At 37.5% G+C, this 230,686-nt stretch carries 189 protein-coding genes and 3 tRNA genes (2 of these 192 cut by a window edge); 88 read left to right on the top strand and 104 right to left on the bottom strand.

What is annotated here, in order from left to right:
- A protein-coding gene (locus tag ORI89_RS02330) for a DUF6797 domain-containing protein (RefSeq protein WP_268228812.1) crosses the window boundary here: on the top strand, positions 1 to 497 show its end. The gene continues 2,275 nt to the left of window position 1, outside the view; only the last 497 of its 2,772 coding nucleotides appear in the window; its start codon lies beyond the left edge, outside the window; the stop codon is at positions 495 to 497.
- A gap of 26 nt (positions 498 to 523) precedes the next feature.
- Positions 524 to 1,363 carry a ThuA domain-containing protein gene (locus tag ORI89_RS02325; protein ID WP_268228811.1) on the top strand — a complete coding sequence of 280 codons (840 nt, stop codon included), beginning with the start codon at positions 524 to 526 and terminating at the stop codon, positions 1,361 to 1,363.
- 43 nt (positions 1,364 to 1,406) lie between these two features.
- Here ORI89_RS02325 and ORI89_RS02320 read toward each other — a convergent pair whose 3' ends face one another.
- Together ORI89_RS02320 and ORI89_RS02315 are read right to left on the bottom strand one after the other, a co-directional pair.
- A complete protein-coding gene (locus ORI89_RS02320; RefSeq protein WP_268228810.1) occupies positions 1,407 to 2,093 on the bottom strand; it encodes a response regulator transcription factor in 687 nt (228 codons plus the stop codon).
- A 32-nt stretch (positions 2,094 to 2,125) separates the two neighbouring features.
- Positions 2,126 to 3,964 (bottom strand): sensor histidine kinase, encoded by a 1,839-nt coding sequence (locus ORI89_RS02315; protein WP_268228809.1) that lies wholly within the window; start codon positions 3,962 to 3,964, stop codon positions 2,126 to 2,128.
- 131 nt (positions 3,965 to 4,095) lie between these two features.
- Between ORI89_RS02315 and ORI89_RS02310 the strand changes: the two genes are divergently transcribed.
- Complete coding sequence (locus tag ORI89_RS02310) at positions 4,096 to 4,503, top strand: hypothetical protein (RefSeq protein ID WP_268228808.1); 408 nt, start codon at positions 4,096 to 4,098, stop codon at positions 4,501 to 4,503.
- 2 nt (positions 4,504 to 4,505) lie between these two features.
- Here ORI89_RS02310 and ORI89_RS02305 read toward each other — a convergent pair whose 3' ends face one another.
- Positions 4,506 to 5,471 (bottom strand): isopenicillin N synthase family dioxygenase, encoded by a 966-nt coding sequence (locus ORI89_RS02305; RefSeq protein ID WP_268228807.1) that lies wholly within the window; start codon positions 5,469 to 5,471, stop codon positions 4,506 to 4,508.
- Between the two features lie 291 nt (positions 5,472 to 5,762).
- On the opposite strand from ORI89_RS02305, the gene ORI89_RS02300 reads away from it, so the two are divergent.
- The 7 genes from ORI89_RS02300 (at position 5,763) to ORI89_RS02270 (ending at position 14,195) form a co-directional block, all read left to right on the top strand.
- The gene (locus ORI89_RS02300; protein ID WP_268228806.1) at positions 5,763 to 6,221 is read left to right on the top strand and encodes a MarR family winged helix-turn-helix transcriptional regulator; all 459 of its coding nucleotides are present in this window, start codon (positions 5,763 to 5,765) and stop codon (positions 6,219 to 6,221) included.
- A gap of 163 nt (positions 6,222 to 6,384) precedes the next feature.
- Positions 6,385 to 8,811, top strand: coding sequence for a 3-hydroxyacyl-CoA dehydrogenase/enoyl-CoA hydratase family protein (locus ORI89_RS02295; RefSeq protein WP_268228805.1), 2,427 nt, complete (start codon positions 6,385 to 6,387; stop codon positions 8,809 to 8,811).
- A 73-nt stretch (positions 8,812 to 8,884) separates the two neighbouring features.
- Positions 8,885 to 10,057 carry an acetyl-CoA C-acyltransferase gene (locus tag ORI89_RS02290; RefSeq protein ID WP_268228804.1) on the top strand — a complete coding sequence of 391 codons (1,173 nt, stop codon included), beginning with the start codon at positions 8,885 to 8,887 and terminating at the stop codon, positions 10,055 to 10,057.
- Positions 10,058 to 10,132: 75 nt separating this feature from the next.
- Positions 10,133 to 11,911, top strand: a complete 1,779-nt coding sequence (locus ORI89_RS02285; RefSeq protein ID WP_268228803.1) for an acyl-CoA dehydrogenase family protein — start codon at positions 10,133 to 10,135, stop codon at positions 11,909 to 11,911.
- Between the two features lie 114 nt (positions 11,912 to 12,025).
- Positions 12,026 to 12,952: a TIGR01777 family oxidoreductase gene (locus ORI89_RS02280; RefSeq protein WP_268228802.1), complete on the top strand. Its 927-nt coding sequence runs from the start codon at positions 12,026 to 12,028 to the stop codon at positions 12,950 to 12,952.
- A gap of 63 nt (positions 12,953 to 13,015) precedes the next feature.
- Positions 13,016 to 13,561, top strand: a complete 546-nt coding sequence (locus tag ORI89_RS02275) for an RNA polymerase sigma factor (protein WP_268228801.1) — start codon at positions 13,016 to 13,018, stop codon at positions 13,559 to 13,561.
- Positions 13,554 to 14,195 (top strand): hypothetical protein, encoded by a 642-nt coding sequence (locus ORI89_RS02270; protein ID WP_268228800.1) that lies wholly within the window; start codon positions 13,554 to 13,556, stop codon positions 14,193 to 14,195. The genes ORI89_RS02275 and ORI89_RS02270 overlap by 8 nt, the downstream gene beginning before the upstream one ends.
- Before the next feature lie 61 nt (positions 14,196 to 14,256).
- Here the strand turns inward: ORI89_RS02270 and ORI89_RS02265 are convergent, their stop codons facing one another.
- The 5 genes from ORI89_RS02265 to ORI89_RS02245 form a co-directional block, all read right to left on the bottom strand.
- The gene (locus tag ORI89_RS02265; protein WP_268228799.1) at positions 14,257 to 14,820 is read right to left on the bottom strand and encodes a nitroreductase family protein; all 564 of its coding nucleotides are present in this window, start codon (positions 14,818 to 14,820) and stop codon (positions 14,257 to 14,259) included.
- A 121-nt stretch (positions 14,821 to 14,941) separates the two neighbouring features.
- Positions 14,942 to 16,198 carry a peptidase T gene (gene pepT, locus ORI89_RS02260; protein ID WP_268228798.1) on the bottom strand — a complete coding sequence of 419 codons (1,257 nt, stop codon included), beginning with the start codon at positions 16,196 to 16,198 and terminating at the stop codon, positions 14,942 to 14,944.
- A 370-nt stretch (positions 16,199 to 16,568) separates the two neighbouring features.
- Positions 16,569 to 17,327 carry a glycerophosphodiester phosphodiesterase family protein gene (locus ORI89_RS02255; RefSeq protein WP_268228797.1) on the bottom strand — a complete coding sequence of 253 codons (759 nt, stop codon included), beginning with the start codon at positions 17,325 to 17,327 and terminating at the stop codon, positions 16,569 to 16,571.
- 160 nt (positions 17,328 to 17,487) lie between these two features.
- Positions 17,488 to 18,129 carry an HD domain-containing protein gene (locus ORI89_RS02250; protein ID WP_268228796.1) on the bottom strand — a complete coding sequence of 214 codons (642 nt, stop codon included), beginning with the start codon at positions 18,127 to 18,129 and terminating at the stop codon, positions 17,488 to 17,490.
- Positions 18,130 to 18,134: 5 nt separating this feature from the next.
- A complete protein-coding gene (locus ORI89_RS02245) occupies positions 18,135 to 19,298 on the bottom strand; it encodes a THUMP domain-containing class I SAM-dependent RNA methyltransferase (RefSeq protein ID WP_268229123.1) in 1,164 nt (387 codons plus the stop codon).
- A gap of 69 nt (positions 19,299 to 19,367) precedes the next feature.
- Between ORI89_RS02245 and ORI89_RS02240 the strand changes: the two genes are divergently transcribed.
- Positions 19,368 to 19,742, top strand: a complete 375-nt coding sequence (locus tag ORI89_RS02240) for a DUF3127 domain-containing protein (protein WP_268228795.1) — start codon at positions 19,368 to 19,370, stop codon at positions 19,740 to 19,742.
- A 66-nt stretch (positions 19,743 to 19,808) separates the two neighbouring features.
- On the opposite strand, the gene ORI89_RS02235 is transcribed toward ORI89_RS02240, so the two are convergent.
- The 3 genes from ORI89_RS02235 to ORI89_RS02225 form a co-directional block, all read right to left on the bottom strand.
- Entirely contained in the window at positions 19,809 to 20,240 is a 432-nt protein-coding gene (locus ORI89_RS02235; protein WP_268228794.1) for a fumarate hydratase, read from the bottom strand.
- Between the two features lie 103 nt (positions 20,241 to 20,343).
- Complete coding sequence (gene fumC, locus ORI89_RS02230; RefSeq protein ID WP_268228793.1) at positions 20,344 to 21,741, bottom strand: class II fumarate hydratase; 1,398 nt, start codon at positions 21,739 to 21,741, stop codon at positions 20,344 to 20,346.
- A gap of 112 nt (positions 21,742 to 21,853) precedes the next feature.
- On the bottom strand, positions 21,854 to 22,423 hold the full coding sequence (locus tag ORI89_RS02225; RefSeq protein WP_268228792.1) for a hypothetical protein: 570 nt from the start codon (positions 22,421 to 22,423) through the stop codon (positions 21,854 to 21,856).
- Between the two features lie 142 nt (positions 22,424 to 22,565).
- Here ORI89_RS02225 and ORI89_RS02220 point away from each other — a divergent pair, with 142 nt between their 5' ends.
- On the top strand, positions 22,566 to 24,173 hold the full coding sequence (locus ORI89_RS02220; protein ID WP_268228791.1) for a S41 family peptidase: 1,608 nt from the start codon (positions 22,566 to 22,568) through the stop codon (positions 24,171 to 24,173).
- Between the two features lie 25 nt (positions 24,174 to 24,198).
- Here ORI89_RS02220 and ORI89_RS02215 read toward each other — a convergent pair whose 3' ends face one another.
- The 4 genes from ORI89_RS02215 to mutL are packed head-to-tail and all read right to left on the bottom strand — an operon-like array spanning position 24,199 to position 28,790.
- A complete protein-coding gene (locus ORI89_RS02215; protein WP_268228790.1) occupies positions 24,199 to 25,311 on the bottom strand; it encodes an endonuclease/exonuclease/phosphatase family protein in 1,113 nt (370 codons plus the stop codon).
- 3 nt (positions 25,312 to 25,314) lie between these two features.
- Positions 25,315 to 26,178: a rhomboid family intramembrane serine protease gene (locus tag ORI89_RS02210; protein ID WP_268229122.1), complete on the bottom strand. Its 864-nt coding sequence runs from the start codon at positions 26,176 to 26,178 to the stop codon at positions 25,315 to 25,317.
- 15 nt (positions 26,179 to 26,193) lie between these two features.
- The gene (locus ORI89_RS02205; protein WP_442800866.1) at positions 26,194 to 26,895 is read right to left on the bottom strand and encodes a rhomboid family intramembrane serine protease; all 702 of its coding nucleotides are present in this window, start codon (positions 26,893 to 26,895) and stop codon (positions 26,194 to 26,196) included.
- 32 nt (positions 26,896 to 26,927) lie between these two features.
- The gene (gene mutL / locus ORI89_RS02200; protein WP_268228788.1) at positions 26,928 to 28,790 is read right to left on the bottom strand and encodes a DNA mismatch repair endonuclease MutL; all 1,863 of its coding nucleotides are present in this window, start codon (positions 28,788 to 28,790) and stop codon (positions 26,928 to 26,930) included.
- 241 nt (positions 28,791 to 29,031) lie between these two features.
- Between mutL and ORI89_RS02195 the strand changes: the two genes are divergently transcribed.
- On the top strand, positions 29,032 to 30,456 hold the full coding sequence (locus ORI89_RS02195) for a TPM domain-containing protein (protein ID WP_268228787.1): 1,425 nt from the start codon (positions 29,032 to 29,034) through the stop codon (positions 30,454 to 30,456).
- Positions 30,457 to 30,478: 22 nt separating this feature from the next.
- Here ORI89_RS02195 and uvrA read toward each other — a convergent pair whose 3' ends face one another.
- Positions 30,479 to 33,325 carry an excinuclease ABC subunit UvrA gene (gene uvrA / locus ORI89_RS02190; RefSeq protein ID WP_268228786.1) on the bottom strand — a complete coding sequence of 949 codons (2,847 nt, stop codon included), beginning with the start codon at positions 33,323 to 33,325 and terminating at the stop codon, positions 30,479 to 30,481.
- A 199-nt stretch (positions 33,326 to 33,524) separates the two neighbouring features.
- Here uvrA and ORI89_RS02185 point away from each other — a divergent pair, with 199 nt between their 5' ends.
- Positions 33,525 to 34,571: a DUF2157 domain-containing protein gene (locus ORI89_RS02185; protein ID WP_268228785.1), complete on the top strand. Its 1,047-nt coding sequence runs from the start codon at positions 33,525 to 33,527 to the stop codon at positions 34,569 to 34,571.
- On the opposite strand, the gene ORI89_RS02180 is transcribed toward ORI89_RS02185, so the two are convergent.
- From ORI89_RS02180 to ORI89_RS02170, 3 genes are all read right to left on the bottom strand, one after another.
- Positions 34,564 to 34,980, bottom strand: a complete 417-nt coding sequence (locus ORI89_RS02180; protein ID WP_268228784.1) for an OsmC family protein — start codon at positions 34,978 to 34,980, stop codon at positions 34,564 to 34,566. The genes ORI89_RS02185 and ORI89_RS02180 overlap by 8 nt on opposite strands.
- 304 nt (positions 34,981 to 35,284) lie before the next feature.
- Positions 35,285 to 36,601, bottom strand: coding sequence for an SGNH/GDSL hydrolase family protein (locus ORI89_RS02175; RefSeq protein ID WP_268228783.1), 1,317 nt, complete (start codon positions 36,599 to 36,601; stop codon positions 35,285 to 35,287).
- A 5-nt stretch (positions 36,602 to 36,606) separates the two neighbouring features.
- Positions 36,607 to 37,827, bottom strand: a complete 1,221-nt coding sequence (locus ORI89_RS02170) for an OmpP1/FadL family transporter (RefSeq protein WP_268228782.1) — start codon at positions 37,825 to 37,827, stop codon at positions 36,607 to 36,609.
- Positions 37,828 to 38,096: 269 nt separating this feature from the next.
- On the opposite strand from ORI89_RS02170, the gene tpx reads away from it, so the two are divergent.
- Positions 38,097 to 38,594 carry a thiol peroxidase gene (gene tpx / locus ORI89_RS02165; RefSeq protein WP_268228781.1) on the top strand — a complete coding sequence of 166 codons (498 nt, stop codon included), beginning with the start codon at positions 38,097 to 38,099 and terminating at the stop codon, positions 38,592 to 38,594.
- A 106-nt stretch (positions 38,595 to 38,700) separates the two neighbouring features.
- On the opposite strand, the gene ORI89_RS02160 is transcribed toward tpx, so the two are convergent.
- The 3 genes from ORI89_RS02160 to ORI89_RS02150 form a co-directional block, all read right to left on the bottom strand.
- Complete coding sequence (locus ORI89_RS02160) at positions 38,701 to 39,990, bottom strand: S28 family serine protease (protein ID WP_268228780.1); 1,290 nt, start codon at positions 39,988 to 39,990, stop codon at positions 38,701 to 38,703.
- 190 nt (positions 39,991 to 40,180) lie between these two features.
- A complete protein-coding gene (locus ORI89_RS02155) occupies positions 40,181 to 41,353 on the bottom strand; it encodes a trans-sulfuration enzyme family protein (RefSeq protein ID WP_268228779.1) in 1,173 nt (390 codons plus the stop codon).
- 178 nt (positions 41,354 to 41,531) lie between these two features.
- Entirely contained in the window at positions 41,532 to 43,025 is a 1,494-nt protein-coding gene (locus ORI89_RS02150) for a catalase (protein WP_268228778.1), read from the bottom strand.
- A gap of 292 nt (positions 43,026 to 43,317) precedes the next feature.
- Between ORI89_RS02150 and ORI89_RS02145 the strand changes: the two genes are divergently transcribed.
- Together ORI89_RS02145 and ORI89_RS02140 are read left to right on the top strand one after the other, a co-directional pair.
- Positions 43,318 to 45,579, top strand: a complete 2,262-nt coding sequence (locus ORI89_RS02145) for a glycoside hydrolase family 95 protein (protein WP_268228777.1) — start codon at positions 43,318 to 43,320, stop codon at positions 45,577 to 45,579.
- 132 nt (positions 45,580 to 45,711) lie between these two features.
- Entirely contained in the window at positions 45,712 to 47,208 is a 1,497-nt protein-coding gene (locus tag ORI89_RS02140; protein WP_268228776.1) for a hypothetical protein, read from the top strand.
- 174 nt (positions 47,209 to 47,382) lie between these two features.
- On the opposite strand, the gene ORI89_RS02135 is transcribed toward ORI89_RS02140, so the two are convergent.
- From ORI89_RS02135 to ORI89_RS02120, 4 genes are all read right to left on the bottom strand, one after another.
- On the bottom strand, positions 47,383 to 48,852 hold the full coding sequence (locus ORI89_RS02135; protein WP_268228775.1) for a glycine--tRNA ligase: 1,470 nt from the start codon (positions 48,850 to 48,852) through the stop codon (positions 47,383 to 47,385).
- Between the two features lie 29 nt (positions 48,853 to 48,881).
- On the bottom strand, positions 48,882 to 49,346 hold the full coding sequence (gene bcp / locus ORI89_RS02130) for a thioredoxin-dependent thiol peroxidase (protein ID WP_268228774.1): 465 nt from the start codon (positions 49,344 to 49,346) through the stop codon (positions 48,882 to 48,884).
- A gap of 62 nt (positions 49,347 to 49,408) precedes the next feature.
- Positions 49,409 to 51,133 (bottom strand): M23 family metallopeptidase, encoded by a 1,725-nt coding sequence (locus tag ORI89_RS02125; protein WP_268228773.1) that lies wholly within the window; start codon positions 51,131 to 51,133, stop codon positions 49,409 to 49,411.
- Positions 51,134 to 51,173: 40 nt separating this feature from the next.
- Complete coding sequence (locus tag ORI89_RS02120) at positions 51,174 to 51,785, bottom strand: fumarylacetoacetate hydrolase family protein (protein ID WP_268228772.1); 612 nt, start codon at positions 51,783 to 51,785, stop codon at positions 51,174 to 51,176.
- A gap of 312 nt (positions 51,786 to 52,097) precedes the next feature.
- On the opposite strand from ORI89_RS02120, the gene ORI89_RS02115 reads away from it, so the two are divergent.
- From ORI89_RS02115 to ORI89_RS01920, 40 genes are all read left to right on the top strand, one after another.
- A complete protein-coding gene (locus tag ORI89_RS02115; RefSeq protein WP_268228771.1) occupies positions 52,098 to 52,736 on the top strand; it encodes a DUF6266 family protein in 639 nt (212 codons plus the stop codon).
- Between the two features lie 476 nt (positions 52,737 to 53,212).
- Complete coding sequence (locus ORI89_RS02110; RefSeq protein ID WP_268228770.1) at positions 53,213 to 54,091, top strand: AraC family transcriptional regulator; 879 nt, start codon at positions 53,213 to 53,215, stop codon at positions 54,089 to 54,091.
- 208 nt (positions 54,092 to 54,299) lie between these two features.
- The gene (locus ORI89_RS02105) at positions 54,300 to 57,323 is read left to right on the top strand and encodes a SusC/RagA family TonB-linked outer membrane protein (protein ID WP_268228769.1); all 3,024 of its coding nucleotides are present in this window, start codon (positions 54,300 to 54,302) and stop codon (positions 57,321 to 57,323) included.
- 50 nt (positions 57,324 to 57,373) lie between these two features.
- Positions 57,374 to 59,017, top strand: coding sequence for a RagB/SusD family nutrient uptake outer membrane protein (locus ORI89_RS02100; RefSeq protein WP_268228768.1), 1,644 nt, complete (start codon positions 57,374 to 57,376; stop codon positions 59,015 to 59,017).
- Between the two features lie 92 nt (positions 59,018 to 59,109).
- Positions 59,110 to 60,942, top strand: coding sequence for an aryl-sulfate sulfotransferase (locus tag ORI89_RS02095; RefSeq protein WP_268228767.1), 1,833 nt, complete (start codon positions 59,110 to 59,112; stop codon positions 60,940 to 60,942).
- Positions 60,943 to 60,983: 41 nt separating this feature from the next.
- Positions 60,984 to 62,168, top strand: a complete 1,185-nt coding sequence (locus ORI89_RS02090; protein ID WP_268228766.1) for a glycoside hydrolase family 130 protein — start codon at positions 60,984 to 60,986, stop codon at positions 62,166 to 62,168.
- A gap of 87 nt (positions 62,169 to 62,255) precedes the next feature.
- The gene (locus tag ORI89_RS02085) at positions 62,256 to 64,130 is read left to right on the top strand and encodes a sodium:solute symporter family protein (protein ID WP_268228765.1); all 1,875 of its coding nucleotides are present in this window, start codon (positions 62,256 to 62,258) and stop codon (positions 64,128 to 64,130) included.
- A gap of 354 nt (positions 64,131 to 64,484) precedes the next feature.
- Positions 64,485 to 65,159, top strand: coding sequence for an HAD family hydrolase (locus tag ORI89_RS02080; protein WP_268228764.1), 675 nt, complete (start codon positions 64,485 to 64,487; stop codon positions 65,157 to 65,159).
- Between the two features lie 203 nt (positions 65,160 to 65,362).
- Entirely contained in the window at positions 65,363 to 65,836 is a 474-nt protein-coding gene (locus tag ORI89_RS02075; RefSeq protein WP_268228763.1) for a gluconate 2-dehydrogenase subunit 3 family protein, read from the top strand.
- A gap of 3 nt (positions 65,837 to 65,839) precedes the next feature.
- Complete coding sequence (locus tag ORI89_RS02070; RefSeq protein ID WP_268228762.1) at positions 65,840 to 67,555, top strand: GMC oxidoreductase; 1,716 nt, start codon at positions 65,840 to 65,842, stop codon at positions 67,553 to 67,555.
- 107 nt (positions 67,556 to 67,662) lie between these two features.
- Entirely contained in the window at positions 67,663 to 68,547 is an 885-nt protein-coding gene (locus tag ORI89_RS02065) for a glycerophosphodiester phosphodiesterase family protein (RefSeq protein ID WP_268228761.1), read from the top strand.
- A gap of 390 nt (positions 68,548 to 68,937) precedes the next feature.
- Positions 68,938 to 69,513, top strand: coding sequence for an RNA polymerase sigma factor (locus ORI89_RS02060; protein WP_268228760.1), 576 nt, complete (start codon positions 68,938 to 68,940; stop codon positions 69,511 to 69,513).
- Positions 69,514 to 69,639: 126 nt separating this feature from the next.
- On the top strand, positions 69,640 to 70,815 hold the full coding sequence (locus tag ORI89_RS02055) for a FecR family protein (protein WP_268228759.1): 1,176 nt from the start codon (positions 69,640 to 69,642) through the stop codon (positions 70,813 to 70,815).
- A 183-nt stretch (positions 70,816 to 70,998) separates the two neighbouring features.
- The gene (locus tag ORI89_RS02050) at positions 70,999 to 74,259 is read left to right on the top strand and encodes a TonB-dependent receptor (protein WP_268228758.1); all 3,261 of its coding nucleotides are present in this window, start codon (positions 70,999 to 71,001) and stop codon (positions 74,257 to 74,259) included.
- A 10-nt stretch (positions 74,260 to 74,269) separates the two neighbouring features.
- The gene (locus ORI89_RS02045) at positions 74,270 to 75,949 is read left to right on the top strand and encodes a RagB/SusD family nutrient uptake outer membrane protein (protein WP_268228757.1); all 1,680 of its coding nucleotides are present in this window, start codon (positions 74,270 to 74,272) and stop codon (positions 75,947 to 75,949) included.
- 10 nt (positions 75,950 to 75,959) lie between these two features.
- Positions 75,960 to 78,002 carry an FAD-dependent oxidoreductase gene (locus tag ORI89_RS02040; RefSeq protein WP_268228756.1) on the top strand — a complete coding sequence of 681 codons (2,043 nt, stop codon included), beginning with the start codon at positions 75,960 to 75,962 and terminating at the stop codon, positions 78,000 to 78,002.
- 139 nt (positions 78,003 to 78,141) lie between these two features.
- Positions 78,142 to 79,746, top strand: coding sequence for a DUF4886 domain-containing protein (locus ORI89_RS02035; protein ID WP_268228755.1), 1,605 nt, complete (start codon positions 78,142 to 78,144; stop codon positions 79,744 to 79,746).
- A complete protein-coding gene (locus tag ORI89_RS02030) occupies positions 79,746 to 81,725 on the top strand; it encodes a hypothetical protein (protein WP_268228754.1) in 1,980 nt (659 codons plus the stop codon). The genes ORI89_RS02035 and ORI89_RS02030 overlap by 1 nt, the downstream gene beginning before the upstream one ends.
- Positions 81,726 to 82,080: 355 nt before the next feature.
- Positions 82,081 to 82,170, top strand: a complete 90-nt coding sequence (locus ORI89_RS02025; protein ID WP_268228753.1) for a twin-arginine translocation signal domain-containing protein — start codon at positions 82,081 to 82,083, stop codon at positions 82,168 to 82,170.
- A gap of 95 nt (positions 82,171 to 82,265) precedes the next feature.
- Positions 82,266 to 82,391 carry a hypothetical protein gene (locus ORI89_RS02020; RefSeq protein WP_268228752.1) on the top strand — a complete coding sequence of 42 codons (126 nt, stop codon included), beginning with the start codon at positions 82,266 to 82,268 and terminating at the stop codon, positions 82,389 to 82,391.
- Positions 82,392 to 82,427: 36 nt separating this feature from the next.
- A complete protein-coding gene (locus tag ORI89_RS02015) occupies positions 82,428 to 84,113 on the top strand; it encodes a GMC oxidoreductase (protein ID WP_268228751.1) in 1,686 nt (561 codons plus the stop codon).
- Between the two features lie 2 nt (positions 84,114 to 84,115).
- Positions 84,116 to 84,637: a gluconate 2-dehydrogenase subunit 3 family protein gene (locus ORI89_RS02010; protein WP_268228750.1), complete on the top strand. Its 522-nt coding sequence runs from the start codon at positions 84,116 to 84,118 to the stop codon at positions 84,635 to 84,637.
- A gap of 26 nt (positions 84,638 to 84,663) precedes the next feature.
- On the top strand, positions 84,664 to 85,923 hold the full coding sequence (locus ORI89_RS02005; protein WP_268228749.1) for a polysaccharide deacetylase family protein: 1,260 nt from the start codon (positions 84,664 to 84,666) through the stop codon (positions 85,921 to 85,923).
- Positions 85,924 to 85,927: 4 nt separating this feature from the next.
- Positions 85,928 to 86,764 (top strand): sugar phosphate isomerase/epimerase family protein, encoded by an 837-nt coding sequence (locus ORI89_RS02000; RefSeq protein ID WP_268228748.1) that lies wholly within the window; start codon positions 85,928 to 85,930, stop codon positions 86,762 to 86,764.
- 82 nt (positions 86,765 to 86,846) lie between these two features.
- Positions 86,847 to 88,553 carry an IlvD/Edd family dehydratase gene (locus ORI89_RS01995; RefSeq protein ID WP_268228747.1) on the top strand — a complete coding sequence of 569 codons (1,707 nt, stop codon included), beginning with the start codon at positions 86,847 to 86,849 and terminating at the stop codon, positions 88,551 to 88,553.
- A gap of 140 nt (positions 88,554 to 88,693) precedes the next feature.
- Complete coding sequence (locus ORI89_RS01990) at positions 88,694 to 89,452, top strand: SDR family NAD(P)-dependent oxidoreductase (RefSeq protein ID WP_268228746.1); 759 nt, start codon at positions 88,694 to 88,696, stop codon at positions 89,450 to 89,452.
- Positions 89,453 to 89,475: 23 nt separating this feature from the next.
- Entirely contained in the window at positions 89,476 to 90,243 is a 768-nt protein-coding gene (locus ORI89_RS01985) for an SDR family NAD(P)-dependent oxidoreductase (protein WP_268229121.1), read from the top strand.
- 378 nt (positions 90,244 to 90,621) lie between these two features.
- Positions 90,622 to 92,070 carry a Gfo/Idh/MocA family protein gene (locus ORI89_RS01980; RefSeq protein ID WP_268228745.1) on the top strand — a complete coding sequence of 483 codons (1,449 nt, stop codon included), beginning with the start codon at positions 90,622 to 90,624 and terminating at the stop codon, positions 92,068 to 92,070.
- 10 nt (positions 92,071 to 92,080) lie between these two features.
- Positions 92,081 to 92,728: a 3-keto-disaccharide hydrolase gene (locus tag ORI89_RS01975; RefSeq protein ID WP_268228744.1), complete on the top strand. Its 648-nt coding sequence runs from the start codon at positions 92,081 to 92,083 to the stop codon at positions 92,726 to 92,728.
- Positions 92,729 to 92,746: 18 nt separating this feature from the next.
- Positions 92,747 to 93,478 carry an orotidine 5'-phosphate decarboxylase / HUMPS family protein gene (locus ORI89_RS01970; protein ID WP_268228743.1) on the top strand — a complete coding sequence of 244 codons (732 nt, stop codon included), beginning with the start codon at positions 92,747 to 92,749 and terminating at the stop codon, positions 93,476 to 93,478.
- Positions 93,457 to 94,485 carry a zinc-binding dehydrogenase gene (locus ORI89_RS01965; RefSeq protein ID WP_268228742.1) on the top strand — a complete coding sequence of 343 codons (1,029 nt, stop codon included), beginning with the start codon at positions 93,457 to 93,459 and terminating at the stop codon, positions 94,483 to 94,485. Before ORI89_RS01970 ends, ORI89_RS01965 begins: the two co-directional genes overlap by 22 nt.
- Before the next feature lie 20 nt (positions 94,486 to 94,505).
- Positions 94,506 to 95,315, top strand: a complete 810-nt coding sequence (locus ORI89_RS01960) for an SDR family NAD(P)-dependent oxidoreductase (protein ID WP_268228741.1) — start codon at positions 94,506 to 94,508, stop codon at positions 95,313 to 95,315.
- Positions 95,316 to 95,317: 2 nt separating this feature from the next.
- On the top strand, positions 95,318 to 96,202 hold the full coding sequence (locus ORI89_RS01955) for a sugar phosphate isomerase/epimerase family protein (RefSeq protein ID WP_268228740.1): 885 nt from the start codon (positions 95,318 to 95,320) through the stop codon (positions 96,200 to 96,202).
- Positions 96,203 to 96,212: 10 nt separating this feature from the next.
- A complete protein-coding gene (locus ORI89_RS01950; RefSeq protein ID WP_268228739.1) occupies positions 96,213 to 97,124 on the top strand; it encodes a PfkB family carbohydrate kinase in 912 nt (303 codons plus the stop codon).
- A 1-nt stretch (position 97,125) separates the two neighbouring features.
- Positions 97,126 to 97,842, top strand: coding sequence for an MBL fold metallo-hydrolase (locus tag ORI89_RS01945; RefSeq protein ID WP_268228738.1), 717 nt, complete (start codon positions 97,126 to 97,128; stop codon positions 97,840 to 97,842).
- 32 nt (positions 97,843 to 97,874) lie between these two features.
- Positions 97,875 to 98,927: a sugar phosphate isomerase/epimerase family protein gene (locus ORI89_RS01940; RefSeq protein ID WP_268228737.1), complete on the top strand. Its 1,053-nt coding sequence runs from the start codon at positions 97,875 to 97,877 to the stop codon at positions 98,925 to 98,927.
- A gap of 1 nt (position 98,928) precedes the next feature.
- The gene (locus ORI89_RS01935) at positions 98,929 to 100,212 is read left to right on the top strand and encodes an MFS transporter (RefSeq protein WP_268228736.1); all 1,284 of its coding nucleotides are present in this window, start codon (positions 98,929 to 98,931) and stop codon (positions 100,210 to 100,212) included.
- A 4-nt stretch (positions 100,213 to 100,216) separates the two neighbouring features.
- Positions 100,217 to 101,092, top strand: a complete 876-nt coding sequence (locus ORI89_RS01930; protein WP_268228735.1) for an SMP-30/gluconolactonase/LRE family protein — start codon at positions 100,217 to 100,219, stop codon at positions 101,090 to 101,092.
- Positions 101,093 to 101,166: 74 nt separating this feature from the next.
- Positions 101,167 to 102,576 (top strand): alkaline phosphatase, encoded by a 1,410-nt coding sequence (locus ORI89_RS01925; protein WP_268228734.1) that lies wholly within the window; start codon positions 101,167 to 101,169, stop codon positions 102,574 to 102,576.
- A gap of 45 nt (positions 102,577 to 102,621) precedes the next feature.
- Positions 102,622 to 103,542: a hypothetical protein gene (locus tag ORI89_RS01920; RefSeq protein WP_268228733.1), complete on the top strand. Its 921-nt coding sequence runs from the start codon at positions 102,622 to 102,624 to the stop codon at positions 103,540 to 103,542.
- A 70-nt stretch (positions 103,543 to 103,612) separates the two neighbouring features.
- Here the strand turns inward: ORI89_RS01920 and ORI89_RS01915 are convergent, their stop codons facing one another.
- From ORI89_RS01915 to ORI89_RS01895, 5 genes are all read right to left on the bottom strand, one after another.
- Positions 103,613 to 105,430, bottom strand: coding sequence for a M60 family metallopeptidase (locus ORI89_RS01915; RefSeq protein WP_268228732.1), 1,818 nt, complete (start codon positions 105,428 to 105,430; stop codon positions 103,613 to 103,615).
- Between the two features lie 199 nt (positions 105,431 to 105,629).
- Complete coding sequence (gene nrdF / locus ORI89_RS01910; protein ID WP_268228731.1) at positions 105,630 to 106,616, bottom strand: class 1b ribonucleoside-diphosphate reductase subunit beta; 987 nt, start codon at positions 106,614 to 106,616, stop codon at positions 105,630 to 105,632.
- A 93-nt stretch (positions 106,617 to 106,709) separates the two neighbouring features.
- Complete coding sequence (gene nrdE / locus ORI89_RS01905) at positions 106,710 to 108,815, bottom strand: class 1b ribonucleoside-diphosphate reductase subunit alpha (RefSeq protein ID WP_268228730.1); 2,106 nt, start codon at positions 108,813 to 108,815, stop codon at positions 106,710 to 106,712.
- On the bottom strand, positions 108,775 to 109,182 hold the full coding sequence (gene nrdI, locus ORI89_RS01900) for a class Ib ribonucleoside-diphosphate reductase assembly flavoprotein NrdI (RefSeq protein ID WP_268228729.1): 408 nt from the start codon (positions 109,180 to 109,182) through the stop codon (positions 108,775 to 108,777). Before nrdI ends, nrdE begins: the two co-directional genes overlap by 41 nt.
- A gap of 21 nt (positions 109,183 to 109,203) precedes the next feature.
- The gene (locus ORI89_RS01895; protein ID WP_268228728.1) at positions 109,204 to 109,440 is read right to left on the bottom strand and encodes a thioredoxin family protein; all 237 of its coding nucleotides are present in this window, start codon (positions 109,438 to 109,440) and stop codon (positions 109,204 to 109,206) included.
- 739 nt (positions 109,441 to 110,179) lie between these two features.
- On the opposite strand from ORI89_RS01895, the gene ORI89_RS01890 reads away from it, so the two are divergent.
- Complete coding sequence (locus ORI89_RS01890; protein WP_268228727.1) at positions 110,180 to 110,386, top strand: hypothetical protein; 207 nt, start codon at positions 110,180 to 110,182, stop codon at positions 110,384 to 110,386.
- Positions 110,387 to 110,429: 43 nt separating this feature from the next.
- On the opposite strand, the gene ilvA is transcribed toward ORI89_RS01890, so the two are convergent.
- The 14 genes from ilvA to atpD form a co-directional block, all read right to left on the bottom strand.
- Positions 110,430 to 111,677: a threonine ammonia-lyase IlvA gene (gene ilvA, locus ORI89_RS01885; RefSeq protein ID WP_268228726.1), complete on the bottom strand. Its 1,248-nt coding sequence runs from the start codon at positions 111,675 to 111,677 to the stop codon at positions 110,430 to 110,432.
- 69 nt (positions 111,678 to 111,746) lie between these two features.
- Complete coding sequence (locus tag ORI89_RS01880) at positions 111,747 to 112,904, bottom strand: 2-isopropylmalate synthase (RefSeq protein ID WP_268228725.1); 1,158 nt, start codon at positions 112,902 to 112,904, stop codon at positions 111,747 to 111,749.
- Between the two features lie 34 nt (positions 112,905 to 112,938).
- The gene (leuB, locus tag ORI89_RS01875; RefSeq protein WP_268228724.1) at positions 112,939 to 114,012 is read right to left on the bottom strand and encodes a 3-isopropylmalate dehydrogenase; all 1,074 of its coding nucleotides are present in this window, start codon (positions 114,010 to 114,012) and stop codon (positions 112,939 to 112,941) included.
- Positions 114,013 to 114,082: 70 nt separating this feature from the next.
- Positions 114,083 to 115,552, bottom strand: coding sequence for an ATP-binding cassette domain-containing protein (locus ORI89_RS01870; RefSeq protein ID WP_268228723.1), 1,470 nt, complete (start codon positions 115,550 to 115,552; stop codon positions 114,083 to 114,085).
- Positions 115,552 to 116,136 carry a 3-isopropylmalate dehydratase small subunit gene (gene leuD / locus ORI89_RS01865; RefSeq protein WP_268228722.1) on the bottom strand — a complete coding sequence of 195 codons (585 nt, stop codon included), beginning with the start codon at positions 116,134 to 116,136 and terminating at the stop codon, positions 115,552 to 115,554. The genes ORI89_RS01870 and leuD overlap by 1 nt, the downstream gene beginning before the upstream one ends.
- Before the next feature lie 7 nt (positions 116,137 to 116,143).
- A complete protein-coding gene (gene leuC, locus ORI89_RS01860; protein ID WP_268228721.1) occupies positions 116,144 to 117,541 on the bottom strand; it encodes a 3-isopropylmalate dehydratase large subunit in 1,398 nt (465 codons plus the stop codon).
- An 86-nt stretch (positions 117,542 to 117,627) separates the two neighbouring features.
- A complete protein-coding gene (ilvC, locus tag ORI89_RS01855; protein WP_268228720.1) occupies positions 117,628 to 119,109 on the bottom strand; it encodes a ketol-acid reductoisomerase in 1,482 nt (493 codons plus the stop codon).
- Between the two features lie 34 nt (positions 119,110 to 119,143).
- Entirely contained in the window at positions 119,144 to 119,611 is a 468-nt protein-coding gene (locus tag ORI89_RS01850) for a DinB family protein (RefSeq protein ID WP_268228719.1), read from the bottom strand.
- 5 nt (positions 119,612 to 119,616) lie between these two features.
- Positions 119,617 to 120,207 (bottom strand): acetolactate synthase small subunit, encoded by a 591-nt coding sequence (gene ilvN, locus ORI89_RS01845; RefSeq protein ID WP_268228718.1) that lies wholly within the window; start codon positions 120,205 to 120,207, stop codon positions 119,617 to 119,619.
- A gap of 1 nt (position 120,208) precedes the next feature.
- Positions 120,209 to 121,951, bottom strand: coding sequence for a biosynthetic-type acetolactate synthase large subunit (ilvB, locus tag ORI89_RS01840; RefSeq protein ID WP_268228717.1), 1,743 nt, complete (start codon positions 121,949 to 121,951; stop codon positions 120,209 to 120,211).
- 58 nt (positions 121,952 to 122,009) lie between these two features.
- Positions 122,010 to 123,710 carry a dihydroxy-acid dehydratase gene (gene ilvD, locus ORI89_RS01835; protein ID WP_268228716.1) on the bottom strand — a complete coding sequence of 567 codons (1,701 nt, stop codon included), beginning with the start codon at positions 123,708 to 123,710 and terminating at the stop codon, positions 122,010 to 122,012.
- Entirely contained in the window at positions 123,694 to 124,584 is an 891-nt protein-coding gene (locus tag ORI89_RS01830) for a branched-chain amino acid transaminase (RefSeq protein WP_268228715.1), read from the bottom strand. Before ORI89_RS01830 ends, ilvD begins: the two co-directional genes overlap by 17 nt.
- 373 nt (positions 124,585 to 124,957) lie before the next feature.
- The gene (gene atpC / locus ORI89_RS01825; RefSeq protein WP_268228714.1) at positions 124,958 to 125,209 is read right to left on the bottom strand and encodes an ATP synthase F1 subunit epsilon; all 252 of its coding nucleotides are present in this window, start codon (positions 125,207 to 125,209) and stop codon (positions 124,958 to 124,960) included.
- Between the two features lie 71 nt (positions 125,210 to 125,280).
- A complete protein-coding gene (gene atpD, locus ORI89_RS01820) occupies positions 125,281 to 126,783 on the bottom strand; it encodes a F0F1 ATP synthase subunit beta (RefSeq protein ID WP_268228713.1) in 1,503 nt (500 codons plus the stop codon).
- A 290-nt stretch (positions 126,784 to 127,073) separates the two neighbouring features.
- Here atpD and ORI89_RS01815 point away from each other — a divergent pair, with 290 nt between their 5' ends.
- Complete coding sequence (locus tag ORI89_RS01815; RefSeq protein WP_268228712.1) at positions 127,074 to 128,663, top strand: M14 family zinc carboxypeptidase; 1,590 nt, start codon at positions 127,074 to 127,076, stop codon at positions 128,661 to 128,663.
- Between the two features lie 152 nt (positions 128,664 to 128,815).
- On the top strand, positions 128,816 to 130,582 hold the full coding sequence (locus tag ORI89_RS01810) for a M14 family metallopeptidase (RefSeq protein WP_268228711.1): 1,767 nt from the start codon (positions 128,816 to 128,818) through the stop codon (positions 130,580 to 130,582).
- A gap of 62 nt (positions 130,583 to 130,644) precedes the next feature.
- On the opposite strand, the gene ORI89_RS01805 is transcribed toward ORI89_RS01810, so the two are convergent.
- Positions 130,645 to 131,250 carry a hypothetical protein gene (locus ORI89_RS01805; RefSeq protein ID WP_268228710.1) on the bottom strand — a complete coding sequence of 202 codons (606 nt, stop codon included), beginning with the start codon at positions 131,248 to 131,250 and terminating at the stop codon, positions 130,645 to 130,647.
- Positions 131,251 to 131,434: 184 nt separating this feature from the next.
- The gene (locus ORI89_RS01800) at positions 131,435 to 134,092 is read right to left on the bottom strand and encodes a DUF7133 domain-containing protein (protein WP_268228709.1); all 2,658 of its coding nucleotides are present in this window, start codon (positions 134,090 to 134,092) and stop codon (positions 131,435 to 131,437) included.
- 349 nt (positions 134,093 to 134,441) lie between these two features.
- Here ORI89_RS01800 and ORI89_RS01795 point away from each other — a divergent pair, with 349 nt between their 5' ends.
- The 18 genes from ORI89_RS01795 to ORI89_RS01710 all read left to right on the top strand — a co-directional run bounded on the left by ORI89_RS01795 (position 134,442) and on the right by ORI89_RS01710 (position 160,261).
- Positions 134,442 to 136,550 carry a bifunctional aldolase/short-chain dehydrogenase gene (locus ORI89_RS01795; protein WP_268228708.1) on the top strand — a complete coding sequence of 703 codons (2,109 nt, stop codon included), beginning with the start codon at positions 134,442 to 134,444 and terminating at the stop codon, positions 136,548 to 136,550.
- 187 nt (positions 136,551 to 136,737) lie between these two features.
- Positions 136,738 to 138,114 carry an FGGY-family carbohydrate kinase gene (locus ORI89_RS01790; RefSeq protein ID WP_268228707.1) on the top strand — a complete coding sequence of 459 codons (1,377 nt, stop codon included), beginning with the start codon at positions 136,738 to 136,740 and terminating at the stop codon, positions 138,112 to 138,114.
- A 66-nt stretch (positions 138,115 to 138,180) separates the two neighbouring features.
- Entirely contained in the window at positions 138,181 to 139,353 is a 1,173-nt protein-coding gene (locus tag ORI89_RS01785; RefSeq protein ID WP_268228706.1) for an FG-GAP repeat domain-containing protein, read from the top strand.
- A 517-nt stretch (positions 139,354 to 139,870) separates the two neighbouring features.
- On the top strand, positions 139,871 to 143,107 hold the full coding sequence (locus tag ORI89_RS01780) for a SusC/RagA family TonB-linked outer membrane protein (protein ID WP_268228705.1): 3,237 nt from the start codon (positions 139,871 to 139,873) through the stop codon (positions 143,105 to 143,107).
- An 11-nt stretch (positions 143,108 to 143,118) separates the two neighbouring features.
- Positions 143,119 to 144,606, top strand: coding sequence for a RagB/SusD family nutrient uptake outer membrane protein (locus ORI89_RS01775; RefSeq protein ID WP_268228704.1), 1,488 nt, complete (start codon positions 143,119 to 143,121; stop codon positions 144,604 to 144,606).
- 51 nt (positions 144,607 to 144,657) lie between these two features.
- Positions 144,658 to 147,327: a c-type cytochrome gene (locus ORI89_RS01770; RefSeq protein WP_268228703.1), complete on the top strand. Its 2,670-nt coding sequence runs from the start codon at positions 144,658 to 144,660 to the stop codon at positions 147,325 to 147,327.
- Positions 147,328 to 147,338: 11 nt separating this feature from the next.
- A complete protein-coding gene (locus ORI89_RS01765) occupies positions 147,339 to 148,409 on the top strand; it encodes an aldose 1-epimerase family protein (RefSeq protein ID WP_268228702.1) in 1,071 nt (356 codons plus the stop codon).
- Positions 148,410 to 148,427: 18 nt separating this feature from the next.
- Positions 148,428 to 149,654 carry a hypothetical protein gene (locus tag ORI89_RS01760; protein WP_268228701.1) on the top strand — a complete coding sequence of 409 codons (1,227 nt, stop codon included), beginning with the start codon at positions 148,428 to 148,430 and terminating at the stop codon, positions 149,652 to 149,654.
- Between the two features lie 11 nt (positions 149,655 to 149,665).
- A complete protein-coding gene (locus tag ORI89_RS01755) occupies positions 149,666 to 150,700 on the top strand; it encodes a sugar phosphate isomerase/epimerase family protein (protein ID WP_268228700.1) in 1,035 nt (344 codons plus the stop codon).
- A 25-nt stretch (positions 150,701 to 150,725) separates the two neighbouring features.
- Complete coding sequence (locus ORI89_RS01750) at positions 150,726 to 151,883, top strand: Gfo/Idh/MocA family protein (RefSeq protein ID WP_268228699.1); 1,158 nt, start codon at positions 150,726 to 150,728, stop codon at positions 151,881 to 151,883.
- Between the two features lie 19 nt (positions 151,884 to 151,902).
- Positions 151,903 to 152,679: a 3-keto-disaccharide hydrolase gene (locus tag ORI89_RS01745; protein ID WP_268228698.1), complete on the top strand. Its 777-nt coding sequence runs from the start codon at positions 151,903 to 151,905 to the stop codon at positions 152,677 to 152,679.
- A 47-nt stretch (positions 152,680 to 152,726) separates the two neighbouring features.
- Entirely contained in the window at positions 152,727 to 153,566 is an 840-nt protein-coding gene (locus tag ORI89_RS01740; protein ID WP_268228697.1) for an EboA domain-containing protein, read from the top strand.
- 3 nt (positions 153,567 to 153,569) lie between these two features.
- Entirely contained in the window at positions 153,570 to 154,550 is a 981-nt protein-coding gene (locus ORI89_RS01735) for a TatD family hydrolase (protein ID WP_268228696.1), read from the top strand.
- 30 nt (positions 154,551 to 154,580) lie between these two features.
- Complete coding sequence (eboC, locus tag ORI89_RS01730; RefSeq protein WP_268228695.1) at positions 154,581 to 155,438, top strand: UbiA-like protein EboC; 858 nt, start codon at positions 154,581 to 154,583, stop codon at positions 155,436 to 155,438.
- Positions 155,439 to 155,453: 15 nt separating this feature from the next.
- Positions 155,454 to 156,632: a 3-dehydroquinate synthase gene (locus ORI89_RS01725; RefSeq protein ID WP_268228694.1), complete on the top strand. Its 1,179-nt coding sequence runs from the start codon at positions 155,454 to 155,456 to the stop codon at positions 156,630 to 156,632.
- Positions 156,622 to 157,836: a metabolite traffic protein EboE gene (eboE, locus tag ORI89_RS01720; RefSeq protein WP_268228693.1), complete on the top strand. Its 1,215-nt coding sequence runs from the start codon at positions 156,622 to 156,624 to the stop codon at positions 157,834 to 157,836. The genes ORI89_RS01725 and eboE overlap by 11 nt, the downstream gene beginning before the upstream one ends.
- 2 nt (positions 157,837 to 157,838) lie before the next feature.
- Entirely contained in the window at positions 157,839 to 159,188 is a 1,350-nt protein-coding gene (locus ORI89_RS01715) for an alkaline phosphatase family protein (RefSeq protein WP_268228692.1), read from the top strand.
- Positions 159,189 to 159,226: 38 nt separating this feature from the next.
- Complete coding sequence (locus ORI89_RS01710) at positions 159,227 to 160,261, top strand: GntR family transcriptional regulator (RefSeq protein ID WP_268228691.1); 1,035 nt, start codon at positions 159,227 to 159,229, stop codon at positions 160,259 to 160,261.
- A gap of 20 nt (positions 160,262 to 160,281) precedes the next feature.
- Here the strand turns inward: ORI89_RS01710 and ORI89_RS01705 are convergent, their stop codons facing one another.
- From ORI89_RS01705 to ORI89_RS01695, 3 genes are read right to left on the bottom strand one after another with little or no spacing between them, the layout of a single operon-like run.
- A complete protein-coding gene (locus ORI89_RS01705; protein ID WP_268228690.1) occupies positions 160,282 to 160,857 on the bottom strand; it encodes a DUF4136 domain-containing protein in 576 nt (191 codons plus the stop codon).
- 57 nt (positions 160,858 to 160,914) lie between these two features.
- Positions 160,915 to 162,546 (bottom strand): NAD+ synthase, encoded by a 1,632-nt coding sequence (locus tag ORI89_RS01700; RefSeq protein ID WP_268228689.1) that lies wholly within the window; start codon positions 162,544 to 162,546, stop codon positions 160,915 to 160,917.
- Positions 162,547 to 162,564: 18 nt separating this feature from the next.
- The gene (locus ORI89_RS01695; protein ID WP_268228688.1) at positions 162,565 to 163,224 is read right to left on the bottom strand and encodes a porin family protein; all 660 of its coding nucleotides are present in this window, start codon (positions 163,222 to 163,224) and stop codon (positions 162,565 to 162,567) included.
- A 60-nt stretch (positions 163,225 to 163,284) separates the two neighbouring features.
- Here ORI89_RS01695 and gldB point away from each other — a divergent pair, with 60 nt between their 5' ends.
- The gene (gldB, locus tag ORI89_RS01690; protein WP_268228687.1) at positions 163,285 to 164,313 is read left to right on the top strand and encodes a gliding motility lipoprotein GldB; all 1,029 of its coding nucleotides are present in this window, start codon (positions 163,285 to 163,287) and stop codon (positions 164,311 to 164,313) included.
- A 71-nt stretch (positions 164,314 to 164,384) separates the two neighbouring features.
- Here the strand turns inward: gldB and ORI89_RS19225 are convergent, their stop codons facing one another.
- The 8 genes from ORI89_RS19225 to panC form a co-directional block, all read right to left on the bottom strand.
- Positions 164,385 to 164,552 (bottom strand): FKBP-type peptidyl-prolyl cis-trans isomerase, encoded by a 168-nt coding sequence (locus ORI89_RS19225; RefSeq protein WP_442800865.1) that lies wholly within the window; start codon positions 164,550 to 164,552, stop codon positions 164,385 to 164,387.
- 266 nt (positions 164,553 to 164,818) lie between these two features.
- Complete coding sequence (locus ORI89_RS01685; protein ID WP_268228686.1) at positions 164,819 to 165,013, bottom strand: hypothetical protein; 195 nt, start codon at positions 165,011 to 165,013, stop codon at positions 164,819 to 164,821.
- 200 nt (positions 165,014 to 165,213) lie between these two features.
- Complete coding sequence (locus tag ORI89_RS01680; protein WP_268228685.1) at positions 165,214 to 165,891, bottom strand: FKBP-type peptidyl-prolyl cis-trans isomerase; 678 nt, start codon at positions 165,889 to 165,891, stop codon at positions 165,214 to 165,216.
- A gap of 174 nt (positions 165,892 to 166,065) precedes the next feature.
- Complete coding sequence (locus tag ORI89_RS01675; RefSeq protein WP_268228684.1) at positions 166,066 to 166,530, bottom strand: thioredoxin family protein; 465 nt, start codon at positions 166,528 to 166,530, stop codon at positions 166,066 to 166,068.
- A gap of 65 nt (positions 166,531 to 166,595) precedes the next feature.
- A complete protein-coding gene (locus ORI89_RS01670; protein WP_268228683.1) occupies positions 166,596 to 168,938 on the bottom strand; it encodes a TonB-dependent receptor in 2,343 nt (780 codons plus the stop codon).
- A gap of 278 nt (positions 168,939 to 169,216) precedes the next feature.
- The gene (locus ORI89_RS01665) at positions 169,217 to 169,582 is read right to left on the bottom strand and encodes a hypothetical protein (protein ID WP_268228682.1); all 366 of its coding nucleotides are present in this window, start codon (positions 169,580 to 169,582) and stop codon (positions 169,217 to 169,219) included.
- Between the two features lie 57 nt (positions 169,583 to 169,639).
- Positions 169,640 to 169,990, bottom strand: a complete 351-nt coding sequence (gene panD / locus ORI89_RS01660) for an aspartate 1-decarboxylase (protein WP_268228681.1) — start codon at positions 169,988 to 169,990, stop codon at positions 169,640 to 169,642.
- Between the two features lie 59 nt (positions 169,991 to 170,049).
- Complete coding sequence (gene panC, locus ORI89_RS01655) at positions 170,050 to 170,895, bottom strand: pantoate--beta-alanine ligase (RefSeq protein ID WP_268228680.1); 846 nt, start codon at positions 170,893 to 170,895, stop codon at positions 170,050 to 170,052.
- 145 nt (positions 170,896 to 171,040) lie between these two features.
- Here panC and ORI89_RS01650 point away from each other — a divergent pair, with 145 nt between their 5' ends.
- Positions 171,041 to 171,868 (top strand): glycogen/starch synthase, encoded by an 828-nt coding sequence (locus ORI89_RS01650; RefSeq protein WP_268228679.1) that lies wholly within the window; start codon positions 171,041 to 171,043, stop codon positions 171,866 to 171,868.
- A 587-nt stretch (positions 171,869 to 172,455) separates the two neighbouring features.
- Here ORI89_RS01650 and ORI89_RS01645 read toward each other — a convergent pair.
- From ORI89_RS01645 to ORI89_RS01615, 7 genes are all read right to left on the bottom strand, one after another.
- Positions 172,456 to 172,529, bottom strand: a tRNA-Asp gene (locus tag ORI89_RS01645).
- A 46-nt stretch (positions 172,530 to 172,575) separates the two neighbouring features.
- Positions 172,576 to 172,649 (bottom strand) — tRNA-Asp (locus ORI89_RS01640).
- Positions 172,650 to 172,704: 55 nt separating this feature from the next.
- Positions 172,705 to 172,778, bottom strand: a tRNA-Asp gene (locus tag ORI89_RS01635).
- Positions 172,779 to 172,852: 74 nt separating this feature from the next.
- Complete coding sequence (gene prfA, locus ORI89_RS01630; protein ID WP_268228678.1) at positions 172,853 to 173,926, bottom strand: peptide chain release factor 1; 1,074 nt, start codon at positions 173,924 to 173,926, stop codon at positions 172,853 to 172,855.
- Between the two features lie 83 nt (positions 173,927 to 174,009).
- Positions 174,010 to 174,336, bottom strand: coding sequence for a DMT family transporter (locus ORI89_RS01625; protein ID WP_268228677.1), 327 nt, complete (start codon positions 174,334 to 174,336; stop codon positions 174,010 to 174,012).
- A 56-nt stretch (positions 174,337 to 174,392) separates the two neighbouring features.
- Positions 174,393 to 174,953 carry a Crp/Fnr family transcriptional regulator gene (locus tag ORI89_RS01620; protein ID WP_268228676.1) on the bottom strand — a complete coding sequence of 187 codons (561 nt, stop codon included), beginning with the start codon at positions 174,951 to 174,953 and terminating at the stop codon, positions 174,393 to 174,395.
- Positions 174,941 to 175,684: a UDP-2,3-diacylglucosamine diphosphatase gene (locus ORI89_RS01615; RefSeq protein ID WP_268228675.1), complete on the bottom strand. Its 744-nt coding sequence runs from the start codon at positions 175,682 to 175,684 to the stop codon at positions 174,941 to 174,943. The genes ORI89_RS01620 and ORI89_RS01615 overlap by 13 nt, the downstream gene beginning before the upstream one ends.
- Positions 175,685 to 175,782: 98 nt before the next feature.
- On the opposite strand from ORI89_RS01615, the gene ORI89_RS01610 reads away from it, so the two are divergent.
- Entirely contained in the window at positions 175,783 to 177,930 is a 2,148-nt protein-coding gene (locus tag ORI89_RS01610; protein ID WP_268228674.1) for a prolyl oligopeptidase family serine peptidase, read from the top strand.
- Between the two features lie 80 nt (positions 177,931 to 178,010).
- Here ORI89_RS01610 and ORI89_RS01605 read toward each other — a convergent pair whose 3' ends face one another.
- The 39 genes from ORI89_RS01605 to ORI89_RS01415 all read right to left on the bottom strand — a co-directional run bounded on the left by ORI89_RS01605 (position 178,011) and on the right by ORI89_RS01415 (position 224,342).
- Complete coding sequence (locus ORI89_RS01605) at positions 178,011 to 179,195, bottom strand: aminopeptidase C (protein WP_268228673.1); 1,185 nt, start codon at positions 179,193 to 179,195, stop codon at positions 178,011 to 178,013.
- 261 nt (positions 179,196 to 179,456) lie between these two features.
- Positions 179,457 to 180,509 (bottom strand): TerC/Alx family metal homeostasis membrane protein, encoded by a 1,053-nt coding sequence (locus tag ORI89_RS01600; RefSeq protein ID WP_268228672.1) that lies wholly within the window; start codon positions 180,507 to 180,509, stop codon positions 179,457 to 179,459.
- Between the two features lie 15 nt (positions 180,510 to 180,524).
- Positions 180,525 to 181,496: a polyprenyl synthetase family protein gene (locus ORI89_RS01595; protein ID WP_268228671.1), complete on the bottom strand. Its 972-nt coding sequence runs from the start codon at positions 181,494 to 181,496 to the stop codon at positions 180,525 to 180,527.
- Between the two features lie 156 nt (positions 181,497 to 181,652).
- On the bottom strand, positions 181,653 to 182,216 hold the full coding sequence (locus ORI89_RS01590) for a DUF3109 family protein (RefSeq protein ID WP_268228670.1): 564 nt from the start codon (positions 182,214 to 182,216) through the stop codon (positions 181,653 to 181,655).
- 6 nt (positions 182,217 to 182,222) lie between these two features.
- Positions 182,223 to 183,014: a DUF3108 domain-containing protein gene (locus ORI89_RS01585; RefSeq protein WP_268228669.1), complete on the bottom strand. Its 792-nt coding sequence runs from the start codon at positions 183,012 to 183,014 to the stop codon at positions 182,223 to 182,225.
- Positions 183,015 to 183,151: 137 nt separating this feature from the next.
- Positions 183,152 to 183,667 carry a DUF2480 family protein gene (locus ORI89_RS01580; protein ID WP_268228668.1) on the bottom strand — a complete coding sequence of 172 codons (516 nt, stop codon included), beginning with the start codon at positions 183,665 to 183,667 and terminating at the stop codon, positions 183,152 to 183,154.
- A gap of 60 nt (positions 183,668 to 183,727) precedes the next feature.
- A complete protein-coding gene (locus ORI89_RS01575; RefSeq protein ID WP_268228667.1) occupies positions 183,728 to 185,827 on the bottom strand; it encodes a SurA N-terminal domain-containing protein in 2,100 nt (699 codons plus the stop codon).
- A gap of 298 nt (positions 185,828 to 186,125) precedes the next feature.
- Positions 186,126 to 186,728, bottom strand: a complete 603-nt coding sequence (gene lptC, locus ORI89_RS01570) for an LPS export ABC transporter periplasmic protein LptC (RefSeq protein WP_268228666.1) — start codon at positions 186,726 to 186,728, stop codon at positions 186,126 to 186,128.
- A 4-nt stretch (positions 186,729 to 186,732) separates the two neighbouring features.
- Entirely contained in the window at positions 186,733 to 188,061 is a 1,329-nt protein-coding gene (locus tag ORI89_RS01565) for a hypothetical protein (protein ID WP_268228665.1), read from the bottom strand.
- A 189-nt stretch (positions 188,062 to 188,250) separates the two neighbouring features.
- On the bottom strand, positions 188,251 to 189,234 hold the full coding sequence (locus ORI89_RS01560; protein ID WP_268228664.1) for a beta-carotene 15,15'-monooxygenase: 984 nt from the start codon (positions 189,232 to 189,234) through the stop codon (positions 188,251 to 188,253).
- Between the two features lie 47 nt (positions 189,235 to 189,281).
- Complete coding sequence (locus tag ORI89_RS01555) at positions 189,282 to 189,485, bottom strand: CcmD family protein (protein WP_326494298.1); 204 nt, start codon at positions 189,483 to 189,485, stop codon at positions 189,282 to 189,284.
- Between the two features lie 7 nt (positions 189,486 to 189,492).
- Positions 189,493 to 190,158, bottom strand: a complete 666-nt coding sequence (gene ccsA / locus ORI89_RS01550) for a cytochrome c biogenesis protein (RefSeq protein WP_268228663.1) — start codon at positions 190,156 to 190,158, stop codon at positions 189,493 to 189,495.
- An 18-nt stretch (positions 190,159 to 190,176) separates the two neighbouring features.
- Entirely contained in the window at positions 190,177 to 190,836 is a 660-nt protein-coding gene (locus tag ORI89_RS01545) for a heme exporter protein CcmB (protein ID WP_268228662.1), read from the bottom strand.
- A gap of 104 nt (positions 190,837 to 190,940) precedes the next feature.
- Positions 190,941 to 191,276: a hypothetical protein gene (locus tag ORI89_RS01540; protein ID WP_268228661.1), complete on the bottom strand. Its 336-nt coding sequence runs from the start codon at positions 191,274 to 191,276 to the stop codon at positions 190,941 to 190,943.
- Between the two features lie 227 nt (positions 191,277 to 191,503).
- Entirely contained in the window at positions 191,504 to 193,345 is a 1,842-nt protein-coding gene (locus ORI89_RS01535) for an ABC transporter ATP-binding protein (RefSeq protein ID WP_268228660.1), read from the bottom strand.
- A 62-nt stretch (positions 193,346 to 193,407) separates the two neighbouring features.
- Entirely contained in the window at positions 193,408 to 193,959 is a 552-nt protein-coding gene (locus ORI89_RS01530) for a hypothetical protein (protein WP_268228659.1), read from the bottom strand.
- Between the two features lie 37 nt (positions 193,960 to 193,996).
- On the bottom strand, positions 193,997 to 194,782 hold the full coding sequence (locus ORI89_RS01525; protein ID WP_268228658.1) for an SAM hydrolase/SAM-dependent halogenase family protein: 786 nt from the start codon (positions 194,780 to 194,782) through the stop codon (positions 193,997 to 193,999).
- A gap of 281 nt (positions 194,783 to 195,063) precedes the next feature.
- Positions 195,064 to 196,590 (bottom strand): transglutaminase-like domain-containing protein, encoded by a 1,527-nt coding sequence (locus ORI89_RS01520; RefSeq protein ID WP_268228657.1) that lies wholly within the window; start codon positions 196,588 to 196,590, stop codon positions 195,064 to 195,066.
- 1 nt (position 196,591) lies between these two features.
- A complete protein-coding gene (locus ORI89_RS01515) occupies positions 196,592 to 199,750 on the bottom strand; it encodes an efflux RND transporter permease subunit (RefSeq protein ID WP_268228656.1) in 3,159 nt (1,052 codons plus the stop codon).
- Positions 199,751 to 199,752: 2 nt separating this feature from the next.
- Positions 199,753 to 201,231, bottom strand: coding sequence for a TolC family protein (locus tag ORI89_RS01510; RefSeq protein ID WP_268228655.1), 1,479 nt, complete (start codon positions 201,229 to 201,231; stop codon positions 199,753 to 199,755).
- Positions 201,231 to 204,323: an efflux RND transporter permease subunit gene (locus ORI89_RS01505; protein ID WP_268228654.1), complete on the bottom strand. Its 3,093-nt coding sequence runs from the start codon at positions 204,321 to 204,323 to the stop codon at positions 201,231 to 201,233. Before ORI89_RS01505 ends, ORI89_RS01510 begins: the two co-directional genes overlap by 1 nt.
- Before the next feature lie 12 nt (positions 204,324 to 204,335).
- Positions 204,336 to 205,427 (bottom strand): efflux RND transporter periplasmic adaptor subunit, encoded by a 1,092-nt coding sequence (locus tag ORI89_RS01500; RefSeq protein ID WP_268228653.1) that lies wholly within the window; start codon positions 205,425 to 205,427, stop codon positions 204,336 to 204,338.
- Positions 205,424 to 207,301, bottom strand: a complete 1,878-nt coding sequence (locus tag ORI89_RS01495; RefSeq protein WP_268228652.1) for an O-antigen ligase family protein — start codon at positions 207,299 to 207,301, stop codon at positions 205,424 to 205,426. Before ORI89_RS01495 ends, ORI89_RS01500 begins: the two co-directional genes overlap by 4 nt.
- 2 nt (positions 207,302 to 207,303) lie before the next feature.
- Positions 207,304 to 207,996, bottom strand: a complete 693-nt coding sequence (lepB, locus tag ORI89_RS01490) for a signal peptidase I (RefSeq protein ID WP_268228651.1) — start codon at positions 207,994 to 207,996, stop codon at positions 207,304 to 207,306.
- A 1,078-nt stretch (positions 207,997 to 209,074) separates the two neighbouring features.
- Positions 209,075 to 210,145 carry a BF3164 family lipoprotein gene (locus ORI89_RS01485; protein WP_268228650.1) on the bottom strand — a complete coding sequence of 357 codons (1,071 nt, stop codon included), beginning with the start codon at positions 210,143 to 210,145 and terminating at the stop codon, positions 209,075 to 209,077.
- Positions 210,146 to 210,751: 606 nt separating this feature from the next.
- Positions 210,752 to 211,798 carry a BF3164 family lipoprotein gene (locus ORI89_RS01480; protein ID WP_268228649.1) on the bottom strand — a complete coding sequence of 349 codons (1,047 nt, stop codon included), beginning with the start codon at positions 211,796 to 211,798 and terminating at the stop codon, positions 210,752 to 210,754.
- A 384-nt stretch (positions 211,799 to 212,182) separates the two neighbouring features.
- On the bottom strand, positions 212,183 to 213,211 hold the full coding sequence (locus ORI89_RS01475; protein WP_268228648.1) for a BF3164 family lipoprotein: 1,029 nt from the start codon (positions 213,209 to 213,211) through the stop codon (positions 212,183 to 212,185).
- Between the two features lie 58 nt (positions 213,212 to 213,269).
- Positions 213,270 to 213,524: an NVEALA domain-containing protein gene (locus tag ORI89_RS01470; protein WP_268228647.1), complete on the bottom strand. Its 255-nt coding sequence runs from the start codon at positions 213,522 to 213,524 to the stop codon at positions 213,270 to 213,272.
- 500 nt (positions 213,525 to 214,024) lie between these two features.
- Positions 214,025 to 215,062 carry a BF3164 family lipoprotein gene (locus ORI89_RS01465; protein WP_268228646.1) on the bottom strand — a complete coding sequence of 346 codons (1,038 nt, stop codon included), beginning with the start codon at positions 215,060 to 215,062 and terminating at the stop codon, positions 214,025 to 214,027.
- Positions 215,063 to 215,143: 81 nt separating this feature from the next.
- Entirely contained in the window at positions 215,144 to 215,404 is a 261-nt protein-coding gene (locus tag ORI89_RS01460) for an NVEALA domain-containing protein (RefSeq protein ID WP_268228645.1), read from the bottom strand.
- 608 nt (positions 215,405 to 216,012) lie between these two features.
- Positions 216,013 to 217,206 carry a 6-bladed beta-propeller gene (locus ORI89_RS01455; RefSeq protein WP_268228644.1) on the bottom strand — a complete coding sequence of 398 codons (1,194 nt, stop codon included), beginning with the start codon at positions 217,204 to 217,206 and terminating at the stop codon, positions 216,013 to 216,015.
- 260 nt (positions 217,207 to 217,466) lie between these two features.
- Positions 217,467 to 217,730 (bottom strand): NVEALA domain-containing protein, encoded by a 264-nt coding sequence (locus ORI89_RS01450; RefSeq protein WP_268228643.1) that lies wholly within the window; start codon positions 217,728 to 217,730, stop codon positions 217,467 to 217,469.
- A gap of 896 nt (positions 217,731 to 218,626) precedes the next feature.
- The gene (locus ORI89_RS01445) at positions 218,627 to 220,141 is read right to left on the bottom strand and encodes a BF3164 family lipoprotein (RefSeq protein WP_268228642.1); all 1,515 of its coding nucleotides are present in this window, start codon (positions 220,139 to 220,141) and stop codon (positions 218,627 to 218,629) included.
- A 68-nt stretch (positions 220,142 to 220,209) separates the two neighbouring features.
- Positions 220,210 to 220,491 (bottom strand): NVEALA domain-containing protein, encoded by a 282-nt coding sequence (locus tag ORI89_RS01440; protein ID WP_268228641.1) that lies wholly within the window; start codon positions 220,489 to 220,491, stop codon positions 220,210 to 220,212.
- Positions 220,492 to 220,909: 418 nt separating this feature from the next.
- A complete protein-coding gene (locus ORI89_RS01435; protein ID WP_268228640.1) occupies positions 220,910 to 221,929 on the bottom strand; it encodes a BF3164 family lipoprotein in 1,020 nt (339 codons plus the stop codon).
- A gap of 141 nt (positions 221,930 to 222,070) precedes the next feature.
- Complete coding sequence (locus ORI89_RS01430; protein WP_268228639.1) at positions 222,071 to 222,310, bottom strand: NVEALA domain-containing protein; 240 nt, start codon at positions 222,308 to 222,310, stop codon at positions 222,071 to 222,073.
- A 207-nt stretch (positions 222,311 to 222,517) separates the two neighbouring features.
- Entirely contained in the window at positions 222,518 to 223,078 is a 561-nt protein-coding gene (locus ORI89_RS01425; RefSeq protein ID WP_268228638.1) for a hypothetical protein, read from the bottom strand.
- Between the two features lie 7 nt (positions 223,079 to 223,085).
- A complete protein-coding gene (locus ORI89_RS01420; protein ID WP_268228637.1) occupies positions 223,086 to 224,111 on the bottom strand; it encodes a BF3164 family lipoprotein in 1,026 nt (341 codons plus the stop codon).
- A gap of 6 nt (positions 224,112 to 224,117) precedes the next feature.
- Complete coding sequence (locus ORI89_RS01415) at positions 224,118 to 224,342, bottom strand: hypothetical protein (RefSeq protein ID WP_268228636.1); 225 nt, start codon at positions 224,340 to 224,342, stop codon at positions 224,118 to 224,120.
- Between the two features lie 174 nt (positions 224,343 to 224,516).
- On the opposite strand from ORI89_RS01415, the gene ORI89_RS01410 reads away from it, so the two are divergent.
- From ORI89_RS01410 to hisC, 7 genes are all read left to right on the top strand, one after another.
- Entirely contained in the window at positions 224,517 to 225,887 is a 1,371-nt protein-coding gene (locus ORI89_RS01410; protein WP_268228635.1) for a sensor histidine kinase, read from the top strand.
- Positions 225,880 to 226,545: a response regulator transcription factor gene (locus tag ORI89_RS01405; protein WP_268228634.1), complete on the top strand. Its 666-nt coding sequence runs from the start codon at positions 225,880 to 225,882 to the stop codon at positions 226,543 to 226,545. Before ORI89_RS01410 ends, ORI89_RS01405 begins: the two co-directional genes overlap by 8 nt.
- A 154-nt stretch (positions 226,546 to 226,699) precedes the next feature.
- Positions 226,700 to 227,662 carry a PhoH family protein gene (locus ORI89_RS01400; RefSeq protein WP_268228633.1) on the top strand — a complete coding sequence of 321 codons (963 nt, stop codon included), beginning with the start codon at positions 226,700 to 226,702 and terminating at the stop codon, positions 227,660 to 227,662.
- Between the two features lie 113 nt (positions 227,663 to 227,775).
- Positions 227,776 to 228,732 carry a phosphoribosylaminoimidazolesuccinocarboxamide synthase gene (locus tag ORI89_RS01395; RefSeq protein WP_268228632.1) on the top strand — a complete coding sequence of 319 codons (957 nt, stop codon included), beginning with the start codon at positions 227,776 to 227,778 and terminating at the stop codon, positions 228,730 to 228,732.
- A 12-nt stretch (positions 228,733 to 228,744) separates the two neighbouring features.
- Positions 228,745 to 229,122 carry an STAS domain-containing protein gene (locus ORI89_RS01390; protein WP_268228631.1) on the top strand — a complete coding sequence of 126 codons (378 nt, stop codon included), beginning with the start codon at positions 228,745 to 228,747 and terminating at the stop codon, positions 229,120 to 229,122.
- Complete coding sequence (locus ORI89_RS01385) at positions 229,122 to 230,036, top strand: ribonuclease Z (RefSeq protein WP_268228630.1); 915 nt, start codon at positions 229,122 to 229,124, stop codon at positions 230,034 to 230,036. Before ORI89_RS01390 ends, ORI89_RS01385 begins: the two co-directional genes overlap by 1 nt.
- Before the next feature lie 153 nt (positions 230,037 to 230,189).
- A protein-coding gene (gene hisC, locus ORI89_RS01380; RefSeq protein WP_268228629.1) for a histidinol-phosphate transaminase crosses the window boundary here: on the top strand, positions 230,190 to 230,686 show its 5' portion. Its footprint extends 565 nt past the window's final position; the window shows 497 of its 1,062 coding nt (coding positions 1-497); the start codon lies at positions 230,190 to 230,192; the stop codon falls past the right edge of the window.

Genomic DNA, 230,686 nt, shown 5'->3' with positions numbered 1-230,686 from the left:
TGACCGAGGTTATGCAAATGGAATTAGTTTATAATTTTCTTACTGCTTCCGGTCAACCTGTGAAAGGAGAGTTCCATTTCACAGTAAATGATTTGTCTGCGTTATCCTTTGATCAGTTAGGTTTTCAAGATGTGAAAATAGCAAAGAATGACTTGCAGCTTACTTCCGAGGAGCTTCTCTCACTACAAACTAATAAAGATAGTGCTTCGATTGAACTGGGAGCATTGCTCTTTGATAAATTTGCTTGTAAGGGATGCCATTCTATCGGAACATCTACAGAAGGAATGTATGGACCTCCTCTCAAAGGAATCTTTGGTTCTTCTCGTCAATTCATAGGTGGTGCAAAATTGACTGTTGATGATAATTATTTAAAGGAGTCTATCCTTGACCCCAAGGCAAAAATCGTTGAAGGCTACGGTGAAGAAATGCCTTCCTACTCAGGAGTTTTACTCGATAATGAGGTGCAATCACTTGTTTTATATTTAAAGAGTCTTTAATTATGTGTTTTTTTAAAATAAATAGTGTGATCAGAATTGTTTTTTTATTTGTGTTTGTGTGTAGTGCTAAGCTACTTGTTGCAGATAGCCCGCACTCTCCCTTAATGGGAAAAAAAGTTTTAGTATACACAAAAAACGGGGAAGGTTTTGTTCATGATAATTTGAAGGAATCTGCGGATGCTATCGTTAAGATGGGGAAAGAAGTTGGTTTTGAGGTAGATGTCTATATGGAAAACTCGACAGAGTTATTTACAGATGAACACCTGTCTAATTATAATCTTGTAGTTTTTGCAAATACAAATAATGAAGTTTTCAACTCTAACGAGCAGCGGTTGGCATTTCGTAAATTTATTCAGGCCGGAGGAGGTATTGTAGGGATACATTCTATTCTAGGGACAGAAAGAAAATGGCCATGGTTTAATAAACTTATAGGGGGAAGTTTTGTCTGGCATCCTAAAAAGCAAGATCTTTATCTAATTAAAATTAAAGAGCATGAGAGCACCTCTCAAATACCAACAATATGGCAGTGGGAAGATGAATGCTATTTTTCAAGAGAATATTATGCAGGTATTGATGTTGCTATTGTCGCTGATCTTGATAAAATTGATCAAGCAGATCAACAAAGTGTTGAAAAACACAAAACAAGTTATGGTACTTTACACCCTGTAGTGTGGTCACAAAAGTTTGATGGGGGCACTTCATGGGTTACTACTTTAGGGCATAATAAAGAAGCATATTCAGACCCATTATTCTTAAAACATTTATTAGGGGGTATGGAGTTTGTAGCGAAGAACATTACTGATCTTGACTATACAAAAGCATATGTAGAGGAGTTTAATGAAGAAGTCCGTTATGATTTCTTTTAAAAGTAGGAGGGGGTAGAGCTTCTGCCCCTCCTGTTGTCTTTTGTTAACTCACCAGAAGTTTGTAGCCTTTTCCATGAACATTTACTATCTCTACGTTGGGATCTTCTTTTAAGTACTTTCTTAATTTACTTAGGAAGACATCCATGCTACGCCCTGTAAAGTAATTGTCATCATGCCATATTTTTATTAAGGCCTCTTCTCTAGTGAGTACATCATTTTTGTTGAGGCATAACAATCTAAGAAGTTCAGCTTCTTTTGTTGAAAGCTTTTGCTGCTGACCTTTGAATGATATAATTTGACTGGTATAATCGAAAAAATAACCTCCTATCTCAAACTTATCAGCTAACTCTTCCTGCTTGTCGTTAGCAACGCGTTTTAATAGGGCATTGATACGTAACAGAAGTTCTTCTACACGGAAGGGCTTTGTAATATAATCATCGCCGCCCAGTTCAAATGCCTGTGTCTTATCCTCCATCATTCCTTTTGCTGTTGCATATATGATAGGAATGGTTTTGTTCATTTTTCTAATATCTTTTCCTAGCGAAAAGCCATCTTTCTTTGGCATCATGACATCAAAGATGCAAAGGTCATAGCTATCTTTCCGAAATGCACTTAAGGCTTCTTCACCGTCTTGGCATAAGGTTACATCGAATTTCCCTTTAAGTTCCAGGTAATCTTTTAAAAGTTCACCTAAATTGGGATCGTCCTCTGCTAATAATATTTTTTGCATATGAATAATCAGTTTTTTAGTAATAATTAATATTATGAGGTTTTTAGAGGGAAAACTAGTTCAAATATTGTGCCCTTGTCTTTTTCACTCTTAACATATATCTTCCCGTTTAAACGTTTAACAATATCGTTTACATAGCTTAACCCAAGCCCAAATCCTTTTACATTATGTATATTACCTGTTGGTATACGGTAGAATTGGTCGAATATTTTTTCTTTTTGATCTTTTGTCATACCCATGCCCTTATCGGCTATTGTGACCACAACATGACCTTTTGAGTTATATGTTTTTACTGTAATATCTGGAGCACTCGGGCTGTATTTTATTGCATTATCAACGAGATTAAAAAAAACATTTGCTAAATGCAGTTCATCACCAATGACAATATCTCTTTTTGCAGAAATATCAGTTGTCAGTGTACCTTCCGCTTTTTGCAATTGTAACTGCATACTTTCTAGTACACCTGATATTAGCGTGTTAATGTGAACGTTTACCTTTTCAATTTTTAAGTTTTCTCTTTCTAGACGAGCTATGTTAAGTACACGTTCGATGTGATTGCCCAGCCGAACATTTTCATCATAAATGATATTTGCCAATCGATTCACTCGTTTTTCATCTGAGGATATCTCGGGATCACGTAATGATTCACTTGCAATCATGATAGTAGCTACGGGTGTTTTAAACTCATGAGTCATATTATTCATGAAGTCAGTTTTCATTTCTGAAATCTTTTTTTGTCGAAAAATAATAGTCAATGTATAACCAAATGCACTGATCAGTAAAGCTAAAAGCGCTATCATAGGTAGTAGCAAATAGCTCATATTATCACGCATGACTGCTGATTTTGGAAAGTAAACCGACAATTGACCAGGTGTGCGTCCAAGATCGTTTTCAAATAGTTTTGTACTATAACGTGCGAACTTGTTTTTACTGTCCGGCCCTTCGTTTTTTAAAGTTTCATAGATAATATAGCTTTGATCATCACGCACCTCGATATTAAATGCAGTGTTGATCTCTCTCTTTGACAATTCGTTTTGAAGTTCATTTTTTACATACGTGAAATTTACACGTTCCCGGAAAGGACGTTTTACCAACTGCATGCTGAATTCTACGTTTTTTAAAATATCTGCATTTTTACCCCCGATAATAGCCAGTGTATCAAATAAAGTTGAAGCTGAGGCTAGCTTTCTACTGTTTAGGTCTACCAGCTGTTTTTCGAGATTATGTAACTGAAAAGCAATTTCCGCATTGATTTTTGGTGCCAATGTCGCTGTTTGTATTGCGGTAACTTGTCCATGTAAAAAATGAGGTATTATAAATCGTGTACTATCATCCTTACTGGGAACAATAGGTATTTGTCGAGTAGCAGATAACTCGATGTCAGTTTCGAAATATCCTCCCCCAATGTAGTTGTTGATGACGTTGAAATCAATAAGCTCCTGATATCTTTTCCTTCTTACATAGGTTTCGTAGAATGAGTTATTGACCGGAATTGCATTTGGAAAATGTGCCTTTAAATTCTCTTGCTGATCCTTATATTGTTGCTGGTGCTCAAATTGCTTTATTTGAAGCGTTTTTATTTTTTCCTGTATATGCAATTGTTCTGCTAGAAGCTGTTCCTTATGTTTTTGTATCGCTTGGTCAGCTTCATGTTTTTTTTGATTTATTCGATCCTGCTCCCTCGCAAAATCAATAATTTCCCGTTTCTCTATGTTAGAGGCAACACTAGTTAAAGAAGCTTTAACTGCTTCATCGAATAACTGCGACTTTTGTTTATATGATTCTCGTACAAAGTAGTATTGCATCGCCATAACACCAATAAGGGCTATGGACATTAACCAAATAATTAAAGGTATACTACGCTTTTCCATTTATACAAAAATAGTGATGCTAAAGGTTTAAAATGCTCATTTAACACAATTTAACAGGAGTTGTAGTCGTAAATACTAAAAAAACAACTACTTTTATAATAGCAAAAAACGGTTTAAATTATTAATTTGTCATGAAGTCAAGCTTGTTTCTCTTCTTATGTTTGTTTTTGTTTGTAGCTCAAGCGCAAGATAGTAAAAGCTTAGTAAAGAGCAAGGACCTCATACTAACTTACTCTAAACTTTTTGATAAAGCCCAAAGTAAAGGCAGCATTGATACTGTAATTACTGTAAAGCCGCAAGATGGAACTCGCTTGTTAAGGTCTCCCAGTAATCTTTTCGTTTATGGTGGTGCAATAGAGATACCAAATCATAATCCACATTTACCTTATCAACCGCTTCCGGTACTGAAATTAAGTGGGAAAAGAAATGCTCCTATGGCCGGTACGGCTCCTCTCGATTCTCTTGAGAAAAAAAAGACGATAAAAGATGAACAGATAGCGCCTGAGGTTTTACGGATCCAAGTGTTCCCTGCTAAGTAATATTACATTTTTAAGCCGATTTCACGAAGACGTTCGTCTAAATATTGACCTGCGGTATAGTCTGTGTATTTTTTCGGATTTTCGGAAGATATGCAGCAGGCTAGGCTAGCGAGACTCATAGATGCTTTCGGGTGAAGAAAAAAAGGTACAGAATACCGTGATGTGTTCAATAATGTGCTTGGCGGATTCACTACACGATGAGTGGTCGATTTTAATTTGTTGTTGGTAAGCCGCTGTAGCATGTCGCCCACATTTACAACAATATCTTCTCCCTTTGCTTTTATCGCTAACCATTCTCCGTTCTTTGTTAAAACTTCTAAACCATCGGCACTAGCTCCTATAAGTAATGTAATGAGGTTTATATCTTCATGCGCACCCGCTCGGACAGCGTCGGAAGGTAAGGAGTCTGTTTTTTGAATAGGAAAATAGTGTATAGCTCGTAATATCGAGTTGCCGTTGATAACATGTTGCTCAAAAAAATTGCGATCCAATTTTAAATACTCAGCAATTGCCTTTAATAACTCTCTTCCTATATCTTCTAATTTTTTGTAGATATCACCTGTTACACGGTCGAAACCTTCTATTTCTTTTACATTTATATTATCTGGAAACTCTTTTTTTGAATATTCTTCTCCCATAATTGTTTGCCCTCTTTGCCAAAATTCTTTTAAGTCGGGGGCGTGTGCTCCCTTGGCCTTTTCTCTCCCTTTAGATGTATAGCCCCGCTGACCGGAAAGCTCTGGGATTTGATATTTGGTCTTAACTGTGTCTGGTAGATCAAAAAAAGATTTTACAAGTTGATATAAATCTTTAATTAAACCGTTATCCAATCCGTGATTCGTGATTGTAATAAAGCCAATTTCATTAAAAGCTTTGCCTATAGATTCTACAAACTCCTGACGTTCAAGAGGCCCTCCTTTAGTGTACTTTGTGAGGTCTAATCTGGGAATACTTATTTTCTCCTGCATGTGCTATAGCTTTAATCAAGTTGAAATTATGATAGAATTCGTGTTTTAATGTAAAGATATCGAAATCAAGGATATTTTGAAACACCTTTGCTTTAGTAAATGTCTAAATACAGTATATGAAGGAGCTGCTTTTGAAGAGCAAGAAAGTATTAGGTTAAATAGTAGTAATAGCTAATATGTAATTTCTTTTTGGTTTTAACGTTGTATGATAAAAAATACAAAAGAGTTTGTATTGGTGTAAGATAACTACTATATTTGTTATGCTTGCATAGTAAATTGCAGGATATGATTATGAGCCAAGAAAATACTATTGATTACTTTTTAAAGACAAGTTGGCAAGCTGTTGCTAATAAGTATAATGTTATAGCGTCGCAGTTTGGGTTTACACAAGCTGCGGGGTATATTTTAATTAATATACATAAAGAAGGGACATCTGTTTCGCAGATTGCTAATTCAACAGGTGTAAAGGCTACTTCTTTATCGCGTGTGTTGAATAACCTCGAATCTTTAGGGTTTATATATAGAGAGGTTAATACGGCAGATAAAAGATCCGTGAAAGTTTACCTAACAGAGTTAGGTAGGGAAAAACGGAAAGTTGCAAAAGATGTAGTTCGCGAGTTCAATGAGCACTTGGAAGCTCAATTGACAGAAAGGGAAAGAAAGCAATTTATTAAACTCTTACAAAAAGTAAATGAAGTAGCGGCAAACTATGTGCCTACTATAAACGTTGAAGTAGAAGAAAGTTTATAGTTATATAAACTACAGCTCTAGTGGCTATAGACTTGACAGTTTGAGGTAGATGAGCGGATACATTAGGAATTAAATTTTACACATATGAAATGCTCTTGTAGTACAGGTGATACAACCACATATGAGTATTCCATATGACGGATAATAGATAAATTATTTACATATGAATAGAAGTATTAAAAGAGTAGCTGTTTTAGGATCAGGTGTCATGGGATCTAGAATTGCTTGTCACTTTGCTAATATCGGTGTTGAGGTTTTATTATTGGATATTGTGCCGAAAGAACTTCTGCCTGTAGAGAAGGCAAAAGGACTAACTTTAGAAAGCACTGTTGTGCGAAACAGAATTGTAAATGGCTCGTTAGAGACGGCTTTGAAGACTAACCCTTCTCCTATATTTAGCAAATCATATGTTTCTCGCATTAAAACAGGAAACTTTGATGATAATTTGAAGGATATTGGTGGTTGTGATTGGGTAATAGAAGTTGTAGTTGAACGTTTAGACATTAAAAAGGACGTGTTTTCACAAGTAGAAAAATATCGAAAGCCCGGCACATTAATTACTTCTAACACATCGGGTATCCCTATACATTTAATGACCGAAGGACGCTCTGAAGATTTTAAAGCGCATTTTTGCGGTACACATTTTTTTAACCCTCCTCGTTATTTAGAACTCCTTGAAATCATTCCAACAACTGATACAAAGCCTGAGGTTATTGATTTTATAACCGGATTTGGAGATAAGATGTTGGGCAAATCTGTCGTACTTTGTAAAGACACTCCTGCCTTTATTGGGAACAGAATCGGAGTATACTCTATGCTATCTATTACACATCTTGTTGAGCAAATGGGCATGTCAGTCGAAGAAGTCGATAAGTATACAGGGCCAGCCATGGGACACCCTAAATCGGCCACTTTTCGTACAGCTGATGTGGTAGGTCTGGATACTTTGGTCAATGTCGCGAACGGGTTGCTTCAGAATGCACCTAAAGATGAAGCTAGAGAGGTTTTTAAATTGCCAGCATACTTGATGGCTATGGTAAACAATAAATGGCTGGGTGAGAAAAGTAAACAGGGATTTTATAAAAAGACTAAAGATGATCAGGGTAAAACAGCTATCCTATCTTTGGATTTAAAAACTTTAGAATATAAAGAGCAGTCGAGAGTTAAGTCTGCGACTTTAGAAGCAACAAAGCTAGTGGAGGACATTCATAAACGAATGAAAGTTTATGAGGAAGGTAAAGATATGGCGGGACAGTTTTTTAGAGCGATGCACTACCCGCTATTCGAATATGTTTCTCGTCGCGTACCCGAAATAACAGATGATTTTTATCGTATTGATGACGCTATGCGTGCCGGCTTTGGATGGGAACTGGGTCCATTTGAAGTATGGGATGCATTAAATGTTAGAGAAACGCTAGCGAAAATAAAAAAGGAAGAAAAAAGATTGCCAGGGCAGACTGGAGAAGTCGCCCAATGGGTCTTGGATATGCTTGACGCTGGCTGTGAGTCATTTTATAAAATAGAAAATGGTATAAAGCATTTCTATGATATTAAGACTAAAACATATATACCGATACCAGGTGCTGAAGACCTCATTGTATTAGATAACATTAGGAATACTAAAACTATATGGAAAAACTCGGGAGTCACAATCTTAGATTTAGGGGATGGAATCATAAACTGTGAGTTTCATACAAAGATGAATACTATTGGAGGTGATGTTATTCAGGGGATTAATAAAGCCATTGATTTGGCAGAAAAAGAATATCGAGGATTGGTTATAACAAACGATGGTAAAAACTTTTCTGCCGGAGCAAACATAGGAATGATTTTCATGATGGCGGTTGAGCAAGATTATGACGAGCTTAATATGGCTGTTCGTATGTTTCAGAATACTTCAATGCGCATACGCTATTCTTCAATTCCGGTAGTAGTGGCTCCATTTCAGCTCACACTAGGTGGGGGATGTGAATTCTCTATGCATGCTGACTTTGTACAACTCCATGCAGAAACTTATATGGGGCTTGTTGAATTCGGTGTCGGTGTTATTCCGGGTGGAGGGGGCTCAAAAGAATTTGCATTGAGAGCCTCCGATGAATATAAGGACGGACAGATTACACAAAATATACTGCGCGATAAATTCTTGACTATTGGACAGGCGAAAGTGTCCACATCTGCCGTAGAAGCTGCGGAATTGGGATACTTAAAAGAGGGCAAGTATGAGATAACAATGAATCGTAAACGTCTGCTGATGGATGCTAAAGCCAAAGCTTTAGAGTTGGCTAATGCAGGTTATGTACAACCTGTGCCAAGAAATGATATTCAAGTTTTAGGAAATGATGGTTTGGGGATAGTTTACGTAGGAGCTTCGTCCATGCATGCTGGTAATTATATTTCAGCTCACGATAGGAAAATTTCAGAAAAATTAGGATGGGTAATGTGTGGGGGAGATCTATCTGCGCCGACTCTTGTCTCAGAACAATATTTGTTGGATATGGAAAGGAAAGCTTTTCTAGAACTGTGTGCAGAACGAAAAACATTGGAACGTATTCAACATATGTTAACCAAAGGGAAACCTCTTAGAAACTAATCCGCTGAATCAGAATAATTATTCAATTAGCTGGTAAAGAACAGTTGAAAATTCACAATTAATTAGACGTAAAATGGAAGCATATATTATAGCAGGATATAGAACAGCAGTAGGGAAAGCGCCAAGAGGTAGTTTTCGCTTTATGCGTGCTGATGATTTAGCTGCAGATGTTATAAAACAACTTGTGGGCAGTGTGCCAAATTTAGATGTAGAGCAAATAGACGATGTTATCGTCGGTAACGCAATGCCTGAAGCGGAGCAAGGTTTAAATGTTGGTAGACTAATTTCCTTAATGGGGCTCGGAACAGATAAAGTTCCTGGAGTTACAGTAAATAGGTATTGTGCCTCGGGTTTAGAAACAATCGCAACAGCAGTAGCAAAAATCAAATCAGGAATGGCAGACTGTATTATTGCTGGTGGCGTGGAGGTTATGTCCGGAATGCCATTTGGAGGGTGGAAGATCGTTCCAAACCCAGTGGTAGCAAGAGAAAACCCTGATTGGTATTGGGGAATGGGGCTTACAGCAGAAGCTGTAGCAAAAGAATTTAATGTCTCTCGTGAAGATCAAGACGCCTTTGCTTTAAAATCTCATCAAAAAGCAATAGCTGCTCAAGAAAACGGACATTTAAGTGCCGGAGTAGTGCCAATAACAGTGACAGAAAAATACATTAAAGATGATAAAATATCCTCTCGCAATTATGTTGTCGATAAGGATGAAGGACCGCGAGCAGACTCATCTTTAGAGGCATTAGGGCGTTTACGCCCTGTATTTGCTGCTGACGGTTGTGTAACTGCAGGGAACTCATCACAGACTTCAGACGGAGCTGCATTTGTATTAGTTGTCTCAGAGAAAAAAATGAAAGAATTACAGGCCAAACCTATTGCTCGCTTAGTAAGCTATGCTGTAGCAGGGGTGCCGCCCAGAATTATGGGAATAGGACCAGTAGTAGCTATACCTAAGGCGCTTGAAATGGCAGGCTTGAAAAAGGAAGACATTGACCTATTTGAATTAAATGAGGCTTTTGCATCTCAATCCATAGCTGTTATTCGTGAACTCGGGTTGGATGAAACTAAGGTTAATATTAATGGTGGCGCAATTGCCTTGGGGCACCCTTTGGGCTGCACAGGCGCTAAATTGACTGTCCAGGTATTACATGATTTACAGCGACGTAAAGAGAGGTACGGCATGGTAACGATGTGTGTAGGAACTGGTCAGGGAGCTGCAGGAATATTTGAAATATTATAATGTTAAAAAGGTAATTGTAAACTAATTTTTGGACAGTGTTTTAACAAAAAACAGAACACGATAAAACTAAAAGCTATGAGTAATACGATAAAAGGTGGTGAATTTGTAATTCGTGAAACATCCTATAAAGATATTTTTATACCCGAAGAGTTTGATGAAGAGGCAAGAATGATTAAGCAAACTTGTTTAGACTTTTTAGATACAGAAGTATTAAACAAGTTGGATCGTATTGATGGGCAAGAAGAGGGGTTAATGGTAAGCTTGATGGATAAAGCCGGCGAATTAGGAATGTTAGGTGTATCGATACCAGAGCAATATGGAGGTTTTGGTAAGAATTTTAACACGTCTATGCTAGTCGCTGATGCAGTAGGTGGAGGCTTTTCTTTTGCGGTAGCTCTTTCGGCTCATACAGGTATAGGAACGCTTCCTATTTTATATTATGGATCTGATGCCCAAAAAGAAAAGTATATTCCTAAGTTAACCACTGGCGAATGGAAGGCTGCTTATTGTCTAACAGAACCTAATGCTGGGTCGGATGCAAACTCTGGTAGGACAGCTGCTACTTTGAATGCGGATGGAACTCATTATCTAATTAATGGGCAGAAAATGTGGATCACAAATGCTGGCTTCGCAGATATATTTATCGTCTTTGCAAAAGTTGATGACGATGATAAGTTAACTGCATTTATTGTGGAGCGTGAATTCGGTGGTATCACGATGAACCCTGAAGAGGAGAAATTGGGTATTAAGGGATCGTCTACACGTCAGGTATTTTTTAATGACTGCCCTGTGCCAATTGAAAATATGCTTTCGGAACGTCAAAATGGATTTAAAATAGCCGTAAATATTTTGAATATCGGACGGATAAAGTTAGGGGCAGCTACAATTGGTTCTGGACGTTCTGTAATTACACAGGCGGTTAAATACGCAAACGAGCGTGTGCAATTTAATTTGCCTATAGCTAAGTTTGGAGCAATTCGATACAAATTGGCCGAAATGGCAGTACGTCTGTACGCTAACGAATCAGCAACCTACCGTGCCGGGCAGAATATCGATGATACGTACGATGCCTTAGTTGCAGGAGGAATGGGCGAAGCACAAGCCAAGCTTAAATCCGTTGAACAATTTGCGATTGAATGTGCGATTATCAAAGTATGGTGTTCTGAAATGCTGGATTATGTAGTGGATGAGGGAGTGCAAATTTATGGAGGAATGGGGTATTCTGCAGACGCTCCAATGGAAAGAGCTTACCGTGACGCACGAATTAATCGTATTTTTGAAGGTACTAACGAGGTGAACAGGCTCTTGGTTGTTGATATGTTATTGAAGAGAGCTATGAAGGGCGAGCTAGATCTGATGGGACCAGCAACAGCTGTTGCAAATGAATTGATGGCAATACCTGATTTTGGGGAAGAAGATAATAATTTGTTTGCTGCAGAGAAAAAAACTGTTGCTAATCTGAAAAAAGCGGGATTACTGGTAGCAGGGGCAGCTGTGCAGAAATTAATGATGTCTCTTGCGAAGGAAGAAGAAATATTGATGAATATAGCTGATGTAATGGGGTATATATATGTTGCTGAATCTGCCTTATTACGAGCAGAAAAAGTATATCATACAACAGGGGAAGATGCTGCATCATTACCTATCGATATGGCTAGGGTTTATTTGCATACTACGGTAGATAAGGTATATGCTGCCGCTAAAGAAGCTTTATATTCTTTTGGTGAGGGGGACGAACTGAAAATGATGTTAGTAGGTTTGAGACGTTTTACAAAGGTTGAACCTTATAATGTAAAAGAGGCAAGGCAGCGTATTGCTAAAAAAATGATTGATGAAAATAGATACTGTTTCTAAGAGTTGATTTTTGATATCATATAAAAAAGGGCTTGTATTGAAAAACACAGCCCTTTTTTCATCTGTTTAAATTATTAAATTAGAGAAGTAAGCACGCATTTATAGTACAAAAAAATGAAAAAAATTATACTGGCAGGAGGAACTGGTAATTTGGGACGTTTATTAACTGATTCTTTTTTATCTGCAGGCTATCATGTTATCGTGTTAACACGACAACATATTGTTTCTAAAAAAACTCAATTAACCTATGTGCAATGGGATGGAGAAACTTTAGGAGACTGGTGCGATTACTTAGAAGGGGGGGATGTATTAATTAATATGTGTGGCGAAAGTATAAATACCCGCTTTACAGAAAATAATCGGGTAAAATTGAAAAATTCACGTTATTTACCAACCCTAATTTTAGGGGCTGCACTCGAGAAATTAACCATAGCTCCTAGTGCTTGGATAAACTTCTCAGGCATATCTATTTTTGAAGGTGCACAAGAACTTCAAGATGAAGGGAGTCTGTATCAGGGTGAAAGTTTCCTATCACAGCTTGTTGTCGAATGGGAACGACTGTTCTGGGAGCGAAACTTAAAGAATGTTAGGCGTGTTGTTTTAAGGTTGAGTCCTGTTTTAGACGAAACGTCAGGAATGTTTGCAGAGTTGTATTCTTTAGCGAAAAAAGGCTTAGGAGGACAGGTCGGAGATGGAAAACAATACATTAGTTGGATTCATAAACATGACCTGCTTCGCTTGGTTTCTTTTATTATAGATAACCCTACTACTAATTCTGTTTTTCATGCTTGTAGTCCACACCCTGTGAGAAACAAAGAATTTATGAAAGTATTGCGTAAACAGGTAGGTTGTAAATTGGGTTTGCCTCTTCCCTCATTTTTAGCAAAAATAGGGGCATATATAAAAGGGGTAGATGCGAGTTTGCTCCTGGAAACTAATTCAGTTACAACTAAAACAACAGTGGATGCAGGATTTAGTTTTAAATACCCTCATTTGGACTTAGCATTGAAACAATTAATCTTGGCTGTTAATAAAGCTTAGCCTGAATTTTGTGGATTTTCTAAGGGAAAAGCATCATATATTAAAGGGAGATAAAATACATTCATGACAGACCAAGAGCTTTTAGTAAGGTACCGTACAACCGGCGATTTAGAAGTGTTAGGGGAATTATATACTCCTTATATGTCACTATTATATGGAGTCTGCAACAAGTACTTAAAAGATCAACAAGCCAGTGAGGATGCTGTAATGCAGATATTTGAACAGTTAATAGTTAAACTTAGAACGCATGAAGTAGATAATTTTAAGAGTTGGTTATATGTAGTAGGAAGGAACTTTTGCTTGATGGAATTACGGAAACAGAAGGGAAAGCAATTTGTTGAATTCGATACTCATATTTTAGAAAATGAATGGGGCGCTGAAGATGAAAGCTTGAAGAAATGGGATGAGCATGATTTTAAAAATATGGAAAAATGTTTGTCTGAATTGAATGTCAACCAGGCCTCCTGTGTTGAACTCTTTTACTTAAAGGAAATGTGCTATAAAGATATTGCAGATACAATAGGCCTTGATTTAAAACAGGTGAAAAGCTATATACAAAATGGAAAACGGAATTTGAAAAATTGTATGGAAAGGAGGCAAAATGGATAATCATTATCAATTATTAAGAATACATAATTACATTAATGGTTTGATGAGTAGCGAAGATATGCACCTCTTTGAGCGAGAGGCTTTGAACGATCCTTTTTTACAAGATGCTATTGACGGGTATACGTTGCAGCATGGCGTTAATAAAAAACATTTAAGTTTACTACAACAGCGTTTACAAAAACGAGTTGTTGCACATGAAAGCCTTAAAAATAAGCAATACTTCAGTTGGCAAAGATTAACAATAGGAGCTTTGTCCGCAGTTCTCTTTATTAGTGTTTGTATATTGTTTCTTATCCGTTACCTGCCTAAAAATCAGGGAAATCACGTTACACAGGTGGAGTTAATGAAAGGGTTTGATGCTTCTTTTAGAATAAAACCGCTAAAAGGCTCAAATGCAGAACCTATTATTGGTTGGGAAAAATTTGAAGAGTACCTATCGCTACAAATTTTTACTACAGAAGAAGATCGTACTTTTGTTATTTATTTTGATATTGATCAAGCTGGTCAAGTGCAAAATTTAAGGATGGAAGATCCTGTGGTAGATACAATGTTAGAGGAATTAACAGCTATATTTAAAGGTGGAACGAAATGGAAAGGAGAAAAAGGTATTTTACAACTGTCTGTTTTCCCTTAAGAAAATATGGGATAGTATGTTAGCTTTTAACTTTACTATCCCAAAAACTATAGAAGGTATTTTACCCTTCCCAACGAACTTTTTCTTCAATAGGGCTACGTACGGGGTCACGAACTTCACTATTATGGTGGCCCATATAAAAGATACCTATACATTTTTGATTATCTTCCAGTGAAAGAAATGGACCCAAATGGTTTATGAGGCCGGGAGAAGCCCAGTATCCCCCCAAACCGATAGCGTGTGCAGCAAGCCAAATGTTTTGTACAGAACATGCAGTAGCAGCTAATTCTTCCCACTCAGGAACATCACCACTATAATTTACAATAATAGCTATAGCAACTGTAGACATTGTTGCTTTTTTACCCATGTTTTCTTCAGTAATAGCGTTGTACTTTTCAGAAGGGGTAATTGCTTTATAGATTCGGCTTAGCTCATTGCCTAAGCGGTTCAGGCCATCATTTTGGAAAACCACAAATCGCCACGGTTGTGTTCTTTTATGTGTAGGTGCAGCATTTGCAGCTTCTAGAACACTTAATAAGTCTTCTTTTGAAATAGGCTCATTCGTAAACGAATTTTGATTAACCGATCTTCTTGTGCGAATTGTTTTTAATATTTCGTTTGGCATGTTTTTTAATTGTTGTTGTACTAAATTTTTTTTTGCTAGCATTTGTAAAATAAGTAAAAAACAAATGGTTTCTTACCTTTTAATACCATGTGACTAAGTTTTGACAACGTTGGTGCTTATATTATGAACGCTCTTCCCATAGATTGACAATATGTAATATTGTTTTAACAGCGCTTTCCATATCTTGACGGCTTACCCATTCCATTTTGCCATGAAAGGCATGTCCTCCAGCAAATACATTTGGACATGGGAGACCCATGAAAGATAAACGAGAGCCGTCGGTTCCACCACGTATACTACGACGCTCTGGAATTAAACCCACTCTATGTATCGCTTCAAGGCCCACTTCCATAATTTCAGGGTGTTTGTCAAGAACTTCTTTCATATTACGATATTGCTCCGTGACTTGAAAGTCGTATTTCGCACCAGGGTATTTTGCAATAACTGACTCAATAATAGATTTTAAAGTAGCTTGATGCTCAGTAAGTTTAGTAGTGTCATGATCTCTAATGATAAAATTAACTTTAGCTTTTTCTACTTGGCCCTGAATGTCATTAGCATGTATAAACCCTTCTTTTTTTTCCGTAGTTTCCGGCGATAGCTTATCTTTTGGCAGCTTTGTTATAATATCAGAAACTATTTTTAAAGCATTGATCATTTTACCTTTCGCAAATCCTGGATGTACAGAAACTCCATGCACAGTGAGTTGCGCTGCATTAGCAGAAAATGTTTCATCCTCAATTGTTCCCGCTTTTTCTCCATCCATCGTATAGCCAAAATCTGCACCAAGCTTTTTGATGTCAACATAATCAACCCCGCGGCCAATTTCTTCATCAGGAGTGAATAAAATTTTTATATCTCCGTGTTTTATATCAGGAGTCTGCATAAGTATCCGGGCAGCTTCCATTATTTCGGCAACACCTGCTTTATCGTCTGCCCCTAATAGGGTAGTTCCGCTAGCGGTAATGATATCATTACCTATTTGATCTTTTAAATCGAGATGATCGTTAAATCTGATAACTACTGAGGGATCATCTGGAAGCACGATATCTTGACCTTGATAATTTTTATGGACTATGGGTTTAACATTACTACCTGAACAGTCTGGAGAGGTGTCCACATGTGAACAAAAACATACAACAGGTACTTTTTTATCTGTGTTCGAAGGAATAGTTGCATAAACATAGCCATGTTCGTCAAGGTGGGCGTCTTTAATGCCCATTTCCAAAAGTTCAGCAACGAGTATTCGGCTTAAGTCTTTTTGTTTTTCTGTAGATGGGAAAGAGGTAGATTGAGGGTCCGATTCGGTATCTATTTGAACATATCGTAGAAAGCGATCAGCTACTTCAAATTCTGTTATATTGTTTATAATCTGCATACTTTTCTTGTGAAAATATTGTATTGTTAACTTTTCTGATTCAAAAATAGTGATTTATTTTTTTCTTTGTTGAATCTGAAAGATCCATGTTTGAAAAACATAAACATCAACAGTGGAGAAACAGTATGCCCACGGACAAAAATAAAATCACGTATAATAAAAAGAGATTCTATACAATGAATAAAATGTTATAACTGTAAACAAATAAAGCCTGCTAATTAATTTAAAGTTAGCAGGCTTTAAAAGCTCGTTTTACCAATAAATATGTCCTTAGGCGAATGCTGAAACTTACTGTAGTAATATTCTGGATGCTTATGGTATTGATAATCAGAAGTGTGTTAAAATAGTGGTTTTATTGATAGTTGCTTTCCTATTTTAATAGCGAGTTAAGAAGCTCTGGTTCATCTGTAGTGATATAATCTATTTTATGATCTATAAAATAACGCATATCCTCTTCGCTATTTACAGTCCATACATTAGTTTTTAACTTTAAGCTTTTTGCGTCATTAATCCATGTTGGATTTTTTTTGTATACATTATAATGGTAATCTAAACCATTTAAGTTAGCTTGCTTTAAGTCGCTTGGTGATTTATCGCCATTTAGGTAATGTATTTTTGCTTTTTTGTCGAGCTCGCGTATTTTTAGACAAGCGTCATAATGGAAAGCTATATATTCAACTTGTTTTTTTGCTTTTAGTTTATCAACTAATTGTACACTTAACTTCGCAGCTTCTAATGTCCTTTCCGTACTTAATCGATTTGTTTTTAATTCATAAATAAGCTTAGTCTTCTTTTGCTTTAACCCTTCCAAAATATACTCTTCAGCTGTAGGGATAGATTCCCCATTGGGGTGTTTGATCGCTAATAACTCGTTATAAGTTGATGTGGCAATATCTAGTCCGTAAAAGTCATTGTCATGATTTACGACCAAAATATTGTCTTTTGTTAAGTGCACATCAAATTCTGACCCCCATGCTTTTTGCTTGATAGCATGCTGTAGCGAGGCTAATGAGTTTTGCGGCACTTGTGTGTTTTTCCATGAACCTCTATGAGCAATCATTTTTGGTTGTGCAAAAGATGCTATACTTGTAAGGCAAATAATAGCAAGTAAAAAAGCGTTTTTTTTCATAGTTATACTTTTTTAATATTTATTTCTTTCATAAAATGGCAGTCTTACACCTACATGATGTTAGCGAAAAGTAGATAAAAGATAAAATAAGGTTTTTCGTTTGCATCAGTGGTTGATCTGTACAACGAAGGTAGGTATTTAGGATTAAGAGAATGTTAAATTACAGCTTTCCTTCCCATTCATCATGAAATTGTTGCAGAAAGGTAAGCATATGTTGGTGTCGGCCCGATGCTATTTTTTTTCCTGTTTGTGTATTCATTTTATCTTTTAGTAATAAAAGCTTTTCGTAAAAATGATTTATGGTAGGAGCTGTTGTGTTTTTATATTCTTCCTTGGACATATTATAGGCAACTGGAATAGTGGGGTTGTGGATTTCTCGGTTTTTAAAACCTCCGTAATTAAAAGCCCGAGCTATTCCAATAGCTCCAATAGCGTCCAAGCGGTCTGCATCTTGTACAATTTCAAGTTCTTTCGAATGAAAAGTGACGTCCCCCAATGAAGCTTTAAAAGACATGTTAAGAATAATCTGTTGAACATGATTAATGCGCTCTTCATCAAGACCGATAGTTCTCAAAAACTCTCCTGCTATGCGGGGACCTAATGATTCATCTCCATTATTAAATTTACTATCCGCTATGTCATGTAGTAAAGCAGTAAGTTCACAAACTAGGTGATCAGCCTCTTCGCTTTGTAAAATTAATTTGGTGTTGTGCCAAACGCGCTGAATATGCCACCAATCGTGACCAGATTCAGCTCCGTTTAATTTCTCTTGTACAAAAGATACTGTCTTTTCAATGAACATAAGTTTTATTTACTTTCTTTACTTCCTTCATACAATTCATATTGTAAAAGTCTACAGTCTAGTTTGCCATTAAAGAATTCAATTCTCCGGGATGCACGTAAACCTATTTTTTTTGCAAGATCTGGATTCCCTGTAAATATATATCCTCTGTAACCTCTGCATTTCTGTTTCATAAAGTCTCCAATGCGTTTGTAAGTGGCTTCTAAGGTGTTGTGTACACCGAGACGCTCGCCATATTCAGGGTTAAACATGATAACGCCATTCTCTTCAGGCACTGTTGTCTTTTCAAAGTCACAGACTTCAAATTGGATAATATGTTCTACTCCTGCAGTTCTGGCATTTAACCGGGCAATTTCGACAGCTTCAGCCGAAATGTCTGACGCAATAATAACAGGTAGGTTCTTTTTGTCCGTAACTTCTTTCAAAATCCGTCTTTCTTCAAAAAAAACTTCTTCGTTGTAACCTATAAAATGCATAAAAGAATAGTTCATGCGTTGTAGCCCTGGTTTTCTATTTTGTGCAATTAGTGCTGCTTCAATTGCCAGCGTGCCGGAACCACACATCGGGTTTATGAAAGGTGTTTTCTTATCCCAGCCAGTAGCGAAAATTGTCGAGGAAGCTAGTGCCTCCAACATGGGTGCTTTTCCGGGATGTTTCCTATAGCTGTGCTTTGCCAGTGTTTCGCCAGAGGTGTCTAAAAATATTTCAGCACGTTCCTCTATCCAATGTAAGTGTACAACACATTTATGGCTGTCTGGACCGCTGTCCGGACGTAAGCCCTTCTTTGCTTTTATACGGTCAACAATAGCATCCTTTACTTTCACATTTGCAAATAATGGTGTTGTAATTGTTTCATTATGAACATTGGATGTTACAGTGAAGTAGCTGTCAAAAGGAATGATTTCTTCCCATGCAATATCAACTAGGTTATTGTAGAGTTCTTCCGGATCTCTTGCTCTAAACGACTTGAGTTCATACAATACTTGACTGGCTGTTCGTAGATGTAAATTAAGTTTAATACAGTCATTTACTGATGCATGGAGCTCCAGCCCTGTGTTAAACGAACGGACGACATTGAATCCTAAATCAACTACTTCTTGCTCCAAGTATGGCGAAAGACGTCTGTTACAAGTTAGGATCACTTTACTAGCGGTGTTGAAAACTTCTATCATATTTTTGCAAAGTTACTTATTCCTATTAGTAAAAAATGCTTAATTTTACAGTTTAATATTTTTGATATGGAAATAAGAGGAAAAGTTCATGAGATAGGTGCGACTCAACAAGTGACGGAGTCTTTTAAAAAAAGAGATCTTATTGTAGCGTATGCTGAAAATCCACAATTTGTCGAGTATATTCGTTTCGAAGCTACTCAAGATCGGGTAAGCATATTTGACAATTTGGCGGTGGGCGAGGAGGTTGAGGTATCATTCAATCTTCGTGGACGTCCTTGGACCAATAAAGAAGGAATTACAACGTACTTTAATTCGTTAGTCGCTTGGAGAGTTACGAAGTTAGCTTCTACAGCTCAAGGAGCTGCAACACCTGGTTATGCAGATATGCCACCGGTTGACATCTCGTCATCAGGTGCGGATGATGATGACTTGCCGTTCTAGTAATTTAAAAAATAAAGAAGCCTCGTTTTAATATTAAAACGAGGCTTCTTTATTTTTAGTCATAGCTTATTCCCACCGTTTTTTAGGTTCGCAAGCTATATCTTGAGTTTTGCGTAATACAATAGGTCTTTGATCATACCTACTTTCTAATACAAGCGAATCTTTATTATGAAAGGCAATGCGGTATCTTGGCAGGTAAGTGCCTGATCGGTAACAGCCCGATGCTTTGTACTTGCCGTTAGGTTTTGCAAATATTCCCTCTCCAATCATACTATCGCCCCGCACCACGTATACAGCTTGTGCGTATTCTTTCCAATTGCCATTTTGGTAACAGCTATCTGCAATTCGTTTTGTTTTTGAATATACATCCATAGTCGTATACACCGAGTCGCAAACGAATTTAAACTCATGTAACGTATAGTCTATCATAGATCCTTGCTGAGGAATACTATCTTGTTTCCACACTCCCTGCAAATAACTAGCACCTTCTGATTGCATTTCTGAGTGTCTCACACAACTCACTAGTTGGACTAAAAATAGTATACCTAAAGCTAACTTTAGGTATCTATTTAGTGTTATATATCTTTTATTTATCACTTAATTACTTTAAGGATCCAACCATATCTTCTGGCTTAACCCACTCGTCAAATTGCTCTGCCGTTACATAACCTAATGCAATAGCAGTCTCCTTAAGTGTTGAATTGTTTTTATGTGCAGTTTGTGCTATCTCTGCAGCTTTGTAATAGCCTATTTTAGTGTTAAGTGCAGTAACTAACATTAAAGAATTGTCAACAAGTTCTTTGATGCGGCTATAATTAGGTTCAATACCTGAAGCACAATGCTCATCAAATGAGATACAAGCATCGCCAAGGAGTCTTGCTGATTCTAAAAAGTTAGCAGCCATCATCGGTTTGAAAACATTTAACTCATAGTGTCCTTGTGTCCCACCTATAGTGATAGCAACATCATTTCCCATAACCTGTGCAGCAACCATGGTTAGGGCTTCACATTGTGTAGGGTTAACTTTGCCAGGCATAATTGAAGAACCTGGTTCATTTTCTGGGATTATGATCTCCCCAATTCCAGAACGTGGACCAGAAGCGAGCATGCGAATGTCATTTGCAATCTTATTTAAGGATACAGCAAGTTGCTTTAAAGCTCCATGTGTTTCAACTATGGCGTCATGAGCTGCCAATGCTTCAAACTTATTTTCAGCTGTAATAAATGGATGGCCTGTAAACTGAGCGATATATTTTGCGACAGTTATGTCATAACCGTTTGGTGTATTTAACCCTGTCCCAACGGCGGTGCCACCTAGCGCTAATTCGGATAAATGACTCAACGTGTTTTTTACTGCTTTGATACCATGGTTTAGTTGAGCGACATAGCCCGATAGTTCTTGACCTAAAGTTAATGGTGTAGCATCCATTAAATGTGTACGCCCAATCTTAACTACGTTCATGAATTCGTCTGATTTTCTCTTCAACGTATCCCTTAGTTGTTCAACACCAGGTATTGTTACTTCCACAACGGCTTTATAAGCTGCAATATGCATGCCTGTCGGATATGTGTCGTTTGAAGATTGCGATTTGTTCACATCGTCATTTGCCTTTAACACAGGTTCGCCTTCGCCTATTTTGCCGCCATTTAAGACTTGTGCCCGATTAGCAATTACTTCGTTAACATTCATGTTAGACTGAGTACCTGAGCCTGTTTGCCAGATAACTAAAGGAAATTGGTCGTCTAATTTTCCTGATAAAATTTCATCACAAACGCTAGCAATAGCATCACGCTTTTCAATAGGAAGCGCACCTAATTCATGATTGGCATATGCAGCAGCTTTCTTTAAATAAGCAAAACCTTCTATAATTTCTTTTGGCATAGAAGCAGCAGGTCCAATTTTAAAATTATTACGCGAACGTTCAGTTTGTGCGCCCCAGTATTTGTCGGAGGGTACCTGAACTTCACCCATTGTATCTTTTTCTATTCTGAATGACATATGTTTAACGTATTAGTTTTAAATAAACAAAGTTAATGAAAATTCTGTATAAGAGCTGATAAAAACCTGTGCAGAAACAACTTTAGCGATAGTTCAAAGAAATACGAAGTGGTTATATTCCTAATCTATTGTTTATTCTTTTTTCCATATGATGAAAAAGCTGTTGAGGTTTAATCGTTCTCCAAGGGAAGTTATCCAGATCGCCACCAAAATTAATGTAGTAATCTAAACCAAAATCTTTAAATTCCGAAACTACATGATCTCGAAAGTTAAGAGCGATTATCCAACCGTCTCCTATATCATCATACCATTCTTCATAATAAGAGTCATCGGACCCATGATAATTTAAAACATTCTCACCAATTAATAAGAATTTTGATATACCTTCTTGTATAAGCATATCGATTACTTCGCGTTTTAATAGCATAATATCGTTGTAAATGGCATCGTTCCATTCCCCGATAAGCTCTATGATAGTAAACCCCTTATTATAGCATGTATATATTATTTTAAGATAAAGAGTCTGTGAGCCAAATTCATCCCATTGGGGATGTAAAAGGAAGTTATAAACTTTCTTATCATATTCAAATTCACTGTATATTTCTCCATAAAATGGAGAACGTTCATCATCAGCAGCAACATAATAATCCCGCCAATTATAGTAAGGTTCTAATTCGTGCAAAACAAATAAGTATTTAAAAGGAAAAATTACGAAAATATTATGATTTTTAAAGTATTTGGATTATATTTTGATTTAAAACAATCTTAAATTTAGCATCACTTGATTTACGAAACTATTGTAACTTTGCAAGTGATAACTATCCATGCAGAAAGGCACAAAAAAAAATATTTTTATAGCAGCAACGTATGCTGTAGTTCTATTATTAGGTATTCTTCTCGGTCAAAATTATGTTGATGAGCAAGGGGGGAAACCTGGCAATAGTTTGATGCCTATTGGTTTGAGCAATACTAGCTGGAAGTTGCAGCAATTGATAGATTTGATATCAAGTAGTTATGTAGATAGTTTGAATATGGACTCCGTACAGAACGGTGCTATTAATCATATCATTTCTCATCTCGACCCTTATTCAAGTTATTTGGTGCCTAATGAATCGCAAAGACAGACCGAGTTGTTGGAGGGGACTTTTGAAGGGATAGGCATGGAATACTTTAATTTAAATGATACATTAATAATCGTCTCTTTGATTAATGGAGGACCTGCAGATAGGGCTGGGTTTAGAGTGGGGGATAAGTTAATTAAGATTGGTGATAAGCAAGTTGCAGGTGTGCAGATATCTAGAGAAGAAGTTGAAACGCTGATAAGAGGAAGAAGTGGGACAGAGCTCGATGTGCGTATTAAGCGTCATGATGTTAATGATATTATGGCGATAAAAGTAGTACGTGACCAAGTGACCGTTAGTTCCTTAGACGTTGTATATATGATAAAGCCAACGGTAGGTTATGTCAAAGTGAGACGCTTTGGCATGAGTACAGGTGACGATTTTAAGCACGCTATAGTTGAGCTTAAAAAGCAAGGCGCTTCGCGTCTAATCCTAGATTTAAGAGATAATGGCGGTGGTTACTTTCATATGGCAATAAAGTTGGCCAGTGAGTTTTTTAATGATCGCCGTCTTGTTGTCTATACAGAGGGCGCTCACGAACAGCGACAAGATTATTTTTCAGAAGAACAAGGGAGTTTTAGTGATGGAGAGCTTGCTATTTTAATTAATGAAAATACTGCTTCTGCGAGCGAAATATTAGCAGGCGCTATACAGGACTGGGATAGGGGAGTAATTATTGGAAGAAGGTCATATGGAAAAGGTATTGTCCAAGAGCAGTTTGGCTTTTCCGATGGATCGACTGTAAACCTAAGCATAGCAAGATACTTTACACCCTTAGGTAGAAGTATTCAAAAAAAATACTCTCCTAATTGGTCGAACATGGTTGATTATAATACTATGTATAAAGGTTTGTGGATGTTGGATACGCTGTACGCTCATGGTAAAGAATTTAAAACCATGGCTGGACGTCAAGTTTATAGTGGAGGAGGAATTCTTCCCGATATTCATATCCAACAAGATGCAAACTCTCTTAGTCTGTTTTATCAAGATTTAATTCGATATAGTTTTATTGAGCAATTTGTATACTCGCGTTTTACGCAGAAGCTGCCCGCATACTCTATAGAAAACTTTTTGCAAGGTTATCATTTACCTGATAATGAGTATGATGCTTTTATTGAATTTGTACGATCGGAAGACTTTATAATTTCAGAAAGGAATAAAAATGATTTAAAAACATTAATTGAGGCAGATATAGAAGCATTAGTAGGGCGGTACTATTTTGGCCGTGAAGCTTACTTTAAAGTAAAAAATAGAAACGATTCTTTTGTTAATACAGCAATAGAATTTTTGGAAAGAGAGACTAACAGATAACTTATGTTTGATTAAAGAGTATTCGTTACCTTGATAGGATTAAATCTGACCATACAGGGTAATGATCAGATAATTCTACCTTCTCAATTTTGAAATTTTCCACATTAAATCGTGGGCTACAAAAGATATAGTCTATTTGAAATAAGGGAAGCATTTCATAGTGTGTAACACCCCAACCCCAACCTTTTTCGCGGAAGGTATTTTTTAAGCCTTTCCCAATAAGGTTAACACTATATGACATTGGCGTATCGTTGAAATCTCCCATCACTAAAATAGGATATTTTGTTGAATCTATATGTGCTCTTAAGGCTTCTGCCTGGTCGCTACGTGCTGCAAAAGCATGTTTTAATTTTCGGCCAATTTTACGGGTTGCTACTTCATCTGCTTTTGTTGCAGAAGGGCTTTGAATGACGATTTTATCTTCTTTTTGTAACCCGAAAGATCGTAAATGTATATTATAAACACGGATAGTATCAGCTCCTTTTACGACGTCAGCAAATATAGTCCTATTGATACCGTATTCATTTTCTGTGATTGTTCCAGACCTAATGATAGGATACTTAGAGAAAATAACTTGACCATACCCTTCATGTTGACTTTTTACGGCAGCTTCAAAAAAATAATCAGTATAACCAATTTCCCTTTTTATTCTTTCGGTCATTTTTTTAGTGCCTTTAATTTTGGTGAAAAACTCCTGAATACAGAGAATGTCAGGATCTGTATCTTGTAAAAGATCAATTACGTGCTCCTTTACTTGTTCGTCAGATGTCTGGTTGATTTTTTTGAACAAATGTGCATTGAATGTCATTACGCGTATAGTCTCTTTATCTTTTTTGATTAAAGAAGGAGTGGTAAAACCAACGTGTTGGTTTAAAAGACTCCAACCCAGAATTATAGAGAGAAATGACAGTAAGGCATATTTGGGCTTGCGTAAAAGCCAGTAGACAACAAAACCTATATTAAGTATTAATAATGGAAGGAATCCTAATCCTAGAAAGGCGATTGGCCATACTGTTTTAGGGTTAATAAAAGAAGCTGAATAGCTAAGTAAAAGTAAGCTTGCAACTACCGTATTAAACAGAAATATTGTTTTGCTGAATAAGCCTAGTTTTTTTTTGAACAATCTTTTTTTGACCATCTTTTACCCTTTTGTTCTACTAGCTTTGAAAAGAGTTTCTTTTTCCTGTCTAGATAAATTGTCATAACCATTTACTGATATTTTATCTAAAATAGCATCAACCTCTTCTTGATTAGGTAAATCCGCTTTGTGTTTAGCACTATGTGTACTAGTGTTTTTAACGGAAGTATGGATGACTTTTAATTTTTGCTTGTTTTCTTTTGTAAAAATCAGACTCCAATCTTTACCGTTTTTTAAGGAATGAATATAAAGTAAAGTTAATCCAATTATCGTAACTATAGTGAGGGCTGCAGATTTATCTAAAACAGTCACTGTTAAAATTTTTATAGCTAAATAAATAATAGCAATAAATTTTAAAGAAACGTTTCCTAATAAAAATAAACGCACCTGAGAATGAGGGACAACAGCTGAGATGGCAGTGATTATAGCTACTAGAGAGAACGTTGATCCATGAAATATGAAGGCTGGGTTAGTATGTAAGACAGCAATCTGATTAAAAGATAAAAAAAGAATGCCGCCAAGCAAAGACGCTTTTATACAAACGAAAAGAAATTGCCTTCTATTCAGGAAATTAAGAAATATGTTGCCGAACCAATATAAGAAAAGACAATCAAACAGTAATTTGAAAAGATCAGTATAAAGAAATGGAAACGTTATTATACTCCAAGGTTTATAAATAGTTTCAAAAAATGAATTTGATAAACCAATGAATTTTACAGCAAGATCATACAGCGAAATATAAATTATATTCAGTTCCGTTAGCAGATCAAATATATGAATGACTACAAATAGGAATACCTGTATAGATATGATAAAAGGTATTGGTGATCGACTTTGATACGTATCACGCCAAAATGTTTTTATCATATTTTCTCTCATGATTTAATAACCTTTCCTAATTCCCCAAATCTTCATTAAAATATAACCGAATAAAGCACCTCCAACATGCGCTAAATGGGCAATAGACCCCCCTGAGTTTGAAAAACCTAGGTATATTTCGATTAAAATTAAAATAGGAATGAAAACTTTTGCTTTGACCGGTACCGGAATAAACATGAGGTACAGAGACATGTTTGGATATAAATAAGCAAAAGCTAGTAAAAGACCATATATGGCTCCAGACGCTCCAACCAAGGGAGTGGCATAAATGGAAGCTAGGGTTGAGAACTCTTCTTGGCTAACCTGTAGATCGGCTGTAACTCTATTATGTAGCATGTCGAAATTTAGAAAGTTGGAAGCCTTGATTGTTCCGACTATATTATAAATTTCGGCAGCTTGTACACCATATTGTAAGATTAAAGCTCCGATTCCACAAATGAGATAAAAATTTAGGAAGCGTTTCGATCCCAATATTTGCTCAATGATCGGACCAAACATAAGGAGTGAAAACATGTTGAAGAAAATATGGCCAAAGCCTCCGTGCATAAACATATAGGTGATAATTTGCCATATGTGAAAGAAAGGAGAGTCCGGATAATATACACCAAAGAAACGAGGTGCTTGGGTAAAAATGGCAGAACCAATAAAACAGATAATGTTTATTATCAGTAAATTTTTTACTACAGGTGTTAAGTTTGAAAAAATATTATTCATATAGAGTTGAAGATCTGTAATTATTAGTTTTTGTTAAAACGTTCTAGTAGCTCTTGTAATGTTATTGTTATTATACTTGGGCGTCCATGTATGGAAATACTAGGAGACTCTGTTGCAAACAATTTGTCAATGAGTTCAGCCATCTCTTGGTTGTCTAAAGTCGTCCCTGAAGTAATCGCCGCACTTTTTGCTAAACTACGGGCTAAACTTTCTCTTTTGCTTAGCTTTAGCTCATTGTTATTGCTCTTAAAGTCTTCCAAGAGTTGCTCTAAAATTTTAGTTTCGTCAAGGCCATTGCCCAGATCAGCAGGAATTCCGTCTACAATATAGGTAGTTTTACCGAAAGGACGAAGTTGAAAACCAAGAGCGTGTATTTCGGGTAAAAGGTCTTCCATTATTGCGAAATCAGAAACACTTAACTCAACGGTCTGTGGAAATAAACTTTGTTGACTCAGTCCTTGATTTGTTGTTAGCTGATCCATATAGTGCTCAAAAAGGATACGTTCATGTGCCGCCTGTTGATCAATTAACATAAATCCTGAATGTATTTGTGAAACAATAAATCGGTTATGTAATTGAAAAAATTGTTTTGCGGTGCCTGAAGAGACCTGATGTTGACTTGTATTGTTGGACTGTGGTATAAGTTCTAATTGTTCAGCTTCCTGTTGCTCTGTTATCTTGTACAGAGAATCCCAGTTTTTCGGTGTTTCCGTTTTTTTTTCCAATCCAGCTATATAAGCAGATGACCTAGAGATAGATGAATTTGATTTTACATCCTCAAAAGGATTGAAATTGGGATTGAAAGATATAGTAGGGACTTGTATCTCGTCAAGTGGCTTGTCTGAAATTAAATTACTAAAGCTAGTTTCCTGGTTAAAATCTAAAGTGGGTGTTATATTATAACGGCCCAAAGATCTTTTTACTGCAGATCTTATAATGGCATATATTGCTTTATCATCTTCATATTTTATCTCAGTTTTTGTAGGGTGTACATTAATATCAATTTTTGAGGGATCAATATCAATAAATAATACATAAAGAGGGTAGGTCTCAGCCGGTAGAATTTCTTCGTAGGCATTCATAACTGCATGATTCAGATAAGGATCTTTAACAAACCGTTTGTTCACAAAGAAAAATTGCTCGCCTCTCGTTTTTTTTGCATACTCTGGTTTTCCTATAAAACCATCGATATTGATAATTGTCGTATCTTCCTCAACAGGAACTAATCGTTGATTATAATTATTCCCAAACAGGTGTACTATCCGTTGCTTTAAAGTTTCTGCTGGTAAATGAAAAAGTTCATTGCCATCACTATGTAAACTGAAAAATAAATTAGGATTTGCCAGCGCTATACGTTGAAATTCATCGATAATATGACGCATTTCAACAGCATTACTTTTTAAAAAATTACGACGGGCTGGAATATTATAAAATAAATTTTTTATTGCAATACTCGTACCTATTGGCAAAGCATCTGGGGCTTGACTTACGATTTTCGAACCCTCTATATTGATTACTGTACCCAGTTCTTCTTCAGTCTTTCTGGTTTTTAATTCTACTTGTGCGATAGCAGCTATAGAGGCCAAAGCCTCTCCACGAAACCCCATCGATCGGATAGAGAATAAGTCATCAGCTTTACGGATTTTTGATGTTGCATGTCGTTCAAAACAAAGTCGAGCATCCGTGGCACTCATCCCACAACCATTATCGATTACCTGTATGAGTGATTTACCCGCATCTTTAATAATAAGCATGATTTTATCCGCACCTGCGTCAATTGAGTTCTCTATAAGCTCCTTGACAGCAGATGCTGGGCGCTGTACAACTTCACCCGCTGCAATCTGATTAGCTACCGCGTCGGGTAATAACTGAATAATATCTGACATACAAAACAAAGTTACAAAATTGATAGGGAATCTTTACTGCCTTAGAATGAAGATAATTTAATAGAAAAGCTGTTCTTTCTTCAAATACTATGAACATCAATATAAATAATGGATGAAAAAACGGACTGGTTTTCTACGTTTGTTTTAAAATAATTAACCAACTTAGCATTTTAGATTTTAATAGTTGGTCATGTCTATTGTTCGTTGTTTGCTCGTCTTTGTTTGTATTTGTGTCAAGTGTGTGTTTGCCCAGAACGAAAGACAGTTCCCAGAAAATCCAAAAGATCAAGGTCAAGAATTGTTTGTTAGTAACCCTGATGGTATACTTTCATCGGGGGTGGTCGCAGAACTTAATAGTATTTCACAAGAAATTGAACAGGGGATAGAAGCAGAATATGCCATTGTTGTCATTAATAATTTCCCTGGATCAGATCTTTTTGAATATGCTTTTGATTTATTTAATACCTGGGGGATAGGTAAGAAAGACAAAAACAATGGATTACTGCTTGTTGTAGCAAAAGACAGAAGAGAATATCGCTTTGTGTCAGGCTATGGCTTGGAGGCTATATTCCCTGACATCTATTTGAAGCGTATTGGCGAACGCTATCTAGTGCCTGATTTTAAAAATGAAGATTATAGTTCTGGTGTGTTAAATGCTTCTCAAATAATTAAGCAAGTACTTTTGGCACCTGATACTAAGGCTGAGTTAGAGCGGAGTCTTCCTTCTGCACTTCCTTTTTTTCATTGGAAAAACCCGATGTTTTCTACCATTCTTTATATTTTAATTTCTTTTTTTGTGGCCTATTTATGGATAAAAAGAATTGGGAAACGTTACCAAGGACCAATGAAGAAAAAAGTTTCCAAGAGTATACATCCCTTTTGGGGAGGTGTGTTTCTAATGTTTTTACTGATGTTTTTCTCTCTTTTTGTTTTTCTCTTTTTATTTAATAGTCTAGAAAAGGTCTATCAGTTGAAGAATTTGCCATACTTTATAGCAGTGTTTTGTAGTTTGGTTCTTTTTGTTCATTATACGGATCAGTCTAAGGCGCTAATGGCGACTTATAAGGATGAAGCGCTAAGACAACAAGCATTACGTAGTTTTGTCAAAGCTAATTTTTTACCAATGCTTTTAACTCCTTTTTCCTGGTTTATATTTTACAACTACGTGCGCCGGTTTGCTGGTTTAAATATGCGATTAATAGCTCCTGATAATATCGGAGACTGGGTACGTTTAAGTAGAGATGAACCCTCGTTGAAAATTAAAAACTATTTGTCCTCAGGACAAATCAAAGAGGAGAGTATTGGGAGCAAGACATATGAAATTTGGATTGATAAGAAGACAGGAAAACGGAAGCTAGTTTCTTGGGAAGGGATGGTTAAGGGATTTGTAAATTGTGAAAAATGTCATTTTAAAACGAAACAAGTTAACTTGAGCCGCACACATGTTTCGGCAACTTACACAAGAGAAGGAAGGGGCGATTATTACAATAGGTGTCAGAATTGTGGCCTTGAAGAAGTATTAGGCGATTTTATTATACCTAAATTAACAAGAAGCTCATCGAGCAGTTCTGGAGGCGGCTCGTCAAATTCGGGAGGCGGCTCTAGGGGTGGCGGGAGTTTCGGAGGAGGGTCGTCAGGAGGTGGAGGAGCTGGCGGTCGTTGGTAAGTACGCCACCAGCTTCTAAATATTACATTTCAAGTTTTAAAAAGCGAGCAGTTTCATTATTCTTTTCTTTAATAAGGTCTTCTGGAATACCGGAAAACATAAGTTTTCCTCCTTGGTTACCACCCTCCGGACCCATATCAATTATCCAGTCTGCTGTTTTGATAACATCAAGATTATGTTCAATAATAAGCACTGTATTCCCTCTGTCCACAAGCCGGTTGATAACACCTAAAAGAACGTTGACATCTTCAAAGTGTAAGCCCGTTGTAGGTTCATCTAAGATGTAAAAAGTGTTTCCTGTGTCTTTTTTAGAAAGTTCTGTTGCGAGTTTGACGCGCTGAGCTTCTCCTCCTGATAATGTTGTGGAAGATTGGCCTAACGTAATATAACCTAAACCTACATCTTGTAAAGTCTTAATTTTTCGATAGATAGACGGCATGTTTTCAAAAAACTCAACAGCTTCATCAATACTCATATCGAGAACATCGGAGATCGACTTTCCCCGATAACGGACTTCCAATGTCTCCCGATTATATCGCTTGCCTTGACAGGTCTCACAGGGAACCTGCACATCCGGTAGAAAATTCATTTCTATGACCTTCATCCCAGCCCCTTGGCAGGTCTCACAGCGTCCTCCCTTGACGTTGAAAGAGAACCTGCCTGGTTTATAGCCCCTGATTTTGGCTTCAGGCAATTGTACATATAGTGTACGTATATCCGAGAAAACACCTGTATAAGTCGAAGGGTTCGACCGTGGCGTCCTGCCAATAGGACTTTGATCGATCTCAATAACCTTGTCAATGTTCTCTAAACCATCTATGCTCTTATAGGGCATAGGGGTGGCTTTTGCACGAAAGAAATGTTTATTTAATATTGGATATAAGGTTCCTGTAATTAATGATGATTTTCCTGAACCAGAAACACCTGTAACCAGTATTAATTTCCCCAAAGGAAAATCGACACTAACATTTTTAAGATTATTACCTTTCGCCCCTTTTAAGGAAAGGAGTTTTCCATTTCCCTTACGTCTTGTTTCGGGTGTTTTTATCTCTTTTTGTCCATTTAGATAAGCAGCTGTTAAAGTATTACTCTTAATAATTTCTATAGGCGTGCCTTGTGCAACTATTTCTCCTCCATTTATACCTGCATCCGGCCCCATGTCAATAACATAGTCCGCCTCTAATATCATATCTTTATCGTGCTCAACCACGAGAACAGAGTTGCCTATATCTCGGAGATTTTTAAGCGAGTTAATTAAACGTTCATTGTCCCGTTGGTGTAGGCCAATGCTTGGTTCATCCAAAATGTATAAAACGTTGACCAATTGTGAACCTATCTGGGTAGCTAAACGGATGCGTTGGGCTTCTCCTCCTGACAGTGTTTTGGAGGACCGGTCTAAAGTCAAGTAAGTTAAGCCAACGTCGGATAAAAAGCCTAATCGTGCGCGGATCTCTTTTAGTATTTCCGTAGCAATCGTATTTTGTCTATCAGAAAGCCGTTCCTCTATACCTTCCATCCAATTTCTTAACGTTAAGATATCCATGGATGCGAGCTCTGAAATATTCTTATTATCAACTTTAAAATAAAGAGACTCTTTTTTTAATCGAGCGCCTTTACAGCTGGGACAGGTAGTCTGCGTGCGAAAATCATCTAAGGCCGGCGAGTCATCAGAGCCTCGGCCATGCATTTCTTCAAGCATTTTAAATAACCCTGAAAATTTAACACTATATTCACGAGAGCCGTAGCTGCCGTAGGATACGGTTAATGATATAGGTTCTTCACCGCCAAAAAGTAGTATGTCTATTTGTTCATTGGATACTTTAGAAAGTGGACTGCTTGTTGAAAAGTCAAGTTTTTTAGCGACAGCTTTAATAACCTGAAAAGTCCATGACTCACGTGCTGAACCTAAAGGTAAAATCCCCCCCTTATCAATACTTATTTTTTTATCCGGAATAACGATATCTTTATCAATCTCGAAGATATAGCCTAAACCGTCACATCGTTCACAGGCGCCATAGGGAGAGTTGAAAGAAAAGGTGTTCGGCTGCGGTTCATCGTATGAGATCCCAGACTCTGCATCCATAAGATAACGGCTGAAAAATTGTTCTTTATCATCTTTGTTCGCAATCTTTATAATTCCCTTAGCGGTTTTCATCGCTTGCATAACAGAAGTGTAGAGTCGTTTTTTATCTTCCTCTGTTGCATACAAACGGTCAACAACAGTTTCAATATCGTGCGTTTTATAACGATCTACCTGCATTTTCGGAACAACATCCAATATTTCCCCATCGACACGTACTTTGGTATACCCCTGTTTGCGTATTTGTTCAAATAGCTCTCGGTAGTGACCTTTACGGCCTTTCACTACTGGTGCTAATATGTAAATAGGCTCGCCGTTAAAGTCTGCTAAAATTCTATCCACGATTTGTTCTTCTGACATACGCTCCATCGGTTTACCCGAAACATATGAATAGGCTTCACTTGCTCGAGCATATAGTAAACGAAGAAAGTCATAAATCTCTGTAATAGTACCTACGGTTGACCGTGGGTTCTTATTTGTTGTTTTCTGTTCAATAGATATAACGGGGCTAAGACCTGATATTTTATCAACATCAGGTCTTTCCATACCACCTAAGAATTGGCGGCTATAAGCAGAAAAAGTTTCCATATAACGGCGTTGTCCTTCGGCATAGATAGTGTCGAAAGCTAAGGATGATTTTCCACTACCACTAAGGCCTGTAACGACTACAAGCTGGTTACGAGGGAACGCGACATCTATATTCTTTAGATTGTGAACGCGGGCTCCAAAGACTTCGATTTCACGTTGTTCGACCAAATCTATAGGGGTGTGCTGCTGTAAGGAATTCATATCGTTATATTCTGAATTTTGCAAGCCACAAAGGTACAGAAATTTAAATGGAGTGCGAACTCATCGATTAGCAACATGTTTTTAATTTGATCATACAAAATAAGCTTTATATCATTATACTCGATGACATTTGCTATCGATATTAAATATAGAGTTCTCTACTATAATATGTAATTTAGCTTACTTAACATTATATCCTTTGAAAAAGCTAGATTTAAGTAAGAACGACAAAGAAGTTGTTGAAGAGGCTCTGGCTCATTGGCAAAATGAGGGACTATTGACTGATGAAAAGAGGGATCAGTTAAGGGAGAATATTGTAGAGAAAGGTTTCGAATGGAAAGTATTGGCTAAATATGCTTTTTGGATAGCATTAGTTTCTTTAGTCTTTTCTGTGTTTTCGATCTTTTCAGATGATACGTTACTTCGCTTTGTTGAGCAGTTTTATGAAACACCAAATATCGTGTTTTGTCTTGCATTTGCTCTTTTATCATTATTATTTTATGCATTAGGTTTTAGAAATAAAAAAAGATATCCTGAGAAAACTTTCTCCAATGAAACTCTTATGTTGGCAGGAGCATTTGCTACAGCAACATCTATAGGTTTTTTGGGGCAAATATTAGATCGGAATACCGGACAGTATACGGTACTTTTTTTATTATCCATAGGCATATATGCTTTTTTAGCCGTTCGACTCCGATCTGATCTGTTGTGGGTTTTTACGCTAATTGCTTTAGGTATCTGGTTTGCTACCGAAACAGCTTATTATAGCAATTGGGGCTTTAAATTTTGGGGTATGAATTATCCTTTACGGTTTACCATATTTGGTTTTCTATTAACTGGTTTTGCCTTATTGGGGCAGCGTAAAATCAAACCATTGGTGCCTTTTGTATCAATCAGTTATGTTGTCGGTCTCCTGTATCTTATGATTGCTTTATGGTGCCTTTCAATATTTGGAAACTATGGTAGTTTTGAGGCTTGGTCACAGGTTAGGCAATACCATATTTTCTATTGGGGTTTATTGGCAACCCTGGTTTCAGGTGGTTTAGCGATTTATGGAATGCGCATAAAAGATGTGGTGTCACGTGATATCGGTTTTGTTTTTTTTATACTGAATCTCTATACACGTTTTGTTGAATATCTTTGGGATAATATCAATCGGACCATCTTTTTCTTATTGTTAGCCGTTTCCTTTTGGCTAGTAGGAAGATGGGCCGAAAGATTGTGGAAGAAAAACTCCCTTAAATAAATTTTAAACTATATGTTATTTCTACTCCCCCTGCTACAAGCATGTCGTGTACCGAGCAGTATTTTTTAACAGCGAGTTCTGCTGCTTTTTGGGCTTTTTCTTCATCTATATTACCTTTTAAACTAAAGGTAATGTGAATTTTTGTGAAAATATTAGGAACTTCTTCTCGACGATCCCCAGATACTTCGACCTGGATATCTTGTACATCCTGACGTTGTTTTTTTAAGATTGTAGATAAGTCAAAGACACTACACGACCCAAGTGCCATGAGCACTAATTCCATTGGGCGGACTCCTTTATTTTCTCCCCCTATACTTTCTGCTCCATCTATATTTACTTTTATGGGAGATTGTTCACTTGATGCTTCGAAGTGAACAGCGTCGTTCATGCGTTTTAATTGTACTTTCATAAAATAAATGCTTGTTATAATAGCCTTTTGGGCTTCCTCAAATTTACAGATTAAAAGTTAGATCTGGGTAACGGCCGAAAATACCTTTGAGAAAACTTTCTTTTAAGAGTCTTTTATAGAAAGTTTCTATACCTTAAGATACTAGGATATGTGTGTAAAAGTGATTTTGCAGGGGATTGTCACACTAAGGCGGCCTCCTGATAAATGAGTAAAAGTTTTATTCACTATTTAAGAGGTTTGAGAGAAAAGAGAGCCTCGTTAGTTTAACTAGCGAGGCTCTCTTCTCTCTTTATATGAAGTGTCATTATGGGAACTTCACACCTCTATAATTAGAAGCGTTTATTTTTGAAATATTGCTACCATATGTTTTATTGATGGCGTCAATAAATAAATTTGCCATCAGTGCATTTCCCAGAGGAGTTAAATGAATGCCATCCAAAGAGAAAGCATTTCCTGTGATGAATGAGGCATTTATTCCTAGACCATTATACATAATGCCGGGAGATTTTACTTGATTCAAAAAAGTATAAGCATCCGCTACGGCTAAGTCATACTGTTTGGCATTTTCTTTAATGATATTATTAAAGTCTTCCACTCGTTGCTTGATAATTGTAACTTCTGCAGGGTCTAAAACATATTTACTCTCTATTGGGTTTTTAGGGTGTAAACCATAAGGAATAGGCAATTCAGGTGTTACTTGTCCCAATAATCCAGCCGACGAAAAAGGTAATACAAAAAGGTCTTCATCTGTTGCCGGACGCACCGAACCATCACCTGTTTCAATAAATAACTGCTCTACTTCTGGGGCACTTGCTTGTACAGTAGCGAGTAGTGCAGCCCTTGTAACGGTGGTAAAATAGGGTATAGCTGTTACATCTGGAATTGTGGCAAGTATACCCTTTTGTTTGTTAGTAGTTAAATCTTTTAAAAATGAGCTGTATAAATGCTTGAATGTTGCGACATCAGTGAGTTTAGAGGTCGCGTCCTCTTCTACTGCACCATTGGTAGCGTAGCCCAAGACATCGTTGTTCCCTAGCCAAAACGTGAAAAACGTATGATCTTTCGATGTTACATGCTCTTTGTATGTGTACATTGGATCTGTGTTGTCAGGCAATAAACGTTCAAAATAGGGGTTACCCATCGCTGTTCCTATATAGGGGGCAAACGCCATATCCAAACGCATCCCAGGAACACCATAGTTATGTATTTCTTCTGTATATTTTGTATATAGGGGCTTTCCCTCAGTGTTTACGCCACGAACAGCCAATTCAGTAGTCACGCTTTCCATTTGTGGCTGTCCATTAATCAACGCTTTAAGGCGTAAGTATCCTGAACCATTACGTTGGTCTTCTGTAAAAAATGGGCTATTGAAACTTTTATTGCCAACTTGCTGTAATTGTGTAGCGATAAGATTAGGAAATGCTACTTGTTGTCCTTCTAAATATAAGCCTCCGTCTGCAAAACCAGCTGTTAGGGAGTTGCCAATTGCTATATATTTTGAAAAATTAGCTTGTTCGCCCGCTGAAGGCTTGAAGGACTCTATTTCAGGTTTACAAGAAGCTAAAAGAGCTACTGATGCAAAGCCAATATATAGATGGATGTTCTTTAAAATATTTTTCATCGTAATTACCATTTATAAGTTAATGATATGCCCGGAGCGTGAATGTTTGTTTCGTAGATGCCAGAAAGACCTGTTGCTACGCTGGTGACATGACGGCTTTTTAAATGTTGTAGTACATAGGCGCCCGAGAGTTCCCATTTGTCAGAAATGCCGTAAGTGAATCCGATAGAACCCATAATACGATCATTGTCCGGTGTTTCTGGAGATACATATTCTGCTCTTACAGGTGATGCTACGTATCCCATACCTGCTCGTAAAGCTAATTTCGGGGTTGTCTGGTAGTTAACACCTATTTTTCCAGAAAAACCATTTTTATAATTTTTTTCTTGCTCCGTATCGGTTAATACTGGGGTATTGTCTTTGTAGTCAAAAACAAGTTTTTTGTACACCGAATAGTTTAAAAATGTAGCATCTGCCGCAATATCAACCTTCGAACTTACAGGGAAACTTAACCCTATGTTCAAGGATGCTGGTAATGGAAGTTCTGCATTAAAAGTTGTGTTTGGAAAAGAAGAAGCCAATGCATCAGGTACTGTGAATTCAGCGTCGCCATTCTTTAACTTTGTATTTACTTTAGAACGGTAGCTAACAGAAAGAGCAAATACATCCTCTACATGATAATGTGCCCCTACGTTAAAGCCTGTCCCCGTTCCTGTGCCGGATAACTCTGCTCTACCCGATTTACCATCAGGACCGCTTACTGGCAATGATCTTGAAAGATCTACTAAACCAAGGTTGTAAACAAAACCGGCACCTATACCTAAGTTTTCTGTGATTTTGTAACTTATGGTAGGTTGTATGTAGATGGCTCGCATCTGTAAATGATTTAATTCATATTTGCCTGGCCATTCTTCTCCCCAATTTACTGAACCACCAAAAGGAGTATAAATGCCTAGTCCCGCTTTCCAGCGTGCTCCTTCAGGGCTAAATGTTGCAAAGACAGAGAACGGTGGTGTGATTTTGAATTTAGTATCATAGACCTCATTTGCACCAGCCTCTTGAAAAGCTGATCGGTACATAATTGCACTGACATTAGCTGAAACCGCATTTCCATTCATTTTGGCCAAGGCACCAGGGCTATAAAAAATAGAGGATTCATCAACGAATAACGCTGATCCTGCTCCAGCCATACCTACTGCTTTTTGGCTTTGAGTGTTGACCTGTGATCCCTGAGCCCAAAGTAAGGAGGGAGAGGCAAGTAATAAGCCGAGTAATAATTTTCTCATATAACAAAAATTTGGTTAGCACATACTACATTAGTTTATATTATGCTAACATAGCTTTTTTTTGTGTCTAAAGCAAAATGAATCAATTATTTAACATTTTTATTTTTCATTTCGTTAAAATTTAGATGCTTATGTAACTTTAATAACACTCATGCTATTTCGTGTTCATGCGTGTTTGTGCTTATGTTAAAACAGAGTAAGTTTTAATCCTAATTCGCAGATAAGCTATTAATTTTTTGTATCTTAACTGACATAAAATTTTAGAAGATATGGCGAAAATTACATTTAAAGGGGCTGAGATTAATACAGTTGGAAGCTTACCTCAAATAGGTTCTCAGGCTCCAGATTTTAAGTTAACTGCAGGTGACCTTTCGGATAAAAAACTACAAAATTATAAAGGAAAGAGAATAATATTGAGCGTTTTTCCTAGCATTGATACAGGCACATGTGCTGCCTCTGTTAGAGCGTTTAACGAAAAAGCTGCTGCCTTGGAAAATACGGTAGTGTTATGCATTTCAAAAGATTTACCTTTTGCACAAGAACGTTTTTGTGCAGCAGAAGGTATACAGAATGTGGAGACACTTTCTGAATATAAAGACTCTAGTTTCTCAGATGCTTACCAGCTTAAAATTGTTGATGGACCGTTAGCTGGCTTATTAAGTCGTGCTGTTGTAGTCATAGATGAAGGTGGAAAAGTCTTATACACGGAGCAAGTGGCTGAAATTGCAGATGAACCAAACTATGACAAAGCACTTGCCGTCCTTTGATAGTTTAAGATGTTAATAAAATATAAGTAATTGTCTTAAGGATAGTTATGCTTATATATGGAGGGCGATCATCTCAAAATGATCGCCCTCTGTTTATATTATAATATTATTGTTTGATAGGAACTACTCCGCTCATGCTTTGTAGTTTATTAAAAAAATCTTTTTTCATTTCTGAACTCATGTTTTTTATGCGAGCTTCATAGTGTCCTTTTCCAGGGAGTATAAAGCTTTGAGAATTTGTATTGACCGAAGGGGTTACCCTAGTAGCACTCCATGTGTCTGTTTCTCCATATATGTACAGAAGATTGTTGGCATCTGTTTCTAACCAGTTTTTAACCTTCAATATTAATGTGTCTGAAAATTCTTCATTTTTGGCACTGCTAGGCATATGTACAGCGGAAGGATTAGAGCTAAAGCTTACGTATTTTTTAAAAGGTTCTATATTATAGCCATAATATCCCATTTGTGTACCTGCTTGATAGTAATGTGATTCAAACTTCTTCATTGTTTTATCATCCAAGAATGAAATATCACTTACTTTGTTAAAGTGCTCTACAACGGCGTCTAAGTTCTGAAGAGATGGAATATCATCACAAGAAATTTGTGATTGCCAAAAAGAAAAATCATATTCTAAAACAGCGTACTCAAAAGCTTTTTCTAGACCTCCTATATAATCGAATGTTAAGTTTTTACCTTGTGCATACCATTTTAGTTTTTCCAGAATAGGCTTCTTGTTTTTTAAAACATGAAGTTGAAATGTTCTTATTTTGTTTCGGCAAGTGGCCGTACCGACGCTGTCCAGGAAGTCATAAATACGGGTGTCTTCTTTCGCATAATCAAAAGGCGCAACATACGGGATGGCGACATCAACATCTTCGGGATAGAAATATTTGTAAAATAATGTCGTTTGTCCTCCCTTACTAACGCCTGTACTGATCCATTTACCCTGATAAATCTCTTTAAATAACTGATTTATTTTATGCAGATCAGCGGTTACCTGTTCTAATGTTAAGTAGGGCCATGGTTTTCCATCTGGTATAGAATTGCCAAAGAAGCGGTGTTCAATATTTAAATAATTGGCGCCTAGTATATAAGATAACTCGCTAGGGTAGGGATAAAGGTCGTAGCCATTTGTTTCCATAATTACTGGTCTGTCGAATCCTTTATGTGTAAACACAACTCTTTGATAAAAATGTCCTTTTGATTTGTCTTGGTGGTCAAGAGGTTGCTTTACTTTAAGTTCATAAGTCACCTCGTTATCTGATTGACTAGGGATATGTTTAAAAGAAACATCCGGTAGATTAAATAGCGCCTCTTCAAGCTTTTGTCTGTCAACCTGTCCAAAAGCAACAAAGCTTAAAAAGAGAAATAAAAAAGTAATCGTTTGTTTTGTCATAAGATAAATGTTTGTTCACCTTCATTATTAGAAGTGAGTTTATGTATTGAATAGGAAAACTAGTTTGGTTAAATATAGCTTCCTAATAAACACGGAGGCGAACATAGAAAAAGTCAATGTTTTCTACAAGTATTAAGTGTACAAATGCGCTATATTTTTAGTGATATTACAAGAGTATTTACCGAGTAGCTTATTTTGTTTGTTCTAAAGCTTGAAGTATATCATTTATAATGTCCGACTTATCTTCAATGCCTACAGAAAGTCGAACTGTGCCTGGTTTTATGCCCAAATGTACACGTTCTTCTTCTGTCAGTTTAGAATGTGTTGTCGAGCTTGGGTGTGTTGCTATTGATCTGGCATCTCCTAAATTTGAAGTGTATAATATCATTTTTAGTGCATCTAAAAAATTAAAAGCACGTTCTTGTCCTCCTTGCACCTCGAAGGTGACAATTCCTCCCCCTGCTTTCATTTGTTTTTTTGCTAGATCGTATTGTGGGTGTGAAGGTAAAAACGGATAATTTACTTTGATTACTTCCGTGTGGTGCTCTAATATTTCCGCCACCGCTAAGGCATTAGAGCAATGTCTTTCCATACGTAAACTCAATGTGTCTAAACTTTTTGAAAGTACCCAAGCATTAAAGGGGGACATGGCAGGACCAGTATGCCTGATAAAGAACATTAATTTATCAATCAAATCCTGTCTGCCAACAATAACCCCACCTAAAACTCGTCCTTGCCCATCCATATATTTTGTGGCCGAATGCACTGAAAGGTCAAACCCATAGTTGATAGGCTTTTGGAGGTAAGGGGTAGCAAAGCAATTGTCTATAATAAAAATAATATGAGGATGTTGTTTTTTTAATTTACCTAAAAAATCGAGATCAGCCAGTTCTAATCCGGGATTAGAAGGCGACTCTAGGTAAACTATTTTTGTGTTCTCTTGTATTGCACTTGCCCAAGCTGTGTTGTCTATAGCATCAACATACGTTGATGTGATGCCCCATCGAGGGAATAGTTGTGTTAAAAGTTGATGTGTAGAGCCAAAAATAGCCCGAGAGGATACAATATGGTCGCCATTCTGTACAAAGCCAGCTAGGGAGGCGAAAACAGCAGCCATGCCAGATGCGAAAGCCAACCCATTTTCAGCTCCTTCAAGAATACAGACTTTATTTATAAATTCTGTCGTATTTGGATTAGCGTAGCGAGAATAGACCATGCCGGCTTCTTCGTCTGCAAATATTGATCGGCCCTGTTCTGCAGAATCAAATATGAAGCTTGAGGTTAAATATAAAGGAACAGAATGTTCTCTAAGCGCTGATCTTTCAGCCTGTTCCCTGATAACTTTTGATTGATCTTTCTCCATGATGGACAAATTTATAACATAGTCTACTAATTTTATATAGTTTATTTGATTATTTTTTTTAGAAGAATGTTATTTGTCTTTATAATAGCTTGTTAGCAGTTTTTTGATAAAAAGAAGAGATCCTCACACTGCATCATAAATTGAGAGTATGAGGATCTAAGATAGGTATACCGCAATCCTATTTTTTTGGCATATGTTCTGCCAAGCTGTCCATAGAAAAATTTAAACCTTTTGCTACACCCATTCCTAAGTTCATATCTGCTCTAAACCAGTGACATAGTTGACGGTTGATAATTTCTTCACGTTTTGGTCCCTCAATACCCGACATTGCATCCACTATATTATCGATAAGATCTTGTTTTTCTTTTGGCTCTAATAATCTATAAAGATCACCCGGCTGTGTATAATGGTCGTCATCGTTTTCATTACGGTCGTAGAAGTCAGCTTTATCACTGTATAGCTGTAATGCTGGTTCTGCATAAGCAGGATCTTCTATGCTATTATCGAAACTATTTGGAAAATAATTTGGAGAGCTTCCCCCATTTCCATCCACGCGCATTTGTCCATCTCGATGATAATTATTTACCATATAAGGACAACGATTTACTGGGATCTGTTCGAAATTTGAACCTAAACGGTAGCGATGTGCATCAGGGTAAGATAAGATACGACCCTGTAACATTTTATCAGGAGAAAAACCGATACCATCTACAACATGAGCAGGGGCAAAAGCTGCTTGCTCCACGTGCGCATGATAATTATCAGGGTTTTCGTTAAGTTCTAATATACCAACCTCGATAAGAGGATATTCTTTTTGAGACCATACTTTTGTTAAATCAAACGGATTCCAGCGGAATGCTTTTGTTTGTTCTTCGGTCATTACCTGAATAAATAATTTCCATTTGGGAAACTCACCTTTATCTATAGAAGTATATAAATCCCGTTGTGCATAGTCGGGATCTGTTCCTCTCAATTCTGTAGCTTCTTTTGCGCTCAGGTTTTTAATACCCTGCTCGGTACGAAAATGAAACTTTACATATACACGTTCATTTGCCGCATTAATCATGGAGAAGGTATGACTTCCGTAGCCATGCATATGGCGAAAACCAAAGGGTGTACCTCTATTTGACATCAGGGTTGTTACCTGATGTAAAGACTCCGGGTTTAATGACCAGAAATCCCACATCATAGTTGCAGACTTACAGTTGGTATAAGGGTCTCGTTTTTGCGTGTGTATGAAATCTGGAAACTTACGTGGATCCTTGATGAAAAAGACAGGGGTATTATTACCTACCAGATCATAATTACCATCTTCCGTATAAAATTTAATAGCAAACCCACGTGGGTCACGCTCTGAGTCTGCTGAACCTCGTTCTCCTCCTACAGTTGACATACGCATAAACAGACGCGTCTGTTTGCCAATTTGGTTTAAAAATTTGGCACGTGTATATTTTGTTATATCATGCGTTACAGTGAAAGTACCATAAGCTCCTGAACCTTTAGCGTGTACTATACGTTCGGGGATTCTCTCGCGATTAAATTGAGCAAGCTTTTCGTGTAAAAAATAATCTTGCAGTAACAGTGGCCCCCGAGGACCTGCGGACATAGAATCTTGGTAGTAAGCAACTGGAGCCCCAGAAGCTGTTGTGATTTTTTTATTATTGTCTTTCATAATCTCTTTATTTGTGAACTTGTTATTTCAAATATAAGCATTGTAGATCAGTGTTTTATATTGTTATATCTTATGGGATATAGTTAAATTCTATAGTGTGGTTTTGTCGAATCATGTAAAACTATGTATAGACTATTCAAATAATACCTATTTTCACGGTTGTATTTTTTGGGATGGCAATAGTCATGCCTTTAATAAGATTTTTATTTTTTTAATTATATTAATAATGATGCCTAAACTGTATCTCTTTTTATTTTTTTTATTTTTTAGCCTCGGGTCAAATGCTCAAGATTTGAAATTATGGTATGATAAACCAGCTCAACGTTGGGAGGGAACCCTTCCTTTGGGTAATGGATTGATAGGCATGATGCCTGATGGGAAAGTACTTGATGAATCTATTGTTCTCAATGAGATTTCGATGTGGTCAGGGAGCTCGGAAGACCCCAATAATTACGAAGCTTATAAAAGTGTAAAGGACATTCAGCAGCATCTTTTTGCAGGAGAAAATGACTTAGCGGAGGCTTTGGTAAATAAAAACTTTGTAACGAGCGGGCAAGGATCTGCTTTCGGAACAGGAGCTAATGCACCATATGGTAGTTTTCAAAACTTTGCTTTTTTAAACTTTATTCATCAGATCCCAGGTGAGGTGTCTAATTTTCGAAGAGAACTTGATCTTGAAAAAGCGAAAGCATCTACCTCCTTTGTGGTAGATGGCGTGCATTATACAAGAGAGTATTTTACATCATTTGATAAAAATATTGGTGTTATTCGATTAACGGCAAGTAAAAAGGGAGCCATATCTTTTGCTACTCATGTTTATAGAGAAGAAAATATACAAAACATCCAAGTGAGTGATTCGGAGATTACTTGGTCAGGTGCGTTGCCAGATGGTAAAGGTGGTCTGGGGACCCATTTTGCGGGTAAAATTAAAGTGGTAGCAAAAGGTGGGACTACAAAAAATTACGATCATCAGGTTATTGTGAAAAATGCCGATGAAGTTTTGGTTTATTTTTCTGCAGCTACTGATTATTATGGGTATGAACCAAAACAGAAAGTAGCGAAGGAATTGTTCGGGGCAGAAAGCTGGAAATATGGCAAGTTGTTGTCAAAACATCAAAAGAATTATTCATCTACTTTTAGCCGGGTAAGTTTAACCTTGGCAGACGATTTTAAAAGGGATAGTGTGCCAACGGATATACGTATTAAAAACTTTTACGAAAACCCAGAAAAGGACAATAGCATGGCAGCTCTGTATTATCAGTTTGGACGTTACCTGAGTATTGCAAGTACAGCACCTACACATGAGCGAGCTTTGCCGCCTAATTTACAGGGATTGTGGGCGCATCAAATTCAAACTCCCTGGAATGGAGATTATCATTTGAATATTAATGCGCAAATGAATCATTGGGGAGTAGAAGTAAGTAACTTATCAGAGTATCACCGTCCTTTTATAGATTTAATTAAACGTATTGCGAAAGAAGGAGAGAAAACGGCTAAAGCTTATTATAACGCTCCTGGTTGGGTAGTTTATATGATGACAAATGTTTGGGGGTATTCGGCTCCTGGCGAGCAGGCTTCGTGGGGTGCTAGTACTGCGTCGGGTTGGTTGTGTAACCATTTATGGGAGCATTATTTATTCACACAGGACAAACATTATTTAGCTGAAATTTATCCTGTATTGAAAGGAGCAGCAGAGTTTTATAAAGCGACTTTAGTACAAGACCCTAAAACAGGTTGGCTAGTCACGTCGCCGTCAGTTTCGCCCGAAAATGGATTTAAATTGCCAAATGGTAAACGGACGGCAGTTGTAATGGGGCCAACAATCGATAGTCAGATTATTCGAGAGCTCTATCAGGCGATAATTGAATCTAATAACATCTTAGGCCTTAATGATGATTTTGCGGCAGCTTTGACAGATGACCTAAAGAAAATAGCCCCCGCTGTGGTTGTTAGCTCTTCAGGTAGAGTAATGGAGTGGTTAGAAGATTACGAGGAGATTGAACCCAAGCATAGGCACGTGTCTCATTTGTATGGCTTGTATCCAGCGAATTTTGTTTCTCCAATCACTACTCCTGAATGGGCAGATGCTGCAAAAAGAAGCTTAGAAGTGCGTGGCGATGAAGGAACAGGATGGTCTAGAGCGTGGAAAATATTGTTCTGGGCAAGGTTACATGATGGAGATCACGCTTTAGAAATATTAAGGCAGTTGTTAAAACCGGCCATTGCTGATGGCACAACTTATCAAGGAGATGGTGCAGGAACATATCCAAATTTATTTTGTGCTCACCCGCCGTTTCAAATTGATGGTAATTTTGGCGGGTCTGCCGGTATTGCAGAGATGCTAATACAGTCTCATGATGGCTATATACACCTGCTACCTGCTTTGCCAGGAGCTTGGAAAACAGGCGCTGTTAAAGGACTTAAAGCGCGTGGAAATTATACGGTTGATATTACTTGGAAAGATGGCGAAGTTGTGGATTATAAAGTAAGGGGAAAGAAAGGTGAAAGTGTAGATATTATGGTGAACGGCAAAAAGAAAAGTATTAAGATTTAATATTAAACAAGCCGTTTACTGATTTTTGGAAGAGCAAGACTGGAGAGGTCTTGCTCTTTTTTATATTCAAGGTATTTGTTTATTCAAATTTTAATAGTTACTTTGTCTTAACTGATTGTAAATTTGGTAAATATGAAAAAGCTCACCAATTGTTTTTGGAATAAGCTTTCGATTTTAATCATCTTTTTTTGTTCCGTTTCCTGTTCTAAAGATGCCTTTGAAGTAGATGATAAAGAAAGTTACACGATAGGATTTCGTTTCCAACCGTTGTCAAACTCCATTAGACCACTTTCTAAAAGTATGACTGCCGATGCTGCACAAAGGTCTTTAAATAAAATAGCAACTATAGATCAGCAGCCGAATGGATCTGTTCGTATTCAGCAGGGGTATTTATATTATTGGTCTTTTAATGCCGAAAGTTTGAGGGCGGATCAATATAATAGTCCGGATCATAGTATGACTTATAATGGAGGTTCGGTACCTGCATCTTTTGTTGCAGGATGGAAGTATGATACTTATGCCGCAGGCAAAGCTTTGTCTTTGAAGGGGCTTGAGGAGCTAATTATTAAGATGCCCTTACTTAATGTGGTTGAAGTGCAAAGTTTTAGTCTTGATGTGGGATCATCAGATACAGGACCTAAATCTTTTGATATTTTCTACTCACAAGATGGGGAAGAATATCACCTATTAGCAGAAGATAATCAATTTTTCAATACTAAAACCGCTTATTCCAAAAGTTCCTTTGATTTTTATTTTGATGATGTGGAGCTAGATTTGCTAAAAGATCTTTATGTCAAGATAGAGCCCAAAGAAGGTGAAAGGGGAGATGGAGCTGCTTATAATGAAAAAACAGGAACCTTTCGTGTTGATAACATCAGGCTTTTAGGGGTTGGAAATATAGTGAGTGATCGTAGTGTTCAAAAATTTCACTATCATGTTTTTGATGCGGTCACAAGAAGTCTGATTATTGAGGGGGCTGAAGTATATGAAGAAGATAATATGGATGATTTTGTTTTGCAATTACCTGCGGGTAGCTATATGGCTTCTTTTATTGTGAATCAGTCCAATGAAGAATTGCTATCATCTGAACGTGCGGACGCCGATGATTTTTTTGTGAGTAACAAGTTTTCCAACTCGGAAGCTAGTATATTTGGTGTAGTGTATAATTTTGAGGTGCTCGATGAACAACAGTATACTATAACGCTGGATAGGTACTATAGTCAAGTTAAATTTGAATTTACTAATACAGAAGACCTTTCCGATGTTGAAAAAATTGTTATTACTGAAGTACATGAACCAAACTTTTTTGCTGCGTTTAATACAAAAATGAAAAATCCGATTTTGGATCAGTCAGAGATTGTTATTTACCCTGATTTCAGTAAAGAAAGCAAGGAAATAGTCTTTAATCAATTTATAGGTAATGCAATAGGATCTGTTCCTTTAGCTTATAACTTGGTCCTGTATGATAAAGAGGACAAGTTTTTAAATACTTTCAACGTAAGTGCGGCAGTTGGTAATAATATGCAACTTGTTTTTCGTGGAGCTTTACCTTTAGATAAACGAAATAATTCAGGCTTTGCTGTCATGCTTAATAAAAAATGGCATGAAGAGGTTGTGGTTGATTTCTAGAGATAAAAAAAGAGACTGTCTCAAAAAGGCAGTCTCTTGTTCTTTTTCTTCCCAAATGAGCAGTTCTGCGAAATAATCAACAAAAAACTCACAAATTTATCTCATAGTCATATTTAACAAAAAAAGCTGCCTCAATAAATTTGAGACAGCTTCCACTTATAATTATTTGAACTTTTAGACTAATTGTTGTAATAGATTATTCCAACTTGTTAGGTCGCCTATAATACGTCCTAAGTCGTCAGCAGCTATGCGCTCTTGTTTCATGCTGTCGCGGTGGCGTATCGTTACAGTGTTGTCTTCTAAAGTCTGATGGTCTACAGTGATACAGAAAGGTGTACCGATAGCGTCTTGACGGCGGTAGCGTTTACCGATCGAATCTTTTTCATCATACTGTAAGTTATAGTTGAACTTCAATTTATCCATGATTTCACGTGCTTTTTCAGGTAAGCCATCTTTCCTAGTTAACGGCATAATCGCTGCTTTTACTGGAGCGATAGCTGGATGAAATTTCAATACTACACGTGAATCTTTTTTATCTTCAGTGGAAAGGTCTTCATGAACCAATGCATTAGCAAATACGGACAAGAATAAACGATCTACACCTACGGAAGTTTCAACAACATAAGGAATATAGTTCTGATTTAATTCATGGTCAAAATACTGTAGTTTTTTACCCGAATATTCTTGGTGTTGCTTTAAGTCATAATCTGTACGTGAGTGAATACCTTCGATTTCCTTGAATCCAAAAGGGAAATTGTACTCGATATCAACAGCTGCATTTGCGTAATGTGCTAATTTTACGTGGTCGTGAAAACGATAGTTGTCCGCCCCTGCACCTAAAGTTAAGTGCCATTTTAAACGAGCTTCTTTCCATTTCTCATACCATTCTAACTCTGTTCCTGGGCGAACAAAAAATTGCAGTTCCATCTGTTCAAACTCACGCATACGCATGATAAACTGACGGGCAATTACCTCATTACGGAATGCTTTACCAATCTGTGCAATACCAAAAGGAATTTTCATCCTCCCTGATTTTTGGACGTTTAAGAAATTTACAAAGATACCTTGTGCCGATTCAGGGCGTAGGTAAACCTGTTCCGCTCCATCTGCCATGGCACCCATCTGGGTAGAGAACATTAAATTAAATTGACGTACGTCTGTCCAATTTTTTGTTCCGGACATGGGGCATACGATGTTGTGCTCCTCTATGATAGCTTTTAAACGCGCTAAATCGTCATCGTTTAAAGCATCGTCCATATCTTTTTGTAGCTGTGCTGCTTTATCTGTTTTGCCGTCTTTTTCGTAGCGCTCGATCTTGTCTTCGATTAATTGATCCGCACGGTATCTTTTTTTCGAATCCTTGTTGTCAATCATCGGATCGCTAAATCCATCCACGTGCCCAGATGCTTTCCAAGTTGTTGGGTGCATGAAAATAGAGGCGTCAATTCCTACAATGTTTTCATTCAACTGCACCATGGCTTTCCACCAATAAGTCTTTAGGTTGTTTTTTAATTCAGAACCCAACTGACCATAATCATAAACGGCGCTTAAACCGTCGTAAATTTCGCTCGATTGGAATACAAAACCATATTCCTTTGCGTGCGATACTATATTCTTAAAAAGATCGTCTGTTTGCTTGCTCATAAGAGGCAAATATAAGTTATTAGGTTGATTTATTTTGTTAATAAGTCGCGAATTTGTTGCGTTGCATTTTTGTTATCTACTTTTTTGATAATGTGCAGGATAATACCATTTTCGTCAATCACAAAAGTAGTACGCGCTGTGCCCATATACTTTCTTCCGTACATGTTTTTTTCTACCCAAACACCATAATCATTGACTATTTTTTGATCCTCATCTACTAATAAATTAAAAGGTAGTTCATGTTTGGCTATAAATTTTTGGTGGGACTGTTCGCTATCTATACTAACGCCGAGTACCTCAAAACCCTCTTGTAATAAGGATTGATAATTATCTCGAAAATTGCACGCTTCTGTAGTGCAACCTGGTGTGTTATCTTTTGGGTAGAAATATAATATCACCTTTTTCCCTTGGAAGTCTGAAAGCTTTATGTTCTCTCCATTTTGATTTTTGGTGATAATTTCAGGGGCCTTACTGCCAATTTCTAATGCGCTCATATATTCTTAATTATATTTATGTATTGCTGCGTGTTTTTTAAACATCACTTGTCTTTCTTTTATTAACGTATAAACTTTGCTTCGTATACTTTTTCATTGTCTTTCCAGTCTTTGACAATTAGTTTAAATGTATGTGTGCCCTTGGATAAGCTAGGGTCAAAAGAATGCCATAAATGACGATTTTTTGAGTCATATTCCATAAGTACCCAATTGCCGTCAATATAACCATTAAAAGACTGAATTCCAGAAAAGTTATCTGCTATTGTAAAGTCTATTTTATGTTGCCCTGAAACATTCTTGCCATTAGTAAGATTTCTTGCGGTAATAGTAGGTGGAATGGTGTCTACTGTAACGTAAAAACTGCCAAGGTTTCTTGTGTTTACGGTCACCCAGCCATCTTCGAACTGACCTCCCTCTGATCCGTTCTCTATGGAGGCTATTAGAGCTTTTGATTCTAAGTGAGATGGTAAGCTCAAAGGTTTTATGCGCAAGTTATAGCTACTAAATAACGGTGTCAGGTTATTATGTACTTTATGCAATACTGAGTAACCGTTTGTAGGTTTTAGGTCCGTACTATAGGTAAAGTCTAAGTCGTCGTATAGGACATTTTCAGGCATAATAATAAGCAAGTCTTCTTTTTCAAATCTATTTATTTCGTTGTATTTGAATCGTTGCTCTCTATTTGTTTTTTGGGTTGGGGAGCTAGAAGTAATGTTGTTTTGGATTTTGAAATCTATTTCACTGCAGTTGCCTGCTACATCTTTAACAACATATTTTGCATCATATATTTTATCTTCATTTAATTCAACGATACCTCTGTCTTTAAGTGTTTTGAATATATCAATTGGATTGCCGGGATCTTTAAATGACTTTTGAACTTTAACTTTTGTTTTTTTCCAGTGTGGATAATCTATATACGAATGAATTCCTCTTGACGTATTATAGTCAAGTTCTTCAAAAATTGCTGAAGAAATAACTTGCCCATCTATGAATAATTCAATCGAATAAACACCATTTTGAAAGCCTCCGGCCCTATGTCTGTCAATAGCGCTGATTCCTAAGCCAAATTTGCCATTGACAGCTACGGGACTGCTTTGGGATAAGTTGTATGTGCCAGCGCGGGTTTGTTTTACCTGTAAAGTTCGGCGGGGTGTATGCTCATTAAAGATTTCATCGTTCAGGTCATATATCATTAGACTGTTTATTGTCGGATGAAAATTATCGGTAAATTTCAACCCAAAAAGTTGTGGGTTTAGTGGGTGCTCGCTTTTCGTATCTCGGATTTCAAAATGTAAGTGAGGGCCTCCTGAACCACCAGTATTACCTGCATTACCTATATATTGTCCTTTTGTTAGTTGTACTTGGTCTTCTTTTAAGCTTATGTCTACATCAAAACGTTCTAGTTTATATTGTTCTGCACGCACAATATTCTGAAGAGCATCATTAAACTTATCCATATGGAGGTAAGCTGTCGTAAAACCGTTAGGGTGCGTTATATATACAGAGTTTCCGCCGCCGCCTATTTGAACTCGAACTCGGGAAACGTACCCTTCTGCTGCTGCGTGTAAGGGCAGACCGATACGTTGCTGCGTTCTGTAATCATCACCGGCATGAAAGTGAGTAGAACGTAGCTCTCCAAAAGTTCCTGACGCATCCATTGCAATATTCAAGGGATTGCGGAAGTAATTTTGCGGATAATCTCTGGAAGTGATGACACTTGTTTTTTGAGCTTTAAGCAGAGCCGAGGAAAATAGTAAGGTGAAAAGTATAAATGTTAGTCTCTTCATATATAGTATAAGCCTAGTATTATAGCGGATCGTTGTGTATTTATTTGATTTCTGTTTTAAACATCGGGTTATCCTCAATAAAACCTTCTAATAGATCTCCTATTTTTACAGCGCCTACTCCTGCAGGAGTTCCTGTATAAATTAAATCTCCTTTACGTAATGTGATAAATTGTGAAATATATACAATAAGTGCCTCTATATCAAAGATCATGTCTTTTGTGTTGCCCTGTTGAACTGTTTTTCCATTTTTTGTTAAGCTGAAATTGATGTTTTGAGGGTTTTCAAAGTTTTCTTTAGGTACTAAATGGCTGATAACCGCTGAGTGATCAAACGATTTAGCCAATTCCCATGGAAGGTTTTTAGATTTAAGTAAGGTTTGTAAATCGCGGGCAGTAAAATCAATGCCTAAGCCTATAGCGTCGAAATATTTATGAGCAAATTTTTTAGAAACATGCTTTCCTTCGTTACAGATCCGGATTACTAACTCTACTTCATAATGTACATCGCTAGTAAATTCAGGATAATAAAAGTCTTTATTATCTTTAAGTAAGGCTGTATCGGGCTTCATGAAGATCACAGGACTTTCCGGAATAGGGTTGTTTAATTCTTTCGCATGATCGATGTAGTTTCTTCCGACGGCAATAATCTTCATAATCTATTTAATTCTGTTGTAATACCTATGTTCTTATTAATCTAACAAAGCTAGCGATTGTATGTTTTTTATCCAAAGTGAATAAAGATAAGCTATGGCTTGCAGACAGATTGACACTAACTTGGCAACTAATTATTATATAAGAGAGTAATAAATCAGGGATAATAGAGGGTTTGTATAGGGTTCGTATAGGTAAAGCTGTATGAAGCCTAGGAAATGGAGGTATTATTATTGCTTTACTACTTTTTAATGACTAGATTTGTTTTCAACTTGGTCTTAATCAGGTGTTAATCATATTATAAACGCGTTATTATGGCAATCTTAAAAGCAGGGGCCAATGGCCCTTTTTCGGGTAAAGTAGGTAGCATTGTAGGCTATGAGCTGTATGGTCAAGGTATTATCAGGAGTTTACCTCGTAAATCTAATCGACCGCCGACTAAACTCCAAATCATCAATAGGGCACGTATAAAGGTGTGCTCGGCTTTTCTGAGCGAGATGAAAAAGGTAATAGCTTTTGGCTATCAATATGCTGTACCGGAGGGTAGTCGCTTTGGCACGTTTCAACAAGCACAATCTTATATCTTGAAAAACTCGTTGGACTACGATGAAGATGGGATGCCTTATGTCAACCCGGAAAAAGTATTGTTTTTTCGAGGTGATTTGCCTGTCCCTAGTCGCTTAGAGTTTGAAGTGCACGAGAAGGGTTTGTTGTTTCGTTGGGCTCACGACGCTGCTCTGTACGACAGCGATCAGCTAGTCGCTATGTTTTATAATCCAGAGCAAAATCAAGGAGATATTTTAATGAATGGTGCTATTTACAAAAAGGGTGAATACCTCTGGGAAATGGACATAGAGAGACTGATAACGGAAGGAAGCTGCCACGTTTATGCAGGTTTTCATAGTCCTTTACATAAGCAGATGTCTAACTCGGTTTATTGTGGAAGCTTTTAGTTTGCATAGAGCTTTAGAACATTGAGGGCTGTTTTCATCGGAAATTACTTGTTCCTATTGTCTTTACCTTTGATTAGTTTTTAGCTTGTCTTTTGTTACAAACCTTTAGTCTTATTGATATCTATCGTCAAGACTTTTAGCTTGATATCAATTGCTCGACTTTTAAGGAATGGATAATCTAGCATCACTCTGTTTTTTTGTGATGGAGAGTGAAATCTAGCTAAAAGTATTCTGTTTAATCAGTGTTTAAGAAAATCGAAATTCTTTATGTTATAGGCTTGATGTGCGGATATTCTTATCTTTAGACCATGGTAGATTTAAAAGCTGTTCTTTTTTGTGATAGATCCCAAATTGATTAATATGATCCGTTGATCATGTGTTCATATAAGGTTTTAAACTCTTTAGAAACATTTTCAAGAGAGCTTTTATTGAGGATATAGAAGGAACTCTAAATTCCAATTATTATACAAACAAATATGAATTATCAAGCTATAAAAGAAGTAACTCCTTTGCGTGAAGCAGAATGTTTTACTGTTTTTTATCGGGAGAAAGAAAAATTTGATTTTCCTTATCATTATCACGGAGAATATGAACTGAATATGGTGCTCCATGCTAAAGGAGCACAAAGGATAATAGGTGATAATGTAAAAGAAATTGATGATTTGGATCTGGTATTAGTCGGGCCTAATCTTCCTCATGGCTGGTTCAATCATCGTTGTAAGTCTGAAAAGATAGTAGAGGTAACTATTCAATGGAATGAAGACTTATTTAGTGAGCAGTTTCTTAATAAGAATCAGTTGAATTTTATTAAGCAATTATTACAGTCCGCTCAGTTTGGTGTAGAGTTTTCAAAAGAAACAATCAAAAAAATTGTACCTGAAATTCTCAGCTTGCATAAGACTAGTGGTTTCGCTTCCGTTATTAAGCTGATGTTGATTTTGTCTGACCTTTCTGTGAGTCAGAGTATGTCTTTATTAGTTGAAGGGAATAAACTTGTCGGAAAAAGGTTAAATCTCAGGAGTAGGCGTTTGGATGTCGCTTTTGAATTTATGAATAAGAATTTTGAATTTCCAATAACACTTAAGGATGTAGCTAATCGAGTTAATATGTCTGAGGTGTCTTTTTCTCGTTTTATAAAGAAAAGAACAGGGAAGACATTTATTGATAATTTGAATGAAATACGTCTCGGTCATGCCGCACGCATGTTAATTGAAACTAGTGATACAGTTGCGGAAATCTGTTATCATTGTGGTTTTAATAATATTTCTAATTTTAATCGAACCTTTAAACGAAAAAAGACCTGTACTCCCTCTGAGTACCGGCTAAATTTTAGTGGAAGCCGTATTTTTATATAGTGGGTTAAAATAATATAAGCCTGAACGGAGTTAAATAGATATTATGATATTTATTGTATAATATTTGGATAAAATAGTATTGACCTTCTGCCTCGTATTCCTTTAATTTTGTTATTAAAGCTTTAGATTAATTTTGAGGATCATATCCGTTGAGATTAAATCTTAAGTTACCAATATTATTTCATTATAAATCTAAATATTAAATGCAATGAAAAAAAATCTTCTATTTCTGTTTTTTTTTCTTTTCAGCACCCTATCTTGGGCGCAGCAGCGGCAACAAGTGAATGGTACTGTAAAAGATAAAGAAAATAATCCCATTGTTGGGGCAACAGTATCTGTCAAAACTCAAAGGGGTGTGACAAAAACAGACATCACGGGTAATTTCTCTATTGAGGTGGATAAAGGAGCTACTTTACAGTTTTCTTATGTGGGGATGAAAAGTGTTGAGCGAAAGGTTGATGATACAGGTTTTGTCGTTATAACGCTAGAGACCGATAACGAATTGGAAGAGGTGGTCGTGATTGGATACGGTACTGTCCGGAAAAAGGACCTTACCGGAGCTGTAGCATCCGTAACAGGAAAGGATCTACAGTCTAACCTTGCCAAGAGTACAGCAGGAGCGCTACAGGGACGTATAGCTGGGGTTTCGGTTACTAACTCGGGAGGAGCTCCCGGCGCAGGACTGAATGTTACTGTCAGAGGTTTAAGTTCTTTTGGGAGCAATACACCGCTATATGTTGTGGATGGTGTATTTGGCGATATCAATCTCGTGGACCCAAATGATATTGCTTCTTTAGAGGTTTTGAAAGATGCGTCTGCCGCAGCAATCTACGGTTCGCGTGCGGCGAATGGCGTTGTTATCGTGACTACTAAAGGCGGTAAGCAAAATACAGCAGCTACACTGAGTGTCAATGCTTTTACAGGTATACAAAAAGTGCCTAAAATGTTGGATCTTATGGATGCAACGCAGTGGAAAAATTTCCAAAAAGCAAATGGTACATTGCCTCCGGCAGCCGAAGCGATGACAACCAATACGGATTGGCAGAATGAAGTATTCCGCACTGCACCGATGCACAAAGTCAATGTGGATATTGCAGGTGGTGGCGAGCGGTCGACCTATAGTGTATCGGCTGGATATATGAAACAGGAAGGGGTATTGTTGAATACAGATTATGATGCCTTTAATCTACGTACTAAAAATACTTTTAGTCTGTTCAATAACCATTTGAGATTGGGAAATACTTTCTTGATTAAGAATGGAAACCAACAACGTGGTTCGGAATTGGTGATTACCGATATTTTGCGCCAGAATCCTTTAGTACCAGTATATGATCCGGAGATATTGGGTGGTTATGGCTCTTATTCTACTTGGATGAAGAATATCGAAAACCCTGTTGGTGTTCTTAATCTGTACGATAACCAGCGGCATCAGACGGATATCATGCTTAGTGGCTATGCGGAGGTTGACCTTTTTGTTGAGGGGTTGAAGTATAGGCTGAATGTAGGTGCCAATCGTATTACGGGCCGTAATTATAGTAAAAAAGCAGAACCGCATATGTATGGAGATCAATTCTTACAGTCTTATCTGAGAGAAAATGCCTATTTCAATAATCAGTGGTTGATTGAAAATACGTTGCACTATGACCGTATATTTGATAAACATACGTTATCTGTTCTGGCGGGATACTCGGCACAGGAAAACAATAACCGTGGATTTGGTGTTGGTCGCATGGATATACCGTTAGGTACAGATGCTATTGATGCTGCAGCAATGGATCAGCAGTCTACCAATGGCAGTCTTCAGGAGGAAGCTTTGATTTCGCAGTTCGGCCGTTTGATGTATAGTTATGATAGCCGTTATCTTTTGACTGCTACGGTAAGACGTGATGGTTCATCTAAATTTGCGGATGGACGTCGTTACGGGGTATTCCCATCCGTAGCTTTGGGCTGGAATGTCATGAATGAAGGCTTCTTTGCATCCGTTAAAAATACCGTCAATGAGTTCAAAATCCGTGCAAGTTATGGTCGATTGGGCAACCAGAATATTGGAAACTATACTACACAGTTCACTACCCAATATGGTATCAATTATATTCAGGGTGGTAAATTGTGGTTGGGTGCTATTCCTGGTTACAATTGGGTGTCTCCAATTGGTTTAACTTGGGAAGAAACCGAGACCAGCGATATCGGTTTAGATCTGGCTTTTTTGAATAATCGCTTGAGTGTTAGTGCGGACTATTATGTGCGTGAGACCAAGGATATCCTTTTGGGAATTAACCGCGCGCCATCATCGGGGTTGGGAGGTACTCCTGTAATGAATGCCGGAGTGATCAGCAATAAGGGGTTTGAATTTTTGACCAGCTACCAGGATGCTGTAGGTGCAGTTAATTACAATATTGCTGTGAATGCCTCTACGGTTAAAAACACGATGAAAGCCGTAACAGTGGGCTCTGTACAAGAGTTTTCAGGTTTTAACCCACACGGCGAGGGAAATGTTACTTGGGCGAGAGTGGGACATCCTATAGGTGGTTTTTGGTTAATTAAAACCGATGGTCTATTCCAGTCTGATGCAGAAGTACAGGCCTATAAAAGCTCGAATGGTACGGTTATACAGCCAAACGCCAAAGCTGGTGATATCCGTTATGTGGATGTTAATGATGATGGAAAAATTACCGATTATGAGGATGCGCAGTATTTAGGAAGTCCTTTTCCTAAGTTAGCTTATGGTATACGAGGTAATGTGGAGTACAAAGGTGTTGATTTGGGCTTCTTTTTTGATGGGGTGTCGGGCAATAAAATATATAACTATACCCGGGCGCGTATGGAACAGACCAACGAGGTCAATAACCATTCGACAAGCTTGTTAAACTCCTGGACAGCATCTAATACCAATACGGATATTCCGCGTTACACCCGTGATGACCCGAACGACAATAAACGTCGCGCGTCTGACCGTTGGTTAGAGAGTGGATCTTTCTTCCGCTTGAAAACTTTAGAGATCGGTTATACATTGCCACAAAATGTGTTGAACAAAGCCGCTCTGAAAAATACGCGTATTTTCTTTGCAGCTGACAACCTGTTTACTGCAACGAAGTACAAAGGGTATACACCGGATCTTGGTGTCAATTCAGATGACAATGGTGGTGGTTCCAGCATGATGACGGCAGGAACTGACTATGGTCGTTTTCCGTTGGCACGGACTATTATGTTTGGTTTGCAAGCAAGTTTTTAAAAGCCAGGGCAATGTTTAATCATGAATTTTAGCATTTTCAAAATACAACTATGAAATTTTTAATCAATAAATATACGATAGCGGCAGTGTTGGGATTGTCACTAACTGGTTGTTCCAAAGATTTCTTGGACAAAATAAATCCCAATAAACCGGTGGAAGCAGTCTTTTGGGCTAATGAGAACGATGCGGTATCTGCTGTAGCTACGGTATATTCTCCCATTAGAAGCCAAATGTATGGCTATTATGCCGCCTATACCGGATATCAGACCATGAACCGGGCAGATGATACCTTTTTTCTGATTGGCGAAGAAGCTTTTACCTGGGATTATGTCAATTTTCGTAACAGTGCATCTACCGCAGAGAGTGATTTTGGAAGGTTATATCGAGGTATTAACCGAGCGAATGTGTTCTTCAAAAATATAGATAAGGTGCCTATGGACGAAACCAAGAAAAAGCAACTGATCAGTGAGGTTAGTTTCCTAAGGGGGATGTATTACTTCTTATTGGCTGCCAACTATGGTGATGTGCCTTTGCGCTTGACGGTAGCCACCGATGATGCAGAGCCCGGAGAGGCTGTATCTGCACCGGAAGCTGAAATCTGGAAGCAGGTGATTGTTGACTTCAAAGTCGCTAAAGAAAATCTGCCGGTAGATAGACCTGATTCCGAATCGGGACGGGTAACTAAAGGAGCTGCCATTGCATACTTGGGTAAAGCTTTAGTGTATACCAAGCAATATGGTGAGGCTGAAACAGAGTTGAAAGCACTGCTTTCATCTCCGTATAATTATGATTTAGTGGCTGATTATCAAGATAATTTCAAGCATACAACGAAGTTTAACAAGGAATCGGTTTGGGAATTGGCTTACGACGGTACATTGAGTAGCGGTGGGGTATGGGGCGATGATCAATCAAACTCGCATTTGGGAATGGTACTACCTAACTTTATAGGGCCTGATGGTACTGGGGCATGGTTCAAGATTATGCCTTCACCTGCTATTATCCGCGATTTTATCAGTGAGGAAAGACCAGCAGGCTCTGACACTCGCTTTGACAAACGTATGAATGCCAGTTTCCTATGGAAGTATTCAGACTATCAGACTGGAGCGACTGATGGTAAATGGTATGGAAACCAGACTTTTGATGATATTTGGGCTGCTTGTCAGGAAAAACTGAAACGTCATCCGGCAGAAGAGCTAGAATTTGGCTTTCCAACAATCGATGGAAAACAGGGACGTTTCTTGATGAATAAATATACCAACGCTTATATGAATGCTGCTGGTTCTAACTCACATTACGATCCAGCTAAAAATAACAATAACAATCTGCGGGTGTTTCGCTTTTCTGAAGTATTATTATTGCATGCTGAAGCTTGTGCGCAGAACGGAAATACAGCAGATGCTGCATCTAGCTTGAAGCGTATCCGCGATCGTGCAGGATTGGCCAGTAAGACTTGGAGTGGTAAAGACGACTTAATGAAGGAAATCATGAAACAAAATGAATTGGAGTTTTTCTTTGAAGGACATCGTTTCTTTGACTTAAAACGGTGGTATGCACATGCTGAAATGAAGAAGATTTTTGTGGATAACAAAAAGCAAGGCGCCAATAATTTTGAGCCTAAGCATTATTACCTTCCTATACCACAGGATGAAATGAATACGAACACTAAAATAGAGCAGCATCCATTGTGGAGATAGTTGTCATTTTTTTAGAAAGTTCATGATTTTCACAAAATCATGAACTTTCTAAAATTGATTTTAATGCCTGATATGTATGAATAATATATCCTATGTCAGCTATTCATGTTTTTAATTATTTACAGCAAATGAATATTATGCGATCTATGTGGTTGTTAGGTATGGTGGTTATCTTATTCTATGCCTGCAGAAAAGAGAATGATGTTGTCGGAGAGATCGCATCAAAGCAATCTCTGAAAGAATGGGTTGATAAGGGAGAATTGTTACTTGACATTACAAAAGGAAAAGAGAACTATGTGTTCAACTTTGAAAGTGGACCAGTACATGTTTCTTTACAAGATATTGCGAAGATAGATCCTCAATTGGACCATTGGCAAACAAAAGTAACTTTTCGGGATGGTTTGGAGTTGACTGTGCCGACCAAAGGCACGGATCTTGGTTTTATAATCGAACAGGTACAGCTCAATCCATCGGGATACAATCCTTTAGCTGCATTGGTCGATGTAGCATTGCCCACATACGGTCGTATAAAAGTTTCTGTACAGGGAAAAAATGGCGATGCGGGTACGATTACACATTTATGCCAGGACGGTACACCACGGCAAAGGGTGCCTATATTTGGACTGTATCCAAACCATAACAATGAGGTCAAGCTGACCTTTACTGATTTAGAAGGCAATGAGCGTGGTAGTACGACGATTCACATACGTACTGAAGCTATTTCCATCCTAGATTTCCCAAAATGGAAAGTTGTTAAGAATGAGGTGAGTAAGATGGAGTATGGAGTGAATTTAATTAATTATCCTGGGCAGAGCGACGCTGATGTGTCTATGCCTTATATGATTGACAATGAGGGAGAGTTAAGGTGGTTGTTGCTACTCAAAACATCCAACGAGTTACAAAAACTGTCATTTTCTATTGGTCTTAAGCGTATGGAAAATGGAAACTTCCTCGCAGGAGATCAGTCGAAACCAAGAGTAGTTGAAATCGATATGTTTGGCAATCTAAAGCGTCAATGGGACTTGGGGAAATTGGGTTATACCTTCCACCATGAAATAACAGAAGCGGCTAATGGAAATTTCCTGATAACAGTTTCGAAGTCCTCGGCACGCTTGCGCAATGGATCGCCTCGGATGAATGACCATATTATTGAGCTAAACTCCACAACTGGGACAGTAATTAATGAGTGGGATCTAGCCAATCAATTGGATACTAGTCGCTATGTAAAACCGGACGGAATCACTCCTCCAGAATTTGTACAGAATGCCAATAACTGGGCACACAACAATGCCATCGCTGAGATGGGCAACAATTTGTTGGCAACTGTTCGTTATCAAGGAATTTATAACTTTAGTAGATCGGGGCAGGTACAGTGGATTATTTCGCCGCATAAGTTATGGGGTGAGCGTTATCGCTCGCTACTGCTGAAGCCCGTCGCCGAAGATGGCAGTGTGATAACAGATGAAGAGGTAATAAATGGAGATAAACAAATCCCGGGCTTCGACTGGTCTTGGGGTCCACATACCCCGATAGCAATGTCGGAAGACCGTATTCTGGTGTTTGATAACGGATACAATCGGAACTGGATTCCCAATTTCACCCCCGAAGTAACTAACTACAGCCGTGTAGTAGAATATAAAATCGATATGGCCAATAAAACCGTACAACAATTGTGGTCGTATGGTAAGGAGAGAGGGGTGCAGGGATTTTCACAGGCCGTATCCGGTGTGCAGTATCTGCAACACACGGGCAATGTCTTGTTCTGCCCGGGAATGGGCGTGCAGACTTCTATTGGGGGAGGTGGCCGAGTTGTAGAAATCAACCCTAAAAGTGGTGAAGTCGTTTTCGAATTGGAGATAACAATTGGTAGTGGATTCGCATTTCATCGGGTCACACGTATGTCTCTGTATCCTGAACGTATGTAAATGCGTTGATGAATTTTATTTTAAAGAGTTTTAGAAAATCTATGTCTATACAATTTGAACGTACTAAGAATTTTATTTTTGAGCAACAACAGGCTTTGCTGACTCGGGTCAATACTGCTCTACCCTCTTCAAATGGTATTTTGCAACGCTATAGTAATCCTGTAGTAACGAAATATCATATACCTCTAGATTGGCGATTTGATTTTAACCCATCTGATAATCCATTTTTTATGGAGCGCATTTCGTATAATTCGACGATGAATGCGGGTGCACTTTATTGGGAAGATAGGTTTTTACTTTTTGTACGTGTAGAAGGAGTGGATAGGAAATCTTTTTTTGCCGTGGCAGAAAGCCCCAATGGGATAGACAACTTTAAGTTTTGGGATAGACCTCTATTAATTCCTGATATAGATCCTAACGAGACTAATATTTATGATATCCGGCTTACTGCTCATGAAGATGGTTGGGTGTATGGTATTTTTTGCAGTGAACAACTTGCTCCAAGTGCGGCAAGTGGTGACCTGTCGACAGCGATAGCTAATTCGGGTATTGTGAGATCTAAAGACTTGTTGATTTGGGAGCGACTTCCTAATATAAAATCGAGTAGTCAGCAGCGTAATGTAGTGTTGCATCCAGAGTATGTGGATGGAAAATATGCCTTGTATACAAGACCGCAGGATGATTTTATTTATGCTCAAAAAGGTGGAGGTATAGGCTGGACGTTGATAGACGATATCTGTAACCCAGTAGTTTTAGAAGAAGAGATTATCAATCCCAGAAACTATCATACTATTAAAGAAGTAAAGAATGGTGAGGGACCTCCACCTATAAAAACAGAAAAGGGATGGTTGCACCTAGCTCATGGCGTACGAAATACGGCTGCAGGTTTGCGCTATGTGTTATATCTTTATGTTACTAGTATAGATCAGCCGAATGTGGTAATAGCTGAACCTGCTGGTTATTTCATGGCTCCTGAAGGAGATGAGCTAGTAGGGGATGTGTCAAATGTATTGTTTTCCAATGGTTGGATACTGAATGATAATAAGGTGTATATTTATTATGCATCTAGCGATACAAGGATGCATGTGGCATCGAGTACACTAGAGCAACTGTTGGATTATTGTTTTGGAACGGCAACCGACGATTTACGTTCGGTGGAGTCGGTCAGAAAGATAAATACACTAATTGAAAAAAATAGACATTATATTAATGAGGAACATAAATAGACGAGCTGAGAAACATTGAATTGTATTTGTCTTATTATAAATTGAGATTATTGTGTAATTTACAAAACCAAATAATAAACCAAAGATATGCAACTCTCTATTGTTGATATGTTGATTATCGGATTTTATCTGATAAGTATGATTGCCATTGGCTTGATTCTGAAAAAGAAAGCATCGAAGGATTTGGACTCTTATTACTTAGGAGGTAAGACGCTACCTTATTATATGCTTGGGATTTCGGATGCTTCAGGAATGTTCGATATTTCAGGGACGATGTGGATGGTTTACTTGGCATTTGTATATGGTTTTAAAAGCTTATGGATTCCATGGTTATGGCCTGTATTTAATCAAATTTTTTTGATGGTTTATCTCTCGATATGGTTGAGACGTTCAAACGTATTGACCGGGGCTGAGTGGATACGTACGCGATTTGGATATGGTAAAGGAGCTGATTCGGCATACACTATAGTGATATTGTATGCTGTTATAGCTGTGCTGGGCTTTTTATGTTATGGTTTCATTGGTATTGGTAAATTTATGGAGGTGTTCTTCCCATGGGATACAGTCTCAGCTTATATTCCATTTGAAGTGACGGCCGAGTATGTTGCGCCAGTGTATGGAATTTTTTTTACTGCAATCGCAACTTTTTATGTAATGTTAGGAGGCATGCATAGTATTGTTTGGGCTGACGTAGTGCAATTTGCTATTATGACTATATCAGGTGTTGCAATAGCAGCAATAGCCATGTCTCGTGTGTCACCTGAAATGCTGGCTGCTAACACACCTGAAGGATGGCTTTCTCCTTTTTTTGGATGGACTTTGGATTTAGATTGGAACGATATACTGCCAGCTATAATGGATCAGATAGCAGAAGATCAGTATGGTCTTTTTGGGATATTTGTGATGATGATGCTGTTCAAAGGTATATTTATGAGCATGGCTGGCTCTGCTGCAAATTACGATATGCAGAAAATATTAGCCTGTCGTAGTCCCAAAGAGGCTGCCTTAATGAGTGGCTCGGTATCCGTTATTTTACTTATCCCTAGGTATTTGATGATTATGGGGTTTACGGTTCTCGCTTTAGTGTTTTTTAATGAAGATTTTAAGGCGATGGGAGCAAATATCGATTTTGAAATTATTTTACCTAGAGCTATTAGTCAATTTGCACAAGTGGGATTAACAGGGTTATTATTGGCAGGTCTTCTTTCTGCATTCATGTCGACATTTGCATCTACTGTAAATGCAGCACAGGCTTATTTGGTAAATGATGTTTTTCTTAAATATCTATACCCAACTGCTGCTCCTAAAAAACAGATAAGGCTTAGCTATATTGTTTCTGTAACAATCGTTGTGATTAGTACGATAATAGGAATGTATGTACAGAATATTAATTCGGTATTACAGTGGATTGTTTCTGCGCTGTATGGTGGATATATAGCTGCTAACGTTTTAAAGTGGCATTGGTGGAGGTTTAATGGTACTGGCTTTTTCTGGGGAATGTTGGCAGGCATTTTTGGTGCTGTCGTAATACCTTTGATTTGTCCGAATACGCTTCCTCTTTATTATTTCCCTGTCTTATTGGTGATATCTCTTATAGGATGTATGGTAGGTACTTATCTTGCTCCGATGACGGATGAGGATGTGTTAGTTAATTTTTATGTTCGAATCAGACCTTGGGGATACTGGGGGCCAATAGCTGAAAAGGCCATGATGAAATATCCGGATTTGAAAAGAAATGGACATTTTAAACGGGATATGTTTAATGTTGGAGTGGGGATTATCTGGCAATGTGCGTTGACGCTGATCCCCATGTATATTGTGGTGAAAGAAGGCTTCCCTTTAATTACAAGTGTTTTGGTACTCGCGATAACAACACTTATACTGAAGAAAAATTGGTATGATAAGATGTGTATAGAACAGGAAGAATATGATGCTTTTATGAAGCAGAATGGATTATTATAGGAAGGGGATTTCTCTAGTTATGTTAGAGAGAGTCTTATGTTGTATTAGCTTTAAATAAAGCATGAAGAAAATTGTAGATGGCTATTGGGGGGCTAAATTCAATAAGATAGGTGTTAAAATTGATAACCTAGTTAGCTTTTTTTAACCAGAACATCTTGTAGCTTAAAGGATGTAAGAGCCTGTGGTATATTAGAGGTGGGTTTTGGACAGTGAGATCATGTTATATACGTCGGAAAATTACATATGGTATGAGGTTGTTAATTACTGCTTAGTCTGTTTATTGCGGTTGCTTAATAGTTGACAAAAAGCTATTTACTTTGATCTTCGCTGTTGAGATATTCTTATCTTTAGACCATGGTAGATTTAAAAGCTGTTCTTTTTGATTTAGATGGTACGTTAATTGATTCTGAATATTTTTATTTTTCAAATTGGCAACCCATATTAAAACGTGAATTTGATGTTGATTTATCGTTTGAAGGTTGGCTAGATCATTTTGCTGGTCACACTTTAGTGCGGAATGTAGCGTATATGCGAGATTTATGGAATATACAAACTACGGAAGAATATATGTGGAAGGCAACACGTGAAGCATATGCGAATTCCAATATGAAAGATATTAAATTGATGCCTTATGCGACAGAGCTTTTACACTTTTTAAAGGAAAAAGGCGTTGGTATTGGCTTAGTAACTTCAAGTTACCGAACAACTGCTGACACCGTTTTAGGAGCTCATGGTCTCTTGGACCTTTTTGATTTTTTTGTTACCCGTGATAGCGTTACAAACCCTAAGCCTAATCCTGAACCCTATTTATTAGGTGCTAAACTGACGAATGTGCCTTATGAGTCAATAGTTGCTATTGAAGATACCACAACAGGAACCACATCGGCAAAGGATGCAGGGTTATTTTGCATAGCTGCTTCTAAGCATGTTGTGGAAAGAGAAAGATTGAAGCATGCCGATTTGTTAGTTTCTGATATGGGCGAAATTAAGCAGTATTTTCAAAAGTGGCTAGTGTCAAGTAATTCATGAATTAGGGAGTCTAGTAATTAGAGTAGTTAGAAGTGCTCGTTATAAACATCTAGGTTCAGTTTTTTTGTTGACCGCTGCATAGAAGAATTCTAGTTTTAATTTACAGGGATAGGAGGAGTAGTGTGTTGCCCATTTTAAAACAAGGTTGTAAAGATATGTCCATGTTTAGGACGATTGATTAAATATAAACCATTATAAAACAGATGAACAGAAGAACAGCTATTAAGCAGCTTTTTATTGTCGCTGGTGGAATTGTAATTGCAAGCTCATGTTCTACAGATAGTAATTCGGCGTCTATTCAGCTTAATCAAATTAAGTTGAAGGCTTCTGATGAACTATTGTTGTCGAATTTGGTAGAAGCAATAATTCCTGAAACAGATAGTCCTGGGGGAAAAACAATGAATTTACACCTTTTTGTGATGAAGATGTTGGATGACTGTTATAGTGAAGCTGATCAACAAGCTTTTCTACAGGGATTGGAAAAAGCACATAAAAACTTGAAAGTAGGTAATGAGGTTACTTATCTCTCTGCTTTACCAGAGGATGATGTATTCAAAAATATTTTGAAGCGTAGAACAATACAGGGCTATTTAAACTCAGAGTATGTGATGAAAAATAAATTAGTTTACGAATTGGTTCCTGCACGTTATGATGGGGCTGTAAAAATAGAAGCATAAGCTGTGGCAAATTTAAATATCGTTTCAGAGAAAGAAAGAACCTACGATGCGATCGTTGTTGGGTCAGGTATCAGTGGCGGGTGGTCTGCAAAAGAGCTGTGTGAACGCGGCCTTAAAACGCTGGTTTTAGAGCGTGGTCGTGATGTGCAGCATGTCAAAGACTATCCAACTACCAATCTATATCCTTGGGAGTTTGAACATCGAGGCGAAATCCCTCATCAAATGAAGGAGGAAAACCCTGTTGTTAGTCGTTGCTATGCTTTTAGGGAAGATGCGGCTCATTTTTTTGTTAAAGACAAAGAGCATCCCTATATTCAAGCGAAACCTTTTGACTGGATTCGTGGTTATCAGGTAGGTGGAAAATCGCTGCTTTGGGCGCGGCAAACACAGCGTTGGTCGGATTTTGATTTTGAGGGTCCCCTTCGTGATGGCTTTGCGGTGGATTGGCCTATTCGTTATGCTGATTTGAAGCCTTGGTATGATCATGTCGAACGTTTTGCAGGTATCGCTGGCGATAGGGATGGATTGGCTGAGCTACCTGATGGTGAGTTTTTGCCGGGCTATCCGCTTAATGTAGTAGAGAAGTATTTTAAGCAAAAGATGGAGACGCAATATCCAGGGCGCAAAGTTATATCTGCTCGCTGTGCACATATCTCGAAGGTGCAACCTATCCATTTAGAGCAAGGACGTGGGCAATGTCAGAACCGAACTTTATGTCAGCGGGGTTGTCCTTTTGGAGGCTATTTTAGCTCTAATGCTTCGACCTTACCTTGGGCAGCAAAAACAGGAAATATGACGCTGCGCCCCGACTCCGTGGTACACTCTGTTTTGTATGATGAAGATAAAAAGCGCGCCATTGGAGTGAGAGTTATCGACCGAAATACTAAAGAAGAAATCGACTTCTTTGCTAAAGTGATTTTTGTCAATGCAGCAGCGATCAACACAAACTTGCTTTTGTTAAATTCTAAATCGAATAGGTTCCCTAATGGTATCGGTAACGATAGCGAAACGATAGGTAAATATATTGCATTTCATAATTATAGCGCTCGTATTAGTGCAAGCTATGATGGATATTTAGATTTTAAAACTGATGGTCGTAACCCTGCTGGAGGAGGATATATACCTCGTTTCAGGAATTTGTACCGTCAGGAGACAGATTTTCTACGGGGCTATGCAGCAGGTTTTAGTGCTTACCGGTCGTCGGGGTCAGATCAATCGGGGTATGGCGAGAAATTGAAAAATTCGCTTTTAAACCCTCAGCTGGGAAATTGGGGTGTAGGTTCGCATATGATGGGCGAAACTATTCCGAAGGAATCCAATTACGTTGTGCTTGACGACAAGCAGGTAGATGATTGGGGTACTCCTTTGTTAAAAATATCGGTGGATTATGACGAAAATGATAAAAAGATGGTGAAAGACTATCTTGATACCATGGAGGAGATGTTTGATTATGCAGGCTTTACCAATATTAAGCGTAATGATAAATGGCAAGCTCCTGGTTTGGATATTCATGAAATGGGTGGTGTACGGATGGGTAGAGATCCGAAAACTTCGGTTTTGAACGGGTGGAATCAGATGCATGATGTGCCGAATGTGTTTGTTACTGATGGAGCATGTATGACTTCTACATCTACCCAGAATCCTTCTTTAACGTATATGGCCTTGTCGGCACGGTCAGTAGATTATGCGGTAAAGGAGTTGAAGAAGGGGAATATATGACATTATAAGTGTGTTTTAATTAATAATTTCTTCATATTGTGGAATGCAGATAATCAACTATATTAGTTGCTTTTAATTGAATATTTATACTTAGCATTGTTTTAATTATGAGTCATTTAAATAATAGGGTGAAACTTTTTTCTTTTGCAGCTTTGTTGTTAACATCTTCCTGTAGTGGGCTGCATAAAATTGCGCTTAGTCAACCTGAAGAGATGTTTAGCTATTTTAGCTATGGCTCAGACCGTAAGATCATTAGTGGACATCGAGGAGGAATGGAAAATGGAATGCCTGAAAATAGTCTTGAAACTTTTAAGGCTACCTTGAAAGAAACTCCTGCTTTTTTTGAAATAGATCCACGATTAACAAAAGATAGTGTTATTGTTTTGATGCATGATGCAACGCTAGATCGAACAACGACAGGAACAGGTAAGTTAGCGGATTATACTTACGCCGAGCTAAAAGATATACGCCTGAAAGATAAAGACGGTAACGCAACTCCCTATAAGATACCCAGGCTGGAAGAGGTTATTAAGTGGGGTCGGGGGAAAACTGTCTTAAATCTAGACAAGAAGGATGTGCCATTCCAGATGATTGCTGATCTGATCAAGCGTACAAACTCTAATGCTTTTGTTATGTTAACCGTGCATTCGCCTGAGGAGACTCGCTTTTATTTAGAACAAGATCCTAAAGCTATGTTTTCGGCACATATAAAAGATGAGAAAACTTTTAAAGCTTATAAAGATGCAGGCATACCATTTAAGCAGATGATTGCCTATATCGGTCCGAAGGTAGGCGAGCAGAACGAAGTGATGTATAAACTTCTACACGCTGAAGATGTGATGTGTATGATATCGGCAGCGCCGACTTATGATAAACTGTCCACAGTAGAAGAGCGTTTTGAAGGGTATAAAAGTGTGCTACTTGACGGTGCTTCTATTTTAGAGTCAGACAATCCAATTGAAGCTAGTAAAGCTTTTAGATTATTAGATTAGAGTTAATATTTCTTCGTTTGGAAGAGTGTACCTAGACTCGCTGGGAGCGATATACTATCGGCTATAAGATAATGATACTTATGAGCCGATAGTTTCGACTTAGTTATTTTCAGATAGTTCTCCGCTATCTCTGTAAGTTATCTGACTTGTTTTTGTTAAAGTATTCATGCCCACTAAAAACAAAAACATTGACTATATACATTTAAAAAAATATTTTTTAGATTAAGGGTGACGAATTGTACTGAAAAACTTTTAAGTTTACATAAGAAAATAAACCTTACATAAGTGAACAAAATTTACGAGCATGAACAATGAAGCAAGTTTAATTTTTGAACTCTTTTTGTGATCGTTTTAAAATAGATTTTTTTAAAACTTATCTTTTATTTAGCCATGAAAAATCTTTCTCTCATAAAAATGCTTAACGAAGGGAATGAAGAGGCATTGATTACGATTTTTCGTAATTATAATCGCCCATTATTATACTTTGTAATGCAATATGTGAAAAGAGAGGAAGTGGCGGAGGAAATTGTTGCTGATATTTTTATCAAAGTGTGGCAGCTACGGGATAACTTTAATAATACAGATAATTTACGTTCCTTTATATATATATCTGCAAAGAACGCTAGCCTAAATTATTTGCGGAGCTCGTATGTTAAGCAAGAAACTGTACCTGTAGATCTTTGCGAAGAGTTATTGTATGAAGATGAAGACGTGTTAAAGAAAATTGTTCGAACTGAATTGATAGCTCGTATATATGCCGATATAGATAAATTACCCCAAAAGCAAAGGGAAGTGTTTGTCCTGACATATATTGAGGATTTGGATGCAATAGAAATTAGTGAGAGACTAGGTATGACACTTAATGCTGTTTATGCAAATAGATCTCGAGCAATCTCAGAGCTTAAAAATCGTTTTCAGTTAAGTGACTACCTTTATTTTTATTTACTTATGACCATTTGGTTATAAACCATAACTAGACCTAAGCTTTTAAATTTAATAGCCAGTTCGTGCTGTTTATTTATTTTTTTAAATTTTCTGTAAGGTTTTTACTTTATATGTGTTTTTATTGTAGTGCCTAATAAAAATACCAATATGAATGAGATAGATTATATCGTAGACCTATTGACTAAATATCTGGAAGATAAAGATTCAACTGATGAAGATTTTGTAAAGTTGTGTAACAATTATCCTTTTATAAAGGATTTATTAGATGAATTGGAAAGCAAAGAAAATTTAAAGTCAGCAGTTCAAGACTATATGCTGTTTTTTGAAGGAAGAGCTAAGTATAGTGAGGAGAGAATGTTGAATAAAATATTAAAAGAGAGTAATTCTTCAAAAGTTGGACGACGTTATAATGTCCGTACTTTCTGGACCTATGCTGGAGTTGCAAGTGTATTGTTAGTGCTTTTTCTTGGTTTTTGGAAAATAAAACTTACGAATAGTGAGCATACAGAGGATGTTTTTGAGTTGACCGCTGATTTTAGGGCAGGGGACAACCGTGCTATTTTGCAGCTTGCTGATGGAGAAACAATTGAGTTGAGCTCAGGGCATGAAGGGATTGTTGTTGGTGACAACCTATCTTATAGTGATGGGACGTTGCTTGTAGGTAATTTTGAATCTAAGGAGACTGTTTCACAACTAGTACTTACTACACCTAAAGGGGGGCAGTATCAGGTGACACTTTCTGATGGAACAAAAGTATGGTTAAATGCAGAAACTAAATTTATTTATCCTAATAGGTTCACAGATAGAACACGCTTTGTGAAAGTACAGGGAGAAGCTTATTTTGAAGTGGCTAAAAGTGATGGAAAACCATTTATCGTACAAACAGCGAATGAAAAAATTGAAGTTTTAGGAACTCATTTTAATGTGAATAACTATGCTAATGAATCTTATTCGACAGTTTCGCTTACAGAGGGAAGTGTAAAGGTTGGAGTGGTGAATAAAGAGCCTATAATAATTAAGCCAGGGCAACAGTCTGTTGTAGAGGGGGGTGATGTACGAGTACAGCAAATGAATGCAGATGATGTACTCGCATGGAAGGAGGGAGAGTTTATGTTTGATAATGAGAACCTAGAAAGTGTAGCTCGAAAATTAGCAAGGTGGTATGATCTTGAAATAGAAGTTTCTGCAGGTTTGAAAAATATTTCTATTTGGGGATCTATTTCTAGATATGACAACTTTAATAAAGTGCTCGATATTATTAAAATGACAGATAAAGATATTCAATTTAAAGTGGAAGGAAGGAGGGTGAGGTTTATGAAATAAAAACTTTGACCCAATATGATAATACTGAGGAAGCTGGACCCTTCCCCAGTATTTAGTTCTATATGTTAAAACCCATATTGTAAACAAATTATAACAATTTAAAACTAACCAAAGATAATGAAAAAATCTTTTTTATCCTTGGAAGACAGGTGTTTGTTTTCCAAATATAGATACTTGATTATTATGAAATTAATAGTGGCTCTGCTATTTGCTTGTTTTTTGCAATTACACGCTAATACGTTTGCGCAAACAGTAACAATTTCAAATAAAGAAAAACATATTGTTGATGTTTTTCGTGAAATCAAAAAGCAGACCGGTTACAATGTGATATGTAGTTCTGCTATTCTTAAAGAAGCTGCAATTAATCGTGTTAATTTTCAAAATCTAGGCTTAAAAGAAGCCCTGCAAGTAATTCTTGAACCTAAAGGGTTAACTTATGAAATTTCTGATAAAAACATCATAATTAAGAAAAAAGCTGAACGAGTTATAGTACCAAAACTTAGAGAGAGTGAGATACAGCAAAATGGGATTATAGGTCAGATTAAGAGCCGAGATGGAGAAGCACTGCTTGGAGTTAGTGTTGTTGTTAAAGGAAAAGGATCCGCCACAGCTTCCGACCAAAACGGACACTTTAAGATATCGGTTAATGTAGGTGAAACACTTGTTTTTAGTTCTATTGGTTTTATAACTAAAGAAGTGCTTGTCTCTGGTAAACAGGAGATGCGTGTTATTATGGAAACTGAAGAATCGGATTTAGAAGAAGTTGTTGTTGTCGGCTATGGCACACAAAAGAAAGTGAACTTGACCGGAGCGGTAGATGTAATTAATTCGGAGCAGTTAACAAAACAGCCTGTAGGACAGTCTTCAGCAGCATTGCAAGGTGCCAGTCCTGGATTAACTGTAACACAAGCTTCAGGACAGCCTGGGCGAGATGTTGGTGGAATAAAAATACGGGGCATTGGAACGCTGGGTGACTCAAACCCGTTGGTGTTAATTGATGGTGTTGAGGGGAATATGAATCATGTGAATCCCAATGATATTGCTAGTGTTTCAGTATTGAAAGATGCTTCATCTTCTGCTATTTATGGGTCAAGAGCAGCAAATGGAGTAATATTGGTTACTACCAAGAGAGCAAATAATGAGAATGTGTCTGTTGATTATAATAATTATATGGGATGGCAAAAGCCGACAGAAATGACTAAAATGGTTAGTGGACTAGATCACATGAATCTCTTGAATGAAGCTTATACTAACACGGGAAAAAGCCCGATTTTTACGCAACAAATGGTTGATGATTATGCGAAGGGGATGCATCAAGATTCAGATCGTTTCCCTAACACCGACTGGCAGAGGTTAAGCATGAAAAATAATGCCTTTATGCAAAATCATTATTTAAGTGCTCAGGGCGGAACAGATAAAGCAAAAGTATTAGCTTCGTTTGGGTATTTTGATCAGGGAGGAATAATAGCTAATACTAATTTTAAAAGGTATAATTTCAGGCTAAACAGTGATTTGAGAATATCTGAAAAGCTTAGTACGGCCATTGATTTTTCCTTTGTTAAATCTGAATTGAAAGAACCTACAGGAGGTACCGGGAATATTTTTCATTGGATGCGTCGGATCCCCGCAAATCAGGCTGGAATATTATCTACAGGGCAATATGGTGAGGGATGGAATGGAGACAATCCAATTGCAAAAGCAAGAGACGGAGGATTGAATTTGGAAAATCCTATGACTTCTACATTTAATATTGATATCAATTATAAACCAATAGACGATGTCACGATTAGTGTAGTGTACTCGCCTAAGTATGAGATTAGGCATAAAAAGACATTCGCTAATACAATTCAAAGTTATTATCCTGACGGCTCAAAAGCTTATTTAACTCCTCAGAAGAATTCTTTGACAGAAAGCTACAATCAATATTGGTACAATAACGTTAGAGCAATTGTGTCTTACGATAAGACTTTCAGTAATGATCATAACTTGAGTATCATGGGAGGCTTCCAGCAGGAGGATCAGCTGGACAATATGCTTTCGGCATATAGAGAAGTGTTTTTGGTGCCTGAATTGCAGGAAATTAACGCTGGTAATCGTGAAAACGACTTGACAGGAGGGAACGCCTCACATTGGTCATTACGTTCAGTTTTTGGACGTTTGAATTATAATTATAGAGGGAAGTATTTATTGGAAGCAAACGCACGTTATGATGGTTCTTCTCGTTTTGCGCCCGATAATAGGTATTCGTTTTTCCCATCTTTCTCAGCTGGATGGAGGATTAGTGAGGAGAACTTTATGCAAAGCCTTTCTCCAATTGTGAATGAGCTGAAGCTAAGAGCCTCCTGGGGTAAATTAGGAAATCAGAATATTGGCCTTTATCCTTTTGCCGCATTTTTCAACTTAGGGGCTAATAATTACGTTTTTGGAGACAATACATATACCGGGGCCGCATTAAGCAGTTTAGCAAACCCTGAAATAAGATGGGAGAGTACGACGGTTAATAATATAGGACTGGACGTAGTGCTGTTAAAAAAATTTAGTATTACTGCCGATTATTATTACCGAAAAACCTCAGGTATCTTATTGCAGTTGGATATCCCTAAGATTTTAGGTCAGAACCCACCTTATCAAAACGCAGGTGTTGTTGAAAATCGGGGATGGGATTTAACCATGGCGTATAAAAATAATATTAACGACCTACATTATAATATAGCAGTAAACTTATCTGATGTAAAGAATAAAGTTTTAGACATGAGAGGTGTAATGAGGACTGGGTTGACCGTTAATCATGAAGGACATCCCATTGGCTCCCTATATGGCTATGAGGCAATAGGCTACTTTAATTCTGAAGAGGAGGTTGCAAATCATGCCACTCAATTTGGAGCGGTAGCGCCTGGTGATATTATGTATAAAGATCAGAATGGTGATGGTGTCATCAATGCAGATGATGAAATTATAATGGGCAGCCCTATTCCACGTTATTCCTTCAGTACAAATTTAGGACTGTCTTATAAAGGGTTTGATTTTGCTGCTTTTCTTCAAGGAGTTGGCAAGGCTGATGGATATTTATATGGTCAAGGGATTATGCCTTTCTATCAAGGAGGAACAATCCAAGAGCAGCATAAAGACAGGTGGACGCCAGAAAATCAAAACGCAGCTTTCCCTAGATATGCGTTCAATGAAACTAATAATATTCAGAATTCTACTTTTTGGATGAAGAATGCTTCCTATTTAAGACTTAAGAATCTTACTGTCGGTTACACACTCTCCACATCGCAGATACAATCCTTACATATTAATTCGTTACGTCTGTTTTTCTCTGGACAAAACTTATTTACAAAGACCAAGTTCTGGAAAGGCTATGATCCTGAAGGACCAGTTAGTACAGGAGGATGGTATCCGCAAATGAAGGTTTACAGTTTAGGGATAAGTGCAAAGTTTTAATTAAAAAGACATGAAAGAAAAAATAATATTTAACATCACATTATTAATGCTGGTTGTGTTAATTTATTCATGTGATAAAGATTATCTTACTAAATACCCATTGGACAGTCCCTCTAGTGAGACATTCATTTCCAATGAAGAAGAGTTAGACATGGCCGTTACAGGAGCCTACAATGCACTATATGCCGCTCCTCGTGCTACACCAATGCCATTTCCATTAACATTAGATTACGCATCAGATATAGGCTGGGAACGTAATACTAACGCTCTACAAATCTTAGGAATGGGAAATGCAGATGCCGACAACCAATTTACTGGAGACTTCTGGAATCTTTTATATGTTGGAATCGGAAGATGCAATACAATATTGGATAAAGAAGAGAGCCTAAGAAGTGTCGTTAGTAAGCAAGTATTAGAAACGCGAATGGCAGAGGTAAGATTTTTAAGGTCGTATTTTTACTTTTTTTTAAATGAGTTATATGGAGGTGTTCCATTACTTAAGAAAGTTACTACTTTGTCAGAAGCTAATCTACCGAAATCTACTAAAGAAGAGATTAGTAATTTTATAATTTCAGAAATCGATGCGATTGTTGAATTTCTTCCTGAGTCTACTGTAGGAAATAATGTAGGTCGTGTCACTAAAGGTACTGCTTTATCCTTGAAGTCTAGGTCTGCACTTTTTAATAAGAACTATGAACAAGCGGCCGATGCTGCATTGAAGGTAATTGAATTGGGAGAATATACGTTGCACGACAATTTTGAACAGTTATTTAAATATGCTGGAGAAACTTCGAAGGAGATTATTTGGTCTATACAGTATAAAAAGGGACTTGCGACTCATAGTATTTCATCTCAGTTTTATTCGAGACTGATGCAAGGATTCTCTAACAAGATTCCGGTTCAGTCATTAATCGACTCATATGAATGTACTGATGGGTTGTCGATTGATAAGTCACCTTTGTTCGATCCAAACGAACCCTTTAAGAATAGGGATCCACGTTTAACCCAAACTGCTGTGCTTCCTCAAACTTTATCATTAGGTGTGATCTTTGAGACTCATCCAGATAGCCTAATGACTTGGGATTATCGTGAGGCTGTACCAAAAAAGATTGCAAATATAGATGCAACTAACGCTTACGCTACTTTTTCAGGATACTTATGGCGTAAGTATGCCGACGAGAAAGACTTTTCAGATCGATCCAATTCTGAGTTAAATGCAATACTTTTTCGTTATGCCGAAGTCCTCCTGAACTATGCTGAAGCTAAAATCGAAATGAATCAAATTGATAACTCCGTTTACGAATCTATTAATGCTGTTAGGCAAAGAAACTCTGTTAAGATGCCTCCTATCAGCACAGGGAAATCTCAGGCAGAGTTACGGTCTATAATTCGTAAAGAAAGGAAATATGAATTAGCGGGTGAAGGGTTACGATTATTTGATATTCGAAGATGGGGAATTGCTCATGAGGTTATGCCTGGAAATCTATATGGTCGGATTAGAACAGGATGGCTGTCAAATGCACCTGTTATTGATGACAATGGTACCCCTCATTATGACAAAGTTAGCAATCGAGGAGAAATGAGAATTATCGAAAAGAGAAACTTTAATAAAGACAGAGATTACGTCTGGCCAATACCTCGTATTGAAACTGAGGTTATTACTAATTTAGATCAAAATGATCACTACTAGACTATTAGTTATGAAAAAGATACTTTTAATTTATTTGGCAATTTTATTTCTTGTTGGCTGTAAAAGTTCCAAAGATTATCAGGTCATTGAGGTTGATGTCTGTGTTTATGGTGGGAATTCCTCTGGTATTATTTCTGGATATACCGCTGTCAATTTGGGAAAAGAAACCATCGTTATTGAACCAAGAAATTATCTTGGGGGATTAACTACAGGAGGGCTAGGAGCGACAGATATCGGAAACAAGTTCGCTATAACAGGTTTGGCTAGAGATTTTTATAGACGAGTAGGAAGTTATTATGGTCAATTTGAGCAATGGACCTTTGAGCCACATGTTGCGAGTAAAGTATTTAATGATTATATCAATGAATCTAATTTACGAATTGAAAAGAACTATATACTAGATAGTGTAATCAAAGAATCTGGACGTATAAAGGAGATTGTCGTTAAGAGTACTGCTGATAAGTCAAAAGTGATGAAAATCAGGGCTCAGATGTTTATTGACTGTACATACGAAGGCGATTTAATGGCTATGTCTGGTGTCAGCTATGCGGTCGGAAGAGAGCCGAACAGTTTATATGGCGAAACACAAAACGGAGTCCAATTACAGGAGATACATCAGTTTCCCGATGGAATTGACCCTTATAAAATTCCAGGCAAACCCGAGAGTGGTTTGTTGTGGGGAATTTCAGATGAAGAGTTAGCTCCAGAAGGCTCTGGAGACCATAAGATTCAAGCCTATAATTTCAGATTGACATTAACGCAGGACAGGAATAACCAAATTCCATTTGAGAAACCAAATGTTTATAATGCCGAACATTACGAGTTGCTGTTAAGGCAAATAGAAAAAGAAAAATGGACGACAATATTTAGCAATCTTACGATCGATACAGTAGAAGGCGGTAAGCTCGATTATAAGCACTCAGGTGGATTTTTGATCAAATTTATGCCAAATGGGAAAACGGACTTCAATAACTTTGGTGCGTTTTCAACAGATATGATTGGAGAAAACTACGATTATCCGGAAGGTGATTTTGCAACCAGAGAGGTTATTTGGAAGAAACACGAGGATTATACAAAAGGGCTTTTATATTTTTTAAGTCATGATACCCGAGTGCCTTCTCATATACGAGAAGAAATGAAGTCTTGGGGATATTGTAAAGACGAGTTTTTGGAAGCGAATGGATTTTCTAATCAACTGTATGTTAGAGAAGCAAGGCGTATGGTAGGAAGAACCGTAATGACACAACGTCATTGCGAGGGTGTTGAGGTTATTGATGACCCTATTGCGATGGCTGCTTATCAGATGGATTCGCACAATATTCAAAGAATTGTGGTAAATGGAATGGTGAAAAATGAAGGAGATGTTCAGAAACCTGTTCCAGCTCCATATCCTATATCTTATAGAGCGATAACACCTAGTCAGGAAGAGTGTGAAAACCTACTCGTGCCTGTTTGCATGTCTGCCTCTCATATTGCTTTTGGATCTATTAGGATGGAGCCCGTCTTTATGGTTTTAGGCCAATCTGCCGCTACCGCTGCTTGTCAAGCGATCGATGAAGGCCAATCTGTCCAAAACATAGATGTAAATAAGTTGATTCGACAGTTAAAAGAGGATCCACTTGTAAATGGCAAATCGCCAGAAATTTTAGTGGATAATTTAGATAGTGATAATGTGGAGGTGGTTGGCGATTGGAAATCTGTGAGGGGAGGATATGTTCGAGACAAACTTGTTAGGGATACCCACAACAAAGATGCATATGTAAAATTTTTAACCAATGTTCAGGAATCTGGCAAATATGATATTCATTTTTATATAGCTAATGATAATACATTGGCAGAAGATCTTTCATTTGAAATATTTGATGGAATGAATAATCACCATGTTATAGTTAAGAAATCAGAAATTAAATCTCTTGGGCTTTCCTCGGGTGAATGGATAAGCTTAGGAGACTACACTATTCCTGAGCGTTCAACTCCTTATGTTAAAGTTCACGCTGATCAATCTGCAGGCCGAGTAATTGCTGATGCGGTAGTTTGGAGACAAGTGCATTAGTTAGAATTTAGTACTAAATACATATGAAATATCCATGTAGTACTAGCTGAAAAAACACACATGAATATAATTATTACATGAGTTCGTTACAGTTGGTTTGGATATTTCATATGGCAATTGAAAAACAAGTTATACATATATGAAGTATTTAAAAACTATTAGCAGCCTCTATTTTGTTATGGGGCTACTAATAGCAGGTGTAAAAGCGCAGAACTCTGCGAAGTTGATTTTTTTAGGTGATACTGTTCTTCTTGATATTAAAGAAGAAAGTTATGTGAAACGTACTAAGAATGCAGTTTTGGCTCCCATTGAAAATAAGCAAAGTCATTATAAAGCTATTGGAGTCGGTAAAATTGATCTAGAAAACTATACTCTTCAGATTGCCGATCCGTTAGATGATGGTGTGACCAAGGTTTTAGTTATAGGCAATAGTTTTTCAGATGATGGTGTAGAGTACTACCTGCATGATCTTGCCAAAGAGAATGGGAAGCCGATGGTCATCGGCAATTTATTTAGAGGAGGAGCTCCTTTAGATTTTCATTTGAAAAACGCGATAGAGAATAATGCAATCTATGATTATAGAAAGACAATGATAGATGGAGCAAAATCTAATCAACTTAAAACCTCTATCCTAACAGCTTTGAATGATGAAAATTGGGATATCATTTGCTTTCAGCAAAGTAGTATTCTGTCAGGAGATATAGAGTCTGTACAACGAGATCTTCCCAAGCTATTCGAGTATGTAAAAGAAAACTACCCTGTTCCAACAGTTAAATACGCCTTTCATCAAACCTGGGCATATGCGCAAAATGCTACAACAAAAAATTTTGAAAGATACAATAAGGATCAAGAAGTAATGTATACTAAAATAGCAGATGTAAGCAAACAGGTCGCTACTATAATCCCGATCGATTTTATTATTCCAACAGGTACCGCAATACAAAATGGAAGAAGCAGTTCTATAGGCGATAATTTTACTCGTGAAGGTTATCACTTAGATTTACGGATAGGAAGATTTACAGCGGCGAGTACTTGGTATGAGGCTGTTTTTGGAGATTTAAGCCAGAATAAATTTAAACCTTTTAATCTTAGTAATAGTCAGGCTTTATTAGCTAAAGAAGCTGCATTGCAGGCGGTTAAAAAACCCTTTGGGGTGAGTCCAATAGAAGTTACTTGGTCAGAAAATGAAGAGAACAACTTCGATACCATTCGAATAAACTTTGGAGCAGACTTAGTGATGCCAGGCTGGAACTCATTTTTATTTGAAAGAAATAATACCATGTTGTCAGGATTGGTCGATAATAACAACAGCAAAACAAAAGTTTATTTGAAATTAGTAGACGATTTTACCTTGCGATCTGCAAATGGTCCAAAGAGAACTGCTACTCCAGTGAAAATGCCAAGAGAAGTTTCACAATCCTATTTTTTGGTCGAGTTGCAGGGCGAAGAAAAAGGCAGACCGTTTATAGAGATTGGAAATCTAAATGCAGAGAAGAATTATGATCTATCCTTTTTTTCTGCTACTGAAGACGATCAAAGCCCCTTTGAGCTTTATGCTATTAGTGAAGGGAATGTTATAAATAGGCTGGTGTCTCCGGGTATTAATAAGACCCAAATGACAGAACTGACATATTTGAAACCAGATAAATCAGGTAAACTGTATATATACTTTAAAGCCACAGAACCAGAGGAAAAAACCAATGCAATTATTAACGCCGTGTATTTTACAGAATCTAAAAAGTAATGAAAGAGCAGATCAATAGAGTTTTAAAATATTTTACCAAACTATACTTCGCGCTGTTATTACTATTTTCATGTATAGAGCATAGTTACGCACAATTCCAGAATCATGGACCGCAAGTGTTTGCACAAGCTGTTCAAGCGAGTCATTTTGTAAAAGATAAGGCTGGCAAGGAGTTTTTATTCACCGTCGTTCGTGGTATGCCAGCTAGACTCTTAGGCTATGATATACAAAGCGGTGTTAAGGTCTTAGACACAGCTCTTGTGGGCACAGATGGTTCATGGGACATGACATTAACAACAGATAATATCTTGTACATTGCCGGTAACGGGAAAATCTATGCATTTGACGTAGCAGATAATACGTTGAAAGACCTAGGCAAAGTTTTGCCCAATCAGAATGTCGTGTGGGATTTGCATCCGGGAATAGATGGTGAAATATATGGTGGAACTTATCCAGATGCACTTGTGTTTAAGTATGGGCCAAATGATGGGTTTACCGAAGTCTCCAACGGTCCTATTTACACTGGAGAAAAATATACAAGAAGTCTGATTTTTAATAAGAAAGATAAACATATATATGCTGGTACTGGATCTAATGCGAAGTTTATTAAGCTTGACCCTGCTTCACAAGAAAAGGTTAGTCTACTTATAGATGAAGAGGATTTAGAAGAGTTTGTCTATGATTTGGAAATAGTTTATGATGTTAATGGTGATGATTTGATCTTTGGTTTCATAAATAGCAATAAGACGATAAAGTCTTTTGTATATAGTATTCAAAAAGATCAAATAGTTTTAAAGTTGCCAGCTATTGATATAAAGTCAATTGTCAAAGCTCCTCATACCAATAAGGTTTATTATACAGCTAGATCAAGAGTATTCGAACTCGACTTTGAAGATTCTAATCTTGAACCTGTTGAATTAGTAAAGATCAAGGGAGTAGGTAAAGCCGGCGAATGGGTAGGACCAGGGAAATATCGGGTATTTACTAACAGTAAGAATGTATATTTGGTTGATGTAGATCAGAGAACTGCAGCCGTGAAAGAGTTGGATGTTCCAAACTCACCTATTTTAATACAATCTATCTTCTGGGGGCCAGACGATAAAATTTGGAGTGCTGGATATCTTGCTGGTCAACACGGTACTTTTGATCCCTATACCCACGAACATAAAGAATATCCAGGCTTGCATCAAACAGAAGGTATGACCGCTATGGATGGAAAGATGTACTTTGGAATATATACCAAAGCACGGATGTACTCGTATGATGTCAATAAGCCTTGGGAGATCGGGAAGGAGAATCCTAAGTTTATCGGAGAGATTTCTGGTCAAGATAGGCCATTCGCTCTTGCTATTCGTAAAAAAAACAAGGAGGTCCTATTTGGTACGGTGCCTCCATATGGAAAGTTGGGAGGTGCTATTACTCATTTAAATACTATTAATGACTCTGTAGAAATTTTTCAAAATATTATTCATAACCAGTCTATCGTATCACTTCTTAATAATGAGGGGAAAATAATTGGAGGTACGTCTATTTCCGGTGGTCTAGGTATATACCCGACAGAAAAGAAAGGCAAGATTTTTGAATGGGATCCTCATTTGAAAAAAGTATTGTGGACAGATAGTATATCGGATTATTGGTCAATATCGGGGCTTTTTAGAGGACCGAATGGTAATGTTTGGGGATTTGCAGACGGTACATTATTTGAATATGATATTGATAGAAGGGAAGTTCTATATACTTTGAAGGTGTATGAATATGCGAAGTATCCTAGTCATATCTGGAGAAACGGAATGGGAGTTTATCATCCGAATGGTCTGATATATTTTACTTTAGCAGACCGCCTTTATAGTTTTGATGCGGTGGCTAAAAAACTCGAAAAAATTAGGGACAACGCTTCCCTGATTCTATTGGGAAAAGATGAAAAAATATATTTCCGAAATGGGGTAGATTTGTGGAGTTATCAGCCTTTGGATAGGTAAGAAATTAAAGGAGCATCTGAATGAAGTTGCTCCTTTTTCGTTATTATAAATGTGTCTAGTTTCTATTATTAAATAATATTTTAAGAAGCTCTTTTTTATTGTAGGCTATGCTTAGTATTATTTTTCACAATTGTTCAGATGATTTAATATGTCGAATAATGCTAATATCCTATAATAATAAGCTAAGTTGATGTAAAATCTACCCGCGTAAAACATTGAACTTTAAACTTGTAATTAAACCTATTTATTAAATATACATATGTGGTATAGAGGGAAGGCATTTGATATTCAATGATATTAAGTGCCGGACGCTTATATAAACGCGAGTATTCTTTAATATAAACTGTTAAATATTATGAGTAAAAACATCAAAAACCAATCAAGAAGAGACTTTATTGGCAAAGCAGGTATCGCTTTAGTCGGAATCAGTATAGTGCCCCGCTAGAACTTTTTTGTGAGATTTCTAATGAAATCCGCGACCGTTCTCCTTTTCCCTATACTTTTTATTATGGATATACAAACGGCTGGCTAGGTTATCTGATGACAGATGAAGAGATTCCCAAGGGTGGATACGAGACAATAGTGACACCGTTTGAGATGGGGGCAGGTGATACATTAATACAATCAGTTATTGATTATTTTGATGGAAACATGAAGTCTTGGTAGAAAATAAAACATTAACCCACATATAATTATAAACAGATGAAAACATACACATATGATGCTATTGTAATAGGTACAGGTATAAGTGGAGGTTGGGCAGCCAAAGAGCTGTGCGAGAAGGGACTGAAAACACTTGTCTTAGATCGGGGTAGAGACGTGAGACATGTTGCCGACTATGATGATCTTAAATCTCCTTGGGAGTTACCTTATCGGGGTTGGGTAACAAGAGAAGTTCGGGAAAATAATCCTATTCAAAGTAAAGTATACAATTATAATGAACGGTCTCAAAAGTATTTTATCCGAGATACTGATCAGCCTTATGAGCAAGTAAAACCTTTTGAGTGGGTTAGGGGGAATCAAGTTGGTGGAAAAAGTTTGATTTGGGGGAGACAGAGTTACCGGAGAAGTCAATGGGATTTTGAAGCTAATTTGAAGGATGGTTATGGAGTAGACTGGCCTATTCGTTATGAAGATATTGCGCCCTGGTATAGTTATGTGGAGTCTTTTGTGGGAATAACGGGAACAAAAGAAGGGCTTCCCCACTTGCCAGATGGTAATTTTCTTCCACCAATGCCTATGAACTGTGTAGAAGCCGAAGTTGCGAAGCGTATAAAGGGAAAGTTTGCTGACGGAAGAATGATTATTCATGGCCGTTCTGCAAACCTAACGCAAAAGATTGGTAGCCGTGGTCCATGTCAATATAAGGGGAGTTGTGATTCAGGGCATGCTTGTTCATTAGGGGGGTATTTTTCTAGTAATGCAGCAACTTTGCCTGCTGCAGCAGCAACGGGTAACATGACGTTAAGGCCTTACTCTATGGTGCAGGAAATACTATATGATAAAGAGAAAAAAAAGGCTATAGGTGTACGAATTGTGGATACAGAAACGTTGGTTTCGGAAGAGTTTTTTGCAAATATTATTTTCTTGAATTCTTCTGCTATTAATACCGCTGCAATATTATTAAATTCAATTTCAGAGGCTTTCCCCGAAGGACTCGGCAATACTAGTGGACAAATCGGGAGAAATTTGATGGATATGCCCTACGGTGGAGGTGCTTCGGGACATTTTGAGGGCTTTGAGGATAAATTTACTTTCGGCAATCGACCAACAGGGATCTTTGTTCCGCGATTTAGAAACTTAAACGAAGCGACTAAACATAAAGACTTCTTGAGAGGCTATACTTTTCAGGGGGGAGCGGGTAGATGGAGAAAAGGTGCGTCTTCTGGATTTGGAAGAGGTTTTAAAGAAGCGTTGCTAGACCCTTCAGAAAATTGGTCAATGGGCATTACTGGTTTTGGAGAACATTTACCTTATAATGAAAATCATATTTTTCTTGATAGAGACAAGAAAGATCGCTTCGGTATGCCCATTATTAATATTAATTGTGAGTTTAGGGAAAATGAGTATGCAATGTTAGCGGATATGCAGGTCGCAGCAGCTGAAATTTTGGAGGCGGGAGGATTGAAAAATGTAAGTACATATCTGAATGAGAAGCTTCCTGGAGAATGTATCCATGAATCGGGTACAGCAAGGATGGGCCGAGATCCCAAAACATCAGTTCTGAATAAATGGAATCAAATGCATGAGGTGCCTAATGTGTTTATAACAGATGCTGCAGCTATGAGTTCGTCAGGTACTACTCCTGGACCTTCAATAACTTATATGGCATTAACAGCTAGAGCAGTGGACTATGCTGTCAGTGAAATGAAAAAACTAAACTTATAATTATGGAGCGCAGGAAATTTATTGAGTTGAATACGTGGTTTTTAGGACTTGCTACGTTAAATGTTGGAGGGTTGATTTCTACAGTGTCTTGTACGCAAAACAACGATAGCAATGAGGGGTTTTTGCTTACAGCTGAGGATGCATTTTTTTTGAATGAGTTAGCTGAGATCATTATCCCTGCTACAGATACACCTGGAGGGAGGGAGGCTGATGTCGGTTCTTTTATTGTTCTGATTCATAATGATTGTTTAAGTGATGAAGAGCAAAAGGAAAATGTGGGGTATTTAAAGAGTTTGCGTTCTTTTTATTATGAAGAATTGGGTGGGAATTTTGCGAAAAGTTCTGTTGACGAATGGATGTCAGCGACCCAAATACTAGAATCAGAGAAGCATGAATTTTATGTCAGGTATAAAAAGCTGATTGTTTCAGCATTTTCGAGCTCTGAAGTTGGCACATCGGTTTTCATGAAGTTTAATTTAGTGCCAGGAAGATATGATGGATGTGCAACAGAAAGAGCTTGGTAATTTGTGGTATTTTATAAAGATTGATTATGAATTTGTTTTTTCATGTGTTTGATGTTATGATATTACGGATATCAGTTGTATGGTTACTCCTTTTATCTTCTAATTTATTGATAGGTCAGGAAAAGTTTCCTTGGCCTGAAGGTAAAAAATTTGCAATTAGTTTGTCTTTTGATGACTCAAGGTTGTCAAATCTAGAACATGGTATTCCTCTTTTTAATAAGCATGGCATACAGGCAACATTTTATGTGCATCCGTCTATTGTAGAAAAGAATCTTTCTGGGTGGAAAGATGCGGTTGCAAAAGGACATGAAATGGGAAATCACACACTGGTGCATCCGTGTAGTGAGAACTTTATATGGTCGAGAAGTAATTCTTTAGAGTCTTATACATTGACCAGTATGAGGAAAGAGTTAACTGATGCTAATAGACAGATTAAGGACTTATTAGGCGTAACTCCTGTTAGCTTTGCTTATACCTGTGGACAAACTTTTGTGGGGAAGGGAGAGGGTAAAAAAAGTTATGTACCTCTAATAGCAGAGTTGTTTACTGCCGGGCGCGGTTGGTTGAATGAAGCCCCTGTTGATCCTCTTTATGCAGATTTAGCAGAGGTTAATGGAATAAAAATGGATGACATAGCTTTTGAGGATATCATGCCCATGATTAATTATGCGCGTGACAACAATTTATGGCTTGTTTTAGTTGGGCATGATACTGGACCTCAAAAAAATGGTCAAACGACAAGATTAGATTTTTTAGAGAAGTTATGTACTTATATCAATGATAATTCAGACATATGGGCTGCGCCTGTTGGAGAGGTCGCACGCTATGTAGAAACGACACGAACTAATGGCCGTTTAGTAAAGTCCGATCCTTTACCTGTAATAGAGAATGTGGCAGGTACTCTAAACCTGAAGGCTTCATTAGGAAGGGGCTATGGACCAAAAATTGAGTATATGCCCGACTGGAAAGCCTATGGGTGGTGGACAAGTCAGGATTCCGTTGTATGGAATATTAGTGTTCCTGAGTCCGCAAGCTATAAGGTGATGTTAGAGTGGTCTATATCGGATGAAGAGGCTGGTAAAGAGGTGAGTGTTCATATTGGCGGGAATAAAATTGTGCATAAAATTCAGACATCAGGTTCATGGGAGACTTTTCGACGTGAAAAAATAGGGGAGGTGTCTTTGCCTGCAGGAAATCACAAGGTTATCGTTGTGCCAACTAATAGTAATGATAAAGGCCACTTTATGGATGTTCGATCGATACAGTTGTTTAGAATAAATAATTAGTGAGATGAAGTTAAGATATTTTTGGATTGTAGTGTTATCAGTGTGTATAGGATTGTTTTTTGCTTCCTGTGGCTTTCAAAAAGATGATGCGAAGAGCCCTAAAATTGGTGTCGCTTTGTACTCGTTTAATAGGTTTTCCTTAGATGAAGCTGTGGAGAAAGCGAAGCTTACGGGTGTTAATTATATAGAAGGTTTTTTCTTTCATCGTATAGGAGGTGAGTTTGGAGACAGAGCTGTTTCAGAACTTAATGATAGTGAAATTGAAAAGGTACACAGCATGTTGAACAGGAATCAGATGGAGATGGTTTCGATGTATGCAGATGGGAAAACGCTCGCAGATTGGGAAGCTTTGTTTAAGAAGGGGCAACAGCTAGGTATGCAATTTTTAGTTGGGGAGCCTGAGCCAGAACTTTGGGATGAGCTCAACGATTTGGCAGGGAAGTATGCTATGAAATTAGCCATACACGAGCATGCAAAAGGGCATAGTCGTTTTTGGCATCCCGATTCGGTTTTACACGCATTAGATGGTAGGGATAACTTTAAGGTGTGTGCAGACTTAGGTCATTGGGTTAGAAGTGGACTTGATCCTGTCGAATGCTTACAAAAGTTAGAGGGACATATCGTGAGTGTTCATGCAAAAGATTTGGACACATTTGGTAATATTGAAGCCGAAGATGTCAGAATGGGCGATGGTGTAATTGACTATAGCGCAGTAATGGACGAACTCTATAGACAAGAATACGAAGGATTTATTTTTGTCGAATGCGAACACGATTGGGATGATAATTTTAGTGATCTGAAAGACGGGATCTTGTTATTACACCAATTAAAAAACAGATAGTAAGCGATAGCTTTTAGGTTCTTTTAAAGAATAGTTCCTGTAGGTGGCCCAATAAAATATAAACTTATTAAACCTTATTTTTATGAAGCTAAGAAGTAGTGAATGGTTTGAGAGGAAAGGCAAGGATGGTTTTATCTATAGAGCATGGATGAAGAATCAAGGGATACCCGCCGACATGTTTAAGAATAAGCCTGTTATTGGCATCTGTAATACGTGGTCAGAGTTAACTCCTTGTAATGCTCACTTCCGAGACCTTGCCGAGTCCGTTAAGCGTGGCGTTATCGAAGCTGGAGGTTTCCCTTTAGAATTTCCCGTGATGTCCCTTGGCGAAACATTGATGAAGCCAACGACTATGCTGTTTAGAAACTTGGCTAGTATGGATGTTGAGGAGTCTATACGAGCTAATCCGCTTGATGGAGTGATCTTATTATGTGGTTGTGACAAAACAACGCCTTCGTTGGTGATGGGCGCGTGTAGTGTTGATATACCGACGATGGTAGTCTCTGGGGGGCCTATGTTGACAGGTAAATTTAATGGGAAAGATATTGGTACGAGTGATTTATGGCGTTTCTCTGAAGATGCTAGAAAAGGACTGCTCTCCGAAGAAGAAATGAATCTGGCGGAAGCAGGTATGTGCAGAAGTAGCGGGCATTGTGCGGTCATGGGAACGGCATCATCTATGGCTAGTATGGTAGAAGCTCTAGGACTCTCGCTACCTGGTAACGCTGCTATTCCAGCAGTTGATGCGCATCGGAAGGTGCTGGCTCAACTTTCGGGTCGTCGAATCGTTGAGATGGTTCTAGACGATGTTAAACTATCTGATATTTTAAAGCGAGAGGCATTTGAGAATGCCATTCGGGTTAATGCTGCGATTGGGGGTTCGACAAATTTTGCCATTCACCTTATGGCTATTGCTGGTCGTATCGGTGTAGAACTTGACTTGGAGGACTTCGATATCTTATCAAGAGACGTCCCTTTAGTGGCAAACTTACAGCCCTCTGGTCAGTATTTTATGGAGGATCTATATTATGCGGGAGGAATACCTGTAGTGATGGATGCTATTAAGAAATACCTACATCTTGATGTATTGACAGTTAACGGTAAGACCTTAGGTGAGAATATAGAAAACCGTAAAAGCTTAAATAATGCTGTAGTCTCTACGGCTGATGAACCTTTCAATACGCTGTCGGGTATTGTTATCTTAAAGGGAAATCTATGTGAGAAAGGAGCTGTTTTGAAACCATCAGCAGCTTCTATAAAACTAATGCAACATACGGGTAAAGCAGTTGTTTTTGAAGATATTGAAGATTATAGAAAAAGGATCGATGACCCTCATCTCGAGGTTGATGAAAGCTCTGTGCTTGTGCTTAAGAATGTTGGGCCAAAAGGCTATCCTGGAATGCCCGAGGTTGGAAATATGGGGATCCCGAAGAAGTTATTAGATCAAGGTGTGACAGATATGGTTCGTATTTCAGATGGGCGAATGAGTGGTACGGGCTTTGGAACTGTGGTTCTACATGTTTCGCCAGAAGCAGCAGCAGGAGGGACATTGGCGTTGGTCGCTGAAGGCGATTTAATCAGTTTGGATGTGGCAGCACGCCGCCTAGAGCTGTTAGTCGAGGAAGAAGAACTTAGCAAACGCCGTGATAGCATGAAGTTAGCGGTAAATACTTTTGATCGAGGTTATACTAAGTTATATGTTGATCATGTGGAGCAAGCACACTTAGGGGCGGACTTTGACTTTCTAAGAGGTGGATCAGGTAGTAAAGTATCAAGAGATTCTCATTAACTGTTTATAAGGCATAAGATAGTATGAAATATCTATGTAGTACTGACTGCACAAACAGGGATGACAATACTTTGGTGATTCGATATGAGCATTGAAAAACAAACTGAGCCTTCGAGCTCATCGAAGATAATTTTATACATATGAGTAAAAGATTTGTAAATAAAACTGCTATTGTAACAGGTGCTGGTCAAGGTATTGGGTTGGAAATGGCCCGACAATTAGCATTAGAAGGGGCAGTAGTGATATTAAACGATCTTGATGAAGACCTAACGAAAGAGGCCGTGTCAGAAATAAGTAAGATTGGTGCTTGCTTTGGTTGTTCTGGTAATGCATCTGATTCTTTGGTAATTGATCTGATTGTTCAAAGAGCGCTAAACGAAACGGGTTCACTTGATTTGGTTGTTGCCAATGCAGGTATCACACTTTTTCATGATTTTTTAACATATACACGAGAGAGTTTCAATAAGGTGATGGATGTCAATTTAAGTGGGTCTTTCTTTCTTGTTCAAGCAGCAGCAAAAGAAATGATCAAGCAGGGAAAAGGGGGCTCTGTTTTGTTTACCTCCTCCGTAACTGGACATAGAGCTCATAAGGATCTAGCCGCTTATGGTATGTCAAAGGCGGCATTAGAGGTTTTAGCGAAGCATTTAGTTTTAGAACTGTCACCTTACGGAATCAATGTCAATACCGTAGCGCCTGGAGCGACACTGACCGAAAGAACCATAGAGGATCCCAATTATGAAGATATATGGGCGAAAATCACACCCATGGGAAGAGCCGCTTCTCCAAGTGATATAGCAGCAGCAGCTTTATTTTTGCTTAGTGATAGTGGAAGACATATAAACGGGCAGACGCTGGTTGTTGACGGAGGCTGGACAGCTGTAAGCCCAGCACCTTAAGATATTTTAGAACTATGGAACATATTTTTTCTTTGAAAGGGAAAACCGCACTTGTCACCGGAGGGCAAAGTGGTATTGGTAAAGCTATTGTTGATTTATTTGTATCAAGAGGGGCTAGTGTATATGTATTGGATTTAACGACAGGTAAAGACGATAATCGAGCTGAAAAAGGAGGGAAGGGAACAGTTATATCAATTCCTTGTAATGTAGCGATTCAATCTGAAGTGGAAAGTGCGATTAATCAAGTTATGAAAGAGTCTGATCAGTTGGATATCGTTGTTAACAATGCAGGGGTTTCTCATATTGGCACTTTGGAACAAACAACAGAAAATGATTTGGATAAAATTTATGAAATTAATGTGAAAGGTATGTTTCAGGTTGCAAAAGCTGTGATTGTCCATATGAAAAGCAAGGGAGGGGTGATTCTGAATATGGCTTCTGTTGCAGCAAGTGTAGGTCTAGCCGATCGTTTCGCCTATAGCACGGGGAAAGGCGCTGTTGTTGCAATGACCTTATCCATTGCTAAAGATTATATTAATTATGGTATACGCTGTAATTGTATTTCACCAGGGCGAGTGCATACACCTTTTGTAGATGACTATATTAAGCGTAATTATCCAGGTAAGGAAGAGGAAATGTTTTTAAAGCTATCAGCTACGCAACCTATAGGACGTATGGCTAAACCAGAGGAAATCGCCTTTTTAGCATTATATCTTGCTTCTGATGAAGCTTCTTTTTTGACAGGTTGTGACTATGCTATTGATGGAGGTTTTACTCGATTAAATAGTTGATTTAAGAGGCCTTATATGGAGAGAAAGGTGGGGATGAATAAAAAACTCTTGGGTTTGTGATTTTATTTTCTTGTATAACCTTTGAAAGAGCTTCCTAATATTTTAAGAAGCTCTTTTTTTATTGTAGGCTATGCTTAGTATTATTTTTCACAATTGTTCAGATGATTCAATATGTCGAATAATGCTAATATCCTATAATAATAAGCTAAGTTGATGTAAAATCTATCCACCTAAAACATTGAACTTTAGACTTGTAATTAAACCTATTTATTAAATATACATATGTGGCATGGAGGGGAGGCATTTGATATTCAATGATGTTAAGTGCCGGACGCTAATATAAACGCGAGTATTCTTTAATATAAACTGTTAAATATTATGAGTAAAAACATCAAAAACCAATCAAGAAGAGACTTTATTGGCAAAGCAGGTATCGCTTTAGCCGGAATCAGTATAGTGCCTAGACATGTTTTGGGAGGTAAAGGTTTTACAGCACCAAGTGATAAGTTAGTCGTAGCAGGCGTTGGTGTAGGAGGGAAGGGGAAGAGTGATCTGAATAGTTTTCACGATAGTGGAAAGGCGGATATAGCTTATTTATGTGACGTCGATGATCGTATGGCGAAGGATTCTAGAGAAAAATACCCTAAAGCAAAGTATTATCATGATTGGCGTGAAATGTTTGAAAAAGAATCCAAACATTTTGATGCGGTATCCGTATCGACACCAGACCATAGCCATGCTGTTATTGCTATGGCTGCGATGCAGCTAGGGAAGCACGTTTATGTGCAGAAGCCAATGACCCATGATATTTATGAAGCCCGCAAGTTGACAGAAGCGGCAGAAAAGTATAAGGTAGTTACGCAAATGGGAAATCAAGGTGCCTCTGGAGATGGTGTTCGGCAGCTTAGAGAATGGTACGACGCTGGTGTAATCGGAGATGTACATACAGTATACACATGGACGAATCGGCCGGTATGGCCTCAGGGAATTCCTTGGCCAGAAAAAGCGAAAGTGATTCCAACAGGGTTGCATTGGGATCTATGGTTGGGGACGGCACCGTATAAAGATTATGTTGACGGGCTTATTCCGGGTAGTTGGCGAGGTTGGTGGGATTATGGAACGGGTGCACTGGGCGATTTAGGTTGTCACCTGCTAGAAGCTCCATTCTCAGTTTTAGATCTGAAGTATCCCACAGATGTGCAGGCTACCGTAGGGAGTGTGTTTACTGATTTTGGTAAACGGGGGTATTTCAAGGATAGTTGTCCTCCATCGGGTTATGCAACGCTTACTTTTCCAAAAACAAGCCGTACTCAAGGTGATGTTAAATTACATTGGATGGATGGAGGGATTAAACCAGCAAGACCTGATGATTTGGAAATAGAAGAGATTATGGGAGATGGTAATAGTGGAATTCTATTTGTCGGTACTAAAGGCAAGATGATGGCCAGTGAGTATGCTGCGAATCCTCGTCTTATTCCTGTATCACGAACAAATGAGGTTACAGTTCCTCAACGTTATGAGCGGGTTAAAGGAGGAGCAAATGGACATTATGCGCAGTGGGTTGAAGGAGCGATAGCCGGATATGGGAAGGCTAAATTAAGTGCACCTTTTGAGCTTGCCGGACCATTAACAGAAACTATTCTGATGGCAAACTTAGCGATTCGAGTGGCAGACATTCCTAAACCACGGGCTAACGGAAAAGGCTTTGACTATCCAGGTAGTAATAAAGTACTTCGTTGGGACAGTGCAAACATGAAGATTACGAATTATGACGAAGCCAATGAATTTGTAAAGAGAGAGTATAGGGCAGGTTGGGGATCTTTGTAAATATTTAAATATGAGAATTAAAATATTACGGGTTTACATAACCCTTGTTCTTGTGGCTTTATATGTAGGAGTGTCCGCACAGCAGGACGGATGGATATCTTTGTTTGACGGGAAAACGCTCAGCGGCTGGCAAGCAAGTGAGAGTCAGTCGTCATTCAGGGTTGAAAATGGATGTATCATTCATGATGGACCAAGGTCTCATTTGTATTATGTAGGTAATGTGGCGAATCACCAGTTTAAGAATTTTGAGTTTAAGGCACAGGTCAATACATTTGAAAACGCCAACTCTGGGGTTTATTTTCATACACGTTTTCAGGAAAAGGGATATCCAAATTATGGTTATGAGGTGCAGGTGAATAACTCACATAAAGATGCCATTCGTACGGGGAGTCTTTATAATGTGGTAGATATAGCAGATAAATATGCTGTAGATGGAAAATGGTTTGAGCTGTATATAAAAGTAGTTGATAATAATGTCGTTGTTAAAGTAGATGGCAAGACAGTTGTTGTTTATACGCAGCAGGAGGATAGAGCTAAACTGGTTAGAAAAGACGATCATTTCGGAAGGTATATTGATTCAGGGACATTTGCAATACAGGCGCATGACCCCAACTCCAAAGTGATGTATAAAGATATTCAAGTTAAAATTTTAGATTAAGTAAACCAATATAAATTAATGAAGCCAATTGTTCAAATATCTTTAGATCTAACAAATATAGAAGAAGCCTTAGAAACCTCTCATCTAGCACTTAAAGCAGGGGTAGACTGGCTTGAAGTAGGTACGCCTCTTGTGTTGGCAGAGGGCTTACACGGTGTTCGGAGGCTTCGTCAAGAATTTCCGAAGACTCCATTGGTCGTCGATTTAAAGACGATGGATGGTGGCTATTTGGAAGCAGAGATGATGGCTAAGGCGGGGGCGACACATGTGGTTGTTATGGCAAGGGCACATCCTGAAACAATAAAATGTGTCGTGCAAGCAGGACGTGACTTTGGTGTTAAGGTCATGGGAGATAACCTGGGTTGTGATAATATGGTTGATGGGGCCAAGATGCTTGAAGATCTGGGCTGTGATTATATAATTCATCATATAGGCTATGATGAACGTAGAGGTTTAGTCGCTCAAGGACAGCCTTGTCCAAGTCCATTAGATCAGTTAGCCGATATTGTAAATGCAGTCGGTATTCCTGTACAGGCTGTTGGTGGCTTATCCATAGAACAGGCAATATCTTGTCCGCAATTCGGGGCACCTTTAGTGGTGTTGGGCGCACCTTTGACAATTGATGCGGACTCTTTTAAGACATCTGACAGCAGAGATTTAACCAGTGTATTGAAAAGAATATGTGCTAGTATACATGCACAAGAAGTTAATAAGAAATTTAAACAGCCATGGAGTTTTTATCAGTCGTAAATTATGATGCCAAGAAAGGCTCTGTTGAGTTAAGGAAATTGTCTAAACCGTTGCTTACTGATGCTGATGCCGTAATTATGGAGGTTCGTAATGTTGGTGTGTGCGGTAGTGATCTTCATCAGTGGACATCCAGCCATAGCTGGCCAGTTAATTACCCCGTTGTATTGGGACATGAGTTTTCAGGCGTCGTCCATGAGGTCGGTTCTAACGTAAAGAACTGGAAAAAAGGAGATCGTGTAGTAAGTGAGACAGCCGCTATTATCGATATGAATAATCCTTTGTCAAAAGTAGGACTTTATAATTTAGACCCAACAAGAAAGGGGTTTGGTTACGGTGTGAATGGAGCGATGACTAAATATGTGTGTGTGCCTGCCCGTTGTCTGCACAGCATCCCTGATCAACTCAGTTTTGAAATCGCTTGTCTTACTGAGCCTTGTAGTGTGGCGTATAATGCCGTGGTAAACAACGCTGCTATAAAGCCAGGAGATAGGGTAATCGTTATAGGCCCAGGAACAATAGGAATGCTCTGCGGCTTGGTTGCACAACTTTGTGGTGCTGAGGTTGCTATTGTTGGTTTAGATAGTGACGTAGCTCGGCTGCAAACAGCGAGAGAATATGGATTGACAGCTATTGTAGGAGATGCCGGAAATTGGGCGAAAGAACTGGACGGGATGGGGGTAGATTGCGTTATTGATACTGCCGGGATTAGTATAACATTACAGAACGCGATGAATTGGGTCAGGCCAAATGGGCAAATCATCAAAGTAGGTTGGGGGCCGCAACCTATGGGGTTTTCGCTAGATCCAATTGTCCAGAAAAATGTGAGATTACAAGGAAGCTTCAGCCATAATTGGCCGGTGTGGGAGAAAGTAATCCGTTTACTGGCAACGGGCCGGCTAGATGTCAGTAAATTAATAGGTGGGGTATGGCCTTTAGAAGAATGGGAAGAAGCCTTTCTTAAAATGAAAAACGGTGAAGTTATCAAAAGTGTACTGAGGCCAGAATAAATTGTTTTAAATAGCAGATTATGCAGGGAAATATATTAAAGGATAAGGTAATTATCGTAACAGGAGCTTTTGGCGGAATAGGCTTGGCTATAGCTAAAGCATCCTTAAACGCAGGGGCAAAGGTGATGTTACATGGAAGGAGTGAACGGAATTTACAAGAAGCATTAGCTTTTTTAAATGGAGGAAATCGTGTAGAACCCTATGTAGGAGATGTTATACAAGAAAATTTTGCGCAGAAGTTGATAGAAGCTACTATTAAAAGATTTGGAAAAATCAATGGCGTGGTGAATAATGCTGCTTATGTAGTTTCGTCCGATGTAGAGGATACAACATTGGATCTGCTTCGCGAGGTGTTAGAAGTGAATTCATTGGCTCCTTTTGCTATGATACAGTCTGCATTGCCGTATCTGACCAAAACAAAAGGCGCTGTGGTTAATATTGGCTCTGTTAATGCTTATGCTGGAGAGCCAAGCTTATTGGCTTACAGTATCTCTAAGGGAGCATTAATGACGCTGACGAGGAATGTCGGAGATAGTGTGCATAGAGATTTTGGCGTGCGAGTCAATCAGTTAAATGTAGGATGGGTGCTGACGGAAAAAGAACAGGAAAGGAAAGTTGGGCACGGTCTTCCGGAGGATTGGTATAAGTTGATTTCGCCGATGTATGCCCCAGCAAGACGTCTATTAGAACCTGCTGAGGTTGCCAATTCAGTAGTGTTTTGGCTCTCAGACTTATTAGGACCTGTTAGTGGGCAAGCAATCGAATTGGAGCAGCACCCTATCATAGGAAGGAATCCAGAAAAGAATTTAGACGCTTTAAATACAGATTGAATATGCCTCGATTAGCAGTATTCCCGAAAGCTTTTATGAAAGAGCTATGTGTGACTGGGGAAATGACACTTAATGAATGGATTGATAAAGCTTCTAAGCTTGAAGTTGATGGTTTAGAATGGTATGCCGGTTTTTTGGAAATGAAGGACTGGAGGCGATGGTCCGGTTTCCGAAAGAAGGTAAATGACTTAGGGTTGGAAATACCGATGATGTGCTGTTCGCCTGATTTTACGCATCCGGATCGTGCTTTTAGAGCATCACAAGTAGCTAAGCAAAAAGAATGGATTGATATGACCCATGCCTTGGGTGGGAGCTATTGTCGAGTGCTTTCTGGACAAAGAAGACCTGAGCTATCTATTGCTGACGGTGTGAATTTAACAGTAGACTCGATATACGAATGTTTGGATTATGCACGAACTTTGGATGTAACGTTAATCTTAGAAAATCATTATAAAGATGACTTTTGGAAGTTTCCTGAGTTTGCTCAAAAATCAGCTGTTTTCTGTCAGATTGTAGATCAGATTGATGATCCTTATTTCGGTGTAAATTATGATCCCAGTAATACTTTTTTAGCGGGAGAAGATCCCTTGGATTTGTTGGTACGTGTGAAGCATAGGGTGAAAACAATGCATGCGAGTGATAGGTTTTTGGTAAACGGAACTATCGAAGATTTGCGAAGGATGGAAGATAATAGTGAAGGCTATGCTTCGGTGCTGCGGCATGGGGAGATCGGGAAGGGACTGAATGATTATGATCGTATATTTTCAATACTAAAAGCTGTAGGTTTTGATAGTTGGATAAGCATTGAAGATGGGGTCGAAGGAATGGATCAGTTGGAGAGGAGTGTCACGTTTGTGAATAGAAAAATAAAAGAATATTGGTTGTAAACTAGTTTGTATGTGGAATAAAGATTGTCGTGTTTTTTGTTTTGGAGAAGTATTGTGGGATGAAGTGAATCAAGAGGATCTGCCGGGAGGTGCACCACTTAATGTATCTTATCATCTAGCCAAAGATGAGCGTATGGACGTTTATACCATTAGTAGTTTGGGATTGGATGAGGAAGGTGATCGTATGTGGGATCTACTTAGAGGTTGGTCTATAAAGACGAGGTTTGTCCAGCGGAATGAAAACTATTCGACAGGAAGGGTACGCGCTGATACTTCAAATAAAGAGAATGTTGTTTATGATATTTTAGAGCCAGTGGCGTGGGATTACATAGAAAAGGATGATGAGCTGACTGATATTCTTGGTGTAGATGATTGTCTTGTTTTTGGAAGTTTGTCGTGTCGGAATAAAGTAACTCGAAATACCTTATTTGAATTGCTTAAGACAAATTGCTTTAAGGTATTTGATATAAACCTTCGGGGGAATTTTTATAATGAGGAGCATTTAAGAATGCTATTACAATATACTGACTTATTAAAAATAAATGAAGAGGAGCTTATTGAAGTAATCCGGATTTTCCGAACAGAGCTTCTTCATACTAATGAAGAAGAAAAGATGCGGTTTTTGATGTCGCATTTTGAAATACCACAGGTAATTATCACTAGAGGCGCAGAAGGCGCATCATTTTATACAGTAACTGACCGTATTGATATAGTAGGTGTGTCTGTAGATGTAGTTGATACAATTGGCTGCGGAGATGCTTTTTTAGCAGGCTTTTTACGACAGCACCTGAAAAAAGAACCTTTAAAAGTCGCTTTATATAGAGCGTCGATGATGGGAGCATTTATAGCCTGCAAGAAAGGGGGATGTCCACCTTATGAGTTAAAAGAGTATGACCTTTTTTTAGAAACTTATAGAAGGTAGTATGCAATTATTACATCAAATATATCAGGTTAGTGGCGATCTAGTGGGGTTAACTACGGATGTAGAGGGAGCGATATGGAATGACTGTAATGCTTATCTCGTAAAAACCGAGAAAGGTCTTATTCTTTTTGATGCCGGTTGTGGAGATACTATGGAGCAGCTTTATGCTAATATTCGTTATTGGGGTATGTGTCCGGAAGATATAAAGTATTGTTTTCTGACACACGCTCATTTTGATCATGCAGGTGGCGGATATTTGTTAAAAAAGAACGGAGTAGAGTTTATTTCAGGAAAAGAAACTGCTGAAGCGGTACTGGCGGGAGACAACCGTTGCTGTACTTATCTGTATCATAAAAAGTTTACACCATTTAAGGTAGACCGTATTATAGCCGATGGTGAGAAAGTATCTGTTCTTGGCTTGGAGGTTGAAGCGCGCCTTATGCCAGGACACAGTATGGGATGTACCGTTTTTTCTTTTACGTTGGGCGGCAAAAGAATTGTGATTAGCGGCGATGTAATAGGGACAAAGTTAAGTGGCGATTTTGGTTGGTCAGGTTCGATAGATTTTTGTCGGGAGAATTATCTGGGCAGTTTATTGAAAATGGTTGATTTGGAGATGGACTATATGTTGCCAGGGCATGGTATGGTCTATTTATCAGGGGCGAAGAGAAGAGTGGAAGAGGTGCTAAATGTCGCATTGATGGAATGGAGGAAATAGGTAGAGGAGTTAATTGAAAATAAATTTTGATTATGAAAACGATTCAAGGACCAGCTATTTTACTGGGGCAGTTTTTAACGGATGAAGAACCATTCAATAATTTGAAATCTATATGTAAATGGGCAAAAGGTTTAGGCTATAAAGGTGTTCAGATACCTGCATGGGATAAACGATGTATAGATTTAAGGTTAGCAGCAGAGAGTAAAGATTATGCGGATGAAATACGGGGAGTTGTACGTGATCAAGGGTTGGAAATAACGGAGTTGGCGACACACCTGATCGGTCAACTTATTGCGGTGCACCCGGCTTATGACTTTCTGTTTGATGGTTTTGCACCTTCTTCTGTTCAAAAAAACTTTAAGGCAAGACAGGAATGGGCTTATGAACATATGGTTTATGCTGCACAAGCCTCTAAAAATCTTGGATTGAAGGCCTGTGGTTCGTTTAGTGGAGCTTTGTTATGGCACACTGTATATCCTTGGCCACAACGGCCAAAGGGATTGGTAGAAGCCGGCTTTGAGGAATTGGCGAAACGATGGCGACCTATTTTAGATCAGTTTGATGAGTGTGGGGTCGACCTCTGTTATGAACTACATCCAGGAGAGGATCTGCATGATGGGGTGACTTTTGAACGTTTTTTGGATAAGCTAGATCAGCACCCGCGTGTTAATATACTTTATGATCCTTCACATTTTTTTTTGCAATGTATGGATTACTTAAGTTTTATTGATCATTATCATGAACGGATCAAAATGTTTCATGTTAAAGATGCTGAGTTTAACCCTTCAGGAAAGCAAGGGGTTTATGGCGGGTATTCGGAATGGGTGGACCGATCGGGGAGATTTCGTTCATTGGGTGATGGTCAGGTTGACTTTAAAGCGATTTTTAGTAAGCTAACAAGTTATGGTTATGATGGATGGGCCGTTTTAGAGTGGGAATGTGCACTTAAACATCCCGAAGTGGGGGCAGCTGAGGGGGCGCGTTTCATCCAAGAACATATCATCCCTGTAACAGATCGGGTGTTTGATGATTTTGCCCAAGTGGACCGAGCGGGGGATTTATTCAATAAACTATTAGGGATTTAATATGGAAACGTATGTAAACGTTATTCTGCAGCGCAAGAAATTGTTCCAAACAAGTTGTTTGGCGTTGTTGGTAACAGCATTGTCTTTTGGGATAAGAGCAGGTGTACTTAATAAATTGGGCGCTGATTTTCAGTTGAGTAATGCAGAGTTAAGTCAGATAACGGCTACTGCTTTTTGGGGGTTCCCTCTAGCCGTAATTATTGGTGGTTTTGTTGTTGATATGATTGGTATGAAAAGAATGGTTATCCTGGCGTTCTTTTTTCATATTGTTGGTATACTGATGACAATTTTCGCCCTTGGATATTGGTCTTTATTTATTTCTACATTATTGATCGGTATAGCCAATGGTTCGGTTGAGGCAGCCTGTAATCCGCTTGTAACAGCATTATATCCCGAAAAAAGAACAACTATGCTTAACTATTTTCACCTGTGGTTTCCTGGAGGAATTTTTATAGGGACATTGATTGTGGTTCTTTTTAATGCAATAGGCTTGAATTGGCAATGGCAGGTAGGAACGATGGTGTTACCGACCTTACTTTATGGCTATTATTTTATTAAGCTTGATTTTCCTGTTACCGAAAGGGTATCAGCAGGTATTTCTACAAAAGAGATGTATAAATCGATTTTGTCACCTCTTTTTTTGTTTATGATAGTGTGTATGTTCGGAACAGCAATTACCGAACTTTTTACAGGACAGTGGATTGATGTGCTTCTTAAAAACGTAACGGATAATCCGATATTGATATTAACATTAACTACTGGTATTATGGCTTTTGGGAGGGCCGTTGCAGCGCCTGTTATGAAGGTTTTAAAACCTGAAAGAGTCTTGTTAATTTCTACTGTTGTAGCTGCCATAGGTTTATATCTTTTAGCGAATGTAAGTGGTAATATGATTTTTGTCGCTGCCTTTATTTTTGGGCTGGGTGTATGTTATATATGGCCAACGATGTTAGCTTTTTCGGCAGAATATATTCCTAAAACAGGTGCTCTTGGTATGAATCTTATGGCGGGAGCAGGAATGTTCGCTGTTACTGTATATACATTGTTTATGGGTGAATATTATGATTCGATTATTTTAGAAGAACTCCCATCTTTTGCAGATATACATGAATATTTGATTGCGGGGGCTGGAATAGAAAAATACACAGCCTTAGAAGAAGCAAGAACAATAGCAGGACCAAAAGTGTTGATGAAAACTTTACAATTACCCTTAGTGTTGATAGGGGCGTTTATAGGTTTAAATTTTTATATGGCTAGGAGAGAGAAAGAGAAAAATAAAGTTTAAAATAATGAAAAAAATTAATGTTTTATACGAGGGAGAAGATATGTTGGGTGAAGGTCCTTTATGGTTGGCCGATGAAGAGACTGTATGTTGGGTGGATATTTTAAAAAATGAAGTTTATACCTATTGTATAGTTGAGGCTCAAATGCGTTCATATGCATATGCAGAGCCCGTTACTTTATTGGTAGAAAGTACAGCGAAACAGCAGCTGGTTGTGGCTATGAAGGGGGGAATTGGCCGAATAGATTTGGAAACTGGCCAATTAACGAAATTAAAGGATTTGGAAATCGATAAACCAAATAGTAGAACAAATGATGGCGGGGTTGATAGCAAGGGACGGCTGTGGGTTGGAACAATGGATTTACATTTTCAGGAAGGGGCAGGAAGTTTATATCTGTTAACAGAAAAAGGCTTTGTTCCAAAAATTGAGAAGACAACAATTGCAAACGGTTTGGTGTGGTCCAAAGATGGTCGGACCATGTATTTTATTGATTCGCCACTGAAGACAGTAAAAGCTTATCGCTTTGAAGGGGAAAATGCTTCTCTAGAACTAATCGGTGATGTAGTGCGTATACCTGAAGAACTGGGCGCACCTGATGGAATGGCTATTGATGAAGACGGTATGTTATGGATAGCGCATTATGGGGGATATTCTGTTGGTAAATGGAATCCTAATAACGGAGAGTTGTTGGAAAAGATCAGTGTACCGGCACCCAATGTTACAGCCTGTTGTTTTGGAGGTGCTGATATGAGAACTTTGTTTATCACTACTGCAAGGCAGGAAATGTCGAAAAAAGAGTTAGAAGAATATCCTTTGAGTGGGAGCCTTTTTTGTGTGGAGACAGATGTGAGTGGTGTAAGGAAAAATAAACTTATCAATTAAATAAAAGTATTGTAAATTCTGTAAAGAGAAGTTTTTAGAGTTTTTAATCTAATGCTAAATAATAATAAACTGAAATGAAAAAAATATGGAGTAGTATAGTACTATCTGTTTTTGTAGTACTATCATCATTTGCTAAGAGTCCTAAGTATATCATTTATATGATTGGGGATGGTATGGGTTTGAATCAGGTTAATTTAACGGAAATATTTCTCGCCCAGCAAGAGGATAGGAATACTGTATTTCCGTTAGTTTTTTCGACGTTTCCTTTTGCCACTTTTGCCACGTCTTATTCTTCATCTCATAATATTACAGACTCTGCCGCAGGCGGAACGGCATTAGCCGTGGGAGCGAAGACTAAAAATGGTGTTTTGGGAATGGATAGTTCTGCTACTGTCGCACTACCGAGTATTGCGTATGCTGCTAAAAGAGGAGGAATGAAAGTCGGAATTGTTACAAGTGTTAGTATTGACCATGCAACACCAGCAGCTTTTTATGCGCATCGTCCATCAAGAAGTATGTATTATGAAATTGCACAGGATTTAATTGCATCTGATTTTGACTTTTTTGGAGGATCGGGCTTTAAAAGACCAGATGAAGATGTTGACGGCAATAAAATGCCATCTATTTTTCCTCAATTTGAAAAGGCAGGATATAAGCTTTTATATGGGAAAGAAGATTATAATAAGTTAAATACTAAATCTGGAAAGTTAATCTACATGAATGAGCGAGGCACGGATGCGGGCTCTTTAGCGTTTGCTATTGATCAAAAAACGGATGATTTAAAATTAAGAGATATTACGGCCGCCGCAATTGAATCATTAAGTGATAATAATGAGGATGGTTTTTTTCTTATGGTAGAAGGAGGTAAGATTGATTGGGCTTGTCACTCAAATGACGGAGCAACCGTTGTACGCGAAGTGCTGGACTTTAATGCTTCAGTGGAAGTTGCCTATGATTTTTATAAGAAGCACCCCGAGGAGACTTTAATTGTTGTTACTGCAGATCATGAGACCGGTGGAATGAGTTTGGGATATAAAGGGTCAGGGCTATATACGCAGTTTATGGCTGATCAGGCGATATCTAAAGAAAACTTATCTTATAAAATTAGAGAATTAAGAGCATCTAAAGAACAAGCTAGTTGGCAGCAAGTGAAGCTATTCTTAAAGGATTATCTCGGACTTTTTGATAAAATTAAAGTAGACCAAGAAGAAGAGGAAGAATTAGAACAAGCGTATAAGAAAAGTTTTATTGATCATAAAAATGAAACCGAAAAAAGTTTATATGCTAATGATGATAAAATTGCAGCGATAGCGGTTCGCATAGTTAATAAGGTGAGTAATCTAGCATGGGGAACAGGGGGGCATACCGCTTCATATATTCCTATCTATGCTATAGGAAAAGGTGCTCATAATTTCTCCCATAAAATGGAAAATATAGATATTCCAAGAAAAATTGCAAAAGCTTTTGATCTTGAAATGGAGTAAGGAAAGATTATGTTTTTAAGTAATAGATTATTCATTTTGATATAGATGACATATTTTAAACGTACTGTATTTTTGCTGTTAAGCGTCGTTCTTGCCGGTTGTGCTCATATTGACGGAGAAAAGGATATGTTAAAGGGTGAAGTAAATTTAATATCAGTATCTGATAATATTCTATTTTCAGGGACTGATTCGACAACCTGGGATGCTAAAATAAGGGAGAGAGGATTTATAATTTATGATGAAGGACTTTATAAAATGTGGTATACCGGCTATAATCCAGATAGTTCAGAATTGAAGTTTTTAGGATATGCTACATCTGAAGATGGAATTAAATGGGAAAGATATGCTGATAATCCGATTTATAAAGATAAATGGACAGAGGATGTTTTTGTTATGAAGCACAATAATAGATATTATATGTTTGCTGAAGGAGCAGATGATAAAGCGCATCTTTTGATTTCAGAGAATGGATTACAATGGGAATCTAAGGGAGATTTGACAATTCTTACAACAAAAGGAGATACAATAACGCCTCCTTACGGAACGCCAACTGTTTTTGTTGAAGAGGATATATGGTATCTTTTTTATGAAAAAATTGATTCAGCGGTATGGCTAGCGACATCAGAAGATTTACTGGTTTGGAAAAACTTGAAAGATGAACCTGTTTTACAACCTGGACCTGAGGATTATGATAAAGGCGCAATTGCAGCTAATCAAGTCTTTAAGAAAGGAGGGGTATATTATATGCTTTATCATGCGACTTCGAACCCTGACTGGAATAAAGGGGGATCTCCTGTTTTTTGGAATTCAAATATCGCTTTTTCACGTGATTTATTAAATTGGACGAAACACGCTAGTAATCCAATTATAGAGAATAACGAGTCTAGTCCGATTTTGGTTGATGATGGCTTAAATCCTAAAATTTATACAATGCATAAGAAAGTAAAAGGATATTTCGTTGAGTAATAAAAAAGGAGAGTATTTACGACAAATACTCTCCTATATATAGTTTTAGACGTTTATAGAACGCTGTTTTTTATAGATTTATTACATCCAGCCGAGTCCCATCCCATCCTACAGCTTTGACGGACGTTGCCCCCTCAGGAACTCGCACTATTGTCGTTTTTGCATCGTCAGAGCCCAGTCCATTAAAAGCTATTTTAATGAGTTTATTACCTGTGTACGTTTCAAAAGCAACTGCATTTTTCCACCGATCATTATCGATAATTAATTGGTTTGGTTGTTTTTCAAAACCCTGTCCGGTTATACCGGTTACAGGTAGTTGTTTTTCGTAGCTTTTTACACTGTTAGCTGTTAAGTAATGCAGTACAGGAGTGCTCGGTTTTGGATATTTTGAAGCATATCTTTTTATTTGATTTATCTCTTCTTCAGTTATTTTCATTCTACCAACTGTATAATCGTCTACGATTAGATTAATTGGTGTCAATATGCCTGAGTGTTCAAAAAAATCTGTTAAATCAAGTTTTGATACATCACATGCATTTTTCACAAACTCTAGTTGGTAGTAGCTATCTTGTTCGGCATCTATTATAGGATTATCTATTGCTTTGATAAATACATCTGCATAAAAGTCCTTATTCCCCCAGGCATGACCTTTACCTGCTTCTGCGAAATAAAGCTGTAGTTGCCAAAGAGGCACAAGTTTAACAAAGTGATCACCGCCCCAATCGCGAGGGCGCTCTCTGTCCCAACGATCTGGGCCGGCTTGTGTTAACCAAGGTTGTTTATTTATGAAAGCCGACTCCATGTACGCACTAATACGTCCGCCAGCGATAGGGGCATCGTAGTCTTTTAACCTTTCACGTTCTAGTTTTGGGCTTTCGCTATTATATATGTACTGTGTCCAAACAGAATAGATGTTATTAGTTACTTCTGTGGTGCCAACCCATTTCATATTTGGGCGAACCTGGTTAACATGACCAAACTCATGTGCGACGCCCCAAGAGTTTTTTCGAAGGCTACTAGGGTCAACAAGGTCTTTCATGGTGTTATCGTGAAAAGCGGCGCCTATCCCATCTGCATGCATGAAGCCTTTCCAAATTACACGACCAAACATATGATTTTTAGGCTCCCTATGATATTTCACTAAACCCATAAGTTCATGTTGGATATTAATGATGGAGTCATAAAGTTGTATCAGTTCTACGCCATGCTCAGGGTTGAATTTTTTCAGGGAAGCTTTACTATAGGCCAGGTGTACTTTTTTACCTACAATATCTAAAATATTACCTTGATTGTTATCGAGGAGCTTTTTGTATACCGTATTATTATCTTTTGCTAGATTAAATACACCATTTACTTTCCCCGATAGTATATGTATATCGACCTTAGGGGTTGAGCGGCCGTCAGACGTAAAATATTGAATATAACTGTTTCCTTTATTTGTTATGATGAACTTGTTGATTCCTTCTTCAAGGGGGTATTCGCTCTGCTTGAAATGTTCATCATCCCAATTGGTTACTATTAGTTTAATGTCTTTTTGAGCTTTCTTCCCTACCCATATTATTGCTTCATCTCCTTCTGAAAAATATATACCTGTCGGGTTTTCGTAGCGTGAATAAGCGTTCGTTTTTTGTTGATTTGCTAGTATACTAGGATCGAGATAACTATCATAGGATTTAAACCGATCTTGTAATTGATATGATTTGTTTGCTAATTGCTGTGCTACATCTTTTAAAGTCGGTGAGGATATTTGGGCAATATCTTGTTTTTTAGTCTTTTTGTGAAGCTTTGTTAGTTCTTTATTCGCGAATAGCTTTAAATCTGCATCAGATTGAGCCGTGCCATAGCTTAGTGTGCCTGATAAGAACAGTGCAAGTAACATTTTTTTCATTTTTTACTTTTTAGTTGTGTTTGCTAAAGTAAGAGTCTGTTATTGTATTTGGTAAATTTTTAGTGATAGCAAACGATTGTGTAATCTGTTTTTTACTGATGTGATATGTGGGCTGTTAGTTTGTTCGAGAGTGATCGCTAATAAAAAAGTCTCTTTGCCTATAGGCAAAGAGACTTTTTTATTAGGAGTGAATAATCTTCTAAATTTCAACTAATGCATCCATTTTGAAATCTTCGTCTTTCAGGTGAACGATTTCCATGGATTTTTCGTAGTTAGTAGATTTTTTAGAGAAGAAATCATGTTGAGTTGTTTCGGTGTTCAATCCGTTTAATACGATAGGATTCACTTGTTTTACTTCAAAAATTGGTTCGAAGCCTAAATTCATTAATGCTTTGTTCCCATTGTACCTTACATATTCTTTTACTTCCGCTGTTAGGCCTACTACAGTATACAACTCTTCGGTATATTTAACTTCGTTCTCGTACAAATCGTTGAGTATAGCAAGGAATCGAGCTTTAACTTCTTCTTTATTTGGTAATCTTTCAAAAACTTCTTGAGCTATAAGTCCAACAAAAACACCATGTATAGACTCGTCAGCAACGATTTTTTTAATAATGTCTGCAGAAGCTACCATTTGACCTTGACCACATAACCATAATGGTAGGAAAAAGCCAGAGTAGAATAAGAACGATTCTAATAAAACAGACGCTGCTAATGCCATAAATAACTCTTCATCGCTTGGATTTGCTTTATCAATCCCACGATAGTATTTATCTATTACATTGGCTTTGTGTTGTAAAAATTTGTTTTTTTGTACCCAACCAAAAACATCATTAATTTCATTGGTTGAAGAAACTGTTGTAAAAATAGTTGAGTATGATTTTGCATGGATAGCTTCCATCATACACATATAAGATAAAACGGCCTTATTTTGTAAAGAGTCTACATGGTCTATAATTTTAGGCATACCCGTATGGCTCTGCAAGGTGTCTAGTAGGGTTAAGCCGCCTAGTGCTTTTTTATAACACTCTTTCATATCCCAGCTTAGACCTTTCCAGCTATCTATATCTTTTGAAGGGATGTATTCAGTGTCAATCCAAAACTGTTTGATATTTTGCTCCCAGAACATCAATACGTAATCGTTGTCTGGGGTGTTCCAATTGACAGCTTTAAATAGCTTATTCATACTTTATATTTTCTTAAATAGACGCTGTATATAAGTTTTTTAAATCTGCTTAATATACAGCGTCTAGGATGTTAATAAATTTATTGTACTTGTTTATGCAGAACAAGAAATACACTCTTCGATACTTGATTTACGAGTACGTGTATAATAAAGAGATTTTAATCCCAGTTTATGTGCATAAATGTAGTACTTGGCTAAATCTCTTGTTGAATCTTTTGAGTTGGTATGTAAGATCGTCGATACACCTTGGTCGATATGACGTTGTATCACAGAAATTAATTTTAGTACTTTATATTGATCCATGTCATACGCCGACTTGAAATAAAAATAGTTGTCGTTTGTAAGGTATGGCATAGGGTAATACGTTGTACTGTCTCCATATTCACGGACTTCAATAACATCAACAATAGGCATTACAGAAGCCGTTGCATTCATGATATATGAAGTAGATTGATTAGGTGCAATCGCTAAACGGTAAGCATGATAAATGCCGTGTTCTGCTACTTGTTTTTTTAGATTTTCCCAGTCTTGGCGTGTTGGTATGTCTATTCCTTCAAAAAGCTCTTTTACTTTGTCTGTTTGCGGCAGATAGTCTTTGTCAGTATATGTGTCAAAATAGCTTCCGTCTGCATATGCAGATTTTTCAAAGCCAACAAATGTTTTACCACGCTCTTTAGCAATTTCCATAGAAGCTTCTAGTGAATAGTAATTCATCGCCATAAAGAATACATTGGCGAAGTCGAGCGCTTCAGTTGACTCATACATGATAAAACTTTTTGCTAAGTATCCATGTAAATTCATGGCACCCAGCCCGACCGAGTGTAACTCGCGGTTGGCCTTAGCGATGGTTGGAACCATCTCTATATCGGTTACATCTGTCACCACCGTTAATGCACGCATCGCCGTCTTTACAGATTCTTTTATGCGTTTATTATCCATAACGGTTGCAATGTTTAAAGAACCTAAATTACAAGAGATACCGTATCTAATGGTGTCCTCTTTACCATAGATATTGATGTCCGATACTTCGGAAACTTGCATAATCTCTGTACATAGGTTTGAGAACTTTACTTTGCCTATGCCATTTAACGCATGTACCTTATTTGTATTTTCTTTGAAGAAAATATATGGATAGCCTGATTCTTTTTGAGTTTGAGCTATACGTACTAATAGGTGTCGGGCATTAATTTTTTTCTTTTTGACGTTAGGATTAGTGATTAACTCATCATACATGAGGTCCATATCCATTTCATCAAGATATTGACCGTACTCCTGCATAACAGTATGTGGGTAAATCAAGTAACAAGCCTCATCTTTTTCCGCAAGTTCCATAAACTTGTCCGGTATAATGATGCCTATTGATAAGGATTTGATTCGTACTTTTTCATCAACATTGATTTTTTTACAATCTAAGAACTCTTCGATATCCGCATGGAATATGTTAAGGTAAACTGCTCCTGCTCCTGGACGCTGGCCTAGCTGATTAGCATAGGAAAAAGTATCTTCCATTATTTTCATAATTGGTAATACGCCTCCGGCTCTTCCATCCACCCCTTTTATAGCTTCACTACGGGCTCTTATTTTAGATATGTTGAACGAAACACCACCACCAATTGAAGATAGTTTCATAGCAGAATCAACAGCATAACCGATACCATTCAAGTTATCTCCTATTTCATCGAGAAAACAGGAAACCAATTCTCCGGAACGTTTCTTTCCAGCGTTCAAGAATGTCGGGGTAGCAGGTTGATATTCTTGATTGATCATTATTTCAGCATATTCTAGCGCCTTTTTAACACCTTCTTGGCGGGCTAAGAATAATGAGACAGCAACAATACGATCCTCATAGCGTTCTAGAAATTTCTCTCCGGAGTCATCGCGTAAAGCGTAGCTCTGAAAAAATTTAAAGGCTGCCATGAATGATTGGAAACGGAACTTTTTAGCGTGAACATAGTCGTATACTTCTTCTATCTGTTCAAAAGTAAACCACTCGTAGAAATCTATATAGTATTCGTTTTCTATTAAATAGTCTATTTTTTCTTTCAGCGTATAAAAGAAAACTGTGTTTTTATTCACATACTCCAAGAAATAGGCACGTACAGCTTCTTTATCTTTATGCAAGCTGTACTCCTCATCTTGCTTAATCATGATTTCATTATTAAGCAGTATCCAGTTTTTTGCTACCTCGTTTGCTATCATTGTATTGATTTTTAATAATGTCAATAAATTTATTAATATCTTCCATTGTGCCAGATAATTCAAATTTCATAGCTAATGGAATGTCATAACCTTCTGAAACTTTATTGCCTGCTAAGCCGAAGTTTTTACCCCAGTTTGTGTTTCCACTTGATGTTACTGAGAATATTTTTTCGGCATTAACGTCCATGAAATGTTTGGTTTTATCGGGTATACTACCTATTCTGGTAGTGTACGTAATTAAGTGACCAAACTCGTTCGCTTCAGTGTTATCTTCTATTTTGTGTGCTTCCCAACCTGTTATCTGAATAACTTTATTGATAAAACGTTGGACATTTCCAGTTCTCGAATCGTAATATAAATGTACCATATCGTTCTGGTTTTTTGTTTGTTAATTAAGTGCTATAGAAGCTAGTTCTTCTGGTTTAAAACCAACTATGCGTTGTTGTATCTCTTCGTTTTCCAATACAAGTACCGTCGGAACAGATCTAATTTTAAATTTTGCAGCTAAATCAGGCTGATCGAATGGATTTACTGTTTCGTAACGAATTCCTTTGTTATCTAAGTACTCTGATACTTGTGCGCATGGAGCACAGTCATCTTTTTCGAATTTAATGATTCTTGCCATGTGGGTGTAAATTTAAATTTTGAGATATTGCTATCTCGAACCTGAAGTTTTAAAACACTTACTTGATTCGAGGAATCCCGATCAAGTGTAACAAATATCTTATATTTTAATCCGTACAGGTAATGATACTTTTCCACATGCAAGTTCCCATGCTTGTTTAAATAGGCTCTGCCGACGCTTTAATAGTGCAAGTTGTTGATTATCTGTTATGAGCGTCTATGTTGATAACTTTTTATTCGTGTTTGTAGCTTAAAATCTACTAAAAATTAGCGATAAATATTAAGTGATTGTCTTTGTATCAAACTGACTTGTTTTTGACTTTTTTAATGTGAAAAATGGTTTTTTTTTAGTAGATTAAACAGTTTGTTATTCCTGAATTTAAAGCTGTATTATGATAAATTAAATTTTAAGATCGAGCTCAAGTTTCTTATTAATCAATTTATTTTCACGTGTAATTCTCAAAAAGAACATCGTCAAATTATTGAACGACTGTAGTTGGACATGTGTTTTGTATATTTAGATTATGGAACTATTGTATTTAGAATTAAATGAAAGCGCTTGAAGAATTTCTGTTAATGTTTTATCAAGATGTTTGTGCAGATATAACCTTGAGTAGTGAAAAGAAATATTTTTATTTATTCTCGCTTGAGAAGTTGCTGTCGGGGGGGGGGGTAGAAAAGAGTTAGAACTAAGACTTAATTTAATTTTTTTAGATTCTGTGGCTAGGGGAAATATTTGCATGATTACACAAAACAATGATATACGGCCGGACTTTAGGGTTGGTTTTAGTGCAGAAGACTTGCTCTATAGCTTTTTAGATAGTTTTAGTTTGATGCCGATAACGAAACCAAATGGTAAGCTATTTGACCAGTGGCAGAGGGGTATAGGAGAAAAAGGGGCGTTTTTTTGGGCTACCGTTAGTAGGGGAAGAGCTCGTTTTATATAAATTTGTTTGAGTAATAATGAGTATTATTACTCAAACAAATTTATTATACTAAATATTCGAAAAGAGTTTGGTCTTTATTAATTTCTATAAAATCAAATTTATAGGCCTTCATACGTTCAATTAATAATGTGTAGTCTTTTGGATCATTTAGTTCGATACCTATCAAAGCTGGCCCTCTTTCTCTTTCTGTCTTTTTTATATATTCGAAACGTGTAATATCATCTTTTGTCCCCAGTACTTCGGTGACGAGTAGACGAAGCGCTCCGGGTCTTTGCGGAAATCTCACAATAAAATAGTGTTTAAAACCCTCATAAAGTAAAGACATTTCTTTTATCTCACTCATTCGGTCTATATCATTGTTGCCTCCAGATATAATACAAACGATTTTTTTGCCTTTTATTTCCTCTTTATGAAACTCTAAGGCTGCAATAGATAGCGCACCTGCAGGCTCAACAACTATTGCATCTTTATTGTAGAGCTCCAATATAGTTGTACATATTTTACCTTCAGGTATAGCTTTAATACTATCAAGAACCTGATTGCTAATTTCATAAGTTATTTGTCCTACTTTTTTGACAGCTGCACCATCGACAAATTTATTGATCTGTTCTAACTCTATTGGCGCTTTATTTTTAATAGCGGCTAACATAGAGGGAGCCCCTTCTGGCTCGATACCAAATAGTTGGACGTTAGGCGCATGTTTTTTCATGTGCAGACCTAAACCCGATGATAGTCCACCACCTCCAATAGGTATAAATACAGCGTCCACGTTGGGGAGGTCTTCTAGAATTTCAACAGCAACTGTACCTTGACCTTCAATTATTTTTAGGTCGTCAAAGGGTGGAATGAAGGTCATTTGGTGCTCTTCAGTATACTTTAGTGCTGCCTTTTGACAGTCATCAAAGGTGTCTCCAGTTAATATAATTTCTATGTTCCCGTTCCCCCACATTTCTGTTTGTGTTACTTTTTGGCGAGGTGTAGGGCCAGGCATAAATATTACTCCTTTTATGTCTAATTTTTTACATGATAAAGCGACACCCTGAGCATGGTTTCCTGCGCTGGCACAGGTTACACCACGGAGGCGCTCGCTAGAGGATAAGCTCACAATTTTATTGTAAGCCCCCCGAAGTTTATAGGAACGTACAACTTGTAAGTCTTCCCTTTTAAGGTAAATATCAGCACCATACTTTTCTGATAGATGTATATTGTATTGCAATGGTGTTCTACTCACAACATCTTTTATACGTTGTGCGGCCTGATTTGAATCTATGGTTAAGGTTGATAAGTCCATTTTGTAAATTAGGGTTATGGAGAAGACTTAAAAAATAATAACTAGCTTTTAGCTAGTTATTATTTCTACTTATGCTTGCATTAAAGTTTGTAAGTCTTCGTCGTTAAGGTCTTTTTTAGCATCTGCTAACGTTAAAAAGCGACCATATACTTCTGATAGTTGATCTTTGTCTAATTGATAGCCCAATCGTTCAAGATGATGTTTTAGTGCATGACGACCTGAGCGCGCTGTTAATATTATGTCTGCGCTGTCAAGACCTACATCTTCCGGTCTTATTATTTCATAATTTTCACGGTGCTTTAAGAAGCCATCTTGGTGGATTCCCGAGCTATGTGCAAATGCGTTTTTACCTACTATTGCTTTATTTGGTTGCACAGGCATACGCATCATACGGCTCACTTTTTGGGACAAACTCGTAAACATTTTACTGTTAATATTGGAGTGTATGCCCGGGAAATGCTGCTGATGTACCTTTAAAATCATAGCAACTTCTTCAAGCGATGTATTTCCGGCTCGCTCACCTATGCCGTTAATTGTACACTCTACTTGACGGGCTCCGTTTTGAACAGCTGCAATGGAGTTCGCTGTTGCTAAGCCTAGGTCATTATGGCAATGTGCCGAGATGATCGCTTGGTCAATATTGCTAACATGTTCGGTTAAGAATTTTATTTTAGCACCATATTGATCAGGTAAGCAATATCCATTTGTATCAGGAATATTGACAACAGTCGCACCTGCTGCGATTACTGCTTCAATCATTTTCGCTAAAAAAGGAAGATCCGCACGGCCGGCATCTTCTGCATAAAATTCAACGTCTTCTACGTATGATTTGGCGTGCTTTACAGCAGCGACAGCCCGTTCAAGTATTTCTTCTCTTGTCGAGTTAAACTTATATTGAATATGCATGTCTGAAGCTCCTATACCTGTATGAATACGAGGTCTTTTTGCATATTTTAGGGCGTCTGCTGCTACATCAATGTCTGTTTTGTGTGCTCTTGTAAGCGCACAGATAATAACATCATCAACAGCTTTAGAAAGTTCAACAACAGATTGAAAATCACCAGGACTAGATACAGGGAAGCCTGCTTCAATGATATCAACCCCCAAGAGTTCTAGGTCTTTTGCTATTTCAACTTTTTCTGTAGTTGTTAACTGACAGCCTGGCACTTGTTCGCCATCACGTAATGTGGTGTCAAAAATATATAAGTGATTTGGATCGTGTAACATAGTTTTTCTATTTTATGTTCAACCTTGGTTAGTTCTACTTAATAAATTCAAGCACTTTAGCGCCCATTTCATTTGTTCCTAAGATGTTTTCTGCTTTTGTGTCTCCATTCGCAATATCTACTGTGCGCCAGCCTGCTTTTAAGGTATTAGCAACCGCTTGTGTGACCTGCTTAGCTTCATCATGTAAGCCAAAAGCGATGTCTAGCATCAGTGCCGCCGATAAGATAGAAGCCAGAGGATTTGCTTTGTTTTGTCCCGCTATATCATGAGCCGAGCCATGTATAGGCTCAAAGAATCCGGTTCCGTCACCAATTGAAGCCGAAGCAAGCATACCCATTGAACCTGCAATTTGTGAGGCCTCGTCGGTTAATATATCACCAAAAAGGTTAGCCGTAAGTACTACATCAAACTTCTTCGGATTTTTAACCAATTGCATTGCTGCATTATCGATAAACATGTGTTCGGTTTCTACATCCGTGTATTCTAAAGCAAGTTCTTGTACAACCTCTCTCCATAAGCGTGAAGTCTCTAATACGTTTGCTTTATCTACAGAACAAAGCTTCTTACCTCTGCTACGTGCTGCTTCGTATGCTTTTCTAGCAATTCGCTCTACTTCGTAACGGTGATAGTTCATCAAATCTGAAGCAAAGGTGTTGTCCTCATTACGCTTCTTTTCTCCGAAATAAACATCACCTGTTAGTTCGCGGAAGAATAAAATATCTGTTCCACGTAACACTTCAGGTTTTAGACTTGACGCATCTAACAGCTCATCAAATAAAAGAATAGGGCGTAAGTTAGCATATAAGCCTAATTCTTTTCTAATCTTTAATAAACCTTGCTCAGGGCGTACTTTTGCAGAAGGGTCGTTGTCATATTTTGCATGACCTATTGCTCCAAAAAGAATAGCGTCTGCGGTCTTTGCTTTAGCTAGCGTTTCATCAGGTAAAGGTTCGCCTGTGGCCTCAATGGCTACGTGTCCCATGATAGCTTCGTCAAAAGTGAACTCGTGGTTATATTTTTGCGCAATAGCTTCTAAAACCTGTTTTCCCCAGATGGTTACTTCTTGTCCAATACCGTCACCAGGTATAATTAAAATATTTTTCTTCATTTCTAAATTCCGTTTTAAAACTTAATGAGCTTTTCCGAAACGTATAAAACGCCTATAGCTAAATGTTTTTTCATTGTTTTATAGGCTCTCTTACTGTTTCGCAGTCTACAACCTCTCCCTTTTCTAATATTAATCGATGATTTATGCAGTCAGGAAGTTGCGACTCGTAGTGTCCTACATAAATCAGTGTTTTGCCGTAGTTACAGAGTTCATCCACTACCGCGTTAAAATGTACTGTTTGCGCTCTATCTAAACCTTGACACGGCTCATCTAAGATGAGCAGCTGTGGGTTTTTTATAATAGTTCGTGCTAATAATGCTAAACGTTGTTTTCCTAAAGGTAGCGTGTGTAGTATCTTGTTTTTATCTGGTAAAAGATCAAAAAAATCCAAAAGTTGTTCTATTTTTTTTCGTTCTTCATGTTTAACATCTATGAACCAACCTATACTATCGTAAAAGCCGGAGGCTACACTATGCCATACCGTGGCATTTTTATCAAAATACCAATGCAATTCAGGGGAAATAATGCCTATCTTTTCTTTAATGTCCCATATGCTTTCGCCTGTTCCTCTTTTTTGCCCAAACAGCCAGATATTAGCGGTGTACGCTTGTGGGTGATCACCGGTTAATAAACTTAATAAGGTTGATTTCCCTGAGCCGTTCGGGCCTTGCAATAACCATTTTTCACCTGCTTTAACGGTCCAGCTTACATTTTTTAAAACCTCTTTTTCACCATAGCGCACAGAAACATCTTTTAGTTCAACCATGATGTTACTGCTTACTTTGGGCAGTTCTTGTAGGAAGTAAGGGAGTGGCTTTTGTTGACGTTCTGTATCCTTTGAAAAGGAGTCAGCGCTCGCCATTTGCAGCAGTTGACCATTTTGGATCTCTGCGTAGCAATTTATTGCTGTAGGTAGATCCTTATCGTTTGTAATCAATAATAGAGTTGTTCCTTTTTCAGCAATATCATCGAATATCTCCAATAGATTTGCTCTTGAAGCTTTGTCAAGACCTGTAAAAGGTTCGTCTACTATTAATAGTTGCGGGCGTAGCCATAAAGCTTGAATAAGCTGGAGCTTTTTGTGTTCACCACTGGATAACTCAATTAGTTGTGTGTTGCGACAATTGTCAAATCCTAGTTGTAATAAAAGTGGTTCAGCTTGATCAAAAGCTAAATTGTGCTTTTCGCCAAAATGTACTAAGTCTGCGTAGACTGTCAGTGTATCATTTTGTTGATGTTTATTGTATCGCTGTTGATAATAGAAGTTACGTTCTCCTTCTAAATTTGTAAATTGATACCAATTCGATACATAGTAGGCTTGAGCAGGGCTGTTACTGTTCTTATTAAAGTTTATAGAAACATCCCCATTGGCTTTTTCTTGACCGGCAATTATTTTAGCTAGGGTAGTTTTACCTGTACCGCTTTTTCCTCCGATGACCCAATGTTCTCCTTTTACTATTTGCCAATTTAAATCTTGTAATATGGGTATGCCCGCATATTGCAGATTTAAATTGGCGATATGGACGAAAGGTTCCTTCATTATCTGTTCTGCTCGAACTGTTCGATTACTTCTTTATGGCTTAATATATAGTCTATATCATCGTAGCCATTGATTAAGCATGATTTTTTGTAAGGATTTATTTCAAAATCGAAAGATTCTCCTGTTGCGTTCAATGTTAGTTTTTCGGCTTCTAAATCAACCGTTAATTCTGTGTTGGGGTCAGCAAAAACTAATGCAAATATTTTTTCCAGCACTTCGTCTGTAACTTGTATAGGTAATACTCCGTTATTTAGGGCGTTTCCTTTAAAAATGTCGGCGAAGAAAGAACTGATAACAACATCAAAGCCGTAATCTTGTAATGCCCATGCAGCGTGCTCACGTGATGAACCACAACCAAAGTTTTTACCTGCTACCAGTACTTTGCCACTGTAAGTTGGGTTATTCATTACAAAGTCTGCTTTTGGCTGATTTTCAGCATCAAACCGCCAATCACGGAATAAATTATCTCCAAAACCATCACGGGTCGTTGCTTTTAAGAAACGAGCTGGAATGATTTGGTCTGTATCTATATTTTCTATAGGTAGCGGAACTACCTTGGAAACTAATTTTTCAAATTTCTTCATGTCTTTATTATATTAACTCTCTAATATCCATTATTTTGCCTGATACTGCTGCTGCTGCTGCCGTTAGTGGGCTTGCTAGCATAGTACGTGCGTTAGGGCCTTGGCGGCCTTCAAAATTTCGGTTAGAGGTTGAAATACAATATTTTCCTGCTGGTATTTTGTCTTCATTCATCCCTAGACATGCTGAACAACCTGGCTCGCGTAATTGAAAGCCTGCTTCTTCAAATATTTTGTCTATACCTTCTGCTTTCGCTTGAGCTTCTACTTGCTTAGAGCCAGGTACAATCCAAACTTCTACATTTTCAGCTTTCTTTTTACCCTCCACAAATGAAGCTACTTCACGCAGATCTTCAATGCGAGAGTTTGTACATGAACCTATGAATACGTAATCCACAGGGTGGCCTAGCACTGAGCTGTCATGCTCAAAACCCATATATTCCAACGATTTTTTAAAAGAAGGACGTTCTGATTCTGGCTGAGAGGATACGGATGGTATGTTTTCGTTAATGCCTATACCCATTCCTGGGTTTGTGCCGTATGTAATCATAGGTTGAATATCAGCGGCGTCAAACTCTAATACGGCATCAAAAATGGCGTCTTTATCTGAGTATAGGGTTTTCCAATAAGCTAGGGATTTATCCCAATCTTCACCTTTTGGAGCAAATTCCCTTCCTTTTACATAATCAAAGGTGGTGTCGTCAGGAGCGATGAGCCCTCCACGTGCACCCATTTCTATACTCATATTGCAGATGGTCATACGACCTTCCATACTTAATTCACGTATAGCAGATCCTGCGTACTCTACAAAATAGCCTGTTCCACCTGCCGCGGATATCTTAGATATGATATATAGTATAATATCTTTTGCGCCAACGCCTTTAGCAAGTGTACCGTTGACTTCAATTTTCATTGTTTTTGGTTTTTGCAATAATAAACATTGCGTCGCAAAAACTTGCTCTACCTGAGAAGTTCCAATACCAAATGCAATAGCGCCAAAAGCGCCGTGTGTAGAGGTATGGCTGTCGCCACATACCATGGTTTTACCAGGTTGGGTGATGCCTAATTCTGGACCTATCACGTGTACAATACCTTGATAAGGGTGTCCTAATCCGTATAGCTCTACACCAAATTCTTTACAGTTTTTTGTCAACATATCAACTTGATATCTTGACAGTTCTTCCTTAATAGGGAGATGTTGATTTAACGTTGGTACGTTGTGATCTGCAGTAGCCACGGTTTGATCAGGGCGTAAAACAGGGAGGCCTCTTTTACGTAAGCCATCAAAGGCTTGCGGAGAGGTTACTTCATGAATTAAGTGTGTGTCTATATACAAAATGTCAGGGAAACCTTCTTTGCTTTGTACAACGTGGGCATCCCAAATCTTCTCTACTAATGTTTTTGCCATTTTCTCTTCTAAAATTATTTTATAACGGGTGAAATTATTAATATTAAAATTTCACCCGTTATTTCCCTGTCTAAATTACGAAATTATTAAACAGTTTTAATAGCTTTCATCGCTGTCATTGATTTGCGGAGCTTTACACCCACAATTTCAACAGGATGGCTACGTAATATTTCATTGATCTGAACCAAAGTAGCATTGTCTACTGAGCCTGACTTTCCTTCGTTGAAGTTTTTACCAACAACATCGCTGTCGATTTTTTTCATAAAATCAGCAAGTAATGGCTTACAAGCTTGGTCGAATAGATAACAACCATACTCTGCTGTATCTGAAATGACACGGTTCATTTCAAATAATTTTTTACGGGCAATTGTGTTAGCAATAAGTGGTGTTTCGTGTAGAGATTCGTAGTATGCCGACTCAGGTTTGATTCCAGCTTCAACCATTACTTCAAACGCTAATTCAACACCTGCTCTTACAAAAGCAACCATTAGCAGATAATTATCAAAATACTCTTGTTCGTCTATTTTAACATCACCAGCAGCTGTTTTTTCAAATGCTGTTTCTCCTGTTTCAGCTCTCCATTTTAATAGATTCGCATCACCATTAGCCCAGTCTTCCATCATTGTTTTTGAGAAATGACCTGACATAATATCGTCTTGATGTTTCTCAAATAAGGGGCGCATAATGTCTTTTAGTTCCTCTGATATTTGGAATGCCTTAACTTTGGCTACGTTTGATAAACGATCCATCATACCGCTTACTCCGCCATGCTTTAATGCTTCAGTGATTACTTCAACACCATACTGTACTAATTTGGAGGCATAACCTGCATCGATTCCTTTTTCGATCATTTTATCGAAAGATAGAATAGAGCCTGTTTGTAACAAACCACAAAGAATAGTTTGTTCACCCATTAAGTCAGATTTAACTTCTGCAACGAAAGAAGATTTTAAGACACCTGCACGGTGACCACCTGTTCCAACGCAATAAGCTTTAGCATAAGGCCAACCTTTGCCTTCCGGATCGTTTTCTGGGTGTACAGCGATTAGAGTCGGTACTCCAAAGCCTCTTAGGTATTCTGCACGAACCTCTGAACCAGGGCATTTTGGAGCCACCATAATAACGGTGATATCTTTACGGATAACCATGCCTTCCTCAACGATATTGAACCCGTGTGAGTAGGATAGAGCAGCTCCTTGTTTCATCAAAGGCTGTACAGCATTAATTACTGATGTATGTTGTTTATCTGGAGTTAAGTTGATTACTAAATCTGCATTTGGAATTAACTCTTCGTATGTCCCAACAGTGAAGTTGTTGTCTGTTGCATTCTTCCATGAGTCTCTTTTTTGTTCAATAGCTTCTTTACGTAGAGCATAAGCGATATCTAATCCGCTATCTCTAAGGTTAAGCCCTTGGTTTAATCCTTGAGCACCACAGCCTACGATAACAATCTTTTTACCTTTTAATGCGTCGATACCATCCGTAAATTCCGACGGTTCCATTAGTTCAGCTTGACTTAGCTGGTTTAGTTGCTCTCTAAGAGGTAATGTGTTGAAATAATTTACCATTGTTTTTTTATTTATTCTTTTTTGGTTGATTTTTTTAAATACTGATAGTTCTTTTCTGTGCCAATGCGTAGCCGTAGTGTAGGTTGTCATGACCTACGGTGGTGACAAGAACATCTTTAAAGTTGTTCAATTGTTCTCCGAAAGTAGCAGTTGAGTAAGGGGTTATATCTTTGAACACGCCTTTTTCATAGTGCTCTTCCATTTCCTTTATTGTAGAGATTGCTAGAGTTTTTAATTCTTCAATTTCATCTTTAGACACCTTATAAGTCGGCTTGGTGTCTTTTTTGTAAGCATTTATATATTTGATACGACTTGTATCTTCCCATATTCCAGTCCGTATATAACACAGTATCTGGGTACTTACTACAATATGTCCAAAGTTCCAGATAATATTATTATTGAAACCCTCCGGTATTTTATTGAGCTCTTCTTCTGACAATTGATCGATTAGTCTGATGAAAGACTTGCGTGAGTCGATTATGAATTTAAATGTTTCTGTCATTTCGATTACATCGTAAATACTTGTTGATTCTTGTCTAAGAACTGATTGTCGACAAAATCAGGTGCTGGTTCTTCCCTTTCAAATTGTTTTAACTTGGCGTGGAAACCTGCACTATTTTTAATGATTGCAATGCGTGCTCCTCGTACAAATTCAATCAATCCATATTTTGTTAATTCTTTTGTTAGTCGGTCGATTTCTTCGCGTTGACCAGCTGTTTCAAAAACGATGTAATCGTGACGTATAACTACTGCGGATGCTCCATACTGACGTAACAAGCGCTCTACATATGCTTTTTCAGCAATTACATCGGCCGGTACTTTATAAAGAGCTTGTTCCTGCCAGATTAGTTCATCATTCGTATTGTAATATGCTTTTAATACCTCGACTTGTTTTTCGATCTGTCTACATAGTTTACGGGATACTTCTTCGCTCTCATGTATCACAATGGTAAAGCGGTGTATACCTTCCACTTCTGAAGGGGAGGTGTTTAAGCTTTCTATATTTATTTTACGTCTCGAGAATATTCCGGAAATACGCCCTATCATACCGATAGAATTCTCTGTATATAGGGTAATAGTATAATCTTGTTTTTCCATTTTATTTTAATCTTATTTCGGAAACACTTGTTCCTTGTGCTACCATAGGGAAAACATTGTTTTCTTTTCCTACCATTACTTCTAATAGATAAGCGCTATCATGATCTAACATCGTTTTTAGGGCGCTGTAGAGATCTTTTCTTTCCGATATTTTTTGTCCATCTATATAGTATCCCTTAGCTACGGCTACAAAATCCGGACTTGTAATATTTACAAAAGAGTATCGCTTGTCGTGAAACAGTTGTTGCCACTGTCTTACCATCCCTAAGAACTCATTGTTTAATATTAGTATTTTAACTTTTGCACCGAACTGCATAATTGTCCCTAGCTCTTGTATAGTCATTTGTATGCCACCATCCCCAATGATTGCTACTACGTCTCTGGTTGGGTCTCCATACCAAGCGCCTATAGCTGCAGGTAATCCAAAGCCCATTGTGCCTAACCCTCCTGATGTTACATTGGATTTCGATTGATTAAACTTCGCGTAGCGGCAAGTTACCATTTGATGCTGCCCTACATCTGTTACTATAATTGCATCACCACCGGTCAATTCGTTTAATACACGAATTACTTCACCCATGGTCATTACATCTGATGTAGGATTCAGCTCGTCCTGTATTACTTCTTTAATTTCTTCTTTTTCTAGCTCTCTAAATTCTTGTAACCAAGAGCTGTGATCATTGCTATTAATTAAAGCTGTTAATTGTGGTAACGTGTCTTTGCAATCACCCCATACAGGGACTGTAGACTTGATGTTTTTGTCTATCTCCGCAGGGTCAATATCTAAATGTATTACTTTTGCCTGTTTTGCATATTTATCCAAACGTCCAGTTACACGGTCGTCGAATCGCATACCTACAGCAATTAATACATCACATTCGTTCGTCATCACGTTTGGAGCGTAGTTGCCATGCATGCCCAACATGCCCACATGTTGTGGATGATCTGTTTCGAGTGCGCTCAAGCCCATGACTGTAGTGGCTGCTGGGAATCCTCCTTTTTCGATAAACTGACGAAACTCCTCTTCAGCTTTCCCTAGTATAATTCCTTGTCCAAATAGTACAAATGGTTTTTTTGCCTCATTAATAACTTGAGCTGCCTGTTCAATATATTCTTGCCTTATGATAGGCTTAGGTCTGTAACTACGGATATGGTCACATTTCTCGTAGCCTTCATAGTCAAATAGTTGCAGTTGAGCATTTTTTGTAATATCAATCAGTACAGGTCCTGGTCGTCCTGTGCGTGCGATATAAAAAGCTTTAGCTAATACACTAGGTATTTCGGTAGCATCTGTAATTTGATAGTTCCACTTAGTTACTGGAGTCGTAATGTTGATGACATCAGTTTCCTGAAAGGCATCTGTCCCTAAGAGAGAAGCAAAGACCTGTCCGGTGATACATACAATAGGGTTGCTGTCAATCATAGCATCTGCTAAGCCTGTGACTAAGTTGGTTGCACCCGGACCGCTTGTTGCGAAAGCTACTCCGACTTTGCCAGAGGTACGGGCAAAGCCTTGGGCAGCATGTATGCCTCCTTGTTCATGACGCACTAGGATATGCTGAAGTTTTTCATTGTAGTCGTACAATGCGTCATAAATAGGCATGATTGCGCCTCCTGGATACCCAAAAACGGTTTCTACGCCTTCATGAATCAAAGCTTCCAGCACAGCTTGAGAACCGCTCAACTGTGTTTTGGTTTCGCAAGAAGCGATTGGCTTTGTTTCTGTTTTTTCCAGTGTACTCATTTTTTTTTGTTTAAAATATTTAGTGTTGAGCTTCTTCTATTTGTAAATAGATACTTTATTATTGGTCAGTAACACATCCTTCAGAAGCATCAGAGACAGTTTTTGCATACTTATACAAAACTCCTTTTTTTACTTTTAAAGCTGGTTGTTCCCAATTTGCCCTACGTTTTGCGATTTCGTCGTCCGATACTTTTAAATTCAGTGTATTGTTAACGGCATCTATTTCAATAATATCATCATCTTCAACTAGGCCGATTAACCCTCCTTCATAAGCCTCTGGTGTAATGTGGCCTACAACAAAGCCGTGTGTTCCTCCCGAGAAACGTCCGTCTGTTATTAAAGCGACCGAATTTCCAAGACCTGCACCTATGATTAAAGCAGTTGGCTTCAACATTTCAGGCATGCCTGGTGCACCTTTAGGACCTTCGTTTTTAATAACAATCACGTCGCCTGGTTTTATTCTGCCACTTGATACGCCTGTTACTAAATCATGCTCCCCGTCAAATACGCGAGCAGGGCCCGTGAACTTTTCTCCTTCTTTCCCTGATATTTTAGCCACTGAACCTTTCTCTGCAAGGTTGCCATATAATATTTGTAAATGGCCTGTCGCTTTTATGGGTTCGCTTAATTTTTTTATAATCGGCTGATTATAGTCAATTATTGATTTTACGTTAGCCAGGTTCTCTGCCATTGTTTTGCCTGTAACAGTCAAGCAATCGCCATGAAGGAGACCTTCATCTAATAAGTATTTTAATACAGAGGGAATACCACCATACTGGTGTAGGTCTTGCATTAAATACTTGCCCGATGGTTTGAAGTCAGCAAGTACTGGCGTTTCGTCAGACATGCGTTGGAAATCATCTTGTGTCACTTCTACGCCGATAGATTTACCCATAGCGATGAAATGTAACACAGCATTCGTACTACCCCCTAGTATAATAATGGTTCGTAAAGCATTTTCAAAGGCTTTACGGGTCATGATATCGCTGGGTTTAATATCTTGTTCGAGAAGAATCTTGATATATTTTCCTGCCTCTAAACATTCCTTTTGTTTATCTTCTGATATAGCAGGGTTTGACGAAGAGTAAGGTAAGCTCATCCCTAAAGCTTCTATTGCGGAAGCCATAGTGTTGGCTGTGTACATTCCTCCACAAGCGCCTGCTCCTGGGCACGTGTGCTTTATAATTCCTTCATAGTCTTCATCGGAAAGGTTGCCGCATACGCGTTGCCCTAATGCTTCAAAAGCTGAAACAATATTAAGCTCTTGACCATTATAATGTCCGGGAGCAATTGTCCCCCCGTAGACCATAATCGCAGGGCGGTCTAACCGGCCCATTGCCATGATAGCACCGGGCATGTTTTTGTCACAGCCTGGGATTGCAATCAAGCCATCATAATATTGCCCACCACATATTGTTTCAATGCTGTCTGCAATAACATCTCTAGAAACTAAGGAATAGCGCATACCATCTGTTCCATTACTCATACCGTCACTAACACCAATTGTTCCGAATGTTAAACCAACAAGGTCATGTGCCCAGACTCCTTTTTTTACGACCTGTGCCAAATCGTTCAGGTGCATATTACAGGTGTTGCCATCATAGCCCATGCTAGCGATTCCGACTTGGGCTTTATCCATGTCGGCGTCGGTTAGCCCTATACCGTATAACATTGCTTTTGCTGCGGGTTGTGTTTCGTCTTGTGTAAAGATACGGCTGTACTTATTTAGTACAGTCTGCTTCTCAGATGATGACTTCATAATTCTCTTCTTCTAAAACTAGTTTTTTATATGTTCTTTGGATAGAAGCACCTATAGTGTGCTGCCAATCTTCTTTATATACAATATGATCTACTTCTTTAATTCCTATTATACCGGCTGCTGTTCCGCACAAAAAAGCGCTATCTGCTTCGTGGATGTCTGTTACTGTTAAATTTTTTTCAACAACATCAATTTGAAATTTTCGGCATATTCCAATAACGGTTTGTCTAGTTATTCCAGGAAAGATACTTCCTAAAGGTGGAGTATATATTTTGCCATTCTTTTCGATGAAAATATTTTCACTTGATGCCTGTGCTACGTATCCATCATGGTCTATTAGTAAAGCTTCGTCATACCCTTGTTTAATAGCTTCGCTACTTGCTAAAATAGAGTTTACATATTGTCCTGATATTTTCGCTTCAATACGAAAAGATTTAGGGTTGGGGCGTTGAACTTTAGATATGCACACACGTAATAGGTCGTGACCTAAGTATGGTCCCCATTCCCATGCTGCAATCATGATCTTTGCTGATGTAGCTGAGGTCAAATGCATATTCGGCCCCGATAGTACTAAAGGACGTATATATGCACTACGAAGGCTGTTTAATTCAAGTAGTTCATATGTTTTTTGTATCAGTTCATTGTTGTCCCATTTATAAGGTAAACTGATGGATTGACAAGAATTACTTAAACGTTGAAAATGTTGCTCTGCTTTAAAAATTCTTGTGCCATGGAGTGTGTTATGCGCACGCAAACCTTCAAAACATCCGTAACCGTAGTGTAGTGATTGGCCAAAAAGATCAATACCTGCTAGATTCGCTTTTACAAATTCTCCGTCTAGATAAATGTATGTGTCCTGATTATAGTATTGCATATCTTTTTAGTTTGCGTTTCTTACATGATAAAAGCGCCTCTGTTTGTGAAGCCGGTATAAGCTGATTTCACTTTTGTTAAGTTACTGCTATTCGTTTTTTTATACAATAGGTGTGTGCAGTATTTTAAAAAAGTTTTTTATACTAACGAAGGGTGTTATTTATGGCTTTCATGATTGTTTATTGTGTTTTTTACAAAATATAATTTCGTAGCCTGTAGACTAAAATGAAAATTGGTTTTTTGAGTACTAAAATATTTTTTCAAGAAAAGCGTCGAATTCTTCCTGAAAATGAAATTTTGAGCAATGAAGTTAAAAAAAAACGCCTTTAAAGTTTTTAGTTTTAAAGGCGTTTTTTGTTTGAAATAATTTGTAGTTATTCTTCCGTTATTCCTTCCGCCAAGATTGTAATAATATTTTCATTAGCCTCTACAACACCACCTTTTATTGTAATTACTAACTCACTTTGACCATTACTTTGAATAATAACCTTCCCATCATCTAAAGTAGATACAATAGGAGCGTGGTCTTTCAATATTTGAAATGAACCTGAGCTTCCTGGTACTGTTACTGAAGTAACATCACCGTCGTAAGCTAACTTATCGGGAGTAATAATTGTTAATTTCATTTATATACGTATTACTATGATGTATTGCATGTGAATCAGAATAGTTTCACATGCAATACTAGTCAGTTGTATTATACAGCTTCTGCTAATAATTTTTTACCTTTTTCGATAGCTTCTTCAATACCACCTACGAGGTTGAATGCTGCTTCTGGATATTCGTCTACTTCGCCATCTATAATCATATTAAAGCCTTTAATTGTATCTTTAATATCTACTAATACACCTTTTAATCCAGTAAACTGCTCAGCTACATGGAAAGGTTGTGATAGGAAGCGCTGTACTCGGCGTGCGCGGTGTACAGTTAATTTATCTTCTTCTGACAATTCATCCATTCCTAGAATAGCAATGATATCTTGCAGCTCTTTATAGCGTTGTAAAATTTCTTTAACGCGCTGTGCTGTATTGTAGTGTTCATCACCTAGTACCTGTGGAGATAAAATACGTGAAGTAGAGTCAAGCGGATCCACAGCTGGGTAAATTCCTAGCTCTGATATTTTACGAGACAATACTGTTGTTGCATCTAAGTGAGCAAACGTTGTAGCTGGAGCCGGGTCAGTTAAGTCATCCGCTGGTACGTATACAGCTTGTACAGATGTAATAGATCCGTTTTTAGTTGAAGTAATACGTTCCTGCATCAGTCCCATTTCTGTAGCAAGTGTTGGCTGGTATCCTACAGCTGAAGGCATACGGCCTAAAAGTGCAGATACTTCTGAACCAGCTTGTGTGAAACGGAAAATATTGTCAATAAAGAATAAGATATCACGACCTTGTCCTTCGCCATCACCATCACGGAAATATTCAGCTACAGTAAGACCTGATAAAGCTACACGTGCACGTGCACCAGGAGGCTCATTCATCTGACCGAACACAAATGTACATTTCGAATCTTTCATGAGTTCGCTGTCTACCTTGTCTAAAGGCCATTCGCCTTTTTCCATACCAGCCATAAACTCATCACCGTATCTAATAATACCTGATTCTAGCATTTCGCGTAGTAAGTCATTTCCTTCACGCGTACGCTCTCCAACACCAGCAAATACTGATAGACCTCCGTGACCTTTTGCGATATTATTAATAAGTTCCTGAATAAGTACTGTTTTACCTACACCCGCTCCACCGAAGAGACCAATTTTACCACCTTTAGCATAAGGTTCTAATAAATCGATTACTTTAATACCAGTGAATAAGACTTCAGACTCTGTAGATAATTCGTCGAAACGAGGAGGAACGTTATGGATTGGTCTACCGTTTGTTTTATCTAGTTCTTTAATGCCATCAATAGCATCTCCAACTACGTTGAAAACACGACCTTTAATTTCTTCGCCAATAGGCATTTTAATAGGAGCTCCAGTGTCTGTTACTGTCATTCCACGGACTAAACCTTCAGTTGCATCCATGGCGATAGTACGCACGCGATCCTCACCTAAATGTTGTTGAACTTCTAAAACGATACGCTGACCATTTTCTTTTTCAATATACAATGCGTCGAAAATCTTAGGAAGATTGTCATTGTCGGCAAAGTTGACGTCAACTACGGGGCCGATAATTTGCGCTATTTTACCAATATTGGGCATGTTATAAGGACTAAATAATTATTAATCAAAATTAAAATGAGGTATATGCTATATATCTACATTTTGGAACGCAAAAATAAGTTATATATGCTTAAAAGCAAAACGCTTATTGATAATAATTTTATTTTCAGTGTTTATTCGTCATGGGATTGCGTCGAAAGTGAGTAATTAGTTGTTTTTGGAGGAGATATTAAGAAGAATATTTTACCGAGTTCGCTTTATATTTCTATCTTTATTGATATACTAACTATATTCTGAATATGTTAAGACCACTTTTTTTATTGTGTTTCATGTTACCCTTGTTAGGGTACTCGCAGTCTAATTATCCTTCTTATCAAGACTTAAATTCAGCTTTGTCAAAATTAACGACAAATTCGTCGTTTAAGGAGTCAACGATAGGCTTAAGTTATGGAGGCGAAAAAATTCGATTGTTCAAATTGGAAACGTCTAGCCAACCAAAACCAACACTGCTAATAGTTGCAGGTGTTGATGGGAAGCACCCAGCAGGTGTTGTAAGTGCTGTGGAAATGTTAAAGTATTTTCAGGCTTTACCTGGAGACTCTATACAGCGTCTGTTAAAAAATAAGTCTATTTGGGTTATTCCGCTTGCTAACCCCGATGCTTATAAAAGAAATAGTTCTACGGAACATTGGCTTTCAGGCAATGCCCGGCAGATTGATAATGACCGTGATGGGAGAGTAGATGAAGATCCTACAGTTGACCTGAACAAGGACGGTCTTATTTCTCAAATGCGTGTTAGCACAGTTTCAGGCAATATGGTTGCAGATACTTTGTATACCAATATCCTTGTACATGCTGGGCAAGAACAGGCAAAAGGTGGTGCCGTTTATAAGCTTTATAATGAAGGGATAGATTTGGATTTGGACGGCAGGTTTAGTGAAGATGGTGAGGGAGGCGTTAATATAGATCGTAACTTCACATATAATTATAACCCTTTTATTTCTGAAACAGGCGATTATGCTGCATCTGAGCCTGAGACAAGGGCATTGTTGGATGTTTTGTATACTAACCCTCAGATTTCTACTGTTTTACATTTTGGTTTAGGAAATAACTTGAGTAAACCGGAAGCCTTCGATAGTGGGAAAGCAAATGCGCGAATTGTGAGTTCGTGGTTAAAACCAGATGTCAATGTTTCTGAGGTTATAAGTAGGCGTTACAATAAGTTGACAGATGCATTAGGGAAAGGGAAAATTATTCCTGCTGCGGGCGGTAGCTTTTCAAATACGGTGTATTATCATGTTGGTAAATATAGCTTTGTTACACCTGTTTGGTGGATTAATGGCGTAGCAGACGAAGGTAATGCATCACCTGAAAAGCGTATAGATCATGAAAATAAGGTGTTTGCAAAGTGGGTTGCTGATCAACAAATTGAAAAAGCAATATTACCTTGGGTTAAAGTAGAGCATCCAAATTTTCCAGATCAATTGGTAGAAGTCGGTGGGGTGATAGAAAGTGCTAAAAATAATCCACCTGTACCTTTATTAAAGGACGCTGTTGAATTGCACGCAAAGTTTGTAACTGATCTTTTAGATGCCATGCCATCGCTGCAATTTGAGAAATCAGTTGTTACATCGTTAGGAGAAGATATTTATCGGATTGAGGTAAGTGTGGCAAATACGGGGTTAATGTCAACCTATCCTGCCATAGCAGATAAGCTTAAACTCTCTTCCAAGTTTAAGACTGTCTGTAAGCTAAGTAATTCACAGAAATTTGTTAGTGGTAAAAGATTGGAACTGTATCCCACTTTAGAGGCAGGCCAGGCACGAACTTTTACTTGGTTAGTGCGGGGAAAAGGTAAAGTAGAGGTGCAGGTAGGCTGTCCTTCTGCGGGAGAACAAATAATAGAAATTAGTTTATAGGTATATAAATCAGATTAAGTGACCGCTTCTAAAATAAAAAGGCTTCTATTTTAGAAAATAATTAAAAGTACCGAGCATGTGTGCTCTCGAAGTAAATACAGCGTATTCATGAGTTTCATAAAAGGAATACACAAACGAATAATTATACACATATGAAAAATATAAAAAGATTGCTGTCATTATTTTTGATCGCTTGTGGATTATCTGCAATGGGGCAACAAGATAATAGTGAGGCAAAAGATATACCCGGTTTGCGAGCTATAGGTTCACCTGCAAACCCTAAAGTACCTATGAACTGGAGTCGATATCATGATAATAAGCAGATTGAACAATTTTGTAAAGATCTGCAAAAGGCTTATCCCAATTTAGTGAAGTATGAGTCGATTGGTAAATCTTTCGAAGGTCGTGATATTTTAGTGTTGACGATTACTGACTTTAAAGAGGGGGAAACGACAAGAAAGCCTGGAATGTGGATTGACGGTAATATCCATGCGAATGAGTTGCAGGGATCAGAAATATCGATGTACACGGCTTGGTATTTGGTGGAAAATTATCATCAAGTGGATTTTATCCGTGATTTATTAAAGGATAAGGTCTTTTATATCGCTCCGACTATAAATCCTGATTCTCGAGATTATTTTATCTACGAACCGAATACTATGCATTCTTCAAGGACGGGACGTAGACCTTTTGATAATGATGGTGATGGTGAAGTGGCTGAGGATCTGTATGATGATTTAGATGGTGATGGGCAAATTGTTATGATGAGGCGTAAATCCAAAACAGGAAGATGGAAGGTGGACCCAGAGCAGCCTAATAGGATGATTATGGCGAAGCCTGGAGAGGTGGGCGAATATGAGATGTTGGGGTTTGAAGGAATCGATAATGATGGAGATGGGTTAGTTAATGAAGATATCACAGGGACATATGACCCGAATAGAGACTGGGGCTGGAATTGGCAACCTAGTTATGTACAAAATGGGGCTTTATTCTACCCGGGCACATTGCCAGAAACTCAGGCAGTAAAGAATTTCTTTTTTAAACATAAGAATATTGCAGGAGCACAATCGTATCACAATTATGGAGGAATGATTTTGCGAGGGCCGGGAGCGGCAGACGATGATAAATATTATTCTAGAAAAGATGTTCAAGTCTATGACGCTTTAGGAAAAGTCGGAGAGCGCATGTTGCCTGGATACGATTATATCGTTATTCACAAAGATCTGTATACGGTATTTGGTGGAGAAATTGATTTTATCGCTCTAGGGAGAGGGGTCTATACTTTTTCGAATGAATTAATGACCACCTATAAGCTGTTTAATGAGAAAGGTGCAGGAGGTTTGCGTCAGAGTGATGAGTATTTTGAGTTTGATAAGTTATTGCTTTTCGGAGATGCTTACGTTCCTTGGAAAAAATATGATCATCCACAGTTTGGAGAAATAGAAATTGGTGGTGCTAAAAAGAATTATACCCGAAATCATCCTGGCTTTTTATTGTTAGAAGACGGGCACCGTAATGCTGCGTTTACCATATACCATGCTTATCATATGCCGAAAATTGAGATCCTTGATGTAGAGGCAAAGGCAGTAGGAGGAAATGTCTATGAAGTTAATGCCACTGTTTGGAATAGTAGAATTATACCTACACGCTCTGATCATGATGTTAGAAATATGATCAGTAGACCGGATCATATCCGTCTTGAAGGTGTGGACGTACTGGCAGGTATGCGGGTTATTGATAACGATTTTAACGTAACGAAAGAGCAGAAGTTTAAGCCCCACCAGATTGAGGTTGAAACTATCGAAGGAATGGGGGCAGTAAAAGTCCGTTGGTTAGTGAGAGGGAAACCTGCAGGAGCCAAAGTTATTGTTGATAGTGAAAAAGGTGGAGTTGTAGAGCAGAAACTATCTATGAATTAACTGGTCATAGTATGTGTTAAATAACAAAGGGCACTGATGTTTCAATGCCCTTTGTTATTTAGTTATGGATTTCTTTTTAACTGCTCATCGAGTAATTGGCGTTTTAACAACTGTTCTCTTTCGATAGATTTTTTTCTTAATGTTTGTAGCTCGTCTTGTAACTCCTCTGTAGTTTTTTTATGCTCATTTGTATCAATTTTAGCTTTCTTGAAAGAAGCTAATGTGATAATGAATGACAATGCAAAAACAATTATCAAAGACCAGACGATAATGTGATAAGATTTTTTAGAGAAATTTATACCTAAAAATGCGATGCTATCTGTTTTTGACATTTCAGTCGTGAGGTCTGCAGTAAGTGTATTTACCGAATCTCTCAATGACTGAACAGAGTTAACAGCACTTGAAGTATTCTTTTTTAAAGAAGCAATTTCTGTTTGATATTGCGAGATAGAGTCTATAACATTTTTTCTTAATATTTCGAGATTAGTTTTTCGTATTAGTTTAAAGTCCCCATCAAAGGATCTGGACATGTTGGTGATATTAGTAAACTGGGTGTTTAATGTGCCTTGCTGAATAGCATAGGGTAAACCAGCTTTGGTTTGTCCGTATGAACAAAATGTTAATAAAGTGAAAAGGAATACGAAATAATGTTTTATTCTCAAAATCATAGGATCACGGAAAATTTATAATTCTAAATAGACTAAATGTAAAATTATAGTTTTTTTTCCTGATAATGTAAGCTTTTGAAGGAAAACTTTTTTTTAATGTGAAAATATCAATATAAGCTGAAGATGTTCTGTCTGGTAAAAAAAACGGTTCAGAAATTAATCTGAACCGTTTTTCTCATTTTAATTATTTTTGTTTTTCTAGATAAGCGACTAATGAAGCCAATTCTTCAAAACTTAGTGCGTTAGCTAAACCCGTAGGCATCATAGAAAAATCCATTTCCTTACGTTCTGCCAGATCTTTAATATTGACATCCGTTGCTTTACCGGAAATATCACGGATAGTTATTTTTTCAGCAGATTCCGCCGTGACAAAACCAACAAGTGTTTTCCCTTGTTTAGTCTTTAATTGGACTGTTGAGAAACCTTGCGATATAGAGGCGTTGGGCTTAAGAATAGATTCAATTATTTGTTCCCTATTCATTATCGAGCCAATTTGCCCCATATATGGGCCTTTCATTGCTTCGTCTTTGCTTATACTATGACAAACCTGACAGCCTTGTTGTTGAAACAATGCGCCTCCTTTTTCAGGGTCGCCTTTTATTTTTTGTAAAGCCAGCATAATATCTTCAATTGAAGACTCTCCAACTTGCCCTTTTTTGTTTTTTATTTTTTCTAAATCTACATTCGTGTGCTCTTCACTTACGCTTTGAAGGTCAACAGTTCCGAAAGGCGCGATATTCAATCTATATTTGGTGTTTAAAACCTTATAGTATTCTTTCTCTTTTGTATCCGCAGCTTTCCATTCTGTTAAAAGAAAGTCTTTTATAGTGTTCGTACTACTCCAGTCTATAGTTTTATAATATGGACCGTGCGAGTCTGGGCGTGTGCCCCACCACCATGTTGCATCGTAATCAGCTTCTTTATGATAAATGCGACTTAATGTATTTAATACTTTTCGTTTCAGGGCTTCGTCAGCATTTGGATAAATCTGTATCAGCTTTTCTACGATTTTGTCATTGTGTAAGTAGCGTGCAGCCCATAGAGCAATATCCTTGTTGTCTGTGTCCAAAGCTTGTACTAGCTCATCTATAGGGTTCAAGGCAACAATAGCTTTAACGGCCAGATGTGGAAGCACGATTTCTGAATTGGGAGTCGCATGAGGACCTTCTTTGCCCAGTGCAGGAGCTTTAAAAGATGCTGGAACTTTTACATTCAATAATTCTTTTACAGTTTCTTTTTTTCCTAATCTGCCCAGTCCGATTATTGCGGCTGATTGTACTCTTGGATTATTTGACTTTAAACCTGTTATAAAAGGCTCTGCCGGAACTTTATTTACTATGTTTTTGCGATCAGCAAGTGCACGTAGCGCATGTTCCTGAAGGTCCGTATCATTAGTAAGTTCAACTAACTTTTCTATAGCTTTTTCCCCTGTTACCTGTGCGTAGGTATAAAGTGCTGCAACTCTCGTTTCTGTAGGTAAAGATGTGTTATTAGCTAATTTCAAAGATGCCGATTCAACTTTTTTCGTATCCCCTCTACTGATAAGCTCGTATTGTGCAGCTTGTCTTACTTTTGCATGAGGTGATTTTAGTAAGTCGATCAGTTTGCCAGTAGATTTACTTTCTATTTTTCCTAAATATTCGAATTTAAAGTCTTTAGGTACTGCACGAATAACATAGCCTTTGTCTGGGCTTCCCGAATAACCGGCTCCATCCCAAGCTGAAAGATATAAAATACCTGTTCCGTCAATATCTAAATCAGTTATTTGAGGCAGCTGTATAAATTCTTCGTCTTTTTGTGTATAAGTAGGACCGTCAGCTGTTACCGAATGGCGGTACAGATAACTTCTTCCCCAGTCAGCCATAAGTGGAGTGTTATTGTATTCTACAGGCCAACGTTGGTCGTTTAAATACAAAGAACCTGTTCCTGATCCTCCTCCTGCATCTACTAATGCAGGAATAATTTCTTCTGTATAATTCTGAAACAATAATGGGTATCCGTATTCGCCCGATTGAATTTGATGGGAAAAACGAATGTTCCAACCACCTCCATCATTTGTGTTGTCTCGGGTATAAATATTCATAAATGGGTCAATAGCAACATCATAAATGTTTCTAAGTCCAGTTGTGTAGATTTCCATTTCTGTACCGTCAGGACGAACACGTACTATACCGCCTCCTAGCATAGTTAGCTTATTGCCGGCTACATCAGTTGCATCGTGGAAGCCGAAGTCACCCACTGCAATGTAAATCCAACCGTCTATACCTATTTGGATACCGTTGGTCGCATGGTCTGTTCCACGCTCAGCCAGATAGGTAGGATTACTTATGTTTTTAATAAGTGTTTTTGGAGCGCCATCAGCTACACCATCATTATTTTCATCTGTAAACACAACAAGATCCATGTTTTCTGCCTTTTTGGTTTCTGGCGAAAAACGTGTATGAAGTACAAAAACTTGATTCCCCAAAGCTAGTATACCTCTTGGGTTGTCTACTTCTGCAAATAGTGAGTGGCTGTCTAGAATTCCGTCACCGTTACAATCTGTTAATTTTACAATAGCACCTTGCCCTATTTCCTTGCCTAGGGAGCCTATTTTGTCAACTCCAACGAATACGTCGCCAGAGGCCGATGCTGCTAAACAAGAAGGGCTTGGCACTAATTTGTCATCGGTAAAGACCTGAATGTCTAAATTATCAGGCCATTTAAGATTGGCCTTTAGTGAGTCAGTCATTTGACTAAACTCGTAGTTTGTTGCTAAATTACAATGAGGTTTTTCCGAATTACAGGAAGTAAGCGAAAAACCTGCTAGTGCAGCAACTAATAAGTAATTACGTAGGTTCATGTAGATTTACTCTTAAAAACAGTTTAATTAATTTGCAAGTATACTAAAAAGTATGTTGAAGAGTTGACTTTTTGAAGCTTTTAGTTTATAAAAATCTTGTTATAATAAGGCACACGTATGGGCTGTTTTAATTTACTTACATGCATGATGGCGCATGACAGCTGTTTTTAACTTTTATTATAATTTTCCATTCAATTAGCTTTTTAGAAAGAATATAACTGGCAAGTTTACTGTAAAAAGGAAGTTTTATGTTTTTGTAACAGACAAAGGCTTTAAGTTGTGTGTTCTAATATACTAATGTAATGGGGCTGTGAAAGTAGTTATTTGTAAATTTAAATATATATATAAAGTGAGAGAGTATAAACATGTAAAATATTTATGGGACAAGAAAAGGGAAGAAGCATTGGCCGACGATGAGGTCGGATTATTGCTATACCGTTCCAATTTATTAGGATCAGATTTGAGAATCACCAACTATGGCGGAGGGAATACGTCCTGCAAGGTTTGGGATAAAGATCCTTTGACAGGATTAGATGTCGAGGTTATGTGGATCAAAGGTTCCGGAGGAGACTTAGGAACACTGAGTAAGCCAGGGCTAGCAGCCCTATATATGAATAGGTTTAAAGATCTTGAAAAAGTTTATAGAGGAATAGAATATGAGGATGAAATGGTTGCTCTTTTTGATCACTGTATCTTTGATTTAGATTCTAAGGCGCCTTCTATTGACACACCTTTGCATGGCTTTTTACCGTTTAAACATATAGATCATTTACATCCTGATGCAGCTATAGCTATTGCGGCAGCCAAAGATGGAGAGAGAATAACAAAAGAGTTATTTAATAATACTATTGGTTGGGTAGACTGGCAAAGACCGGGATACGACTTGGGGTTGAAGCTGAGAGATTGTTTAGAAAAAAATCCAGGCATAAGAGGTATTATGTTAGGTTCTCATGGGTTGTTTACCTGGGGCGACACAGCTCATGAATGTTATGTCAATTCTTTAGAAGTTATTGATGCATGTGCAGAATATTTAAATCAAAATTATGGTAAAAAACGGCCTGTTTTTGGTGGGCAAAAAATAGAAAGTATTCCTAGCGATCAGCGGAAGCAGCAGGCGGCAAAGTTAGCTCCTCTTCTACGCGGCTTTTGTTCCAGTGAACGACATATGGTTGGGCACTTTACAGACGATGATAAAGTGTTGGAATATATTAACTCTAACGACTTGATGCGCTTAGTGCCGATGGGCACGAGCTGTCCAGACCATTTTTTACGAACTAAGATACAACCATTGGTGTTGAATCTTAGTCCACATGCTGATCTTTCTGATTTAGCGGATTTAAAATCACAGATTCTTCCTTCTTTTGAAGAATATAGAGCAATGTATACTTCTTATTATGAGAGTTGTAAGCATGCTAATAGCCCAGCTATACGTGACCCAAATCCGGTCGTTATCATTTATCCAGGGGTAGGGATGTTTACTTTTGCAAAAGATAAACAAACCGCAAGAGTTGCTTCAGAGTTTTACATTAACGCAATTAATGTAATGAAGGGCGCAGAGGCAGTGAGCGAGTACACTGCTTTGCCGAGGCAAGAGGCTTTTGATATTGAATATTGGTTGTTAGAGGAAGCAAAGCTACAACGTATGCCTAAGCCCAAGCCACTGACAGGAAAAATAGCACTTATCACAGGAAGCGCAGGAGGAATAGGGAAAGCTATAGCTCGAAAATTCATAGAGGAAGGAGCATGTGTAGTACTTAATGATCTTAACCAGGAACGTCTAGAGGAAACTGAAAATAAGTTTGTTGAGCGTTATGGCCGAGATAGTGTTGTGAAAACAATATTAGATGTGACAAACGAAGATAGTATCGAACGTGCGTTTAATGTGGCTTCATTAGGATTTGGAGGAGTAGATATTGTGGTGAATAATGCAGGTTTATCTATTTCAAAACCAATTGAAGAGCATACCGAGAAAGATTGGAGTTTATTGTATGATGTTTTAGTGAAGGGACAATTTTTTGTTACGCAGGTTGCTGTCTCACTAATGAGAAGTCAGCAAATAGGGGGAGATATCGTCAATGTTGTGAGTAAAAATGCTTTAGTCAGCGGGCCAAATAATGCAGGTTATGGTAGTGCCAAAGCTGCTCAATTACATCTTAGCCGCCTAAATGCAGCAGAATTAGGGGCAGATAAAATTCGTGTGAACGTAATTAATCCAGATGCTGTCATTTCCGACAGTAATATCTGGGCAGGAGGATGGGCCGAAGGAAGAGCTAAAGCCTATGGTATAAAAGTAGAAGAGTTGCCAGATTTCTACGCAAAACGAACATTATTGGGAGAAACAATTTTACCAGAAGATATTGCAAATGCCTGTTTTATGTTTGTTAGTGGTCTGTTAGATAAGTCGACAGGAAATGTGCTTAATGTAGATGGGGGTGTTGCTATGGCATTTGTTAGATAACGTAGACCATCATGATGTTTTTAATATATTAGGAGAAGATAAAGAAGACACTTTGCAGTTTTTCTATGATGCGTACTGTTAATTAGCGGTTCATTAAAAATATGTAGCGGGCTTAATTGGCAGTATGTGTCTTTTTATCTAAAACAATGGATCGGTGGTTTTTTCCTACACTAAGTGTGACTTTTTTATGAAGAAAATAAAGGTAATAGCAGTTTTTGATATCGGTAAGACGAATAAAAAAATATTTTTATTTAATGAAGATTATGAAATTGTTTTTGAACGATCGACTAGATTAATAGAGATTAAGGATGAGGATGGCTATCCTTGTGAAAATCTAAATGATCTCCGCTTATTTGTTTATGATGCTTTGCATGAAGTTTTCCGCGATTTACGATTTGAAGTAAAAGCTGTTAATTTTTCGGCATATGGAGCAAGTTTGGTTCTTTTAGACGAAAGAGGAATGCCTTTAAGTCCTCTTTATAATTACCTGAAGCCTTATCCGGAAGAATTAGAGCACTCACTTTATAAAAAATATGGCGGTAAAGAAAATTTTTGTCTACAAACTGCCTCTCCCTCATTAGGGAGTCTAAATTCGGGTTTACAGCTTTATAGGTTATTAAAAGAGTCTCCTGCTAAGTTTAAGCAGATGAGCGTCGCTCTTCATCTTCCGCAATATGTCAGTTATTTAATTACTGGGCAGCTTTATAGTGATATGACAAGTATAGGTTGCCATACAGCATTATGGGACTATACAGCAATGGCGTATCATAAGTGGGTTGTAGAGGAAGGGCTCGCTAATAAGCTCGCTCCGATAGAAAAGGGCAGTATCGCCTTAGATCCAATCTTCTCGCAAAATTCATTTATCGTGGGAATGGGGTTACACGATAGTTCTGCGGCTCTCATTCCCTATTTATTAAGCTTTCGAGAACCTTTTGTCCTGATTTCTACAGGCACTTGGTCCATTTCGATGAATCCATATAACAAAAAGGCATTGACAAAATATGAGTTGGAAAATGATTGTTTGTTTTATTTAAGCTATTTAAATTCACCTGTGAAAGCTGCCCGTATCTTTTTAGGGAATGAGCATGATATTCAGAGTAAAAGAATAGCTGATTTCTTTGGTCAAGATTCTTCATTTTTTAAAGGGTTGAGATTAAATAAAAGTCAAGCTTTTCATATAGAAAGACAATTCTCTATAGATAAGATTCAATTTGGCTTTTTTGCTGAAGTAGATTTGGATATGTTTTCAACTGCAGAAGAAGCATACTATGCTTTAAATGTATATTTAGTCAACGCACAGATCAAATCTTTGAACTTAATTTTAGAGGGTGATCTCCCGATCAATAAGTTGTTTGTCGATGGCGGTTTTAGCAAAAATGATATATTTATGCAGTTGTTAGCAGCCAAGTTAAATGATTTAAATATATCTGTTTTTGCAGCTTCTGTTGCTCAAGCTACAGCATTGGGCGCTGCATTAGCGATGCATGAACATTGGAATGATAACCAAATTCCTAGTAAAATAATAGAAATTAAGAATTACACTAAAGCAATAGCACAGGAATAATTTTAATTTCTAAGGAGTAATTAATTATACAGCGTAAGCTTATACCGTAGTTTTTAATAGATAACTATGTACAGTTTGATTAAAATACTTTTATTATTCTCGGGCTTGTTTGTTCTTCCCTGCGGGCTTACGGCACAAGGTATGTCTGGTAAATCCATTTTATTTGATAAGGTTGTCATCCATGACGCTTTTGTTTCTGAGGGAGTTACTGTTGGAGATATTAATAATGATGGTAGGTTGGATATTATTGCTGGCGCATTTTGGTTTGAAGCACCGACTTGGAAAAAGCATGAGATAACCGCTCCAGTACATTTTGAATACGAGAAGGGGTATAGTGATGCTTTTTTGCATTTTGTTTTAGATGTGGATCAAGATGGCTGGTTGGATATTATCAGGATTGACCAGCCCGGGCAGGAAGTAGTTTGGTATAGAAATCCGCAGGTAGAAGGGGAGCACTGGGAAGAGAATCTAATTTATGAACAGTTTGGGAATGAAACCCCCATGTTTATTGATATTAATGGAGATGGACGGCCTGATTTGGTGGGGAATGATCCATTTTTAGAAGAGGTTATTTGGTTAGAGTCTCCGGCAGTCAAGGGGCAGGTAGAATGGAAGAAGCATGTTATAAGTAGAGAAAAAGGCCGGGCTACTCATATGTACACGCATGGGTTAGGAGTTATGGACTTTAATCAGGATGGATTTCCGGATGTGCTAGTTAGCGAAGGCTGGTGGGAAAATCCAAGACCTTATTATACATCCGACTGGAAGTTTCATGAAGCTCATTTAAGTGATGAGTCTGCGCAAATGTATGTATGGGATGTAAATAATAATGGTCTTCTTGATATACTTAATTCTGCTCCGCACAGCTACGGTGTCTGGTGGAATAAGCAAAGAGTTGATACTGATGGCAATCGTTTATGGGAGCCTCAGTTGATCGATAGCTCTTTTTCCCAATCTCATGCTTTAGCCTTTGCAGATATAAATAATGATGGGTTTCCTGATCTGATTACGGGGAAACGTTATTATGCACATAATGGTGGCGATCCTGGTGCCAATGAGCCAGCTGTCCTGTATTGGTATGAGCACACTCCAATGGTTGAACCTTTTTGGCGCAGGCATTTAATTGATGATGATTCAGGAGCAGGTATGCACATTGTTGTGGAAGATGTTAATAGAGATGGGTTGATGGATATAGTTACTGCAAATAAAAAAGGTGTGTTTTTATTTATACAGAAATAAACGCTTATATAACCGATTCTATAAACACTTAACTTGATTTAGTCATACGAATTATATGCAATCACCTCTATATCAGACTGAATGCAGAGGTGGTGCTAATTCTAACGTGTCTAAGATGTTTTTTTATTAATCTTTCAGAAAATATCCAGAATAGTCTTATTTGTGAGTTCTGTATTTTGTTGTTTACTATTCCCTAATCTTTATACCGTGATGCTTTAGTCTCTTGTAAGTGGTTCAGGATAGCGCAGGATGCATGTTTTATCTTTCCTATATATATTTGGAATAAGAGATCTTGCTAGATTAAAAAACACTAAAAAAAATTATGATACAAAAACAAATTTCTCAAAATCAGGCGTCCCCCTAATAATTAGGGGAGAAGTCTTTATGAACCAGAAAGATTTAGTTTAAAATAAAAAGAGCCGATGAGTTCCTAGATCATCGGATTGTCTATGACAATAGATCCGCTTACAAAGTGAGTCTCTCTTTTACTGTCTAACTTATTAAACAAAACAAAGTTATGAAATATGAACAAATAAATAAAAAGTGTATTAAACTTTCTATTCCATGGAAAATATGCGCTGTGAATGGAAAAAAATATAAGGAAATAAATGGCTGGAGACTTTTGTCTTTTGGTCTTATTGCGCAACTGTCATTAATTACAGGAATGACACATGCAAATAGTACAAATGAGCATAAAATTGATAAGCCTAATCATATAACTTCTTTAAAGCCTCAAGAAGAGTTTGTTATTAAAGGAAAATTAGTCAATGCTGCTAATGAGCCAATGGCAGGCGTTTCTATTTTGGTGAAAGGAACTACTACGGCAACTTCCAGTAATGAGCATGGGCAATATGAGATTAAGGTTAAAAAAGGGCAGGTCTTGGTATTTAGGAATGTCGGTTACCTAGAACAAGAGTATACAGTAAATCAGCAATCGAATGTTGATATTACTATGCAATCTTCTTCGGAGGATTTAGATGAAGTGGTTGTAATTGGTTATGGAAGTCAACAGAAAAAAGATGTAACGGGTGCAATTGCCATGGTTTCGATGAAAAACGTAGCGGGGCAAGCACTTACGAGTCCCGATCAGGCATTGACCGGGCAGATTGCGGGAGTTACTGTAAGTACATCTAATGGAGCGCCAGGAGGTGGGCCGCGTATACAGGTGCGTGGTATAGGTGCTGTGGGGGCGGGTAGTCAGCCTCTCTATGTGATTGACGGTTTTCCTGTACCTGCATCTTCTGATGAGCAGTCTAATCCTCTGAGCTCTATTAATAATAGTGATATTGAATCCATGACCGTATTAAAAGATGCATCTGCTACGGCTATTTATGGTTCAAGAGGTTCTAACGGTGTGATTATCATTACGACAAAAAAGGGAAAACAAGGTAAGCTAGCGATTGATGTGACTGCAAACTCGGGTTTGCAAGCTGTTCCACGCAAAGGCAGACCAAATATGATGAACGGGCAAGAGTTTGCGCAGTTCCGTAAGGAAGCAATTGAGGATAAAATACGTTTAGAAGAAGGAAGAGAACCTACTATAAATGATATTCCATTGGAATATAGAAATCCGGAATTGATAGGGAAAGGGACAGATTGGTATGATGAAGTTATGAGAACAGCCTCTATGTCGGATATAAATGTAGGTATTAGCAGCGGCAATGAACATGTTCGTTCGTATGTTTCTGCAGGTTATCTTAATCAACAGGGGGTAATGTTGAATACTGGTTTCGAACGTTTTTCTGTAAGGGCGAATATAGATGGCAATATAGCGAATAAGTTTAAAATCGGGATGAATATCGCGCCTACCTTAAGCTACCTAACCGGAGGTGTACGTGGGCAGGGACGCGATGAGTATTTTGGGATTACTAGCCCCATTCCTGCTGTTTATAATGCAGATGGTAGCTATAATGCACATATACAATCGCCAGGAACTTTTGGAAACCCAAACCCTGTCATGTTTTTAAAAGAGCGAACCAATCAACATGATAAGATGAAAGTGCTTATGAGCACTTATTTGGAATATAGTTTTTTGCCTAATCTAAAATTTAAAACCACATTCAATGTTGACTATGAGGATGGTAGTACCGAGATTTTTAATCCGTCAATTTTAGGTGGGCAAAACGCTCCACCTCCGTCTATTCCTAGTGGTAGTTATTCACGGGGGCAATACATCAATTGGCTAAATGAGAATACATTAAATTATGATACCAATTTCGGAGATGCGCATAGTCTCAGTGCTTTGGTAGGGTATACAGTTCAGTCACAAAAAAATAAAAGCGCAGGCTTTAATGGATCGCAGTACCCTGATGATGACATAAAGACATTAAATGCAGCGGCCAGAATTACAGGCGGCACAGATATTACAGATTGGTCTTTAATCTCCTATTTAGCGCGGGTTAATTACACCTTCTTAGATCGTTATGTTTTGACAGGAACTGTTCGTTCAGATGGATCTTCACGTTTTGGACCGAATAACCGTTGGGGTACTTTCCCTTCAATTGCAGCATCTTGGCGGATATCAGAAGAGAGTTTTCTAAAAGATGTCAGTTGGATAGACGAGTTGAAATTCAGAGCTTCATATGGTTTAAGTGGTAATTTTAATATTGGTAACTACACATATATGAGCAGTATAGGTACTGGTAATTATATTTTTGGAGGCAGTTTAGCTCCTGGGCGTGTGATGAACTCTATTGGTAACCCTGGTCTTGGATGGGAAAAAATGAAAGAATTTAACATAGGAGTAGATTTTACCACACTAAACAATCGGTTAACCTTTACAGGTAACTACTATCAGCGTAATACACAAGATTTACTTCTGAACGTTGAAGTGCCTCAGTCGTCCGGATTTGGTTCGGTGATCGAAAACCGTGGCGATGTTCGAAATCGTGGTGTCGAGTTAGCGATAAGCTCAGCCAATTTTGCCCGTGAGAATTTTACATGGAATACAGATTTTAATATTTCTTTTAATAGAAATAAGGTGATGGCTTTGGGAAGAAGTTCAGATCCAATTTATTCGGGACAGAGTTCGGAGGGAAACCCTATGAATATTACCCAGATAGGTCAGCCTTTGGGGATGCTGTTTGGCTATCGTGTTGAAGGTATTTATCAGAATGAAGAGGACCTCAAAAAATACCCTGCATTTCCGGGAGCTATCCCCGGCAACCTACGCATGAAAGATGTAAATGGAGACGGAGAGATAACTCCGGTAGAGGATTTTGAGGTGATAGGCAACCCATACCCTAAGTTTACATGGGGAATGACTAATACATTCCGTTATAAACAATTTGATCTTAGGTTTATGGTGGTTGGTTCAATGGGGGCAGAAATGCTGCACGCTACCCGTTTCTATACAGATAATATTGACGGTGTGTTTAATGTCCGTAAGGAGGTTGCAAATCGATGGAGATCAGAAGCTAACCCTGGAGATGGAATGGTGCCAACAACAAATGGTTCAGGTCGGGGCCGTGTTATGTACAGAGATACGCATTCTGGGCATGTGCAAAAAACAGATTATGCTTGGGTGCGTAATATAACTTTTGGATATACTTTACCAAGAGGGATAAAAGGTGTATTGAATGATGTCCGCATTTATGCTAATATCCAAAACCCGTTCTTGTTTACTAACTATGACGGTAATCCTGAAGGAACAAATTACAATAGAGGTGATCGAGGAGCATTGACTCCAGGGATTGATTATTCAAATTATCCTGTCCCAAGAATTTATACGTTGGGCCTGAACTTTAACTTTTAAAAAATAAGACTATGAGACTAATATATATATTGGCTTTAGGAGGGGCATTGGCATTTTCAGCATGTAATCATATGCTCGATGTAAAGCCTCATTCATTCTCGAGTGATAATAATTATTACGAAAATGAAGAGCAGATGTTGCGTGCGGTGAATGGGGTATATGGCCGTTTACAAGGTCTGTATACCAGTGATTTTTGGGCTTTGACAGAGATGAGGGCAGATAATACAACCTATCAGTATGCTGAAGCTGACCGGGGTGCCCAGCAACGTGAAGAGATCGATGAATTTTTGATTACGGCGAGCAACAATTATGTGAATAATGCTTGGAGTAATATGTATAATACTATACAACAAGCAAACGTTGTCTTAACCCGAATAGAAGGAGTACAGTTTGCTGATGAAGCGTTAAAAAATCGTTATATAGCAGAGGTTAAATTTATAAGGGCTACCCAATATTTTCATTTGGTACGGCTTTTTGGTGAAGTGCCTTTTCACGTGACAGAGATTACAGAGCCTACGGCGACCTTTACTTATAAAAAAGCGAGTATTGATGAAGTTTACGATTTAATTATAACAGATGTCACGTTTGCTGCACAAACTTTACCGGGAACAGAAGGCTATGGAAAAAATGATGTGGGGCGCGTAACAAAAGGTGCAGCATATACATTGTTGGGTGAAGTGCATCTTACGCGCAAAGAATATTCTTTGGCCGTTAAAGCATTTCAAGAAGTGACCAAATTAGGCTATACTTTAGTTAATGATTATGCAGATTGTTTTAGCCCCTTAGCAAAAAATAATAAAGAGTCGATATTTGAAGTACAGTATGATCACTCCATTGAAGGAGAGAATAGTAACTTTATTTTTATGTTCGGACCTAGGGACGCAAAGATGGATCTGGTGGGTTTCCCAGGAACGCTAGGAAGTACTAATATACCTACTCTAAGTATTTATAATGCCTATGAGACTGATGATTTGCGTAGAGATAAGTCAATCGCATTGTATGACCATGAGTCCAGCAAAAACTATCAGGAAGCACAGGCATTCGGTTATAAAATGCCTTTTATCAAAAAATTCTATCATGCCCCATACCTAGAAGATGGGCGTTCAAATGAGAATTGGCCGGTATACCGCTATGCCCATGTCCTATTAATGCTAGCGGAATCGTTGCAGGAGTCAGGAGAAGGAGATCCTTACCCACACTTAAATGCTGTTAGACAAAGAGCTGGTTTAAAACCTTTATCTGGTCTGTCTAAAGAAGACTTAACCAAGGCTATTGCACATGAGCAAAGAGTGGAGGTTGCATTTGAAAATCATAGGTGGTATCAGTTGCTACGTACAGGAACTGCAGAAGAGGTAATGAAAAAACATGGTGTAGAAGAGAAAAAAAGATTGTCTAGATTAAGTGAGGCTTCTTATAATATACAGAAACATAAATTGTTGTTCCCAATCCCCGAGAGAGAGGTTAGGCTCAATGGTATAAGTCAAAATCAAGGCTGGTAAATAAATAAAAAAAACAGTAGATTTATATATTATATATCAATATAAACCGTAATGATCAAAACAAACAACACAGTGGGTATGCTATGCTCTTTGTTTCTACTTCTGCTTGTGAGTAGTTGTAATCAGAGTAAAGAAACGGAACCCAAAGATTTAAATCCAAAAACGGCGAAAATAGTATTGCCGGATGGTTTTGTAGCCGAACATCTTTATAGTCCTTCCGATAATGAAGAAGGCTCTTGGGTTGCAATGACCTTTGATGATAAAGGACGTATGATTACTTCTGACCAGTATGGCGGATTGTTTCGTATAGAACTTCCTCCTATTGGCTCTGATACAACAGTTAAACTGAAGGTAGAAAAGCTTGAGCTTCCTAGTAAAGAAGAGGGCGGAGAAAAACCTAAAATAGGTTATGCGCATGGTTTGTTGTGGGCATATAATAGTTTATATATGATGGTAGCGGAAAGCCCCGGTAGCGAACTAGAAGCTGGGCTTTACCGTTTACAGGACCTGGATAATGATGATAAACTAGATAAAATGACTAAAATGCTGCCTTTGAAAGGCGGCGGTGAGCATGGTCCTCATAGTATAGTTTTAGGACCAGACTCTTCAGTTTACATTGTGGCAGGTAACCATACGGATCTGCCAAAAATGGATGCCTATCGTTTGCCTCCTACCTGGAAGCGTGATAATTTGTTCCCGCATATTTTAGATCCGCAAGGACATGCAACTGACCGTCTGGAACCGGGAGGATGGATAGCAAAGACAGATGCAGAAGGTAGCAAATGGGAGCTGGTCAGTGCGGGCTACCGTAACCCCTATGATATAGCATTTAACGATGATGGTGAGCTATTTACTTATGACGCAGATATGGAGTGGGATTTTGGATTGCCTTGGTACCGCCCTACTAGAATATGTCATGTGACCAGTGGAAGTGAGTTTGGCTGGAGAACGGGTAATGCTAAATGGAGCCCAAGTTATTTAGATAATTTACCGGCAACATTAAATATTGGACAAGGCTCTCCAACCAATTTACTTTACGCCGGTAGTGCAAATTTTCCCGATAACTTCCGAAATAGTTTATTAGCATTTGACTGGAGTTTTGGTATTATATACTCTATTAAGCTCACTCCTGAAGGAGCTACTTATTCTGCTAAAGCTGAGGAATTTCTTTCAGGAGCGCCTTTGCCACTGACAGACGGAGAGATTGGACATGACGGAGCTTTATATTTCTTAACTGGTGGACGCCGCTTAGAATCAGATTTGTACAGGGTATATCACAAAGACCATCAGAAGATAGCGAAAAAATCTAAAACCAATAAAAGTAAAGTATCCGATGATATTAAATTGCGAAGAGAGATTGAGCAGTATCATGTGGCATCAGCACCCGGTACAGCCGAGAAGATGTGGGATTATTTAGGTCATAAGGATCGCTTTATTAGATATGCCGCCCGTATTGCTATAGAGCATCAACCTGTGGATTCGTGGAAAGATTTAGTGTTTGCCGAAAAAGATGTTACAAAGTTGACAGGAGCTGCACTTGCTTTGGTAAGAGCAGGAGGAGAAAGCTTTAAAGAGCAGATATTAACTAAACTGACAAAAGATATTGTTGTCAATGATTTATCTAAAGAGGCATTACAAGATCTGTTGAGGGTTTATGAAGTAGCTATTTTTAGAATGGGTAAACCTGATGCGGAAACCAAAAACCTGATAAGTCAGCAATTGAGTGCAAAATATCCTTCAAATGATAATCTATTAGATCGAGAGTTGGTAAAAGTGCTCGTAAGTATTGATGATGATGCTATAGTATCAAAAGTTGTAGCGGCACTTCCTACTTTGAAGGACAATGAAAAAGATGTGGACAACTTTATGAATTCGGCCGATCTTATTTTACGTAACCCGCAGTATGGCTTAGATATAGCAGATATGCTAGCAAATATTCCGCCTGCCCAGCAGATTTATCTTGCCACTATGTTAAGTGCTGCCGAAACAGGTTGGACAAAACAAAATCAAGATGAATATTTTAAATGGTACCATACAGCATTTGGCTATAAAGGCGGAAATAGTTACATCGGTTTTATCGATAAAGCCCGAAAAATGGCTTTACAGCACGTTCCTAAGGATCAGTTTGCCTATTTTAATAAATTGTCAGGAGATTCGCTGATTGGCCAAAGTGGAAACCGATTAGCGGAAAAAGTTGAAGGACCTAAAGGGCCCGGTCAGAAATGGGAAATCGACTCTGCTTTAAAAGTTATTAATGAAAATAGTGGTGAGCGTGATTTTAAAAGAGGCCGGGAGTTGTTTATTGCTGTCAAGTGTGGTTCGTGCCATACGATGAAAGGAGAGGGCGGATCGGTAGGGCCTGATTTAACACAGCTAGGAACACGATTCTCAACAAAAGATATGTTGGAAGCAATAATAGAACCTAATAAAGTGATTTCCGACCAGTATGAATCGAAAGTGTTTCACCTAAAAGATGGTACCTCTGTGTTGGGCCGCTTAATGGGAGAAAATGATAAAAATTATATCATATCACAAAACCCATATGCTCCACAGGTGACGCGGGATGTAAAGAAAAATCAGGTAGTGGATATCAAAGTTTCCGAAGTTTCAATTATGCCTCCAGGTTCTTTGAACATGTTGAATGCGGATGAGCTTAAAAATATTATGGCTTATCTCATGTCGGGAGCAAATGAAAATCACGAATTATATCAAAAGAAATAAAGCTGATCGTTTTGCATATTTTAGATAATAGTTGGGTAAACAAAGTTTCTAATATAGCTCAAGTAGGTGGGATTGAAACCTCCGTTTTAGATAATGGTGCAGGGCGTGGGGTACGTATAGCTTGGATAAATACAGGATGTGGAGTGCGGTTTAAAGTAGTCCTAGATCGAGCTATGGATATTGCAGAAGCGAGTTTCAATCAATACAACTTAAGTTGGATCAGCCATTTGGGGGTTAATAGCCCCCAACCTTTTTCTGATCGGGATGCCGATTGGCTGCGGACTTTTGGAGGCGGCCTCTTAGTTACTTGCGGGCTTACACATGTGGGGGGACCGGAAGAAGATAGCTATGGGAAAAGAGGGTTACATGATCAAATCAGTAATACAGCTGCCGAAATTATTCAAATCAAACAGCCCAATCTGTTAGATGATGATCGAGAAATGTTCATCACGGGGATCATGAAACAGGGACATCCCTTAGGTGTACAGCTGCAGCTTAAACGTACAATTCGCTGTTATTTAGGAGAACCGAAGATACTTATTGAAGATGAGGTCTTGAACATAGGCAATGTGGAAGCCCCTCATATGCTTTTATATCATTTTAATTTGGGCTGGCCTTTGGTTGATGCCGGTGCGCAGTTGCTATGGAAAGGTGATTGGGAGGCTAGGGAAAAAGGAGACGCTAATAAAATATTTAAAACAGATTATCCTTTTAAGTTGTGCCAAGAGCCTATAGATGAGCATCGAGGAAACGGAGAGGAAGCCGCATTTATAAATATAGAAGCAGATACTCATGGAGATTGCGCCTGTGGTATTTATAATGAAAAAATCGGTCTTGCGTTGGCATTAAGCTTCAAAAAAGAACAGTTGCCGTGGTTAACCAATTGGCAGCACTGGGGAAGTGGAGAGTATGTGGTCGGACTTGAACCTGGGACGAACCCTCCGCTAGGACAGAAAGAAACAAGAGCGCAAGGAGAATTGATTTTATTGAAACCGCAGGAACGTAGGACGTACAACTTAACTTTAGATATCCTGAATGATAAGGAATCAATTGAAAAATTTATTGATAGAAGTGATTTGTGAAATAAAATTTAATATAAAATGAAAAATATTGAGAAAGCTTTTGAACAAGGAAAAGGTGTATTAAGACTGGCGCCGAATTGGGTGCCCAGATCATTCTGTGTCCCTGGGAGAAGAATAAAATTACATCCAGACGACTACTACATATTAGGAGGTGAGCGTGGGGGGATTGATGAACGTTGGTTATCATCAACAACACCTGCAGAGAACGGTCCGTTAACAGGAGAATTTGAAGGTTTAAGCTTTGTGGTTTATGAAGAAGGAGGGAAAGAGGAGCGAATTCTTTTTAAAGATTTTGTCAATAATTTAAAAGGCCGCCTGATTGGTGATCGCTTGTGGAACGAGTACAAAAGTTGGCCAATGTATTCGAAGTTTTTTGATAATATGGGGCCGTTGCCACACCATATTCATCATACGGATGATAAAGCAGCGCTTGTGGGGCAGAAAGGTAAACCCGAAGCATATTATTTCCCTCCTCAACTGAATAATCATGGTGGAGATTTCCCTTATACATTTATGGGAATAGCACCAGGGACTACAAAAGAGGAGATAAAAGAATGTTTGAAAAATTTTAGTAAAGGTGATAATAAAATAACTAATTATTCGCAAGCCTATCGATTAGAGCCAGGAACAGGCTGGGATGTTCCTCCAGGGATCTTACATGCCCCAGGAAGTCTATGTACTTATGAGCCACAGAAGGCATCCGATGTTTTTGCCATGTATCAATCTTTGGTAAATGAAGCCGTGATACCCGAAGAGTTGTTGTGGAAAGGGACACCGAAAGAGGATCATGGTAATTATGATGCACTGATGGACGTTATCGAGTGGGAGCTTAATGTTGATCCAGATCAGATGAAAAAAAGATTTATGCAACCAATTCCCGTTAAAGAAGTTGCAGAAATGGAAGCGCAGGGATACAACGAAAAGTGGATATGCTATAAATCGACAGCATTTAGTGCAAAAGAATTAACGGTGCTACCGGGGCAAAAGGTTGTGATAAAAGATGCGGCCAGTTATGGTTTAATCATGATGCAGGGGTATGGTAAATTAAATGATTGGACAATAGAAACGCCCTCATTAATTAGGTATGGACAACTAACACATGATGAATATTTTGTGTCAGAAGAAGCTGCTTTACGAGGCGTAGTAATCGAAAATCATTCTACAACAGATCCTATTGTAATGCTAAAACATTTTGGACCTGAAAATCCTGATTTAGATATTGAAAAACTAGTAGGAAGTAATTAAATAACAAGATTATGAGTAAAGTTAATTATCCAAAATTGCATAATGCAACTTGGCCCGGGATTGTAGGTAAAGGCGGAGAAGAACCCATCATTTCTTTAGATGAACTATTAGAAAAAACGGCAGCAGCAGAAGTGAATGGGGTTAAATTTGACGGTGTTGATCTAGGCTTATTTGAAGCGCATGTTAAGCTCGATGCTTCAGATGATAATGTAAGTGCTATTGTTGATAAAGTAGGAGGTTATGGCCTCGATATTGGTACGCTTGTCGCTCCTATTTGGGCACCGGACGGAGGCTCAGCAATGGGAACTGCCGATGAGCGAAATCGCTTTGTCGATATTGTGAAAAGAGCATGTGAGCTGGGATATAAATTAAGAAAACAAGGTATTCGGACAAGTAATGTGATCCGTATAGACTCTTCTACAGGTGTTGAAGAGTGGGCGAAAGATCCTGTAGCCAATACAAAATTAATTGCCGAAACATTTAGAAGAGCTTGTGATGTGGCGGCAGATTATGGAGAACGCCTAGCTACAGAAGGGGAAATATGTTGGGGAGGTATGCATAGTTGGAAAAATATGTTGGATACCCTAGAGCAGGTCGATCGGGAGAATATAGGTTTTCAGGCAGATATGTCCCATAGCTTTTTATATTTACTTGGTTATAACTGCCCTGAACATCGGATTTTGAAAGAAGACTTTCTGTGGGATGATAGAGAGGAGCTAGAGCGTGGATTACGGTTTCTGACCGAAAAATTGCGTCCATGGACCATAGATTTTCATGTGGCGCAGAATGACGGCACAGTATTCGGATCTGGCTCTCACGATAAAACAGGAAGACATTGCCTTCCTACTGATCCGAATGGTAAGTTAGACATAGTCAGGGATGCTGGCTTTTGGATGCGTAACGAAAAAGGAGAGCTAAATAAAGCTTTTAATCACATATGTTGGGATGGCTGTATGTTCCCTAATGAGGTCATGCACCGTCAGGAAACGTGGAACTCTATCTTAGAAACGATGATAGCGGTTCGGGAAGCACATGGATGGAAATAAGAAGTGTAGATAAAATAAATAATACATGAAAAAGAAAGAATTAAGAATAGGGTTAATAGGGTGTGGCTTTATGGGAAGAACACATTCTAATGGTTATAAAAGAGTAGCTAATTTTTTTCCTGATCTTGCTTATACGCCTGTTTTAAAAGCCGTTTGTTCGCGGAGTGAGGATAAAGTGAAGGCTTTCGCAGAACAGTGGGGGTATGAATCTTATGAAACAGATTGGAAAGCATTAATTAATCGAGAAGATATAGATGCGGTGGATATCTGTACGCCAAATAATATGCACCATGAGATTGCCGTAGCTGCCGCCGCCGCAGGAAAAATGGTGCTTTGTGAAAAACCATTGTCACGGACTTTGGAAGAAGGAAAATCAATGGTCGAAGCGGTGGAAAAGTACAATGTAAAAAACACAGTATGGTATAACTACCGTAGGTTGCCAGCAGTAACGCTAGCTAAAAAAATAGTGGATAGCGGAAAATTAGGCAAAGTGTTTCACTATCGTACAAATTTTTTACAGGATTGGACAATCAACGAAAATTTACCACAAGGAGGAAGGGCATTTTGGCGCATGGATGCAGAGGCGGCAGGCTCTGGTGTTACGGGAGATTTATTGGCGCACTGTATAGACCTAGCCATGTGGTTAAACGGAGGTATTGATGATGTCTCCGCTGTGACCGAAACTTTTGTAAAACAGCGTGTACACGAAGAGTCCGGAAAACTGGAAGATGTAAAGATTGATGATGCCTGTATTTTTCATTGTCATTTTGACAACGGTTCTTTAGGTTTATTTGAATCTACTCGATATGCGCGCGGGCATAAAGCAATGTTTACTTTTGAAATTAATGGCGAGAAAGCATCCTTACGCTGGGACTTACACGACATGAACCGTTTGGAGTACTTTGATAATTCGGATGATTCTCAAGTCAGAGGATGGCGTTCTATACATGTGACCGACGGAGATCAGCCCTATATGGATAAATGGTGGGTGCCGGGACTTTCCTTAGGGTATGAACACTCTTTTGTTCATCAGGTGGCAGATTTCTTAAGCAGTTTAGAAAACAATACAGATTGTTCACCTACCTTTAAAGAAGCTTACGAAACGCAGAAAGTTTGTGAAGCTGTCTTAACTTCTGCCGCAAATAAAAAGTGGGAAGATACAGGTGTAGAGTGGAATAAATAAACAAGGTAAATTCTAAAGCATGAGGTTGAATATAAAATATAGTAGCTTGTGTTTGCTACTTGCAGTTGGTTTTGCTAGTTGCTCTAACTCCAGTGTAAAGTCGGAAACTAACTCTGATAATGGGGATGGGTTTGTGGAAATGTTAGATAAAAATAGTCTACAGGGTTGGAAAGGTGATGAGAAAATATGGGATGTTAAAGACGGTATATTAACAGGGCAGATTAGAGAAGAGGATGAACCTCTAACAAGTAACAGCTTTGTTATATGGGAAGGAGGAGAACCGGCTGACTTTGAATTAAAAGGTTCATTTCGTATATCTGCAAACGGTAATAGCGGTATAAACTACAGAAGCGAGCGTTATGATGCGGTCCCTTTTGCTCTGAAGGGCTATCAAGCGGATATTGACGGACAAAATAATTACACCGGACAAAATTATGAGGAGCGTAAACGAACTACGTTAGCTTACAGAGGGCAGAGTGTAGAAATTCCTGAGTTGGAAGAAGGTGAAAAGGCTGCATCAGAGAATAATGCATGGTCAAATGTAAAGATTGTTGATTCATTGGGTGACCAAGCCGACCTTAAAAATACGATAAAAAGTGAAGATTGGAATACTATACGTATTGTAGCTCAGGGGAATAGGTTGCAGCATTACATTAATGACGTGCTGATGAGTGAAGTGTTGGATAATGATACAGAAAATAGAAAGCTGAGTGGTTTGATCGGGATACAAGTGCACGTAGGGCCTCCGATGAAAGTTGAATATAAAAACCTAATGATCAAAAAATACGATAAATAATTTGAAATAAATCTTAAAAATGGTATAATTGGGTTCAAAAGAATAAGATGCCTAATTGCAAATTACTAGACCCTATTTCTCACTTATTGTCCAATGATGATCAGAACTACTTAAATGATTGTGAGCGGGAAATAAAAAATTCGTATAAAAAAAGTTTTATACGAATTTTTTCAACGTTAAATCGTAAAATGTCTTCTGCTATTCAGACGGCTGTAATTTCCAAACCTCAAACGGAAAGTACAAAAACTGAAAGTTTAATTATTGAAAATTGGAGTGCTGTACAGTTAATTCGTGTATGGTTAATTAGTTTAATTGAAGATGAAGAAAAGGAATATGTCAAATTCATTGATAATCTGTTTTCCTATTCAGATATGCATGAATTGGCTGCGTTATATTCCTCGTTACCTATTTTAAAATACCCTGAAAATTGGATCGGGCGCTGCCAGGAAGGTATACGTAGTAATATCGGCTTGGTACAGGAGGCTGTTATTGAAAATAATAAATATCCTTATTTGTACTTAGATGAAAGTTCTTGGAATCAATTGGTTTTAAAAGCTTTTTTCACAGGTAAAAATATTTTAAATATATATGGCCTTTTCGAGCGTAACAATCAAACGTTGGCAGAGTCGGTTGTAGATTATATTTATGAACGTTATTCAGCAAAAAGAGAAATACATCCCATACTTTGGCTTTTAGCAGCAAAGTTTTTACCTGATCGGGCTGTTGGTATTTTATCTGAATCGTATGAAAAATGTTCAGATGATAGCGAGTCTTTTATCTTAAGACATGTTTTGTCACAATATATAACACTTCCACCTACAGATGCAGGGAGAGATGTGTCGGGAAATAGTATAGAAGAAGTTTTGAAATCATATAAAAAAAGATAAAGTATGTGTACGGGAATAAATAGAGATGTAGCCAGTATGGGCGAACCTTTACCATTAGATTTAAGTATTATTGAGGGGATGAAATTTGTTGATCCTCATATACATATGGTATCTAGGACAACCGATGATTATCAGGCTTTGTATGATGCAGGTGTTACTTTACTGATTGAGCCAGCCTTCTGGTTGGGGCAGCCGCGTACTGGTTTAGACTCCTTCAAAGATTATTACAGTAGCCTGATTGGTTGGGAGAGATTTAGGGCTTCACAGTTCGGTATTCGTCATTTTTGTACTATAGGACTAAATTCTAGAGAAGCAAATAACGAGCCTCTGGCAGAGCAAGTAATGGAGCTTTTACCACACTTCTTGTATAAAGAGGGGGTATTGGGTATAGGTGAAATAGGGTTTGATGATCAAACTCCGGCCGAAGAAAAGTACTACAGAGCACAACTAGAGCTTGCGAAAGAAGCAAACTTACCCGTCCAGGTACATACACCGCATAGAGATAAAACACGTGGAACAACTAGAAGTATGGATATTGCTTTAGAGCATGGTTTAGACCCCCAGATGGTTATCATAGATCATAATTCTGAAGAAACTGTAAAAGAGGTTCTGGATAGAGGCTTTTGGGCTGCGTTTACGATATATCCATTCACTAAGATGGGAAATGAGCGTATGGTTGATATCGTGCAAGCTTATGGCGCAGAAAATATTATGGTGAATTCAGCCGCTGATTGGGGCATCAGTGACCCATTGGCTGTGCCGAAGACAGCGGCCCTAATGCTACAAAAAGGTATTGATCGGAAAAGTGTGGAGATGGTTACTTATACGAATGCTTTAGAGGCTTTTAAAGTTGCCGAACATATAGATCTTGATCTTTTAAACCAAGCATTTACTTCAGATCCGGAAGGTAAGTTTGAAGGGAATACTATACTAAGAGGGGGGCAGCAACCTCGTTTAAATAAAGGGTCGATTATTATTTCTTAAAATCTAGGAGGGGAGTTTATGAGGGCGTGGATGCAATTAATTAGACCTTCTAATGTGCTAACAGCAATTTCGGATGTGTTAGCAGGTGTAGCCTTGAGCTGCATGTTGTTAGGTAGTAAACTGCCTGGCGGAGAACAATTACTTTTGGTTTCCCTATCGAGTATGCTACTCTATATGGGGGGAATTGTTTTTAATGATGTCTTTGATGCAAAGCTCGACCAAGTTGAAAGACCCGAGCGACCTATCCCTTCTGGACGCATAAAGAAGTCTGCAGCAGCCCTTTTAGGGGCTTTTGCATTTGTACTGGGCTGTTATTTAGCAACTCTTCTCAATCAAGAAGCTTTTTATATTTCTATAGCTATTGTTATTATGTGTTTGCTTTATAATGCTTTAGCTAAAAAGCATTTTATTGCGGGGCCTATTGTGATGGGGATGTGCCGAGGGCTGAATCTATTGTTGGGAATGGCCGTCCTATCGGGAGGATTATTGCACTGGGCTTTAGCATTAGTGCCTATAGTTTATATTGCTTCAGTAACAAATATCAGTAGAGGAGAAGTGTATGGAGATAATAAAAAAGCTATGCTTGTATCTGTTTTTTTATATGGTTTGGTAGTCAGTGTACTGATCTATTTCGTCATTAAATCAACTCATGTGGTAGCTTTACCATTTATAGTTTCTTTTATTCTGATGATTGGAATGCCTCTAAAAGCGGCTTTAGCGTCATTAGCTCCGACAGATATTCGTAAAGCTGTTAAATCGGGCGTATTGGCACTTATACTTTTAAATGCTAGTTGGATAGCAATCAGTGGATTTTGGTTACTGGCAATTTTTGTCTGTCTTCTATTGCCATTGTGCATACTTCTCGCCAAAAAATATTCGGTAACATAAATAAGGAATGTGGATATGAATCGTGTTTTGAAACAAGGATTTTCTATTGATTATACGTACAACATAAATTTTACAGAACATCTTTTTACTAAAGAAAATACGCTTTTACTTGATTTTTTAGAAGCGCATAAGAATTCTTTTTTTCAGCAAAAAATACTCTTTGTCGTAGATGATGGTGTGTGGAGAAGTGACCCAAGCTTGGCCGACCGTATAAAAACATACTTTTCGGACGTGAAGTTTTTACATGTTGTTGCGGAGCCTTTGATATTAAAAGGCGGAGAAAGCTGTAAGAACGACCCCGAAGCTTTGTCTGCTATTATTGATGCAATTGACCGATTTGGTGTGGATCGTCACTCCTATTTAATTGGTATCGGGGGAGGAGCTATTTTAGATCTTGTGGGTTACGCAGCAGCCATTTCGCATCGAGGTGTTCGGCATATCCGTATTCCTACAACGGTATTGGCACAAAACGATTCAGGAGTCGGCGTGAAGAATAGCGTTAATTATAAAGGGAAAAAGAATTTCTTAGGAACTTTTACGCCACCCATGGCTGTTTTCAATGATTATCATTTTTTACAGAGTTTAGACCGCCGTTCCTGGCTTTCAGGAATATCAGAAGCTATTAAAGTAGCACTCATTAAAGATATTACCTTTTATGACTGGATTGACGAGCAAGCCGATAAGTTGAGCAACCCTGCAGAGCCGGCGATGAAAGAATTGATATTTCGTTGTGCAGACCTGCATTTAGAGCATATCAGGAATGGTGACCCTTTTGAACTAGGCTCTTCAAGACCCCTTGATTTTGGTCATTGGAGTGCTCATAAACTTGAGCAAATGACTGACTTCGCCTTATTGCATGGTGAAGCCGTTGCGATTGGTATAGCGCTAGATGTGGTGTATTCCTATTTGATCGGTAATATCAGTAAAGAAGAAGCTAATAGAATTGTCGACCTCATACACAGGTTAGGACTTCCTATCTTTCACGAGCTACTGGCAACAGAGCAAGGAAAAGAAAACCTTCGTAAAGGATTGAATGAATTTCAAGAGCATCTAGGCGGTCGATTAACCATTGTCCTTTTAGAAAAAGTAGGTAAGGGCAAAGATTATCATCAAATTGACTTTGACATAGTTCTAAAAGCTATTGATTATTTAGCTGTTTTTCAAACGGATAATAACTTAATACATGAAGATTAATAACAACCATATATCTTATTGCACGAATATACATTCGGGACAATCATGGGAAGACCACTTTGAGCAATTAAAGAAATATGTACCGGCAATTAAAAATAATGTCTCCCCAACCGAGCCTTTCGGGTTAGGTTTAAGACTATCTGCCGATGCATCTAAAAAATTGGCAGATCCCGAAAATTTGCACGTGTTTAAAACATGGCTTAAAGAAAATAATGTATATGTATTTACGATGAACGGTTTCCCGTACGGAGATTTTCATGAAAATACGGTTAAAGATAAAGTGCATTATCCGGATTGGACGACGACTGATCGTAGAGATTACACCAAAAGATTATTTTCCATTTTAACCGAACTTACTCCTGAAAAAGGAGAAGCAGGTATATCAACCGTACCTTTAAGCTACAGATTTTGGCTAGAGGAAGGTACAGAAGAATGGAAAGCCATGCGAAAAAAAGCTACTCAGCATATTCTCGAAATTGCTTACTTTCTACATGTCAAAGAACAGGAAACAGGCAAATTATTGCATTTAGATATAGAGCCTGAACCTGACGGTGTGATAGAAACAGGAGAAGAATTTATAAACTGGTACCAACAGGAATTAATCCCTCAAGCAATACGTTTTCTAACCAAAGAATATGGTTTAAGCGAATCAGTAGCCACTAGTGTTGTACACCGGCATATTCGTATTTGTTATGATGTATGCCATGTTGCTCTAGGCTACGAAAATCATGAACAATTAATAGCAAAATTGGAAGAAGCGGAGATACTTATCGGTAAGTTTCAAATAAGTTCTGCGCTAAAAATAGATCTTACGTCATCTCTGGACGATCGTTTACGTAAGAAAGAAGTGCTGCAAGAGTTTGACGAACCTATTTATCTCCATCAGGTAATCGGCAAGAAAAAGGATGGGCAACTAATCCGCTATAAAGATTTGCCCGAGGCGCTACCTCATATCGTAGATATGGAGCAGGAAGAATGGAGAAGTCATTTTCATGTCCCTATATTTTTATCTTCTTATGGCGACTTATCCTCTACCCAGCAAGATATTTTGGATGTGCTTCGTTTGCATCAAAAAGAAAGTCGGACAAACCATATAGAAGTAGAAACCTATACTTGGGGCGTTCTTCCCAAGTCTCTTCAGATGCCTATTGAGGACTCCTTGTCCAGAGAATTAATTTGGTTATTAAATCAGTTAAAGAATTAAGAATGAAAAGAATTGTAGTTATTGATGTTGTGGGCTTGTCAGCTTCTGTAATTGGTCAGTACACCCCCTTTTTGGAAAAGTTTATTCAAAAAAACAAATTGAATAAAATTAAACCGGTTCTTCCTGCACTTACTACAAGTGCTCAAACGACTTACCTAACAGGTGCTTATCCAGCCAAGCATGGGATAGTGGGTAATGGTTGGTATGACCATACTGACTCGGAAATAAAATTCTGGAAGCAATCCAATAAACTGGTTCAAGCGGAAAATATCTGGACTACAGCAAAAAAAATAAATAATCAATTCACCTGCGCACAGATGTTCTGGTGGTACAATATGTACAACGATGTAGATTTTTCTGCTACACCTAGACCAAACTATTTGGCTGACGGTAGAAAAATACCGGATTTTTACTCTTACCCCAATTCGTTGCGGGATGAACTCATTGAGAAACTCGGCGCATTTCCTTTGTTTAATTTTTGGGGACCTAATGCTGGGATCGTTTCTTCCGAATGGATTGCTAATGCAGCGATGTATGTAGAGGAAAAACATAGCCCGACCTTGAATTTGATTTATCTGCCTCAGCTAGATTATTGCTTACAAAAATTCGGACCTGATCAAGAAAAGATAAAAAAAGAACTTTCTGAAATCGATAATTTATTAGAAAAACTAGTCGGTTATTTTGAAAGTAGGTCGGTAGAAGTAGTTCTTCTATCCGAGTATGGAATAGCTCCTGTTAACAAACCGGTACATCTGAATCGAGTTTTACGTAAAGAAGGACTTTTGGCAATTCGTGTAGAACGTGGATTAGAATTGTTGGATGCAGGTGCATCAGATGCATTCTCTGTTTCTGACCACCAGGTTGCACATATTTACTGCAAAACCGAGGAAATTAAGCAACGTGTCAAAAAGATCATTGAGAAAATACCAGGTGTAAATAAAGTATTGGATAGGGAAGAACAAAAGGCTTATCAGGTGGATCATGAGCGTACGGGGGATTTGTTGGTACTAGCCGATCGTGATGCTTGGTTTACTTATTACTTCTGGTTAGATGACAATAAAGCACCCGATTATGCCCGTATGGTAGACATTCATAAGAAGCCAGGTTATGACCCCGTAGAAATGTTTATGACCTCAAAATCAAGGGCTATTTATAAATTATTACTAAAGAAAATTGGGTTTAGAGCCGTATTAGATATTACTCCATTGGATGCCAATCTGGTAAAAGGATCCCATGGTATAGTGGATGTTGATGAGGCCTATTATCCAATATTGATCGGTAAAGATGACTTTGAAGGTTTTGTAGATCCAACATCCGTTAAGCAATATTTACTGGATAAGATATTTGAATAAACTTGTAAAAAATAGCTAACCATTATAAACTTTAAATCATGAAATCGCCACGTGATATATTAGACCTTATACATATCGATGATTATTCTTCTACGCCTAAATATAAACAATTAGCCAATTCTATAATTTCTGCAATTGAGGAAGGTAAACTTGTCAAAGGCGATCCGCTTCCGTCTATTAATGAAGTGAGCTATGTGTTAGAAGTCTCTAGAGACACTTCTGAAAAAGGCTATCGGTTTTTAAAGGATAAAGGTGTACTGGACTCTGTACCCGGCAAAGGTTACTTTGTATCTAATATAGATTTAAAAGGTAATTTTCATGTAGTCCTCTTTTTCAATAAATTAAGTGCGCATAAAAAGATAATATTTGACTCTTTTATAAAAGAAATTGGCGAGGAGGCTACTGTTGATCTATATGTTTACAATAATGACCTGACTCTTTTTAAGAGAATGTTGGGAAATCTGAAGAAAGAGTATTCTAATTATGTGATTATTCCCCATTTTATTGAAGGTAGGGACGAGGCTTTTGAGGTGATTAATCAGATACCTAAAGAAAAATTACTCTTGATGGATAAATTAGTCGTTGGGGTGGAAGGCGATTATGCCGCCGTTTATGAAAACTTTGAGCGAGATATTTTTAATGCTCTCGATCAGGCAAGGGCACGATTGAGCAAATACCACACTCTTAAATTGATTTTCCCTGATAAGAGTTATTTCCCTAGAGATATTATAAAAGGTTTTTACAAATTCTGTCAGCAATATGCTTTTGACCACCTTTTAGTGAGTGATGTTTTAAGCGAACCTATGAAGAAAGGGGAGGTCTATATTAATTTAATGGAAGATGATTTAGTTAAAATACTGAACCGAGTATTGGAGAGTAAGATGGTGATCGGTAAGGATATCGGTATTATCTCGTATAATGAGACACCTTTGAAAAAGTTTATTCTAAATGGGATTACAACCATTTCTACAGATTTTGCTGCTATGGGAACATCTGCAGCAAGAATGATTATTGACGGCTCTAAGCGTCATGAAGAAGTGCCATTCTATTTAACATTAAGGGACTCTATATAGAGTCCCTTAATGTTAAAAAATTATTTTTTGCGCTTCATTGGATATTGTTTAAATATTCCGCTGACAACTTCTGGTAATTTGTTAATTGCTGCCTCGGGTGTTCTTAGCTCAGATGAGCCTCGTGCCTGCCAGATAACCGAGTTAGATTGTCTGTCTACTGCCTCAATAATAAGGTGTGCATAGCGGTATTTTTCGCTGCCTATTGGGTAGTGATAACCGCCGTAACCATACCAACCATATGGGCTATACCATCCCCAAGGGCCCCAACCTCCCCATCCGTAATAAGAAGAGCCGTATACAGCACGACTTTTATTATTCACGATGCTGATATATCGGAACAAAAGATCGGGGTTTTCTTTACTGTACTGAAGACCCATGGCTTCTAACTCTTGGTTAGCAGCTTCTAAAATGTTAGTGTTGGCAATATCGTTGTTGAAATAGTCTTTCGATAGCGAGTCAACAGGCGGTAACCACCCGTATGTTTTGTAATGACTAAAATCCAGACTTTGTACCCGTGTGGTATTGTACTGTACCGATGAACAAGCTCCTAAGGTGAGAAGCAGGCCTAGTGCAAATATGTTTAATAACTTTTTCATAGAAATTAGATCTTTCGTGCTATAATTTTAGACAAGCCTGAAGAGCAAAGGTTTAAATTAAAAAATATATTTTGCTACTAATGGCATTTGTCGCCCCGGGCCAAAAGCTTTGGTACTAATTCTTAGTGTTGGTGGTGCTTGAAATCGTTTAAACTCAGCATTGTTTAGCAGTCCGGCTATCCTGTTAACAATCGTTGCGTCATATCCAAAATTGATTAATTCAGCATTTGATTTTTCGAGTTCAATTAATTGATATAATATACCATCTAGCAGCTCATAATCAGGTAGTGAGTCTGCATCTTTCTGATCCGGTCTTAGTTCTGCGGAAGGAGCTTTAATAATCGTGTTAATAGGAATAATTTCCTTTTCTTTATTGATAAAACGAGACAGTTCATAAGCTTGCGTTTTATATAGATCCCCGATCACACTAAGCGACCCTGCCATATCACCATACAAAGTACCGTAACCTACAGCAGCCTCACTTTTATTGGAAGTGTTTAAGAGGATATAGCCTAATTTATTAGACAAAGCCATCAGTATAGTTCCGCGGGTTCGCGCTTGTATATTTTCTTCCGTAGTATCTGCTTGATGACCTTCGAAGATAGGAGCCAGACTAGCGTTGAAAGAACTGAATACCGAATTTATAGGAACAATATGATGTGCACATCCCGTGTTTTGCACTAAGTCAAGAGCATCTTTTATAGAATGGTCTGTTGAATACTCGGAAGGCATTAACACCGCAAGTACATTTTCGGCACCTAAAGCTCTGCATGCTAATGCAGCAACTAATGCGGAATCTAACCCTCCCGATAGACCAATAATTGCACGTTTAAAGCCTGATTTTGAAAAGAAGTCCTGAATACCAAAAATTAAAGCATCATGTATACGTTCAATTTCTGCTTTTTCAGTAATGCTGATTACTTCATTATCCTGCTCAAAAACATCTATATACTGTAAGTCTTCTTCAAAAGCTTTAAGTTCTAATAATAGCTCTCCCTCTTTATTAAGAGCGAGAGATCTGCCATCAAAAATTAAATCTGCATGTGCTCCCACCTGATTGACGTATATTAATGGACAGCTAATAGTTGAAGCATTATCTTTAAGTACATTAAGACGCTTCATGTGCTGTATATTAGAGAAAGGCGAAGCAGCTATATTGATAATCAAGTCCGGCTCACTATCTATTAGTTGCGATCGGAATGCTTGATTGTAGGAGTTGTTTTCCTCTTCTCCCCAAAGGTCTTCACATATGGTCAGAGCTACATTTTTGTCTTTAATTTTTACAGTAATAAATTCAGCGCTTGCTTCAAACTGGCGAGCTTCATCAAAAACATCATAATCAGGCAGCAACGTTTTGTGCCTGATTTGTGTGATTTGACCATCTTCAATCAGTAAAGCGCTATTGAAAAGATTTTTACCCTTTCCTGTGTTGTTTTTTACCGGCGCACCGATCACACAAGCTATCTCCGCACATGCTTTTGCAATTTCAGCCAGTGAATTTTGGCACGCTTCTATGAAACTTGTATTCCTCAACAGGTCCTTTGCTGCATAGCCGCCTATGGCCATTTCTGCAAAAACTATCAAGTCGGCTTGAGCTTTCTTCGCATTTTCTATAGCACTGATTATTTTTCGGGTATTCTCTGGGAAATTACCTATATGATAATTAAGCTGTGCTAGGGCAACTTTCATAACGTTCTTGTTTAATTGTTAAAATAAAAGACCAACCTGCAAAGATAGATAAGAAAGTTTGGGGCTCCCTTGCTTCATCGTTCTGGTAAACCCATTGTTATAAGCTATACCTGTAATTGCAGACAAACTGTTGGTCAGTCTCCATTCTCCTCCTGCACCTATTAATAAACCTAATCGGAAAATGTCGTCACCTGACAAACCGCTGTATTTTCCGGATTTGTCAACTTTTTCTTTACCCGACACTTTGATTCCTGTCGTTAAACCAAACTGTCCATAAAACCTGCCTAAATTACCCTCGTTTGTCTTTAATTTAATGCTTAACGGTATTTCGGCATATTGTATACGATACGTTCTGGAAAGAGCTAGAGCAGGATCATTTGATTCTATGGCCGATAGATTGGTGTTTCTTTCAGACATAAGGGTATTGATCGTTAATCCGGTGGAGAAATAATAATTGCGGTCGAAACCGAAATCCGCCACCAAACCATAAGCATAACCAACCTTAGACTTTCCCTCAAAATGCTCTGCGTCTCCGTAGGAGAGAAAACTCATGTTGGGATTAAAAACTAGTCCGAAAGACATATTTTTATCGTAATAGCCGTACTGGGCGTAAGTCGATTTGATAGAAAGAAGAGCTAGGAGTATGATAGATACGATGATGGTTGTCTTTTTTGTCATTATCTGTGTTTTAATTTATGTAAAATTAATAATTACTTTTGTTGGAGCAAAGAAACGGATATGATGCGAAGATATACACTTGTTTTTACTTTTTTTTCCTTATTGTTATCAGCCTGTAATTCTGAACGGAACCTGCCAGATATCTCGACGATAGATGTTGATGTGAAAATTGAACGATTTGATCAGGATATATCTGCTTTAAAGCCTACGGACGTAGTTGACAAAAACAACAAGTGGCAAAAACAATACGCTGATTTTTACGCTGATTATTTATACTATATGTTAGAAATCGGCGATCCTGCTGACAGTGTACGTAGCACTAATTTGTTGGCTGAAGTTATCGGTAATAAAGACTTTAAAGCCCTTTCTGCAGCAGTAGCTCAAAAATACCCTTCTTTAAAAACACAAGAAGAGGAATTAACAACAGCATTTAAATACCTTAAATATTATTTCCCCGCTTATCAATTGCCACGTTTTGTATCATTCTTTTCCGGCTTTGCAGTCCAGGTGCCTATCGGAGAGAATTATATCGGAATCGGTTTGGACATGTTTTTAGGAGCAGATTCTGAATTTTATCCAGCTCTTGTAAAATCTATCCCTATGTATATTTCCAGGAGGTTTACACCCGAGAATATTACACCTAGGGTTGTTGAGACTGTACTGAGACAAGAGCTTATTGATAAGAAAGATACAGATATTAATACCTTACAACATATGGTATATGAAGGGAAGGTGCTGTTAGCGCTTGATTCTATTTTGCCAGCTATAAGTGATAGTCTGAAAATGGGATACACTAGCGAGCAATTGGTCTGGGCAGAAAAATATCAACCCGAGATATGGTCTTGGTTTTTGGAGGAGAACTTGCTTTATAATACTGATCACCAGCGTATACAAAAGTATTTTACAGAAGCGCCCTTTACTGCGGAGTTAGGAGAAAATAACGAATCGGCTCCTAAGCTTGGTGTTTATTTGGGGTGGCAGTTGGTGAAGAAATATATGGAACAGAACCCCCATATTACTTTGAAGCAACTGTTAGAAAATCAGGATGCACAACAGATTTTAAAAGACTCGAAATTTAAGGGGCGGTAGGTATAAGGAGAAATTTTAAAAGAGGCGGTATCATTTGTTTTGTTACCGCCTCTTTTATAATCAATATGTTGTTATTTTGCAGAATTATCTGGTTTATAATTCTCCATTTTTAAAACTTTAATATCAAATTCGAGAGGGGAATTGGCAGGTATTTTTCCATTCGAACTTCTACCATATGCATATATGGACGGAGTTATAATTCTGAAATGTGATCCAACTTGAGCGCCTTGTTCGAAGATAACACCTGGTTTTAACTCCTTGCCTTCAACTGTGGTTTTTGTTGGTAAAAAGGAAATTATCCATGCTGTGATTAACCCGCCAGACTCTCCAGTACTTAAGTTTGAAACAAAACGGAAAGGGGGGGCTTTTTCAGGGTCCTGTGTTTTGTCGAAAACTGTGCCGTCTAATAGTTTTCCTGTGTAGTCTGCAGTGACTTCAAGGTCTAAAATTTGATAGCCATTCGAGTTGGTAGGTTTGTATTCAAAACTACCTTCTTGTCCTTCGTTTAAAACTTCATACCAGATGCCTGAATCTTCAAATTGCTTCGCATTGGGGTAGTTTTTTTTACGTGGGCTTCAATAGCAGTTTTTTCTATTTCTAATTGTTCATAAGGATCAAAATTGTCTTTGTCTGACGAACATGCGCTAAATGCTATTGCAGCAGCGATAATGCCTAGAAGTGGGTTAAATAAATTTTTCATGTTTATAATTTACGATTGCTTTAATCAAATAAATAAGTACGAATATATAACAAAATGAACTGCGATTTGGTTAAAAACTGATTTTCCTTATATATTTTTTCAAATATTGTGCTGTTAGCTGAACTTTCATTAAAAATGAAATGGCGGTACAAAAATAATGCTGTACCGCCATTTATATGTTTTTATTAAATAGGTCTCTGTTACTTAATACTGATTACCTCAAACTCATAAGCTAAAGGTGAGTTAGCAGGGATATCGCCTACTTTTCTACCACCGAAAGCAAAAGGTGAAGGTGCAATAACACGAATTTTACTACCTTCGATTAAGCCTTTTTCAGTTAAACCTTGTGGAAAGTAGTCACGACCGTTCGATTGGATTTTGTAAGGGTAGAATGAATAAAACCAAACATTATTCCATACATCACGGTTAGGGTTGTTGAAGAAGTACTCTGTTCCTTTGTCGTCACTTCCCTGTACTTTTTTCCCGTCTAGTAAGTATGCTGTATATTTAACCTCAACTTTCGGTCTGTGGTAATCGTTACCCATATCATTTAATCTATACTTGTACGAGTCCTCTGTGTGGGTAGGAGCGTTTAACACTTCATAGTATATGCCTCTTTTTGGCGTATTATCTATATAGTTAAAATGAACTTTAACACTGTCTTCTGTAGGGTTTTTGAAGAATTGTTCTCCATCAATTTGAAGGTTAGTAAGAGCAGCTCTTATCTTAGTGTCTTCAGCTCTAAGAGTCGAATCGATTGCTTTTTCGTACTTTATGTTTTCTTCAATGTACTTACCATTGTCGTCTTTATCGTTACATGCAACAACAGTTGTTCCTAATATTAGGCCTGCAAATAATAGTTTAACTAGATTTTTCATAAAATTTTTAAGTCTGTATGAAGAGATATAACGCTGAAAAGTATTGCGGCGCTACAGTTCTAGGTTAAAAAAATAAAATTTCTGAATTGGAAGTTTTTTGTAATAAACAATCGCCACAGCTTTTGTTTGTAAAAAGGGGCTGTGGCGATTCTAAGGGGTATTATTGCCGAAAGACTAAAGAGCTTTAAGTAGCTTTTTTTTATCCATGTACTGGAAAAAACGTTTTTGTACTATGAAATTATCATCTAACAAGAGGGTCGTCGGAAATACAAATTGACCATTTTTATTAGCGAGTAGTTCGGTGATCATGTGGTATTGACCAGTTTTTTTTCGTGAAATTTTATTTGTGAGCATCTGCCCATCAAAGTATACAGTATCTACCGATTCGGCATCAAAGGAAACGGCATAATACTTTTCGTTTATAGTCTTTACAATCTCTGGATCTGTAAAACCTTCGTTCATCATTTTTCGGCAATATCCACACCAGTCTGTATGAAAAAAAAGCAATACATTTTTGGGCTTTACTTTTAAAGAATCTGATAATTGTTCAAAAGTTAGCCAGTTAACACTTTCTGTCTTTTGTGCATTACTATGGATACTTATAAAAAGAGATATGCCTAGGATAATGTATTTATACATCTTACTATGTTTTTTTGAATATAACATTATTCTCCTTTTCATTCGTGAAAAGGAGAATAATGTGTTTAGTGGAAATGACCTATTCTTACGCCGAAAGTAAATGTTCTTGGTTTTGTTGGTCCATAAACATAATCATTATCACGTAAGGCTCCGGAATCAAAATCCTTCTGGAAAGCATTAAACATATTCTGAATCCCACCGAAAAGTTCCATGTTTAAGTCTTTTTTTACAGCAAATGTGTAACCAAGCCTTAGGTTCAACTCCATAAAATCACGGGTATCTTTAATTTTCATTATTCCGCTAGGTTGATAATGCGGAACAAGCATTTTACCCGTGTATACTCCTGTAAGGTCTACTGCAAATTGTTTTGTAGGCTTAGCATTAATATTTAGATATCCGTATACATCGGGTGTTCTAACATACTTTTTCGTCAGCACATTATCTTCAGGATCTTCACCTTCAAAAATCAATTGCTCTTCACTATACTTAGAGCGCTGTATGGTACCTCCAGCTTGAATACTTAGTGCGCTTGAGGGGGCAACGCTTAGCTCAAAGTTACTACCATATACGCTAGAACGACTCCCGTTTCTCATTTCCTCTAATATGATATTCTCCTCTTCACTTGTACGTACCGTTGTAAAAGGGTTCTGCAAATCTGTATAAAAACCTTCTACTAACAAACTCGTCTGCGTTGATCCAAAATTTCTGGTATAGTTAAATGAGCCTGTATAAGCATTCGAATATTCTGTTTTTAGATTTTCGCCCATTAAAACAAACACTTGTTGACCACCCGCTGATGTCACGTGCATATCCTCATTAAATGCTTGCGGCGCACGGAATCCACGTGCATATCCTCCTCTAAACTGGAGCTCTGATGTGATATCATAAAGGATAGTAAAACGGGGGCTAAGTGTACCGAAATTTTGATCGGATACCCGGTGGTTGTCCAGTAAGCTATACTTTCCATCGATAAAACTGTGATCGTACCGAGCGCCAATTAAGGCTTTTAACTGGTCAATTACCTTCCATTCATACTGGGCATAAGCACCGATACTGTGATTTTTCTGATCGATAGAACGGCGATAAGAAGGAATTTGGTCTTTTGTACGGTTTCCACTGTACTCAAGCCCGGCTGTAAAGACATCTTTTTCAAAATTGTAAGTATATTGTCCGCCTGCTACCATCGCAAAATCATCTGTATCACCATATGAATTAGCTGCAATAACACTATCTTGTGGTGTAGTTTGACCAGCTAAACCACCATAGTAACTATCGCGAGTGCTCTTCTGTGCTGAGGCATAAATAGAAAACTTTTGTTTCCAATCTCTAGAGTACTGATCGTAGGTAATACCTCCAATAAATGAGTTTGTCTGTACTTGTTCGGTAATATCTGTAAAGTGAGGAGCAAGGTTTATTCTATCACCCCCTCTTCTAAATTCATTCAGTACACTAAAGTCTACTGTGAGCTTGTTGTATTCAGACGTCTTAAGAAATGCTTTGGCTCCGAATGTTGTGTTTTTTAATTTCGTTATTTCCGAAAAGCCATCATTATTTGCATCCCAAGGTTGGCGCTCCCTATGCATACCGTAAAAGGTAACGCCGTTCATCAGGTCGTTTTCTACAAAAGAGGTGTTGAAATCCACGGTATTGTCCCATGCTTTACCATCGATAAGAGAATTGGTAGATTTTATTTGCCAATCATTTTCTACAGGATCCTTTGTTATGATATTGATAGTACCTGCAATTGCATTTGCTCCAAATAGGGCAGAACCTCCGCTTCTAACAACTTCAATACGATCTATCATGCTAGTAGGGATTTGATCAAGACCGTATACACTGTTAAGTGCGCTGAATACAGAGCGGCTATTAATCAAGATTTGTGAGTATGCTCCTTCAAGTCCATTTAATCTAACCTGAGAGAAGCCACAGTTCTGGCAATTGTTTTCTACCCTTACTCCAGGCTGATAGCTGAGGGTTTCGAACATAGCAACAGATTGTGTGGCATTGAATAGCTTGGGGCTTAGGACGTTTACAACGACTGGTGCTTCACGTCTATCTAGGCCGTAGCGAGTGGCACTCACCACTACTTCATTAAGGTTCAGATTATCTTCATTTAGTTTAATGTGTATGGACTCTTCTTTATTATTGATCTGAAAGGGCTGTTTTTGTGTTTGGTAACCAACAGCACGTACGATTAAATTACCTTTGTTCGGCAACTTAGAGAGTGTGAAAAGACCATCGTTATCCGTAGAGGTGCCAATAGTAGTGCCTTCTAATAAGATGGTTGCGTGTATAATAGGTTGATCTTTTGAGTCTGTAATTTTCCCTTTTAAAGCGGTCTGTGCCTGTAGGGATACAGGAAAGATTATTGACAGTAATAAATATAATATGTATTGGTATTTTACCATGATAAATTAAAAGTCTTAAAATATAATATGTGTGCTCGCCTTTAAAATAGAGCACCTGCTGTGTAGTATTGTGTGTTTTCTTTCTAATAATAGAATATAGATTATAAATGCATATCTATTAATTGTTATTCTTTGATTGCTAGATGTCAATAGTTAGAATTAAAAAACTATTGACCTTTCAAATTAGGCTTCTGTAAAGTAATAGAAGCCAATTAGCCCTGCATATTAGATAGTAAATATGCAGTCAAACTGAATGACCTTAGAAATAAACTTGATTTTTAGCTTATCGATGGTGGTGGACCACGAAGAGGTTTAAATTTAGTCGTTTTAGACTTAAAGCCCTCTGTCAGTCTTGGGTATATACTGCAAAGAAGGGTGGGGCTAAGTTGTAAATCGTATACGAATAAGTCGGGGCCGGTGTAGCTGCCTACAAATATTACACTTAGAAACTCAATCTCAGCATCTGACTCGTGATGCGGCTTTCCTTTTTTAGTAAAGTCATAAGGGTGGATGTGTGTGACAACCTCACCTGTTGATGTTACTTCTTTATGAATAAACACCACTCCGCTGGCGATAATAAAAATCATCAGCATGCTTAATAAATAAGCAACAGTGGAACGATATGTGGTGGATATTTTAAGCATTATAAAATAGCGTGAGCTTTTTAGCTTACGCTATAAAAGTATATTAAATAATGATAATTAACCAATAAGACGATTGTTTTCATCAGGAAAAAGAAGGGTTGGCTTATGAGCTTTTGCTTCCTCAGGTGTCATGCCTGCATAGGATATAATAATTACAATATCTCCTACCTGCACTAAGCGGGCTGCCGCACCATTTAGACAGATCGTTCCTTTGCCTCGTTCTCCTGGAATAACATAGGTTTCAAGGCGCGCACCATTATTATTATTGACGATCTGTACGCGTTCGTTAGCAACAATATTTGCTGCATCCATCAAATCCTCATCAATTGTGATGCTCCCTACATAGTTTAATTCAGCCTGAGTAACACGTACACGGTGAATTTTTGACTTCATTACTTCAATAATCATGATACAAAACTATTGTATTTTAAGTGAAAATCAGAAAGTACCTTGATAAAAAGATTAAATTATCGCAAAATCATATTATCAATTAAGCGGACGCCCTCTACCCAGGCCACCAGCAAAACAACAGCATGATCTTCTCCCTTTAGTGATTCTATCTCCTCTAACGTGGAAGATCTACATATTGCTAAATACTCTATTTCAGTTATTCCTTCGTTTTGCAAGATAGTGAGCGCTTCTTTTTTTATTTGCGCTACTGAGTGCTGTTGAATGTTGTTTTTTATATGGTTTAAAGCTTTATATAAAGCTAAAGCTTGTGACTTTCCACTCTCTGTTAATCTTTGATTTCGTGAGCTTAAAGCTAAACCATGCACATCTCTTACCGTAGGGCATATTTTTATAGTTACAGGCAAGCTTTTTAGTTCCACCATACGTTGGATCACCATGACCTGTTGAAAGTCTTTCTGACCGAATAAAGCTACATCGGGTTCAACTAATTTAAATAGTTTGAAAACGATTTGGGTAACACCCTGAAAGTGTCCAGGACGTTTTTCTCCTTCCCATATTTTATCTAGATCCCCTAGATCAATATGCCACTCAGGATCATCCGAAGGATACATCTCTGATACGGTAGGAGTAAAAACAATATCACAATTAGCTGCCTTTAATAAATGTAAATCTTCATCAAGTGGCTGTGGATATTTTGCTAAATCTTCTGGGTCATTGAACTGTGTAGGGTTCACAAATATAGAACATACTACAATATCAGCCGACATTTTAGCTTCCTTTATCAGGGAAAGATGTCCTTCATGAAGGGCTCCCATAGTTGGTACCAGTGCGACCGTATTGCCGGTGTTCCGCAAACCTAATAAATAGGCATCTAGCTCCCGTTTTGTTTTAAATATTTTCACTTTTTAAAGTCAATTTTAACAGGCAAAAGTGCGCAAATTATTTGTAAATATAAAGGTGTGAAAACTAAAGGATTGTAAAATTCATAAAATAACCGTATCTTTGTATACCGATTTTACTGTTCTATAAATAAATAAATAATTGGAGATGGCAAAAACGAAAATATTGTTTGTAACCCACGAGATGTCGCCTTTCCTGGAAATAAGTAAAATTTCTGAAATTACACGCCAATTACCACAAGCTATGCAGGAAAAAGGATTTGAAATCCGTATTCTTATGCCCCGTTTTGGTAATATTAATGAGCGTAGGAATCGTTTGCATGAAGTGATAAGATTGTCGGGAATGAACATCGTGGTGGATAGCAATGATAATCCGCTAATTATTAAAGTGGCTTCATTACCGGCTGCACGTATGCAGGTTTACTTTTTGGATAATGAGGAGTATTTCCAGCGGAAAAAAGTTTTTCGTGATGACAAAGAAGGGTTTTTCAAAGATAACAATGAGCGGTCATTGTTTTTCTGTAAAGGAGCATTGGAAACTGTTAAAAAATTAGGATGGTCACCTGATGTAGTGCATTGCCATGGATGGTTTGCAGCAATGGTGCCGGCTTATTTGAAAACTGTTTATAAAGATGATCCGACGTTTAAAGAAGCAAAAGTAATGTATTCTTTATACGAGAATGAAGAACTGGAAAGTCTAGGAAGCAAATATGCGGAAATGGCCGCTCAGGATGGATTGACAGCAGAACAAGTTGCTCATTATGGTAGTGGATCAAAAGTTGATCTGTACAAAGGAGCATTAAGCTTTACGGATATTGCCGTGCTTGCAGATCAAGGAATCGATGATGAGATCAAGTCTTTTATCAAAGATCAAGGAATCAGAACTTTTGAGCCTGCGGGAGATGATGACTATGAAGCTTTTGCTGAATTGTTTGATGAATTTTCCACAGTAGATGTAGAAACGGCTTCTGCATAATTATATACATCAATAGAAATTTAAGCCCGCTGGAATACTATATTTCAGCGGGTTTTTTTTATGTAAGCAAAGTTTTATATCATGATAAGGCTAATGTCGTAGGTGTTTAAAAATAATTTTTTACAAGAGTCTTGTGTAGGACTAGGTTATGTGAGCTGCTATTCAACTGTTCTTTCTCTCTGTGATGAGTATTTTTTTAATATTATTGTGTTATAATGGAAAAATATAACACAATAATGTTAAATAAGAGACTACTTATAAACCAATAAACAACACTATTTTATAAATAGGCAGTACTTTTTTTATAGTAGAAATTTATTTTTTGATTGTATTATACTCTTTTTTAAGATAAGATGTTGCTTCTTGAAATATAGTATAGACTATTTTTAGTTTAGCAAGTACTACTGTTTCATAAGAAATGCATTATTGATATAAAGAAGTGCATAAACTTTGTATATAAGACTATATAGGGATTATATTAAGCTACTTTTTGCCTGAAGAGTAGTTGTTATGACGAGAGTATATTACAGGTGGGTATAAGTAGGAGTGTTTAGAAACAAAAAAAGATATCCATGGGATATCTTTTGCGGTCTGGACGGGACTCGAACCCGCGACCCCATGCGTGACAGGCATGTATTCTAACCAGCTGAACTACCAGACCTAAATTGTTTTATTTAAAGAACTAACTATAATGTTTTAAAATTTTGCGGTCTGGACGGGACTCGAACCCGCGACCCCATGCGTGACAGGCATGTATTCTAACCAGCTGAACTACCAGACCTAAAATTGTTTAAAACTTATAAGAACAAACTCGAAGCTATGCTTCATTTTCTTTGCGGTCTGGACGGGACTCGAACCCGCGACCCCATGCGTGACAGGCATGTATTCTAACCAGCTGAACTACCAGACCTAAACCCCTTCTCCTTGTGAAGGTGTGCAAATATAGCGTTTATTTCTAATACTGCTACATTTTTTTTAAAATATCTACTCTAAAGCTCCTGCTTTCATTTTTTCTGCATTTTCAGCAAATTGTAGTGCGTCTATAATCTCCTGAATATCACCATCCATGATGGAAGGTAAGTTGTAAAGTGTTAATCCTATACGGTGTTCGGTTACGCGCCCTTGTGGGTAGTTATATGTTCTAACTTTTGCAGATCGGTCGCCGGTTGAGACCATCGTCTTACGTTTTGCTGCAATATCGCCGTGTTTTTTCTGTACTTCCAGTTCGTATAATTTGTTTCTTAGCATTTCCATGGCTAATTCACGGTTTGCTAATTGCGAACGTTCTACTTGACATACGACAACAATACCTGTTGGTTTATGTGTAAGCTGAACTTTAGTTTCTACTTTGTTTACGTTCTGTCCGCCTGCACCTCCTGATCTTGAAGTGTGCATCTCCACATCGCCTGGATTAAGCTCTACGTCTACATCTTCTGCTTCTGGTAATACTGCTACTGAAGCGGCAGAAGTGTGTACACGGCCTTGTGTTTCTGTGTCAGGAACACGTTGTACACGGTGTACTCCTGATTCATATTTTAATTGTCCGTAAACGTCTTCCCCTATTACTTTTAGGATTACCTCTTTATAGCCTCCTGAAGTTCCTTCTGTGACATCCATTACTTCGTTACGCCAACCTTTAGTTTCAAAAAAGCGCGTATACATTCTGTACAAGTCTCCCGCAAATAAGGCTGCTTCATCACCTCCTGCTCCTCCACGTATCTCTATAATTGCATTTTTTGCATCTTCAGGATCTTTTGGAATTAACATTAAGCGAACTTCCTCTTCCTTTTCTTCTTTTTCGACTAATAGAATATCGAGTTCTTCTTTAGCCATTTCACGAAGTTCTTGGTCTTTTTCGTTTGCAAGAATATCTTTATTGGTTTCGATATTACTTACCATGTTTTTATAAATATGGTATTGGTCTACGATTTTGCCTAAATCTTTATATTCTTTATTTAATTTAGCAAATCGCTTCATATCGTTGATGGTTTCGGGGTTGCTTAATTCAGCTTCCACTTCTTGCCAACGTTCTTTTATAGCCTGTAATTTTTCTAACATAATGATTTGTCTTGAAGCTTTTTTTGCTTCCAAAGAGTACAAAAGTACTTAAATTTTGCAGTATTTCTAGTAGGAATTTTGTATTAGCTTGATACAAATTTTAAACCGATGATGGAGGCGATCAGCGTAAAGATGAAAAACATACGCCAAAAATCAACAGGTTCTTTGAAAATAAAAATCCCCAAAATTACTGTTCCTACAGCACCTATTCCTGACCAAACTGCATAGGATGTACCAAGGGGTAAGGTTTGGCTTGCCTTGATGAGTAAAAGCATACTGATGCTGACACTAAGTATAAAACCAACATACCATAGGTACATAGTTGTTCCCGATGCATCTTTCGCTTTACCTATACAAAATGTAAAAAGAACTTCGAATAGTCCTCCAATGATTAGTAAAATCCAGTTCATTCTTTCTGAAAAGTTTATTTTTAATATGTTGTTAAATAAATTGTAATGTGCTGAGGTTATATTTTTGCTCTTATTCTGCTTAATGTCACTTGTGAGATACCCAAGTAAGATGCTATGTAACCGAGTTTTATACGTTGAACTATTTCTGGCGATCGTAGGAGCAATTCATTATAGCTTTCCGCTGCTGTTTTAAAGAGTTTGGACATCAGGCGGAATTCTATTTTTAATGTTTGTAGTTCTGCTAACTTTCTGCCCCAATTAGCGATACCGATAGATTGCTCAAATAGGTGTTGTAATTTGTGTATATCAACTTTATATAAGGTCGTTTTTTCAAGCGTTTCAATGGTCTCGTATCCAGGAGTACCGTGTATATAGCTGTTTAGGGACATTAGGACATCTCCGGGGAAGCAGAAGTCCAATACGACTTCTTTTTCTTCTTTATGGTAATAAATTCGGCACGCGCCTTCTTTTAAGAAGTAGATGTGCCGAGCTGTCTTGTCTGCTTCGATTATTAGTTTTTTATTTTGAAATTGAATGGGCTCGAAAAGAGCTACTAGTTTGTCTAGTTCATCCGTATTTAAACGGCCTATTGCTTGAATAATATCTAGGGCTTCCATTTTTCTAAGCTTAATGTTTCCCCATCCCATACGGCATAGGTGTAATAATTAATCCACTCGCCTAAATTAATGATCTGCGTATTGTTTGTAAGTTGAACTTGGTAAGGGAGGTGACGGTGGCCAAATATGAAATAATCATATTGTTCTACTTTTAATAGATCTTTTGCGTAGAGAATTAACCACTCCTTTTCTTCGCCCAGAAATTGTTCTTCAGCATTATTTGCAGCTCTGCTTTGTTTGGACCATTTCTGTGCTATTCCGATTCCTAGGTTGGGGTGGAGACGTGCGAATAACCACTGGCAAAGTCGACTGCGAAAAAAGTTTTTTAGTATTTTATATTTTGTATCTCCCGGGCCCAAGCCATCTCCGTGATGTATGTAAAAGGACTTTCCATCGCGGTTTATTTTTAATTCATTGTCTATGATTGTTGCGTTCAGTTCTTCTTTGAAATAACCGAACATCCACATGTCATGATTGCCTTTGAAGAGTATTATTTTTGTGCCGGCATCGGATAGCTCGGCTAGCTTACCTAGAAAGCGAATATATCCTTTGGGGACGACTGTACTGTATTCAAACCAAAAATCAAATATATCACCTACTAAAAACAACTCTTTGGCATCGTGCTTAATGCTATCTAGCCAAGAAACAAGGAGTTGTTCCCTCTCTCTTGAGTTTGATTTGGGTAATACGCCCAGATGGAAGTCTGAAGCAAAATATATTTTATTTTTCATGCTGCTGTGTTCAAAGCTAGATAAATAATAAAACATATACAAGGTGTACTTAGGGCTTAAAAAGAATTCGCTAGATTTGTTAGATTAAAGGTTAGATTATGAATAAGAAACTAGGAGTGATCTTGTTGGCTATAAGCGTGGTGGCTTGTAGTCAGGAAGATAAAATTGAAACAAAAAAAGACATGGTGTTAAAACCGTACCCGGAGACTGAGAAAATTGATCAGAAGGATGATTATTTTGGAGAAACTGTAAGCGATCCATATCGTTGGCTGGAAGACGATCTGTCTGAGAAGACCAAGAATTGGGTGGTTGCACAAAATGAGGTTACGCAGGATTATCTGCAGCAGATTCCTTTTCGGGAAGAAATTCGTACGCGTTTAGAAAGTCTGTGGAACTACGAGAAAGAGACAGCGCCTTTTCAGGAAGGTGATTATACGTATTACTACAAAAACGATGGTTTGCAAAATCAGTATGTTCTGTATCGTAAAAAGGGAGCTGAGGGAGCGGAAGAAGTGTTTTTGGATCCTAACAAATTTTCGGATGACGGAACAACATCTTTAGCAGGCTTATCTTTCAGTAAGGATGGGTCGTTGGTTGCTTATCAAATATCTGAAGGAGGTTCAGATTGGCGGAAGGTTATTATTATGAAAGCTGCTGATAAAACAGTGATAGGTGATACGTTGATTGACGTGAAGTTTTCCGGATTAGCGTGGAAGGGGAATGAAGGAATATTCTACAGCAGTTATGATAAACCGACAGCTGGCTCTGCTTTATCAGCCATGACGGATCAGCATAAGTTGTACTTTCACGAGTTGAACACAGCTCAATCTACAGATAAATTGATCTTTGGCGGCTCGGCTACTCCGCGGAGATATGTAGGCGCTAGTTTGACAGATGATGAACGCTTTTTGGTCGTTACAGCAGCGAATGCAACTTCTGGTAATGAGTTATATATAAAAGATTTATCTACCCCTGATGCAGGATTCGTGACAGTAGTGGGTAACATGGATAAAAATCATTACGTTGTGGATAGTGATGGAACGAAGTTGTTTATATATACGGAATTGGATGCGCCCAATGGACGAGTTGTTACGACGGACTTTAGTAATCCTAAAGCTGAAAATTGGGTGAATTTGATTGCAGAAACGGAGCAGGTATTGTCGCCATCTACGGCTGGAGGAAAAATATTTGCAAATTATTTGAAAGATGCAACATCATTAGTGAAGCAGTATGATCGTACTGGTAAATTGGAAAGAGAAGTAGAGTTGCCGGGTGTAGGAACAATTGCTGGTTTTAGTGGTAAATCTTCTGCTACAGATCTTTATTATACTTTCACGAATTATGTAAACCCGGGTACTATTTATAAGTATGCTATAAACACTGGGGAGTCAGAAGTTTATAAAAATTCGGCCATGGATTTTGATCCAACTAAGTATGAATCGAAGCAGGTGTTTTATACGTCGAAAGATGGAACAAAGATTCCAATGATTATTACGTATAAGAAAGGTATAGTTCTGGACGGTACTAATCCGACTATGCTGTATGGCTATGGTGGTTTTAATATCAGTTTAACGCCTTCATTTTCTACGAGCAATATCATTCTGTTAGAACAAGGTGGGGTGTATGCTGTGGCTAATTTAAGAGGAGGGGGAGAGTATGGTGAAAACTGGCATCTGGCTGGTACGAAAATGAGTAAACAGAATGTTTTTGATGATTTTATTGCAGCAGCGGAGTATTTGATTAGTGAAAAATACACCTCGTCTGAAAGGCTTGCTATTGCAGGAGGTTCTAACGGCGGACTTCTAGTCGGTGCTTGTATGACACAAAAGCCCGATTTGTTTAAGGTTGCCTTTCCGGCTGTAGGGGTGTTGGATATGTTGCGTTATCATAAATTTACGGCAGGAGCCGGTTGGGCTTACGACTATGGTACTGCAGATGACAGTCAAGAGATGTTTGCATATTTGTATAAATATTCGCCTTATCATGCGCTGAAAGAGGGGACTAATTATCCGGCAACTATGGTTACAACAGCGGATCATGATGATAGGGTGGTACCTGCCCATTCCTTTAAGTTTGCGGCACGTTTGCAAGAAATGCATAAAGGGGACAATCCGGTGTTGATCCGTATTGATACGAATGCAGGGCATGGAGCCGGTAAGTCGACCAGTATGGTCATTGCAGAGCAAACCGATAAATGGGCATTTATGCTGCAGAATATGGGCGTAGCTTATAAAGTGATCAAGTAGTACTCTTTTTAGAAGAGTATTTAATAAAATAGGGCGAGATAAGTATCTCGCCCTATTTTATTAAATGTTGTTTTCGACCTTTACAGGCTAAGTTTTTTTTCCATGTTTTTGGATAATGCTTTCTTGTGTAGCATTATAGATATTGTTTTGTAGCGTACAAACTCTTTTGAGGCATACATATAGCCTTTATAATCGTTTGATTCTCCCCAAGAATTTTTTACTATATAGTACTCTTTGCCATTTTGGTCTTTGACCAGGCCAACGATGTGCATGCCATGATCATCAGTGGTGCTATAATTGTCATAAGCTTCTTGGCGTTGCTGAGCCGTTATTTTAGCTTCTGGTTTAGGGCCGACAAATAATGTTTCCTGTTCTTCGCGTGACATTTGTTCGAACGGTTTTTCCGGGACAAAAGCAACTCCGTTTTTCCAACTAAAGCTTTTTTCTGAAACATCAGTTGCCCAGGCTACGGTGTAGCCACTTTCTAAAGCGTTGTCAATAATATCTGTCAGTTCATTAATTTGTACATTGTAGAAACTTTCGAAAGACCAGTTGTCTGGTATTAGCAGAACAAAAGGCTTATAGTATGGGTGCTCCTCAAAGGAAGAGATACCGATATAATCGTCGGGGTTGATGCCTATGACATCATCTGCGAAAGAACGAGGTGTATACGTTTTTCCTTGGTATTGGAAAGTGCTAGGTGCCTCACCTAAATAAGCGTCCATAACTGATGTGAAAGCTTTGGTCCAGTTTTTACTTGGTTTTTTACTTTTAGCCACATTTTCAGCCATTCCATGGAGAATAGGTGTCATTTCGCCAAAGTTATTACGCGTCTGTCCTTCCTGTAAGCCTGTATAAACTTCAGCAGGTACAGCTCCATATTTTCTAAAAATAGTTAATACGTCATGTAACTGACCACCTTCTCCTTGGGCTTGTGATCCGTGTAAGCGTACAAAGTTTTTTGCTTTTTCGAGGTAGGTATTACGTGCCGTATAGATGGAGGATATTTCAACGGGGTTTTTGCCCATTCTCATCATCTCTGACTCTAGGAATGAGTTTCCTGAATAGGACCAACAGGTTCCGGTGGAGCCCTGGTCTTTGATAGAAGTGTTGCCTAAATTGATGATTTCTGTAAACTTGAAGCCTTCTTTACTATTATCGCTGACGTTGCCTTTTAAAGCGTTAATTAAATTGTCTTGTGCTTGCGTTTGCGCTGTAAATAGAAAAACGGAAGCAGCAAGAAGTATTGATTTGTTCCAATTCATATATAAATAGTTATTCGTGTTTTACTTTTTAAATCTCTTTTTTACCTCTCATATGGAATACTCATGTGTATTTGTATTTAAGGAAACAGGAGTATATCCTATATTTAAAATTTTACGAATTTAAATTTTTAAATATAGGATACCTATTTATCACTGTAAAAAAGCTAACATATAAGAGTGGTAGAGGCTATTTTAAAATTAAAAAGCGCAGTTAGTAAATTATCTAACTGCGCTTTTTAATTTTAATTATGCTTGTTAATTTTAAGCCGAAAGGTTTTCTTTTTTAGGAAATATTAAAGATGCCACCACACTGACGACTAGTATAGAAACTATGATGATCAGTGAGTGTACGGTTTTGAAGCCAATTTGTTCTAACCAACCATGTGCTAACATTTTGATTCCGATAAAAATAAGAAGGAATGCTAGTCCTACTTTTAAGTAATGAAACTTATGTATGATATTTACAAGTAGGAAGAACATAGAACGGAGCCCCAATATTGCGAATATATTAGAGAAAAAGACGATATATGGGTCCTTCGTGACAGAGAAAATTGCGGGAATAGAATCTACGGCAAAGATTAAATCGCTAAATTCGATAACCAGCAAAACTAAGAATAAAGGAGTCATATACCTCACTCCATTTTCTACATGAAAAAAGCGTCCGCTATCTAAGTTTGGTGTTACTTTAAAATATTTTGAGGTGAATTTAACGATCGGATGATTCTGCGGATCTACATCTTCTTCTTTATGACGATTTACATACATCATAAAGCCTGTGTATACTAAGAATGCTCCGAAAAGATAAAGAATCCAGCCGAACTTAGTAATTAAAGCTGCTCCTATGAAAATAAAGATACAACGTAGAATAATTGCTCCTAATATACCCCATACTAAAACTTTATGATAATATTTTTCAGGTATGCCAAAAGAGGAGAATAATAGAACCATGACAAAGATATTGTCTATAGATAAAGCATATTCAACAACATAACCAGTCAAATACTCTACAGCTAAGTTGGTATTATAGGTCTGTATACTGGCGGCCAAATCTGCTGGATTAATCGAGATATTGTGGAAGTGCTTATCAATTACTGCCTGTAGTTGTACAAAATCATGTACGTTATGCAGTTCATTCCCCCAGATGTATAGAATTAGCGCAAAACCCAATGCAAAAAGCACCCATATGGTGCTCATAATTGCAGCTGTTTTTAAAGAAACAACTTTGTCACCTTTAGAAAATAACCCTAGGTCTACTGCTAGCATTAGGATAATAAAAACAATAAACCCTGCAAAAAAATAAAATTCGTGACTCATATATAATTTAATGTATTATTTTTTTCTTTCGGTTGTAAACCTTACTAATTGTTCTAATCCCTGACGATAAACGTTGGATGGGAACTTCTCCAATATATCAAAGGCTTCTTGTTGATACTGTAGCATTTTTGTTTGGGCATATTCCATGCCACCACTTGCTCTTACAAAGTTTATAACTTCCTGTACCTTCTCTTTGTTTTCATTATGGTTGCGGACCAAATTAATGATTCTTCTTTTTTCCGATGTGGATGTGTTTTTTAAGGCATAGATTAAAGGGAGTGTCATTTTCTTTTCTTTAATGTCGTTGCCTACGGGTTTTCCTACATCATCAAGTCCGAAATCAAATAGGTCGTCTTTTATTTGAAAAGCTATACCAACTTTCTCTCCAAATGTTCGGAGCTGTTCCACTGATTCGGCGTCTGTTCCTGCGGATAGTGCTCCTGAAGCGCAGCAAGATGCAATAAGCGATGCTGTCTTTTTTCGGATAATCTCAAAATAAACATGTTCTTCTATGTCTAGTTTTCGAGCTTTTTCTATCTGTAGCAATTCGCCCTCGCTCATTTGTTCGACTGCTTCAGAAACTATTTTTAAAAGAGCATGTTCATTGTTCTTAACAGACAATAAAAGTCCCTGTGATAATAGATAGTCTCCAACTAAAACAGCTACCTTGTTTTTCCATAATGCATTAATAGAGAATATCCCACGTCTTTCATTCGCATTATCTACGACATCGTCGTGTACAAGCGAAGCTGTGTGTAATAATTCGACTAAAGACGCTCCACGGTATGTCGAGTCATTTATTGAGCCGCATAAGCCTGCAGAAAGGAAGACAAACATAGGTCGCATTTGTTTTCCCTTCTGTTTAATTAAGTATTGTGTAATCCGATTTAACAAGGGGACAGAACTCTGCATTGATTCTTTGAATCGAATCTCAAATAGTTCAAGCTCTTTTGCTATGGGAGTTTGTATATCTTTTAATTTTAGCATGAAAAATGGCTAAATCACCATGTTTTTTTAAGCGTGAAAACCGATGAACAATAACTGATGCACTGCGCTACAAAGCCTGTAATTATAATATAGCTTAGATGCATGTTCGTTTGATACGGTTCAAAAATAAAATTTGCAATAAATATAAGAAATAGATTATAAAGCAGCTACAGCTAATTCTAATTCTTTATACCAATCTTCACCATATTCACGTATCAAAGGCTCTTTTAAGAATTTATAAACCGGAACTGATAATTCTTTTCCAAAAGTACAGGCATCGTGACAAATGTGCCAACGGTCATAATGCAGTACATCAAACTCTGGATAGCGTGTTGTTCGGATAGGGTACAGATGGCAAGAAATAGGTTTTTTCCAATCAATTTCTCCGAGTTCATATGCTTTTTCGATAGCGCACTTTGTAATCCCGTTTTCCCATGTTACGTAAGCGCATTCTTTGTTGCCGTCAACACAGGTTGTGGTTAGGTCGCCGTCCATATCAACGACATGTGTACCTTGCTCTTCTATTGCACGTATACCTCTTTCTGTCATATGGTGAACTATTTTTGGGTAAATCTCCTTTAGTTTCTCCGTTTCTTTGACATTTAGAGGTGCACCTGCATCACCCTCTACACAACAGATTCCTTTACACTTGGTGAGATTGCACACGAAGTCGTTGTTTATAATTTCTTCATGCACTAAAACACTTCCTACTTCTATCATTTAATTTTATTTTGAATAACTAACTCGTTTTCCTAATTCATGTTTTAAACCACTTGCGCTCACTAGCTCCATGGTTATGGATCCGATCAATATTTCCACTTGGGCTTTTACCGGTATACGGTTGCCGTCATTCGTGACCCAGAGAAACAACTGACTGTTTTTCTTAAAGATTCGTCCGGGTTTAATCTCCGGGCTTAGCTTTATACAGTCTAGCGTTCCTAATGAGGTTTTTATTTTTTCTGTACCTACATATTTTATGCCGAGCTGCTCTACTTCATCATTCAGAAAGTAAGTCATTTTAAAGCTATCTCCGATTTTTAGCGAAGATAGGTCTAAATTTCGGGAGAAATAGTAGGCAGAGAGTAAATCAAAAAACTGTGTAATTGGACTTTTAAAAGTTCCCTTACGTGCTGTGACACTTTTGTTCTTATGGTCGAACACTGCGTATTCTTCTCTTCTATAATTACCTTCTTGTATATTTTCCGTATACAAATATGGTAAGTAGGTTTTTCCGTCTATATAGGAGTCATATTGGTTTCGCACTTTATAAAATACTGAAAAAGCACCTGATGTTTGTCCGAATGCCGATAGATGGAAGGCATTTGGGTTGCTAAACCTCAATTCTGAGTTTTTAACCTCTAATGTGCCTGTTGCTGCCGAAACTATTCCATATCGTAGCTTGTAAGTCAGCTTCTCACCGTGTTTGAAGGTTGGCTCTGCTAGATAAGGTAAATTTTGGCTATTTGCATATGAAAATGCTCCAAGGACAAATAATACAAGTAAGTAAAGTATTCTCATATATTTAAAAATTACTTCTTGCCCTTTGTTCCTACACTCTCTTACCTTTATTATACCTATTGTACAAGGTACTTGTTAACTTTCTACTGAGGAGACAAGATTATCTTTTACTATTAACAAAAAAAGCTGTTTGAAGTTTAGTTTTTACGTTTAAAAATCGGAACAGTAGAGCAGGGTTCACCATACATGATCGTTTTGCTTACTTTACTTAATGCTGTTGTGAACTTTACAAATGCTGATTCGGGGATAAAAATATCTCCACAGCCTTTTACGACTATTCTTTCATCCTGAAACTGACTGTAATCAATTGTATTAAGTGCTTCATTAAATATGAAGTTGCGTACTTGCTCTTCATTTCCGAAATGCACAGATTCGGCATACGGTTCTAGTTTGTTTGCTAGCAGCATATAAGCCCATACGGGCACGATAGCATCAGTAGAACAAATTATTCCGATGTGTTTGCCTTGGTACTGCGACCAATCATGTTCTTTAATGAAAGCTCTAAAGTCTTTTTCTTTCAGGAGTAATCCATGAAATAGATTATCCTTAATGTCGTATATAGCAATATCCTTTTTTGGAGCATAATCTGCTAGGTCTATTGTTATTAAACCACTTTGAGCAACCTTGTTGACTATGTTTTCTTGGATGTCCATATCTATTAAAATGAAAAAAGCCGGGCATAGTTGCCCGGCTATAAAGTTAATGAAATAATTTTAATAGAACCTCACACGGTTGTCATCTATAGATGCATTATTTTGTAGGGCTTGGAATACTGAAGACCAAGCTCTTTGTGTTTTTGTAGTTTGTAGTTGTTTTCTCTGTTCATTGAGGTCGCTGCCAACTAACTCTGCTGGGTTAACAAAACCGTTAACCTGAACAGCGTAAACACCTTGTGAGCCTTTAACTGCTTTTGATAGTTTGTTTGGCTGTAACCCAAATGCTGTGCCTATTACCGCTGGTTCTAGTGCTACACCTGGTAATACAGGGTTTGCTAAAACAACGTTTTCTGCTTCAACTGCATTTTTACTTAGCTTCTGTGCCACTTGGTCAATAGAAGAGCTGCCATTTAACGCGTTGTTAAGCTTTTCTGTTAACATTTTAGCTTTTACTTCATTTCTTACCTGTGGCTCTATTTGTTTTTTAACAGCGTCTAAGGATAAAAGTCCTTTAGGCTGTACGTTTACTACGCGCGCTACGATATAATGCTGGTCTGATTCGAATATTTTATCAGCTACTTCACCTTGTTTTGCTTCGAAAGCCCAACGTACTAAGTCTCGAGGTACGTCTGTGCCATTGAAATTATTATCCATGGCTACAGCACGCTCTATATGCTCTAATTTTAAGCTTTGTTTTGTCGCTGTTTCAGCAAAGTTTTTACTGTTGGCTTCAGCGAAGAAATTACTTGCTTTTGCATATACGGCATCAGTTGTTGCTTTTCCACTATTGATGGTTTTATCCACAATAGCTGCTTTTACAATTTTTGAATTACCTATTTGTTTTTCAATTTTGACGATATGTGTTCCGAAACGGCTATTTACAATGACAACATCTCCTGTTTTTGCTGAGAATACAGCCTCATCAAATTCAGGTACCATTTGTCCTCTAGGGAATGTACCTAATTCGCCGCCATTTACTTTGCTGCCTTGATCTTCACTGAACTGAATAGCTAGTCCAGCAAAACTTTCACCTTTATTAATCAATGATTTGATGGAGTCTGCTTTGGCAGTAGCTTTATCAACACCACCTTCAGCAGTTGTATTTAATAAGATATGTGATGCTTTAACAGAGTCTGGGCTAAATTTGGCATCTGTTACTTTCGCAATTTCGTATACACCGTTTGATAAGAATGGGCCCACAGTTGTGCCTACAGGGACATTGAAAATTACCGAGTCTAATGCTGGGCTCACTTGTCCTTTACGAAGGTATGTATATGGGTATTGGTTGTCTGAGTTGATAGCTGCAAACAAGGAGTCTGTTGTCGATGTTGTTAGTTCAGCTTTCAATTGATCAATTGTTGATCTGGTCGCAGCTGTATCGTTTGCTGTAGGACTAGCATCAAATACTACATACTCGATAGAACGAGACTCTTCAGGGTTTTTGAACCCGTTTTTATGTGCATCATAATATGCTTTGTAATCTGCATCTGATAAGTTGATTTCCGAATCTTTGATAGATGAGTAATCTAGCATTACGTATTTGAAGTTTGCTAACTTGTTACGCTGTATGTAGTCTTCGTTTGCTTCAAGAGAAGTCACATATATGCTATTGCTTACTAAATTTGTATATTTCTGGTTTAATCTTTCGCGACGGATGTTTTCTAACAACATTTCCCATTGCTGCTTCATTTCCGCTGTTCCTTGCGAAGAAACTTGTGAAATAAAGTTATTAAGTTGGCTTCTATCGAAAGTTCCTGTTTCGGGGTTTGTGAATGCCTGTACGATTTGCTGTGATGGGTTTGATCCAGTTACTAATGAGTTTAACTCATCTTTGCTTACGCTAAGGCCGATTTTATCGATTTCTTGTTTTAAAAGTTCCTGCGATATAAACTGGTTCCATACTTGTTGTACAGCGTATGTTCTGATTTGTGGTGAGGCAGCTCCTCCCATCTGTTGTTGATACATCGCTGTTGTTTGCTCGACATTCGCATTAAATAATTGATAGTCGATGCTTTCACCGTTGATGTTACCAACCTGATTTTGACTTTTCATCCAGAACGGAGTACCATAGTTAATGATATCCCCTAATAAAAACGCAACAATTGCTAAACCGATGATGGTTACTACCACTCCGGCACGGTTTCGCAAATAGCTCATTAGTCCCATAATTTGTATACTGTATTATATATTGTAAATGTCTTGTTAGTTATTAATTGACCATTATTAAAAACAAGGCGCAAGATACAACTTTTATGAAAAAAAAGTATAAAAAAACAAAGCTCTTGTTAACTAATTTTAATTATTAGCATGTATATAAGCTGTTTTTCTTCGAATATGCAGAATAATCTGATCTTTTTAGCTTTATTATTTGCTGATAAGACCGACAAGCTTAACGCTTCCGCATATGTTTTTAGTGGTCGAATGTTGTGATGGTTTGACGTTGCTGAACTATATTTTAATTACCGAAAGTAGGAAACTGGCTGTCTCCCGATGGGATGTAAACTGCTGTTGCGTTTTGACCATCTATCTTTTTGAAACCTGCATCCGATATAAAAGAGGTCGCATGAAAAGAGCCCCTTCCGTCTTTAAAGTCAAAGGAAATGGGGACGGTATTGTAATAGATATTTTTGTCCTGGTCGTAGAAAAGCTCTTCTGTTTTGATAATTCCTCCATCTGGGGTTGTAACAACGACATTTTTTCGCAGCTCAGTGAGGTTTGTATTTATGCGTTGTACGCCATAGTCAGCGACTACCTTTTGAGTTTGTTTTCCTTCTTCATCAAATAAAAGTATCACTAACCCTTTTTGAAATTCTAAAAGGCCTATGCTATCTGGGTATTCCCGCATTTCGGGGCTTGTCAATTCTGCTTTTACTACTGCAGAGTCGCTGTAAGTAATAATCACATCGTTTGATATATTGACCTGTTCTTCTTCTTGTATGTTTGCCACTTTGGCTACATCCCGCAGATCGTTTTCACAGGAAATACTAACTACTGTTAATAATAATATTAGCGGTAGCAGTAAAACCTTTGATTTATGACGGGTGAAGATACTAGGCATATTATTATTCTAAGCTTCGACGTATGAACCAGGTATCATTAATAGTAAAGCCGAGATTGATATTAATGTATCTTTCTCTAACTAGGTTGTTAGATAGGGTGCCCCGCTGTCCAAATTCTGCTGAAATATTCACCTGAGAAAATGTGCGTCCGAAGTTTGTTTCAGGTAGGGGTAAGCCTAAACCTATACTGATAGCCATATCGTTTATACGTTGGTTTTGATAGGTGATAGGTGTTTTTTCATAGCGAAACCCTAAACGGTAATCTACTTGGTTAAGGTAACGATATGAGGTGGGGTCAGGCTTGACCTGTCCACCAACAGCAAAACAGTAGCTTTTGTCCAATTGATTTTCACCTTGGCGTACTTGGTATTTAGACCAATCGGCATATTTGAAGTCAGCGCCTATCATCCAGTTAAATCCTTTCGATAAGGTAAAGCCTACATTATGTTTTAAAGGTAGATTGATTTTACGGCGTCCTAAAATGTTGTTTTCGGTTGTGTCTAGCGGTGGCGCTTCATAATCTTTTTCAAAGCCTGGTTCAAATATAGTAATCATTCGACTTCCTTTTGCCGTAATCTGATTATCTAATGAGCCAGAGTAGCCAACTGTTAGGTTATATCTACGGCTGATGGATTTACTATATTGAACACCATAATCAAAAGTGACGCCACGTATGTTTCTACGTTCTTTATTTTCGGTATAGTATGCTCCTAAGTTATTAGGAAATTCTACACGGGTGATATCGTATAAGTTTCCGAATAGAAAGCCGACATTAGCACCTACGCTTAGACCTTTTATTGGTGATACCCCATAGCCAAAGAAGGCTTTATTCAAACCACCTTCACCAAGCTGTAATGCTTTATATTTTAAGCTGTCAATAGATTGGTTTGCGGCAGCGGAATAACCTACATCAGAATAAGGCATCAATCCAAAAGCTAGTCCACCAACTTTATCCAGAGGAATACCTACTGCGATGTGTCCGAAAGCGAAGTCAGCCGTATTATCACTTGCATTGTTTTTTGATAGCTGCGTCATGTTTCCATAAAATCCGGCTTCTAGCACAGTTCTATTCAATGAAGATAATGAGGCTGGGTTAGCTATATTTAGTATAGGTAGACCATTCAAGTAGCGTACACCTGTGGCTATTCCACCCATTGCGCGGGTTTGTGGTAATAAATCTTCTCGCATCTGGCCAAGCCCAAATTGGGAATAGGGTGAATGCGAAGTCGATTTCTGAGCGAAAGCAGTGGGGATATTAAAGATACTAACAACTAAAAGTAGTTTTATTGTTATTTGGGTAAACTTTCCTATTGAATGTCTATACATATACATACGTGTTACATTTTAATCAACTAAGCTCAGATCACTCATGACTTTAGGCTATTAGCTACAGTTTATGCTATCCGTTGGACGTTTATTAAAATGATTACTTTCTAAAAATTTGTTACAAAACTATCTAATTTTTAATTATTCCTTTAGTTCTATTTGTTAAAAAAGGTTAACCATCTGTTGTATAGTTGATTAAACCAGTTGAAAGTATACTATCGTAATGAGTGTAATCAGATATAAGGTTTCATACACCCATTTTGACTTTGAATTGGTGTAATAAAAAGCCATATAGATGGAAACAGCAGGTATACAGAGTAGAAAATGGTTTATTGTAATATGATCACTTAGGTAAAAAGACCCAAATGTTAATAAAATCATAAAGAACAATAACTGGATTGACTTTCTAAGGTGTACGATACTTTTATAAAAATGGTCTTTTAAAACAAAAAGAAAAAAAAGCAATGTGATAACTATCGGTATTACGACTATGTAGTCATAAGAGTTTAACGATAGTTCGGTTGGGAATGCGTAACTAAGAGGGGCGAATATTTTAATAAATTCAGGGGTTCTATCCAGCCAGAAATATACAACTCCAAGCAGGAAGTAAATAGTTGAAAAACCCAGTATAGAGCTTGCCCATTCTCGCCAGTTAAACGGTCTATAGATGATCAATCCAAACCATACGAGCAATATCATACTCATGAAGGGAAAGTATATTAGACTCCCTAGAGCCACAATCATTCCTAAGTCAAACATCAGGGCTTTAATGTCAGCTTGTTTGTAAATGCTGAAAATTTTCTCCAACATCCATATCGCTAGAAAGCTACATATTAACGGTGGTGACAATACTAGGAATGAAGGAAATAAACTAACTAGTGTAATAAACATCAGGGCTCCCAAAAAGTTGGGCTTTCCTAAGAATATAAATCGTGAAATAATGCGGTTGAGAAAAAAAGCTTGTAGAAGTGTCAATATCAGTGTTACTGTGATATTTGATACTGGGTTTAATCTAGCGCCGATTTCGAGACCTATGAGGTTATGTATAGCGGGTTCAAAAAGGATAGGCGTGATGTCTTCGGGTAAGTTTATGAACATGCCTATACATAAAAACAAACTTATAACCGACACCCATAAAATATTTATAGGTGTAAATTTACGGTGTTGGTTTATAATCATGTAGCTATACTTGGTAAAAGAACTTTATAGAAGCTTTTGTCAAGCAATTATTTTTCCTCCAGTTTTTTTATTTTTCTATCCAATAAGAAAAGGTAAACGCCTAATATTGCAAAAATGGTCAACAAGACCAATACCACCACGTATATTTTACCAGAGCTTCTTAACTCGGTTGCCATTTCAAATTTATCTTGAGCAAATAGGCTGATGTTAATCAGTAGTAAAGCGAAGGAAATTATTGTTTTTTTCATCATCAATTTTCTAATCTATTTGATTTTTTTTGTTCTCAATTAATCGTAGTCTGTAGCGTAATGTAGCTATCCATACACCTATTAGTGTCCATCCTATTACTGCCGAATAAAATATAGGTCGCATGTTGTTATTCATGTCCAGGTCGCCAAAGGTTCCGTTTCCACCACTTCCCGGGTGCAATGAATCTGTTAGTTTTGGTAAGATATAGATTAAGACAATCATAATCGGGAATGCGAAAATATTGTATATGGCTGATATTTTTGCTCTTTTTTGTTCTTCTTCGAGCGCATTTCTCAGTACAAGATAGGCGAGGTACATTAGTGTTGCTATTGCTGAGCCGTTCAACTTAGGGTCATTGGGCCATGGTTCTCCCCAGGTAATATTAGCCCAAAGCATACCTGTAAGCAGGCCCATAAAGCAGAACATAATTCCTGTATTTACTGCTTCTACGGCTATGAGGTCATGCTCTGTTTTGCCCGAGCCTAAGTATTTTATACTATATATTACTGAAATAAAATATAAAATGACCATACTTGCCCACATGGGGACGTGGAAATATACGTTACGTATGGTTTCATGTAGTAGAAAGAGTGAGGGGACAGGTCCTAATAGTCCGGCAACGATTGTTCCACCCACTAAAATGAGTGCTAAAATTTTCCACCAAGATTTTCTCATGTTTGAAAAATAAATATATTAATCTCGCCAAAGGTAAGGAAATAACAACAAAGATATGGCAATAGTAATCACATTAATTGCCAGCAGAACGAGTATTTCTCCAGTACTTATTGCCCTATCTAATCCATTCATTGCATTTTGTGACAATTTAATTAATACAATTAATAATGGGATGATAACCGGAAAGCTTAATACAGCCATTATGGTGCTATTGTTGCCAGTTTTGGCACTTATACCCGACACCATTGTAAAAACGGAGGCAAAGCTCATACTTCCGAGTAAGACTGCTACAAGATAAAGTGTAGGGTCACCGATTGGGGTATTGAAAGTTATGGAATAGCTTGTAAAAGCAATGATAGAGAGCAATATCATCACTAATGTGTTATAGATAATTTTGGCTAAGATTACTGCCTTCGGGTTGGCTATGGTATAGTAGTAAAGTTGGCGGTATGGGCTTTCCTGAACAAAGCTTCTGCTTATGGCATTAATGCTTGCAAATAAGAGAATGATCCAAAATAAAGCATTCCAAACGAGTGTGTCTACAGATTTGAACGCCTGATAGCAAACAAACACTGTGGACACAACGTATAGTAATATGCCGTTTATGGCATATTTTGACCGCCATTCCAGTACAATATCTTTATAAACGAGTGTCTTTACCTGTTGTAATAAGTTCATGCCGAACAAACTTACATAAATTCCTTTTATGTGCAATGCAAAGGTTTTGCATATAAAAGAAATTTATGCGTCAGTTCTTAAAGAAATTGTACACGTTGGGTGTGTTATCCAAGCTCTGATTTTGCATCAGAAATGGCTTTTTCTGCTCTTTGTGAAGCCTGTGAAACCGCACTACTTGCTTTATCAGCTAACTTTTCTGCTTGTTCCACTGCTTTCCCTTTCATTTTGTCAAAATCTTCTTTTGCTGACTTTGCCAATTTTGCAGCTTTTTTTGCCTCTTTTTTTGAAGTTTCTTTGATTGATTTTGTCAAACTTTTAACGCCTTCATTTGCCCGTTCTAATTGACGTTTCCCATCTTCAGTACCTAACAAATAATAGGCAGCTGTTCCAATTGCTAGTCCTAATAATGCAAAGGCTACTAATCCATTTTTGTTTTCCATATCCATTTGTTTTAAATCTTATACAACTATTATCTACAACAATATACGTAAAAAAAAGTTTTATATTCTTTTATTGTTTATGAAAATTCAGCGACAGCAAGATAATCTGTTTATAAATGGTAAGGAAAGGAGCTGATTTTTTTAGAGAGAGAAGTTGTTGGGTATATAGCGCTTTTCTTCCTGTGTTGCTTACAGACAGGAAGAAAAGCATGGAGTATTTTATTATATTATGTCTCGGTTGTTGTTTTTTGTGCAGATTGTAACGCATAAAGGTGCTGGTATAGACCGTTGTTTTTCGCCATAAGTTCCACGTGGTTGCCGATATCGGAAACTTCGCCGTTTTCTATGACAATGATTTGGTCGGCATCTTTAATTGTACTTAATCTGTGTGCAATGATGATGGATGTTCTGTTTTTCATTAACTCTTCTAGGGCTAGCTGCACTAGTCTTTCTGATTCTGAATCCAATGAAGAGGTTGCTTCATCTAATATTAATATGGCTGGATCTTTCAGTAATGCACGTGCAATGGCTATGCGTTGACGCTGCCCTCCGGACAGTTTTACTCCTCTTTCACCTACTAGCGTATCATATCCTTGCGGGAAAGACATGATAAAATCATGTGCATTGGCGCGTTTGGCAGCCTCGATGATATCTTCTGCGTCTGAATTTAGACGTCCGTATCCAATATTTTCGCGTATAGTGCCACCAAACAGGAGTACATCTTGTGGTACAATAGCCACTTGGTTACGGATGTCTGTTAAAGAATAGGCCGTATTTGGCTTGCCATCATAGGTGATAGAGCCTGAGGTTGGGTTGTAGAATTGAAGAATAAGCGAGGCGATTGTAGATTTTCCGGTGCCACTGGGGCCAACAAGAGCCACTTTTTCTCCAGCTCTTACATTAAAGGAGATGTTTTTCAGTGTAATAATGTCCGGTCGTGAAGGGTAGGAGAAGCTAACATTTTCAAAGTTTAAATTACCCTGTATTGTGTTGGTAATCGTGTTATTGTCTTCTGAGATAACGATTGCTTCGTTTTCTTCTTCCAGCAGATCCAGTACCCTTTCGCTTGCGCCTACCGAACGCTGTATATTCGCATACAGTTCGGGCAAACTGCCCATAGAGCCGGCCACGAACATTGAGTATAAAATATAGGTTGTTAAATCGCCAACAGATATTTCGCCTCGTGCTACTAACATAGCTCCATACCATATTACAACGATAACAGCGCCGAATATGCAGAAGATAATAAACGATGCAAAGAAGCCTCTGTATGTAGCGCCTTTCACAGCTATACGTACTACTGCATCTAATTTGTTGGAGTATCGTGTGGCTTCGTGATACTCATTGACAAATGCTTTAACATTGCTTATGCCGAGTAAGGTCTCTTGTACAATGCTATTGGAGTCGGCCAGTTCGTCCTGTGCTTGTTTAGAAAGACGGCGTATGAAACGACCAAAAATCATAGCAGTGACGATGATCACGGGCAATATGCATAGGTTCATCAGTGCTAGTTTTGGTGATACAAAAACTAAAAGTACGATACCAAAGGCTAAACTGATTGTTTGGCGGAGTACCTCAGCTAGTGTTGAGGTAAGGGTGTCCTGAATCTGAGCCAGATCTGATGAAATGCGGCTATTTAGCTCGCCTACACGTCGGTTGGCGAAAAACTCTATAGGTAGTGTTATTAGTTTATAGTACGTTTCTTTTCGAATGTTTGCTAATGTTTTTTCGGCAATTTCTACAAAAAGTCTAATTCTCCCGAAAGAGACTATGGATTGAAATAGAAGTATATATAAGGATATAGAGCCAATAGTAATGACGTTAGGCGACAGCCACTCGTAGGTTTGTCTTCCCTGTGCTGCATCAATCATTGCCCCCAGCAGTGCCGGAAAAGTAAGCATGCTTAAACTCGACAAAACCAAACATACCATACCTATTATAAATTTTGTTCGGTAAGGCTTCAGGTAGGAAAAAATCCGGAGTGATTTTTTCAATAAATCCTTGTTTAGCTTTGGTTTTGGTAAATCGTCCGACTGTGTGTTACCACTATTCAATCTTGCTCTCGCCATTCAATACTTAAGTTAAAGATTCAAAAGTACGGTATTAATTATTGAAGGTTATCACTCTTGCGTCACATTTTTTTCTCACTACGCTTATATATTCTTATGATAATTAAAAATTGGAGTACAACTACTGCGATTAACCCGTATAAAAGAGCTTGTTTATTTGTGAGTTGTTTCTGCTCGGAGGTTGTATCTGCTAGTAATCTGTCGTTTTCTTCTCGCAACTTGGCAATGGTTCGCATGTGGGCTGTAATCTGTGTGTCATAGCTTGACGCTAAGGACGCATTGTGGTCGCTTTCGTAATCTTTAATGTCAAGTAGTTTTCGTGTTTCATTCAAAATTCGGTTATCGGCTAAAATGATTTCCCGTAGGATATCGATCGACTTCTGCATGTCTTTCTTTGTCTTAAAAACTCCGAATATGCCGGTCTTCTGTTTGGTGCTTATTTCAAAATCGCCAAATCGTTTCTTTCTATTTTCAAGTAGCTCATTGACCCGCTTGCGCTGTTGCTCATAGTTTTGAGAGTTTAGAGCAGTATCAGCCTGTGTCCAACTGCGGCTTTGTGGCATGAAGATGAAAAGTAGAAGTGCTGTAAATAGGGTGTGTTTGTAAAACTGCATAGCATACTCCATGCAGCAAAGACAGTGCCTTTTTGTGTTAAGCGTCTATGAATTCTATCATGATAAATTCGTCTTGCTGTAAACCCAATAAGCGGCTCGCATGCCCTTTATTGATTGCAATTTCTAGAAAATTGCTGATACCGAATAGGCAGAGTTTCTCGCCTTCTGGCACTTCATTGTAATGCCAGCTTAAACGGTTTATAGATTCGTTTCTTTTGAAATGAAGTCTAAAGCTACGCCCTTTTTGTACTTCATCGAACAGTTCTTTACTGATATTGCTGATGACATTGCCAAAGGAGTCAATGTATGAGACATGGCCTTTTATACTGTTGGCATCTACCAATGGTTGTACAAGTACTTTCTTTAAAGGAGTTGTTATGGGCTGTCCAATTTCTGAAAGATCGCCCCCCCGTGCGATATGGCATGCTGCTTTTGTTAATATGTCGGCCAAAGGGAAATGCAGGTACCGCAAATCTTGCATAATGTCTATCTCGTAGAGTTCCTGAGCTTCTTTATCGCCCAATATAATGCTGAATATGCCGTTATCTGCACCTACAAAATAGTGTTCTTCAAATTTCATCATCGTGTAGTGCGCCCCTTCATGCAAAACTGTGTCTATGCCGATGAGGTGTACTGTGCCTTTAGGGAAATAGTGGTAGGCACTGCGAAGCACTACAGCAGCACGTTGAATGTCAAAAGAGGGAATTTCATGCGTAATGTCGACTATACGAACATTGGGCAATTGCGAGATGATGCTGCCTTTTAATGCTGCTTGGTAAAAGTCGCGGTGTCCTAAATCTGTTGTCAGTGTAATTACTCCCATAGAAACTGTATCCTGCTAAAGATACTAAAAACGATAAATATTCATGTCCCCCCTTTTTTGTTGTTGTCAGAGTCAGCTCACTAGGTTAAGATAAAAGAATGATTATCATTAACGAAAGTGAGTGTAAATACCTGTAGAAAAAAATGGGAATACAAAGGTAGCAAAAGAAAATACAATAATTTTCAGAAGCGGCTGGAAAATTCGAATCTGTTTCGTTGTCAGTACAGTATCTTGAAAAGAAAGTTTTCTCTAGTAAAGAACTATAAAGTCGTCCGTCTTGATTACCACCAAATTATATTGTTTTCAACAATTTCAAAAGGTCTTTCTAAGTTGTTCTTAAATTCTGATTCATTGACAATCTTATATAGTGTTGTTGAGGGGACGTCATGAAAAATAAGGCTATCTGTCGTACTTTGTTGTCTATGCAGCTTTTCCCAATTGCCATCATTTTTTATATAATATAGCGTATACCAGCTATTTGGGCTAACATAGGCCTCTGATCCATCATTGTATTTGTTTATGTTTATTTTTTGTTTGTTTTTCTTATCGGGCTTTATTTTTTGGATTCTACCGTTTTCATCTTGATAAATAACTTCTGAAAAAACGTTTAGTTTTTCATTTTCTACTACTGCTATACGGTATAGTATATTGGCAGTCATTTTTGGAAATATCAGGCTTCCCTTTTCATTTTTAGCTACATCGATAGGTTTCCATTCGCCGTAATTATATACACATACATAGGCATATTGTGCATTCTTGTATGCGTCAGGTAAGTCATATTTTAAGTTGTACGCCAGTGTATGTTGATCAGTAACATCAATGAAGAAGTCGTTTTTTAAAAAAGAAGGGAAGTTTGGGTCGTTCTCTACGCCCAAAGCGACGTATTTTTCTGAATAATTACCTTGGTAAAAAGCAGTTCTTCTTAGCACTTTTGCAGCTTTCCTAAGGAAGTTTTTATGCAGTGTAGTTACATTTGTCCGTAGGTGCCCTGTAGAATCTAAGCTGACAAAATCGGAATGGCTTCCATTTTTGCTTCCCCAATAAGGAACGTTGTCTATTGTTGCTGGTATACCTGCTGCTCGCATAGCGTAAACAAATAACCGTGAGATTCTAAAACAATCACCTTTGTCCGAGAATAAAATTTCCGATAAGGTAGGGTATTGACTTCTTGGTATATGCCCTTCATCGTAATAATACCATGAGTAAATGTTATCAGCAATTAATTGAGCTGCATTTTCTACTGTATTATCACTTGTCTTCTCCAGAGAGTCTAACATTTTTTGTTGTTTTTGATAAAAGAAAGTTCTCCAGTTGTGGGGTATTTCATGGTCTATTTTATAAGGCATCACATAATTTATATATAGGTCTTCAGGTACTTTCTTTGCCCAAGTATACCTTCTGCGCAGTTGTAAAGCGTGCTTTATTTCTTGGGCGATTTCTGCAGCTGTTATTAAATCTTTATCCTGATAGGGCGTCGAAGAAAAATTAAGATTTTCTTTATTTAAATAGCGGAGTAAACTCGAATCAGTGCCGAAATCTGAATAGTCAATGTCAATTTTCTCACCATCTTCATTGACAAGTCCGTTTTTTAATGAGTATGTTTTATAAAATTGGTTTTCCAGTTGCTCTATAAATTTATAGGCAAGCTGTTTATCTTCTTCTGGATAATCATGCTCATAGAGAAATTTCCAATCGATTGCCTCATTTTGTTTTTTACAGCCTGTGCTTATAAAACCAATACTGCAAATAATGAATAGGCACTTTTTTAACCTAGTAATTTTTTTATAAAAAGTATTATTCGACATCATTTTATTTTTTTCGTGTTATTCCCATAAAAAAGGGTAGAAATAAGAATGTAGCAATGGTTGCGATAATCAGCCCTCCAATCGTACCGACTGCTAAAGGAAACCAAAAACCTTCCTTTGTTTCGCCTATTATAAAGGGAATAAAGCCAAGAATAGTGGATAAAACTGTCAACAATATGGGTTTAACCTTACTGTTCCAAGCCTGCATGTAAATTCTCGATTTTGGAAGTTTTGGATATTTCTTTTTAATAATGTTGTATTCATTAATGATATATATGTTGGCGTTTATTGTGAGACCTGATAATAGAATAAATGATGCGAATCCTCCTTGATCAAAATTTATTTTAAAAAGATAAAAGGACAGAAAAATACCTATAAAAGAAATTGGCACCACGGATAGTATGTATAACGGCTGTTTTAGTGAATTGAATAGTATAGCTGCAATAAAGTAGATTATTACAAAAATCATCAATAGTAATATGTATTGTTTACCACTTACATCATTCCAACTAAATCCTGCGTTTAGGCTTTTCATACTGTAGCCTATAGGCAAAGTAGGTTCAAATTTATCGACTTCACTTTCTAACACTCTTTTCCCTTGTTCTGCAGCACCTATATATTCGTACTGCAGGCATAGGCGATACTGTTGATCAACTTTTGCTAGTTCTTGTGGTAACATTTCTTTTTTTATTTCTGCTAAATCCGTCACTTTATAAGTCCTTTGATTAGCATGTACTGGTGTGTTCAAGAGACTCCATATATCGTAAGTTTCAGCTTGTTTCGCGCTTAGGTATATGGGTGTAGTTCCCTCTGAGTTGCGCTGTGCTCCAGCTCTTATGTCTTTAGCTAGCACAGTGCTCAATTGGTGGAAAACTTCATAAGGTTGAATATTCTCCTCGGCTAATTTTCTTTTGTTTATATGAAAGATGTATTCTTCGTAATTGTCTTTAAACCAGCTGAACTCTGAAGATATGTTCACTTCTTTTATTCTTCTGTTTTCCAGTAATCTTTCTTTGAATAATGTTGCTTGGCTGTAAAGTTCGTCATAATTATACCCATACATTTCAATTCGGTAAGATCCAGCATTCTCCCTGACATCATTACTAAACCCATCTCCAACTCCATATACAGACCAACTTCCCCCGCCCATTTCAAGGGATTTACTTATTAAATTACTTTTCAATTGATGCGGAAACCCACTTTTGGCGTGTTTTTTTACAAACTGTATAGTTATGTTTGCTCGTCTTGAATTATGAATTTGTGTTTGAAACTGTTTAATTTCTGAATATTGACTTAAGTAGCTTTCCATTCTCTGTATGAGGTTGTTCATCTCTGCCAATGTAGAGTGGCTAGGTAAAGAGGCGTTTACGGATAAAGTCGTTTCGCCCTGTTCTCCAAAGTAGGAGCCATTATATACGTTTTGTACGAATAATCTTAAACTTCCGCCCAATGCTTTGTTTACGGTTGAAGCTATGTTTTCTTTATAAAAATCCGATCCTAAAGTTTGATTGTATAGTGTTGTCCATGTATCTTTTCCTTGCAGTTTATCGGGCAACATAAAAACAGGTATACCAAAAGCAAGTATGATAAGTGCAATTACTGTTTTTTTCCAACGGTATAATGCTTGGCATATTTTTGCATAAGGCTTTATAAGGTAGGTATAAAGTCTTCTTTTTTGGCGGGCTGTTTTTGTTTTTTTATTTTGGTGTTGTGCAATTTTAAGTCTGTCAATTAAAGCGGGTACTAAAAATAATGCTACTGTTAAAGAAACGGTAAGATTTACTATAATTACTGCGGCAAAATCTTGTAAACTAAGTCTTAGCTTTTCATCTAAAAAAAATATTATGCTTAGCGACGCTATGGTTGTTAGGGTTGCAGCAAATATAGACATAAAGGCTTGCTTATTGTTTTTACGCGTTATGTGGTCTGCCATTACGATGATATTGTCTAGTATCAAGGTGAGGGAGATTGTTATTCCCACTAAAGAGTAAAGCTGAATTTCTAAATTGAGCAGGTAATAAAAAATTATTGCTATGCTGAGGTTACATATCAAGCTTATCAGGATTAGCGATATGTATTTTAAACTGCGGTAGCTTAATAGTATAAATGCAATAAGTATGGCTAATGTAATACCTGATCTGATATAAATCTTACGAAGTTCTTCTTTGATATATTGTGTGGCGTCATAACTGGTATGCATTTCATATCCCCTTGGCAGAGACTGTTTAATGGTGTTGAGTTTTTGCTCTACCTTTTTCTGAAGCTCTATTTGGTTGCTTGTTTCTTCCGCTTTTAGGTTCAAGTATATAGAATTAAGTCCGTTAATACGGAAGTAACTATGTGGTTCGGCTTCTGTTTTTTCTATTGTTGCAATTTTAGCAAGGGGGATAAATGTTTGGTCTACAGATTTTATTAAAATATTAGACAAGTAGTTGTACTCCTCTTCCTTTTCCTCAGGCAATACCACCCTTACCCACTTGGGTTGTTCATTTGGTTTTCCTGCGAAAGTCATATCTAAGTAGCGTTCTTCTAGTACTTCACTCAAAGCTGTTTGAATATCTTTTGTTTCTATATGATACTGACGCATAAGCTCGTTATCATATTTGATCTTCCATACAATTGGGCTCGCCCCACTTATATGCACCTCACTTATTCCTTCTATCATAGATAAGGTCGGTCTGATATAGTCTTCTGTATATTTTTGTATCTCTTGTGGCGACGTTGGGGCGTTTATGGTAAAGCTAAGAAAAGGTCTGCTAGCATTTTGGTCGGCATAACTTTGTGCTATACTTGGATAGCTTGCTTGCGGCGGTAAGGATGGTCTGAGTTGCCGTATTATAGTCGAAACTTCAAAGCGTGCAGCGTCCATAGCGGTGTTTTTATCAAATGAGAGGCTTACGTTGCCCCAACCATTACCGGAGGTAGAAGATATCCTATTTAGGCCTTGTATGCGGCTTAGCATTGCCTCTAATTTAGATGTAATTTCAATTTCCATAATACGCGGGGAGCCTCCGTGCATGGAAAAATGTACACTTATTTGGGGAAGTGTTTGTGTTGGTGATACTTTTAAAGGCAATAGGGGTATCCAGGTTAATCCTAAAAAAGATAAACATACAAATATGAGTACCATTGAGAATGGCGGTATACCTTTTTGTTTTGTCATTTTTAGATACCATTTAAACGATCAAACTGATAGGATAGCTGTTCGTTTTTTTCAAAATCATATAGTGTCAATTTTCGTATTTTGTAATAGCTTATCCAGTAGTTTCTAAGAGCAGATATATAATTTTTTTGCGCATCTTTTTGTCTGTTGAGCGATAGGGTTAAGCTGTTTATGTCTGATTTCCCTATGATAAATCGCTGTTTTGTAGCGTTATAGGCGGATATGGATAAATTCAATGCTTCTTCTGCACTATTTATCATATCCTGTTGTATATTAAAATCATTTACAGTTAATATGATGTCTTGCTGTAGGCTTATTTCTTTTTGCTGTATCGATATTTGCGCTACTTTTAAATTGTTTTTAGCCATATTAATCTTCCCTTTTTTTACTCCCCAATCTATTAATGGTATGCTTAAGCCTACAGTCACTATGTTCTGTTGCAAGGGGTTTTTATAGGCGCCTGCGAATGACGACGCTACTTGGTTAAAACCAGCGCTTAGTTGTAGGTTGGCCTGAAATGCGGCATTTTTACTGATACGTTCAAGTTCCATTTCTGCTTCCATTATCTCCTGTTGGTTGTTGAGGTAGTTGGGGTTATTGTTTATGGAATATGCTAGTGCCTCTTGCTCCGAGATATGAAGACCTGTTGGGCGTTCGGGTAGTATAATATCAAGTTGTTGCTGTTCATTTATGTTTAAAAATGAACGTAAGTTATTGGTGGTTTTTTTTAAGTCTATTTCACTGTTTTTAAGACTATTTTTCGCGTTAATGGCATCGAGTTTTAGCGTATACATATCTGCTTGTGATATAGAAGCAATTTTGAACCGCTCTTCACCGATTCGGAATAGTGTGTCTGCTGACTGTATATTATCAAGCGCCATCTCATATTCAGCCTGTGCCATGGCTAGATTAAAGAAATATTCTATAACTGTCTCTGCCACCTCTTCTCGGGCATAAATAAACTGTTTTTTTGCCTTTTCATATTTTAAAGGTTCTAAGCGTTTTTCCCACCTAAACTTATTGAACCCTACTAAAGACTGCATATAACCGATTCGTATCGGTATACTGTTAAATTGGCTGAAAGTGTGTTGTCCTATATTTCGCAGAAAGCCAAGCTCGGAATCAATGAAAAATGTTCCTCCTGTTAAGTCTAAGTTTTGATTTAATGAAAAGTTAGCTGACGAGTATAGTGATTGTTGACTTCTATAAACATCAATATTATTCTCGGGGTCATACCGCTGTATAAATTCTCTATTATATCTCAGTGGGGTCATGTTCAGGTTTAGTGAAGGGAGCCGCGCTGCTTTGTATGCTTTAAACTCCCAAAAGCCTGCCATATACATGTTCTCTGCCCGGAATGATTGTAGCGAGCTGTCTATTGCCAGTGATATGCTCTCTTGTAAGGTTAGTTTTTGAGTTTGCTGAGCAGATGTAATTGTCATCAGCAGATTAAGGAGTATGGATATAGCTATTTTTTTCATTATGCTTGTACAGCTTTATTTCTATAAATGAACCAGTAAATTAGAGGCACGATAAATAGGCTGATTGGGGTGCCTACAAGCATGCCGCCTATTGTTGCGAGTGCTAAAGGTTTTTCAAGTTCTGAGCCCATGTCTTGGCTGAAAATTAAGGGGAGCATACATACGATTGATGTCAGGCTGGTCATTAATATTGCATGGAGCCTTCTTCTTCCAGCTTCATGAATAGCTTCCATCAGCTCTACACCATCTTTGCGTAACTGATTTATAATATCCAGTTTTAAGATACTATCGTTTATAATGATGCCGCTTGTCACGATAATACCAATGGCAGACATGAGATTTAGGGAATGTCCCAATAACATAAGTAAACCCAAAGCAGCAGAAATTGCGACAGGTATTTCTATAAATACGATTAGAGGTTGTAAGAAACTTTCAAATTGCGCGACTAAAATAAAATACATCAGTAGGAGTGATACCCCCAAAACTATCATGAGCTCTTTTAACATTTGCGTATTTGAAAAAAAAGCGCCTGAAAACTGTATGTCATATTTGTTGTTAGGTTTCATTTTCTGTCTGAGGATTTCCCATGTCGCTTCCGCATCAGTAATATTATAAAAGTCAAAGGGTATAAACTCACCATTCTTGCCAGCTATAATGTTTTTTTGGCCGCTTACTTCTACCAATGTTATGAATTCTTTTACAGGGTATTTGTATGCCTTTGTGTTGGCTTTTGTTGTAGGTATTTGTATAAAAGTTTCTTCCAGTACTTTTTCAACGTTTTTCTTCTCTTGCCCTATTGTAATGGGTAGGTGCTGTTGGTAAGATCGGAGCGTTGTTACTTGTTCGTCATTTATCGCAGTCTGAAGCGCGCGGTACAATGTGCTGTACGGTATATCGTACAAGCGTAATTTTTCTCTGTCTATATGCAGCTCATATTGTTGTTGAAACGGAATACTTTTAGCGCTGTATCCTGTTAGGGTTATGAGTTTTTTGTGCCATAATTGTAGGGCGTCATGGTCTATTTGCGTTGTGTGACGGTCGTAGTACTCCAATCTTAGATCGGCACCTGCGGTGTTGAATATGCGTTCAAATATAGTCCCGGCAGGGGCAAAGCCTACTATGGCATTGGGGTAGTTCTGTTTTAAATAATTTTGCACCTTGTTTTGTATTGTAGTAAGGTCTGCCGGCTTGTCTGCTTTGAAGTATAGCTCTGCTTCTGTAGAAGACTGTTCTTGTTTGTCGCGTAGTAGAAACTGCTGTCTTCCGACCAAAGCAGAGTTTTCTAGCGCATTGCCTTTTAGGGCAGCTAGTAGTTCGAGTGTTCTTCTTTCATTTTCCACCACATGTATATTCTCATTCCAATCTATCTGTGCAAGTAGTTCATGTTGATTTATTATGGGTATTTTTTCTTTTGGAATAATGAAAAATAGCCATACACAAAACGGCAATATCACGAGCATAGTAATCAGCGTTAGCGCTTTGTGTGCGAATATGCTGTCCGTTATTTTATGGTATTGCTTTTCCAGCCAGGAGTTTTGTGTTGTGGCGTTTTTTTTGCCTTTTAAGTAGTTATTTACTCTGTTTGTTACTCTTGTTTTTATTTTTATATTATAAATCACGCGGTAGAGAACTGGTAGCAGAATAATGCCTGTTAAGTACGAAACCAATAAGCCAATAGTTATAGAGAAGGCCTGATCGAAAAATATAGCACCACCAATACCGCTCATAAAGATCAAAGGCACGAAGACAGATATGGTTGTTAAGGATGAGCTTAGCATTGGCACAATTACTTCATTAGTACCCATCACACAAGACGTTTCTAAGTCATGTCCTTTTTTACGATACTGCCCTATATTATCAGTTACTATTATAGAATTATCTATCATCATGCCTAAGGCTAGTACGAGGCCCGTGAGTGATACGATATTGAGTGATATTTTAAAAACATAAAAAAATAATAGACTGCTAATGAGTGATACAAACATCGTTATACCTATGATAAGCGGCGACTTTATATCGTGCATGAAAAAGGCAGAAACCAGGCATACGAAAACAAAAGCTATTATTAGGTTTTCTTTTAAATTGCCTATTGTATATTCCAAAAGCTCTGTTTGATTTTGCGACTTTGAAAAACTTACGCTAGGGTATAAGTCTTGTAGGTGGCTGATGCTGCGATCTAATTCCTCCTGCAGTTGAGACATGTGTTCGTCAGCTCTTTTGATCACTGCCATAGTTATCGCTCTTTTTCCTTCATATATGGATAAGCCTTCGTGTGTTTCGTCTACAAGCTTTATGTCTGCAATGTCTTTAAGTTGGAAGATCCTGTTGTTTTTTTTGATATAAACATCTTTAACATCTTCTATTGTGCGCACTACGGCTGAGAAGCCTATATTGTATGCATAATGACCCTCGGTTACCTGCATGCTGCCGGGTTCTATATTGTTGTTTTCAAGCGTCGTTTTGATGTCATCTACTGTTATTCCTGTTGCTTGCAAGATGTCTTCTTTAGGAATCATCTGAATGCGTTTACGCATCGTTCCAGTCATATCAACCATAGCTACAGCGGGGAGTTGTTCTATACGTTTTCGTATTACGTTTTCTGCGAGCTCGCTTAACTCCAGGAATGCATCAATAGGGTTTTCTCCGAAAGCTTGATCGTTTTTTAAGGTGAGGTGCATGTAAAATACCGGTATATCACTGGCATTAGCCTTTACTACATATGGACGAGCTATTTCTTTTGGTAAATAGTTCATTGCTGCATCGATTCTTTCGTTTACTTCGATAAATGCCAGATCTGTATTTACGCCATAATTAAAGTGCAATCTTATTACTGCGCTTCCGTCTCTTGCTTCGCTTTGTATGTCCTGCAAGTTGTTAATTTGTATCAATTGTTGTCTTACTGGAGCCACGACGGTGGCTTCCAAATCACGTGCGGCTTTGTTTTTGCCTTCAATCTGTACCGTTATTTCGGGAATGGGAATATGAGGTAGCAATGAAATTGGAATATTCAAATAGGTAATAATGCCTATTATAAATATGCCTAAAAAACTCACCAAAACGGCGGTCGGCCGCTGAACAAGGAACCTTATCATCAATTAGATACTTTATTTTATATCGTTTATTACTACGACAGGAGCCTCGTGTGCGAGGTTTATATTTCCTGTATATATCACCGAGTCACCTGCTTTTAAACCCTCAGTTATGGTGTAACTAGTAGAGTTTTCATGGCCTGTTTCTACATAGTTCCATAGTGCCTTTCCTGCTTTTGCGGTAAACACTACTTTTTTATTGCTTCTCAGTACTACAGCAGATTTTGGAACTACAAGCTGATTTCCGGCTTCATGTTTGACACGCACCTTTACATTCATTCCTTCATATAGATGGTTGCTGGGGTTTTGTATTCTAGCTTTGACCTTCACCATGCCTTGTTCATCTACTACGGGGTTTATTTCTATAATTTTTCCTACAAAATTTATATTTAGAGAAAAGGGAGTTATCTCAACGTTGTCTCCTGGGCGTACAAAGGGAAGCTCACTTTCCAATACTAGAAAGTCAGTGTCTAAGCTATGAGTTCCTATAAGTGTACAAAAAGGTTGACCACTTGTTGGCATATTATACGTTTTGACAAACAAGTTGGCTATGACACCATCGTGCGGTGCGTATAGCACCGAGTTTTTCAGATTAAATTCAGCCATTTCAAGTTGTATCAGGCTATTTTCGTAGTTGCTTTTTATTTTTGCAATACGTAGTGTCTCCGGTGGAATTTTTAAAGAATCTCTCAAGACATAACCTTGACTTATAAGTACATCTTGTAATTCTAGTTTTGCTTTTTCTACGTTATCAAAGGCTTGACGTAATGCACTCTGTAGTTTAAACTGTGTTAGCATGGCTATTTTTTGGCCTTTTACTACTTGTTGCCCATTTTTCACATAAATTGCTTCTAGAATATCTGGCGATTCAAAATATAGGTCTGCTTTTTGTTGAGCACCAATTGTTCCGTTGGATACCAGTTCATGACTGAACGCTTCATTTTTTAGCACCGTTGTCTTTACCTGTTTTTCATTTTCTGGTAAAATTGTTTGCACATGTGTCTCTTCTTCTTCCTGTTCTTTATGCGTGCTTTGACAGGCAGCTATGAGCAGCATAAGAATAGCTGCGCAGGTCCAATGTTTTTTATAGCTTTTTCGTAGTATCATGACTGCTTCTGTGCTTTTTTTATTTTTATTGTGTCAATCATAGTTTTCATTTTTTCTTTCATTTCTTGTGTAGCCGGCGATTCTATTTTTGGTTTTTTACGTAATACTTCACTAGCCTGCTCGTGCGCCAAGTCCCATTGTTCTCTTTCAAAATATGCATTTGCCCATAGGTAATGTGGGTATAGCCTATATGGTGTGCGCATAATTGCGTTATTAAAATTATGCTCTGCTGATTGCATCAAGTTTAAGGCTACGTAGTTGCTTGCGATCATAACATGTATCATGGGGTCGCTGCTTGTTGATGCAGCTTTATGAAGTATATTGTTGCTTTCGTGATATTGCTGTGTTTTGTGGAGCGCTCTTCCATATTCAAACTGTACAGCAGTTTCTGTGGGTAAGTATCGCACTATTTTTTCGCCTGCTTCAACCACCTTGTTATAGGCACCAACCTGATACAAACGGTTTATATTGCTCCATGCTTTATAAGCTTTGTATACAGGAAGTCTGCTAGCTATTGCATATGTATAAATTAGTGCAGAGATTGATAATGTTGTTATTATCCAAATATTATTACAGCGTACTCTGAGTGCTAAAGTGTAGGGTGATTTTTCGGCAGGCCAATCGACCATGATATGCTGTTTGGATACACAGGCAGAAATTAAAAATGTAAATATGATTAGAAAGGGTATTAGACTAAAAGGATAGGATGTACTGGCAAATGTTAAAAGAGCTAAAAGACCGCCTACAGCTGCAATTTTTTTGCGTCGTACGCCTATGTACAATGCATGAGTTATTATAGCCATAGCTGTGAAGAAAAAAAATGGACCAAATTCTATATATAATTGAAGAAAGTCATTAAAAGCATATATGGGTTCGCCAGCGAGATATTTTTCCGCAGTTGTGGCTTTGCCTGAACTTAAGTAGCTTGCTTGTGCTTCGCCGTATGCACTACTGAAACCACCTATACCTGTACCTAGGGGGTGGTCTTTTGGAATATCTTTTGCCACCTTCCATATGAGTAGCCGCCCATCAGCGGAATCTTTCTTTAAATTATATAGAACACTTAGTGAGCTTCCTAGAAACAGAAATGCAAGTGAAGTATATAGGATAATTTTTTTATGGTGTTTTTTCCATTGTATGGTTTTGTTTTTCAATACATATAGTATGTATACAGTGCTGCAGCCTATTCCTGCTGCCAACCATGCCGCTCTACTCATCGTTGCTGGAAGTACTATAACGATGCAGGCAAGAGTTACGGCTGCTAAGGCGCAGCGCATATAAAAAACAGTTTTTTTAGGGTGGAACTTGTTACTTATTATCCTTTGGTCCCGTAGTACATAGTATAAAGCGATAGGAGCTATTACTGCTAGGTAGCCTGCATAGGGTCCAGGGTTAAAAAAGGAGCCTGTTGTTAGAAATAAATTATGTTGTGATTTTGTTTTGCCGTATAGCTGCAATAGCCCCCATCCTGCTTCTATTAATCCTGTTGCTATTATTATAATAAAAAGAATAGCAACACTATTTTGCTGTTGTATTATCATAATGCGGAGACAGAAGTATAGTACAGCTAATAGTGTAAAAGTTAGTGTCTTCATTTGCCATGTGGGGAGTACCATGGAGGATATAGCTCCTGTCAGGAATACAAAAATAGGTATCCACAGATCAATAGGGGTGTACAGAAGGTTTCGACGATTTTTTATAAATAGCACAGCAGTAGCAAAAATCACAGGGCCCATTGCTATATAAAACCAATAGGCTTTTGCTACGCCTAAATTTAGGTCGAACGCATTGTCTACAACCAATACGCCTGCAAATAGTGCTATAAATGGTAATAGGTATAAATATTCAACTGTTTTCTTTCTAAAATTTATCATCGTTAGCTTAGTGGTTTTAAAAATCGACTCCATCGTATTTTTTTAGTATCAGGGTCTACAGACCGCCATATATATGAGGCTTTTCCTACAATATGAGTTTCTGGTAGTAAGCCCCAGAAACGTGAGTCTTCAGAGTTTGAAGGATTATCTCCCGTCACTATATAATAGTTGTATTGAAATCGATATTTGTTTTTTTCTTTTATGGTATGTTCAGCGTTAGTTTCATAGGCTATTATATTTTTATAGTGCTGAAAATTTATCGAGTCCAATTGTATTTCATCTCCCTTTTTGGGAATATATAGTGCGTTTTTTTGCGCAGCAGGGCTGTTTTTTTCTAGCAGATGAAAGCTGCCGTACTGATCCAAGTAGAGGCTGTCGCCGGGTATACCAAAGCAGCGTTTTACGTAGTATATATCTAAATTTTTATCTAACACGTCTGATATGTGGTAGGGCGGGTTGAAAACGAGTATATCGTCTCTTTTTATTTCCCTTACACCTTTCACCCGTTTGTATTCTTTTTTTCCGAATAAGTAAAGCCAGTCCATCCTTGGGCCAGGAATGAGTTTATTTGTTAGAATAAAATCCCCTGGTTGTAGTGTGGGCTGCATTGAAGGAGAGGGGATCCGGAATGAGGCTATCAGAAAAATACGTACACATATTACTACTGTAATGGTACTAGCGATTATTGTAATCATTTGTATTATATCTTTCTGATATTTAAGCATGGGTTTTATGGTTTTTTCAAATAAAGCAAAATATTTGTCGTTTTACGAGTTCTTAGCAAGCTCAATTCTTACTCAATTCTTTCGTTTTTTTTATTGTGGTTTATTGTTTTTTTGGTTTTTTATAAAATAGCTAATATTGACAGGCTCATGCTACGGATCGGTCTATGAGTTGCATACTGTTACCTATGAAATAATAGTCTACCGCCGCAGTGCTTATAAATACATCACTCTTTTACTTCTGCTCTTTACATATCCTCTTTGTTTTATGGCACAAGGCTGTGCCTAAAAAAGTAGAAGTAACAGAGAAAGGTGGCAGCGGCTAGAGTGAAGGGTGACTAAAGTTTCTGTTTTTTGCGAGGTGTTATTGGTAACCGTGACGACGGTAGGCCCAGTCGTCACGGGTTTATTAGCGTCCAGCAGTATAAGCTCTTTATATATCAATGTTTACTTCGGCTTTACTGTTGAAACACATTGCTCTATTGTAGGTTTTATTTTTTTGATATACATTTAAATGCTTTATTTAATGTAGCTGCCTATATTCTTCAAGTAGTCGATAGTATATTCATGCTTGCTGTCATCATACCCTATAAAGTATAGGATATCCGTGTATTCATCGTAAGCTATGGATCTTACTTTTTTATCGGTGTTTAGCAAAGCAATCTGTTTTCCGTCCCAATCGTATACCAGCTTTTAGTAAAGCAGGGGCTAACTAAAGTTAGAAACAGTAACAATCAATACGGCTTTTGGAATGTTTGTTTTCATAAAAGTGTAATCTATTTTTGCAGTTAGTGTCTATTCATTTGTGTATTTACTTAGTGAGTTCGTGAGCAGGGTACGTTTTGTTGAATGGTCATATGGAATACCGAAAGTGTTTTATGAACAAACTTTTGTTTTAAATAGGTGTTCATGCTGCAGCTCGGTCATACGTGTTTGTGTAGCCTCTGTTGCATGGTAGTTGCGTATGCACCTTTCTTCTTATTTGTTAAGTTTTAATTTATAAAATAGCATATTGGAGCTTAGCACTCCAAATTAGTAGTTCGGTACTTTTTTATTTACCGACAGTATATTTTACAATACGGCTCAGTCCTTCTTTGTTATCTTTAAGTGCTAGAAAGACCGATCGATCGTCATTAGAAGCTGAGATTGCCTCAACTTTACCATTTATAGCTAGTGTTTTCTCATGAATTCCTTCCCAGTCGATAATTAAAATCATGGATTTTGCTTTACCTTCTTCACTATCCATTTCGTTAAAGGTCTTACCGTAGTAGAGTAGATAGATATATTTCTCAGTCGAGGCGATACCATTTATGTATATAGGAGCATCTTCTGAAATAAAATTAGTTTCTGGGTCTATTACCTTTGTTTTTATAGGCTCTTTACCAACTTGTATATTTTGTATTACTTCTCCATTTAGATCTAATACTTGTATTCTATTAAAATGTCTCATACCAGATATTATACGTTTTTTAGAAGAGTTTACTGCAAAATAATTATCTCCTAAAAGTTGGCGATGTTCTTTTTCTAGGGGAGATAAAGTGATATCTGTGGGGAAGTTTATCCATTGTGAAATTTCATTAGTAGACGTGTCTTGTATGAAAATCATGCCCTTACCTTCTGTAGTGTTTTTCCCATATATTTTATCTGCACTTAATACAATATCGCGAGCACCTGCACCGGGTAAAAGACCTTTGTCTTTGTAGGTAAGGTTGTTATTTTTCCACTGAAATTCTTTCAAAACACCATGTGGTTCGGAAACGAAAAAGTTTACACGATCTGTTTTTGTTAGAAAAGGAATACTTCCGAACTCATTTGGGGCTGGCCCAATTTTTCCAAAGGAAAGAAGTGTTTTAAAATCCGATGAATTATAGAATTGAAAAAAATATTCATTGACATTACACATGTCATTAAGTACTAGAATCGAGTCGCCTATTAAACCTATTTGTGAGTAACAGCTAGGTTCAATTGAGCTTTCTTTTAAGTTTTTTTCTTCCATCTCAATAATATCGTCGAGAAGAATTATTGTCTGTTTCTGTTCTGTGTTTTTCTTGCAACAAATAAAAAATAGTATGACTAAAAGTAATAGAGAAGACTTCATCAGGGTTTTGTATGGAAGTGACATATATGAATTTTACAGTTTTAAATATTTATAATAAATATAAATTTCTACATTTTTTAAGGATCTAACTTGTAGCTAAGAGAGCAATAATAATTTATTATTGCTCTTTGATGCTTACAAAATTATGAACTCCGCAGTGTACGACGAGAAGTACTTGATACTGATTTAAAATATTGGAAACCTTCACAATAACTGGTTCCACATTTTAGACCAAAATAATTAGTAGTTCCTCTTCTCGCTCCTAGTTGTATATCTAATATGGCGTGTGCAAGTAGAACATATTTATAAATTTATGTTAAAGCCTTGCAATAGAATAATTATTAGTGGATGCAATTCTTGCTCAATTCTTCCTTCATCTTTTTCTTATGATTTTATATAGGTAAGAGATAGGAAACTATCATAGGCTTTGGATGAGTGATTTTAGCTTTTAGGCACCCGATTAATAGCGTATTGCAAATGTGATCAAAAAAGATGATGTATTATTCCAAATTGATTAGAGTAAAATTTTAATTACTCTTGTAAGAGATTATATATTTATATTTTATGGAAATATTCATTGAGTTATAACATGTGAAATATTCATTATGATGCAGGAGTTAGTATGTTTTATTACAGATCTATTTCCACGAGAATATAGTCCATGTCTGGTGATAATGCTAATGCATAGCCTTTTTTGTCATCATTTTTAGCACAAAACGATATAATTTTCCGGTCAGTTTTATAAGTGGTCATCAGTTCTCCTTCGGCGGAAAATTTAAAAATATAGCTTTTGGAAATGGAGTTTTTGTCTTTTCTAGATATGCCCGTATACAATAAGTAGAAATAATTTGTTGTAGCATAGATATCGGAAAAATACTCTAAATCTTTGTCCATTATCTGTCCTACCTCGTTTGAATTTGTAATTCGATTACGTAAAGTATTAGAAAGACTGAAATCAAGCTGTTTTAATTGCTGTAGAGAATCTCCGCTAAGTTTATAGAAAGCCAGATCGCCTAAAAAATATGAAGCAAAGGCTAAAACTTTATGTTCCTTATTATACGCAATATGTCCTTGTGCAAACACATATTGACTTTCTCTTTCACTCAACTCTTTGATGTATTGAGGATAAATATTCTGATTTTTCACTATATTTCCCTTGTTGTCGAATATTCTGATAGAGCCTTCATTATAGGGGCCAGTAGTAATAAAACCGTCGCCTGTTTGAGTAATCCTATCCGCAATTCCTAATTCCAAAGAGTTGCTCGGTTCTAAATCTCCATTTAAAATACTATCTATATTGTACACTAAATATTTACCACTTTGGCGTTGTAAAATAGAAAGATTATTACTTTCACTTGTTCTTGATAGCAGTATTGGTGGAATAACTTCATTTGGTCCTTGCCCCACTTGGACTTGTCTACCTAAAAATCTGTTTTCCCTGATATCATAGAATGTTAATAGTTTTTCTTCCATGTTATCGGCAATAATTAGTGTTTGGTCGAAAAGAGCTATTTGGGAAGGTTTTCCTAACAGAAAATCAATCTCAATTTCTTTACTTTGAGCTGGAATTGCATTTTTTAGCAGTTCTTGCACATCTTGATTTTTATTATTGCAGGAAAAAAGGGTTATTAATAAGCTAATGCTGATAAAAAACTTTAGATATTGTATATTCTTCATGTTTTAAAATGTTGGTCCACTTCCTCATAGATGAAAGAACAGATTTGTCAAATATATAGGTGATATAGGTGAACTTTTAAACAATAATTACCATGTAAGTGGTAATTGGTTTTATAAAAAATACAGTCATCTCTATTAAAGAGACGACTGTACTGGTAGTGTTAACAATAATATAAACTACACGTTTGTCCATTAGTAAGTGAATAACTGTCACAATATGCACTTGACCAGTTGTTTGCACAACCTATACTTTCGTTGCTGTTGTTCATTAGAATAACTTCTATATTAGCTATACTGGTGATTTTTTTATTTTTTTTCCTCAAAAGAGTTTGTTTTACAGTTATTTGTAATAGTAGAGGTGTTGATATGATTAACTTTCTGTTATTAGAAGTCATATGTGTACACTAACAGGTGCTCAAAATCTTCTAATGGATCCCATGTTATTATTTTTTTTGATTTCTCATCAATTTCACAACGTAATATGTTATTATCAAACTCTAAAATAGCTCTAGGATTTAGATTCCAATCATAGACTTCCATCTGGAAATCAAAATGTCTCTTTCCTAGATTGATTGGGAAGGGCTGTAGCTGTTGAAACTTATAACCCGAAAATTGAGCTAGTATAAGTTCAGATGTACTATATATATAAGGATACTGGTATATGTTTTTTCTTAGCTGACTATTTATATCTGTGACTTTATTTTTTATATCTGTGACCTTATTTTCAAATTTTCCATCATCGGAACATCTGTTTAGAGAAATATGATCTATGAAATTATGTGCTGTTACTATCTTATTGTGCGAATTAGAAAAGTGAAAAAAATCTAAGCTCTGGTTATATTTTGTGTCAAGATCATCTTCGATACCAGTATCAAATCTCAGAGAGTCAATAATAGTGGCTGAATTCATGTTGTAGGATACAATATTGTTATCCACAGTTAAGTACATAAAAATTGAGTCGTTGATAAATGAAGCTTCTTGAATAGGGAACTGAGTAGGCTCTTCAAGTCTGGTCCTACTGCGAAGGCTAGCTCCTGTTGCTGAAATCTCATAGCTTTTGAAATCGCGCCTTCTTTGGTCGAAGATGGAAAATAATTTTCTATCTTGATTTCTAAAAATTGTGGGAGATAAAAACTCATTTTCGCTTTCGCCTACTTCTCCGAAACTATATAAAAAGTCTAGTGTACTTAGTGAATATACGAAGAAGCAAGGTCTTTCAGGCATTGTCTCACTTTGTATGATTAGATAATCATTATGGATAACTAGGTTAACAGGTTTAATTATCTCATTTATTATCTTTTTAGTAGCAGTTAGTTTGATATGTTCGGGGAAATCTTTCTGTATTCTTTTATCTGGATTATTGCACGAATGTGTGAAAATAGCAATGAATAGAATTATTAGTAAATTACGCATACTTATGAATTTTTGATAAGGGAGCTATCGCACTCCCTTATTTATTAATTATTTGTTGTTAATTGCATTGCCATCTCTCACAGCTTGAAAAAAAACCTGTTGTTGAACAATCACACCTCATTATTTGCTTTGTCCCCCAGGCAATTTGACTGCATCCTCCAGCGCACGGCGCACCTCCTTCATTCATAGCCAAAGCTTCCACATTGGCCAAACTGATAGCAGATAATTCATCGTTATTATTAATATTCATATTAAAAGTAGCTACTGCGGCTATAGCTACAACAGCTAGTGCGCCTAAAATTTTCTTTCTCATTGTTTTGTTTTTTATTATTGATTAATGTGCAAATGCACGATATTTCTCTGCTGTATTATATCTTTTCAACAGCTTGTTGTTATACAACTTTTCTGGTTCTTAATTTTTATCTTTTCCGCTGTACCTCCTTTCTAGTAATTGAGGGAAAGAGTGGCGGTAAGCTATATACGACCTACCTGGAGAGTTTGGCTTACCGCTTTATCCCATTTATAGATTTGTTTCAACAGTAAGTGGTGTTCAAATGGGTTTCATTCGTTTTATTATTATTTGGATTACTGATTCTATCTTTACAATCGCTTCCGGCTGTATATTCAGTATAATATGTGCAAGAAGAACATCTATAAATATATATTAAAGCCTTGCAATGGAATAATTATTAGCAGCCGCAATTCTTGCTCAATTCTTCTTTGATAATTTTCTTGTGAATTAAGTCCTTATCTGATTGATTGTTCGTTGTGTGCGTGTGTTGTTGAAGTTCAACTATTTATTATGGGATATTTTTAATCTATTTTGTAAGAGACTATGTTGTGTATTTCAAGGAAATCTTGATCTAGTTCTTGGGTTATAGCATATAATGTGCTTGTATTTTCATTTATACAGAATCCGCCTATTATGTTTTGATGTATGATAAAAGATTTAATGAGAGTTCCTTGCCAATCTAGTTTTGCTAAAATGGCGTTTTGTTTTGTTGGAGAATTTTTTGTTTTGATGAGTATATATATATAGTCTTTTAATGGAAATAAAGCTTGTATACCTGTGTACTCTGCTTCTAAGTTTATTTCTTTTGTTTTTGAATTTATATTAGGGATGGGTGTTTTTGAAAACGCTAAACTTCTAAGATGCTCACCTTTTAGATTATAGAGATGAATTAGGTTCATAAAATAATTTACAGCAATCACCTTGTTTTTATTTTGATTGATAGCAGTACGTACCGCAAAGAAATAATCTTTTCTACTTTTTAGATTCTTTAGTGTAGGGTAAAAAGGTATGCTAATTTTCTCCTTATCTTTTTTATTGTAAATGAAGAACATAGAATCAGGTGACTGAAGATCTCTACCCGTGATATAGTCTGGTGATAAAGCAATATCAGAAGCAGGAAAAATTTCTGCTGGAAAATTTGATATGTTATTTAGAAGGTAATTGTTTCCCTGATATAATATGTTCATCATTTTTTTTGTATGGATATCATATAGGGCTGGATAGCCGTCTATAGTTCGAGTTGTAAATTCTGGGTTTAATAGTTCTTCTGGACCTTGCCCTATATTCCCAAATGAATCAATAAGCATTTTTTTCTCTAAACTTAATGCCATTAATGCTTGAGGAGATCTTGCTAAGTTGATAAATAAAACAGAATCTTGGTATTCCAGTCCAATTGGTAAAACATCATTTAAAGAGAGAATTTTTTCCTTAATTTCTAATGTGTTTGATTCTTCTTCTTCTAGATTAATAAAAATCCATTGCTTGTCACTTGTGCAAGAAACAAGGGTAATTGTTAATAAGATCGAAAAGATCAGGGCCAATGTTCTTAATGAAGTCATAATAGGTGAGTGTGAGGTTAAAAGGTGTTATTTTGAGAGATTAAGCCGAATAGAGTTAATTCTCGATTCGGCTTGTTAGTGTTAACATTTATCAACTTCGCCACCAACTCTATCATATTGGTCGCAGCTTATTGAACATTTAAGCGCCACTGGTAATGTACTGTCGTAAGAACCTTTATAACAGGCGTTGTTTCCCGCTCCCCCATTCTCACTTTGCGCTATTGCCTCCACATTGGCCAAACTGATAGCAGATAATTCATCGTTATTATTAATATTCATATTAAAACTAGCTACTGCGGCTATAGCTATAACAGCTACTGCGCCTAAAATTTTCTTTTTCATTGTTTTGTTATTTATTATTGATTAATGTGCAAATGCACGATATTTCTCTGCTGTATTATATCTTTTCAACAGCTTGTTGTTATACAACTTTTCTGGTTCTTAATTTTTATCTTTGCCGCTGTACCTCCTTTCTAGTAATTGAGGGGAAGAGTGGCGGTAATCTATAAACGACCTGCCTGGAGAGTTTGGCTTACCGCTTTTTCCCATTTATAGATTTGTTTCAACAGTAAGTGCTGTTGAGATGGTTTCATGTGTTCTATTTTCATATATATTAGGGCTTCTATCTGTACAATCGCTTCCGGCTGTATATTCAGTATAATATGTGTAAGCAGAACATCTATAAATATATATTAAAGCCTTGCAATAGAATAATTATTAGCAGTCTCAACTCTTTCTTACTATTTTTCCTTTGTTTTACATAGGTAAGAGATATGACACTATCATAGGTTCGGGATAGTGAACTATGGCTTTCAGTCTGTTTGCTTTGATAATGATTGTAAAATGATTTAGATGCTAGGTACAATAGTTCTACCATAGACTACATTTAATTGTACTTTTCCTATGTATAGGAATATCAAGAGTTACGCATACTTGATTGTTTTTTTTAATTACTTCACTTTAATTATAGCTAAATGATGTATGTCGTTATTGTCAAAGTGGATGTTTTTAGCAGCTTTTTTGTAAGCTGAATTGCTATTGAAATTATGTATATTGTTTTTTTCTTTTTCTATACTTTCTGGGTTTATACTGAAAATTAAGTTGTTTGCTTCAATTAATGTATGTGGATTAAATATGTTTAAGATCCGGTATCGCAGATCATGGTCTAATGATTCTGCAGCAATGTAGGAGTAATCCTGTCTTGAATGGTTGTAGATAATCATACCTATTTCTTTGTTTTTGTGAAAAGTCAATAAAGTATTGATGTCATTAGTTTCAAACCAACTCATGAGAAAGCTGGTTGATTCATCCATGGCAGCCGCAGATCTAAAAATTTTAATGGGTTCATTTTTATTTTCTTCAATATATTTGTTATTAATACCTGCATGCATGTATGGAGTGAAGGTCATCTTTTGCTCGTCGAACTTGTAGATGTCTTCATAATAAGGTGGGGCGTAAAAGGTATGATTTACTGAGTTTTTTAAAAAACCTGATTGGATGGATATAACGGGTATATCAATGTCGTAAGGCATATATCGTTTTAGTACCTCTCCAGTCTTACTTATCAGAAAGATGTCATGCATTATTTCCTCTGAAGGGTTTTTACTAGTGTATACTAAAAAGCTGTCATTTACTTTTGTGAAACTAAGTGGGAAAATATTGATACTTAGTTTTCTTAAAAAGTCTGCCGTATTTAAGTCGTAAAAATAAATGCCAGCCCTACCTTCATTTCCAAGTAAAACTAACTCGTTATTATCGTTATCTACTAAAAAATCATCAATATGTATGTATTCTCCAGGGCCATGTCCCTTGTCGCCAAATTGTTTTATACAAGTTCCATTTAAGTCAAACGAAAATAAGCTTTGTGTTTTCCTATCAAAAACATAATAATTCGTATTCGTCTTAATGACTTTAGATATCTCTCCAAGTACTGTTTCATCATCAAACTTTAGTGGAATTATTTCTTCCCATATAAACAGGTCGTCAAAATTTTTAGAGGGAAAACTCATGTTGTTTAATAGATCAATTGAATATTGAAAAGTATTTTCGGGAGCTTTTTCTCCTTGTTGGTGATTACAACTTGATGTTAAAAGAAATGTAATAAACATACAGATTGCAAAAAAAAAAGAACGGTTGGTCATCATATATAGAATTGTTTTTGTCTTGTGTTTTTACTGGTTTGATTAATATTTTTTTCCTTGTAAGCTATGGCTTAGTAATTCTATTGTTTTTTTTGTTATAAAGGAAGTGTATAATAAATTATTGGATATTTTAGCATTAGTTTTATCGTATTCATTTTTGATTATTCATTGGTTTCGTTTTAATATTTTAAATATTCTTTTATAGTTCAGATCATAGGGGAAGTTTGAGAACTTCCCCTTACTTTTTTATGTTAAGGTAACGATTAGTTGCAAGGATTTGAATAACAACTGTCGGAATTAGACCCGCCACAAGTGTTACCCATTCCTACTATTCTTCCGTTCTCATAAGTATGACAAGGAATGACAGTACCTTTAGTTTTTTCGGGCTCTGTTTCATTCATTGCCAAAGCTTCCACATTGGCCAAACTGATAGCAGATAATTCATCGTTATTATTAATATTCATATTAAAAGTAGCTACTGCGGCTATAGCTACAACAGCTACTGCGCCTAAAATTTTCTTTTTCATTTTTGAATTTTTAAAAATTTGTTAATCATTAATAATCGAGCGACAGAGATATCGCTCTTTTGCTGTATTATATCTTTTCAACAGCATGTTGTTATACAACTTTTCTAGTTCTTAATTTTTATATTTGCCGCTGTACCTCCTTTCTAGTAATTGAGGGAAAGAGTGGCGGTAAGGTGTATACGACCTGCCTGAAGAGTTTGGCTTACCGCTTTTTCCCATTTATAGATTTGTTTGAACAGAAAGTGGTGTTCAAATGGGTTTCATTCGTTTTTATTATTATTTGGATTACTGATTTTATCTGACACTCTCTTCTAGCTATATATCCAGTGCAATGAGTGGAGGCAGAACATGTCTATAAATCTATGTTAAAGCTTTGCAATAGAATAATTATTAGCAGTCGCAATTCTTGCTCAATTCTTTTTTAGTTAGTAAATATGAGTAATAGATCTCATACGAGAGAGATCAAGTAAGTTTTTATAGGGTTTTTGATCGTCAATTTCGATAATCACGTTTATTGGTTCTCTTGTTTAAATTTGCGTGTTATTCTCGTGGGTGAATGAACTGGGTAAGTTCTTAATATTATTTTACTATTAACCCGAGGCGACTACAATGCTACTAAATAACATCTTAATGAGTTGACAACTTGTTTGTTATTAAAAATAAAACTACTTTCGTCAAGGTGCATTGCTTGGGATATTGGTGAAATTAATTATTGTATTTTTATTAATTGTTTCAGTTGAACATTATTTTATGCTCCACTTTCCTCTAATAAGTAAGTGTACAAGTGTCACCTTTCTTAACGAAAGCCTACTCCTGGTATTTACTTTTGTATGGCGGTTTTTTTAGCTTATTATTAAGCTCTTATACTGGTTAGCCTGAATTCATTTTTTAATCTTTTAATCTTTTAAGACAAAAGATGCAACAATGTTAGCTATTTTATCTATATTTTCATCGAAATCTTCTGTGGATCCATAGCCAATTTCGATGATTTTTCCTTCCTCTTGCCATATCCATTTTTGACTTGTTAGTGTGCTTTTTTTGCCTTTAGGATCAGTGTGTTGAGTGATGCTCTTATGGATTAGAGTATTTTTGTTGTTAATTATTGTGCTGGTCGTATCATACTTTATCGCATTTTCTTTTATTTGCCTATAACGGTTATGGACAAAGTCCTTTACTGTTATGTGCTTCTCAAGCATAGGATAAGATACTATAATTTCAAGTGATCCCTTAAATGGAATCGTATTAGAGGTGTATGGTGGTATTGCAAAATAACATGAGTTGTAATACCGTCCGTTATATTCTGTGATCCTGTTTTTATCAACTTCAGGACTTGTTGTTGTGTAGGTAAATAAATTTGGTATTTCAATTGTATATAAATCATTTTCAATTTTTTTGTAATCTTTTTTTTGTTTTTGAGACATATTTGGCATGTCAAAAACATATATCTTATCGGTATGTTCAATAGTAGTAGCATATATTTTTTTAAACTTTTCAGATATAAAGAAAGAAATAATGGGTTTATCCAGTAAGTACTTGGACTTTAATTTACCGTCCCAGTTCCACACTTCTAGTTGTGGAGTGAAGGTCGTAAAGTTAATTTCATTTTTCTTTTTACCTATGTATAATGTGTATATGAAGCTATCTGTAGACATCGGTTCTACCCTATAAATAGTAGGGTTATTATGATTAACCTGCTGATTGTTTTTATCAGTTTTTGATTCTACGATAAGGGTTTCATTGTGATATATCTTCATTCTATCATGATATAGATAGAAAACACCTAACTTATTAGAGTTCCTTGTGTTTGCTTTTTTGTAAGATTGGTATCTGTCTATATCGTTTATAATGGAGGGTTCTTCTTTAGGATATCTGCCAAATTTTGTTAATTCTTTCCCTGTATATAAATTGACTTTATGATGTTCATATTGTCCTTCGAGCATGTCGGCTATATAAATTGAGTCATTTAGTAAGTTTATACGATTAATTGGGTTTTTTCCCATCACTATAGGGTGTATTTTACTTATCAGAGCTTTATCGCTTTTTAATTCTATTTTTACTATTTTATTGTTATCTAGGAATGTTAATTTGCCATCCAACTCTTTTATCGAGAAGGGATCTATATTAGCAAATTCATCGGGACCTTGACCTTTACTTCCAAAAGAATAGCTAAATTCGATTTTTGGCAATTTGAATACGTGAAACATATCTTCTCCGCTTGGGTCATAAATTATTAAATGGCTGTCTATGACTACAACCTTGTTAGGCATTAATAATTCTATAGAAATCGGAACTTCTTTACCTGTTAAACTTTCTGTAGCGGTATTGTCTTCGTGATATTGAATAGTTAGTTCCTGCGATTTATTACAAGCTCCAAAGAGAATTAATATTAGAATAAAAGTTGTTCTATGCATTGAGTAGTTATTGTTTTTTCGGGCTGATTGATATCAAACAGCCCGTATTAAAGGTTGGGTAAGTTATATTAAAGACTACATGTGCCTTGGTTAGACCACGAATCTGCACTAGCATTTTGACATGGATTTCCACATCTATAGATAGTTGAACAGTCCCAAAATAAGCAGTTATTATAAGTTGAATAACATGTAAAGGTTCCAGAACTTCCCCCAGTCTCACCTTGTGCTATTGCTTCCACATTGGCCAAACTGATAGCAGATAATTCATCGTTATTATTAATATTCATATTAAAAGTAGCTACTGCTGCTATAGCTATAACAGCTACTGCGCCTAAAATTTTCTTTTTCATTGTTTTGTTTTTTATTATTGATTAATGTGCAAATGCACGATATTTCTCTGCTGTATTATATCTTTTCAACAGCTTGTTGTTATACAACTTTTCTGGTTCTTAATTTTTATCTTTGCCGCTGTACCTCCTTTCTAGTAATTGAGGGAAAGAGTGGCGGTAAGCTATAAACGACCTGCCTGGAGAGTTTGGCTTACCGCTTTTTCCCATTTATAGATTTGTTTCAACAGTAAGTGGTGTTCAAATGGGTTTCATTCGTTTTATTATTATTTGGATTACTAATTTTATCTGTACATTCTCTTCTCAGTGTAATGAGTGGAGGCAGAACATGTCTATAAATCTATGCTAAAGCTTTGCAATAGACTATTTATTACTAATTGCCATTCTTGCTCAACTCTTCCTTACTGTTTTTCCTTTGTTTTTACATAGGTAAGAGATATGACACTATCATAGGTTCGGGATAGTGAACTATGGCTTTCAGTCTGTTTGCTTTGACTTTTATATCAAGAACTTCACGGTCTAATTGATAACAATGTAGTAAATTTCCATTTCGATCAAACTGGTATACATATTTGCCGTAGGTGGCGATTGCTTCATGATCATATTCTTTCCCAGAATATAAGGCAAATATATAATCCTGAGTTATGTCTACTGATATAAAACCCTCAACTTGATTATTTCTAATTTGGAGCTCATTTTCTATGGTGTAGTCTAATTCATCTAATACAAATTCCCATTCTTTAATAATAGAGTCATTTTCAATATTATAATATTCTAGAATACCTGCATGAAACGTAACATTGGCTAAAGACCTCAGGTCTGATGATATGACACTTTTACCAATATTTGCTTTTGCATGTACAAGTGGATCAATGTTTGTTTTTGTTTTAGGTCTGTACTTTTCGTTATAACTTTTTAAATTAAGGTCGTCATCAAGTAAAGCAAATTTACCGTCAGGGAAGAAACCTGTCGCGATATATCCTTTATTTATTTTAAATAATTCGGTTATGCTATAAGGGATTTTTACATTGCCTTCAAAAAGGAGAGGTGAGTTTTGATAATTAATAATGATACTATCACTGTTATAAAGTCGATACCTTTTTGTGTTATTATCAAATACACCAAATAGATTTTTATTATTATAAGATAAAATATCTAGATTAGAAAAAGATATTATTTCATCTGGGCCATTCCCTTTATGTAAGAATGAAAATAGTAAAGTATCTTTCGCGGGATTTATAACGCTGATAAGTCCATTCTCTCCAAAAAAATCATAAATAAAGATATAATCCTTGTAAAATTTCATTTCAACAGGGAGGCCTGTAAAAAATGTTAAACTATCGATTGTTTTTAAATACTCATAATTATTAGGGTCTTGTTTTATACGTTGACAAGAGGTTAAAATGATACATATCGAGATGAAAAATGCAGTTTTTTTCATGTGTGTCTGGTCTTTTTATCTTTCATATGGGAAATATATAAGTGTTTTTACATTTAAAAATGTGATAGCTTCTTGTATTACCTAGTTCTACACCTTGCACTTATAGTAAATGCAAGATGTAGAATTTCGACCTGTAAGATTTTAATTATCTGCACATATATACCCCTTATTATCGCCATTTGTTGTTATACATAGGTAGTGTAATTTTAGTTTGCAATTTTTCTGACAATTTCCACTACCCCCGCTTTCATTCATTGCCAAAGCTTCCACATTGGCCAAACTGATAGCAGATAATTCATCGTTATTATTAATATTCATATTAAAAGTAGCTACTGCGGCTATAGCTACAACAGCTAGTGCACCTAAAATTTTCTTTTTCATTGTTTTGTTTTTTATTATTGATTAATGTGCAAATGCACGATATTTCTCTGCTGTATTATATCTTTTCAACAGCTTGTTGTTATACAACTTTTCTGGTTCTTAATTTTTATCTTTGCCGCTGTACCTCCTTTCTAGTAATTGAGGGAAAGAGTGGCGGTAAGCTATAAACGACCTGCCTGGAGAGTTTGGCTTACCGCTTTTTCCCATTTATAGATTTGTTTCAACAGTAAATAATTTTTTATATATATTCCATATTTGTGGGTTTAAAGTAGGGTTTCCAATAGACAATACTTTGTTGTCTTTGTCAAGTAAGAAGCATTGATAATCAATTTCTTTAGGGAGCTTGTTTATGGTGGATAATTGACTTTTCTTGTCCATGAAAATTATTTTTTCGAGACGTTCTCTTCTTAAAAGATGAGTTAATTCTCGCTGATTTTTTGGTTGAAAGTAAAACAGAAAATCTACTTGACCAGGAGCTATTGAGTCGGCATCGTTCATGTATATCTTCCACAAGTTTAGGTTTAGCTGGCAGCTAGTGCACCCTACAGAATCGGTATATACCAATATTTTAAAAGATTTTTGACTTGGTTTAGGGCAAATGGTGTCTTTGTCCATGTAGAGGCAAGGGAGATCTTTGGGTAATAGTATTTCCTTGCCAAGCCATTCGCGGACCAACTTTTCTGCAGATGTCTTTTTGCTATCCTGACAGGAAATAAGAGTCAGAAGGCAAGATGTTATAATAAGGATTACAAAAGATATTTTTCTCATTGCTTAGCTATTGGTATTTATATTCAACAAGTGGCTGATCGCTATTAACATCCAAACCTATGAACCGATTGTTTTTTTCGTCGAGATGAAAGCCCGTTAGGTATCGGTCTAATTGATACTGCCTTACGGGCTGCCCTTGTAAGTCGAAAACATGTATAAACTGTCCGCCTTCCTTGAGTATTTTTTCTGTCTTTAGATCTTCAAAACTATGCCCCCAAAAAAGAGCATAAATGTATTTATCATCAATGTGTATATCGCTATAGCCCATTATGCCCGTAGGGACAGCATGGCCGCCTGTTTTACTAAATTGTGGTTGCCCCCCTTCAGGTTGAACTCTGTTAACCAGTATTTCTTTTTTCATGTCATAGATTTCTAAGACTTGCCCTAGCTGTGTTGCCATAACTAATAAACCATGGGCAGGGTGATAGTCCATAAAGGAGCGCCAGGCTTGTGCTAATACCATAGGAGCTGTTTGCTGTTCATTCTCTGAGGGTATGTGAAAAAGTTTCCGTATGATTTGGCCATTTTTATCGAGCAGGGCAATGCGGTTTTCTCCGCTATAGTCGGGAACGATAAATGTAGAGTCATTGAGAAAACAGAAATCTAAAGTGCGGATGAGATTCGGGTCTAAATCGATTGACTGTGTATGAACGCTGTCGTTTAGCATCTTAAATTGGATGAGCTTGTTGTTGTTGGCATCGAGTGACCAAAGATGTCCCTTTTGATCTATACGAATATTTTCTGCACTTAAAAACTGTTCGGGGGCCTCTCCCCGAGGCATTAAGCTTGCACGGTGTTTCATGTCAGGATATGTGACTGTATGAACATAATAATCTGTGGCATGCAGATCCATGATATAAAGTAAACTATCGGAGAGTTGAACCCGAAAGGCATATCTCGTGGGGGCATCCTGTATGGTCAGTTCTTTGCTCTGTAGGACCGCATGCTCAGGGAAATGGAGCGGCGTAGCACTACAGCCAAGCACTATTTTTTGAAGGATGATAAATAATAAAAACCAAAGAGAGCTTTTCATCCGCATTTAATTTATGTATTTGACTTTTTTGGCGTTTTCAGGACAATCCAAGCAGCCTAGCATTGCGCACTTTGTGCTTCCACCATTTTCTATATTAGCTAGTGCCTCTACTTGTTCTATGGCTATTGCCCTGAGAGGGGTAGCCTCTCCTATAATATGTAAATTGATATTAAAAGCTACGATTAGTGCGACTGTAATGGCAAATAAATAAAGAGGCTTTTTCATTTTCATTGTTTTAGTTATAACGATTAATTGTCTTTTGCTAAGATAGCGCGAGATTATTGCCTAGCTAAATTTTTCAACCGTTCAATTCTTCCTCAATTCTTCCTCAATGTTTTCGTAGGTAGTATTGCGGATTGTTAGGCATTTGTTTACCTTAGAGGAAACCTTTGTCGATATATGTAAATGAAACTTAAATACAAACAGGTTAAAATATGCGTCGGAATAGTTTTGTCGTTAATATTTTTGGGACAGGGGCTGTGGGTGCAGAATGCTTTTCATGTTGATAGAGTGCAGCTGGTGACCACGATAGACCAAGCTTTTGAGTTGGCAATATTGCGGGAGGGGCAAATAAGATATGAACAAGCGGGAGGAACTTTTTTTAGTAAGTCTCTGGATCGGGGGCAGGACACTGCTCGGTATATAACACAAACTTTAAGGGCGATAGACACTTCCTTTCAGGTCACACATGATCTGCATGACCCTTTCTGGGAGCATAAATTTCATCAATTTTTGCTGATACGCGAGGGAGAGACCGTCAATGTCCATAAACTGGATAGCATATTCCGTAAAGAACTTACCTATCATCATTTCCCATTAAAGAAGACAGCAATAGAATATTGGGATATTAAGGAGAATAAAGTACTGGATAATTCTATAAGCCCGTCTGGTACTTGGTGGTCTACTAGCGTTATCCCGATCGATACCTATGATACTAGGGGGGTGAAAGCATATGTAGAACTTCCTTTATCTACGGTTTTGTGGCGTATGTGGTTTTTGCTTTTTTTATCTGTTATATTAATTTTTGTCTGTACATTTTTTCTTTCAATAGTAATTCGTACTTTTTTTTGGCGAGAAAAAGTAGAAAAATTGAGACAGAGTTCGGTTAATACAATGATGCATGAGTTTAAGCGGCCTATATCGGCTGCTGTAGCACAGGCTGCTTTAATACCCCATTATATGGAGAAAGGAGATGCTGAGTGCGTGAGCCGTTATGGCCAGGGAGTACTGTTAGAGCTGAATAAACTTACTGCCTATACAGAGCGGGTGCAGAAGTTTAGTAATAATGATAAAGAGCACATCCTACTGAATAAAGAGTGGATAAAACTACAAGACTTTTTTGTGTCTTTGGTGGACAGATACCGAGTGGTAGAAGATAAACCAATTGAAATAACCTTAGCGATGGATACAGAAGAAGAGTATATTAACGCTGACCTTATACATTTTTCAAATATGATTGAAAACCTTGTCGAAAATGCTATTAAGTATTCGAAAGAGGTTGTGGATATACATATTTCTGTAAAAGATATAAACGGGAAGCTTTGCATTTCTGTGCGCGACAATGGGTTGGGGATAGCCAAGGCTGATGTTGCCCATATTTTTGATAAGTTTTTTCGGAGTGAAAATCCACGGGTGCAAAGTCAGGTGGGTTTTGGGTTGGGGCTTACATATGTAAGCGCCCTTGCGGATGCGCATGATGCAACAATAAACGTGCAGAGTGTACTAGGAAGTTGGACTGTTTTTTATTTATCATTCCCGATTTTAGACCATGCGTAATAAAGTATTGCTAATAGAAGATGATCGTGGATTGGCCATGCCACTGAAAGTTTTTTTTGAAGATTACGGACTGCAAGTGTTCTGGGCCGAAAACGGACAAAAAGCACTTGAAATGTTTAAAGAGGTATGCCCCGATATTTTACTACTGGACATTATATTGCCAGATTATAACGGCTTTGATATTCTAGATGAAGTACGCGAGTGTAATGTAGATGTGCCGGTGATTTTGATGACAGGGACTGAGTATAGTGTACCCAACCAAATAAGGGCTTATAAAGCAGGAACTCTTAATTTCATGGCTAAGCCTATAATTCCACAAGCCATGTTGGCACTAGTACAACATGTTTTAAAAATACCTCAAAATATACGTAAGTATGATATTGATGGAAAGGAGCTTGTGTTACATGGTCAAATTTTGGTTATAGATAAAAAAGAGTACAAGCTTCGGGAGAAGGATAGTCAGCTTCTTAGGTTTTTATTAGATAGAAAGGGGCAGATTGTGACAAGAGAAGTATTGCTAAAGCAGGTTTGGGTAGATGATGCTTTTGAAAATAACAAACATTTGGATAGTGCTATGCATAGGTTAAAGCGAGTGCTGAATGATGCGCCCAGTATAAAAATAAAAACTATTTATGCGACAGGCTACATGCTGGGCTAGGAATAATTTTTTGTTAACTCTTCTCTATAATTCTTGTATTTTTGTGGCAGTAGAATATGTGGGTTCAGCTGATTGTGAAAAAAACGATGTTGCGATGCGGGTATGCTGGTAAAAACCGCTATATTTATTACAAAATTTTAAACAGTATATAAATTTGGGCGAAATACTTATTAAGCTTGATGGCGTCAATTTGGCGACATTGTGGGGTGTTCAGAATGAGAACTTTGAACTACTGAAAAAGAGTTTTCCTAAACTCCGATTGATTGCAAGAGGTAATGATCTAAAAGTGTTGGGGGAAGAATCAGAGCAAGGCAAGTTTGAACGTGTTTTTAAAGATATAACCGACCATATCGGACAGTTTCAAACATTAAATAGCATAGATTTAGAGCGGATTGTGGGGGTCGAAAACCCTGTTGAAACCACGATGGAAAAGACAACAAAGGAAGCTGGACATTTTAAAGGCGAGCCCATTGTTTACGGACCGAACGGTTTGATTGTGCGTGCGCGCACACCTAACCAACGCAAAATGGTGGATAGTGTCAGTAGTAATGATATTCTATTTGCTATTGGGCCCGCAGGGACAGGTAAAACCTATACGGCAGTAGCAATCGCTGTGCGGGCGCTTCGTAATAAAGAAATTAAACGTATTATTCTTACTAGGCCAGCTGTTGAAGCCGGTGAGAACTTAGGCTTTCTACCTGGGGATTTGAAGGAGAAAGTAGATCCCTATTTAAGACCGCTTTATGACGCACTGGACGATATGATACCGGCAGATAAATTGAAAGATTATCTTGAACGTCGGGTGATCGAGGTGGCGCCATTGGCTTTTATGAGGGGGAGAACGCTCGATAATTGTTTTGTGATATTGGATGAAGCACAAAACGCAACAGATATGCAGTTGAAGATGTTTCTGACGCGTATGGGGCCTACTGCAAAATTTATTGTTACGGGAGATCTTACGCAAATAGATTTGCCTAAGAAAACACAGTCGGGCTTGGCGACAGCCGTAAAATTGCTGGATAATATCGAAGGTATTAAAATAGTGCACCTGAGCGGAGCAGATGTGGTGAGACATAAGTTGGTTAAACGTATATTGGAAGCCTACGGTGACATTTGATAATTGAATAAGGGGTGAAAAATAAAATAGCTTTACATATATATAGTAAAAGAAGATAAAAAAGATAGTTATAGCATATATATAAAATAGTAAATACTTTAAACCGTATAAAAATGAAAGCAATAAGAGAAACGCAATTCGCTTTTAAGAACCAAACCGCATTTTATAAGGGTAAAGTAAGAGATGTATACAGTATTGCTGATAAATACATCGTTATGGTCGTGTCCGACCGTATATCTGCATTTGATGTAGTTCTTCCCCGGGCTATACCCTACAAAGGGCAGGTGCTTAATAAAATAGCTGAACATTTTTTGAAAGCAACGCGGGATATTATGCCCAATTGGGTTATTGATGTGCCCGATCCAAATGCTACAATAGGCTATAGGTGTGAACCTTTTAAGGTAGAAATGGTGGTGAGGGGATATCTTTCGGGACATGCTTGGCGTACCTACCGTGATGGCGGACGGGCACTGTGTGGAGTTGCGTTGCCCGAAGGGCTGCGGGAGAATGACCCGTTGCCAGAACCGATTGTCACGCCAACAACAAAAGCAGATGTTGGGCACGATGAAGATATTTCTAAAGATGAGATCATAGCACGGGGTATAGTGAGCAGCGAGGATTATGAACAGTTGGAAAGCTATGCAAAAGCTCTTTATAAAAGAGGAAATGAACTTGCTGAAAAGAGGGGATTGATCTTAGCAGATACGAAATATGAATTTGGGAAGAGAGACGGACAGATTTATTTGATGGATGAAATCCATACGCCAGATTCGTCGCGTTATTTTTACGTTGAAGGATATCAGGAGCGTCAAGATAGAGGTGAAGCACAAAAGCAACTGTCGAAGGAGTTTGTCAGGCAGTGGCTTATTGAAAATGATTTTCAGGGAAAAGAAGGACAACAGGTGCCGGAAATGACGGATGAAATTGTAAATTCAATTTCTGAAAGGTATATTGAGCTTTTTGAGCATTTGACCGGAGAAACATTCCGTTATGAAAAGACGGATGATGTTTTGGAGAGAATTGAGGAAAATGTAAATGCCGCTTTGGTAAAATTAAGTGAGAAATCTTAAAAAAATATTTTTATGAAGTTTACGGTGGATAAGCATGAGCGTTATGTAGTGATAGAGCCGCTTACAGACATATTAGATGGAAAAGCTGCTGCCAGCTTGAAAGGTGAGTTTATGTTGAGACACACCGGAGGACAGCGAAATATTGTGTTGAATCTGCAGCATGTGAACGAGACTAATGAAGCCGGTTTGCGCGTGGGGTTGTTAGCCCGTCGTTTATGTAAGGCATCGGGAGGATTGTTTATATTGACAGGTTTAAATAAAAGTATACTTGAGCTGCTTAAGCTCTCGAATATGGAAGGTTATTTTAAAACAGCAGATAATATTGAGGCTGCAGAGAATATGATCTTTGGAAACGAAATTAGACTAGACCTCAGGGGGGAACAAGCCTGATGAAGTTTGAAGTGCTGATTTTAGGAAACAGTTCGGCAACACCTATGTATGGTAGGCACCCTACTGCGCAAGTGGTGAATTTTAATGAACAGTTGTTTTTGATTGATTGTGGCGAAGGGACGCAGATGCAGCTTTTTAGGTATGGAGTGAAAAGCAGCCGCATAAATCATATATTTATCAGTCACTTGCACGGCGATCATTATTTGGGTTTAGTGGGCTTAATATCATCGCAACATTTGGTAGGTAGAAAATCCGATCTGCATTTGTACGGCCCGGAACCATTGCAGGAAATACTCGAGATACAATTTAAATATTCGGACACCAGATTACGGTTTAACTTGGTGTTCCACGTAACAAACCCCAAAGAGGAACAGATTATTCTTGATACGCCGGCACTGAAAGTAATTAGCTTCCCATTGTTGCATCGTATTGCATGTACTGGTTTTCGCTTTCAGGAAGGAGCCCGATCGGCAACATTAAGGAAGGAACGTATTGAAGGAGCGAATATACCTATGCCGTATTGGAAACTACTGAAAAAGGGAATAGATTATACAGCACCTGATGGCACTGTTTTTAAAGCAATAGATTATACATATCCTGCTCCTAAGCCTAGAAGTTATGTTTATTGTTCGGATACATTGAAAGATGAATCTTATTTTAAAGCAATAGCTGGGGCTGATTTGCTCTACCACGAGTCGACCTTTTTGCAGGAAATGGAAGAGCGGGCTAAAGAGACCTATCACACTACGGCAAAAGGAGCGGCAGAGGTGGCTGTAGAAGTAGGAGCGAAGCAGCTTTTGTTAGGACACTATTCTGCACGGTATAAAGATTTGACACCTCTTTTGGAGGAAGCACAGGCCGTTTTTCCAAATACTATGCTTTCCGAAGAAGGGAAGTGGTTTTTAGTCTCGTGATATTGCGGAATTTTCACCATATTTACCAACTGAATTGAAAAATAGCAAATATTCGGCTTTTTTACTAGTGAAAAGAGTAGGATTGATGCTGTATCGGTGTGAAACGAATTGACCCGGACATTCGGGAAAAGCTCAGAAAGTAATTAATTAGATATGAACGAATCTTTTAGCCTAAACTCATTGCTGAGAGATAATATCCGGAATTTAGTGCCTTATTCGTCTGCAAGAGATGAGTTTAAGGGCGAGGCTTCCGTATTATTAGATGCAAATGAAAATGCATTTGGATCTCCGCACAGTGAAAATTATAACCGTTATCCTGATCCTTTACAACATCGGGTAAAGCAAAAACTTGCACATATCAAGGGCGTGCCTGCAGCGAACATATTTTTAGGAAATGGGAGTGATGAGGCGATTGATTTGTTGTATCGTGCTTTCTGTCGTCCGGGGCTAGATAACGTGATTGTTGTGCCGCCTACTTACGGTATGTATGAGGTGTCGGCTAATATTAATGACGTGACGTTGCGCAAAGTTAATCTGACACCAGAGTATCAGCTGGATTTAGATGGTATAGCAAATGCTATTGATAAATATACAAAAATGATTTTTGTATGCTCTCCGAATAATCCTACAGGCAACAGTATCAACCGCCA

Source organism: Sphingobacterium sp. UT-1RO-CII-1, from assembly GCF_026711005.1.
Taxonomy (GTDB): Bacteria; Bacteroidota; Bacteroidia; order Sphingobacteriales; family Sphingobacteriaceae; genus Sphingobacterium.
This window is presented reverse-complemented; position numbering and strand designations above follow the sequence as displayed.

Coding starts and splice junctions, on each gene's coding strand:
- ORI89_RS02320 (WP_268228810.1), bottom strand. CDS start 2,093: ATGCAAAAAATATTATTAGCAGAGGACGATCCCAATTTAGGTGAACTT.
- ORI89_RS02315 (WP_268228809.1), bottom strand. CDS start 3,964: ATGGAAAAGCGTAGTATACCTTTAATTATTTGGTTAATGTCCATAGCC.
- ORI89_RS02310 (WP_268228808.1), top strand. CDS start 4,096: ATGAAGTCAAGCTTGTTTCTCTTCTTATGTTTGTTTTTGTTTGTAGCT.
- ORI89_RS02305 (WP_268228807.1), bottom strand. CDS start 5,471: ATGCAGGAGAAAATAAGTATTCCCAGATTAGACCTCACAAAGTACACT.
- ORI89_RS02300 (WP_268228806.1), top strand. CDS start 5,763: ATGAGCCAAGAAAATACTATTGATTACTTTTTAAAGACAAGTTGGCAA.
- ORI89_RS02295 (WP_268228805.1), top strand. CDS start 6,385: ATGAATAGAAGTATTAAAAGAGTAGCTGTTTTAGGATCAGGTGTCATG.
- ORI89_RS02290 (WP_268228804.1), top strand. CDS start 8,885: ATGGAAGCATATATTATAGCAGGATATAGAACAGCAGTAGGGAAAGCG.
- ORI89_RS02285 (WP_268228803.1), top strand. CDS start 10,133: ATGAGTAATACGATAAAAGGTGGTGAATTTGTAATTCGTGAAACATCC.
- ORI89_RS02280 (WP_268228802.1), top strand. CDS start 12,026: ATGAAAAAAATTATACTGGCAGGAGGAACTGGTAATTTGGGACGTTTA.
- ORI89_RS02275 (WP_268228801.1), top strand. CDS start 13,016: ATGACAGACCAAGAGCTTTTAGTAAGGTACCGTACAACCGGCGATTTA.
- ORI89_RS02270 (WP_268228800.1), top strand. CDS start 13,554: ATGGATAATCATTATCAATTATTAAGAATACATAATTACATTAATGGT.
- ORI89_RS02265 (WP_268228799.1), bottom strand. CDS start 14,820: ATGCCAAACGAAATATTAAAAACAATTCGCACAAGAAGATCGGTTAAT.
- pepT (WP_268228798.1), bottom strand. CDS start 16,198: ATGCAGATTATAAACAATATAACAGAATTTGAAGTAGCTGATCGCTTT.
- ORI89_RS02255 (WP_268228797.1), bottom strand. CDS start 17,327: ATGAAAAAAAACGCTTTTTTACTTGCTATTATTTGCCTTACAAGTATA.
- ORI89_RS02250 (WP_268228796.1), bottom strand. CDS start 18,129: ATGTTCATTGAAAAGACAGTATCTTTTGTACAAGAGAAATTAAACGGA.
- ORI89_RS02240 (WP_268228795.1), top strand. CDS start 19,368: ATGGAAATAAGAGGAAAAGTTCATGAGATAGGTGCGACTCAACAAGTG.
- ORI89_RS02235 (WP_268228794.1), bottom strand. CDS start 20,240: ATGCAATCAGAAGGTGCTAGTTATTTGCAGGGAGTGTGGAAACAAGAT.
- fumC (WP_268228793.1), bottom strand. CDS start 21,741: ATGTCATTCAGAATAGAAAAAGATACAATGGGTGAAGTTCAGGTACCC.
- ORI89_RS02220 (WP_268228791.1), top strand. CDS start 22,566: ATGCAGAAAGGCACAAAAAAAAATATTTTTATAGCAGCAACGTATGCT.
- ORI89_RS02215 (WP_268228790.1), bottom strand. CDS start 25,311: ATGGTCAAAAAAAGATTGTTCAAAAAAAAACTAGGCTTATTCAGCAAA.
- ORI89_RS02210 (WP_268229122.1), bottom strand. CDS start 26,178: ATGATAAAAACATTTTGGCGTGATACGTATCAAAGTCGATCACCAATA.
- mutL (WP_268228788.1), bottom strand. CDS start 28,790: ATGTCAGATATTATTCAGTTATTACCCGACGCGGTAGCTAATCAGATT.
- uvrA (WP_268228786.1), bottom strand. CDS start 33,325: ATGAATTCCTTACAGCAGCACACCCCTATAGATTTGGTCGAACAACGT.
- ORI89_RS02180 (WP_268228784.1), bottom strand. CDS start 34,980: ATGAAAGTACAATTAAAACGCATGAACGACGCTGTTCACTTCGAAGCA.
- ORI89_RS02175 (WP_268228783.1), bottom strand. CDS start 36,601: ATGAAAAATATTTTAAAGAACATCCATCTATATATTGGCTTTGCATCA.
- ORI89_RS02170 (WP_268228782.1), bottom strand. CDS start 37,827: ATGAGAAAATTATTACTCGGCTTATTACTTGCCTCTCCCTCCTTACTT.
- tpx (WP_268228781.1), top strand. CDS start 38,097: ATGGCGAAAATTACATTTAAAGGGGCTGAGATTAATACAGTTGGAAGC.
- ORI89_RS02160 (WP_268228780.1), bottom strand. CDS start 39,990: ATGACAAAACAAACGATTACTTTTTTATTTCTCTTTTTAAGCTTTGTT.
- ORI89_RS02155 (WP_268228779.1), bottom strand. CDS start 41,353: ATGGAGAAAGATCAATCAAAAGTTATCAGGGAACAGGCTGAAAGATCA.
- ORI89_RS02150 (WP_268228778.1), bottom strand. CDS start 43,025: ATGAAAGACAATAATAAAAAAATCACAACAGCTTCTGGGGCTCCAGTT.
- ORI89_RS02140 (WP_268228776.1), top strand. CDS start 45,712: ATGAAAAAGCTCACCAATTGTTTTTGGAATAAGCTTTCGATTTTAATC.
- ORI89_RS02135 (WP_268228775.1), bottom strand. CDS start 48,852: ATGAGCAAGCAAACAGACGATCTTTTTAAGAATATAGTATCGCACGCA.
- bcp (WP_268228774.1), bottom strand. CDS start 49,346: ATGAGCGCATTAGAAATTGGCAGTAAGGCCCCTGAAATTATCACCAAA.
- ORI89_RS02125 (WP_268228773.1), bottom strand. CDS start 51,133: ATGAAGAGACTAACATTTATACTTTTCACCTTACTATTTTCCTCGGCT.
- ORI89_RS02120 (WP_268228772.1), bottom strand. CDS start 51,785: ATGAAGATTATTGCCGTCGGAAGAAACTACATCGATCATGCGAAAGAA.
- ORI89_RS02115 (WP_268228771.1), top strand. CDS start 52,098: ATGGCAATCTTAAAAGCAGGGGCCAATGGCCCTTTTTCGGGTAAAGTA.
- ORI89_RS02110 (WP_268228770.1), top strand. CDS start 53,213: ATGAATTATCAAGCTATAAAAGAAGTAACTCCTTTGCGTGAAGCAGAA.
- ORI89_RS02105 (WP_268228769.1), top strand. CDS start 54,300: ATGAAAAAAAATCTTCTATTTCTGTTTTTTTTTCTTTTCAGCACCCTA.
- ORI89_RS02100 (WP_268228768.1), top strand. CDS start 57,374: ATGAAATTTTTAATCAATAAATATACGATAGCGGCAGTGTTGGGATTG.
- ORI89_RS02095 (WP_268228767.1), top strand. CDS start 59,110: ATGTCAGCTATTCATGTTTTTAATTATTTACAGCAAATGAATATTATG.
- ORI89_RS02090 (WP_268228766.1), top strand. CDS start 60,984: ATGTCTATACAATTTGAACGTACTAAGAATTTTATTTTTGAGCAACAA.
- ORI89_RS02085 (WP_268228765.1), top strand. CDS start 62,256: ATGCAACTCTCTATTGTTGATATGTTGATTATCGGATTTTATCTGATA.
- ORI89_RS02080 (WP_268228764.1), top strand. CDS start 64,485: ATGGTAGATTTAAAAGCTGTTCTTTTTGATTTAGATGGTACGTTAATT.
- ORI89_RS02075 (WP_268228763.1), top strand. CDS start 65,363: ATGAACAGAAGAACAGCTATTAAGCAGCTTTTTATTGTCGCTGGTGGA.
- ORI89_RS02065 (WP_268228761.1), top strand. CDS start 67,663: ATGAGTCATTTAAATAATAGGGTGAAACTTTTTTCTTTTGCAGCTTTG.
- ORI89_RS02060 (WP_268228760.1), top strand. CDS start 68,938: ATGAAAAATCTTTCTCTCATAAAAATGCTTAACGAAGGGAATGAAGAG.
- ORI89_RS02055 (WP_268228759.1), top strand. CDS start 69,640: ATGAATGAGATAGATTATATCGTAGACCTATTGACTAAATATCTGGAA.
- ORI89_RS02050 (WP_268228758.1), top strand. CDS start 70,999: ATGAAATTAATAGTGGCTCTGCTATTTGCTTGTTTTTTGCAATTACAC.
- ORI89_RS02045 (WP_268228757.1), top strand. CDS start 74,270: ATGAAAGAAAAAATAATATTTAACATCACATTATTAATGCTGGTTGTG.
- ORI89_RS02040 (WP_268228756.1), top strand. CDS start 75,960: ATGAAAAAGATACTTTTAATTTATTTGGCAATTTTATTTCTTGTTGGC.
- ORI89_RS02035 (WP_268228755.1), top strand. CDS start 78,142: ATGAAGTATTTAAAAACTATTAGCAGCCTCTATTTTGTTATGGGGCTA.
- ORI89_RS02030 (WP_268228754.1), top strand. CDS start 79,746: ATGAAAGAGCAGATCAATAGAGTTTTAAAATATTTTACCAAACTATAC.
- ORI89_RS02025 (WP_268228753.1), top strand. CDS start 82,081: ATGAGTAAAAACATCAAAAACCAATCAAGAAGAGACTTTATTGGCAAA.
- ORI89_RS02020 (WP_268228752.1), top strand. CDS start 82,266: ATGACAGATGAAGAGATTCCCAAGGGTGGATACGAGACAATAGTGACA.
- ORI89_RS02015 (WP_268228751.1), top strand. CDS start 82,428: ATGAAAACATACACATATGATGCTATTGTAATAGGTACAGGTATAAGT.
- ORI89_RS02010 (WP_268228750.1), top strand. CDS start 84,116: ATGGAGCGCAGGAAATTTATTGAGTTGAATACGTGGTTTTTAGGACTT.
- ORI89_RS02005 (WP_268228749.1), top strand. CDS start 84,664: ATGAATTTGTTTTTTCATGTGTTTGATGTTATGATATTACGGATATCA.
- ORI89_RS02000 (WP_268228748.1), top strand. CDS start 85,928: ATGAAGTTAAGATATTTTTGGATTGTAGTGTTATCAGTGTGTATAGGA.
- ORI89_RS01995 (WP_268228747.1), top strand. CDS start 86,847: ATGAAGCTAAGAAGTAGTGAATGGTTTGAGAGGAAAGGCAAGGATGGT.
- ORI89_RS01990 (WP_268228746.1), top strand. CDS start 88,694: ATGAGTAAAAGATTTGTAAATAAAACTGCTATTGTAACAGGTGCTGGT.
- ORI89_RS01980 (WP_268228745.1), top strand. CDS start 90,622: ATGAGTAAAAACATCAAAAACCAATCAAGAAGAGACTTTATTGGCAAA.
- ORI89_RS01975 (WP_268228744.1), top strand. CDS start 92,081: ATGAGAATTAAAATATTACGGGTTTACATAACCCTTGTTCTTGTGGCT.
- ORI89_RS01970 (WP_268228743.1), top strand. CDS start 92,747: ATGAAGCCAATTGTTCAAATATCTTTAGATCTAACAAATATAGAAGAA.
- ORI89_RS01965 (WP_268228742.1), top strand. CDS start 93,457: ATGGAGTTTTTATCAGTCGTAAATTATGATGCCAAGAAAGGCTCTGTT.
- ORI89_RS01960 (WP_268228741.1), top strand. CDS start 94,506: ATGCAGGGAAATATATTAAAGGATAAGGTAATTATCGTAACAGGAGCT.
- ORI89_RS01955 (WP_268228740.1), top strand. CDS start 95,318: ATGCCTCGATTAGCAGTATTCCCGAAAGCTTTTATGAAAGAGCTATGT.
- ORI89_RS01950 (WP_268228739.1), top strand. CDS start 96,213: ATGTGGAATAAAGATTGTCGTGTTTTTTGTTTTGGAGAAGTATTGTGG.
- ORI89_RS01945 (WP_268228738.1), top strand. CDS start 97,126: ATGCAATTATTACATCAAATATATCAGGTTAGTGGCGATCTAGTGGGG.
- ORI89_RS01940 (WP_268228737.1), top strand. CDS start 97,875: ATGAAAACGATTCAAGGACCAGCTATTTTACTGGGGCAGTTTTTAACG.
- ORI89_RS01935 (WP_268228736.1), top strand. CDS start 98,929: ATGGAAACGTATGTAAACGTTATTCTGCAGCGCAAGAAATTGTTCCAA.
- ORI89_RS01930 (WP_268228735.1), top strand. CDS start 100,217: ATGAAAAAAATTAATGTTTTATACGAGGGAGAAGATATGTTGGGTGAA.
- ORI89_RS01925 (WP_268228734.1), top strand. CDS start 101,167: ATGAAAAAAATATGGAGTAGTATAGTACTATCTGTTTTTGTAGTACTA.
- ORI89_RS01920 (WP_268228733.1), top strand. CDS start 102,622: ATGACATATTTTAAACGTACTGTATTTTTGCTGTTAAGCGTCGTTCTT.
- ORI89_RS01915 (WP_268228732.1), bottom strand. CDS start 105,430: ATGAAAAAAATGTTACTTGCACTGTTCTTATCAGGCACACTAAGCTAT.
- nrdF (WP_268228731.1), bottom strand. CDS start 106,616: ATGAATAAGCTATTTAAAGCTGTCAATTGGAACACCCCAGACAACGAT.
- nrdE (WP_268228730.1), bottom strand. CDS start 108,815: ATGATAGCAAACGAGGTAGCAAAAAACTGGATACTGCTTAATAATGAA.
- nrdI (WP_268228729.1), bottom strand. CDS start 109,182: ATGGTACATTTATATTACGATTCGAGAACTGGAAATGTCCAACGTTTT.
- ORI89_RS01895 (WP_268228728.1), bottom strand. CDS start 109,440: ATGGCAAGAATCATTAAATTCGAAAAAGATGACTGTGCTCCATGCGCA.
- ORI89_RS01890 (WP_268228727.1), top strand. CDS start 110,180: ATGATTACACAAAACAATGATATACGGCCGGACTTTAGGGTTGGTTTT.
- ilvA (WP_268228726.1), bottom strand. CDS start 111,677: ATGGACTTATCAACCTTAACCATAGATTCAAATCAGGCCGCACAACGT.
- ORI89_RS01880 (WP_268228725.1), bottom strand. CDS start 112,904: ATGTTACACGATCCAAATCACTTATATATTTTTGACACCACATTACGT.
- leuB (WP_268228724.1), bottom strand. CDS start 114,012: ATGAAGAAAAATATTTTAATTATACCTGGTGACGGTATTGGACAAGAA.
- ORI89_RS01870 (WP_268228723.1), bottom strand. CDS start 115,552: ATGAAGGAACCTTTCGTCCATATCGCCAATTTAAATCTGCAATATGCG.
- leuD (WP_268228722.1), bottom strand. CDS start 116,136: ATGAAGAAATTTGAAAAATTAGTTTCCAAGGTAGTTCCGCTACCTATA.
- leuC (WP_268228721.1), bottom strand. CDS start 117,541: ATGGCAAAAACATTAGTAGAGAAGATTTGGGATGCCCACGTTGTACAA.
- ilvC (WP_268228720.1), bottom strand. CDS start 119,109: ATGGTAAATTATTTCAACACATTACCTCTTAGAGAGCAACTAAACCAG.
- ORI89_RS01850 (WP_268228719.1), bottom strand. CDS start 119,611: ATGACAGAAACATTTAAATTCATAATCGACTCACGCAAGTCTTTCATC.
- ilvN (WP_268228718.1), bottom strand. CDS start 120,207: ATGGAAAAACAAGATTATACTATTACCCTATATACAGAGAATTCTATC.
- ilvB (WP_268228717.1), bottom strand. CDS start 121,951: ATGAGTACACTGGAAAAAACAGAAACAAAGCCAATCGCTTCTTGCGAA.
- ilvD (WP_268228716.1), bottom strand. CDS start 123,710: ATGAAGTCATCATCTGAGAAGCAGACTGTACTAAATAAGTACAGCCGT.
- ORI89_RS01830 (WP_268228715.1), bottom strand. CDS start 124,584: ATGCAATACTATAATCAGGACACATACATTTATCTAGACGGAGAATTT.
- atpC (WP_268228714.1), bottom strand. CDS start 125,209: ATGAAATTAACAATTATTACTCCCGATAAGTTAGCTTACGACGGTGAT.
- atpD (WP_268228713.1), bottom strand. CDS start 126,783: ATGCCCAATATTGGTAAAATAGCGCAAATTATCGGCCCCGTAGTTGAC.
- ORI89_RS01815 (WP_268228712.1), top strand. CDS start 127,074: ATGTTACCCTTGTTAGGGTACTCGCAGTCTAATTATCCTTCTTATCAA.
- ORI89_RS01810 (WP_268228711.1), top strand. CDS start 128,816: ATGAAAAATATAAAAAGATTGCTGTCATTATTTTTGATCGCTTGTGGA.
- ORI89_RS01805 (WP_268228710.1), bottom strand. CDS start 131,250: ATGATTTTGAGAATAAAACATTATTTCGTATTCCTTTTCACTTTATTA.
- ORI89_RS01800 (WP_268228709.1), bottom strand. CDS start 134,092: ATGAACCTACGTAATTACTTATTAGTTGCTGCACTAGCAGGTTTTTCG.
- ORI89_RS01790 (WP_268228707.1), top strand. CDS start 136,738: ATGAAGAAAATAAAGGTAATAGCAGTTTTTGATATCGGTAAGACGAAT.
- ORI89_RS01785 (WP_268228706.1), top strand. CDS start 138,181: ATGTACAGTTTGATTAAAATACTTTTATTATTCTCGGGCTTGTTTGTT.
- ORI89_RS01780 (WP_268228705.1), top strand. CDS start 139,871: ATGAAATATGAACAAATAAATAAAAAGTGTATTAAACTTTCTATTCCA.
- ORI89_RS01775 (WP_268228704.1), top strand. CDS start 143,119: ATGAGACTAATATATATATTGGCTTTAGGAGGGGCATTGGCATTTTCA.
- ORI89_RS01770 (WP_268228703.1), top strand. CDS start 144,658: ATGATCAAAACAAACAACACAGTGGGTATGCTATGCTCTTTGTTTCTA.
- ORI89_RS01760 (WP_268228701.1), top strand. CDS start 148,428: ATGAAAAATATTGAGAAAGCTTTTGAACAAGGAAAAGGTGTATTAAGA.
- ORI89_RS01755 (WP_268228700.1), top strand. CDS start 149,666: ATGAGTAAAGTTAATTATCCAAAATTGCATAATGCAACTTGGCCCGGG.
- ORI89_RS01750 (WP_268228699.1), top strand. CDS start 150,726: ATGAAAAAGAAAGAATTAAGAATAGGGTTAATAGGGTGTGGCTTTATG.
- ORI89_RS01745 (WP_268228698.1), top strand. CDS start 151,903: ATGAGGTTGAATATAAAATATAGTAGCTTGTGTTTGCTACTTGCAGTT.
- ORI89_RS01740 (WP_268228697.1), top strand. CDS start 152,727: ATGCCTAATTGCAAATTACTAGACCCTATTTCTCACTTATTGTCCAAT.
- ORI89_RS01735 (WP_268228696.1), top strand. CDS start 153,570: ATGTGTACGGGAATAAATAGAGATGTAGCCAGTATGGGCGAACCTTTA.
- eboC (WP_268228695.1), top strand. CDS start 154,581: ATGCAATTAATTAGACCTTCTAATGTGCTAACAGCAATTTCGGATGTG.
- ORI89_RS01725 (WP_268228694.1), top strand. CDS start 155,454: ATGAATCGTGTTTTGAAACAAGGATTTTCTATTGATTATACGTACAAC.
- eboE (WP_268228693.1), top strand. CDS start 156,622: ATGAAGATTAATAACAACCATATATCTTATTGCACGAATATACATTCG.
- ORI89_RS01715 (WP_268228692.1), top strand. CDS start 157,839: ATGAAAAGAATTGTAGTTATTGATGTTGTGGGCTTGTCAGCTTCTGTA.
- ORI89_RS01710 (WP_268228691.1), top strand. CDS start 159,227: ATGAAATCGCCACGTGATATATTAGACCTTATACATATCGATGATTAT.
- ORI89_RS01705 (WP_268228690.1), bottom strand. CDS start 160,857: ATGAAAAAGTTATTAAACATATTTGCACTAGGCCTGCTTCTCACCTTA.
- ORI89_RS01700 (WP_268228689.1), bottom strand. CDS start 162,546: ATGAAAGTTGCCCTAGCACAGCTTAATTATCATATAGGTAATTTCCCA.
- ORI89_RS01695 (WP_268228688.1), bottom strand. CDS start 163,224: ATGACAAAAAAGACAACCATCATCGTATCTATCATACTCCTAGCTCTT.
- gldB (WP_268228687.1), top strand. CDS start 163,285: ATGATGCGAAGATATACACTTGTTTTTACTTTTTTTTCCTTATTGTTA.
- ORI89_RS01685 (WP_268228686.1), bottom strand. CDS start 165,013: ATGAAAAATTTATTTAACCCACTTCTAGGCATTATCGCTGCTGCAATA.
- ORI89_RS01680 (WP_268228685.1), bottom strand. CDS start 165,891: ATGAAAAATCTAGTTAAACTATTATTTGCAGGCCTAATATTAGGAACA.
- ORI89_RS01675 (WP_268228684.1), bottom strand. CDS start 166,530: ATGTATAAATACATTATCCTAGGCATATCTCTTTTTATAAGTATCCAT.
- ORI89_RS01670 (WP_268228683.1), bottom strand. CDS start 168,938: ATGGTAAAATACCAATACATATTATATTTATTACTGTCAATAATCTTT.
- ORI89_RS01665 (WP_268228682.1), bottom strand. CDS start 169,582: ATGCTTAAAATATCCACCACATATCGTTCCACTGTTGCTTATTTATTA.
- panD (WP_268228681.1), bottom strand. CDS start 169,990: ATGATTATTGAAGTAATGAAGTCAAAAATTCACCGTGTACGTGTTACT.
- ORI89_RS01650 (WP_268228679.1), top strand. CDS start 171,041: ATGGCAAAAACGAAAATATTGTTTGTAACCCACGAGATGTCGCCTTTC.
- prfA (WP_268228678.1), bottom strand. CDS start 173,926: ATGTTAGAAAAATTACAGGCTATAAAAGAACGTTGGCAAGAAGTGGAA.
- ORI89_RS01625 (WP_268228677.1), bottom strand. CDS start 174,336: ATGAACTGGATTTTACTAATCATTGGAGGACTATTCGAAGTTCTTTTT.
- ORI89_RS01620 (WP_268228676.1), bottom strand. CDS start 174,953: ATGGAAGCCCTAGATATTATTCAAGCAATAGGCCGTTTAAATACGGAT.
- ORI89_RS01615 (WP_268228675.1), bottom strand. CDS start 175,684: ATGAAAAATAAAATATATTTTGCTTCAGACTTCCATCTGGGCGTATTA.
- ORI89_RS01610 (WP_268228674.1), top strand. CDS start 175,783: ATGAATAAGAAACTAGGAGTGATCTTGTTGGCTATAAGCGTGGTGGCT.
- ORI89_RS01605 (WP_268228673.1), bottom strand. CDS start 179,195: ATGAATTGGAACAAATCAATACTTCTTGCTGCTTCCGTTTTTCTATTT.
- ORI89_RS01600 (WP_268228672.1), bottom strand. CDS start 180,509: ATGAGTCACGAATTTTATTTTTTTGCAGGGTTTATTGTTTTTATTATC.
- ORI89_RS01595 (WP_268228671.1), bottom strand. CDS start 181,496: ATGCTAAAATTAAAAGATATACAAACTCCCATAGCAAAAGAGCTTGAA.
- ORI89_RS01590 (WP_268228670.1), bottom strand. CDS start 182,216: ATGATAGAAGTAGGAAGTGTTTTAGTGCATGAAGAAATTATAAACAAC.
- ORI89_RS01585 (WP_268228669.1), bottom strand. CDS start 183,014: ATGAGAATACTTTACTTACTTGTATTATTTGTCCTTGGAGCATTTTCA.
- ORI89_RS01580 (WP_268228668.1), bottom strand. CDS start 183,667: ATGGACATCCAAGAAAACATAGTCAACAAGGTTGCTCAAAGTGGTTTA.
- ORI89_RS01575 (WP_268228667.1), bottom strand. CDS start 185,827: ATGAGCTATTTGCGAAACCGTGCCGGAGTGGTAGTAACCATCATCGGT.
- lptC (WP_268228666.1), bottom strand. CDS start 186,728: ATGCCTAGTATCTTCACCCGTCATAAATCAAAGGTTTTACTGCTACCG.
- ORI89_RS01565 (WP_268228665.1), bottom strand. CDS start 188,061: ATGTATATGTATAGACATTCAATAGGAAAGTTTACCCAAATAACAATA.
- ORI89_RS01560 (WP_268228664.1), bottom strand. CDS start 189,234: ATGATTATAAACCAACACCGTAAATTTACACCTATAAATATTTTATGG.
- ORI89_RS01555 (WP_326494298.1), bottom strand. CDS start 189,485: ATGATGAAAAAAACAATAATTTCCTTCGCTTTACTACTGATTAACATC.
- ccsA (WP_268228663.1), bottom strand. CDS start 190,158: ATGAGAAAATCTTGGTGGAAAATTTTAGCACTCATTTTAGTGGGTGGA.
- ORI89_RS01545 (WP_268228662.1), bottom strand. CDS start 190,836: ATGAACTTATTACAACAGGTAAAGACACTCGTTTATAAAGATATTGTA.
- ORI89_RS01540 (WP_268228661.1), bottom strand. CDS start 191,276: ATGGAAAACAAAAATGGATTAGTAGCCTTTGCATTATTAGGACTAGCA.
- ORI89_RS01535 (WP_268228660.1), bottom strand. CDS start 193,345: ATGGCGAGAGCAAGATTGAATAGTGGTAACACACAGTCGGACGATTTA.
- ORI89_RS01530 (WP_268228659.1), bottom strand. CDS start 193,959: ATGCAGTTTTACAAACACACCCTATTTACAGCACTTCTACTTTTCATC.
- ORI89_RS01525 (WP_268228658.1), bottom strand. CDS start 194,782: ATGGGAGTAATTACACTGACAACAGATTTAGGACACCGCGACTTTTAC.
- ORI89_RS01520 (WP_268228657.1), bottom strand. CDS start 196,590: ATGATGTCGAATAATACTTTTTATAAAAAAATTACTAGGTTAAAAAAG.
- ORI89_RS01515 (WP_268228656.1), bottom strand. CDS start 199,750: ATGACAAAACAAAAAGGTATACCGCCATTCTCAATGGTACTCATATTT.
- ORI89_RS01510 (WP_268228655.1), bottom strand. CDS start 201,231: ATGAAAAAAATAGCTATATCCATACTCCTTAATCTGCTGATGACAATT.
- ORI89_RS01505 (WP_268228654.1), bottom strand. CDS start 204,323: ATGATAAGGTTCCTTGTTCAGCGGCCGACCGCCGTTTTGGTGAGTTTT.
- ORI89_RS01500 (WP_268228653.1), bottom strand. CDS start 205,427: ATGATACTACGAAAAAGCTATAAAAAACATTGGACCTGCGCAGCTATT.
- ORI89_RS01495 (WP_268228652.1), bottom strand. CDS start 207,301: ATGATAAATTTTAGAAAGAAAACAGTTGAATATTTATACCTATTACCA.
- lepB (WP_268228651.1), bottom strand. CDS start 207,996: ATGATTACAATAATCGCTAGTACCATTACAGTAGTAATATGTGTACGT.
- ORI89_RS01485 (WP_268228650.1), bottom strand. CDS start 210,145: ATGTCACTTCCATACAAAACCCTGATGAAGTCTTCTCTATTACTTTTA.
- ORI89_RS01480 (WP_268228649.1), bottom strand. CDS start 211,798: ATGAAGAATATACAATATCTAAAGTTTTTTATCAGCATTAGCTTATTA.
- ORI89_RS01475 (WP_268228648.1), bottom strand. CDS start 213,211: ATGCGTAATTTACTAATAATTCTATTCATTGCTATTTTCACACATTCG.
- ORI89_RS01470 (WP_268228647.1), bottom strand. CDS start 213,524: ATGAGAAAGAAAATTTTAGGCGCACTAGCTGTTGTAGCTATAGCCGCA.
- ORI89_RS01465 (WP_268228646.1), bottom strand. CDS start 215,062: ATGACTTCATTAAGAACATTGGCCCTGATCTTTTCGATCTTATTAACA.
- ORI89_RS01460 (WP_268228645.1), bottom strand. CDS start 215,404: ATGAAAAAGAAAATTTTAGGCGCAGTAGCTGTTATAGCTATAGCCGCA.
- ORI89_RS01455 (WP_268228644.1), bottom strand. CDS start 217,206: ATGATGACCAACCGTTCTTTTTTTTTTGCAATCTGTATGTTTATTACA.
- ORI89_RS01450 (WP_268228643.1), bottom strand. CDS start 217,730: ATGAAAAAGAAAATTTTAGGCGCAGTAGCTGTTGTAGCTATAGCCGCA.
- ORI89_RS01445 (WP_268228642.1), bottom strand. CDS start 220,141: ATGCATAGAACAACTTTTATTCTAATATTAATTCTCTTTGGAGCTTGT.
- ORI89_RS01440 (WP_268228641.1), bottom strand. CDS start 220,491: ATGAAAAAGAAAATTTTAGGCGCAGTAGCTGTTATAGCTATAGCAGCA.
- ORI89_RS01435 (WP_268228640.1), bottom strand. CDS start 221,929: ATGAAAAAAACTGCATTTTTCATCTCGATATGTATCATTTTAACCTCT.
- ORI89_RS01430 (WP_268228639.1), bottom strand. CDS start 222,310: ATGAAAAAGAAAATTTTAGGTGCACTAGCTGTTGTAGCTATAGCCGCA.
- ORI89_RS01425 (WP_268228638.1), bottom strand. CDS start 223,078: ATGAGAAAAATATCTTTTGTAATCCTTATTATAACATCTTGCCTTCTG.
- ORI89_RS01420 (WP_268228637.1), bottom strand. CDS start 224,111: ATGAAAAGCTCTCTTTGGTTTTTATTATTTATCATCCTTCAAAAAATA.
- ORI89_RS01415 (WP_268228636.1), bottom strand. CDS start 224,342: ATGAAAATGAAAAAGCCTCTTTATTTATTTGCCATTACAGTCGCACTA.
- ORI89_RS01410 (WP_268228635.1), top strand. CDS start 224,517: ATGAAACTTAAATACAAACAGGTTAAAATATGCGTCGGAATAGTTTTG.
- ORI89_RS01405 (WP_268228634.1), top strand. CDS start 225,880: ATGCGTAATAAAGTATTGCTAATAGAAGATGATCGTGGATTGGCCATG.
- ORI89_RS01395 (WP_268228632.1), top strand. CDS start 227,776: ATGAAAGCAATAAGAGAAACGCAATTCGCTTTTAAGAACCAAACCGCA.
- ORI89_RS01390 (WP_268228631.1), top strand. CDS start 228,745: ATGAAGTTTACGGTGGATAAGCATGAGCGTTATGTAGTGATAGAGCCG.
- ORI89_RS01385 (WP_268228630.1), top strand. CDS start 229,122: ATGAAGTTTGAAGTGCTGATTTTAGGAAACAGTTCGGCAACACCTATG.